The organism is Pseudomonas sp. 21LCFQ02, from assembly GCF_024129895.2.
Taxonomy (GTDB): domain Bacteria; phylum Pseudomonadota; class Gammaproteobacteria; order Pseudomonadales; family Pseudomonadaceae; genus Aquipseudomonas.
Map to the genome: position 1 here is coordinate 1434261 of NZ_CM178749.1, position 227151 is coordinate 1661411.

Sequence of the window (227151 nt, forward strand, 5' to 3'; positions counted from 1 at the left end):
GATTCGAGGATAACGCGGCGATGCATTCGAACGACGATCGCACCCAGTTCATGCCGCGTCCGGGCGGCCGCCCGGCGCCCTCCAGCGCGCCGGTACCACAGCCGCCGAGCGAAGCCTCAGGTCCGGCCCTGGCGGCGGGTCAGGGCGACGGCCTCAACCCGCTGGAGGCTGCCGCCGGCCCTTTGCTGGCGTTGCTGACCCGGCTGCGCAACACCATCGCCCATCCGGCCCCGGCCAGCTTGCGCGCCCAACTGCTGGCCCAGTTGCGCCAGTTCGAAGAGCGCGCCGATGCCGCCGGTATTGCGCGTAACGACGTGCTGCTGGCGCGTTACGTGCTGTGCACCGCGCTGGACGAAGCGGTGATGAGTACCCCGTGGGGCGGCGCCAGTGACTGGGGCAAGCAGAGCCTGCTGGTCACCGTGCATAACGAAAACTGGGGCGGCGAAAAGTCCTTTCAGTTGCTTGAGCACTGCCTGCAAACGCCGCGCGAACGTTTGTATCTGCTGGAGCTGCTGTACCTGTGCATGAGCCTGGGTTTCGAGGGCAAGTATCGGGTCATGAACAACGGCCGCAGCCAGCTTGAAGCCGTGCGCGAGCGCACCAGTGCGGCGATTCGCAGTGCCCGTGGCGAGCGTGAGCAAGAGCTGTCGCCGCGCTGGCGTGGGCTGGTGCTGGCCCGTGACCGGCTGGCTCAGTTCATGCCGCCCTGGGTCGGTGTGGCGATTGGCGTGGCGTTGCTGTTGCTGCTGCTGTTGGGCTTGCGGATGAAGCTGGCCAATGACGCGGAGCCGGTGTTCAAGCGCATTCATGCGCTGGGCGAAATCCCGGTGCAGGCCATCGATCGGCCAGTGATCCAGCCCAAAGTGGTCGAGCGTCCGCGTCTGGCGGGCTTTCTGGCTGACGAGATTCGCGCCGGCAAGGTTGCTGTGCAAGACGCCGTAGACCGTTCGGTGGTGACCATTCGCGGTGACGAACTGTTCGCCTCGGGCAGCGCAACCATTGTCGATGCCTATCAGCCGCTGATGCTGCGTATCGCCGAAGCGGTGAGCAAGGTCAAGGGCGAGGTGCGCATCACCGGGCATAGCGACAACCGACCCATCGCCACCCTGCGTTTCCCGTCCAACTGGGCGCTGTCCCAGGCCCGTGCCGAGCAAGTGCTGCAAATCCTCGCCGCCCGCACCGGCCAGCCGCAGCGCTTCACGGCCGAAGGCCGCAGTGACACCGAGCCGGTGGCCTCCAATGCCACCAGCGAAGGACGGGCGAAGAATCGTCGGGTTGAAATCACCGTACTGGCGGAGGGCGTCGAGTGAAGGCGTTTCTGGGGTTTGTCATTCGCTGGGTGGTGCCGGTACTGGGGCTGATTGCCCTGAGCCTGATCATCTGGTTTGTGGGTCCGCTGCTCGATGCGCTGGTCCCGGAAGGCCGGCGCTGGGTGCTGATCGGCCTGCTCTGGGCGGTGTGGATCGGCTGGCGGCTGTACCGCATTATCCAGGCGCGCCGCCAGGCCGCCAAAGTCATCGAAAGTCTGGCCGCCGAAACCGCGCCCGACCCGACCAGTGTCGCCACCGCCGAAGAACTGGCGACCTTGCGCCAGCGCATGGACGAAGCGCTGGCCCTGCTGAAAAAGGCCCGCCTGGGCGGTGACCAGCGGCGCAACCTGTATGAGCTGCCGTGGTACGTGATCATCGGCCCGCCGGGGTCGGGCAAAACCACCGCGCTGGTCAACTCCGGCCTGGACTTTCCGCTGGCTGCGCAGATGGGCAGCGGCGCGATCCGTGGGGTCGGCGGTACGCGTAACTGCGACTGGTGGTTCACCGACCGCGCCGTGCTGCTCGACACCGCCGGGCGCTACACCACTCAGGACAGCCACGCCCAGGTGGACAAAGCCGCCTGGCTGGGCTTTCTCGACCTGCTCAAGAGCCAGCGCCCGCGCCGGCCGATCGACGGTGCGTTCATCGCCATCAGCCTGTCGGACCTGTTGCAGTGCAGCGAACAAGAACGCGCTGCCCATGCGGTGGCGATCCGCAGCCGGGTTCAGGAGTTGCACGATCAGCTGGGTGTGCGCTTCCCGATCTATCTGATGCTCACCAAGCTGGACCTGCTGCCGGGCTTCATGGAGTTCTTTGATGCGCTGAGCAAGGATGAACGGGCCCAGGTGTGGGGCACCACCTTCGCCCTGGACGACGGCAAGAGCGCCTCCGGCCCGTTGCAGGATTTCCCGGCGGAACTGGCCGCGCTGGAACAACGCCTCAACGAGCGGCTGGTCGAGCGCCTGCAACAGGAGCGCGACCCGGCGCGGCGCGACCTGATCTATGGCTTCCCACAGCAGTTCGCTGCTTTGCGCCAGGCGTTGCAGGGCTTTCTGGAAGGCGTGTTCAAACCTAACCCTTATGAAACCCGGCCGTTACTGCGTGGGGTGTATTTCACCAGTGGCACCCAGGAAGGCAGCCCGATCGATCGCCTGATCGGCGTGATGGCGCAGAGCATGAGCCTGGACCGTCAACACCTGGCGCGGCAAAACGGCACCGGGCGCAGTTACTTCATCGAGAAGCTGTTCACCGCTGTGGCCTTTGCCGAGCAGGGCCTGATGAGCGCCGACCCGAAGGTTGAGCAGCGCCGCAAGTGGGTCGCCCGTGGCGTGCTGGCGGCCACCGTGCTGGTGGTGGTCACAGTGGCTTCGCTGTGGTGGGTCAGCTACCGCGCCAACCAGGATTACATTGCCCAGGTCGATGGCAAGCTCGCCCCGCTGGGCCAGCAGGTGCAGAACCTGAGCCCGGCGCAGCGCGATGTGCTGGCCGTGCTGCCGCTGCTCGATGCTGTGCGGCAACTGGCCGGTGATCCACCGGGCTGGTCCGAAGGACTTGGGCTGTATCAGGGTGACATGCTCGAAGCCGAATCCGGCAGCGTGTACCGCAAGCTGTTGATCGCGGTATTCGCGCCGCGGCTGGTCAGCCGCATCGAAGAACAGCTGCGTTCCGGCGGTTCTACGGACTATCTGTACGAGGGCTTGAAGGCGTACCTGATGCTGGCCGACCAGGAGCACTTCGATGCCGACTTCATCAAGGCCTGGATCAGCCTCGACTGGGAGCGCAACCTGCCCCGCGACCTGCCGCCCCAGCAGCGGCAGGCGCTGGCCGGGCACTTGCAGGCGCTGTTTGAACGGCATCCGCCCAAAGCACGCCTGGATCAGCCGTTGATCGAAGACCTGCGCCGCCAGTTGCAACAGTTGCCGGTGGCGCAGCGGGTCTATGACCGGGTCAAGCGTCAGAAGCTGCCTGACGGGGTGCCGGACTTTCGCCTCAATGAAGCGGCCGGGCGCGATGCGGCGCTGGTGTTCAGCCGCAAGAGCGGCAAGCCGCTAGGCGAGCCGCTCAGTGGCCTGTTCACCGCCAAGGGCTATCGCGAGGGCTTTTTGCGCAACAGCCTGAGCCAGGCCGGCGTGCTGGCCGAAGAGCAGTGGGTGCTGGGCAGTGCCCAAGGTGGCGTGCTGGATGTCGCCAGCCTGGCCGGTGAAGTGCGGCGCCTGTATTTCCAGGACTTCCTGCGCGAGTGGGATGCGTTGCTCGCCGATATCGACTTCGTGCCGATCACCAGTGTGGCCCAGGCGGCTGACGTGCTGCGGGTGATTTCCGGGCCTGACTCACCGCTCAAGAAGCTCCTGCAAGCGGTGGCCCAGCAGACCGACCTGCAAGCCGAACAGCGCCTGCTCGCGGCGCAGGGCAAGCCGGTCGAAGACGGCGTGGATCAACTCAAGCAGCGCCTGGGCTCATTGCTCGGTCAGGAACAACAGGCGGCCACGCCTGCTGCACAAACGGCCAATGACGACCCGGTCAGCGCGCATTTTGCCGAGTTGCGTCGGTTGGTGGGCAGCGCTGAGCAGCCGGGCAGCATTGATGCCCTGCTGACCGACATGAATGCCCTGTACGTGCAGGTCAGTGCCATGGTCGGGGCCAGTGGTGATGCCTTGCTCGGCGAAGCCAAGAACCAGGCCAGTGCTGCCGCCACGCGCGTCAACCTGAGCGCCGAACGTCAGCCGCCGGTGGTGCGCGGGCTGGTCAAATCAGTGGTCAACTCCACCACCAACACCATGATGGGCGGCGTGCGCAACCAGCTCAACGCGGCCTGGAGCAGCGAGGTGGTGAACGTCTATCGCCAATCGCTCAGTGGCCGCTACCCGCTGTCGGCGGGCAGCGCCCGCGATGCGACGCTGGATGACTTCGGCATGTTCTTCGGGGTTGGCGGGGTGATGGACAACTACTTCCGCAAGTACCTGCAACCGTACGTGGACACTTCGGCCAACCCGTGGCGCTGGCAGCCCGGTGCGGCGCAGAAACTGGGCATCAATGCCGGCGTGCTGCAGACCTTCCAGCGTGCCAGCGCCATTCGTGATGCGTTCTTCCGCGCCGGCGGCACCCAGCCGGTGGTGCGCTTCGAACTCAAACCGGTGGCCATGGATGCCTCGATCACTCAATTTCTGCTGGACCTCGACGGCCAGCAGATCAGCTACGACCACGGCCCGAGTCGCCCGGTGGCCATGCAGTGGCCCAACCCCGGCAGCATTGGTGTGGTACGCCTGTCGATCAGCCCGCCGTCGGCCAGTGGCCGCTCGGCCGTAACCCTGGACGGCCCGTGGGCCTGGTTCCGCCTGTTGGAGCAATCGGACCTGGTCGCGGGCAGTGCGCCGGACCGTTTCAACCTGCGCCTGCGTGTGGATGGCGCCAGCATCGCCTACGAGTTGCGCGCCAACAGTGCTTTCAACCCTTTCAAAAGCCGTGTCCTGAGCGGTTTCAGTCTGCCGGAGCGGTTATGACCCCAGAGCAACAACACCCTGGTGCGCCGGGTTTTTACGGCAAGCTGGCTTGCCGTGGCGACTTCGTCAGCCGCGGCCTGCCGCAGTCGTTCATCCAGCCTTGGGACCAGTGGCTGGCCGCCGGCCTGCTGGCCAGCCAGGAACAACTGGGCAGCGCCTGGCTGGAGACTTACCTGGTCAGCCCGCTGTGGCGCTTTGCACTGGCGCCAGGGGTCTGCGGAGCGCAAGCGGTGGCCGGGGTGCTGATGCCAAGCATCGACCGGGTCGGGCGCTACTTTCCATTGACCGTGGCAGTGACCCTGGCGCCGCATGAGTCGCTGAGCGCCTGGCTGCAGGCTGACGGCTGGTTCGAGCAGGCCGAAGCGCTGATGCTCGACAGCTTGCAGGCCGAGGCCAGTTTTGCCGACTTTGAAGCGCGTCTGCAGGGTCTGCCTGCGCCGCAGGGGGCACCGTGGATTGCTTCGCAGGTCGATGCCAGCCTGCAACGCTTCGCCGCCACCGATCCCCAGGCGCGCATGGCGGCCCTGGCCGAGCACACCTGTATCGGTTCCAGCCTGTGGTGGGGGCGTGGTGGTGAGCATATCCAGCCCGGCCTGTGGCGTTGCCCAGGGCTGCCGGCGGCCAGTGATTTCGCCCGCGCCTTGCTTGGCAAGGAGGGCCGTGCTTGATGACGTTGACTTACCAGGCGGCCAGTTACAGCCATACCGGCATGGTCCGTTCGCTGAACGAAGATGCCTGCCTGGCTTTGACCGAACGTGGTCTGTGGGTGGTGGCCGACGGTATGGGCGGCCATGCAGCGGGCGACTACGTGAGCAACCTGATTGTCGATTCGCTGCGCGGTGTCCCGCCGTTGGCCACGTTGCAGGTGTATTGCGATGCACTGCGCCAGCAACTGGACGACATCAACCGCGAAGTGCGCGCAGAGACGGTACGCCGCAAGGCGACCATGATGGGCAGCACCGTGGTGCTGCTGGCCGCACGTGATAACCAGGGCATCTGCCTGTGGTCCGGTGACAGCCGCCTGTACCGGCTGCGCGACGGCGTGCTGCAAAGCCTGTCCCACGATCACAGCTATGTGCAGGACCTGGTCGACAGCGGCCTGCTCAGCGAAGCCCAGGCGCGGGTTCATCCGCGCGCCAATATCGTCACCCGCGCCGTGGGCGTTGCCGACCCGCTGGAATTGTCACAGGTGACCTTGGACATTCAGGCCGGCGACACCTACCTGCTATGCAGTGATGGCCTGAACAAGACCGCCGAAGACCATGAAATCCGTGACGTACTCGGCCACCCGAACCCTTATGAAGTCGTGCGCAGCCTGGTCCATCTGGGGCTGACCCGCGGCGCGCCCGACAACATCACCGCCATTGTCGTCAAGGCCAGTTGAGAGCCGCTATGGACATGCAAATTCCTGGATTCGACATTGAAGGCGAAATTGGCGAAGGCGCGATGGCTACAGTGTATCTGGCCATCCAGCGTTCGCTGGAGCGCAAGGTAGCGCTCAAGGTCATGGCCGCCAGCCTGGCTGCCGACCCGAGCTTCTGCGAGCGCTTCCTGCGCGAAGGCCGCACCCTGGCGCGGCTGGCGCATCCGCACATTGCGACCATTCACGACATTGGCAACGTCGGCCCGCTGTACTACATGGCCATGGAGTATCTGCCCGCCGGCACGCTTAAAGAACGGATCGCGGCCGGGCTTTCAGATGAGCAGGGGCTGCTGTACATCCGCCAGATCGCCGCCGCGCTGGGCTACGCCCATGCCCAGGGTCTGGTCCACCGCGACGTAAAACCGGCCAACATCCTGTTCCGCGCCGATGGCACCGCGGTATTGTCGGACTTCGGCATCGCTAAATCACTGGACGACCGCACCCAGTTCACCCAGGCCGGATTTGCCGTGGGCACGCCGAGTTACATGAGCCCGGAACAGGCTCGTGGCCAAGAGATCGACGGCCGCGCCGACCTTTATGCGCTGGGCGTAGTGTTCTACGAGATTCTGGCCGGGCGTCTGCCGTACAGCGGCCCGGATGCGTTATCCACAGCACTGGCGCACCTGACCGAACCGCTTCCGGCACTGCCGGTGCAGCATGGCCGCTACCAGCACGTACTGACCCGCCTGCTGGCCAAAGACCCGGCCGAGCGGTTTGCCAATGCCCAGGTGCTGGTCGCGGCGCTGGACGAACTGATTCAGAGCGATAGTGAACGCACCCTGCTGCGTCCTTTACCAGTGGTCGATGCCCTGCCGGGTAATGAGCCGGTCAGCGAAGCCGCGACCGATGAGCTGGCCGGGCTGACGCCAGTGTCCATCGTGATTCCTGACAGCCCGCCACCGGCAGCGGCAGAGCCGGTCAACCGCCCCGCGCCGAATCTGAGCAAATCCCGGGCGCGCCCGGCGTTGCAGGATCAACCGCCCCGTCGCGGCCCCGCCATGGCCTTGCTGGCGGTGGCGATTGCCGCCGCACTGGGTATCGGTGCCGGTGGTTATCTCTGGCTGAGCGCTGACAAGCCCGCCGCTGCCCAAGGCGGCGCCGCGTCGGCCACGCCCCAGGCAGCAGCCACCGCAGCGCCGACGCCTGCAAGCACGCCAGCCACCGCAACGCCGGCCCTCAATGCCGCGCAACAACCGGCAACCGATACCGGCAAGCCGTTGCTGATGGCAGGCAAGCAGACCCTCTATCAACGGGTGCTGAGCAAGCCCGGTGCGCGGTTTGCCAGTGAGCCTGGTGGCAATGTTGATAAACCGCTGCCGGCCTTCTCGGTGCTGTATGTCTACGAGCGCCGCCAGGCAAACGGTGAGCCGTGGCTGCGGGTCGGTGCGGGCAGTGACGGGCGCAGTGAAGGCTGGCTGCCGGCCAGCCAGGTCAGCGACTGGAAGCAGAGTCTGGTGCTCAAGTTCACTGAACGCTCCGGGCGCTCGCCGGTGATGTTCCTGCGTGATCCCGGCAAACTGGAAAGCCTGATTGCCGATCCGGTAGCGGCGCGCAAGCTGTTGATGCAGGCGCAGAACGACACTCAGGACAACAGCCAGGTACTGGCCCTGGAACCGGCTGCCAGCGCTGTGCCGCAGGACCAGTTCTACCTGCTGCCGATTTTTGATTCGCGGGAAAGCTTCGACGAAGACGGTCAGCCGGTACAGATGCTCAACATTGCCTCGATCGACCCCGGCAACCTGCCGCAAAAGACCGCTGGCGATCAGCCCAGATCCGCAGGGGCCAGCAATGCATTTCGTACGGCGGTGGTACTGGTGGTCGATACCTCGGTGTCGATGCAGCCGTACATCGATCAGGTCCGTGAAGTCGTCCATCAGTTGCAGGACAAGATCGCCCAGCGCGGTGAGCTGGACAGCGTCAGCTTTGGCCTGGTGGGCTTTCGCAACAACACCAGTAAGACTCCCGGCTTGCAATACCTGAGCAAGACCCTGATCACCCTGGAGCAGGGCCGCGACCCGCAGCGCTTCCTGGAACTGGCCCGGCAGGTCAAGGCCACGCCAGTGTCCAGCCATTCATTCAATGAAGACGCCTTCGCCGGGATCATGCAGGCGGTCGATGGCATGGACTGGTCCGGCTACGGCGGGCGGCTGATCCTGCTGGTCAGCGATGCCGGTGCGTTGCGCAAGAGCGATCCGCTCAGCAGCACCCGGATGAACGAAGCCGAAGTGCGTCAGGCCGCACTGGGCAAGCAGATCAAAATCTACGCGCTGCATCTGCGCACCGAGGCTGGCAAGAAAAATCACGATTCGGCCGAACAGCAGTATCGGGTCCTGACCGCCGACCCGAACCCGCGCATTGGCGACCTCTATGTGCCGGTGGCCGGTGGTGATGTGCAGCAGTTCGGCGAGCGGGTTGGCGAGATCGGCTCGGTGTTCGCCGATTTGGTGCACCAGGTGCGCAGCAACCAGCCGCAAGCGGTACCGCTGCTGGCCAAGGCGCCCAGCCTGAGTGAGAAATCCGCCGCCGTCGGTTACGCCATGCACATGGATTTTCTCGGTCGCAAAGCGGCGATCCAGGCGCCGCAGTTGGTCAGTGCCTGGGCCGCTGACCGCGACCTGACCAACCCGGCGCTGCCGGCCTTTCAGGTCTGCGTGATGCTCACCAAACTGCAACTCAACGACCTGCAGCAATCGCTGAAGCTGATCGTCGATGCGGCGCGCAAGACCCAGACTTCACCCAAGGATTTCTTCCAGGAAATCGCCAGTGCCAGCGCTTACATGAGCCGCGACCCGCAAGCCTTGCGCAACGGCGCCAACCTGGCCGCTGGCGGGGTGTTGGGCGAATACCTTGAAGGGCTGCCGTACCGCAGCAAGTCGCTGAACATGACCCAGGATTTGTGGTTGTCGTTGAGCGTGGCCGAGCAGGAAGACTTTATCGACGAGCTGGAATCGAAGATCCGCCTCTACGAGACCTTCCACAACGATCTGGCCAACTGGGTCCGCTTCGGCGATGCCGAGCCGGGTGATGCGCTGTACCGCGTACCGTTGTCGACGCTGCCGTGATGCTCAGTTTGCGAGAGGTGCGCAAAACGCGCGGCAGCGCCAGCCAGCGTTACAGCCTGGTGATTCCGCGTCTGGAACTCGAGCGTGGCCAGTGTTGCGCGCTGGTCGGGCCGAGCGGTTGTGGCAAGAGCACCCTGCTTGATCTGTTGGCGCTGGTGCTGGCCCCGGATCATGCCCAGCGCTTTGACTTTTCCACCGCCCAGGGCGAGTTCGATATCGGCGGTCTGTGGCGTGAAGCACGTCAGGAACAACTGGCGGCGCTGCGCAGCCGGCATCTGGGTTATGTGCTGCAAACCGGCGGGCTGCTGGGGTTTCTGGACGTACGCAGCAATATCGAGTTGTCGCGGCGCCTGCTGGGCATGAACAACGACGGTACGGTCGAGCACCTGGCCGGGCAACTGGAAATCAGCGACCAATTGCGCAAGAAGCCTGCCGCGCTGTCGGTGGGCCAACGCCAGCGGGTCAGTTGTGCCCGCGCCCTGGCGCATTCCCCGCAACTGTTGCTGGCCGATGAACCTACCGCCGCGCTGGACCCGCTCAATGCCGGGCGAGTCATGCAGTTGCTGCTCAAGCAGGCCCGCAAACAGCAAGCCTGTTGCGTGATCGCCACCCACGACGAAGGGCTGGCCCGGCAATCGGGGTTGAGCCTGCTGCGCATCGACTGCCAGCGCGATGCCGATGGCGGCGTGACGGCCACGCTGGGGCAGGCCAGCTTATGAACCTGACCCTGATCGCCAGCATGGCCTGGCAGGACTACCGTGCCGACAGCCGTCTGTCGGCCTGCAGTGTGCTGGCGCTGGTGGCGGTGATCGCGCCGCTGCTGGTGCTGTTCGGCCTCAAGTTCGGCCTGATCGGCAGCCTCACCGAGCGCCTGGAACAGGACCCGGCGGTGCGCGAGATCATCCCGTTGGGCGGTGCACGCTTCAGCGCCAGCCAGATCGCTGACCTGAGCAAGCGCCCGGAGGTCCTGTTCGCCCTGCCGCGGACCCGGCAGATCGCCGCCGCCGCCGACCTGAGCCTGCCAGGCCAGTTGCAGGCCGTGAACGTCGAGATGATTCCCACCGCGCACGGCGACCCGCTGCTGGGTTCGCTACCGGTGCCGGTCGGCCTGGACAGCATGCTGCTGAGCAAGACCGCCGCCGAGAAGTTGCAGGTCAAGATGGGCGACTGGCTGGACGCGGCAATCACCCGGCAGGTCGCCGGTCGTGTTGAAGTGCGGCGGGTGCGCCTGAAGGTCGAGGCGGTATTGCCGCTTGAGGCGTTCCAGCGCGATGGCTTGTTTGCCAGCCTGGAACTTCTGCAGGCCGCAGAAGATTATCGCGACGGTCGTGCGGTGCCGGCACTGGACTGGCCGGGCGAAGCCAGACCGGCTGATGCACCGCGTATCTATCCGGCGTTTCGCTTGTATGCGCGGCATCTGGACGATGTCGAGCCGCTGCGTCGGCACTTTGCCGACAGCGGCATTCTGGTCGCCACCCAGGCCCAGGCCATCGCCCAGGTGCAGTCGTTGAGCCGCAACCTGACCATCGTGTTCTGGGTGATCGCCGCTCTGGCAATGGCCGGTGCCTGTGCGGCGATTTTCGCCGGCACCCTGGCGGCCATCGCACGCAAGCGCCGTGAACTATCGGTGTTGCGCCTGCTGGGGTTCGGCAGCGGCGCGCTGCTGGGGTTCGTCATGCTGCAGGCGCTGTACAGCGGGGTACTGGCCGCCGCCCTCGCCGCGTTGCTCTACGGCCTGGCCGAGTGGGGCCTGAATCGGCTGTTCGTGCAGGTGGCCGGTGAATACGCCAGCCACCTGCTGGCGCGTCATTACCTCGTGGCCCTGTTGGCCGTGCTGGGGGCCAGCGCCGTCGCCGCCGCCCTGGGCGGCTTGCGGGTGTCACGTATCCAGGCTTCGGAAGGAATCAGAGATGTTTGAGTTGCGCAGGGCTTGTCTGGCGCGAGCAATGGCCGCGCTGTGTCTGACCACACTGGGCCTGACCTCGCTGGTCGCGTGTGCCGAGAGCGACAGCGAGGCACCGGCCAGCAACAAGCTGGATAACCCCAAACCGTTGCCCGATGACGTCAGCCTGCCATTGCCGTGTGGCGGCGAAATGGTCATGCGCTACGTATACATCCTCGCTGAAGGCGCGCTGGATGACCGTGAAATCAGCCTGGGTTATCCGTTCAGTGAAGGTGAGGCGGGCTACAAGCAGTCGTTCATTTCCGGCTACCGACGCGACTTCATCAATGGCCAGTTCACCGCTGAAGACCTGGCGCCGGCCTGGCGCAAGACCATCGCGCCACTGTTGCCCAAGGCTGAAAAAGGCACGCCGCTCAAGCCGATGATGTACTTCATCGGCAAGTACGAAGTCACCCAGCGCCAGTACGCCCAAGTCATGGCCCAGGCGCAATCGCTGGCCAGTGGCGAACCCGCCCCGGTTTGCGAGGCCCAGGACGGTATGGCCGGGCGCTTGCCCAAGGTCAAGCTGTCGCGCTTCGAAGCCGAGCGTTTCGCTGCGGTGTACAGCGCTTGGCTGATGAAAAACCACCGCGACCTGTTGCCGGTCAGCGGTCGTGGCAAGGACGCCGAAGACGGCGGGATCGGCTTCGTGCGCCTGCCCACGGAAGTGGAATGGGAATTCGCCGCCCGTGGCGGCCAGGCGGTCAGCCGTCAGGATCTGGAAGGCCGGCTGTTCCCGCGCCGTCAGGACGGCCAGGAAGGCGACGGCCCGTTGGCTGACTGGGCGGTGTACAGCCAGGTGGCTGGCGGTACGGGGCAGGGCGCGCGGCTGATGCCGATTGGCACCAAGCTGCCCAACCCGATCGGTATGTTCGATGTGATCGGCAACGCCGCCGAGATGGTGCAGGAATCCTTCCAGTTGGTGCATGCCGGGCGCCGCCAAGGCACCTATGGCGGCTTTGTGGCCAAGGGCGGCAATTACCTCGAAGGCGAAGGCACGCTGTTCACCGGCATGCGTCGCGAGTATCCGTTGTTCGCCGCCGACGGCACCGAGCAGCGCAACGAAACCACAGGGTTTCGGGTCGCGCTCGGCGCGCTGTCGGCGCCGCGCTCACGTTACAAGGAGCTGTTCGAGCAATGGCAGAAGGACGGCCGGCTGGCGTCGCTGACCGATGACATCGATGCGGTCAATGACCCGACCAAGCGCCTGGACAGCATCATTGGCACCACTGCCGACCCGCGTCTACAAGCCGAGTTGGGTCTGGTCAACGAAGAGCTCAAGCGCAACGTGGCGCTGATTGCCCTGCAACGTGAAGAGGCTGCCGGCAACCTGATCCAGTCCGCTGCCCTGGTGGCCGAGACCATCAATAACTACAACATCCGCCTGACCAACCTGCAAAAAACCCAGAAGCAGGCCGCCGATGCCGGTGACCAGGCCAGCGCCGCGATGTTCGCCTCGGCGATGGCCAACGGGCGCAGCGCGCTGGAGGGTGCCGTGGCGATCTACATCGACAACCTGGCCACCGGCACGCGCTACACCGACGCGGTGATTCAGGCGCAGTTCCAGCGGGTCAAGGAAGAGTTGGCGCGCAAGCCGGTCATCGGCAAAAGCCTGATGAACCGCGCCACGCTGTTCGTGCGTCACGTCGGTGAGTACCGCAAGAACAAGCGCGCCGACCCGGCCGACATCCTCAAACAGTTACTCGTATCGGCCAGCACGCAATGAGTGTGCCGGCCAACACCGCAAGACCCCGCACTGCATTGGGCCGTGCGGGCCTGTCCAAACCTGAAGAAGAGAACGCAGCCATGTTTTTGTCTCGCAAACCATTCGAAGCTCTCGCCAAAAGCCGCAGCCTGTTGCTGGCTACCGCCGGGTTCGGCGCTGTCCTGCTGACCGGTTGCGCCAGCTCACCGGTGTCCAGGGTCGGTGCGACCACCAAGGTCGAGTTCTACCCGACCTGCTACCAGCCTGTGCAGCACTTGCGCCAGACCGACTCAGACATGACCAAGTCAGTTGTCACCGGTGCCGCCATCGGCGCAGTGGGTGGGGCACTGGCCGGCGCGCTGACCGGCAACTCGGAAAAACGCGGCCGTAATGCCGCCATCGGCGCCGCCGGTGGTGCCTTGGTCGGTGGTGCGGCCGGTTACTACACCGAGCGTCAGAAGCAGATCGCCGACGACAACCAGCGTATTGCGTCGTACGCCGCCGACTTCAACAAGAGCTCGGCCGATATCGACCGCAGCACCGCTTACGCCAAGGCTTCACAGTCGTGCTACCAGCGCGAGTTCGCCAGCCTGGTTACTGCCCGCAAGGCCGGCAGTATCAACGACACCGAAGGTCGCAAGCGCCTGGCAGAAATCGTCGCCGGCCTGAAAGAGTCCAACGACCTGATCGTGGCCGTGAACGGCCGTGCCAGCGAAGACCTGAACAACTACACCCAGGCTTACGAGAAAGACCTGCAGCAGGTCGGCGTGAAGCGTAACGACGTGGTGGTTGTCGCCCAGGCTGAAAACCCGCAACTGGTCACCACCAGCAGCAACAAGCAGGGTGCCAAGGCCGCTGACAAGAACACCGGCAAGGCTACTGGCAATAAAACCGGTAACACCGCCAAAGCTGGCAACAGCGGCAAGGCCAACCGAGACAAGCTGCCGGACGTGCCGCGTGAAGCAGTAGGCACCGAGAAGTCTCTGCAGGACGCCAAGAACAAACAGGCAGAGAGCCAACAAGTGGCTGCTGCCGGTCAGAGCGAAGTCGGCCGTATGTGCAAGAACCCTGACGTCGGCGATTGGGCTCCGGTGCCTTGCCCGAATGTGTAACCCGCTGTCTTGAGCGGCCTACCGGTCGCACTTCTGCCTGAGGGCAGAGGTGCCCGGCAGTCGTTCATTGTTTCAAGGAAGAGTCCATGTCCCAGGTTTTAATCGGGTTGAGAAATACCCCTTCGCAAATCATGGCCCGGCAACGTATCGAGGCCAATATCAACCTGCAGAAACTCTATGCCGCGATTGATGCCGAGCCCGCCATTGTCGGTGCGGGTGTGGTGTACATCGATGCAGAATTCAATGTGGTCACGCTGCGCGAATTTACGCCGATCTGCAGTATCAAACCCAAGCGGATCATCTTGCGCGAGGCGCAAAAAAACATCTCTGCGCAGCAGTTTGCCCAACACGTGCAAACCAACCCCAGAGAGTCCCGGCTGCTCTCTGAAAGTTTTAACACTTCGATGTCTTGTGCCGGCGCGGTGCTTGGCTGGATTGCAATCATCGGTGGCACGGCGATCATTCCGTTCACTGGCGGGATGAGCACGCTGATCACGGCGGCGGGATGGGCTGCCACCGGGGCAAGTTCGTTGCAATGTGTCGCCGGTCTAAGTCGGGTTGGTATGGAGATGGTCGCCCCGGCCGCCCTTGATGCACTTGATACCGAAGAGTGGTACCAGAATGCCTCGCAAGCGCTGGACATAGTTGCCTTGACGGGCGTTGCGGCAACCGGCCTGACCATCGCCAAGTTGATGAGCGTACGCAAGGCGATGACCGGGCGCAGTTGGTATCAGAGCCTGAAGAATCTAAACCGGCAGGAGCGCAAGCGTCTGACCGACGAGTTACTGAAGATTCAGGATCCGGCATTGACGCCCAAACTGCGCAAGGCGCTACAAGCCGCCGGAGAATTACCCAAGCGCTATACGTCCTCGGAGATATCCGCGAAGTTCGCGGTCACGCTCAAGGATGCGTTGGGGGTCGGTACGGGACTGGCCGGTAGCGGCATCGTGCAGAACTACGCCATTGGCCTTTACGAGGAGTTAGCAGAGTGAGAGGTGACCTCGATTTTCTGTCGATCATGCGTTGGCATTTCCCTGTTTTCATCTGCACCTTTTTTTTAGCGTTGTTTGCCATGGCGGCTACTCAGTTCATGCTCCTGCAGCAATATCCACCTGCTCAGGAGGACCTTGCTGAATACCTTATGGGGGCCAGTGGCGGTGTATCGTTGTATTTATGTCTGGCCAACCTGATTGTTGTTCGTGGTCGTCCCTGGGGAGTATGGCCAATCGTGGTGGCGATGCTTGCCTGCATCCTGACGGTGTTGTTGCACTGGGGGGAACGACGTGTACCGGGCTCGTTGTCTGTTATCGGCCTGTTGCTGCCGTTATTGGCCTTGTTGATGCTCAACAGCAAGCGCCATCGAGAGTTTCGCAAGGTGATGGTTGAGGTTCGCTGGAAGCGTGCTGCATGGCGCAAGAAGCACAAACAATAATTTCTGTGCAGACGATTGCTGTGGTGCGAGGCACATTCACCTGAACTGCAACCCGGCCTGGTATCTGTTCAAGGCCTGCGCAGGTTTGTTTACAGCCTTTTTCGCAGGCAATAAAAAACCCGCCGAAGCGGGTTTGTGTCCAAAACCATTCCAACTCCCTGTCAGTAGCATCCGGGCAATGGCTGATCGTCCTTGATCCTGACCAGCGTCCTGCTCGTCAGTGGATTGGATCCCATAGTAGAGAGTTACCATCCGGGTTCAAATAGCCAAATGCCTCGTCAGCGTGTAAGACATTGGCTATTTATGCAATTAATTCTTATTTGGTTTTGCGCAGGCACTAAAAAACCCGCCGAAGCGGGTTTTTTGTCCAGAACCATTCCAACTCCCTGTCGGCAGCATCCAGGCATGGTCGATCGTCCTTGATCCTGGCGAGCTTCCTGTTCACCAGTGGTTGGATCCGATAGTAGGCCTGCTGCCCGAGCATTCAAATGGCAATTGTTCGCTAGCGCGTGTAAGCCTTTGGCTATTGTTGCGCTTCAGATTCCGGTGAGACCGGTGCTGCGCTGGCTTCGTCGGGTAATTGTGGTGCGGCAACAGGCGGCAAGCTGGCGGCAGGCGGGGCGATGTCGGCGGTATGGCGGCGCAACTGCGACAGCATCAGGCACAGGCTGAGGATCGCCAATAGCGCACAGAGCAGGATCAACCCATAGGGGCGGGGTGTGCGCAGCGGGCGGGGCAGGCTTTTGCCTGGGTGGCTGCCGAGTACCACGTCAATGTGGCCAGGTTCGGTGCGATTGATGCGGATGATGCCGTCATCCTTGTCCGGTGTTCCGGGGGCTTGCATTGCTGCTCCTTGCAGATCCATTGCGTATCCAGCTGTATCGGCGCTGACGGATTTTTCTGTAACGTATCGGGTCTGCCGGCACACCACGCCATTCAACGAGCGAGCGACCATGCCCGACACCCTGCTGCAACGCCACGACTATCGCCACTTCCAGCCGATCACCACGCGCTGGCAGGACAACGATATCTATGGGCATATCAATAACGTGGCCTATTACAGCTTTTTCGACAGCGCCGTGAATGCCTGGCTGATCGAGCGTGGCGGGCTGGATATCCATGACGGTAAGGTGGCGGGGCTGGTGGTCAGTTCGGCGTGCGACTACTTTGCGTCAGTCGCTTATCCGGAGCTGATCGAAGTCGGGCTAAGGGTGGCCCGACTTGGTGGCAGTACCGTGGAGTACGAGCTGGCAGTGTTCCGGGTCGGGGAAGACGAACCCTGTGCGGCGGGGCGGTTTGTCCAGGTGTTCATCGACCGGCAGTCAAGCCAGCCGGTGGCGATTCCAGATGCCTTGCGTGAGGCGTTGCAAGCGCTGCTTATCGCCTCGTAGGAGCAGCTTTAGCTGCGAAGGCTCGCAGCTAAAGCTTCGCTGCTAAAGCAGCTCCTACGAAACCCCGGTTACCGAGCTGGCGCGAAAAGCCCCTTCCTTCAGGTGGGGGATGAAAGCGCCACCGCGAAGCGCTGATAGGGGTTAAGATCCATAAAACCGCCCCTATTCTGTGTTTCATGACTGAAATGAAAGCGACCAAAACCCTCAAGATTCGAGTGCGAGACAAGCACGCAGCGCAGCTGCGTGAAGCGTCTCGCGCTGTGAATTTTGTGTGGAACTACGTAAACGAGTTGAGTAGTCGCTTGATTCGTGAACGTGGTCGTTTTCTGTCGGCGTTCGACATTCACAAGTACACCAACGGGGCCGGCAAAGACCTGGGACTGCACAGCCAATCGGTGCAGGCTGTTGCCGACGAATATGTCACACGGCGCAAGCAGTTCAAAAAGCGCCAGCTCCGCTGGCGCTGCTCGGGCGGCGCTCGGCGCAGCCTGGGTTGGCTGCCCTTCAAGGTCGGCGCTGCTGTCTGGAAAAACGGCCAGGTCGCCTTCAACAAGCAGCACTTCAAGGTCTGGGACAGCTACGGCCTGGCGGGCTTTAAATTCAGATCCGGTAGCTTCAACGAGGACAGCCGTGGACGCTGGTATTTCAACGTCGTGGTCGAGGTCGACCGGCAGTTATCGCCAGGCCAGGACGCGGTGGGTATCGACCTCGGACTGAAAACCACGGCCACCTGCAGCGACGGTGAACGCCTTGAAAGCGGCAGGTTCTACCGGGATCTGGAGAGCGCCCTGGGCACGGCCCAGCGCGCTGGCAAGAAGGCCCGTGTGCGGGCGATCCACGCCAAAACTGCGAACCGCCGCAAGGATTGCCTGCATAAGTTCAGCAACTCGCTGGTAGCGCGTTGTGGCGTCATTGTGGTGGGCGATGTGAACTCACTGAAACTCGCGAAAACCAGGATGGCCAAGTCGGTGCTGGACGCCGGCTGGGGCCAATTGAAAACCATGCTGGAATACAAATGCGATCACGCAGGCACGGTTTTCAAGGTTGTCAGCGAGAGAAACACCACCCAAACCTGTTCGAGCTGCAAGCAATTGCCGGACTCGAGGCCGAGAGGTATCGCAGGGCTTGGAATAAGGGAATGGACTTGTTGTGGGTGCGGTGCCACCCACGACCGCGACGTCAACGCCGCAAAGAACATTCTCGCGCTCGGGCATGAGCGTCCAGTTGTGGGAATCCCCGCCCTTTAGGGCGGGGAGGATGTCAACAAAGCACGGTGCTCTTGCCGGATCAACGATGGCGCCAGTGGCGGTCGTGTTTGCGATGGCCGTAGTGCTTGCGCGGGCCATGACCATGGCGATACTCACGGCGATCATTGCCGCCACGGTAGCGACGATCGTCATCGCGGCTTTCATTGCCCATGTAGTTGCCCAGCGCACCACCAGCGCCGCCGCCGGCGGCGGCACCGATCAGGCTGCCGGTGTTGCCGCCAACGCTGCGGCCGATCACGTTGCCGCCTGCAGCGCCCAGGCCACCGCCGATGGCGGCTTCAGTCCGGTTGCGGCGGTCTGCGCCGACCGCGCCGCCTGCGGCACCACCCAGGCCTGCGCCAATTGCCGCACCGGTGCTACCGCCAATCTGCTGGCCGACCACTGAGCCAAGAACCCCGCCCAATGCACCGCCAACGCCCGCTTCCAGGTTGCCACCGGCAAGGGCGGAACCGGTCACGAGAGAAAGTGACAACAACAGAACCGAGGAGAATTTCATGTGGGCTATCTCATAGGGATGACGGCGCGATCGTGCAATTAACAATTACTTCAGGCAACGCAAATCCGACGAATAGCACGACCTGCGCACAAATAACTAAGCTGTTGTTTTGTATAGGGAACTTAGTTGTTTTTTAACGGTCATAGACCGCTTGTAGCCACTCTTTTTACCCGCTAATACAGGCGTTGCGCGCTGTTGGGTCAGATAATTGCAAACGATGTGGCAGACAGTAAAATCACTTGGGAAATAATTTTTAACATATATTTCCCAACTAGTGAATGAACTTGTTTAAAGACGTTTACACGTCTTCAAAAAAGGGCCGCTGATGACAGCGGCCCTGGTCACCTCAGATAATCCGCGCCGTTTCTCTGGCCCGTTCGATCCGGATTGCAATGAACTTCGAGGTCGGCGTGTGGCTGCCGGCGCCGACGCTTTCCAGGGGTACCAGCGGGTTGACCTCTGGATAGTAAGCCGCAGCCTGACCGGCTGGAATGTCGAATGCCAGCAGGGTAAAGCCCTGCACGCGACGTTCGTGGTCGTCACCCCAGATCGAGATCAGGTCCACTTTCTGGCCGGGCTGGAAGCCCAGCCGAATGATGTCTGCCTCATTGGCAAACACCACGTCACGCTGGCCCTTCACGCCCCGGTAACGGTCATCCAGGCCGTAGATGGTGGTGTTGTACTGGTCATGGGAGCGCATCGATTGCAGGATCAGGTCCGGCTGCTGGCCGGTGCTGCTCACGCGCTCGTCGATCAGGCTGCCTGGCAAGGCGTTGGACTTGAAGTTGGCGCGGCCCGAGGCGGTGTTCCAGCGGCGTGAGCCGGCCGAGTTGCCCAGGTAGAAACCGCCCGGATTATCGACCCGGGTATTGAAGTCCTTGAAGCCTGGAATGGTATCGGCGATCAGCTCGCGGATGCGGCTGTAGTCTTCGATCAGCCACAGCCAGTCGACCGGCTTTTTGCCCAGAGTAGCGTTGGCGATGCCAGCAATGATGGCGGGCTCTGAGCGCATGTGTCTGGACAGCGGCTGCAACTGGCCGAACGAGGCGTGGACCATGCTGAACGAGTCTTCCACGGTAACCGCTTGCGCGCCGTTGGCCTGCTGGTCGATATCGGTGCGGCCGTAGCACGGCAGAATCAGCGCCTCCTTGCCGTGGAACAAATGGCTGCGGTTGAGCTTGGTACTGATCTGTACGGTCAGGTCGCAGTTCTGCAGGGCCGCCGCGGTACGCGGGGTGTCCGGGGTGGCCTGGGCGAAGTTGCCGCCCAGGGCAATGAACACCTTGGCGCGACCTTCGGCCATGGCGTGGATGGCCTCGACCACGTTATGGCCATTGTCACGCGGCACCTTGAACTGGAAGCGCTGCTCCAGCGCGTCGAGCAGGAACTTCGGCGGGCGCTCGTTGATGCCCATGGTGCGGTCGCCTTGCACGTTACTGTGACCGCGTACCGGGCACAGGCCGGCGCCTGGCTTGCCAATGTTGCCGCGCAGCAGCATCAGGTTGGAGATTTCCTGAATGGTCGCCACCGAGTGGCGGTGCTGGGTGATGCCCATCGCCCAGCACATGATCACGTTCTTGCCTTTGACGTACATGCGCGCGGCGCGCTCGATGTCGTCCAGCGGCAGGCCCGATTGCTCCAGGATCGATTCCCACGACGTGGCATCGATGGCCGCCAGGTAGTCGAGCACGCCGTCGGTGTGCTCATTGAGGAAGGTATGGTCGAAAACCGGCTCAGCATTGTTGTCCTGAGCCTCGCGCTCCCACTGACGCAAGAACTTGGCCATGCCGCGCAGCACAGCCATGTCGCCGCCCAGTGCCGGGCGGAAGAACGCGGTGTTGGTCGGCTTGTCGCTGTTGGTCAGCATCTCCACCGGGTGCTGCGGGTGCTGGAAACGCTCCAGGCCACGCTCTTTGAGCGGGTTGACCACCACCACCTGGGCACCGCGTTTTACTGCATCACGCAGCGGGTCAAGCATCCGTGGGTGGTTGGTGCCGGGGTTCTGGCCCCAGACGAAAATTGCGTCGGCGTGTTCGAAGTCGTCGAACGTCACTGTGCCTTTACCCACGCCGACGGCCTGCGACAAGGCTACGCCACTGGCCTCGTGGCACATGTTCGAGCAATCGGGGAAGTTGTTGGTGCCGTAGGCGCGCACAAACAATTGATAGAGATAAGCCGCTTCGTTGCTGGCCCGGCCGGAGGTATAGAACTCGGCCATGTTCTGGTTGGGCAGGTTGTTCAGGTGTTTGGCGATCAGCGCAAAGGCGTCGTCCCAGGCGATAGGCTTGTAGCGGTCGGTTTCGCGGTCGTAGACCATCGGCTCGGTCAGGCGGCCTTGATACTCCAGCCAGTAGTCGCTCTGCTCCAGCAGTTGCGTGACGCTGTGGCGGGCGAAGAACGCCGGGTCGACGCGGCGCTTGGTGGCTTCCCAGTTGACCGCCTTGGCGCCGTTTTCGCAGAACTTGACCATGCCGCTTTCCGGCGAGTCGCCCCAGGCGCAGCCCGGGCAGTCAAAGCCGCCGTTCTGGTTGGTCTTGAGCATGGCGCGCAGGTTCTTCAGCGCGTTGTCGCTGCCCAGCCAGGCTTGGGTCACGCTGATCAGTGCGCCCCAGCCACCGGCCGGACCCTTGTACGGCTTGTAGGCAGGTTTCGGTGTCTTGTCGGCTTGATGATGAGTCACGGTCGGTTCTCCATCGCAGGGCTGTAGACCCGCGGCGCACTGTGATGCGGCAGGTGAATCAGGTTGAGGTTATGGCTGCGCGCCCATTGCAGGGCAAGGCCGGTGGGCGACGACAGGCTGACCAGGGTCTGGATGCCCGCGCGCAATGCCTTCTGGATCAGTTCCAGGCTGCAGCGGCTGGTGACGACGGCCACGCCACCGGCCAGGGGAATGTCCTGGCGGATCAGTGCACCGATAAGTTTGTCCAGAGCGTTATGCCGGCCGATGTCTTCGCGGCTGAGCAGCAATTGGCCCTGGTTGTTCATGAACAGCGCGGCATGCACCGCGCCGCTGGACTTGCCCAGCGGCTGGAAGTCGCTGATGCGCTGGCGCAAGCCGTCCAGCCAGTGAATCGGTGGCAGAGGTGCCGGGGCCAAGGCATCGAGTTGCGGCAACGCCTGCTCAACCGCTTCGACACCGCACAGCCCGCAGCCAGTGGTGCCGGCCATCTGGCGGCGATTCTCTTTGAGCGCCCAAAATGCCCGGCTGGCGATTTCGACCTCGGCCTGCATGGCCGAGCCGCAGCCACTGAGGCTGAAGTCATAGATTTCGTCGCTTGACGCAATGATGCCGCTGCCCAGGCTGAAGCCGACAATGAAGTCTTCCAGGTCGGTCGGGCTAACCAGCATCACTGCCTGGCTGATGCCGTTGTAGGCAATGGCCAGCGCAACTTCTTCGGCCAGCGCGGTTTCGGCCGCCTGCAAGCCATCGAGGTGGGTGTACTGATAGGACTTACTGGCGCTGAGCGCAGGTGCATCCTGTGCCGACGCCGTGCTGACCGTGCGTTTGGCGTGCATGGGCTGGTATACCGGCAGATTGATAGCTCTAAGACTAGGCCGGTTGTCGGACTGCGTCTAATCGCTAGTTCTGATGCCGTGATAGATGACGTCGATCAATGCGCCGCAAGCAAGTTTCTGCTCTGCGCTTAGGCCGTGCACTGGCGCACAAGCCTGGTCAGCAGGTTATTTTTCGCTCAAGTCGAGAACTGTGCTCATCAGTTGGAAACACACCTGCGCCAAGGGCGAATGCGGTGCGGTGTTACGCATGATCAGGCCCAGCCGGGCCAGGGTGCGGGCATCTTCGATGGGGTGCAGGCGCAAGGTGTCGCCCAGATCTTCCAGGCCGCCGGCCAGCGGCATGATTGCGCAGCACAGCCCGCCCTGGACGGCCTGCATCAGCTGATGAACGGCGTCGGTTTGCAACAGCGGCTGCGGTTGCAGGCCACGGCTCTGGAAGTTGTGATCGATGGATTGGCGAAAATGCATGCTGCCGGTCAGCAGGCCCAGTGGCAGATCCATCAGGTCGGCCCAGCTCAGGGGTTGTTCGCCAAACTGGAAATGGCGTTGATCATACAGCAGGCCCATATGGGTTTCGTTCAGCGGCAGGGCCTGGAAGCGGGTGGCGTCCAGCCGCTCGAAATACGACACGCCCAGGTCGATCTGGTTGCTCGACAACTGCTCAAGGATCTGTTCGGAACTGAGCGACGACAGGACGAACTGCAAGTTGGGGTGCAGTTGGTGCATGCGTTGCAGCAAGGGCAGCGGGTCGAAGCTCGACAGCGGCACTACGCCCAGGCGCAGCGTGCCGACCAGATGCCCACGGCAGGCGGCAGCTTCTGCCTGCAAGCCGTCATAGGCGGCCAGCACCGTGCGGGCCCAGGCCAGCACCCGTTCGCCCGGCGCGGTAAAACCTTCGAAACGCTGGCCGCGCTTGACCAGCTCCAGCTCCAGTTCCTGCTCAAGATTGCGCAGGCGCATCGACAGGGTGGGCTGGGTGATATTGCAGCGGGCCGCCGCCTGTCCGAAGTGCTGGGTCTCGTCGAGGGCAATCAGGAATTTCAGTTGCTTGATGTCCATCTTCACTCCGGGCGGTGGGCAGGCAGGCGACCGATTCTACGCATCCGTAACAGCTTTGAGACAGCCGGTTGCGTTGGTCGGCGCAACCGTTGCCGGCACCTGTGGCAACTATCGTTGTTGTGGCAGATGTCAATCAAGCCGTTAGGGAGGATGACCCGTGGGACTTATTGATTTCGTAAAAAGTGCAGGCGAAAAACTCGTCGACCTTATCACGCCGGGCCAGGCCGCTGCCCAGCAGCCTACTGCCGAGCAGTTGGCACACCGCCTCGATGAACTGGGTCTGGATAAGTCGAACGTTAATATCGCTGTACAAGATGGCAAGGTCGTGTTGACCGGCAATGTGGTGAATCAGGAACAGAAAGAAAAGATCGCGCTGGCGGCGGGCAATTGCGCAGGTATCGAGCAGGTTGATGACCAACTCACCGTCAGCGGCAGTCCCTCGCCAGGGGCTCAAGCGAACTTCGTGACGGTCGTATCGGGCGACACCCTGAGCAAGATTGCCAAGCGCGTCTATGGTGACCCGAACCAGTACCAGAAGATCTTCGAAGCCAACCAACCCATGCTCAGCCACCCGGATAAGATCTATCCGGGGCAGGTTCTGCGGATCCCCAACTGAGCGACATTAACCAGTAGAACTGTTTTGAATGTCCTGTCGCCTTCACGACCAGGGCCGTTCCCGTTGTATTTCAAGGCAGGGTCGGGACCGACCGGGCAGCGGCTCCTACGCCGTTGTGAGCCCTTCGAGCAGTGCCAGGTAGTCACCGACGGCGGCGAACTCTTCAGTGTTTTTCGGCCCCTGCTGGCTGTCGGGTTCACTGACCGCCAGCAAGTGGGCAACACCGTAGGCCCGGGCGCTGCGCAGGATTGGCAGGGTGTCGTCGATGAACAGGCTGCGCGCCGGGTCGAAGGCTGTGTCGGCGTGCAGAGCGTCCCAGAACTGCGGGTTTTCCTTGGGAAAGCCGTAGTCGTGAGAGCTGATCAGGCGCTCGAAGTAGGGCGCCAGCTCAATGCGTTCCAGCTTCAACGAGAGCGAGTCGCGGTGGGCGTTGGTGATCATGATCACCCGTTTGCCGGCGCGCTGGATAGCGGCCAGAAAGGTCTGCGCATCCGGGCGCAGCGCGATCAGGTGGGCGACCTCCAGCTTGAGTTCACGAATCGGCAGTTTCAGCTCGCGGCTCCAGAAATCCAGGCAATACCAGTTCAGGGTGCCGGCGTTATCCACAAACAGCGGCTTGATCTCAAGCCAGGCCATGGCTTCGCTGATGCCATGCAGCTCGGCGTAGCGCCGCGGCAGGTGGTGCATCCAGAAGTGCTGGTCGAAGTGCAGGTCCAGCAGCGTGCCGTCCATGTCCAGCAGGACGGTGTCGATCTCGTTCCAGGGCAAGTCAGGCATACCGGTTTCTCTGTTGGCGACTGAAGGAAGATCTGGCACAGATCATGGGCAAAGCCACGTATAGTACTGCGCTCTTGCCAAGGAGTCTGTCATGCGCCAGAAACCCGATGTGCTTGCCCGAGAAATCGTCGCCAGCAGCCGTCTGTTCCGTGTCGAAGCCGTGCAGTTGCGTTTTGCCAACGGTGCCGAGCGAACTTATGAGCGACTGGTAGGGCGCGGCACCGGCCATGGCGCGGTGATGATTGTCGCGATGTACGACGCCGATCACGCGCTGCTGATCGAGGAATACTGCGGCGGCACTGAAGAGTATGAACTGTCGCTGCCCAAAGGGCTGGTCGAACCCGGCGAAGATGTATTGGCCGCTGCCAACCGAGAGCTCAAGGAAGAAGCCGGTTTTGGTGCCCGGCAACTGGAGCATCTGACCGAACTGTCGCTGTCGCCAGGCTACATGACCCAGAAAATTCAGGTGGTACTGGCCAGCGATCTGTATGAAGAGCGTCTGGAGGGCGATGAGCCCGAGCCGATCCGCGTCGACAAAATCAACCTGCGTGACCTGGCCAGCCTGGCGCAAAATCCCCGGTTCAGTGAAGGCCGTGCCCTGGCCGCGCTGTACCTGGCCCGTGATCTGTTGACCCAACGTGGACTCTACCTGCCATGAGCGAATTGCCTGACAACCTCCCCCATCCCCTGTTGGCCCCGGTCGTGGAGCTGGCGCGGCGCGCCGGTGAGGCGATCCTGCCACACTGGCGCAGCGGCGTAGAGGTCACCGCCAAGGCTGATGATTCGCCGGTCACGGTGGCCGATCTGGCGGCGCACAAGGTGCTGGTCGAAGGTTTGCAGGCTCTGGACCCGAGCATTCATGTGTTGTCCGAAGAAGATGCCGATATTCCCCAGGCTGAACGTGCCAACTGGCAGCGCTGGTGGCTGGTCGATCCGCTGGACGGCACCAAGGAGTTCATTGCCGGCAGTGAAGAGTTCACCGTCAACGTCGCCTTGATCGAACGCGGCCGGGTGGTGTTCGGGGTGGTGTCGATGCCGACCAACGGTCGTTGCTGGTTCGGCGGTGCGGGTCTTGGCGCGTGGCGCAGCGAAGTGGCCGGGCCGTGTGAGGCCATTGGGGTCCGTGACAGCGCTGGCGCCGGCCAGCCGTTCACCGTGGTCGCCAGCCGCCGCCACACCAGTGCGCAGCAGGAGCAACTGCTCAATGGTCTGGCCGAAGGGCTGGGTGAGCTGCAACTGACCAATATCGGCAGCTCGCTGAAATTCTGCCTGCTGGCCGAAGGCAGCGCTGACTGCTACCCGCGTCTGGCCCCGACCTCGCAATGGGACACCGCTGCGGCACAAGGCGTGCTGGAAGGTGCAGGCGGTGTGGTGTTGCAGCTTGATGGCGAGCCGTTCAGCTACCCGCCACGCGAGTCGCTGCTCAACCCGTTCTTCGTCGCCCTGCCAGCCAACGCCCCATGGCGCGCCCGCCTGCTGGAGCTGGCCCGCAGCTAAAGGCACGCCCGTAGGACCGGCTTCAGCCGGGAAGCCTTCGCGGCTAAAACGGATCGCCGCCCGGCTGCTCCTACAAGGCTCCGTGCTTGCTGAGCGGCCGTTCAGCGATGCACCACAAATTGCCCGATAAAACGCACCGCTTCTGCCTCGCTGCCTTGTTCACTGATGAACGTATGCAGCTCTAGCCGGGCGCGGCCGCGGCGTTGGTAGGTCGTCAGAAACCGCGCCCAGGCAGCCTGTTCGGGGGCGGTGCAGCAGGCCACGGCGTCGCTGCGCACCGGTAGCGGATAACTGATCTGGCCGTCCTGAATCACGATATGCCCATCCTCGATACCGGCTTCGCGCAGGCGCAGGTGCAGCCAGCCCCAGCCGGCCAGCACCGCGCCGCAATACAGGCTGCCGCCAAACAGCGTGCTCTTGTGGTTGACGTTGGGAGCCAGCGGCAAATGCAGGCGCAGGCGATGCGCCTGCCAGTCGATGACCTTGACGCCCATGTCACGGGTCAGCGGGATGTCGTGGTGCAGAAGCTGTTCCAGGGCCAGGGCCGCTGCCGGGTTCATTCGTGGTCATCCTGTGAGGTCTGGCTGTCGCCAAAGGTCAGGCCATGCTTGCGCAGTTTGTCATGCAGAGTCTTGCGCGGCAGGCCCAGCGCTTCGGCCAGGCTGCGCACCGAGCTGTGCGGGCGGGTCAGTTCGGCAGCGATCAGGGTGCGCTCGAAATGCTCGACCTGCTCGCTCAGGCCACCGCTGTTGACCGGCTCCTGCTGGCGGGTCATGCCTTCAAGTTCCAGCTCCAGGCCCAACGCAAAGCGCTCGGCAGCATTTTGCAGCTCGCGCACATTGCCCGGCCAGTTGTGGCGCAGCAGCAAGGCGCGTTGCCCCGGCCCCAGTTCGCGCTTGGCAATGCCATGACGCTGGCTGGCGCCGTCGGCGAAGTGTTCGAACAGCATCAGCACGTCTTCACCGCGCTCACGCAGCGGTGGAATGCGCAATGAGGCCACGTTGAGCCGGTAATACAGGTCAGCGCGAAACCGCCCCTGATCGGCGGACTGGCGCAGGTCTTCTTTGGTCGCAGCGATGACCCGGATATCCAGCGGGATCAACTGGTTGCTGCCCATGCGCTCGACGGCGCGTTCTTGTAGCAGGCGCAGCAGCTTGACTTGCACGTCCATGCTCATGCTTTCGATTTCATCGAGAAACACCGTGCCGCCATTGGCGAACTCGAACTTGCCGATGCGGCGCTTCTGCGCCCCGGTAAAGGCACCGGCTTCATGGCCGAACAGTTCGCTTTCGACCACCGACTCGGCCAGCGCCCCGGCGTTGATCGCCACGAAAGGCCCGCTGCGTCGGCTCGACAAATCATGCAGGGCGCGCGCCACGACCTCCTTGCCCGCACCGGTCTCGCCAAGAATCAAGACGTCGGCACGGGTCGCGGCGAGGGCGCCGATCTGCTCGCGCAGGCGCAACATCGAGGCCGACTGGCCGACCAGACGGGTGCTCAGTTGCTGGCGGTCGCTCAAGGCCACGCGCAGGCTGCGGTTGTCCAGCACCAGTTGGCGCAGGGCCAGGGCGCGGCGCACGCTGTCGAGCATGGCATCGCTGGGGAAGGGCTTTTCGAGAAAGTCATAGGCCCCGGCGCGCATGGCCTTGACCGCCAGCGGCACGTCGCCGTGACCGGTGATCAACAGCACCGGCAATTCCGGGTCCTGTTCATGCAACTGGGCCAGCAGTTCCATGCCGTCCATGCCACTCATGCGGATATCACTGATGACTACGCCGGGCCAGTCTCGGCTGATGCGGCTGGCCAGGCCGGTGGCCTCGGACAGGCTCAGCACCTTCAGGCCGGCCAGGTCCAGGGTCTGTTTCAGGGCCTGGCGCAAAAACGAGTCGTCGTCGATCAGCACCACTTGTACCTGGCTGTCGATGGCGGTGTCCGGACTCATGCAGAAAGATCCTCGGGGGGTTGAAGGTTGGCGCCGGAGACGCCGCAGCGCAGGCGCAGGGTAATCAGCGCGCCGCCAGTGGTGTGGTTGGCCATCAGCAGTTCACCGCCCAGGGCACGCATCAGGGTATCGCAGATCGCCAGGCCCAGGCCCAGCCCCTGGGTGCTGGTCTTGGTGGTGAAGAACGGCTCACGGGCACGGGCCAGTGCTTCCTGGGAAAAACCGGGGCCATTGTCGCGAATGTACAGGTTGACGCCCTCGGCGGTGGACTCGGCACTGATCCACAGCTTGCGCGGCGGACCTTTCTCGGTCAGGGCGTCCAGCGCATTGGCCAGCAGGTTACCGAGCACTTGGCGCAACCGGGTTTCACCGGCCTGGACCCACAGCGTGGCGGCCGGCAGGTCACGAATCAGTTCCACGTCCATGGCCCGCCTGCGCTTGGCCAGCAGGGCCAGGGCATCTTCCAGCGCCGGTTGCAGGGCAACGCTTTCCGGGGCGTGGGCATCGCGCCGGGCGAACGCGCGCAGGTGGGCGATGATCGAGGCCATGCGCCCGGTCAACTCGCCGATCAGCTTGAGGTTGCTGCGCGCGTCATCGGTGCGCTGATGGTCAAGGAGGATTTCGGCGTTGTCGGCATAGGTGCGGATTGCCGCCAGCGGCTGATTGAGCTCATGGCTGATACTCGCTGACATGGTGCCCAGCGCTGACAGTTTGCCGGCCTGGACCAGTTCGTCTTGGGCGCGAACCAGTTCCTGCTGGGCCTGTTCGCGCTCCAGCACTTCCTGACGCAAGCGGCTGTTGAGGCCTTCCAGATCACTGGTACGCTCCATTACCCTCTGTTCCAGCTCACGGCGCGCCTTGCTCTCGAAGGCCAGGCGATCCAGGTAGTGGCGGCGGCGTTGCATCATCAGGCTGAGCAGCAGCATCAGCACCAGCAGCGTCGCGCCGCCCACCGCGACAAAGGTCCGCACCGGACGGTCGATCAGCACCTTTGGGGCCAGTACATTGGCGGTCCAGCCGGTTTCTTCGATCTCTTGAGTCTGGGTCAGCCAGGCCCGTTCATCGAGCTTGAGTGGGCGTGGCTCGCGGGTCGGGTAGGGCTGGATGGCGCCGATCGCGGTTTTCTCCTTCTCGCTCAGCGGTCGGGTGGCATGGAAGCGCCACTCGGGGTTGGAGGTCAGAATCACCACGCCGTTCTGGTCAGTGAGCAGCAGTTGCACCGGGGTTTTGCCCCACAGCGACTCGGTGTAGTCGAGGTCTACCTTGATCACCAGGACGCCCACCACTTCGCTGCCTTCACGCACTGGCGCGGCAAAGAAGTAACCGCGCTTGGCCGACGTGGTGCCCAGCCCGAAAAACCGCCCCAGCTTGCCCGCCAGGGCTTCATTGAAATACGGCCGGAACGAGAAGTTGCGCCCGACGAAGCTGTCGCGCTGGTCGAAGTTCGACGAAGCGAGGGTACGGCCGTCCTTGTTCATCAGATAGATGACGTCAGCACCGGTCTGCTGGGTGACCTCGCGCAGCGCATGGTTGGCACCGTCGATGGCGTTGAGGTCGGCCGGGGTGCTCAGGGCCGCGCGCAACGCTGGTAGATCACCGAGGATTGGCGGCAGGGATTCGTAGCGGTGCAGGGTGGCAAGCAGGTTGGCCACATACAGGGCCAGGGTCTGACGGTTCTGGCTGGTCAGCTCATTGTGGTAGTAGCGCTCGGCCAGATGCTCCAGCGGCCAGAGCAGCGGCGCCAGGCATATCGCCACAAGAGCGAGGCTGCGCCAGCGGGGGCGGCGTGCGGGAGCGGGAGTGTGGGTCATCGTCTACTGGCGTCTTCAAAGGCTGGTTTTGCACCCTGCGCATGGCCGGGTGCATCAGCCCGTATTATGCCTGCCGTGGCTGACTCAGGCACTCCAGTAATGCCTGCTGCCAGTCCGGCTGGCTGACGCCCCATTCACGCTGCAGCTTGCTGCAGTCGAGCCGTGAGTTCAGTGGCCGGGTGGCGGGGGTCGGGTAAGCGCTGGTGGGGATCGGCTCCAGACGGGCGCAGGGCTTGCCCTGAGCGGCCAGTTGCGCGCCAATCGCCTGGGCAAAGCCGAACCATGAAGTTTCGCCACTGGCGGTCAGGTGATAGACACCCCATGCACCGGGCTGACCATCGCGCCAGCGCTCGATCAGTTGCCGGGTGCTGTGGGCGATGGTCCCGGCCCAGGTCGGCGCGCCTACCTGATCGGCCACCACCCGCAGTTCTTCACGTTCTTGCAGCAGCTTCTGCATGGTCAGCAGGAAGTTGCGACCGTACTGCGAATACACCCAACTGGTGCGCAAAATCAGATGCTGGCCGCCAACCGCCTGGATCGCCTGCTCGCCAGCCAGTTTACTGGCACCGTAAACACTGAGCGGATTGGGCGCATCCTGCTCGGTGTACGGCGCGGTGTGGCTGCCGTCGAATACATAGTCGGTGGAATAGTGGATCACCGGCACGCCCAGTTGCGTGGCCGCTTCGGCGAGCAGGCCGGGGGCGGTGGCGTTGATGGTGTGGGCCACATCGATTTCGCTTTCAGCCTGATCGACGGCGGTATGCGCTGCGGCATTGATGATCAGCCCGGGCTGCCAGGCCCGCACCTGAGCCACGAGATTGCCCGGCTGGCTCAGGTCCAGCGCATCGCGGCCCAGTACCTGTAGATCGCCGAGATCGGCTAGGCTGTGCTGCAAATGCCGGGAAACCTGGCCATGCTGGCCAATGATGAGAATTTTCATACGAACAGTTCTGCCTCGCTCAGGCGCTTGCCCTGCTGATCCTTGGCCGACAGCAGCGGGCTGAGCCCCTCCAGTTGCCAGTCGATGGCCAGTTCCGGATCGTCCCAACGAATGCAGCGTTCGGCTGCCGGGGTATAGAAATCGGTGGTTTTATACAAAAACTCGGCCGACTCGCTCAGCACCACGAAACCGTGGGCAAAGCCTTCGGGGATCCACAACTGGCGAAAATTGCTGGCCGACAGTCGTACCGCAACCCATTGGCCAAAGGTCGGTGAACTGCGGCGGATATCCACCGCCACGTCGAGCACCTCGCCTGCCGTGACCCGCACCAGTTTGCCCTGGGCGTGCTCGATCTGATAATGCAAACCGCGCAGCACGCCTTTTTGCGAGCGTGAATGATTGTCCTGAACGAACTGCGGATTCAGGCCAGTGGCTTCGCTAAAGGCCCTGGCATTGAAACTCTCGTAGAAGAAGCCCCGATCATCGCCGAACACCTTGGGTTCGAGAATGAACACTTCGGGCAACTGGGTGGCAATCACATTCACTGGTTTTCCCCTGCAAGCTTGAACAGATATTGACCGTAACCAGTCTTGCCGAAGTACTGCGCACGCTCAAGCAACTGCGTCCGGTCGATCCAGCCGTTCTGGTAAGCGATCTCTTCAAGGCATGCGACCTTCAGGCCCTGACGGTGTTCGATCGTCTGTACGTAGGACGAGGCGTCGAGCAGGCTGTCATGGGTGCCGGTGTCGAGCCAGGCAAAACCCCGGCCGAAACGCTCGACCCGCAAATCACCGCGTTGCAGGTAGGCATTGTTGACGTCGGTGATCTCCAGCTCGCCGCGTGGCGATGGCTTGACCTCCTTGGCGATGCGGATCACGTCGTTGTCGTAGAAATACAGACCCGTGACTGCATAGCTGGATTTCGGTGCCTTGGGCTTTTCTTCGATAGACAGCGCCCGGCCGCTTTCATCGAAGTCGATCACGCCGAAGCGTTCCGGGTCATTGACCCAGTAGCCGAATACCGTAGCGCCTTGCGTGTGCGCCGCCGCCTTGAGCAGTTGCTCACCGAAATGCTGGCCGTGGAAGATGTTGTCACCCAGGATCAGGCACACCGGGTCGTCGCCGATGAACTGCTCGCCGATCAGAAACGCCTGGGCCAGGCCGTCGGGCTTGGGCTGCTCGGCGTACTGGAAATTGACCCCGAACTGGCTGCCGTCACCCAGCAGGTTACGGTACTGCGGCAGGTCGTGAGGCGTGGAGATGATCAGGATGTCCTGGATGCCGGCCAGCATCAGCACCGACAGCGGGTAGTAGATCATCGGTTTGTCGTAGATCGGCAGCAACTGCTTGGATACGCCGAGGGTGATCGGGTGAAGACGGGTTCCGGAGCCTCCGGCAAGTACGATTCCCTTGGTCATGCAATAAGATCCTTGTGGTCAGTAAAGCCGAGTCGCTGGCCCTGATAGCTGCCGTCCTGCACCCGGCGGCACCATTCCAGGTTGTCCAGGTACCAGGTGACGGTCTTGCGCAGGCCGGACTCGAACGTTTCTTCCGGGGTCCAGCCCAGTTGTTTATCGATCTTGCTGGCGTCGATGGCGTAGCGCAGGTCATGGCCTGGGCGGTCCACCACATGGGTGATCAGGTCGCTATAGCGGGTCACGCCTGCGGGGTGCTGCGGTGCCAGCTCTTCGAGCAGGGCACAGATGCCCTGTACCACATCGATGTTCTTCTGCTCGTTGTGGCCGCCGATATTGTAGGTCTCGCCGACCACGCCCTCGGTCACCACCTTGTACAGCGCCCTGGCGTGGTCCTCGACGTACAGCCAGTCGCGCACTTGCTGGCCGTTGCCATACACCGGCAGCGGCTTGCCCGCCAGCGCGTTGAGAATCATCAGCGGGATGAGCTTTTCCGGGAAGTGAAACGGCCCGTAGTTGTTCGAACAGTTGGTGACGATCACCGGCAGGCCGTAAGTGCGCTGCCAGGCGCGGACCAGGTGGTCCGAGGCGGCCTTGCTCGCCGAATAGGGCGAGCTGGGCGCGTACGGTGTGGTTTCAGTGAACAGGTCATCGGCGCCATGCAGGTCGCCGTACACCTCGTCGGTGGAGATGTGATGAAAGCGAAACGCCTGACGCTCGGCCGCCGACAGCTTGAGCCAGTAGTTGCGGGTCGCTTCAAGCAGGCTGTAGGTGCCGACGATGTTGGTCTGGATGAACTCGGCCGGGCCATCGATGGAGCGGTCGACATGCGACTCGGCGGCCAGGTGCATGATGGCGTGGGGCGCGAAGCGTTCCAGTACGGCGCTGACGGTCGCCTGATCGCCGATATCGGCCTGGACGAACTCGTAGCGGGTGTTGTTGGCAATCGAGGTCAGGGATTCGAGGTTGCCGGCGTAGGTCAGCTTGTCGAGGTTCAGGACTTCATGTCCGGTGTTGTCGATCAGATGCCGGATCAGGGCTGACCCGATAAAACCTGCGCCGCCGGTGACGAGTATTCGCATGTGCTGGCCTTTCTTCCTTAATGAAGGGGCGATTGAACGTTTATGCAGCATAGCTTGTGGGTGTGTGCCCATGTGCGCAAGCAGGATCAGGCAAGATGGCAGCCAGGGGTGATGAAAATATTCGATGATCCGGGTCAGACATGCCATAAATCTGCCGTCGCCAAACCGCAGGGTGCTGGGCGGTATCCTGCGCTCACTCTATAGTGGTGCGATTGCTGCGTTGTCGTTTGTCCCGGAATCTGTCAGCCGAGGTTGTTGCATGCCGCTTGCCACCCTGATCCGCCGCTCAAGCCTGCCCTGCCCGCAAGTGGGTGTCGACCAGGCCCTGTCATTGCTGCAGACGCATTACGGCCTCAGTGGCTCGCTCAAGGTGTTGGGCAGCCAACAGGACTGCAACCTGCTGCTCGACACCGGCACCCGGCGCTATGTGCTGAAGATCTGCCACGGCGACTACAGCACCCTGGAGCTGGCTGCCCAGCACGCCGCCCTGGAGCATCTGAGCGGCCGTCCAGGCATGCGCGTGCCAGCGGTGATCAGCGCCCTCAATGGCGAGCAGCTGCTGTCGCTGGAACTGGACGGGCAGGCGGTGCATGTCCGGCTGCTGGAATTCATCGACGGCCAGTCGCTGGGCAACGCCGGTTATCTGGGGCTTGAGGTGGTCACCGCGCTGGGCGAGCTGTGCGCCAGGGTCGATCTGGCTTTGCAAGACTTCAGCCATCCGGGCCTGGAGCGCATCCTGCAGTGGGACCCGCGGCATGCCAACGCGCTGGCCCGCCACTTGCTGCCGGTGATCGAGGACGGCGACGAACGGGTCTGCCTGCGCGAGGCCGTTGAACAGGCCCGGCAGCGCCTGACACCGCTGATCCCGGCTCTGGCGCTGCAAGCGGTGCATCTGGATATCACCGAGCACAATGTGGTCTGGGCGCGCGACGGGCAACGTCACTGGCAGATGCAGGGGTTGATCGACTTCGGCGACCTGCTCACGACCTGGCGGGTGGCCGACCTGTCAGTGACCTGTGCGGCACTGCTGCACCATGCCGAAGGCGACCCGCTGTATATCCTGCCGGCAATCCGCGCCTATCACGCGCTCAACCCGTTGCGGGTCGAGGAACTCAAAGCGCTGTGGCCACTGATCGTTGCCCGCGCAACGGTGCTGGTGCTCAGCAGCGAACAGCAGGCCAGCGTCGAGCCGGGCAACCACTACATCCAGGCCAACCTGGAAGGCGAGTGGGCGATTTTCGATGTCGCCACCTCGGTGCCCATGGCGTTGATGGAAGCGGCGATTCTCGCTGCGGTTGGCGTTGCGATCGAGCCGTTGCCGCAACCTGCCTGGCGGCCGTTGCTGCCGAGCCTGGCCGGGCAGGGCTTCTGCAGCGTGGACCTGGGCGTGCTCAGCGAGCACTTCGAGGCCGGCAACTGGGAGCAGGACGGTATCGACGAACGATTACTGGCCCTGACCGCGCGCCAGGTCGGGCTGGCCGCCAGCCGTTATGGGGAATACCGCCTGTCGCGGACCCTGCCCGACAGCGCCCGTGAACCCGATACCTTTGCTCTGCATGTTGAACTGCACATGCCCGCCGGTACGCCGCTGCACGCGCCGCTCGATGCCACCCTGCGCCAGACTGCCGATGCGGCGCTGGTGCTGGTCGGCGAAAGCTTCAGCCTGCGGCTGTGGGGGGTGAACAGTACCCTGCCGTGCGCCACCTCACTGAGTGCCGGGCAGTTGCTGGGCACCTGTGATGGCATCCTGTTGCTGCAACTGTGCAGCGAGCCCGGCATCAATGCGCCATTGTTTGCCACCCCCGGCTGGGCTGCGGCCTGGCGCCACCTGTGCCCGTCGCCGGCGGGGCTGCTGGGCTTTGCCTGTGATGCCGCGCCGTTGCCGGACCCGGCGGCATTGCTGGCGCGCCGCGATGCCAGCTTTGCCCGCTCACAAAAACACTACTACCAGGCCCCGCCGCAGATCGAGCGTGGCTGGCGCAACCACCTGATCGACATGCAGGGCCGCTCGTACCTGGACATGCTCAACAACGTGGCGGTGCTGGGCCATGGTCACCCGCGCATGGCCCGTGAAGCGGCGCGCCAGTGGTCACTGCTCAATACCAACTCGCGCTTTCACTATGCCGCGATTGCCGAATTCTCCGAACGCCTGCTCAAACTGGCGCCGCCGGGCATGGACCGGGTATTTCTGGTCAATAGCGGCACTGAAGCCAACGACCTGGCGATCCGCCTGGCCTGGGCCTTCAGCGGCGGGCGCGACATGCTTAGCGTGCTGGAGGCCTACCACGGCTGGTCAGTGGCCACCGACGCGATCTCCACCTCGATTGCTGACAACCCGCAAGCGCTGACCACCCGCCCGGACTGGGTGCATCCGGTGACCGCGCCCAATACCTATCGTGGTCCGTTTCGTGGCCCTGCCAGCACCGCCGACTATGTACGCGATGTCGAACAGACCCTGGCCAGGCTGGACGAGCAGGGCCGCCAGGTGGCCGGTTTCATCTGCGAACCGGTGTATGGCAACGCCGGCGGCATCCCCCTGCCACCGGGTTACTTGCAGCAGGTCTACCAGCAAGTGCGCGAGCGTGGCGGGGTGACCATTGCCGACGAAGTCCAGGTCGGCTATGGCCGCCTGGGTGAGTACTTCTGGGGATTCGAAGAGCAGGGTGTGGTGCCGGACATCATTACCCTGGCCAAGGGCATGGGTAACGGCCATCCGCTGGGCGCCGTGATCACCCGCCGCGAAATCGCCGAGGCGTTGGAAACCGAAGGCTATTTCTTCTCCTCGGCCGGTGGCAGCCCGGTCAGTTGCCGGATCGGCATGGCCGTACTCGACGTACTGGAGCAGGAAAAACTCTGGGACAACGCCCGCACCACAGGCGCCCACTTCAAGGCCCGGCTGCAAGCGCTGACCGATAAACATCCGCTGGTCGGCGCCGTGCATGGCATGGGCTTCTACCTGGGTGTGGAACTGGTTCGCGACCCACAGACCCTGGAACCCGCCAGCGAAGAAACCGCCTACCTGTGCGATCGCCTGCGCGAGCTGGGCATCTTCATGCAACCGACCGGCGACTACCTCAACATCCTCAAAATCAAACCCCCTATGTGCACCACCCGGCAAAGCGTCGACTTCTTCGTCGACAGCGTTTCCAGAGTCCTGCGCGAACTGGAATGATTGTTGCTGCCGCTGCCGCTGTTTGAGCCGGGTTATCGCAGACACCGCCAAACGCGACGATTGGCGCAGGCCGAATGGAGGTGTTGCGTAGGGGGAGAACCGGCATGGGCGCCGGCCCCCGGTCCATACACCATAACCAAAGTAACCCGCCCGTCGGGGCGGAACCGGCAGCGCAGGCAACCGCGGCAATGATCCTTACCCAGAGCGAAAGATCTTCGCGGCTAAAGCCGCTCCTCCAACGCACGTTTGTTTTATCGATTTATATCGGTAAAAATTCGCAGTAGATATATAAATTGTTACTTAATTCATTTTAAATCCGATTTTTATCGGCTATAAAGACGCTCAGATTGTCATGGCGCTCTTGCTATGGTGATAAAACCCTCGAACTTCGACGGTTCTCTGGAGTCCTGATAACCATGACCACACTCAACAGCACCCCCCGCGCCGACGGCTTCCACATGCCCGCCGAATGGGCCGCGCAAACCCAGGTCTGGATGATCTGGCCCGAGCGCCCCGATAACTGGCGCCTGGGCGGCAAACCGGTGCAGGCCGCGCATGTCGAACTGGCCAAAGCCATCGCCCGCTTCGAACCCGTCACCGTCGGCGTTTCAGCCGCGCAATACGACAACGCCGTGGCCTCTCTGGATGTACCCAACATCCGGGTTGTAGAGATCAGTAACGACGACGCCTGGGTACGTGACACCGGCCCGACCTTCGTCATCAACCAGCACGGCGAAGTGCGTGGCGTCGATTGGGACTTTAACGCCTGGGGCGGCTTCGACGGTGGCCTTTACTGGCCATGGAACCGCGACTCGCAAGTGGCCGGCAAGATCCTCGGTATCGAGCGCAGTGCACGCTACGTCACGCCGGGCTTCGTGCTCGAAGGCGGCTCGATTCATGTCGACGGCGAAGGCACGGTACTGACCACCGAAGAGTGCCTGCTCAACCGCAACCGTAACCCGCACCTGAACCGCGAGCAGATCGAGGCGGTACTGAGCGACAACCTCGGGGTCGACAAAGTCATCTGGCTGCCCGACGGGTTGTTCAACGATGAAACCGACGGCCATGTGGATAACTTCTGCTGCTACGTCCGTCCGGGCGAAGTGCTGCTGGCCTGGACCGACGATCCGCAAGACCCCAACTACCCCCGTTGCCAAGCTGCCTTGCAGGTCTTGGAGAACAGCCGTGATGCTCGTGGCAGAGCGTTCGTCGTGCACAAGATGCCGATTCCTGGGCCGCTTTTTGCCACTGCCGAAGAGTGCGCGGGTGTCGATAAGGTGCACGGTAGCCAGGAGCGCGATCCTTCGGTGCGGCTGGCCGGCTCCTACGTGAACTTCCTGATCGTCAATGGCGGCATCATTGCCCCCGCGTTCGACGACCCGCTGGACGCCACCGCGCTGGAAATTCTCCAGCGTGTATTTCCGGAACACGAAGTGGTCATGGTGCCGGGCCGTGAACTGCTGCTTGGCGGGGGCAATATTCACTGCCTGACCCAGCAGCAGCCGGCTCCACGCTACCAGGACGCCTGAGTCGCACGCGAGTTGGTCCTGTTTTTGCTGTGCTTTTGGTGAGAGAAGCCCATCCTCGGATGGGCTTTTTGTGAGTAATACGCGGTCACATTTGGCTCCAAACCAAATGGCCATTATTCGGATGGGCGGCTGGGCGATTCGCTTGGCTGTAACAAAGCCCCCGTAAATTTGCCCGCTCATGAACCAAGAGGTTGTCCCACTATGAACGCAGGTATCAACCCGTACTCGACGCGGGGTCTTTCTGCCAGTAGCGAGGCTCGACAGATCATGGCTGACTGGTTGCGCCTGACCCGGGTTGCCAAACCCGAGCCCGATGCCCGGATGACAATGCTGTTACAGCGTTATCCACATGGCTTGTTCAGCGAAGCAGAGCTGCAAGAGTTGCTTGCCATTCTTAAAGACTGATTCTCATTTACGCTTTAATGGCTCTGGAACAAGCCTTTGCGCGTTTGACACCCCGGCGGCGCAGGACTAGCATCCTGCCCCCAGCGGCTGTGGTCAGTCGTCATGTAAATGCATCAGTAGTCCACTGCGATGATTTCGTGCGGTTTTCAGCGGATCGATATCGATTCGACCCCTGCAAAGCCCAGAGCAACCCGAGGGGGGGTTGCGGCCACAGCGCGTTATTCAATCGCACATAGGGAAAACAAGATGCTTAACAAACGTATTGGCGTACTCGCACTGGGCGTTCTCAGCGCCACTCAGGTCATGGCGCAAAGCCAGGCCGATTCCAAGGGGTTCGTCGAAGACAGCCATCTGACCCTGAACCTGCGTAACGCTTATATCAATCGCGATTACAAAGACACGCCGAGCAGCGCTCAGGACCCGGCCGAGTGGGGCCAGGCATTCATGGGTACCTTCAGCTCCGGCTTCACCCAAGGCACCGTGGGTGTCGGTGTCGATGCATTCGGCTACTACGCTGTGCGTCTGGACGGCGGCAAAGGCCGTAGCGGCGCAGGTGGTATCGACTTCTTCAAGCAAGGCGACAGCGGTCAGGCCGCTGATGACCTGGCCCGCTTTGGTGCTGCGGTCAAGGCGCGGATCTCCAACACCGTGATCAAGTACGGCGACCAACAGCCAGCGCTGCCGGTCCTGAGCTACGACAACGGTCGTCTGCTGCCAGAGAGCTTCACCGGTACTTACATCACTTCCCAGGAAATCGAAAACCTGGAAGTGGTTGCCGGTCGCTTCACCAGTGAAGTGCGCAAGAGCGCCACTGGCCATGACAGCGGTGGCCTGAAAAGCATCAATGTCTGGGGTGCCAAGTACAAGTTCAACGACGCTTTCAGCGCGGCTTACTACGCTGCCGACAACGAAGACTCGGGCAAGAAGCAATACGTGAACCTGAACTACGTGTTCGCGCTGCCGCAAGACCAGTCGCTGACTCTGGACTTCAACGGCTACAAGACCAAACTGGATCGTGACTACGCAGCGGCCGATGACGCGCGTGACAACAAGATCTGGAGCCTGGCTGCCACCTGGGCTGTCGGCATTCACAGCTTCACCCTGGCGCACCAGCGCAGCAGCGGTGAAACCGGCTACGACTACGGCTTCTACAAGAGCGCGGGCAGCTACGGTGATGGCGGTAACTCCATCTACCTGGCCAACTCCTACTGGTCGGACTTCAACGGCAAGGACGAGCGCTCCTGGCAAGTGGCCTACGGCGTCGACCTGTCCGGTCTGGTGCTGCCTGGCCTGAGCTACAAGACTGCCTACGTACGTGGCACCAACATCGACGACGGCGTGCACGATGGTCGTGGCGAAGAGCGTGAAATCTTCAGCCAGCTGACCTACGTGGTGCAGAGCGGTCCAGCCAAGGACCTGTCGCTGCGTCTGCGTAACTCGTTCCTGCGCGTGTCCGAAGATGCCAAAGGCTACAACCGCGAAGGTAACGAAACGCGGATCTTCGTTGATTACCCGATCAACGTCTTCTAAGAAGACTGTTTAGTCGCGTAACTACATCGCGTAACAACAAGGCCCGCTTTTTGCGGGCCTTGTTGTTGGTGGCCTGAATATGAAAACGACCTTATCGGCGAAAAACGACGGCTGATGGCCCGCTGACACATTCAAAAGTCCGGCCTGCGCTATTCTCCCAGACTGGCATGCCGATGGAGTGGTCAGGCATTTGCGGCCGTTTGTGGTCAAGCATCTGATCTTTGGTAATGAAGTCGGGAGAGTAGGCATGACGGGTGCTCCACGTTTTCACGATTACTACTGCAAGGCTGACCGCATCATGCTCAGCCTGATCTGGTTGTTGTTTGCCACCTCCCTGGGTCTGGCGTTCTGGTATGACACCTTTGGCCAGGCGATTGTCGTGGGTGGCGGGGTCGCGCTGCTGCTGAGCGTCATGCACAGAAGCCTGAGCGGCACCCGCTTGCTCCGCTGCTGTTTTGCGGTGGGCTTCATGGTCCTGGCGGCCCTGCATATCAACCAGGCCCGCGGCATGATCGAAGTCCATTTCGGCATCTTCGTGCTGTTGGCGGTGTTGACGGTTTACCGCGACTGGCTGCCGATTCTGGCAGCGGCACTGATTATTGCGGTGCACCATGTGCTGTTTCATGCCCTGCATCACGCCGGTTTCCCGGTGTACGTCATGCACCACAATGGTGGCTGGGGCGCGGTTATGGTGCATGCCCTGTATGTGGTGGTCGAAACCGTGATCCTGATGTACCTGGCCCGTCACATCCATGCCGAAGCCACAGAAAGCCAGGACATGCTCGACAAGATGCTGGTTACCGCATCAAAACTGACCTCCGGCGACGCCGGTGTGTCGCGCAACCGTCTGCATGTACCGCTGGTTCAGCGTTTCGAGAGCTTCCTGCAACAACTGAGCGGGATGGTCGAGGGTGTGGTGCGTGACACCCAAGGGCTGGGCAAGCTGGGTAACGACCTGGCCCAGGCCAGCACCTCGCTGGAGAGCGGCGCCAAACAACAGCTGACCGAGATTGCCCGGATGACCGACGCCATGCAGCGCATGGGCGAGGGCATCAGCGATATCTCCGTGCATGTGGGGCAAGCTGTCCAGCAAGCCGGCGATGCCCGCGAGCAGGTCGCCGAATGTCGCGCCAGCGTAGACCGGGCGCAGCGCGAGATACTCGAACTGGCCAGCTCGATCAACCAGACCGACAAGGCCGTTCAGGCCCTGGCCAGCCAGTCTCAACAGATCGGCACGGTGCTGGATGTGATCAGCAGCATTGCCGAGCAGACCAACCTGCTGGCGCTTAACGCGGCCATCGAGGCGGCGCGGGCCGGCGAGCAGGGCCGGGGTTTTGCCGTAGTGGCTGATGAGGTGCGCAGCCTGGCCCAGCGCACGGCGGTTTCGACCCAGGAAATTCAGGGCATCATCAGTGGCCTGCAGCAGGACAGCCGTCAAGCGGCCACGGCCATGCAGGGCAGCCGCCAGGGTGTGGACCGCTGTGTGCAGGACAGCCAGCGTGCGGCTGAATCACTCAAGGCCGTGGGCGTCGGCATTGGCTCGATCAGCGAACTCAACGGTCTGATCGCCGCCACCACCGACGAGCACTCTTGCCTGGGCCAGACCATTGCTAAACAGCTGATTGCGGTGCAGGACATTGCCGAATACACCGCCGACAATATCAGCGTCCTGGCCCAGAGCAGCCAGCGCCTGCCGCCGCTGGCGATGCGCCTGGAAAGTCTGGGGCAGACCTTTCAGCGCTGACCGGGCAACCTCACCACCAGCGCACCCGGCCCGGTCAGTGCCAGCCCGGCAAACAGAGTCACGAACAGCCAGCCGAACTGGCCTTGTTCCAGGCTCCAGTCCGGGTGCACCACCAGCAAGGCCACCAGCAGCAGGAACAGGATCGGCAGGCAGGCCAGACGGGTGGCGATGCCCAGAGCGATCAACAGCGGGCACAGCAGCTGGGCGAACAGCGCTGCCAGCAGGGTTATGTGCGGGCCAAGGCCCAGCGGGTCGTCGATGTGCTGCAGCTCGCTACTCCAGTTGAGCAGCTTGGGCAGGCCATGGAGCTTGAGCATCAACAATGCGGCGCACACCCGCATCAACAGCAAACCAAGGTCCAGCAACCGGGCCGCAGCCTGGCTGGAGAGTCGGGGCAGGGGCATGGCAGGCACTCGTTGGGAAACCGGGCCTGACTATGGCGATATTGGCCGGCGAATAATTGCGTGGATGTGCGCTCTTGCATGTGGGGCAATTGGGCACATGCGTGCAAGCTGGCGGGCTGACCTACAGCGATAGTGGAAGCTTTTCCGGCTGCTCAGCCGGCCTACTGAACTGTCGAGTGAACCATGACCGCCACCCGCCCGCCGACCGCCTCACCCTGGAAGCCCTTGCAGGTAAAAGTCTTTCTCTGGCTGTGGCTGGCCAGCATTGCCTCCAATATCGGCACCTGGATGCACGAGGTCGGTTCCGGCTGGTTGATGACCAGCCTGTCGGCCAGCCCCCAGGCCGTGGCGTTGGTGCAGGTTGCCGGGGCCTTGCCGGTGTTCTTGCTGGCGCTGCCGGCCGGGGCGCTGGCCGATATCGTCAACAAGCGGCGTTATCTGTTGATCGTGCAGTTGTGGATGGCCGCTGTGGCGCTGGTGCTGACCTTGCTGACCCTGAGCGGGCAGATGACGGTGACGTTATTGCTGCTGCTGACCTTTGCCATGGGCATTGGCAGTGCGCTGATGATGCCGGCCTGGTCGGCGTTGGCGCCGGAGATCGTTGATCGACAAGACGTCCCGGCGGCGGTGGCGCTGTCGAGCCTGGCGATGAACGTCGCCCGCGCCATCGGCCCGGCCATTGCCGGGGTGCTGGTCAGCCTCAGTGGTCCGTGGCTGACCTTTGCGCTGAACAGCGCCTCGTTTCTGGCGGTGATCATTGCCCTGTTGGCCTGGCGCCATCGGCCGGAGCCTTCCGTTCTGCCTGCCGAGCGCTGGCTGGGCGCGATGCGTGCCGGGGTGCGTTATGCGCGTGGCTCACAGCCGTTGCGTGCGGTGCTGGTGCGTACCGCCGCGTTCTTCAGTGGTGCGGTAGTGGGCATGGCCTTGCTGCCTTTGCTGGTCCGTCGCGAGATCGGCGGCAGTGCGCTGGATTACGGGATTCTGCTGGGCTGCGTAGGTGCGGGGGCGATCTTTGGCGCCATGCAGTTGCCGCGCCTGCGGGCCCGGTTCAGCCCCGACACCATCGTGCTCGGTGCCAGTCTGGTGTATGTCGCTGTGCTGTTGGGGCTGGCCTGGATTCGTTCGATTGTCGGCCTGGCGCCGGTCATGCTGATCAGCGGCATGGCCTGGATCGCGGTGCTCAGCAACCTGCAGGTGGCGGTGCAGACCAGCGTCGCGCCCTGGGTGCGGGCGCGTGCGGTGTCGTTGTACATTCTGGTGTTCTTCGGCTGTTCTGCCGCTGGCGCGGCGGCCTGGGGAGCGCTGGCCAGTCATGTATCGATGAGCGCTGCGTTTATTGGCGGTGCAGTGGTGCTGACCCTCGGGCTGGCGCTGCGCGGGCGCTTCCCGCTGCCGACCGGCCAGATTGAAGAGCAGCAGCCTTCGTTGCATTGGCCGACCCCGATTCTCGACGAGCAGATGAGTGCCGAACGCGGGCCGGTGATGATCACCGTGCAATACTGCATCGCGGCTGAGCATGCTGCCCAGTTCCACCAGGCCATGCAGGCGGTCAGCCGCATGCGCAAGCGCAACGGGGCATTTTCCTGGGGGCTGATGCAGGACAGTGAGAATCCGCGTTGCTGGACGGAGTACTTCTTTGAAGAGTCATGGCTGGAGCACCTGCGCCACCATAACCGGGTGACCCGTGCCGACCAGAAGCTGGAGGCGGCTGCCCGGCGCTTTCAGGACAAGGCCGTAGAAGTGAAGATCAGCCACCTGTTGGCGGCCAGAGGGTAAGCCTCCGGCCACCAGATAGCAGGCGTAATCAGGCGACCTTGAAGCGGTTCACCAGGTGCTGCTGATGCTCGGCCAGGCGTGCCAGTTCCTGACTGGTCACCGCGGTCTGCTGGGCACCGGCGCTGACCTGGATGACCAGGTCGTTGATCTCGTTGACGTTGCGGCTGATGTCATCGGCCACCGCGCTCTGCTCTTCGGCCGCCGAAGCGATCTGGATCGTACGGTCGCTGATGCGGCCCACGCCTTCGGCGATTTCGTCGAGCAGGTCACCGGCACGTACGATGTTGCTGGCGCCGGCCTGGGCTTTACCTAGGGTCTGCTGCATGGACTGGGTGGCACGGTCCGAGCCGTTCTGCAGGTTGGCGATCATCTGCTGGATGCTGCCGGTCGACTGCTGGGTTTTCTGCGCCAGGCTGCGCACCTCGTCAGCGACCACGGCAAAGCCGCGACCGGCTTCACCGGCGCGTGCTGCTTCAATGGCGGCGTTAAGGGCCAGCAGGTTGGTCTGCTCGGCGATGCCACGAATGACATCAAGCACCGAAGAAATCGAATCGCTTTCCTGTTTCAGCTCGCCAATGATTTTCGCGGTTTCCTCGGCCTGGCCGGACAACTGGTGAATCAGCTCGATGGTGTTCGCGACTTCGCTGCGACCATCGATGGTGCTCTGGTTGATCTGCTGCGACATCTGCGCGGCATCGCTGGTGCTTTGCGCCACATCGCGCACTGTAGTGCTCATCTCGGTAATGGCTGCGGCCACCAGTTCAGTGCTCTGGCGTTGCTGCTCGACACTGCGGCTGGTCTGCACGGTGACCGCCGACGACTCTTCGGCCGCGGTGGCGACCTGCGCCGTGGCGTTGCTGATTTCCTGGATGATGTTGGTGATTTCCACCGCCATGCTGTTGAGGTTGGCCGAAATCTGGCCGAATTCATCACGGCTCTGGTAGCCGGAGCGGGCGGTGAGATCACGCTGCGATAGCTTGAGCAGTACGCCATTCACATCACGCACTGCCAGGTCGATGTTATGGATGATCAGGTAGGCCAGGGCCGACACTGCGAGCAGCGAGATCAGCACGGCAGTGATGGTCAGCCACAGGACCTGGCTGGCACTGTCACGTGCCTCTTGGGCGAGTATGGCGACCTTCTGACTGAGGTTGTTCTCCACCTCACCCATCAGGTCGATGCGGCGGGTGGAGGTTTCAAACCAGGATTCGGGCTTTACCCCCAGCGCGGTGCCCAGTGGCAATTCGAATGCCTGGCGTTGCAGGCGGCCGACTTCCACGGCGCTGGCATCTTTCATCCGCTCGTCGAGTTGCTGCAGTAGTTCACCTGGCGCCTTGCGGCGGAAGTTTTCCGAATAGGCGGTAAATTCGCCCAGGTTGCGGCTGAAACGCGACAGCAGGTTGGCGTCGAAGCTGTTCTGGCTGAACACCAGGCCCAGCACGACCCGCTCGCGCCCGGCGCGCTCTTTCATTTCGATGAACTGATTCAGGGCACTGAGGGCGTGAATGATCTCTGGATCGTTGATCCGCGCTTCAAGAGAATGGGTGAAGCCGATCAGCTTCTGGATGGCCTCGGTATAACGGGCGCCAGACTCGGTGCTGGGGATGCCCAGTGCGTCGACCTGGCTGCGCAAGGCCTGCAGGCCATCGAGCGCACCCAGTGCATTGTTCAATTCGCCGACGCCTTCGGTCGACATTGCCCTGACGGCCGCCAGTGACTGGTTGACGCTCTGGCGCATGGTTGCCAGCTCGTTACGCATCGAATTGCCCTTGCTGCCCAGATAAACGCCGCTGGCGCCCCGCTCGCGCTGCAAGGTGGTAATCAGTTGGCTGATTTTCTGCGCGATGGCCGTGGCTCGTACGGTGCTGTCCATGCTTTGCAGAATTCGGGTGTTCTCCACCACGCTGCTGGTGGCGAACCACAAAAAACCGAGCGAGGGGAGTAACAGTATCAGCAGCAGCTTTAAGCGCAGGGGGGCATTCTTGAGCATAGTCCTTCGAGCCTCAAATTATTTGATCCACTGATTCATGCAGTGGTTGCCAAGCGGTTGATAGACCTTATCGTCGCAGCCGACGAAAAGTTGATGGCGCAAAACAGCGTTAGTTGAACGAATGGTCAATACTGATCCGTCGATAATCGCCTTCCGTTGGCTTGAAGCTCTCTATGATGCGGGTTGTGGCCTGTGGAACAGTTTTCGGCCAATTGGAGTTTTTTCCTGCTCATTTTTTGAAGCAAAAGACGTACCCGGCTACTGACACGCAGGACTCTATCGACAGGTGGCAGGGCGTTATTGATCTGCATCACTAAGGCGTTGCGTCGGCTGGTTTAGCCTGCCTTGAGGGCCATTCAGGGCTGAGCTGCGTGGCCTACAGAAGGAACTGCCCATGAAACTCGCTCTATTGAGTGCTCAACCCTACGATCAACGGTTTTTTGATGAGGCCCTGCAACGCGATTGCCTGGCCGGTGAGGTCGCCCTGAGCTACCTGACACCGACCTTGAACCGCGACACGGTCAGGCTCGCGCAGGGGTACGATGCCATTTGCGTATTCGTCAACGACCAACTGGATGCCGCCGTGCTGGAGGCGCTGGCAGGCTTCGGTGTCAAAGCGATCCTGCTGCGGTGCGCAGGCTTCAACAACATCGATCTGGAAAGCGCGGGGCGCCTCGGGCTGTTCGTGGCGCGAGTGCCCGGTTATTCGCCCGAAGCGGTCGCCGAGCACACCCTGGCACTGGTCATGACCCTCAACCGGCATACCCATCGCGCCTACAATCGGGTGCGTGAAGGCAATTTCATGCTCGAAGGCCTGCTGGGCTTCAACCTGCACGGCAAGACCGTGGGCATTATCGGCACCGGGCAGATCGGCCTGGCCACGGCGCGGATCTTCAAGGGCTTTGGCTGCCGTGTGCTGGGTTATGACCCGTTTGAAACCGCCGTCTTCAGCGGCGTGGGTGAGTACGTGACGCTGGGTCAACTGCTGGCCGAAGCGGACATCGTCAGCCTGCATTGCCCGCTCAGCGACACCACTCGCCATCTGATCCGCGCCGAAACCCTGGCCCAAATGAAGCCCGGCGCCATGCTGGTCAACACCTCGCGCGGCGCACTGATCGACACCCTGGCGGTGATCGAAGCCCTCAAATCGCGGCAGCTCGGGTCATTGGCCATCGACGTCTATGAACAAGAGAGCCAGCTGTTTTTCCATGATCGCTCCAGCGATCGTATCGACGACGAAGTGTTCCTGCGCCTGACCACATTTCCCAATGTGCTGATCACCGGCCATCAAGGCTTTTTCACCCGTGAGGCACTGGATCAGATTGCCGAAGTGACGCTGGATAACCTGAGATGTTTTGTACAGGGCGAGCGTTGCGCCAACAGCCTGGTTTGAGTCCTGTACGCTGCGGCCCGGTGGGCGCTCGCAGCAACATCTGATCCCGTAGGAGCAGCTTCAGCTGCGAAGAAGGGGTTCCAAAGCTATCCCTTAGGCCAACCCCCGTAACCACTCCAGCAAATCAGCCTGCAAACTGCCGGCTTGCAGTGGCTGCGGCGACAGCAGGCAATAGCGCGAGCCGTCTTCGACAAAGCCCAGAGGCGCGATGAGTACGCCGCTGGCCAGGTCGTCGCGCACCAGATGCCAAGGACCGATCGCCACGCCAAGGCCGGCTACCGCAGCTTGCAGGCTGAAATAGAAATGCTCGAACACTTGCCCCGGCGGCTCGGGGTACGTTTGGTCGGCAGCCGTGGCCCATTCGGCCCAGGCTTGCGGCCGGGTGCGAGTGTGCAGGCAGGTCGCATCGCTGCGCAGTGCAGCAGCGGGTTTGTCCGTGTTGAACCAGGCCGCCAGTTTGTCCGGGCGGCAGACCGGTCCGACTTTTTCCACAAACAACGGCTCGGCACAATAATTGTCTGGCCAGCAGAAGTCATCGCGGCGGATTGCCAGATCAATACCGCTACTGAACGAAAACGGCCCGCCGCCGGCAACCAGGTGCATATCGATGCCCGGATGCCTTGCTTGAAAGGCCGGCCAGCGCGGAATCAGCCAGCGCATCAGCAAGGTTGGCTCGCACGACAAGACCCAGCGCCGCTGCTGGCGGGCACTGGCCTGTAACTCGGCCACTGACTGGCGGATCACGCCAAGGCCATCGCCCACCGCCCGCGCCAGCTTGCGCCCGGCTTGGGTTAGAAATACCCGGCGGCTACGGCGTTCGAACAGCGCCAGGCCCAGTTCGTCTTCGAGCAAGCGCACGGCGCGGCTGACCGCGCCGTGGGTCAGGTGCAACTCGGTGGCCGCCTTGGTGAAGTTTTCATGCCGGGCAGCGGCCTCGAAACAACGCAGAGCCAACAGCGAGGGCAGGCGAGCTTCGCAAAATGGTGAGTCTGACTCACCATTACGGTCAGAAAACATCGTTAATCATCCGCCAGAACCCCGGTTAGCATCGCGCTTTTATGGATGACGACAGGATAAGCCATGACCGAATGGATAGCTGTAATCACGATTACCTTGCTGGCGGTGATCAGCCCCGGCCCGGACTTTGCGATGGTGACCCGCAACAGCCTGATGCTGTCGCGCCGCGCCGGGGTATTTACCAAGCTGGCGCGAAAAGCCCCTTCCTTCAGGTGGGGGATGAAAGCGCCACCGCGAAGCGGTCATAGGGGTTAACATCCCAAAAACCGCCCCTATTCTGTGTTTCATGACTGAAATGAAAGCGACCAAAACCCTCAAGGTTCGAGTGCGAGACAAGCACGCAGCGCAGCTGCGTGAAGCTTCTCGTGCTGTGAATTTTGTGTGGAACTACGTAAACGAGTTGAGCAGTCGCTCGATTCGTGAGCGTGGTCGTTTTCTGTCGGCGTTCGACATTCACAAGTACACCAACGGGGCCGGCAAAGACCTGGGACTGCACAGCCAATCGGTGCAGGCTGTTGCCGACGAATATGTCACACGGCGCAAGCAGTTCAAAAAGCGCCAGCTTTGCTGGCGCTGCTCCGGCGGCGCCCGGCGCAGCCTGGGCTGGGTGCCCCTCAAGGCCGGCGCTGCTGTCTGGAAAAACGGCCAGGTCGTCTTCAACAAACAGCACTTCAAGGTCTGGGACAGCTACGGCCTGGCGGGCTTTAAATTCAGATCCGGTAGCTTCAACGAGGACAGCCGTGGACGCTGGTATTTCAACGTCGTGGTCGAGGTCGACCGCCAGTTATCGCCAGGCCAGGATGCAGTGGGTATCGACCTCGGACTGAAAACCACGGCCACCTGCAGCGACGGTGATCGCCTTGAAAGCGGCAGGTTCTACCGGGATCTGGAAAGAGCCTTGGGCACGGCCCAGCGTGCCGGCAAGAAGGCTCGTGTGCGGGCGATTCACGCCAGGATTGCGAACCGCCGCAAGGATGCCCTGCATAAGTTCAGCAACGCGCTGGTCGCGCGTTGTGGCGTCATTGTGGTGGGCGATGTGAACTCACTGAAACTCGCGAAAACCAGGATGGCCAAGTCGGTTCTGGACGCCGGCTGGGGCCAATTGAAAACCATGCTGGAATACAAATGCGATCACGCAGGCACGGTTTTCAAGGTTGTCAGCGAGAGAAACACCACCCAAACCTGTTCGAGCTGCAAGCAATTGCCGGACTCGAGGCCGAGAGGTATCGCAGGGCTTGGAATAAGGGAATGGACTTGTTGTGGGTGCGGTGCCACCCACGACCGCGACGTCAACGCCGCAAAGAACATTCTCGCGCTCGGGCATGAGCGTCCAGTTGTGGGAATCCCGGCCCTTTAGGGCGGGGAGGATGTCAACGCGTTGGGTATTGGCCTGGGCGTATTGGTGCATGTCAGCTACACCTTGGTCGGCGTGGGGCTGCTGATTCAGCAGTCACTCTGGCTGTTCAATGCCATCAAACTGGCTGGCGCCGCTTACCTGGTCTACCTCGGTGTGAAGATGTTACTCGCCAAGCCCGGCGCAGTGGCGACCGCAGCAGCCGTCTCGATGTCCGACGCAATGGCATTGCGAACCGGTTTGCTCACCAACGCACTGAACCCGAAAACCACGATCTTCATCGTCAGCCTGTTCATGCAGGTGGTGCGGCCTGATACGTCACTGGCGACGCAGATCGGCTATGGCGCGTTCATCTCGCTGGCGCATATGGCCTGGTTTGCACTGGTTGCGATGTGCTTTTCGGCCGGCGCCTTGCGTGAGTGGCTGCTGGGGGTAAGGCACTGGGTCGACCGGGCATTTGGCGGGTTGCTGGTGGGGTTTGGGGCGTTGCTGGTGGGGCAGAACAGCGGGCGTTGAGTGAGCTGGATCATGCCAACGGACCTGCTACCCCCGAAGTCACCCCCGAAGTCGTGAGTGATGATTTGCTGAGCGTTGCAGGGAGCATCGTCATGCCGGGGGAGTCGGACCAAGGTCCATGCAGGACCAGGCATAACGAAAAAAGGCCCAGGTTTTCACCTGAGCCTTTTCATATATGGCGCACCTGGCGGGATTCGAACCCACGACCCCTGCCTTCGGAGGGCAGTACTCTATCCAGCTGAGCTACAGGTGCAACGCGGGCGCCATAATACTCATCTGAACGCCGTGCGTCCATGCTGGCGAGCATGTGTTGTTGATTTCGCACGATTTATTGCCTGAAAGTGACATTTCGGCCAACGAGACTTGCACTGGCTGGACGTTGCGTTCTTTTTTTCGAACGGGCTCTTGTCCTTTTTTCTGCCTGTGCCTAGGATGCGTTTGAGATTTCAAACGCTCCTGTTCGGCCTTTCGGCCTGCTAAGCTTTGCGCGCCGCAGGAAAAGGCGAATTCATTTGTTAATGGTGCCCTGTGGCGGCGCCGTTTCTTTCTATCAGCTTCGCTGCGCCCGCGCGCGGTGTTTATCGGAGGCCGACATGCAGCTCAAGGATTCCAAACTGTTCCGCCAGCAAGCCTATATCAATGGTCAGTGGCTGGATGCAGACAGCGGTCAGACCATCAAGGTCAACAACCCGGCTACCAACGAGATTCTGGGCTCTGTGCCGAAAATGGGCGCTGCCGAGACCCGTCGTGCCATTGAAGCCGCCGACAAGGCGCTGCCGGCCTGGCGTGCACTGACCGCCAAAGAGCGTGGCGCCAAGCTGCGTCGCTGGTTCGAGCTGATGATCGAGAACCAGGACGACCTGGCTCGCCTGATGACCCTGGAGCAGGGCAAGCCGCTGGCCGAGGCCAAGGGCGAGATCGGTTACGCCGCATCGTTCATCGAGTGGTTCGCTGAAGAAGCCAAGCGCGTTTACGGTGACGTGATTCCTGGCCACCAGCCAGACAAACGCCTGATCGTGCTCAAGCAGCCCATCGGTGTGACTGCGGCCATTACCCCGTGGAACTTCCCGGCGGCGATGATCACCCGTAAGGCCGGTCCTGCTCTGGCGGCCGGTTGCACCATGGTGCTCAAGCCTGCTTCGCAGACGCCTTACTCCGCTCTGGCTCTGGCCGAGCTGGCTGAGCGTGCCGGTATTCCGGCTGGCGTGTTCAGTGTGATCACCGGCAGTGCCGGCGAAGTCGGCAGCGAACTGACCGGCAACCCGATCGTGCGCAAGCTGTCGTTCACCGGCTCGACCGAAATCGGTCGTCAGCTGATGGCCGAATGCGCCAACGACATCAAGAAAGTCTCCCTGGAGCTGGGCGGTAACGCGCCGTTCATCGTGTTCGACGACGCTGACCTCGATAAGGCCGTTGAAGGCGCGATCATTTCCAAGTACCGCAACAATGGTCAGACCTGCGTGTGCGCCAACCGTATCTACGTGCAGGAAGGCGTCTATGACGCGTTCGCCGAGAAGCTCAAAGTGGCTGTCGCCAAGCTCAAGATCGGCAACGGTCTGGAAGAAGGCACCACCACCGGCCCGCTGATCGACAGCAAAGCCGTGGCCAAGGTCAAAGAGCACATCGACGACGCAGTGAGCAAAGGCGCCAAGGTGCTGTTCGGTGGCAACAGCCTGGAAGGTACGTTCTTCGAGCCGACCATTCTGGTCGACGTGCCGAAGACTGCCGCCGTGGCCAAGGAAGAGACCTTCGGTCCTCTGGCGCCGCTGTTCCGTTTCAAGGACGAAGACGATGTCATCGCCATGGCCAACGACACCGAGTTCGGTCTGGCCTCTTACTTCTATGCTCAGAACATGAGCCGCGTGTTCCGCGTTGCTGAAGCGCTGGAGTACGGCATGGTGGGTATCAACACCGGCCTGATCTCCAACGAAGTGGCACCGTTCGGCGGTATCAAGTCCTCGGGCCTGGGCCGTGAAGGCTCCAAGTACGGCATCGAAGACTACCTGGAAGTCAAATACCTGTGCCTGTCGATCTGATTCGATAGCGGGTTTTGCAGCCGGTGGGGCGCGAGAGCGACGCTTCACCGGTTTTGTTGTACCGCAACCTGTAATGGTGGCCGAGAGGCCGCGCCAGTCGATCATCGTATGCTGGCCCGGTTCTTCCTGCTGCTGAATCCTTGCAACACGCCGACGATGAGCGGCGAATGAGGACCCCATGAGCAAGACCAACGAATCCCTGCTGCAACGCCGTGCCGCCGCTGTTCCACGTGGTGTCGGCCAGATCCACCCGATTGTCGCCGAGCGCGCCGAGAACGCCACTGTGTGGGACGTCGAAGGCCGTGAGTACATCGACTTTGCGGGCGGCATTGCAGTACTGAACACCGGCCACCTGCACCCCAAGGTCGTGGCTGCCGTTCAGGAACAGCTGACCAAACTGTCGCACACCTGCTTCCAGGTACTGGCCTACGAGCCGTACATCGAACTGTGTGAAGAAATCGCCAAGCGTGTACCGGGCGACTTCGCCAAGAAAACCCTGCTGGTGACCTCCGGCTCTGAAGCCGTCGAGAACGCCGTGAAGATCGCCCGCGCCGCCACTGGCCGTGCCGGCGTGATCGCCTTCACCGGCGCTTACCACGGCCGCACCATGATGACGCTGTCGCTGACCGGCAAGGTCGCGCCGTACTCCGCTGGTATGGGCCTGATGCCTGCCGGTGTGTACCGCGCTCTGGCGCCGTGCGAGCTGCACGGTGTGAGCGAAGACGAGTCCATCGCCAGCATCGAGCGGATCTTCAAGAACGATGCCCAGCCACAGGACATCTCCGCGATCATCATCGAGCCGGTGCAGGGCGAGGGCGGTTTCTACATCAACTCGCCAGCTTTCATGAAGCGCCTGCGCGCGCTGTGCGATCAGCACGGCATCCTGCTGGTGGCTGACGAAGTGCAGACCGGTGCGGGCCGCACCGGCACCTTCTTCGCCACCGAGCAACTGGGCGTGGTACCGGACCTGACCACCTTCGCCAAATCGGTCGGCGGCGGCTTCCCGATCTCCGGCGTCAGCGGCAAGGCCGAGATCATGGACAAGATCGCGCCGGGCGGTCTGGGCGGCACTTATGCCGGCAGCCCGATCGCCTGTGCGGCGGCTCTGGCCGTGCTCAAGGTGTTCGACGAAGAGAACCTGCTGGAGCGCTCCAAGGCTGTCGGCGAGACGCTCAAGGCCGGTCTGAACAAGATTGCCGAGAAACACAAGGTGATCGGTGACGTGCGCGGTCTGGGTTCGATGATCGCCATTGAGCTGTTCGAAGGCGGTGACCACAGCAAGCCAGCCGCCGAGCTGGTCGGCAAGATCGTCGCTCGCGCTCGCGAGAAAGGCGTGATCCTGCTGTCGTGCGGCACTTACTACAACGTGATCCGCTTCCTGATGCCTGTCACCATCCCTGACGCGCAACTGGAAAAAGGCATTGCCTTGGTCGCCGAGTGCTTCGACGAACTGGCGTAAGCCTGAGTTGATGAAAAAACCCGCTTCGGCGGGTTTTTTCATTTGGTGGGGGGATTTTTTCTGCATATGGCTATATCCGGACGACAGCTTTGGCTAAGGTGAACGCATCGATGTCGGAGAGTCATGATGACGGCTGTGGATTTACTTGGGGTGCCAAGGGTGTTGATCGCTGAGTCCGATCCCTGGATTCGCGAAACACTCAGCGATCTGGTCCTGAGCGTACGTGACGATGTCGAACTGGAAGTCTGTAGCGATGGCAGACAAGCCGTTGAATGGATGAAAAAACAGGTACCTGACCTGATCATTGCTGCCCGTGAATTACCTGCTATCGACGGCCTGAGCCTGTTGCGTGGCGTACGCAAGACGGGTCGGCAACCTCCGGTTCCGTTCATTCTGCTCAGTAGTCGCAGTGACAGCGCGAGCGTGCGCGAAGTACTGCCGCTGGCGCCTACGGCTTACCTGACCAAACCGCTGAACAATGAGCTGTTGCTCCAGCGCCTGCGCGGCTTGCTGGTGGAGTGCTCGACGGCTGGGCCGAGCATGCAGCCGGGCATGACCCTGGCCCTGTTTCTCGACAAGCGCCGTGAAACGGCTGACAGCGCGCCGTTATGTGTAAACGTCGAGGCTGCCCTGCAGCTGTGCCGCACCAGCAAGGGGCTGGACATCCATCTGCTTGAGCAGGAGTTGCGCAACGATCCGCACATCACTGCGGTGCTGATTGCCGCTGCCAACACCGCCGCCCAGCATCTGGGCAAGCCGGTGCAGACGCTCGGTGGTTCGCTGGCGGTGCTCGGGGCGACGCAGAGTGCGCAGATTGTCGCCGGGCTGGGCAAGAAACGGGTCGCGACCCTGAGTCATGACGGGCTGTTGGCGCGAGCCAACGACCTGTGGCTGATGTCCCAGCGTACTGCCGACTACGCACGGATTCTGGGGCGTATGCTGGAGCTCAACACCGAGCGCTGCTTCAGCGCCGGATTGTTGCAGTCGCTCGGTGAGCTGGCGGTGATTGGTTGTTTGCAGGAGTGGCTGCTGCATGGCGGCAAGCTCGATGACGACACCATCAACCAGATGCTGGAGCAGTATTCGGCAGCCTTTGGTTCTGCGCTGCGCCGACGCTGGCGTCTGCCGCTTGAACTGCGTGAGCTGATTGCAGCGGTGTATCAGTACAACACCGGGATCTTCACCCGTGAAGTGCTGGCCATGAACCTGGCCGGTGAAATGGCCCGGCTGACCGATCAGCAAAGCGTCAACCCGCTGGTCAAGTCCAAGTCGGCGCGGCTGCTCAAACTCAGCGTCGCTGACCTGCAGCGCTTGCGTAAAAAGCTCACTGGCGTAGTCGACCCGAGCCTGCTGGCGATTGTTCAGGCGGCGCAGAGCCAGGCAGAACAGCCTCCTGTGGAAGACGATCTGCCCGACCTGCTGGATCTGGCCCCGGAGCCAGAGCCGCCGGCCGAAGAGGATCCACCAGCGGTAGAGTCGAGCGACGTCCCGGAAAAACCGTAGCTGGGAATTGCTGGCTAGATGTTTCGCTGCTAAAGCAGCTCCTACTTAGGCAATATATACCCCGGTGGGAGCTAGCTTGCTAGCGAAGACGGCGGCACATTCGCAGCAGATGCTGTGGCTTTAATGGCCTCTTCACGAGCAAGCCCGTTTCCACAGAGATTTCTAGTATTGGGCCTCAGCCCAGCACGATCTGGTTCTTGCCCTGCCGTTTGGCCTGATACATCGCTTCATCGGCGCGTCCGTACAGCGCTTCCAGGCTTTGGTCGCTGTCGGTGAGGCTGGTCAGGCCCTGGCTGGCGGTGATGCCAAAGCTCTGGGCGTCATGCTGGAAGCTCAGGCGCTGGATCTCACGCTGCAGGCGCTCGGCAATCTGCAAGGCCGTGTCTGCCGCGCAACCGGGGAAAATCGCCGCGAACTCCTCGCCACCGATTCGGCCGAACAGGTCGCCACGGCGCAGCGTGGTGCGGCCGCTCTCGGCGATACGCTGCAACACCAGGTCGCCGGTCTGGTGGCCATAGGTGTCGTTGATTTTCTTGAAATCATCGATATCCAGCAGCAGGAACGACAACGGCGTGCCTTGCAGGCGGGCCAGTTCGAATTCGCGTTGGGCGCATTCGAAAAAGTGCCGACGATTGCTGCTTTGGGTCAGTACGTCAGTGGTTGCCAGGCGTTGCAGTTCATCTTCCAGGCGTTTCTTTTCGGTGATGTCTTCGGCAATACCCACCACGATCAGGCGCTGGCCAGGGTCCAGGCGCTGGCTGACAAAGCATTTGTCGCTGAGCCAGCGCACTTCACCATCGGCGCGAATGATGCGGTATTCACGATCTTCGATGGCGCCCTTGTCGATCACTTCGCTGAGGCTGCGCTCGGCATAGTTGAGGTCGTCCGGGTAGATGCTGTCGCGCCACTGGGCATAGTCGGCCAGCAGCAGGCCGGCCGAGCGGCCAAAGATCCGCTCGTAGGCAGGGCTGACATAGATCATCCGCTGGGTTTCCCAGTCGAAAGCCCAGAGCACGGCATTGACGCTGACCAGCAGGGAACTGAACAACTGCTCGCGTTCACTCAACCGGGCGACCTCGGCCTGGGCATGCATCAGCGCCAGCAGGGTTTCGGCAGCAACCGGCATGTGGGCTGACTGCATGGGTGCAGTAAGGGGCGATTTTTCCATGGGCACGTCGTCGCGAACCACGCAAAACAGTTCGCGTCGTTGGGTCTCTTGTAAGGCAATGGATAGTCGATTTGAGCGATTTTTCGCCAGAAAGTTCCATCAAGGGTGCGCCCTTGCGGGCGCACCGATCAACGGCTCACTGGGTGGCGGGACGCAGCGAATAGGTTTTGAGCTGGTTGGCGAACTCGCGCAGCGACTGGATACCGCTGGTTTCGGCCTCGTGAATCCAGACCTTCATGGCCGCCAGCATGTCCTGGCTGTTGCTGCTGGTCTTGAGCCAGATCTGTTGCAGGGCCAGGCGTTTTTCATAGATCACCTTGAGTGCCTGACTGTGCTCAAGCATGGCCTGGATACGCTGGCGGTGGTGCTCGTCGAGCAGGCTGGTTTCGCGCGACAGCAGGCGTCTGGCGCGATGGAACTGGTGGCGTACCGAGGCGTCGACATTGGCCAGTTCCTGGGTGACCAGCGGACCAATGACCTGCTTGCGGTACAGTGCCATGACCTGAAAGCGGTTGTTGAGAATCGCCGTGGCGGTGTCGCGGTCCAGCAGTTGTTTGCCGGGCACCCGGTGGGCAACCGGTGCGACGCGCTGCACCTTGGCCAGGCGCAAGGCGCTGAACACCTTGATCCATGCCCAGCCCATGTCGAACTCCCAGGGTTTGACCGACAACTTCGCCGAATTGGGGTAAGTGTGGTGGTTGTTGTGCAGTTCTTCACCACCGATGACGATGCCCCACGGGACCAGGTTGGTCGCCGCATCACGGCATTCGAAGTTGCGGTAGCCCAGCGCATGGCCCAGGCCGTTGACCACTCCGGCCGCCCAGAAGGGAATCCACATCATCTGCACTGCCCAGACGGTGATGCCCAGGACGCCGAACAGCGCCAGATCGATCACCGCCATCAGCGCGATACCCAGCAGTTTGTAACGCGAGTAGAGGTTACGCTCGATCCAGTCGTCGGGGCAGTTTTTGCCATACAGGCGCAGGGTGTCCTGGTTGCTGGCCTCGGCCCGGTACAGCTCGGCGCCCTTGAGCAGCACGGTAGACAGCCCTTTGATCACCGGGCTGTGCGGGTCGTCGACGGTTTCGCATTTGGCGTGGTGCTTGCGATGGACGGCGGTCCACTCGCGAGTGTTCTGGCCAGTGGTGAGCCACAGCCAGAAACGGAAGAAGTGTTTGAGACCTGCGTTCAGCTCCAGCGAGCGGTGCGCTGAATAGCGATGCAGATAGACGGTCACACTGATGATAGTCACGTGGGTCATGACCAGCGTGACGGCAATCAACTGCCAGACGGACAGGTCGAGTAAACCGTTGTACCCCATAGGCTGTAGTGCCCTCGCGAGTGGTGGGTGAGTAAAAAATGAACAGTGCCCATTATCTCTGAGCGGCAGCGGAAAACCAGATGTCGCAGCATGGAAGCGTCGCAGGATGTTTCTTGTTTTATAATCCTCGGCGCCTGTAAGGATATGTGTTTTTTATGACGGATTTAACGCGAAAAGCGCTGGGAGCCTCCATTTTCTATGGTTGGCTGACCTTTTTGTGGTGGCTGATTTTCGGTTATGCAGTGCCTGTATGGCTCACTGACCCGGTGTTGCTCCACCAATGGCAGCAGACGAGCGGTTACCTGTGGGTGGCGCTGACCGTCCTGGTGTTGTTCAGCTACCGTGGCTGCCTGCTCCGATGGCTGGGCGCCGACGAACTGCTGCGCCGCCAGCATGAAGACTACGATCGGCTGCGCATTGCTGCGGCGGTCTTCGACAGCACCCGTGAAGGTGTTCTGGTCACTAATGAAAAGGGCCAGATCATTCACGTCAACCGGGCGTTTGTCGACATTACCGGGTATCAGCCGGAGGAGGTGTTGGGCTTTAATCCCAGCAAGTTCAAATCCGGTCGCCACGACACAGCGTTCTACACCCGGATGTACCAGGCCATCTCCCAGGACGGGCACTGGGCTGGCGAGATCTGGAACCGGCGCAAGAGCGGCGAGGTGTACCCGCAATGGCAGAGCATCCGCGGCCTTACTGGGCGTAGCGGGCAGGTGAAGCATTTTGTCGCGGTGTTCTCCGACCTTTCAGCCATCAAGCGCTCTGAGCAGGAGCGCCTGCAACTGGCGCACTATGATGCGCTGACCGGCCTGCCGAACCGTCTGTTGTTCACTGAGCGCACCACAGAGGCGGTTGCCGCGGCGCAGGCGGTCAAGCGTGGCTGCGCAGTGCTGCTGATCGACCTGGACCATTTCAAGAATATCAATGACAGCCTCGGACACAGTCTCGGTGATCTGGTCTTGAGGTCGGTGGCTGAGCGGCTGTCCGGGCTGTTCGCCAGCAAGCTGACCCTGGCGCGCATGGGCGGTGACGAGTTTGCCCTGTTGCTCAAGGATTGCCCGCAGATGATCCAGGCGGCCGGCCTTGCTCAACAGGTGCTTGATGCCTTCAATGCGCCGTTCCTGATCGAGGGCCAGCAACTGTTCCTGACCACCAGTATCGGGATCAGCCTGTTTCCTAATGATGCGCTGTCGGCCGAACAACTGCTGCGCAATGCCGATGCCGCGCTGTTCAAGGCCAAGCGCCGCGGCCGCGAAGGTTATGCGCTGTACACCGAAGAACTGACGCTGCATGCCCAGCAACGGGTCGAACTGGCCAGTGAGTTGCGCCGCGCCATCGAACAGCAGGAACTGCGGGTTTATTACCAGCCCGTGCATGACCTGACCACGCGGCGGATCAGCGGCGTTGAGGCACTGGTGCGCTGGGAGCACCCTGAGCGCGGCATGGTCTCGCCGGGGGAGTTCATTCCGGTGGCCGAGCAGAGCGGGCTGATTGCCGATATCGATGACTGGGTGTTGCGCGCGGCCTGCACCCAGATGCGTCAGTGGCAGGCTGACGGAGTGCCGGTGTCGTTCGTGGCCGTGAACATCTCCAGTCGGCAGTTCAGCAGCGGCGATCTGGACCTGCAGGTGGCCAGGGTGCTGCAACAGACCGGGCTGGCCCCGGCGTATCTGGAGCTGGAAGTCACCGAAAGCGCGGTGATGAGCGACCCGGAACAAGCTATCGAGCAGTTGCATCGTTTGCGTGAACTGGGCCTGAGCCTGGCCATTGATGATTTTGGCACCGGCTACTCTTCGCTGTTGCGCCTCAAACGCATGCCGGTGCAAAAGCTCAAGATCGACCAGGGGTTCGTGGCCGGGCTGCCGGCTGACGACGACGATATCGCTATCGTGCAGGCAATCATTGCGCTGGCCAGAAGCATGAGCATGCAGGTGCTGGCCGAGGGCATCGAGAGCGCCGAGCAAGCGGCATTTCTATACGACAGTGGTTGTCAGCTGGGCCAGGGCTACTGGTTTGCCAGGCCGATGCCGGCGGCACAGATCGACTGGTACAAGGCGCCGGACTTCGGCCTCACACTGGTCTGAGGCAGTGACATCGGGGTGTGCAATGCGCCCCGTGATGCAGGCGGATTGTTAAATTCATTTTGGTTATATCTGCATTCTTAAATAGTCTTTTTAAGAATAACTCTGCGTATCTAATATAGCCTCAACGCCACAAGCCGTTGCTCCCCAGTCGCAACGGCGGACCCGCCACTTTTCCAAGGAGTTATGAATATGAGCGCCACTCTGCGTAGCGTTGACGGTCAGGACGAGGCAGCCATTCTGCGTGAAATCCAGAGTGCACTGCGTGATCTGCGTTTTGGTGCCGTCGAAATCACCGTGCACAACGCCCAGGTTGTGCAGATCGAGCGCAAAGAGAAATTCCGCCTGCAGAACTCCGGTAACAAACCCAGCTGATTTTCCCCGCTTTTGCTAACCCGACTGGTCAACCGGAGGGTGTCATGTTGACTCCTGTTCACCTTCCCCAAGCAACGTGCGGTATCGCTCGCGGTATCGACGCGCCAAGTACAAACCAAGAACGCCAATACTCAGTTTTTCCAGGAGCTTGATCTTATGTCCATTCGTCGTTTTGCCCTGGCCGCTCTCGCGAGCGCCGTATTCGCAGGTTCCGCCGTTGCCAAGGATTATGAGCTGCTCAACGTGTCCTACGACCCGACCCGTGAGCTGTATCAGGAATACAACGCTGAATTTATCAAGCACTGGACCTCGACCCACGCCGGTGACAAAGTCGAGATCAAGCAGTCCCACGGTGGCTCCGGCAAACAGGGCCGTGCGGTGATCGACGGTCTGCGTGCTGACGTGGTGACTCTGGCACTGGCCGGTGACATCGACGAAATCGCCAAACTGGGCAAGACCCTGCCAGAGAACTGGCAGACCAAGCTGCCTGATGCCAGCACGCCATACACCTCGACCATCGTGTTCCTGGTGCGCAAGGGCAACCCCAAGGGCATCAAGGACTGGGGGGACCTGGTCAAGGGTGATGTTTCGGTGATTACCCCGAACCCGAAAACCAGCGGCGGCGCACGCTGGAACTTCCTCGCGGCGTGGGCCTACGGCCTGAAGCAGGGCGGCGAAGAGAAGGCCAAGCAATACGTCACTGAGCTGTTCAAGCGCGTGCCAGTACTGGACACCGGTGCCCGTGGCTCGACCATCACCTTCGTCAACAACGGTCAGGGTGACGTGCTGCTGGCTTGGGAAAACGAAGCCTTCCTGGCTCTGAAAGAAGACGGCGGTGCCGACAAGTTCGAAATCGTCGTGCCTTCGCTGTCGATCCTTGCTGAGCCACCGGTGGCTGTGGTCGACAAAAACGCCGAAAGAAAGGGCAACACCGAGATTGCCACTGAATATCTCAAGCACTTGTACAGCCCGGCAGGTCAGGAAATTGCGGCAAAGAATTTCTACCGCCCGCGTAATGCCGAAGTCGCTGCGAAATTCGAGAAGCAATTCCCTAAACTTGAACTGGTAACCATCGACAAAGACTTTGGCGGCTGGAAAACTGCGCAGCCGAAATTCTTCAACGATGGCGGTGTGTTCGACCAGATCTATCAGGCGCATTGAGTCGCCACAAGGACACCGCCTCAGGGCGGTGTTCATGGTTTGGTCAAGGGGCCCGGGCTAATGCCCGGGTTTGCTGTCAGTAAAACCAGGGATTCTTATGTCGCGTCGTATATCTCCCGTCATACCCGGCTTCGGGCTGACGCTGGGCTACACCTTGGTGTACCTCAGTCTGATTGTTCTAATACCGCTGGCGGCGATGTTCATTCATGCTGCGCAGCTGACCTGGGATCAGTTCTGGACCATCATCACCGCACCACGGGTGATCGCGGCCCTGAAACTGAGTTTCGGTACGGCGTTCTACGCCGCCGTCATCAATGGTGTGATCGGCACTCTCTTGGCCTGGGTGCTGGTGCGTTACACCTTCCCGGGGCGCAAGATCATCGATGCGATGATCGACTTGCCGTTCGCCCTGCCCACGGCTGTTGCCGGTATCGCGCTGACCGCACTTTATGCACCCAATGGCTGGGTCGGGCAGTTCGCCACTGACCTGGGATTCAAGATCGCCTACACGCCGCTGGGTATTACCCTGGCGTTGACCTTCGTGACCCTGCCGTTCGTGGTGCGTACCGTACAGCCGGTGCTGGCCGACATCCCGCGTGAAGTCGAAGAAGCCGCCGCCTGTCTGGGTGCCCGCCCCTGGCAAGTGGCACGCCATGTACTGCTGCCGGCGTTACTGCCGGCCTGGCTGACCGGTTTCGCCCTGGCGTTTGCCCGTGGTGTGGGCGAGTACGGTTCGGTGATCTTCATCGCTGGCAACATGCCGATGAAGACCGAGATCCTGCCCTTGCTGATCATGGTCAAGCTCGACCAGTACGACTACACCGGCGCCACCGCCATCGGCGTGATGATGCTGGTGGTTTCCTTCATCCTGCTGCTGCTGATCAACCTGCTGCAGCGGCGTATCGAAACCCCGAACTGAGGAGCGAACCATCATGTCTCATTCGTCGGTTTCCGCCGCCAGTGCCGCCAACGACGCCCGTCGTGGCAGCCCGGTGGCCCGCCGCATCCTGATCGGCCTCGGCTGGCTGGTCTTTCTGTTGTTCCTGGCTCTGCCGCTGGTCATCGTGGTGTCCCAGGGCCTCAAGCATGGCCTGGGGACGTTCTTTGCGGCGATCTTCGAGCCTGATGCCCTGTCGGCGCTCAAGCTTACGCTGATCGCGGTACTGATCTCGGTGCCACTGAACCTGGTGTTTGGGGTGGCGGCGGCCTGGTGCGTCAGCAAGTACTCGTTCCGGGGCAAAAGTATCCTGGTCACCCTGATCGACCTGCCGTTCTCGGTGTCGCCGGTCATCGCCGGTCTGGTCTATGTGCTGATGTTCGGCGCCCAGGGCTTTTTCGGCCCCTGGCTGCAGGATCACGATATCCAGATCGTGTTTGCCCTGCCGGGTATCGTGCTGGCGACCATCTTCGTCACCGTGCCTTTCGTCGCCCGTGAACTGATCCCGCTGATGCAGGAGCAGGGCACCCAAGAGGAAGAGGCTGCGCGCCTGCTGGGTGCCAACGGCTGGCAGATGTTCTGGCACGTGACCCTGCCGAACATCAAGTGGGGGCTGATCTATGGCGTGGTGCTGTGTAGCGCGCGGGCCATGGGCGAGTTCGGTGCGGTGTCGGTGGTGTCCGGACACATCCGTGGCGTGACCAACACCTTGCCGCTGCACGTCGAGATCCTCTACAACGAATACAACCACGTCGCGGCCTTCGCGGTTGCGAGTCTGTTGCTGGTCCTGGCGCTGTTCATCCTGCTGCTCAAGCAGTGGAGCGAATCACGCATTAACCGTCTGCGCCAAAGCGCGGCGGAGGAATAAGTCATGTCGATCGAAGTCCGTAACGTCAGCAAGAACTTCAATGCCTTCAAGGCGCTGGATAGCATCAATCTGGACATCAACAGCGGCGAACTGGTGGCCTTGCTCGGCCCTTCCGGCTGCGGCAAGACCACTTTGCTGCGGATCATCGCCGGTCTGGAAACCCCGGATCAGGGCAGTATCGTGTTCCATGGCGAGGACGTGTCCAGCCATGATGTTCGTGATCGCAACGTCGGTTTTGTTTTTCAGCACTATGCGCTGTTTCGCCATATGACAGTGTTCGATAACGTCGCTTTCGGCTTGCGCATGAAGCCGCGTAACGAACGGCCCAACGAAACCCAGATCAAGGCCAAGGTTCACGAACTGCTGAACATGGTGCAACTGGACTGGCTGGCCGACCGCTACCCGGAGCAACTCTCCGGGGGGCAGCGTCAGCGAATCGCCCTGGCCCGCGCTCTGGCAGTGGAGCCCAAGGTACTGCTGCTCGACGAACCGTTCGGTGCCCTGGATGCCAAGGTGCGCAAGGAACTGCGTCGCTGGCTGGCCCGCTTGCACGAAGACATCAACCTGACTTCGGTGTTCGTGACCCACGACCAGGAAGAAGCCATGGAAGTGGCTGACCGGATCGTGGTGATGAACAAGGGCGTGATCGAACAGATCGGCTCGCCCGGTGAAGTCTACGAGTTCCCGGCCAACGACTTCGTCTATCACTTCCTGGGCGATTCAAACCGCATGAGCGTGGGTGACAGCGAACACCTGCTGTTCCGTCCCCATGAAGTGTCGTTGTCGCGCCAGGAGCTGGAAGACCACCATGCGGCCGAAGTCCGGGATATCCGCCCATTGGGCGCCACGACCCGGGTAACCCTGAAGGTGGAAGGGCAGAGCGACCTGATCGAGGCTGAAGTGGTCAAGGATCACGACAGCCTGGTGGGCCTGGCGCGTGGCGAAGTGCTGTTCTTCAAGCCCAAGGTCTGGCAGAAAGTGCCGTCGCTCTGACGCCGCACCGGTTGCCCGGCCACAAAAAAGGAGACCCGAGGGTCTCCTTTTTTATTGCGCCAGGCGGCTTAGAACAGGACGCGGCAACGAATGGTGCCTTTGATCTGTTGCAGTTTTTCCTGGGCAAGGTCCGAATATTCGGCGTCGACGTCGATGACCACGTAGCCGACCTTTTCGTTGGTCTGCAGGAACTGGCCGGAGATGTTGATGCCGTTTTCGGCGAAGACCTTGTTGATCTCGCTCAGCACGCCAGGCACGTTTTCGTGGATGTGCAGCAGGCGGTGCTTGCCAGGGTGGGCCGGCAGGGCGACTTCAGGGAAGTTGACCGACGATACCGACGTGCCGTTATCGCTGTACTTGACCAGCTTCTCGGCGACTTCCAGGCCGATGTTGGCCTGGGCTTCGGCAGTCGAGCCACCGATGTGCGGGGTCAGGATCACGTTGTCCAGGCCGCGCAGCGGGCTTTCGAAGATGTCGTCGTTCGAGCGTGGCTCGACCGGGAACACGTCGATGGCCGCGCCGATCAGGTGCTGGTCTTTGATCGCAGCAGCCAGGGCTTCCAGCTCAACCACAGTACCGCGCGCGGCGTTGATCAGGATCGCGCCCTTTTTCATGGCGCGAATTTCTTTCTCGCCGATCATCCACTGGGTGGAGGGCAGCTCGGGAACGTGCAGGGAAACGATGTCTGCCAGGCCCAGCAATTCGTTCAGGCTGGTGACCTGGGTGGCGTTGCCCAGTGGCAGTTTGGTCAGCGGGTCGAAGAAAAACACCTGCATGCCAAGGCTTTCTGCCAGAACCGACAACTGGGTGCCGATCGAGCCGTAGCCGATGATGCCCAGTTTCTTGCCACGGATTTCGAACGAGTTCGCCGCGCTCTTGATCCAGCCGCCACGGTGGCAGGAGGCGTTCTTTTCCGGGATACCGCGCAGCAGCAGAATGGCCTCGGCCAGCACCAGCTCGGCCACCGAACGGGTGTTGGAGTACGGAGCGTTGAACACGGCGATACCGCGCTCGCGGGCCGCGTCCAGGTCAACCTGGTTGGTACCGATGCAGAAGCAGCCGACAGCGACCAGTTTCTTCGCGTGATCGAAGATTTCTTCGGTCAGTTGGGTGCGCGAGCGAATACCGATGAAGTGGGCATCGGCGATCTTTTCCTTGAGCTCGGCATCGGGCAGTGACTTGGTGTGATACTCGATACTGGTATAACCAGCGGCCTTGAGCACATCGACAGCCGATTGATGGACACCTTCGAGAAGAAGGAACTTGATCTTGCTCTTGTCGAGGGAAACCTTGCTCATCTGCGTTAACCTGTATCCCGAAAAATAAATGGCACTTGAAAAAGCTTCAGCCATGCATGCAAACCGCTGTCAGAGCCTTGGCAGGCGCGTCGCATACTGGCAAGTTGGCGTCGTATGCTAGCATAACCAGCCCCTGAAACCTCATGCTTGCGCATGAATGGTTCTCAGGTTGCCCATGAATTCACCAAGAGTTGAGTCATGACCCAGACGGCCCTGATCCATGAACTCGCGGCCCTGGTCGCGCCTGCCAAAGTCCTCACCGACACCGCCTCCCTGAACACCTACGGCAAGGACTGGACCAAGCAGTTCGTGCCGGCACCGTTGGCCATTGTCCTGCCCAAGAGCATCGAGCAGGTCCAGGCCATCGTGGGCTGGGCCAACCGGCATCGTGTCGGCCTGGTGCCGTCGGGCGGGCGCACCGGGCTTTCAGCGGCGGCGGTGGCGGCCAATGGCGAGGTGGTGGTGTCCTTCGATGCCATGAATCAGGTGCTGGAGGTCAACAGCACGGATCGCACCGTGGTTTGCCAGCCGGGGGTGATCACACGCCAGTTGCAGGATCTGGCCACCGAGCACGGCCTGTATTATCCAGTGGACTTCGCTTCGTCAGGCTCCAGCCAGATCGGCGGCAACATCGGCACCAATGCCGGTGGCATCAAAGTCATTCGCTACGGCATGACCCGCAACTGGGTGACGGGCCTGAAGGTCGTTACCGGCAAGGGCGAGCTGCTGGAACTGAACAAGGACCTGCTCAAGAACGCCACCGGCTACGACCTGCGTCATCTGTTCATCGGCGCCGAAGGTACGCTGGGCTTTGTGGTCGAAGCCACCATGCGTCTGGAGCGTGCGCCGAAGAATCTCACCGCCATGGTGCTTGGCGCAGCGGATTTCGACTCGATCATGCCGGTGCTGCATGCCTTTCACGGCAAGCTGGACCTCACCGCGTTCGAGTTCTTTTCCCACGCCTCGATGAGCAAAGTGTTGGCCCGTGGCGATGTACCTGCGCCGTTTGCCACTCAGTGCCCGTTCTACGCCCTGCTGGAGTTCGAAGCCACCACCGAAGACCTGGCCAATGAGGCCCTGGCAACCTTCGAGCATTGTGTCGAGCAAGGCTGGGTCCTGGACGGGGTCATGAGCCAGAGCGAACAGCAACTGCGTAATCTGTGGAAGCTACGCGAGTACATCTCCGAAACCATCTCGCATTTCACCCCATACAAGAACGACATCTCGGTCACTGTCTCGAAAGTCCCGGCTTTCCTGGCCGAGATCGATGCCATCGTCGCCGAACACTACCCCGACTTTGAAGTGCTGTGGTACGGCCATATTGGCGACGGCAATCTGCACCTGAATATCCTCAAGCCCGAGCAGATGGACAATCAGGTGTTTTTCGACACCTGCGCCAAGGTCAATACCTGGGTGTTCGAAACCGTGCAGAAGTACAACGGCTCGATTTCTGCCGAGCACGGCGTGGGGATGACCAAACGCGACTATCTGGCGTACAGTCGTTCGCCTGCCGAAATCGAATACATGAAAGCTGTAAAGGCGGTGTTTGACCCCAACGGCATCATGAACCCCGGAAAAATTTTCGCCTTGTAACCGCGTCCCCAGGAGACCCCATGAGCTACCAGCACAAATACGTCGATGGAACGAATATCCACTTTCCGTTGGGCAAAGTGGTCTGCATCGGCCGCAACTACGCCGAGCACGCCAAGGAGCTGGGCAACCCGGTCCCCACCGAGCCCCTGATTTTCATGAAGCCTGGCAGCAGTGTGGTGCCACTGGAAGACAGTTTCAGCATCCCGGCTGACCGTGGCAGCGTCCATTACGAGGCTGAGATCGTCGTGCTGCTGGGCAAGCCGCTGAGCAAGAACCCATCGACCGAAGAAGTGCTCGACGCCATCAGTGGCTTCGCCCCCGGCCTGGACCTGACCCTGCGTGACGTGCAGTCGCGGCTGCGCGAGAAAGGCCTGCCGTGGGAACTGGCCAAATGCTTCGACGGCGCAGCAGTGATCGCGCCGTTCGTGCCTGCCGAGACCTTCCCGGACCTCACGGACATCGGCATTCGCCTGACCCTCAACGGCAAGGTCGTCCAGGACGGCAACAGCAGCCTGATGCTCAACCCTATCGTGCCGATGATCCAGCACATGGCGGCCAACTTCTCGCTGCAGGCCGGTGACATCATCATGACCGGCACCCCGGCGGGTGTGGGTCCATTCCAGGCCGGCGACCAGATCGTACTGGAGCTGGACGGCCAGGCTCGTTATGAGAGCACCGTGCGTTAAATCGGCTGCGACATAAAATGAAACCGCCTTTGGGCGGTTTTTTTGTGTCATGACAACGCTGCGTGGTTATTGTTCGCGTTTTTTTCACAACTGATCTGGATAATCCTTCCGACCCCAAGGGGTGCCTCCTAAAAACGTAGGCGAGGCAGTCAGCGCAAGGCAGAAACAGGCGGGGCGGCGGCGTTTACGAGTTGTAAATGAGCATGCCGAGCCTGTTTTTAACGCAGCGATGGCGCGCGTAGCGCCGCAGGCGTCCAGCCAGCAGGCAGTTTTTAGAGGTGCCCAAGGATCGGGGTGTCGAGTCAAGCGCTGTTCCGTCCCGATCAGGAGCCATCAATGGCCATTCCGTCGTCTTCGTTGTCTAGAGTACCTGCCGCCGCGCCGCGTCGTTTCTGGTCGCGGTGGTATAGCGGCGTGCTGCTGGCATTGGCCATTGCTTACGGTGTTGCCTACGCCATGCATTGGGATGACCGCGCCGTGCTGCTGGTGCAGGAAGCGCTGCAGAGCAAGGACGAGCGCAATGCCAGCGTCTGGTTGCCGGACTACAAGGTCACCATCGATGCCAAGGTGCTGCCAGGCATGGCTGATGATGAGGCCAGCGACCTGGCCTATAACCCGGTCACGCGAACGTTGTTCGCGGTGATGGGCAAGAATCCGTTTCTGGTCGAACTGAGCCTCAAGGGCGACGTGCTGCGCAAAATCCCCATGGAAGGCTGGAGCAACCCGGAAGGGCTGACAGTCCTGAGCAATGGTCTGGTGGCCATTACCGACGAGCGCCAACAGTTGCTGAGCATCATCAAGGTCGATGCGGATACCACGCGCCTGCGTCTGGTCGATGCGGTCAAATATGACCTTGGCCACACCGAGAAGAAGAACAAGGGCTTCGAAGGCGTGATCTGGGACGCGAAGCGCCAGCAATTGCTGCTCGGCCAGGAGCGCCCGGCGGCGATGTTCAGCTGGAAAAGCGATGGCAGTGCGCTGCTGGCTGGTGAAAAACAGCGTCTTGAGCAGTACGACCTCGACGTGCGCAACCTCTCGGCACTGAGCGTCGACCCACGCACCGGTCACGTTCTGGTGCTGTCTGCCGACTCGCACCTGCTGCTGGAGCTGGACGAGCAGGGTCGGCAGGTCAGCTTCATGAGCCTGCTGGGTGGCGTGAACGGTCTGAAAGACACCATTCCTCGTGCCGAAGGCGTCGCGATCGACGAACAGGGCACGGTGTATATGGTCAGTGAGCCGAACCTGTTCTATTCCTTCAGCAACAAGTAACTTTCCTCTCGAGGTCTGTATGGCAATCTGCTGTCATTAAGGATAGCTTCAGATTGCCGTGTTCTAATGCCCTCCCTCCTGTTCAAGAGTCATCGCAATGCGTCGTTTCATCCGTCTGCAACTGTTGATTGTCGTTGTATTGCTGTTGGCTGCCCTGGCATTTTTGGCCAATCGTGAGTTTCGTCTGGTCGAGCGTGCGACCTTCAACTGGAATCTGTTCTGGCAATCGGAATCGACCGCTGCCATTGGCCTGAGCGAGTATCGGGTGGTGATTGAAGGCAAGGTCATCGAGGGCCTGGAAGATGATGTCTCGGCACTGAGCTACGATCCTGACCGTAAGACCCTGTTTACCGTGACCAACCAGAACAGCGAGCTGGTCGAGTTGAGCCTCGATGGCCGGATTGTTCGGCGCATTCATCTGGATGGGTTTGGTGATGCCGAAGCCGTCGAATATATCCGTCCGGGGGTCTATGTCATCAGTGACGAGCGCCGCCAGCGGCTGATCCAGGTGCAGGTCAATGACGACACCCGCAGCCTTGACGCGGCCCAGGCCGAAACCCTGACCCTGGACTTCAATGCCGGTAATAACAAAGGCTTTGAGGGGCTGGCTTACGACACCAAGGGCCAGCGGCTGTTTGTCGCCAAAGAGCGCGACCCGGTGCAGATCATCGAAGTACGCGGCTTTCCCAAGCTGCAGCCCGACACGCCGACGTCCCTGGAAGTGATCTCCAACCGCCAGCGCGATGCCGGAATCTTCGTCCGTGATCTGTCCAGCCTGCAGTTCGATGAGCGCAGCGGCCACCTGCTGGCGCTGTCAGATGAGTCGCGACAGATCCTGGAACTGGACATCGAAGGCCGCCCGGTGGGCAGCAGCTCGCTGAAAAAAGGCCAGATGGGCCTGAGCAAGACCGTGCCACAGGCTGAGGGCATCGCCATGGATGATGCGGGCACGCTGTACCTGGTCAGTGAGCCGAATCTGTTTTATGTGTTTCGTAAACCTTAAACGAGCGCGTTGTGCGGCCTATGAAACTGCCAAAACGCGTTGAGGCTCGCAGGCGCTTTAACCCCTGCGAGCATCCTGTCAGCGGCTCAGGCTTTTGACACCTTCGGCAGTCCCGAGCAGCAACAGGTCGGCCGGGCGGGCGGCGAACAGGCCGTTGGTGACCACGCCGACAATGGCGTTGATCTGGCTTTCGAGTTCTACCGGGTTGGTGATGCTCAGGTTATGCACGTCGAGGATGATGTTGCCGTTGTCGGTCAGCACGCCTTCACGGTACACCGGGTCGCCGCCCAGCTTGACCAGTTCACGGGCCACGTGGCTGCGGGCCATGGGGATGACTTCGACTGGCAGTGGGAACGCGCCCAGCACAGGGACCAGCTTGCTGCCATCGGCAATACAGATGAAGGTCTTGGCCACGGCGGCAACGATCTTCTCGCGGGTCAGGGCGGCGCCGCCACCTTTGATCAGGTTCAGGTGCTCGTCGCTTTCATCGGCGCCGTCGATGTAAAACTCCAGGTCGCTGACGGTATTGAGTTCATAGACCGGAATGCCGTGGCCTTTCAAGCGTGCAGCGGTGGCCTCGGAGCTGGCGACAGCGCCGTCGAAGGCGACTTTGTGTTTGGCCAGGGCATCGATAAAGCAGTTGGCGGTGGAGCCGGTGCCGACACCGATGATGCTCTTCTTGTCGATTTTGGGAAGGATGAAATCGACGGCGGCCTGGGCGACGGCCTGTTTGAGTTGATCTTGGGTCATGCGGGCTCCACGGTGCCGAATTTGGAAAAAGTGTCAAAAGGGCTGCCATTATAACGATGGCCGCATGGTAAAGCCCTGTCATTCGTATGGTCGTGCGTCGGGAGCAGGAGTTAAACTCCACGACCTTGCCACTTTGGTCTGTGATGTCGCCGCGATGCTTGAACACTACGTCAAGAAGATCCTCACCTCCCGCGTCTACGACGTGGCCATCGAAACCCCGCTGCAGGGGGCTCGCCAGCTGTCTGAGCGGCTCGGCAACCAGATCCTGCTCAAGCGCGAAGACCTGCAGCCGGTTTTCTCCTTCAAGATTCGCGGCGCCTACAACAAGCTGGCGCAACTGAGCGCGGCAGAGACCGCCCGTGGCGTGGTCACCGCCTCAGCCGGCAACCATGCCCAGGGCCTGGCCCTGGCGGCGCGGGAGCTGGGCATCAAGGCGGTGATCGTGATGCCCAAGACCACCCCGGAAATCAAGGTCGAGGGCGTGCGCTCGCGCGGTGGCCAGGTGGTGCTGCATGGCGACTCGTTCCCGGAGGCGTTGGCCCATTCATTGCGGCTGGTTGAGGAGCAGGGGCTGGTCTATGTCCACCCCTATGACGACCCCGACACCATCGCCGGGCAAGGCACCGTGGCCATGGAGATCCTGCGCCAGCACCCTGGCCAACTGGACGCGATCTTTGTCCCGGTCGGTGGCGGCGGGCTGATCGCCGGCATTGCCGCGTACGTGAAATACCTGCGCCCGGAAATCAAAATCATCGGCGTCGAACCGGACGACTCCAACTGCCTGCAAGCCGCCCTGGCTGCTGGCGAGCGGGTGGTGCTCAACCAGGTCGGGCTGTTTGCCGATGGCGTGGCGGTGGCGCAGATCGGTCAGCATACCTTTGAGGTCTGCCGGCACTACGTCGACGAAGTGATCACCGTCAGCAGCGACGAAATCTGCGCGGCGATCAAGGACATCTACGACGACACCCGCTCGATCACCGAACCTGCCGGTGCGCTGGGCGTGGCGGGCATCAAGAAGTACGTCGAGCAACGCGGTATCAGCGGCCAGACCCTGGTGGCCATCGACTCCGGGGCCAATATCAACTTCGACCGCCTGCGCCATGTCGCCGAGCGCGCCGAGCTGGGTGAAGGCCGCGAAGCCATCATTGCGGTGACCATCCCGGAGCGGCCCGGCAGCTTCAAGGCGTTCTGTGAAGCGATCGGCAAACGGCAGATCACCGAATTCAACTACCGCTACCACACCGACCGCGAGGCGCACATTTTCGTTGGCGTGCAGACCCACCCGGAGCGCGACCCGCGCAGCGCGCTGATCGCCAGCCTGAGCGAACAAGGCTTTCCGGTGGTCGACCTGACCGACAACGAACTGGCCAAGCTGCACATCCGCCACATGGTCGGCGGGCACTCGGAGCGGGTCAGCGACGAAGTGGTGCTGCGCTTCGAATTTCCCGAGCGGCCGGGCGCGCTGTTCAACTTTTTGAATAAACTGGGCGGACGCTGGACCATTTCGATGTTCCACTACCGCAACCATGGCGCAGCCGATGGCCGGGTAGTGGCGGGGCTGGTGGTGCCTGCCGAAGAGCGGCATCTGGTTGGCCAGGCGCTGAACGAAATCGGCTATCCACATTGGGATGAGACCGATAACCCGGCTTACCGGCTATTTCTAGGCTAAAGGTATTCTCGTAGCTGCTCTTGTAGGCGCTGCTCGTAGGAGCTGCTTTAGCAGCGAACAAAACTGCACAGATAAATCCGCTCCTGCATCGCTCAAAGGAGGTCGCTTCATGGACACCCTGATCGCTCTGAAAACCCTGCACATTACCGCGCTGCTGGCTGCGCTGGCTTGCGCCGCCGGGCTGGCCGTCTGGCTGATTCGGGGGCGGCGGGCCGGCAATCTGCTGATTCATGAACGTCTGCTGCAACGCCCGTTATTATGGGCCTGGCTGGGCATGGCGGTAAGCCTGGCCATTTTGCCGTTCAGCGGCTGGTGGCTGGTCCATGGTCTGGGCCTTTCACTGGGGCAGGGCTGGATTCTGTCCAGCAGCCTGCTTTATAGCGGCGGCATCATTGCCTGGGCATGGCTGGTGCTGCGCCTGACGAGAGCAGCGGCTAAACAGCGCTTCACCTTGGTCCTGGCTGCCGTTGCCGCCCTGTGTTTTATCGCCATGGCGCTGCTGTTGATCGTCCGTCCGGGCTGAGTCGCAGGCTCGCGGGCAGCGTTGAGAGCCGGTTAGCCCCTGAAAATACTGAAAAAAGCATCAATCAATACGCGCTTTTCACAAGACTTCAGATAAGGTGTCAAGGCTCGTTGCTGGTTTGAGGGGCTTTGTGGAACAATGCGGCGACATGCGTTTGCGAGGTTGTTGCCGTGATCGACCCCGATGGTTTCCGTCCTAATGTCGGGATTATTCTGACAAACGATGCTGGTCAGGTCCTATGGGCTCGGCGTATTAACCAAGATGCCTGGCAGTTTCCCCAAGGTGGTATCAACCCCCAGGAAACGCCAGAAGACGCGCTGTATCGCGAGTTGAACGAAGAAGTGGGTCTGGAGCGCGATGACGTTGAAATTCTCGCCTGTACCCGTGGCTGGTTGCGTTATCGCCTGCCGCAGCGCCTGGTTCGTACCCATAGCCAGCCGCTGTGCATCGGCCAGAAGCAAAAATGGTTTCTCCTGCGCCTGATCTCCAACGAGCAACGGGTGCGGATGGATTTGACCGGTAAACCGGAGTTCGATGGCTGGCGCTGGGTCAGTTATTGGTACCCGCTGGGCCAGGTGGTGACATTCAAGCGCGAGGTGTATCGGCGCGCACTCAAAGAGCTTGCCCCGCGCCTGCTGGCGCGTGACTGACACGGAGTTCGACCCCGAGCCATGCTCAATACGCTGCGCAAGATCGTCCAGGAAGTTAACTCCGCCAAGGATCTCAAGGCGGCGTTGGGCATTATTGTGTTGCGTGTCAAGGAGGCCATGGGCAGCCAGGTCTGTTCGGTCTACCTGCTTGATCCGGAGACCAACCGCTTTGTACTGATGGCCTCCGAAGGCCTCAACAAGCGCTCCATCGGCAAGGTCAGCATGGCCCCCAACGAAGGTCTGGTCGGCCTGGTCGGTACCCGGGAAGAGCCGCTGAACCTCGAAGACGCCGCTGCTCACCCCCGTTACCGCTACTTTGCCGAGACCGGCGAAGAGCGTTACGCCTCATTCCTCGGCGCACCGATCATCCACCACCGGCGTGTGGTCGGGGTGCTGGTGATCCAGCAAAAGGAGCGTCGCCAGTTCGACGAAGGCGAAGAAGCCTTCCTGGTCACCATGAGCGCGCAGCTGGCCGGGGTTATCGCCCATGCTGAAGCCACCGGCTCGATTCGTGGTCTGGGCCGTCAGGGCAAAGGTATTCAGGAAGCCAAGTTCGTCGGTGTCGCCGGTTCGCCCGGCGCTGCCGTCGGCGTGGCGCTGGTCAGGCTGCCGCCGGCAGACCTTGATGTCGTGCCGGACAAGACCGTCACCGACATCGATGCCGAGCTGGCACTGTTCCAGAACGCCCTCGAAGGCGTGCGTAACGACATGCGCACCCTGTCGGCCAAGCTGGCCACCCAGCTGCGCCCTGAAGAGCGGGCGCTGTTCGACGTCTACCTGATGATGCTCGACGACGCTGCGCTGGGCAGTGAAGTGACCAATATCATCAAGACCGGCCAGTGGGCACAAGGCGCCTTGCGTGCGGTGGTCACCGAGCACGTCAACCGCTTCGAGCTGATGGACGACGCCTATCTGCGCGAGCGCGCCTCGGACGTCAAGGATCTGGGCCGGCGTCTGCTGGCCTACCTGCAAGAAGCGCGGCAACAGGCGCTGGTCTACCCCGACAACACCATTCTGGTCAGTGAAGAACTGACCCCGGCCATGCTCGGTGAAGTGCCCGAGGGCAAACTGGTCGGTCTGGTCTCGGTCATGGGCTCGGGTAACTCCCATGTGGCGATTCTGGCGCGGGCCATGGGCATTCCCACGGTCATGGGCCTGGTCGACTTCCCGTATTCGAAAGTCGACGGTATCGACCTGATCGTCGATGGCCACCATGGTGAGGTTTACACCAACCCCAGCGATATCCTGCGCAAACAGTTCAGCGTGGTGGTCGAAGAAGAGCGCCAGCTGTCCCAAGACCTCGACGGCCTGCGCGAGCTGCCTTGCGTGACCCTCGATGGCCACCGCATGCCGCTGTGGGTCAACACCGGTCTGCTGGCCGATGTGGCCCGTGCCCAGCAGCGTGGCGCCGAAGGCGTCGGGCTGTACCGCACCGAAGTGCCGTTCATGATCAACCAGCGCTTCCCCAGCGAGAAAGAACAGCTGGCGATCTACCGCGAACAGCTATCAGCCTTCCACCCGTTGCCGGTGACCATGCGCAGCCTGGATATCGGCGGTGACAAGGCGCTGTCCTACTTCCCGATCAAGGAAGAGAACCCGTTCCTGGGCTGGCGCGGCATCCGCGTCACCCTCGACCATCCGGAAATCTTCCTGGTCCAGACCCGCGCCATGCTCAAGGCCAGCGAGGGCCTGAACAACCTGCGCATCCTGCTGCCGATGATTTCCAGCACCCACGAAGTGGAAGAGGCGTTGCACCTGATCCACCGCGCCTGGGGCGAGGTGCGCGACGAAGGCGCTGACGTGCCGATGCCGCCGGTCGGGGTGATGATTGAAGTGCCGGCAGCGGTTTATCAAGCTCGTGATCTGGCGCGCCAGGTGGACTTCCTTTCGGTGGGCTCCAACGACCTGACTCAATACCTGCTGGCGGTAGACCGTAACAACCCGCGGGTGGCTGACCTCTATGACTACCTGCACCCGGCGGTCCTGCAAGCCCTGCAAAGCGTCGTGCGTGACGCTCATGCCGAAGGCAAGACCGTGAGTATCTGCGGTGAAATGGCTGGCGACCCGGCAGCGGCGGTGCTCTTGATGGCGATGGGCTTTGACAGCTTGTCGATGAACGCCACCAACCTGCCCAAGGTCAAGTGGATGCTGCGTCAGGTGCAACAGAGCAAAGCCCAGGAGCTGCTGGCGCAACTGATGCAGAACGACAACCCGCAGGTCATCAGCAGCTCGTTGCAGCTGGCTCTGCGCAATCAGGGACTGGGTCGCATGCTCAATCCGGGCTCGGTCAAAGGTCATTGACCCTGCGCAGCGCCTACACGCTGATATCCACATCGCCCAACCTCGCACCAAACGGCCCGAAACTGCGCTCGATTATCCGTTGTTGCCCATCCGCGCTAACGATCAGTACGGTACTCGCCCGTGTCCCATAGTTACCGCTGGTGATAAACACGCTCGACAGCAAGATTTCCGTCTGCAAGCCAACCCCGGTGTCCGGCAATTGAGCCTGCGGCGCGGGTTCGGCATCGGCCAGTAATTTCAGCAGTCGTTCTGGCTGGGGGTCATGCAGATTGCCCTCCAGCGCCGCCCGAGCCTTGCGCAGCTTGGGCCAGGGTGTATCCAGCCGGGCATTGGATAACCCGTAGACCCCCGCTTGCAGACATACAGGCTGCGCCTCTTGCGAGTTCAGGTAGTGCAACTCGTCGAGCGTGCCAGCCAGCAGATTGAAGCCACTGTATTGCCCGGCACGCGCCGCGACATCAGCCAGATACTGCGCAGGCGACTGGCTGCCGGCCAGATAATCTGCAACCAGTTCGCCCCGCGAGCGATGGCCCAATGGCTGGTCGGGGTCGCGGATATTGGTCAGCGCGGCAAACCGCCCGTTTGCCGTTATGCCCAGCCAGGTCCCGCCGGCCTCCAGGTCGCGGCCGGCATGAATCCCGTCGGTAGCTTCCCATACCGCCAGTGGCCGGGCAGGGCGGGCATAAAATTCGTCACGGTTGGCGGCTACAATCAATGGCTGCGCGTGGCCGGGGCGCCAGGCGAACACAATCAGACACATACGTCGCTCCTTTGGAAGATGAAACTGTAGCCATCTTCAGACGGTCGCGGCTAGAGCGTCACGCCATGCTCCGGTAACATGCCCGGCTTATTAAGTTGCCAGAACGGCATCTCACCAAGGAGTCGCAATGCTGCCTTACCCGCAGATTGACCCGGTAGCGGTATCCCTCGGACCGCTGCAAATTCACTGGTACGGTTTGATGTATCTGGTTGGTATCGGCGGCGCCTGGTGGCTGCTGTTGCGTCGGGTCAATGCGTTCGACCCGAGCTGGACCAAAGAAAAAGTCTCCGACCTGATTTTCTGGCTGGCCATGGGCGTGATTGTCGGTGGGCGGCTGGGTTACGTGCTGTTCTACGATCTGTCGACCTACCTGGCCAACCCGCTGCTGATTTTCGAAGTGTGGAAAGGCGGCATGGCCTTTCATGGCGGCTTCATCGGCGTGATGATCGCGGCCTGGTGGTTTGGCAAGCGCAACGGCAAGACCTTTTTCCAGTTGATGGACTTCGTCGCACCGGTGGTGCCGATCGGCCTGGGGGCCGGGCGTATCGGTAACTTCATCAACGCCGAACTGTGGGGCAAGGCGACCGACGTACCGTGGGCCATGGTCTTCCCGCCGTTCAGCGACCCGGCCCAACTGGCGCGCCATCCGTCACAGTTGTACCAGTTCGCGCTGGAGGGTGTGGCGCTGTTCATCATCCTCAACCTGTATATCCGCAAGCCACGTCCGACCATGGCGGTGTCCGGCATGTTCGCCATGTTCTACGGCATCTTCCGCTTTATCGTCGAATTCGTGCGTATGCCCGACGCGCAACTGGGCTATCTGGCCTGGGGCTGGGTCACCATGGGGCAGATCCTCAGCCTGCCGATGATCATCGCAGGCGCCGTCATGATCTGGCTGGCCTACAAGCGCGCCCCGGCGGCCCACAAGGCAGACGTCTAATACTGAAACGCCGGGCCTGGTTGCCCGGCGTGTTCATTCAAGCAGGTGATTTATGAAGCAATATCTGGAACTCGTCGCCCACGTGATCAAACACGGGACCTTGCAGGCCAACCGTACCGGGGTGAATACCATCAGCTTCCCCGGCGCGATGCTGCGTTTTGACCTGCAGGAAGGTTTCCCGGCGATCACCACCCGGCGCCTGGCATTCAAGGCCGCCATCGGCGAGATGGTCGGTTTCCTGCGCGGGGTGAACAACGCTGCCGAGTTCCGCGCGCTGGGCTGCAAGGTCTGGGATCAGAATGCCAACGAAAATGCCCAATGGCTGAACAACCCGTTCCGCCAGGGTGAAGACGACCTGGGCGAGATTTACGGCGTGCAGTGGCGCAAATGGCCGGCCTACAAGCGCATCGCCGCCAGCAACAGCGCCGCCATCGAGCGGACCCTGGCCCAGGGCTACCGGCAGATCGCCGAGTCCGAAGAGGACGGCCAACCGTTCGTGGTGCTGTACAAGGCCATCGACCAGATCCGTCAGTGTGTCGACACCATCATCAACGACCCCGGCAGCCGCCGCATTCTGTTCCACGGCTGGAACTGCGCCCAGCTGGACGAAATGGCCCTGCCGCCGTGCCATCTGCTGTACCAGTTGCACCCCAACCCGCAGACCCGGGAAATCTCCCTGACCCTTTACATCCGCTCCAATGACCTGGGTCTGGGCACGCCCTTCAACCTGGCCGAGGGCGCTGCGCTGCTGAGCCTGATTGGCCGCCTGACCGGCTACACACCGCGCTGGTTCACCTACTTCATCGGCGACGCCCATGTGTACGAGAACCACCTGGACATGCTCAACGAGCAGCTCAGCCGCGAGCCGTACGCGCTGCCGAAACTGGTGATCTCCGACCGTGTGCCGGACTTTGCCAAGACCGGCGTGTACCAGCCCGAGTGGCTGGAACTGATCGAGCCGTCTGACTTTACTCTTGAAGGCTACCAGCACCATGCGCCGTTGACGGCGCCGATGGCGGTGTAGGGCCTGCGCCAGCCTTGCATCAACGCCAACTTAAAACTGACCCACCCCGGATCATTCGGGTATACGGTTCTGGCGGATCACGCCGGCTTTGCGTTTACGCAGGCGGCCTGATGGCCCGTGCGTGAATCACCGTAGCATTGAGTTCTGACGCAGGTGCTTTCCAGGCGAGTCGGGCCTCAGATGAAATGGTCTTAGGCCCGGCATCGCGGGCCTACGCTTCATCTGAAATGGTTAATCCTCACTTTCCACAATGGGATTCACCTTGTATCACTCGGGTCGTGACGCTATAGTGGCCGTGCGGGAAATAAGAGCAGGGCTCCGAGATCATCAGGCGAAATTGGATCTGGAGTGTGGATTGCACGGAGACGCCATCCGTGTGGTAGCGGCATCAGACCTCGGTCTGTTGGCATGTGACCCAGCCCTTTGGGCTAGCTAAGCAAGCGCTGCGACTACCATCCCGCGCATTATCTCAGTCAAAGGCGCCTTCTGGCGCTTTTGACGTTTCTGGCACTTGTAAACCCTCGATCACTCCCACGGCTTTCCCGTTCGGCGTGCGGTTACGATAAGCCGTCACCACGCTGTAATAGAGCTGGTCATCGCCAATAGGCCAGGCAGCCAATACAGCACACCCCCTGCGACCCCGAAGCACGATCAGGCGCTCGTTCCCCTTCATCGAGTCGAACTCACAAACGATGTTTGTGCCATGCACGATGATGTCAGATACAAAGCGCGGAACGTCATAGACCGTTGGGTAGCCCCACTTCACGAGGTCATGCCCACGTTCTTGCCAGATGTGGCGTATACCGAAGCCCTTGTGAGGCCCTATGTGCTTGCCCGCCCTAAGATAGATCTCCCCGCCAGGCTGTTGCAGCAACTGACCATCGGGGCGCGACAAGCCCGCCGTTCAGGGCGGTGAAGGATAGCGCGGACGGCGTAGCCGTCCCTGGTTGCAGTGGGGTGTCTGCTGCTGTTCGATGTACGCACCGCCACAGGATGATGCGCAGTAACATAGCGACACAATAGCACTTCTACGGCGGTATTTCGTTACAAAGACCCCATGGGCATGCACCTTGAAAACACCGTGCCGTCCGCGCCTAATGTCGTCTTCATTGCTCATGGCTCAAGAGCAGCATGCAACGACTTCAAGCCTTCAAGTACGAGCTCATGCCAGACGGCCGACAGGAGCGGCAAATGCGCCGCTTTGCCGGCTCCTGTCGCTTCGTCTTCAACAAGGCGCTGGCGTTGCAGAAGGAGCGCCACGAGCAAGGCGAGAACAAGCTCGGCTATGCGGGCCTGTGCAAGTTGCTGACCGAGTGGCGCCATAGCCCGCAAACCGCATGGCTGGCCGATGCGCCTGTTCACCCATTGCAACAGAGCCTCAAGGATCTGGAGCGGGCCTACACCAACTTCTTCGCCAGACGAGCCGACTTTCCCCGGTTCAAGAAGAAGGGGCAGCGCGACAGTTTCCGCTATCCCGACCCGAAACAGATCAAGCTCGACCAGACCAACAGCCGCCTGTTCTTGCCCAAGCTGGGCTGGCTGCGCTACCGCAACAGCCGCGAGGTGCCTGGCACGGTGAAGAACATCACCGTGAGCCAGTCGTGTGGCAAGTGGTTCGTGAGTATCCAGACCGAACGCGAGGTCGATGAGCAGCCCACGGCACAGGGTGCGGCAGTCGGCATCGACATGGGCATTGCCCGGTTCGCCACGCTTTCGGATGGCTCGTTCTACGCACCACTGAACAGCTTCAAACGCCATGAAACCGCGCTGTGCAAAGCGCAGCAGGCGATGAGCCGTAAGGTCAGATTCAGCCGCAACTGGAACAAGGCGAAAGCCCGCGTCCAGCGAATTCATTCCCGAATCGGCAATGCCCGGCGCGACTACCTGCACAAGTGCTCCACCACGATCAGCCAAAACCACGCGATGGTGTGTATCGAGGACTTGCAGGTACGCAATATGTCCAGGTCGGCGGCAGGCACGGCAGAGGCACCGGGAAGAAACGTTCGGGCCAAGTCTGGCCTGAACAGGGCCATCCTCGATCAGGGCTGGTTCGAGTTCCGTCGCCAACTGGACTACAAGCTGGCGTGGCGCGGCGGCTGGCTGATTGCCGTGCCGCCGCAAAATACCAGCCGCACGTGCCCGTGTTGCGGCCATGTGTCGGCGGCCAACCGCCAGACGCAAGCCCTGTTCAGGTGCGTGGGATGTGGTTTTGAAGGCAACGCCGATGTGGTCGGCGCGATCAATGTACTAAGGGCGGGACACGCCCGGTTAGCCTGTGAAGTGAGCGCAGAGATCATGGCGCCAGCAGCAGGAACCCACCGAAGCGACTCGGGGGCGGCTCGATGCCGCGCCTGAGCGCCGTAGGAATCTCTGGCCTTCAGGCCGGGGAGGATGTCAACAATCCCCAGGACTCCAGGCCCGTGTTGGGGTGGGCGATATTGAAATCTTCGTGATGGTCGAACTCAACCGGTATCGCCTGAGGCGGCGCCTTGAAACGTGACATGCCAGCAATCCCTGACTACTTGATGGCTCCATTCTCACGTCACGACTGGCCGTGTCAGAATCGAACTTTCTCATTTTATAGAATTTAGCGACGCCGATGGTCTCTGGGTGTCTGCGGCGAGGGATCCCAGATGGAGCAACTGAGCCGGGGGTGATTCTTAGAGTCGTGCAAGTGGCCCGTACTGTTCGATTAGGCGCCACAAATCTTTGTGGGAACGAGCTTGCTCGTGAAGAGGCCTGTAAAGTCACGGCTTCTGCTGCGAGTGTGCTGCATTTTTCGTCGGCAAGCCAACTCCCATCGGTTGTGTAGTGACTATCCGAAGAGTATTGCTCTTAAAACGACCCCACCAACCGCTGCGCCAGTGCCGCCGCCTGTTCGGCACTGGCCACGTTGGTAAAGCCCAGCATCAGTCCTTGCCGGCCTTCATCCTCCAGACACCACTGCGACAGTGGCTGGACGGCAATCCCGGCCTGCTGGGCCTGCTCAGCAATCGCCACGTCGTTACCTTCGCGCAGTCGCGCCAGCACGTGCATGCCGCCAGCCTGGGTGTCGATCTGCAATTTTTCGCCGCACGCGGTCTGCAATGCCTCGACCAGCCACTGCCGCCGACGTGCATACAGCCGGCGCATTTTGTTCAGGTGCCGGGCGAAATGGCCTTCAACAAGAAACTCACAAACCGTGGCCTGTTGCAGCAGCGGGCAGTGGTTGTGCAGGCGGTCGGCCTGGCAGGCGAAGGTGGCGGCCTGTTCTGCGGGCACCACCAGGTAGGCCAGGCGCAGTCCGGGAAACAGCACTTTGCTGAAGGTGCCGGTGTACAGCACCCGGCCTTGCTGGTCGAGGCTCTTGAGGGCGGGTAGCGGTTTGCCTTGATAGCGGTATTCGCTGTCGTAGTCGTCCTCGATGATCCAGCTACCATTGCGGTTGGCCCAGTCCAACAGCGCCAGGCGGCGCGGCAGGCTGAGGGACACGCCCAGCGGGCTTTGGTGGGTCGGGGTGACCACCGCGAAACGGGCGTCGGGGGCCCGGGCGATGCCTTGGGCGACATCCAGACCGTGCTCATCCACCGGCACGGGTATCAGTTGCGCGCCAGCTTCCAGCAACGCATGACGGGCCATGAAGTAGCCCGGCTCTTCCAGCCAGCAACGGTCACCGGCGCGCATCAGGGTATGGCTGATCAGGTCCAGGCAAGCGCGATACCCGGCGCAGACGAACACCTGTTCCGGCCGGCAGGCGATGCCGCGGGATATCCCCAGATAAGTGGCAATGGCCGCGCGTAGCGGCCCGTGGCCCTGCGGGTCGGGGTAGACCAGGCCTTCCAGACCGCTGCGGCGCAGTTGCCGGCCGGCCAGCCGGGTCCAGAGCTTGCGCGGGAAGGCATCCAGGGCCGGTACGCCCATCTGCAAGGGCATTGGCAGGCCGCCACTGTGGTTCGACAGGTAAGTGCTGGTGCTGGTTGGCATAGCCAGATTTGGCATCGTCAGCGCTGGCAGTTGCGGGCTGACGATGGTCCCGGCGGCGCCTCTGGCCAGCAGGTAGCCTTCGCCAATCAGCAACTGATAAGCCGCCTCGACCGTGCCTCTGGCCAGGTTCAGCTCTGCCGCCAGGGCGCGTACCGCCGGCACCCGCTCGCCGGGGCGCAGGCGGCCATCGGCGATGGATTGGCGAAAACGCTGATACAGCTGGCGATAGATCGGCTCAGGCTGATTGCGGTCCGGTTCGAAGGCGTGTGACATGGCCTAGTCGTTTAATCATTTTTCGGCCCTGTAGCTTAAGCCATTCGCGGCCTAGAGTAAGCCATCTTCTGAACATCACGAGTGACCGCGATGAACTGCACCTTCTTGCACCTTGAAGACCCTCAGGCCTTGGCGGCCAGTTTCGGGCTGATGCGTGTGCTACGCCCGCACCTGGACAACGCTGACGCCTATGTCGCGCAACTGCAACGGCAGGCCGGCCAGGGCTATCGGTTGCTGGCCGCGATGCAGGATGCACAGATTGTCGGGCTGGCCGGTTACCGTGAGCTGGAAAACCTGCTGTATGGCCGCTTCGTGTATGTCGATGATCTGCTGATCAGCCCGGCGTTACAGCGCAGCGGGCTGGGAGGGCAACTGCTCGATCAGGTTCGCCAGCAGGCCCGGCAGCTGGGCTGCGATCATTTTGTGCTGGATACCGGCCTGCACATGGCCTTGGCTCAGCGCTTCTACTTCCGCCAGGGGCTGCTGGCGAGCGGTATGCACTTTACCCAGCGCCTGCGGGCCGGGGGTACGCTATGAAGCGGGTTCTGCTCATCAACGCCAGCCCCATGGGCCAGGATTCCCACGCCCATCGTCTGGCTGAAGAACTGCTGGCCAGTTTGGGTCACCAGCAGGTGGATATCGAACGGCTTGAGCGCGATCTGGGACGCGACCCATTGCCGCCGCTGTCCGCCGACTACGCCCAGGCGCTGACCACGGTCACGCCGTTCGACGCGCCATTGTTCGAACTGTCCGAAGCATTGATTGGTGAACTGGAAAACAGCGATGTGCTGCTGATCGCCACCCCGATGCACAACTTCACCGTGCCGGCGGCGCTCAAGCTGTGGATCGATTACGTGCTGCGCATTCACCGCACCTTCAGCGCAGGTCCCGATGGCAAGACCGGGCTGCTCAAGGACCGCCCGGTGTATGTACTGGTCGGCTCCGGCGGTTTTCATCAGGGCGAGCGCGCCAGGCAGCCGGACTTTCTGACGTCCTACTTGCGCCATGTGCTCAACACCCTGGGGCTGTTCGATGTGCATTTCAGCTATTTGCAAGGCCTGGTGTTTGGCGCTGAAGCCGTCGAGCAGGCCCTGCATGAAGCGCGTACCCGGCTACGGCTGGAACCGCTGTTCAGGCAACTTTGATCATTTCTTGTACAGGAGCTAAACCATGAGCCAACTCAGACTGCCGTTTTCCACCCTCTCACCAGCGGCCTATCAGGGCCTGTTGGCCACTAACAAAGCGCTGGTCGAAGGGCCGCTGGGCCTGCCGCTGGTAGAGCTGGTGTTTCTGCGGGTTTCGCAGATCAACGGCTGCGCGTTTTGCCTGGGCAAGCACTCGCAGACCCTGCGCGACAGTGGTGTGGCGCAGAACAAGCTCGATTGCCTGGCCGGCTGGCGCATCAGTGAGCTGTTCGATGCGCGTGAACGTGCGGCCCTGGCCTGGGCGGAAACCCTCACCTACGTCAGTGACAAGGGCGCGCCCGATGAGCTGTACGAGCCTCTGCAAGCGCACTTTTCAAGTGCCGAGATTTCCGACCTGACCTTTGCCGTGTCGCTGATGAATGCTTTCAACCGGCTGGCGGTGGGGATGAAACTGTAGGGACTGGCTTGCCAGCAAAGACAGCGGCACATTCGCAATCGATGCTGCGAGTGTGCCAGCCCCTTTGCTTCTGCAAGCATTACGGCCGTTGGCCGATTTCCACGCTTTGCGCCGTCCAGCCGGCAACTCGTTCACTCAACGACAGGCCCAAGCCGGGGCGGGTCGGCACCCGCATGCGTCCGTCGCGGGTTTCCAGACGTTCGTTGAACAGCGGCTCCAGCCATTCGAAGTGCTCGACCCACGGTTCGGTCGGGTAAGTGGCTGCCAGGTGCACATGCAGCTCCATGGCAAAGTGCGGGGCCAGCATCACCCCGGCCTGTTCGGCCATGGCCGCGACCTTGAGGAACGGTGTGATACCGCCGACCCGCGGCGCGTCAGGCATCAGATAGTCAGCGCCGCGCAGTTTGATGAATTCGGCGTGCTCGGCCACGCTGGTGAGCATTTCGCCGGTCGCGATCGGCGTATCGAACTGCTGGGCAAGGGCGGCGTGGCCTTCGGCGTCATAGCAATCGAGCGGCTCTTCGATCCACACCAGGTTGTAGGCCTCGAACTGTCGGCACATGCGTTGTGCGGTCGGGCGGTCCCACTGCTGGTTGGCGTCGACCATCAACGGGAAGTTATCCCCAAGCTGTTTGCGCACTGTGCTGACCCGCTGGATATCCACCGCGCAATCGGGTTGGCCGACCTTGAGCTTGATGCCGCCGATGCCCTTTTCCCGCGACAGCTCAGTGTTTTTCAGCAGTTGCTCCAGCGGCGTGTGCAAAAAGCCGCCTGAGGTGTTGTAGCAGCGCACCGAGTCACGTTGGGCGCCGAGCAAGCGGGCCAGCGACAGGTTGGCGCGCTTGGCTTTGAGGTCCCACAACGCGACATCGAAGGCGCCGATGGCTTGGGTCGACAGGCCGCTGCGGCCTACCGAAGCACCGGCCCAGCAGAGTTTTGTCCACAACTTGGCGATATCGCTGGGGTTCTCGCCGATCAGCGCCGGGGCGATTTCCTGGGCGTGGGCAAACTGGCCTGGGCCGCCGGCACGCTTGGAATAGCTGAACCCCAGGCCGCTGTGGCCATCTTTGGTCTGGACCTCGACAAACAGCATGGCGATTTCAGTCATCGGCTTCTGCCGACCGGTGAGTACCTTGGCATCGCTGATCGGGTTGGCCAGCGGCAGGAAGACCGACGACACCTTGATCCAGGCAATCTGGTCGTGGTCGGCGGATGGGCGGTCTGGTTGTTGTACGGTCATGTCGCTCTCCTTGAGGGTGTGGACAACTTTTATGGCTTGAGCGCGGCGGACTCGGCCGGCTTGTGGCTGGGTTCAGCAGGCTGGGCGGATTCGTCGAGTTCCATGCGCTTGAGCGGGCCGACGATAAACAGATAGGCAAAGGCGCCAAGCAGGCCCATGGCGGCGACATAGACCAGGGCCATGTCGAACGAGCCCTTGCTGACCAGCAGGCCGATGGCGATGGGAGTCACGATGCTGGCGATGTTGCCGCAGAAGTTGAACATCGCGCCGCTGATGCCCATGGCTTGTTTGGGCGAGACATCGCCGACGATGCACCAGCCCAGATTGCCGACCCCTTTGGCGAAAAAGGCGATCGACATCACCAGAATGACCACCGTCACTGACTGGGTGTAGTTGGCGACCACGATGCTGCTCGACAGCAGCAAGCCGCAGATGATCGGGGTCTTGCGTGCGGCGGTGAGGCTAAAGCCTTTCTTGAGCATCCAGTCTGACCAGACGCCGCCGACCATGCCGCCGATAAAGCCCGCCAGCGGCGGGATGGCCGCCACCAGACCGACCTTGAGCATGGTCATGCCCTTGGCTTCGACCAGATAAGTCGGAAACCAGGTGAGGAAGAACCAGGTGATCGAGGTTAGGCAGAACTGTCCCAGATACACGCCGAGCATCATCCGATTGGCGCCAATGGCCTTGGCGCGCTGCCAACTGAACGCCGTTTTGGTGTCGCCGATATTGGGCATGCCGCCACCGGCTTCGATGTAGTCGATTTCGGCGCTGTTGACCCGTTTGTCCTTGCGCGGCTCATGAACCATCTTGAACCACAGCAGGCCGATCAGGATGCCGGCCCCGCCGGTCCAGAAAAACACGTGTTGCCAGCCAAAGCTGCTGAGCAGCAGCACCATCAGCGGGGTGAAGGCAGCCAGGGCGAAATACTGCGCCGACTGGAAAATCGCCGTGGCCAGGCCGCGCTCGTTGCGCGGGAACCACATCACCGTGAGGCGGTTGTTGGCCGGGAAGGCCGGCGACTCAGCCATGCCCATCAGAAAGCGCAGCACGAACAGCGCGACGAAAGCCGAGCTGAACAGGTCGACGTAACCCTGCAAGAAGGTCAGGGTCGACCACAGGATCAGGCTGACGCCCAGCACCAGACGCGAACCGTAACGGTCGAGGATGATCCCGCCGGGAATCTGCATGCTGGTGTAGGCCCAGCCAAACGCCGAAAACGCGATGCCCATGGTCAGCGCGTCGAAGCCCAGCTCATTGCGCATGGCGGGGGCGGCGATGGACAGCGTGGCGCGGTCTACGTAGTTGAACACGGTGACGATGAAGATCATCGCCAGGATCAGGTAGCGGACGTTGGTCCTGGCTACCGGGGGGGCTGATTGGCTCACTTTTATTGTCTTCCTTATTGTGATGAGGCGTTGAATGTGGGGTGCCGCCTGGCTCCACTGCACCGTGATTGCTGAATATGATTGCGCAATCATTTGTTAGTCAAAAAAACAGGCACCCGGACATGCGGAACACCTGATGAGCGAAGCATACAATGATTGCGCAATCATTCAAGGGTGCGTTCGTCGCTTTTGCAAAAAACCAAAGTTCAGGTGGTTTGGCGTTCGATTAACTTGAAACCTGTATCAATACGCACCGGATCGCCGACGTTATCAGCGTTATTAAAGCGTTCGAGCAGGGCTTGCGCGACTTTCTGGCCGATTAATTGGCCGTCGACGCTGACCGTCGACAGCGCCGGATAGACCTGGGCGGCGGCGCTCAGGTCACCAAACCCCATCACTGCCAGGTCTTGCGGCACGCGCAGGCCACGGCTGGCGGCTTCGGCCAGCACACCTTGGGCGATGGTGTCGGAACTGCACACCACCACTTCCGGCAGTGGCCCTTGCTCCAGCAACTGTTGCAGGCCGTCGCGGCCGGTTTTCAGGGTCGCCGGCGGGGTCATGACTTGCAGCGGCACAGCGTCGATGCCGTGCCGACCAAGCTCGTCGATCACGCTCTGGCAACGCCGCACACCCCGTGGATCGCCCAGGCTGATGACGGAAAAGCGCCGGTAGCCCTTGCCGAGCAGGTGTTGGGCAATGGCCTCGCCGACCCGCTCATGGGAGAAGCCCACCAGCATATCCAGCGGATCGTCCGCCAGGTCCCAGGCTTCCACCACCGGAATGCCCGATTGAGCCAGGCGCAGGCGGCTGGATTCGGTGTGCAGGGTGCCGGTGAGGACGATGCCATCCGGGCGGCGGCCGAGAATCGCTTCCAGGAGTTTCTCTTCCTGCTCGGCAGAGTAGCCGGTCAAACCCAGCAAAGTCTGGTAGCCGGCCTGGGCCAGACGTTCCATCAGAGCCTGCACCGTATCGGCAAAGATCGAGTTGGCCATGGTCGGCAGGAAGATGGCGACCAGCCGGCTCTTGTTGCTGGCCAGGCTGCCAGCCAGCATGTTCGACACATAGCCGGTCTGGCGCACCGCTGCCATGACCTTCTGCCGGGTCTGCTCGCTGACCACCTCCGGACGGCTCAAGGCCCGCGACACGGTGATCGGCGATACGCCGGCCACCTTGGCGACGTCGATCAGGGTCAGGTTGGTGGAGGGGGCAGCTTTCTTCGGCATGAACGGTCCTGGCTGTGTCGCGGGGCGCTAATGTATCACCTAGTGACCTAGTGACCGTGGCTTCTGCCGACATGCGACGGCTCGCCCTCGGGCGCAGCCACTGCGCCGGTGACCTCAAGCCGATCAAGAATCGCGCAGTGATCCGGGTCGTTGTCGTTGCAGCGCTGGCGCAGGTTACGCAACTGTTGTTGCAGCGCCTGCAGGCTGGCGACCCGTGCGTCGACGTGGGCGATGTGCTCGTCGATCAGGGCGTTGACGCTCTCGCACTGATCCTGCGGGCTGTCGCGCAGGTTCAGCAGGCGCCGGATTTCATCCAGGGTCATGTCCAGGCTGCGGCAATTGCGGATGAAGCTCAGGCGCTCGACGTGGGCCTGGGTGTACAGCCGGTAATTGCCTTCGGTACGCGACGGCACAGGCAACAGGCCTTCGCGTTCGTAATAGCGGACGGTTTCGACCTGGGTGTCGGTCAGTTTGGCCAGTTCACCGATTTTCATGAGCAGGATTCCGCGCAGGGGCTTGACCCTATAGTGGCTACAGGGTGTTCACTTGGCAATATCTTGATTTGGAGGATGGACCCATGGGGCAGATCACCCGGCTTACACCTGTGCATAAACATGACGATCACCAACCTGAGCAACCCACTCACGCCCATAGCTGCTGTGGTGGTGCTGCGGCAGCGGCGCAAGTGACCTTTGTCGCGGCGGCAGACGGTGAGGCGCGATTGAGCCAGTTCAGCATCGAGCAGATGGACTGCCCCACCGAACAGACCCTGATTCAGGATCGTCTGGGCAAAATGGACGGGATTCACAAGCTGGAATTCAATCTGCTGCAGCGTCGTCTCGGGGTCTGGCATGTGTTGCCCGACACCGCCGCAATTCGTGACGCGATTGGCTCGCTGGGCATGCAGGCCCAGCCGCTCGAAGAGGGCGCAGAGGCTGCCCCGGTAGCGAAAAAAAGCGCCTGGAAGCTGCTGACCGTGTCGGGCCTGACTGCGCTGGGCGCAGAGCTGGTGCATTTCAGCGCAGGGCCGGAGTGGCTGGTGATCGTGCTGGCGCTGGTGTCGATCCTCAGTTGTGGCCTGGGCACCTATAAAAAGGGCTGGATTGCCCTGAAAAACCTCAATCTGAACATCAATGCGCTGATGAGCATCGCGGTTACCGGCGCGGTGCTGATCGGCCAATGGCCGGAAGCAGCCATGGTGATGTTCCTGTTTACCGTGGCCGAACTGATCGAAGCGCGCTCGCTGGACCGGGCGCGCAACGCCATCAGCAGTCTGATGCAACTGACTCCGGAAACCGCCACCGTGCAGCAGGCCGATGGCAGTTGGCTGGAGCTAGAAGCCAAGGCTATCGAGCCTGGAGCGTTACTGCGGGTGCGGCCCGGCGAGCGCATCGCCCTGGACGGCGAAGTGGTCAGCGGGCAATCGACCATCGATCAGGCGCCGATTACCGGCGAAAGCCTGCCGGTGGAAAAGACCGTGGGCGACAAACTGTTCGCTGGCACCATCAACCAGGCAGGTTCTTTGGAGTACCGGGTGACGGCTGCGGCCAGTCAGTCGACCCTGGCACGGATCATCCATGCCGTCGAACAAGCGCAAGGCGCCCGTGCGCCGACCCAGCGTTTCGTTGACCAGTTCTCGCGTATCTACACCCCGGCCGTGTTCCTCACCGCGTTGGCAGTGGCACTGATCGCACCGTTGTTCCTGGCCGGCGCGTGGTTCGACTGGATCTACCGCGCGTTGGTCCTGCTGGTGGTGGCCTGCCCTTGCGCACTGGTGATTTCCACTCCGGTGAGTATTGTCAGCGGTCTGGCGGCGGCGGCGCGCAAAGGCATCCTGATCAAGGGCGGGGTGTACCTGGAGATGGGCCGGCAGATCGACTACCTGGCTCTGGACAAGACCGGCACCCTGACCCATGGCAAGCCGGTGCAGACCGACTGTGTGGTACTCGACAGCCGGGTCAGCAACGCACCAACCATTGCCGCCAGCCTGGCGGCACGCTCAGACCACCCCGTGTCACTGGCCATCGCCCAGGCTGCCGATAGCAGTCAGGCACTGGCCGAAGTCAGCAACTTCGAAGCGCTGGGCGGTCGTGGCGTGGCCGGGGACATCGACGGTCGTCGCTATCACCTGGGCAATCACCGCCTGGTAGAGGAACTGGGGCTGTGCTCAACCGAGCTGGAAGCGCAACTCGATGCACTGGAATCCCAAGGCAAGACCGTCGTGCTGCTGCTCGACGAAAACGGCCCGCTGGCGTTGTTCGCGGTGGCCGACACGGTCAAGGACAGCAGCCGCGAAGCCATTGCGCAACTGCATGAGCTGGGCATCAAGACCCTGATGCTCACCGGTGACAACCCGCACACCGCCAGGGCGATTGCCGATCAGGTCGGCATCGACCAGGCCCGCGGCAACCTGCTGCCGGCCGACAAACTGCAAGCCATTGAAGCGCTGTACGCCAACCAGCACCGGGTCGGCATGGTCGGCGACGGCATCAACGACGCCCCGGCCCTGGCGCGTGCCGAAATCGGCTTCGCCATGGCCGCCGCCGGCACCGACACCGCCATCGAAACCGCCGATGTCGCGCTGATGGACGACGACCTGCGCAAGATCCCGGCTTTCATCCGCCTGTCCCGCGACACCTCAGCCATTCTGCGCCAGAACATTGCCCTGGCACTGGTGACCAAACTGATCTTCCTGGCAATCACCTTCACCGGCATGGCCACTATGTGGATGGCCGTGTTCGCCGACATGGGCGTCAGCTTGCTGGTGGTGTTCAACGGATTACGGTTGCTCAAAAAATGAGCAGGTTCTAATGACACGCTATGCAATCGCAGACTTACAGCTACAACGTAGCCCTGGCTGCATACCCCGGTGGGAGCCAGCTTGCTGGGCAAGGCCTTCGCGGCCGAAGCGGATCAAAGCCCGGCCGCTCCTACAGGGTTTTGTCTTTCCCGGCATCCGTGTTCGGCTGTACCCAGATGTAATAAGCCAGCACCAGCAACACCACCCATACCGCACCTACCAGCAGCGCCGCACGGCTGTTCGGGAACCAGCCCAATACACCAAAGATGAACACCATGAACACAATCGCCGCCGCCGGACCCCAAGGCCAGAACGGCACCCGGAACTGCAGCTTGCTGACCTCATCGGCACTCATCGAACGCCGCATGGCCACTTGAGTGAGCAGAATCATCAGCCATACCCAGACCGTGGCGAACGTCGCCAGCGACGCGATAAGCAGGAATACATCCTTGGGAATCAGGTAATTGAGCACCACACCACCCAGCAAGGTGATCCCCATCACCAGCACCGTCATCCACGGCACGCCCTGTTTCGACAGCTTGGCGAAGCTCTCTGGCGCCTGACCTTCTTTGGCCATGCCGTACATCATCCGTCCGGCACCGAAAATATCGCTGTTGATCGCCGACACTGCAGCCGAAATCACCACGATATTCAACACCGTGGCTGCCGCAGGCATACCCAGATTATTGAAAATCTGCACGAACGGACTGCCTTGGGTGCCGATCTGCGGCCACGGGAACAGGCACATCACCACAAACAGCGTCAGCACGTAGAACAGCAGGATCCGCAGCGGCACCGCGTTGATCGCCTGCGGCAGGCTGCGTTTCGGGTCCTTTGCTTCACCGGCGGTGATGCCGATGATCTCGATGCCGCCGAAGGCGAACATCACCACTGCCAGCGAGGCAATCAGCCCGGCCACGCCATTGGGCATGAAGCCGCCGTGTTCCCACAGGTTGCTGATCCCGGTGGACACCTCACCGCCGGTCGCACTACCGATACCGAACAGCATGATCCCCGCGCCGCCGACGATCATGCCGATGATGGCGCTGACCTTGAGCAATGACAGCCAGAACTCGGCCTCACCGAACACCTTGACGTTGCACAGGTTCAGCGCGCCGATGAAGAACACAATCGACAACACCCAGATCCAGCGCGGCACCTCCGGGAACCAGAAGCCCATGTAGATACCGAATGCGGTCACGTCGGCAAGGCAGACGATGATCATCTCGAAGGCATAAGTCCAACCCAGCACAAAGCCTGGCAACGGGCCCAGATAGCGGCTGGCGTAGTGGCTGAACGAGCCGGATACCGGGTCATGAACGGCCATTTCACCCAGTGCGCGCATGACCATGAACACCGCCGCACCACCGATCAGGTAGGCCAGCAGTACCGCCGGGCCGGCTTGCTGGATGGCGGCCGCCGAGCCATAGAACAGCCCTGTGCCGATGGCAGAGCCCAGGGCCATGAAGCGGATATGGCGGGCGGATAACCCACGTTTCAAACCATCTGTTGACGTCATTTCTGGTCCAATTCATTACTGGTGTGGCAAGTGACTGCACAGCTGTGCGCAAAAAACTGCCCCTGACAGGCAAGCCCGCCATTCTACGGCAAGAATGCCGTAAGCGTTTTGCGCGATTGCTCAGATCACTTTTACTGCCCGCCCAATGAACTGGATCGGCCCGGTCGGTTTGCCGGTCGATGAGCCGTTGGCGCTTTCCAGGGTCAGCTCGAACAACTGGTTGGGTTGCAGTGGCGGCAGTTTGTCGAGCGGTACATGCAGCGTCTGGCCAGGTTTGACCAGGCCCAGCGAGACCGGGCCTTGCCAGTCATCGCCCTTGGTCCAGAACTCCAGCGCCTTGTCGCTGGGGACTTCACTGACGCTCAGCGGAATCAACTGGATCTGGCGGCTGTCGCGGGTCTGCACCACCCAGCCCGGCGCCTTGTCTTGCGGTGCGACCAGCACCACCACATACGAGGGCTGGCTGAGCGGTGGCTGCATCAGCAGCAGGCTGCCCAGCACCAGCGAGGCCGCCAGCCCGGCACCGGCCAGGCCGCGCCACAGCCCCAGGCTGTCCCACCAGCGCCGGGCGCGCTCGGCACTGCGCAGCGGTTCGGCCAGCGACTGTTCGATGCGCGACCACAGTCCGGCAGATGGCTGTACCGGCTCGCACAGTTCGGTCAATGGCAGCAGCCGGGCTTCCCAGGCATCGACCGCGGCTTGCAAATCCGGCTCGACCGCCAGGCGCTGTTCGACCTCGGCCCGTTCGCTGGCAGACAGGGTGCCGAGCACATATTCGCCAGCCAGCTCATGAAGATCGCGATCAGCAGTTGAAGTCATCCCAGGCACTCCCGCAAGGCCGCCAGGCTGCGCTTGATCCAGGCCTTGACGGTGCCCAGCGGCGCGCCGACCTGCCGGGCGATCTGTTGGTGGGTGTAGCCGTCGACATAGGCGTGACAGATACAGTTGCGCCGCACCGGGTCGAGCTGTTCCAGACAATGCTGGAGGCGTCCCGGATTGACCTGCCAGTCGAACGCTTCAGCCTCCTGTGCCGCCAGGCCATGCACTTGATCTTCCTCCAGCGCCACTTCACGCGCGCTGTTGCGGATATGGTTAAGCGCCAGACGGCGGGTCAGGGTAAAGATCCAGCCACGGGCCGAACCACGCTGCGGATCGAACCGGTGGGCCTGAGCCCAGATTCTGATGAACGCGTCATGCACGATATCTTCTGCCTGCGCGCGGTCACGCACGATGCGCAGGACAACGCCCAGCAAGCGGGCGCTTTCCTGATGATAAAGGCGCTGCAAGGCCCCACGCTCGCCACGCGCGCAGGCCTGCAGGGCGGCTTGATAATCAAACTGCGATTCGTACGAGGTCAAAGTCGATCCACCATCTGAGGATTACTGCGACCTCGAACGAGGCTGCCAGTGCAGCAGCATAGACCACACCGGCTGGCGGTTAGTTGGCAGCCCAGAAAACATAATCGGCCTGGTACTTGACCACTTCCTTGGCGCCCTTGTTGCTCTCGTTGCAGGCTTTGGCCGGGGCCACGCCGCCCTTGAGCGCCACGCGCTGGATATAGGTGGTGCCGGTCAGGGTGCCTTTGCCTTCAGCCGGGTTGGCCTTGACCAGTTGATAAGGCAGGTTGCCCGCGCTCGATGGCGCGACGGCGACTTGGGTGCCGGTCAGTTTCGAGCCGTCTTTGGCTTCCCAGGTGGCGGGCGGGCCGTAGTAGCTGCCGACCGCCTTGCCGCTTTTGTCGTTGAGTACCGCCTTGGGGCCGACGAAGGTCCATTCCAGCTCGTTGGCGGCATTGGCTTTGACCTTGCATTCGTAGGTGATCTCACCGACGCCGGTGGTGTGCAGGCTGACCTTGTTGCCGGCCGGCACCCGCACGCTTTCGGGCAGATCGGACTGGGCGAAGGCGCCCGGTGCGAGGCAAGTCAGCGCCAGAGTGGTTCCGGCCAGGCAGAGCAAGCGTTTTGCGTTCATGCAGAAATCTCCAGAAAGTTGAACCGCGCTCAGCAACTCAAGGGCTGCTATGAAGTACTACCCGCGGGGAGACGATCTGGATGCAGTGGCGAAAAAATATTTTTCGGCTGGCTAATGCTGTTGGGTTGGCAGTGATTCAAGCGCTGGCGGGCGCTGCTCATCCGGGATTTGACGATAAACGCTGCGGGCCATGAGTGCGCAACACCACCACACCACCAGCCCGGCCCAGAAGGTGTGTGACAGGTAGTGCCAGCCCTGCAGCACCCGGGTGGTACCGAATACCAGGCCCAGCGCCAGGGTTGTGATCAGGACCTTGCGTGCGTGTTGCCACTGATACCGCCGGGCAATGAAGTACAACGCCATCAGGCTGAACGCCCCGCTGGCATGGCCACCCGGCCAGCAGCGACCGGGGCCGGCCTTATCGAACAGGCTGAAGTTGGCAAACCACAGGTAGTGCTGCTGCTTGCCGCCATACAGGGTGGTTTCCACCGGGCAGTACACGCTGGTGTGGCTTTTGAGGTAATGGACGGCCGTTGCACTCAGAGCGAAAGCGAACAGGAAATACAGACTGTCGCGAGCATGACGGTGCGACCATTCCAGCACTGCGGCCAGGCGTGTTTTACGGGTCAGACGCAGCACGCGGTTATCGGGGCGGCGGTTTAGCAGCCACCAGGCACCCGCCAGCAGCAGCGCAACGATTGCCGCACTGGTGAACAAGCCTGGAATCGCCCGCGCCCATTGATGGGTAATGCGTTCGAACAGCAGGTTGTGTTCGAACACGAAGGTCTGTGTGGCCGGGTCGTAAAACAGATTACTGATGGCCTGGTCCAGGTCGGTAAGGTCGAAGGCCAGGAACGTCAATACGGCCAGTAGCACCGAGATGCTCAGCGAAGGGTGGCGGGCGGGCATGGCTCACTCCTGGAATACGGACAGCTTTTGCCACTGGTCAGCTTTCATCGAACCCAGCAGGTGTGGTTTGCCCTGACCATTGACTGACACCAGCAGCGCTTCGGTGTAATCGCTATCGCGCTCGCCTGGCTGCACGTGGAGTTTGCGCAGCAGGTGGTCGATACAGCCGCTGTGGGTCACCAGCACCATATTGCGATGGCGGGTTTTTTGGGTCATCAGGCTGCCAGCAAACCCGGCGTCGCAGTTCCCGACCCAGCTGGCGGTGGGAATTTCCCGGCCAAAGATGAACGAGGCGGTCTGGCGGGTGCGGGTCAATGGGCTGGCCAGCACCTGGGCATCGACCAGGCCCAGCTTCTCAAGGCCAATGCCCACACCCTGAGCCAGCTGGGTGCCGGCCAGGGTGATGCCGTCGGGCGGACCCAGGCAAGCGTTGCTGGACTGGTCGCAACGCTCGGCATGGCGAATCAGCACGATTACATTGCCTTGCTGCCATTGGGCAAGGGCCCCGGATTTGACCAGTTGATTATCTTTGCCAAGGTCGGTGACCCGATTGAGGCTCAGGTACCAGCCAGCGGCTGCAGTCATGATCAGCAGTATCGCAAAGGCAGCGCTGCGGGCGAGTTTGCGCAACAGGCTGCGGGGCGCGAGCGATGGGGTCAGGGGGGTGTCGAGGGTCAGGGCCACGGGGTGCTCCGCACTGATGATTGTGAGCTGGCGCGGTTGCGCGTCAGCGAGGCTGGCCGCACTTTAAGAACCCGCAGGTACCGGGTCGGTGAAGTGCTTGTGAAAAAAACATCACGCGCCGTCGGCATGCTCTTTTTGCAGTATGTACACGCTGCGCATCGACAGCAGCGGGGCGAAATCCAGGCGTTGCAGGATGTGAAAACCTGCTGCGCGAAACTCTTGTTCGATCCGGGCGCCGGGCATGGCAACGTAATCGTCGGCTTCTGCCTCGCGGTCAGGGAAAAAGCGTTGCTGCCAGGCCGACAGGTTGCCGTCGATGCAGACCGAGACAATCACGGTCTCGCGGGTGACGCGATGGAATTCCTGCAGCAGCTCCATTCGCAGCATCGAGTCGCGCACCTGCGCGAACAGATCCATGCAGAAGATGCAGTCAACACAGTTGTCCGGCAGGTCGATGTCCAGCACGGTGGTCTGCAAGGGCATGATGCGCTGTACCAACGCTGGCTCGTGGCTGCTACAGGCCGCGTGGATGGTGTCGGCACTCTGGTCGGCGGCGACGATGATGCGTGAGGTTTTTTCTGCCAGTACCTGCCAGAAACGCCCGGCATCACAGGGTAAATCGAGCACCAGTCCTGGATCGTCAGCCCAGTGCAGAGCCTTGCGCGCAAGTTGTTCTTCACGCCACCGCACCAGGCGTGTGGACAGGCTGGTATACGCAACAGTCAGATGATGGCCGACCGCATGATGGTCAAGGCCTGGTTCAATGCTTGATGGCGTGCTCATGACACTCTCCAGTGGTTCATGAGCACTACATTAATGAGCCTGACGTAGCACGATGGTCAGGCGCAGGTGAAAAGCGTGTCAGCTTCGCTGCGGTGCGGCCCGCAACAGCAGCATGCCGAGCACGGCCGACAGCCCCGAGCCGATCAGCACGCCGACTTTTACTTCATCGACCAGATGCGGCGCACCGGGGAAGGCCAGGTTGCCGATGAACAGGCTCATGGTGAAACCGATGCCACACAGTACCGCCACACCATACACCTGCAGCCAGTTGCTACCCTGCGGCAAGACGGCCAGCCCGGCGCGGATCGCCAGCCCGGCCGCGAGGAACACGCCGACCTGCTTGCCGACGAATAACCCCAGCGCCACCCCCAGCGGCACCGGGTCGACCAGGTTGTCGGCGCTGATCCCCGCCAGCGATACACCGGCATTGGCAAAGCCGAAGATCGGCACGATGGCGAACGCCACCCAGCCGTGCAGCTTCTCTTCGAGCAGCAATAACGGCGACTGGCTTTCGTCCTTCTCGCTGCCCAGCGGGATGCACAGTGCCAGCGCCACACCCGCCAGCGTGGCATGCACGCCGGACTTGAGCACGAACACCCACAGCAATACGCCCAGCAGCAGGTAGGGCAGCAGGCGTTTGACCTGCAGGCGGTTCATGATCGCCAGCACCGCCAGCGTGGCGAATGCCGCGAGCAGCATGGGGATGTTCAGGCCCGAGCTGTAGAACAGGGCGATGATGGTCACCGCACCCAGGTCATCGAGGATCGCCAGCGCGGCCAGAAAAACTTTCAGCGAAGTCGGCACCCGTTTGCCCAGCAACGACAGCACGCCCAGCGCGAAGGCGATGTCGGTCGCCGCCGGGATCGCCCAGCCACTGAGGGTTTGCGGGTTGCCCCAGTTCACTGCCAGATAAACCAGCGCCGGCACCAGCATGCCGCCAGCCGCGGCAAAGCCGGGCAGGGCGCGTTGCTCCCAGCTCGACAGGCCGCCGGCCAGCACTTCGCGCTTGATCTCCAGGCCGACCATCAGGAAGAACACCGCCATCAGGCCATCGTTGATCCACAGCTCCAGTGACAAGCCCAGCCAGACCGTATGCAAGGCTGCGAAGTAACGCTCGGCCAGCGGACTGTTGGCGACGATCAGTGCCGCCAGTGCAGCGAGCATCAGGACGATGCCGCCAGCGGCTTCGGAATGCAGAAAATTACGCAGCAGGGCGAGGGCGCGGGGTGATTCCGGGCGCGGGAAGTGAGTCATGGGATTTCCTGTAAAGCGTTAAAGCGCGCTTATTGCGCGCCGATAGCAGACAGCTCGATCAGGCAGCAGCGGCTTGGGCCGGGTGCCTGCAGTTCGATTTCCAGCAAGCCGCCGCGGTTGTCGGCGCGCAGGCAGTCATGTTGGCTGAGAATTTCCCAGAGCCCGTCATTGATGCTGATTGCAACTTGTTGCGCGGCACTGAACAGCAACACCACGCTGGCTGAGCTGAACAGCCGTTGCGGCTGGATGACGTCCAGCCAGTGCAGGCGTGCGTTGTAGCGTTGCGGGTGGTAGATCAGGTTGAAGTCGCGAATCGGACCGTCCAGCAAGGTGCTGCTGACCTGGCTGTCACCGCTGAAGGCCAGCGGGTCGGAGACTTTCAGCGGGCGGCTGGGTTGGCCGTCGATGGTCAGGCTCATGCCAGCGCCTTGCAGCACGGTGATGATGCGTTGATAGCCAGCAAAAACAGAAAAATCGCCACTGTTTTGCACATCGGCCAGCGACAGGCGCCAGCCAAAGTCATCGAGTGCCTGCCCGGCGTCACGGGCGATTTCCATCGTCGTACCGCCGCCGTTCTTCCAGGGGGCACTGGGGTAATCCTTGGCGTGGAGCAGGATGGTATGGGGCATGGGTCGGACGTCCTTGAAGCATGCAGGGCGATGGCCATCATAGCAGTTGTCGATACAACCGGGCCGCGTCACTTGCGATCGGCAATCACCCCGATCAGCACCAGCACCACCAGCAGCACCGGCGCCAGGCTGTAGTTATTGAACTGGCTGAGTCCCTTGACCACCCAGGGGGTGGCGTAGATCAGCGCCGCACCGCTGCCGATGGTGCAGGCCAGGGCGATCAATGGCACACGAATGGCACTGCTCATGCTGCCGACCCGTTGCTCGACCCAGCCTTTGATATCTGCACCGAACAGCACCAGCAGGCAGCCCACCAGGGCCAGGGCGATTTCCGAAAGATTGCTGCGGCTCCAGCGCGAAACAGTGGCGAGCAGATCGAGTACGAGGTCCATGCAGGTTCCTTAGATCAGAAAGTATTGCAACAGGTCGTTGAGGAACAACTGGCCCTTGGGCGTGGCCGCCAGACGCTGCGGATCGGCCTGCAACAGGCCGCGTTGTTCGGCCTGCTCACGGCCGAGGGCCAGTGAATCGGGGCTTAGACCGGTTCTTTCACGAAATAATGCAGCGTCCACGCCATTTGTCAGGCGCAAGGCGTTCATCAGAAACTCAAAGGGCAGCTCATCGAGCGGCAACAGCTTGCTGCCGGCCTGGAATGGCTTGGCCGGGTTGAGGTAATCCTTGGGCAGGCGGGTCTTCCAGGTGCGTTCAATGCGCCCGTCCGGGTGGCTGAGCTTGCCGTGGGCGCCGGCGCCGATGCCGATGAAGTCACCGAAGCTCCAGTAGTTGAGGTTGTGGCGCGCCTCTTTGCCGGCCTGGGCATAGGCCGAGACTTCGTACTGTGCATAGCCATGTTCAGCCAGCAATTGCTGGCCGGCTTCCTGAATATCCCAGAGGATATCGTCTTCGGGCAGCAACGGTGGCTGGTTCCAGAACACCGTATTGGGCTCCAGAGTCAGCTGATACCACGACAGGTGGGTGGGCTGCAGGGCGATGGCCTGACGCAGATCGGCCAGCGCTTCGTCCAGGCTCTGGTCCGGCAAGCCGTGCATCAGGTCGAGATTGAAGTTGTCGAAGCCAGCCTGGCGCGCCATGTCGGCGGCGCGAATCGCCTCATCACCGTTATGAATGCGCCCCAGCGCTTCGAGCTTGTCGGGCTGAAAGCTCTGAATGCCGATCGACAGGCGGTTGATGCCCAGCTTGCGGTAGGCACTGAATTTGGCTTGCTCGAAAGTCCCGGGGTTGGCCTCCAGGGTAATTTCGATATCGTCAGCGAAGCGGATACGTTGCTCGACCCCCACCAGCAGGCGGCCCAATGCTTCAGCGCTGAACAGGCTGGGGGTGCCGCCGCCAAAGAAGATCGAGCGCAGTTCGCGGCCATGCACGTTGGGCAATTCCAGGTCCAGGTCGGCCAGCAAGGCGTCGACGTATTCCTGCTCCGGCAGCACCGGGGTTGACGCGTGGGAGTTGAAGTCGCAGTACGGGCATTTACGCACGCACCACGGGATATGGATGTACAGCGACAGCGGCGGCAGTTCGGGCAAGGCGTTGCGCGGGGCTGCCGAAGAGAAACCGCCGGCACCGGGGTGCAGCGGTTGTACGTCTGAATCAGTCATTACAGGCCCAGACGCTCGCGCAGCAACACCATGGCACGGGCCCGGTGGCTGAGCTGGTTCTTGTCGGCCGGTGCCAGGTCAGCGCTGGAGCAGTTGCGCTCCGGCACCCAGAACAGCGGGTCATAGCCGAAGCCGTGTTCGCCGCTGGCGGCATGCAGGATGCGCCCGTGCCACAAGCCTTCGCAGAGAATCGGCAGCGGGTCGTCGGCGTGCCGTACCAGCGCCAGAACGCAGACAAACTGCGCGCCGCGTTGCTCATCGGGGACGTCTTTCAGGGCGTCGAGCAACTTGGCGTTGTTTGCCGCATCACCCTGACCGTCGGCATAGCGCGCCGAGTAGATGCCCGGTGCGCCACCGAGAAAATCCACCGCCAGGCCGGAATCGTCAGCCAAGGCTGGCAGGCCGGAAATCCGCGCCGCGTTACGCGCCTTGAGGATCGCGTTCTCGACGAACGACAAGCCGGTTTCGTCTGGCTCGACCGTGCTGAATTCGCCGATCGAGCGCAGTTGCACGCTGCCGCCAAGCATGGCTTGCAGCTCTTTGAGTTTGCCGCCGTTGTGGCTGGCCAGTACCAGTTGGGTGAAATTCATCATGGGTCCGGAAAGAGTTCCTGGTTGAAACTGAAGCGGTGGGTCACGCCGCCGGTTTCCACCTTGAGGTCGAAGATTCGGGTTTGCTGTTGCGGCACAGGATACTGCGCCACGTAGTAGATCGCGCCGGTTTCACGGATCACCCGGAAGTTGAGCGGCAGGCTGTCGCCGGTCAGTGACTTGAGGCTGCCGCTGACCTGGGCCGCCTGCGGCTGGCCCTGTTTGAGCACCGTCAGGTTGATCACGCCCTGCTGCTTGCTGCGGATCAGTTGCAGTTGCCGGGCGAGCTGCGGTTGCAGGAAGGTCGAGCTGAACGTCGAGTAGTGCACCGTCACATCGCCAAACCGTTGCTGGCGGTCAGCGTCGATACGCTCTGCCGCCAGGGCCGGCAGGGCCATGGCGGTGAACAACAGGCAGGCCAGATGTTTCAACAACCTGTTCATGGGCATGTCCTCGGGGTGCTCAGACCGCGAGCTGGTGCTCGCTCAGGCCCGGACTGCGGACCCGGTAGATTCCAACCTCACCCAACAGATTAGGCCACAGTTTGCTCGCCCACCCGTGGCGGTGCTGGTTATCCACCGCCATGCGATCGAGCACCCGTGCGTCACGCTCACGGCACAGCGCTTCGAAGTCCTTGAAGGTGCAGAAGTGGATGTTCGGCGTGTTGTACCAGGTGTAGGGCATGAAGTCCGACACCGGCATGCGGCCGTTGCGGGCCAGGTACCAACGGCAGCGCCAGTGGCCGAAGTTGGGGAAGGTGATGATGCACTGGCGGCCCACACGCAGCATTTCGTCGAGGATCTTGTCCGGGTAATGCACGGCCTGCAACGCCTGGGTCATGACCACCACATCGAAACTGTTACTGGCGAAGTTGCCCAGCCCCTTGTCCAGATCCTGCTCGATGACATTGATGCCGTTGAGCATGCACTGGGCAATGTTGTCGGGGTCTTTTTCCAGGCCGTAGCCGGTGACTTGCTTATGGTCGCGCAGCCAGGCCAGCAACTCGCCGTCGCCGCAGCCCAGGTCGAGCACGCGGCTGCCAGCGGGAATCCACTCCTGGATGATCTCCAGATCGGCTCTCATGAGGTCCTCACAGCGCAATACGATTCATGTAGTTGCCGAAAGCCTGCACATAGCGCGGGTTCGGGATCAGGAAGGCGTCGTGGCCCTGCGGCGCGTCGATTTCCAGGTAGCTGACGTCCTTGCGCGCCGCCATCAGCGCATCCACCAGTTCCCGCGAGCGGGCCGGCGAGAAGCGCCAGTCGGTGGTGAAGGACATCACGCAGAATTTCGCGGTGGCCGTGGCGAAAGTTTTTGCCAGGTCATCGTTGTGCTGCGCAGCCGGATCGAAATAGTCCAGCGCCTTGGTCATCAGCAGGTAAGTATTGGCGTCGAAGCGCCCGGAAAACTCCTCACCCTGATAACGCAGGTAGCTCTCGACCTGAAACTCCACGTTGTGGAAGTCGTAGTTGAGCTTTTCGTTTTTCAGGCCGCGGCCGAATTTCTCGCCCATCGAATCGTCGGACAGGTAGGTGATATGGCCGACCATCCGCGCCAGCATCAGGCCGCGCTTGGGAATCACGCCATGGCTCTGGAAAGCGCCTTCGTGGAATTCCGGGTCAGTGAGAATCGCCTGGCGCGCCACTTCGTTGAAGGCGATGTTCTGTGCTGACAGTTTGGGCGCCGAGGCAATTGCCAGGCAGTGGCGTACGCGCTCGGGGTAGCTGATGGTCCATTGCAGCGCCTGCATGCCACCCAGACTGCCACCGACTACCGCAGCCCATTGGCTGATGCCCAGGCGGTCTGCCAGACGTGCCTGGCTGTTGACCCAGTCCTCGACGGTGACCACCGGGAAATTGGCGCCGAACGGGCTGCCGGTCTCCGGGTCGAGGCTGCTCGGCCCGGTGGAGCCGTTGCAGCCACCGAGGTTATTGAGGCTGACCACGAAGAAGCGGTTGGTATCGATCGGCTTGCCGGGGCCGATGCAGCTGTCCCACCAGCCCGGTTTGCGGTCTTCGCTGCTGTGGTAACCGGCGGCGTGGTGATGGCCCGACAGGGCGTGACAGATCAGCACCGCGTTGCTGCCCGCAGCGTTCAACTGACCGTAGGTTTCGTAAATCAGGTCATAGGCTGGCAGGGTACGACCGCAGGCCAGGGCCAGCGGTTCATCAAAGTGCGCCAGTTGCGGTGTGACCAGACCAACAGAATCGGGGGGAAAGACCGTGGGCATCGACCCTGCTCTCGCTGTAAAGAGGCGTAAGTCTAAAGACCCGAGGGGTTGGCAGCAACACAGAACCCTGTAGGAGCGTCCGGGCGGCGATCCGCTTTAGCCGCGAAAATCCATCAGGCGACGCAGTTGCATCGTTTGATCGGGGGCTTTCGCGGCTAAAGCCGCTCCTACGGGGGGGGCGCGGTTACATCAGCATGCGCAGTACTTGCGGCATGCCGGTCATCGCCGCCAGGTTGTTGATCACCAGCATGTCCAGCAGCTTGATGACCATGAACGCCAGGATCGGCGAGATATCCAGGCCGCCCAGGTTTGGCAGCAGGCGACGAAACGGCGCCAGCACCGGCTCGCAGATCTGGTTGACCAGTTCGGCGCCAGGGTTGTGGCTGCCCGGCGCGACCCAGGACAGGATCACGCTGATGATCAGCGCATAGAAGAAAATGTTCAGGAACAATCCGGTGACACCGATGATTGCCCACACCAGCAGCGACAGGAACGGGCCGGTGGTGCCTGCGGCGAGCAGCAGGGTCAGGGCCATGAGCACCATCTGCACGATGATCGCCAGCACCAGCGACGACATGTCCAGGCCGAACAGGCTCGGGATGATCCGGCGCAGCGGGCGCAGCAGCGGCTGAGTGGCCTTGACCGCAAACTGGCTCAGCGGGTTATAGAAGTCGGCACGCACCAGTTGCAGCACGAAGCGCAACAGGATCACCAGCAGGTAAAGGCTGCCAAGGGTTTGCAGGATGAAAATTGCAGCGGTGTTCAATCCGATCATTGATCAGCTCCGGTAAGCGCCTGAAAAATTATTGGCCCAGTTGTTCGGCCAGTTCTGCCGAGCGTTTGGCTGCGGCATTGAGGGCCGTCTCGACCAGCGCTTCGAAGCCGCCAGCCTGGAAGGATTTGATTGCAGCTTCGGTGGTGCCGGCCGGCGACGTGACGCGGCGACGCAGTTCGGCGGCATCCACGTCGCTGCCGGTGCTCATCAGCGCAGCGCCCAGGGCGGTCTGCTGGGTGAGCTGGCGGGCGATGTCTTCGGGTAACCCCAGTTTGACGCCAGCGGCGGTCATGGCTTCGATCAGCAGGAAAAAATACGCAGGGCCACTGCCAGACACGGCAGTCACCGCATCGAGTTGCTGTTCTTGTTCAAGCCACAGGGCGACACCGACGGCCGACAGCAGTTGCTCGGCCTGCTGGCGCTGGACATCACTGACCTTGTCGGTGGCATACAGGCCGCTGACGCCCTGGCGCAGCAGGGCCGGGGTGTTGGGCATGCAGCGCACCACCGGTTGCTGTTCGCCCAGCCACTGGTTGAGGCTGGCGCAGGTGATGCCGGCGGCCACCGAAACGATGAGTTGCTCAGGCTTCAGGCTCGGCGCCAAATCCTGGCAGACCGCTTTCATCATTTGCGGCTTGACCGCCAGCAGCACCACATCGGCGCCCGTGACGGCGTCGGCGTTGTCGGCCACCACTGCAATGCCGTGCTCGGCAGCAATCCGGCCACGGGTCTCGGCCCCCGGATCGGCGGCGCGGATGTCGTCGGCTTCAACGCCCTGGGCACGCAGGCCGCCGATCAGGCTGGCGGCCATGTTGCCGGCGCCGATGAAGGCGATACGAGTCTTGCTCATGACAGGTTTCCTTGAGTTCAGAGGTTATGGCTGGCCGTGTGTCTGGCTGTAGTCGCGGGCGCCAAAGAGCGCGGTGCCGATACGCACCCAGGTGGCGCCTTCACTGATGGCGGCCTCCAGGTCATGGCTCATGCCCATGGAAAGGGTGTCCAGTGCTTGCGGCAGTTGTTCTTGCAGGATACGGACTCTGGCAAAGGCTGCATGCTGCGCTGCGACATCGTCGGTCGGTTCCGGAATCGCCATCAGGCCGCGCAACTTCAGTCGTGGCAGGCTGGCAATGGCCGCCGCCAGTTGCGGCAGCTCTTCAGGCGTGCAGCCAGACTTGCTGGCTTCACCGCTGACATTGACCTGGATACAGATATTTAACGGTGCCAGGTGTTCAGGCCGTTGCTCGCTCAGGCGTTGGGCTATTTTCAGGCGGTCCACAGAGTGTACCCAGTCAAAGTGCTCGGCAAGCGAGCGGGTCTTGTTCGACTGAATGGGGCCGATGAAATGCCAGTGCAAGGGCAGGTCGGCCAATTGCTGCTGTTTGCCCAGTGCTTCTTGCAGGTAATTTTCGCCAAAGTGCCGCAGGCCGGCGGCGAAGGCTTCGCGCAAGGCCTCGGCGGGCTTGGTCTTGCTCACTGCCAGCAGGCCGATGCTGTCCGGGTCGCGCCGGGCTGCCTGGGCCGCGACGCGGATTCGTTGTTCGAGCGTTGATATATTCGCTGCTATCGTGGACATTGATTCGGGCCGGCAGAACTGAGGTCTGCGGCATTCTATGTGATTGAGGAGCTGTATGGATATTACCGAACTGCTGGCCTTCAGTGCCAAACAGGGCGCCTCCGATCTGCACCTTTCCGCAGGCTTGCCACCGATGATTCGTGTCGACGGTGACGTGCGGCGGATCAACCTGCCGGCGCTGGATGCCAAGCAGGTCAAGGCGCTGATTTACGACATCATGAACGACAAGCAGCGCCAGGATTATGAAGAACGCCTGGAAACCGACTTTTCTTTCGAAGTCCCCGGCGTGGCGCGCTTTCGGGTCAACGCTTTCAACCAGAACCGTGGCAGTGGCGCGGTGTTTCGCACCATTCCGTCGAAGATCCTGACCCTTGATGACCTCGGCATGGGCGAGAACTTTCGGCGCATCACTGACGTGCCACGCGGGCTGATTCTGGTCACCGGGCCTACCGGCTCAGGCAAGTCGACCACCCTGGCGGCAATGATCGATTACCTCAACAGCAACAAGCATCACCATATCCTGACCATCGAAGACCCGATCGAATTCGTCCACGAGTCCAAGAAGTGCCTGGTCAACCAGCGTGAAGTGCACCGCGACACGCTGGGCTTTTCCGAAGCCTTGCGCTCGGCGCTGCGTGAAGACCCGGACGTGATTCTGGTCGGCGAGATGCGCGACCTTGAAACCATCCGCCTGGCGCTGACGGCGGCTGAAACCGGCCACCTGGTGTTCGGCACCCTGCACACCACCTCGGCGGCCAAGACCATCGACCGGATTGTCGATGTGTTTCCGGCTGCGGAAAAGTCGATGATCCGCTCGATGCTCTCAGAGTCGCTGCACGCGGTGATTTCGCAGGCGTTGTTGAAGAAGGTGGGCGGTGGCCGGGTGGCGGCCCATGAAATCATGATGGGCACGCCGGCAATCCGTAACCTGATTCGTGAAGACAAGGTCGCGCAGATGTATTCCGCGATCCAGACCGGTGGCGCGCTGGGCATGCAGACCCTGGATATGTGCCTGGCCGAGCTGGTCAAGCGTGGCCTGATTACCCGCGACAACGCACGGGAGAAGGCCAAGGTGCCGGATAACTTCTAATCGGGCACCTGTACCTCTGCAGACGATCACCCGCCGCCCTGCCGCGCCGCAATTGCAGGACCTCGCAGGAGCCGCTTTAGCGGCGAATGGCGCGGGCGCTTCTAGTGACTCTGTCAGCCCTTGGCGATATTCAGCGGGGCTTTCTGCTTGGGCAGGACGCGCTTGGCGACCTTGTAGTTCTTGTCCCAGTAAGGCTTCTTCAGCGTGTCAACGGTTACCGCCTTGCCACGGCGTGGCGCGTGGACAAAGCGATCGTTGCCCAGATAAATGGCAACATGGTTGATGCGTCGGCTCTTGATGTTGAAGAACAGCAAGTCGCCCGGCTTGAGGTCTTTGCGGTCTACCGCCTGGCCATGACCCGAGGCCATGTCCTTGGAGCTGCGCGGCAGGTCGACATTGGTCACATCGGAGAAGGCGTATTTGACCAGCCCGCTGCAATCGAGACCCTTGCCCGGCGTGGTGCCACCCCAGCGATAAGGCGTGCCGACGGTTTCCAGCGCGCGCTTGATTACCGCATTGCCCTGTTTGTTGCTGCCTGCGACAGCGACGGTGTCTGCGGATTTTCTGGAATTTCTGGCCGGCAGCGGGTTCTGAACCGTCGCCTTGCGGTCGTGCACAGCGTTGATGGCTTGCGCACGCGCCTGGGCCTGCGAGGCATCATAAGGCTGGGAAGCATGGCTCTTGGCGGTAAAACCGCTGAAGCCGGCGGGTAAGCGTTGTTCACGATTGGTGGCGTGAACGGCCAGTGGCATAAGGAGACAAATGGTCAGCCATGTCTTGAAAAAAGGACGCATTTGGCAGGGCTCTTAAAGATCAGCGCGCAACTCTATAACAGCTTGAAGACAAAGCCGACCCCATTGGTCGAGCCAATACCCCCTGAACTCTTGCGGATTTATTCAAGGTCTCTCTTGTAGCCAGCAGCAATCCCTTGAGTTACAAGGGGTTGAAGGCATTCTGATGACGCAGGACCATACGTCGGAAGGCACATGAAAAGTCACAAACTTTACACCTATTTTTTTGTATCGATGCGAAGAGGTCGTTCATGAACAACTATCGGGCTAACACGCACAGCAAGGTACTGGGCTATCTGCTGTGGATTTTCGGCTTTCTGGGTGCGCACCGTTTTTACTACGGCAAGCCGGTGACCGGGACCATCTGGTTCTTCACCCTGGGGTTGTTGGGGATCGGCTGGCTGATCGACCTGTTCCTGATTCCGTCCATGGACCGCGAAGCCGACCTGCGTTTCACACCGGGGCCGACCGACTACAGCCTGGCGTGGATCCTGCTGACCTTCCTGGGCATCTTCGGCGTACACCGCCTGTATCAGGGCAAATGGATCACCGGGATCATCTACCTGTTTACTGGCGGGCTGTTTCTGGTGGGCGTGCTGTATGACTTCTGGACCATGAACAACCAGATTTCCATCAGGAATGCACAGTTGCAGCGTTGAAAATGCCTCGGTGCTACGTTATCGCGCAGCAAACACCGAATCCCGACCGGCCGGGCGGCGATCCGCTTTAGCCGCAATACCGTTCAGATAGCGCCGCATACCCGGAGGCTTGCCGGAGTGCCGGACCACAACGAAGACGGCGGCACGTTCGCAGCAGGTGCTGTGAATGTGCCGGCCTCTTCGCGAGCAAGCTCGCTCCCACAGGGGGCATCTACGGGGTTACATCAAGCGCTGTAGGTAATCCGTCCGTCCACCAGGGTGTAACGCACTGCGCCCGGCAGGCAATGGTCGAGGAACGGGCAGTTCTCGCCTTTGGACAGCCAGGCCTGGCCAGCCAGGGTGCTGGCGGCCGGGTCGAACAGCACCAGGTCTGCGGCGCTACCGGCCTGCAACTGACCGGCCGGCAGGCGCAGTGCCGAGGCCGGGCCGCTGCTGAGGCGAGCGATCAGGGTCGGCAGGTCAAGCAGGCCGTCCTCTACCAGGGTCATGGCCAGCGGCAAGAGCAGTTCGACGCTGCTGATGCCAGGTTCGGTCGCGCCGAACGGTGCCAGCTTGGCATCGCGCTCGTGGGGCTGGTGATGGCTGGAAATCGCCTGGATCACTCCCGACTTCACGGCGGCACGCAGGCCGTCACGGTCAGCGCGGGTGCGCAGTGGCGGTTGCACGTGGTACAGGCTGGAGAAGTCGATCAGCGCCTCGTCAGTCAGGATCAACTGATACAGCGCTACATCAGCCGTCACCGGCAGACCGCGAGCCTGGGCGTCAGCGATCATTGCGGCGCCACGGGCGCTGGTCAACTGGCTGAAGTGCGCGCGTACGCCGCTTTGCTCGACCAGCAGTAGGTCGCGGGCCAGGGCCACGGTTTCAGCAGTTTCCGGAATGCCCACCAAGCCAAGGAAGCTGGCAGTCGGGCCTTCGTGGGCCAGGCCGCCGGCGGCCAGGTCGTGATCCTGAGAATTGAAAATCACCGTCAGGTCGAAGGTTGCCGCGTATTCCAGCGCCCGGCACAGGGTGCGGGTGTTGCCGAAGGTCTTCAGGCCATTGGTAAAGGCCACGCAACCGGCGTCGCGCAGGGCGACCAGTTCGGCCAGTTGCTCGCCTTCCAGGCCCTTGCTCAGGGCGCCGATCGGGTACACCTTGCTGAAGCCGGCTTCGCGGGCACGGTCGAGAATCAGCTCGGCCACTGCCGAGGTGTCCAGGACCGGTTTGGTCCGTGGCGGGCAGCACAGGCTGGTCACGCCGCCAGCGGTGGCCGCACGGGTTTCGCTGGCGATGGTGCCTTTACGGCTGTAGCCGGGCTCGCGCAGCGAGACGTTGAGGTCGACCAGTCCGGGCGCGGCGACCAGGCCTTGGGCGTCGATGCGCTGGGCCGGCTCGAAACCTGCCGGTGCAGCGCCAATGGCTAACAGTTTGCCTGCTTCGATGTGCAGGTCGGTGACCTGATCCAGCCCGCTGACCGGGTCGATGACGCGAGCGCCGAGAATGCTGAGCTTCACAGGGCGTGCTCCTGCTCGAATTGACGTTGGGCGTTTTGCCCGCTCATGGCCATGGACAGGACCGCCATGCGCACCGCAATGCCATAGGTGACCTGGTTGAGAATCACCGAGTGCGCGCCGTCAGCCACGGCTGATTCGATCTCTACGCCGCGGTTGATCGGGCCGGGGTGCATGACGATGGCGTCAGGCTTGGCACCGGCCAGACGTGCGGTGGTCAGGCCGAACAGGCGGTAGAACTCACCCTCGCTGGGCAGCAGGCCGCCCTGCATGCGTTCACGTTGCAGGCGCAGCATGATCACCACGTCGACATCCTTCAGGCCGGCCGCCAGGTCGGTGTAAACCTTGACCCCGTACTGTTCGATGCCGACCGGCAGCAGGGTCTTGGGCGCGATCACGCGGATATCCGGGCAGCCCAGCGCCTTGAGCGCCAGCATGTTCGAGCGTGCCACTCGCGAGTGCAGGATGTCGCCGACGATGGCCACCGAAAGGTTTTCGAAGCTGCCTTTGTGGCGGCGGATGGTCAGCATGTCGAGCATGCCCTGGGTCGGGTGCGCGTGGCGCCCGTCGCCGCCGTTGATGATCGCCACCTCAGGGCAGACGTGTTCGGCAATGAAGTGCGCCGCGCCGGAGTCGGCATGGCGTACCACGAACATGTCGGCAGCCATCGCTTCAAGGTTGCGCAGGGTGTCGAACAGCGTCTCGCCCTTGCTGGTCGATGAGGTCGAGACGTTGAGGCTGATCACGTCGGCCGACAGGCGCTGGGCTGCCAGTTCGAAGGTGGTGCGGGTGCGGGTCGAGTTCTCGAAGAACACGTTGCAGACGGTCTTGCCGCGCAGCAGCGGCACCTTCTTGACCGCTCGGGCGCCCACTTCCAGAAAGGAGTCGGCAGTGTCGAGAATTTCCGTGAGCAGTTCGCGGGGCAGGCCATCCAGGGACAGGAAGTGGCGCAGCTGGCCCTGATGATTGAGCTGCAGCGGGCGCTTGGCGTCGAGAGGCGTCATCGCAATGGACTCTTAAAGGGCTGAGGCAGGGGAGAGGTCTTGGAGTTCGAGCGCCAGCGGCTCAGGGCCGCTCAGCTTGACCCGTTCGTCAGGCGCCAGCGACAGCGTCGCACCGACCACATCGGGGCTGATCGGCAGCTCGCCGGCATCCAGGTCCAGCAGGCAGACCAGCGTAACGCTGGCCGGGCGGCCGTAATCGAACAGTTCATTAAGGGCGGCGCGCACCGTACGGCCACTCATGAGCACATCGTCGATCAGCACCAGATGCTGGCCTTCGATTTCGAACGGCAGTTCTGAAGGCTGTACTTGGGGGTGCAGGCCGTTCTGGCTGAAATCGTCGCGATAGAAAGACACATCCAGGGTGCCGAGCGGCGCCGGGTTATCGAGCGCCTTGAGCAGCGCCTGAGCCACCCAGATACCGCCGGTGCGGATGCCGATAAAGCGTGGTTCGGTGATTGCGCGCTTGTTCAGGTGGGTCGTCAGGTCGGTGGCCATCTGACGGATCAGTTCGGCGGGGTTGGGCAAACTCATGCTGGCTCCTTCAGGCGCTCGGCAGTGCCATCGGTGGCACCGCTCAAGCGCAAATTTGAAATCCTCGGGGCATCTGACTGAGGGTTATCGAAGTGTTGCAACGGCCTGGGGTCACCCATTGAGCAACTCGGGATTGTCGTCCAGCCAGCCTTGCAGCAGCAGGGCGGCAGCAATGGCATCCACCGGGTTGTCGCGATAACTGCCGCGCTGGCCGCCGCGGGCCATACGCTCGCCCTTGGCCTCGAAGGTGGTCAGGCGTTCGTCATGGGTAAAGGCCGGTACATTGAAGCGACCGTTGAGCTGGCGGGAGAACTTTTCGGCGCGGGCGCTCATGTCGCTGGGGGTGCCGTCCATATTCAAGGGCAGGCCGACCACCACGGCATCGGGCTTCCATTCATTGAACAGGGCCTGGACCTTGTTCCAGTCCGGCACGCCATTCTGGGCCTTGAGGGTGCAGAGTTCACGCGCCTGGCCGGTCACTGCCTGGCCAACCGCCACACCAATCTGCCGGGTGCCGTAGTCAAAGCCCAGGATCAGGCGTATCGCAGCCATCAGGCGTGACCTGCCTGAGTGGAAAGCAGACTCAGATTGACCCCCAGGCGCGCGGCAGCGGCATGCAGGCGCTGATCACTGTCGACCTCGAACAGGATGGCCGGGTCGAACGGGCAGGTCAGCCAGGCGTTGGCGGCTAGTTCCGCGTCCAGTTGGCCGGCGTCCCAGCCGGCGTAACCGAGGGCGATCAGGCTGTGCTCGGGGCCGCTGCCGTCCGCAATGGCAAACAGTACGTCCTGAGAGGTCGACAGCGACAGGCCTTCAAGTTCGACCGTGGCCTGGAAAACCGGACCGGTGGGGTGCAGGACAAAGCCGCGGTCAGTCTGCACCGGGCCGCCGGAGTGAATCTGGATATGCTGGCAGCGTGCCGGGGCGAGCTGCTCCGGGCGCAATTGCTCAAGCACATCGGCCAGGGTCAGTGCCTGCGGGCGATTGATCACCAGGCCCATGGCGCCATTGGCGTTGTGCTCGACGATATAGGTCAAGGTCTGGGCGAAATTCGGATCGTCCATATGCGGCATGGCGATCAGGAATTGGTGCTTGAGGTAGCTCGGAGCGACGTTTTTCATAAGTTGTAGTTTGGCTCTGCCGGGGGAGCCTGACAACCGTGCGTGGGGCTTTGCCCAGCAAAATGTTGTCAGGCTATGGCTTTTGTGGTGCGGGTCTCAGAGCGCAGCTTAGTTGCTGGACAGACGGTCGCCCTTGGCAAATTTCCAGGTGCGGATGATCTCAAGCCGGTCGATGTCGGCAAGATCGCCGGTGAACGGCGCAAAAGGCGCCGCCAGACGCACGATACGCTGCGCGGCCTGATCCAGCAGTGGTTGCCCGGACGATTCCAGCACCAGCACTTCATACAGCGAACCATCGCGGTTGATTGACACCAGCAGGCGCAGGCTGCCGTAGATCTGCTGACGGCGCGCCTCGTCGGGGTAGTTCAGATTGCCGACCCGCTCGACCTTCTTGCGCCAGTCGTCCTTGTACCAGGCACCCTTGTCGCGCATGGTCGAGGCCGCGTTGAGGCGGTGAATCTTAGGCCGCTTGGCGTAACGCTGTTGTTCGGCAGACAGTTCGGCTTCCAGGCTGGCAATTTCATTGCTCAGTTGCGCGCTGTCGAAGGTCGGGGCGGCTTTGAGCTGCGGGTCTGGTTTGACTTCTTCGCGTTTGGCGACGGTTTTTTCCTGGACCTGGGCGCGGGTGGCCACGGCCGCCTTGGGCGCGTCCTGTTTTTCCACCGGTTTGCTTGCCGGAGGCGGCGTTACCCGGTTGATCTCGGTGTCCTGAAACGGCGCCAGTTCGGTGGTCTTGAGCGTTTCGGCATGATCCAGCGTGCCGCTGCCTTCCTGGTTGTCCTGGGCCAGAAAGTCCGCGTTGGCGGGCTTTTTCTCACTCTTGAAGGTCGCCAGGGTGATCTCCAGGGTCTGGGAGATCTGCTCGGGCTTCACATAGGTAAAACCCACCCCGAGAATCAGCGCCAGGTGCACCAGTGCAGCGATCAGCAGGGTAAAGCCCAGGCGGTCACGGGCACGCACGCCAGTGGTGGCATGGTCGAGTACCAGCGGGTTGTAGGCCATTGCTGTCATTGAAGATTGGGCTGCCATGGGGTCCGGACGGGTTTCGCAAGACGCGCATCATACCAAGTCAGCAGCGCCAGGCGACAGGCTACAGACGGCAAGACAATGGTTTGCCGCCTGTGCCTGGCAGACTCAGCGCGCCTTGAGCTTGCTCTCGATGGCATCCATCAGCAGGCTGCCGATATTGGTGCCGAAGGCATTGTCGATTTCGCGGATGCAGGTCGGGCTGGTGACGTTGATTTCGGTCAGGTGCTCGCCGATCACGTCCAGGCCGACGAACAGCAGGCCTTTTTCCCGCAGGGTCGGGCCGACCTGGGCGGCGATCCAGCGGTCGCGTTCGGTCAGCGGCCGGGCTTCGCCGCGTCCGCCGGCAGCCAGGTTGCCACGGGTTTCACCGGCGGCCGGGATGCGCGCCAGGCAGTACGGCACCGGCTCGCCGTCAACCATCAGGATGCGTTTGTCGCCATCCTTGATTGCCGGCAGGTAACCCTGGGCCATGATCTGCTGGGTGCCGTTGGCGGTCAGGGTTTCGAGAATCACCGACAGGTTGGGGTCGCCTGCCCGGTGACGGAAGATCGAGGTGCCACCCATGCCGTCCAGCGGCTTGAGGATGGTGTCGCCCTGTTGCTCGGTGAAGGCGCGCAGGATGTCCGGGCGGCGGCTGACCAGGGTCGGCGGCGTGCACTGCGGGAACAGCGTGGCGAACAGTTTCTCGTTGCAGTCACGCAGGCTTTGCGGTTTGTTGACCACCAGCACGCCAGCGCGCTCGGCTTGTTCGAGCAGGTAGGTGGAGTAGACAAACTCCATGTCGAACGGCGGATCCTTGCGCATCAGGATCACGTCCAGGTCGTCCAGGCCGTTGTCCTGTTCGGCGCCGAATTCGAACCATTTTTCCGGGTTGGCGAATACCGTCAGTGGTTTCATCCGCGCGCGGGCCTGGCCCGAGTTCTGGTAGAGGTCCTGCTGCTCCATGTAGAACAGCGACCAGCCGCGTTCCTGGGCGGCAAGCAGCATGGCCAGCGAGCTGTCCTTCTTGTAGGAGATGCCCTCAATAGGGTCCATGACAATCCCCAAGCGAACGCTCATGGGCAAAATCCTCTGATCGGTGATGGCGCTGGGCCGGAACAGGCGTCAGGTTGGCGCTCGCCGTGCTCCGGGTCAAGGGGCAACTGGCTGGCGTTTATGGATTGCAGCGGGAGATTGTGCTAAAAAGTCACGGCATCCGGCCAGGCGGTTATACGCCAGACTCCGGTGCCGTGCAGACCACGCAAACATTCGCCGCGGCGACGGAACAGCACACATGGAACAGCACGCCCCAGCCTTGAAGGTCATGGTCATCGATGACTCGCGGACCATTCGCCGCACCGCTGAAACCATCCTGAAAAACGCCGGTTGTGAGGTCATCACGGCCGTCGACGGGTTCGATGCCCTGGCCCGGATCGTCGATCATCACCCGCGAATCATCTTCGTCGATATCATGATGCCGCGTCTGGATGGCTATCAGACCTGCGCGCTGGTCAAGAACAACCGGGCGTTCAAGTCCACGCCGGTGATCATGCTGTCGTCGCGTGACGGGCTGTTCGACAAGGCCAAGGGCCGCATCGTCGGCTCAGATCAGTTTCTGACCAAGCCTTTCAGCCCGGAAGAACTGCTCAGCGCAATCAAGGCCCATGTGCCTGGCTTCGTTGCCGTTGAACAACATGTACCGTGAGGCCGGCAGGCACCATGCCGGCTACCACCATTTGGGGAATACCATGGCTCGAATATTGATCGTCGATGATTCGCCGACTGAAATGTACAAATTCACCAGCATCCTGGAAAAACACGGCCATCAAGTGTTCAAGGCCGAGAACGGCGCCGATGGCGTGGCCCTGGCGCGCCAGGAAAAACCCGACGCGGTGTTGATGGACATCGTCATGCCCGGCCTCAATGGCTTTCAGGCCACGCGCCAGTTGAGCAAGGACGACAGCACCCGGCATATTCCGGTGATCATGATCACCACCAAGGATCAGGAGACTGACAAGGTCTGGGGCACCCGCCAGGGGGCGCGCGATTACCTGACCAAGCCGGTGACCGAAGAAACCCTGATCAACACCCTTAACGCGGTACTGGCCGGCTAAGCCGCCGGAGCGCCGATGCCCGGGTCGCGTACCGCTTTCGAACTGTTGTTCGACATCGACCAGCGTTGTCGCTCTCTGGCGGCGGGCCTGCCGTCGCAGGAGACCCGTGGCCAGGACTGGAGCGGTATCGGTTTTCGCCTGGGCGAGCAGTTGTTTGTCGCGCCGATGGGCGAGATCAGCGAAATTCTCAACGAGCCCCGCGTGGCAGCGATGCCGGGGGTCAAGCCTTGGGTGCTGGGGCTGGCCAACCTGCGCGGGCGACTGTTGCCGGTGATGGACCTGAGCCGCTATTTCGGCCAGGGCCATGCGCCGTTGCGGCGTCAGCGCCGGGTGCTGGTGGTCGAACATCAGGAGGTGTTTGCCGGGTTGCTGGTCGATGAAGTGCTGGGTATGCAGCATTTTGAACCCGAAGACTTGCGCGCTGACGCGGCGCAGCCATTCGGGCCACGCATGGCGCCGTTCGTTCGTGGCCAGTTCCAGAGCACAGCGGTATGGCGAGTGTTCAGCACCCTGGCGCTGGCGCAGTCGGCGGATTTCATGGATGTTGCGATATAGACGTTCTCAACAGCCGGGCGGGAGCCTGATTAATGACTGATACAGGCAAGTCCGAAGAAGGGTTGCGCAGCCGTCGGCAGATCGTGGTGTTGTTCATCGTGCTGATCGTGCTGATCGTGGTGCTGTTCGCCAACTTCGCCTATCTCAACACCCAGTCGAACTATGACAAGCAGTACATCGGCCATGCCGGTGAGCTGCGTGTGCTGTCCCAGCGAATTGCCAAGAACGCCACCGAGTCGGCGGCCGGCAAGGCGCAGGCGTTCAAGCTGCTCACCGATGCGCGTAACGATTTCGACCAGCGCTGGAGCTTCCTGAAAAACGGCGACCCGGCCACCGGCCTGCCTGCGGCGCCATCCGGGGTGCATAAAGAGTTGCGTGCGGTGCAGAGCGACTGGGAAGCGCTGCGCAAAAGCACAGACGTGATCCTGGCCAACGAGCAGACCGTGCTGTCGCTGCATCAAGTGGCGGCGACCCTGGCCGAGACCATTCCGCAATTGCAGACCGAGTACGAAAAGGTCGTCGAGATTCTGCTGCAGAGCAAGGCGCCGTCCAGCCAAGTGGTGTTGGCCCAGCGCCAGGCGTTGCTTGCCGAGCGGATCCTCGGCTCGGTCAATACGGTGCTGGCCGGCGACGAAACCACGGTGCAGGCCGCCGATGCCTTTGGCCGTGATGCCAGCCAGTTTGGCCGGGTGCTCAATGGCATGCTCGAAGGCAATACCGGGATGAGCATCAGCCGCGTCCAGGACCCGGATGCGCGGGCGCGGCTGGCCGAAATTGCCGAGTTGTTCGAGTTCGTTTCCGGTTCGGTGGATGAAATCCTCGAAACCTCGCCGGAGCTGTTTCAGGTGCGCGAAGCCGCCGGCAAAATCTTCATCACCTCCCAGACCCTGCTCGATCAGGCTTCGGCGCTGACCACCAGCCTGGAGCGGCTGACCGGTCAGCGCACGATGAATTCGGTGGGCGGTTATCTACTTGGCCTGCTGGCGGTGATGTCGGTGTTGCTGATCGGCCTGGTCATGGTCCGCGAGACCAACCGCCAGTTGCACGAAACGGCGCAGAAGAGCGAGCGCAACCAGGCAGCGATCATGCGCCTGCTCGATGAAATCGAAGACCTTGCCGATGGTGACCTGACCGTCGCGGCATCGGTGACTGAAGACTTCACCGGGGCCATCGCTGACTCGATCAATTTCTCCATCGACCAGTTGCGTGAACTGGTGGCGACCATCAACTTCACCGCCCAGCAGGTCGCTGCCGCCGTGCAGGAAACCCAGACCACCGCCATGCAACTGGCCGGCGCCTCGCAGCATCAGGCCTTGCAGATCAGCGCGGCCTCGGCGGCGATCAACGACATGGCGCAGTCGATCGACCAGGTGTCGACCAACGCCTCCGAGTCTTCGACGGTCGCCGCCCGCTCGGTGGCTATCGCCAACAAGGGCAATGAGGTGGTACACAACACCATCCATGGCATGGACAACATTCGCGAGCAGATTCAGGACACCTCCAAGCGCATCAAGCGTCTGGGTGAGTCATCTCAGGAAATTGGCGATATTGTCAGTCTGATCGACGACATTTCTGACCAGACCAACGTACTGGCCCTCAACGCGGCGATCCAGGCGTCGATGGCCGGTGATGCCGGGCGCGGCTTTGCCGTGGTGGCCGACGAAGTACAACGGCTGGCCGAGCGCTCGTCATCCGCGACCAAACAGATCGAAAGTCTGGTGCGGGCGATCCAGAACGACACCAACGAAGCGGTCATCTCGATGGAGCAGACCACCAGTGAGGTGGTGCGCGGTGCGCGTCTGGCGCAGGACGCCGGGGTGGCTCTGGAAGAAATCGAAGGCGTATCGCGGGTGCTGGCCGAGCTGATCGAAAGTATCACCGACGCCGCCCAGCAACAGGCGGTTTCCGCCGGGCAGATCTCCCAGACCATGACCGTGATCCAGCAAATCACCTCGCAGACCACCTCCGGGACGGCAGCCACTGCCGAAAGCATCGGCAACCTGGCGAAGCTGGCCAGTGCCATGCGGCGTTCGGTGTCCGGGTTTACCTTGCCTGCCTCCAGAGATCACGGATGACGCGGTTCACCTTCATGCCCGACAGCCAGAGCCACGCGCGCCATGCCTGACCGCCACGACTATGTCGCCCTTGAGTGGGTCAAAGGCAGCATCGCCGAAACCCTCGCGCAGGCCCGTCAGGCGCTGGACGGCTATATCGCCAGCCCTGATAAAGGCGCTGCCCTGGATGAGTGCCTGAACGGCCTGCATCAGGTCTATGGCTGCCTGCAGATGATCGAGTTCTATGGTGCGGCGCTGCTCGCCGAAGAAATCGAAAAGCTGGCGCTGGCCCTGCGTGGGCAACGGCTGGCCAATCAGCCTGAAGCCTTGCAACTGCTCAGTCAGGCAATGAACCAGTTGCCGATCTATCTGGAGCGTATTCACACCGCGCGGCGCGATCTGCCGCTGGTGATCCTGCCGTTGCTCAACGACCTGCGCAGTGTTCGCGGCGAGAGCCTGCTGTCGGAAACCAGCCTGTTTGCGCCCTTGCTCGATGACACCGGCCCGCTCGACGCCCAGACCCTGGCCCAGCGCGATTTTCCTGGCCTGGCGCAACTGCTGCGCACCTGGCGGCAAAGCCTGCAGGATGCTCTGAGCGGGTTGATCCGCGAACAGGATGTGCCGTCGCAGTTGCAACACCTGACTGAAGTGTTCGCCCATCTCGAACGGCTGTGCGAAGGCGCCCCGCTCGAAGCGTTATGGCGCATCACCTCGGCGCTGGTCGACAGCATGGCGGCTGGCAGTTTTACCAACAGCCCTGCGCTGCGCAGCCTGTTCCGGGATGCCGACCATGAGCTTGAACGGCTGATCGAACAGGGCGTATCAGCGATCAACCAGCCCGCGCCGGACGAATTGCTCAAGAGCCTGCTGTTCTATATCGCCAAATCCGACAGCCAGTCAGCGAAAGTGCTGGCGCTCAGAGAACAGTACGCGCTGGACGATGCATTGCCTGCCAGCCACATCGTGTTCGAAGAGCGGGCGCGGATGACGGCGCCGGATCGCGACGCCATGCGCAGCGTAATCCTGGCGGTGTGCGAAGGCCTGGTGCGGGCCAAGGAACGGCTGGACGTGTTCGTGCGCGGTGACCGCCAGCGGGTCAGCGAACTCAACGCACTGTTGCCGTCGTTGCGGCAGATTGCCGATACCCTGGCGGTATTGGGCTTCGGCCAGCCGCGCAAGGTCATCATCGACCAGGCCAGCGTGGTGCAGGGCATGGCCCAGGGGCAGCGTGAGCCCAGCGACGCGACCCTGATGGATGTGGCCGGCGCGCTGCTTTACGTCGAGTCGACCCTGGCCGGCATGGTGGGCGGCAGCGCTGAAACCCGCCGTGAAGAGAGCCATCTGCCGACCACTGATCTGACCCGCATTCATCAACTGGTGATTCGCGAAGCTCTGGTGGTCTTGCAGCAGGCCAGAGACGTCTTGCTCGACGCGCTGGATGGCCAGTGGTCGCCAGCGCGCCTGCTGCCTCTGCATGAGTATCTCTGGCAGGTGCGCGGAGCCCTGGCGATGATCCCGCTGGCCACCGCCGCCGGCCTGCTGACGGCCTGCAGCGACTATGTTCGCGAGCAGTTGTCGGCTGCCGACAGCGCGCCGCCCGCCGCGCAGCTTGACGACCTGGCCGATGCGCTCAGTGCCATCGAGTATTACCTTGAGCGCATGGTCGAAGACCACCATGCTCCCGGTGACCGCTTGCTGGCGATGGCTGAGGCCAGCCTGGCACGGTTGGGTTACGTGGCTGCGCCGCTCGTGGAGGCGCTCGAAGAGCCGGTCCTGGCAGCGGGCGCAGCAAGCCCGGAGCTTGCCCGGGTGCTGGCGCGACCATTGGCGGCGGTCAACCCGCCCGGTCGCGACATGCCTGCCAGCCTGTTGCCACCGCCGCTCAACGAACAGGCGGTAGACGATGAACTGCGCGAGGTCTTCATCGAGGAAGCCGAAGAAGTCCTGGCCGCTCTGCAAGAGCAGTTGCCGCGCTGGCTGGTTGCCCTGGCCACGCCGGGGGTGGCCAGCAACCAGACGCTGGCCGACATTCGCCGGGCGTTCCACACCCTCAAGGGCAGTGGCCGCATGGTCCGTGCGCTGGTGATCAGTGAGCTGGCCTGGTCGGTGGAAAACCTGCTCAACCGCATCCTCGAAGACAGCGTGGTCGCTGACCAGCAGGTGCGTCAGTTGTTGGCCGGGGTGCAGGCGTTACTGCCTGAGCTGCTCCGCGATTTCGCCAGTAATGCCCAGCGTCAGCGCGAAGACGCCGACCGCCTTGCCGCTCAGGCCAAGGTACTGGCTGACGGCAAGCCGGATGATGAGCCCGACACCCAATTGCTGGAGATCTTCCGTCAGGAAGCCCAGGGGCATTTGCAGACCATCGACCGTTTTCTCGATAGCGCCTCACGCAATGACTCATCCGCGATTGGTGATGACCTGCACCGCGCCCTGCACACCCTCAAAGGCAGTGCCTACATGGCCGGTGTGCTGCCGATTGCCGAACTGGCCAAGGCACTGGACGAGTTGATACGCGAGTTCAAGGCCAACCTGATCGCCATTGAAACACCGGAATTGAAGCTGCTACGCGCCGCCGAGCCGCTGTTTTATAAAGGCCTTGAGCAATTGGGCAGCCAGCCGCTGGCGCCCATTGAAGGGGCCGCTGAGGTGATCGAGGCGGCGCACTCGCTGCTGCAGCAACGCCTTGCTGCGGCCCTGCAAGACACCGATGAGGGCAGTGCCGAGCGCCTCAACCCCAAGGCGATCACCACCTTTCTGCATCAGGGCATGGATATTGTGCTCGACGCCGAGGGCCTGTTGCAGCGCTGGCGCGAGCATCCGGGTCAGCGTCAGGAACTGACCACCCTGCTTGATGAGTTGACCAGCCTGGGGCACAGCGCGCACCTGGCCGAATTGCCGCAGGTCGATGAACTGTGCGAGGCCTTGCTGGACCTGTACGGCGCGGTTGAAGAAAGCAGCCTGGCAGTCAGTGAGCGGTTTTTCCATGAGGCTGAACAGGCCCATGAAGCACTGATCGACATGCTCGACCAACTGGCTGCCGGTCAGGACGTGCAGCCGCGCGCCGATCGCATCGAGGCCTTGCATGCGCTGCTCGACGAAGCACTGGAGCCCGGCGCCGCCGGACTGGTCTCCAGCGCTGGCCAGCGGGTCATCGAGCTGGGCGCCGCCACCGACCAGCTTGCCGAAGAGGGCGGCCAGGACGATGAAATTGTCGCGATATTTCTGGAGGAAGCCGCTGATATCCTCGACAGCGCTGGCGAGGCATTGCAGCGCTGGCTGACGGCTCCGGACAATTCGGCGCCACTGCCGTCGCTGCAACGTGATCTGCATACCCTCAAGGGCGGCGCGCGAATGGCCGCTATCAGCCCGGTGAGCAATCTGGGGCATGAGCTGGAGGCGTTGTACGCCGGGCTGATCGAGCGGCGTTACGGCTATTCACCGGAACTGGCCGAGTTGCTGCTGGCCAGCCACGACCATCTGGCCCTGATGCTGGAGCAACTGCGCCACCGCGAAGCCCTGGACGACCCGGCAGCGCTGATCGAGGCCATCGAGGCGCTGCGCCGCGCCAGTGGCCGCGACCCCGATGCCGGGCTGGCGCTTGCCACTGAGCCGGCCGCCGACGGCCCCGAGCGTGATCCTGAACTGCGCGCCGTGTTTCTCCAGGAAGGCCTGGATATTCTCGACAGCGCTGGCGCTGCCCTGGCGCGCTGGCAGGCTGACCCGCATAACCTGCTGGAAGTCGAGACGCTGCTGCGCGACCTGCACACCCTCAAGGGCGGTGCACGGATGGTCGAGATCAAGCCGATCAGCGATCTGGCCCATGAGATCGAATCGCTCTACGAAGCGGTGTCTGCCGGGCTCCGCCAGCCCGGCCCGGTGTTGCTGGAGCTGTTGCAGCGCGGCCATGACCTGTTGGCCGACATGCTCGATGCGGTGCGCGCCGAACAACCGCTGCCCGATGCCGTTCGACTGATCGATAACATTCGCCAGCTCGATGTGCTGGAGCCGGTCGTCGTGGCGCCGCCGGTGCCAGCCGCTGGCGCCGAGAGCGAAGTCGAGCGAGCCGGGCCGGAAATGGTCAAGGTGGCCGCAGAAGACCTGGAACAACTGGTCAACCTGGCCGGCGAGACGTCGATTTTTCGCGGCCGTATTGAACAACAGATTCTCGATACCAGGGCCACCCTGGTAGAGGTTGAAACCACCCTGGAGCGTATGCGCGACCAGCTGCGCCGCCTCGAAACCGAAACCCAGGGGAGTATTCTCAGCCGCGAGCAGAGCCACGCCGAATGGCGTGGCTACGAAGATTTCGACCCGCTGGAAATGGACCGCCATTCGCAGCTCCAGCAGTTGTCCCGGGCACTGACCGAGTCGGCCTCTGACTTGCTGGACCTCAAAGAGACCCTCGACCAGCGCAACCGCTATGCCGAGACGCTGCTGGCCAAGCAGGCGCGAGTCAACACCGAGTTGCAGGAGGGCCTGATGCGCACCCGCATGGTGCCGTTCGAGCGCCTGGTGCCGCGCTTGCGCCGGGTGGTGCGCCAAGTGGCGGGCGAACTGAACAAGCAGGTGCAATTCGACGTCGGCAATGCTGAGGGTGATATGGACCGCAGCGTGCTGGAGCGCATGGTCGCGCCGCTGGAGCACATGCTGCGCAATGCGGTGGACCATGGCCTGGAAAGCACCGAGCGACGCATCGCGGCGGGCAAACCGGAGCAGGGCCATATTCGTCTCGACCTGCGGCATGAGGGCGGCGATATCGTTATCGAGCTGAGCGACGATGGTCTGGGTGTCGACCTGGCTGCGGTACGGCGCAAGGCGATCAAGCGTGGGCTGATCCAGCCCGATGCGGTGCTGGCTGACCATGAAGTGCTGTCGTTCATTCTTGAGGCCGGGTTCTCGACTGCCGAAGTCATCACCCAGATTTCCGGGCGCGGCGTGGGCATGGACGTGGTGCATGCCGAGGTCAAGCAACTGGGCGGTTCGATGAGCATCGACTCGGTGCCGGGCCAGGGCACACACTTCCGGATTCGTCTGCCATTCTCGGTATCGGTCAACCGGGCCTTGATGGTGCAGTGCGGTGATGAGCTGTACGCCTTGCCGCTCAATACCGTTGAGGGCCTGGTCAGGGTGATGCCCGGCGAGTTGCTTGAGCATTACCAGAGCCAGCCGCCGCGTTACCGTTATGGCGGGCATACCTACGACCTGCGCTATCTGGGCGAACTGCTGGGCATTGGCCGGCCGCGCCTGCACGAGCAAATGCAGCCGGTGCCGGTGCTGCTGGTGCATCAGCAGGACCAATGGGTCGCGGTGCAGGTCGATGCGCTGGCGGGTTCACGGGAAATCGTGGTCAAGAGCCTCGGCCCGCAGTTTTCCAGGGTCCAGGGTGTTACCGGGGCGACCATTCTGGGCGATGGCCGGGTGGTGTTGATCCTTGACCTGCTCGCCTGGTTGCGTGGCCAGCAGGGCCGCGCATCGATGCAGCAACCGGCCTGGCGCCTGCTGCCGGTTGGCGCCACCGGGCAACGGACCCTGCGCGTCATGGTGGTGGATGACTCGGTGACGGTGCGCAAAGTCACCAGCCGCCTGCTGGAGCGCCACGGCATGCAGGTGCTGACCGCCAAGGATGGGGTCGATGCCATGAGCCTGTTGGAACAACACACACCGGACATCCTGCTGCTGGACATCGAAATGCCGCGCATGGATGGTTTCGAAGTGGCCAGCCTGATCCGTCGGCATGAACGGCTGCGCGACTTGCCGATCATCATGATTACCTCGCGTTCTGGGCAAAAACACCGTGATCGGGCGATGGCCCTGGGCGTCAACGATTATCTGAGCAAGCCCTACCAGGAGTCGGTCCTGCTCGAAAGCATCGCCCGCTGGAGTTCGCCGCATGCCTGATGTCGCCTACGAGTCCAGCCGCCGCTCGACCCTGACCTGCCTGCTGTTGCCGCTCAGTGACCGCTACCTGCTGTTGCCCAACGTTGCGGTCGCGGAACTGATCGATTACCAGGATTGCCATGCCGACCCGAATGCCCCGGCCTGGTATTTGGGCAATATCCGCTGGCGCGAGCTTGATCTGCCGTTGCTGAGCTTCGAAGCCGCCTGCGGCGGACGCACCAAGGTCGGCGGCCGGGCCCGCATCGTGGTGCTCAATGCGCTGGGCGGTAACGCCGAACGCCGGTATCTGGCGCTGCTGATCCAGAACATCCCGCGCTCGTGCAAGGTCGACAATCAGTTGAGCTACGTCGATGTACCGCTGGCATCGCTGGAGCTGGCTGCGGTGCAGGTCGGCGACACGCTGGCCCGGGTGCCGGACCTGGTGGGGCTGGAGCAGTGGCTGGTGGACGCGGGCGTGGTCGATAACGATACACGGCCGTAGGAGCGGCTTTAGCCGCGAAGGGCTTGCGGCCAAAGCAAAAGCTTCCCGGCTAAAGCCGGTCCTACAGGCTAATGCCGATCAGTTAAGGACAACGCGGTCATTGTGGGAGGAGCCGGCCGGCCCCTCCCACGGAGACCGAGCAAGGTTCGATAATCGCTTAACTGATCGGCATTAGTCCTACCATTAACCTGAGCGTAACGATTCCACGCTGAGCTTGATTGATGCCGCGCCCGGCGGCTTCTAAGGTGACCCACGACAGCGATCATCGTGGAGTGACCATGACAACGATAATAAACCCCGACGCGCGCTGGTCGCGACGTCGCAGTGAAAAGCAGCGGCGTCTTGACCAGGTCAGGCCGTTGGCCGACGGTGTGGTCATTCCCACCGAGAATATTGTCGCCGCGTTGCAGGCGTTGCTGGTGCCTGGCGACCGGGTGGTGCTGGAGGGCAACAACCAGAAGCAGGCGGATTTTCTGTCTCGCTCGCTGGTCAAGGTTGACCCCGGCAAGATTCACGATCTGCACATGATCATGCCCAGCGTTGGCCGCGCCGAGCATCTGGACCTCTTCGAACGTGGCATCGCCCGCAAGCTGGACTTCTCCTTCGCCGGCACCCAGAGCCTGCGCATCAGCCAGTTGCTTGAAGACGGGTTGCTGGAAATCGGCGCCATCCATACGTACATCGAACTCTACGCCCGGCTGGTGGTGGATCTGATCCCCAACGTGGTGCTCTCGGCCGGCTTCAAGGCTGACCGTGCCGGCAATATCTACACCGGCCCCAGCACCGAAGACAGCCCGGCGCTGATCGAGCCGGCGGCGTTCAGTGACGGCATCGTCATCGTCCAGGTCAACGAGCTGGTGGATGATGTCAGCGACTTGCCACGGGTGGACATTCCGGCGTCCTGGGTCGATTTCGTGGTGGTGGCCGACAAGCCGTTTTACATCGAGCCGCTGTTCACCCGCGACCCGCGCCATATCAAGCCGGTCCATGTGCTGATGGCGATGATGGCCATCCGCGGCATCTACGAGAAACACAATGTTCAGTCGCTCAACCACGGCATCGGTTTCAACACCGCCGCCATCGAGCTGATTCTGCCCACCTACGGCGAGTCGTTGGGTCTGAAGGGCAAGATCTGCCGCAACTGGACCCTCAATCCGCACCCGACCCTGATTCCAGCCATCGAGAGCGGCTGGGTCGAGAGCGTGCATTGCTTCGGCACCGAGCTGGGTATGGAGAATTACATCGCGGCGCGCCCGGACGTGTTCTTCACCGGTCGTGACGGCTCGTTGCGTTCCAACCGGCAGATCTGCCAACTGGCCGGGCAGTACGCCGTAGACCTGTTCATCGGCGCGACCCTGCAGGTCGATGGCGACGGCCATTCGTCGACCGTGACCCGTGGCCGGCTGGCCGGTTTCGGTGGCGCGCCAAACATGGGCCACGACCCGCGTGGCCGTCGCCACGGCACCCCGGCCTGGCTGGATATGCGCACCGAACCCGGCGATGGCCCGGCGGCCTATCTGGAGCGCGGCAAGAAGCTGGTGGTGCAGATGGTCGAGACCTTCCAGGAAGGCGGCAAACCGACCTTCGTCGACACCCTCGATGCTGTGGAAGTGGCGAAAAAGAGCGGCATGCCGTTGGCGCCGATCATGATCTACGGCGATGACGTCACCCACCTGCTGACCGAGGAAGGCATCGCTTACCTGTACAAGGCCCGCAGCCTCGAAGAGCGCCGGGCGATGATCGCTGCGGTGGCCGGGGTAACCGCCATCGGCCTGCGTCATGACCCCAAGGAAACTGCACGCCTGCGCCGTGAAGGGCTGATCGCATTGCCGGAAGACCTGGGCATTCGCCGCACCGACGCCAGCCGCGAACTGCTCGCCGCCAAGAGCATCGCTGAGCTGGTCGAGTGGTCCGGTGGCCTGTACAACCCGCCTGCCAAATTCAGGAGCTGGTGATGAGCGCACTGCACTTACAACAGCCCCCGATTGGCCTGGCCGAGCAGCTTGCCGACCTGGTCGTCGCAGCGCTGATCGACGAAGCCGAACTGTCACCTAAACCCGCGCTGGTCGACCGGCGCAGCAGTGGCGCGCACCACGACATGCACCTGGGGCTGATGCAGGCCTCGGCGCTGGCGCTGTGGCCGACCTTCGAGCAAATGGCCCAGGCCGCCATCGAACTGGGCGAAGTCGGCCAGCTATTGCGTGAAACCCTTGGCCAGCTGGGCCGTGAAGGCGAAACCGCGATGTTGCGTACCACCGGCGGGGTCAACACCCATCGCGGGGCAATCTGGGCGCTGGGCTTGCTGGTGGCCGCGGTGGCGCTGGCACCTGATGAGCTGTCACCGGCCGGAATCTGCCTGCGTGCGGCGCGGCTGGCGCTGATCGACGATCGGCGGGCCACCCCCCAGGCCAGCAATGGCCGCGAAGTTGCCCGGCGCTATGGCGTGCTCGGTGCGCGGGAGCAGGCCCAGCAAGGTTTCCCGGCAGTCACTCAATATGGTCTGCCACAACTGCAGCGCAGCCGCGCCCAAGGCAGCGGCGAGCAGAACGCCCGGCTCGACGCGCTGCTGGCGATCATGACCACGCTGGGTGACACCTGTGTGCTGCACCGCGCCGGCCTTGAAGGTCTGCAAACCATGCAGCACGGCGCACAGCGCGTACTGGACGCAGGCGGTGGTGCCAGCCTGGCCGGGCGTCGAGCGCTGCAGGTGCTGGACCGCGAGCTGGTTGGCTTGAACGCCTCGCCAGGCGGCGCCGCCGACCTGCTGGCCGCCTGTCTGTTTATCGATGGCCTGCAGCCTGCGCTCGGCCACGCATCGAGGAGTCTCTGAACATGGAAACCCTGTCTTTTGAATTTCCTGCCGGGCAACCGCCGCGCGGGCGGGCGCTGGTCGGCTGTGTCGGCTCTGGCGATCTTGAAGTGCTGATCGAGCCTGGCCAGCCGGGCAAGCTGACCATCCAGGTGGTGACTTCGGTCAATGGTGCCCAACAGCGCTGGCAGCACCTGTTCCAGCGCATGTTCGAGGGCCAGACCCCGGCGGCGCTGAACATTGATATTCATGACTTTGGTGCCACCCCCGGTGTGGTGCGCCTGCGTCTGGAGCAAGGCTTCGAGGAGATGGGTGTTGAGGAGGTCGGCCATGACTGATACCGCGCGCTTGCTCAACCAGCACAGCTTCATCGAACTCGGTGCCCGGCAACGTGCCAAGGCACTGCTCGACGAGGGCAGCTTTCGTGAATTGATCGATCCGTTCCAGCGGGTCATCTCGCCGTGGCTCGCCCAGCAGGGCGTGGTGCCGCAGGCCGATGACGGGGTGGTGGTTGGCAAAGGCACCCTTGATGGTCGCCCGGTGGTGATTGCCGCCATCGAAGGCGCGTTTCAGGGCGGCAGCATGGGCGAGGTTGGCGGCGCGAAGATGGCCGGCGTGCTGGAGCTGGCGGCTGAAGACAACCGCAAGGGCATTCCGACCGCCGCTATCGTGCTGCTGGAAACCGGTGGCGTGCGCTTGCAGGAAGCCAACCTCGGGCTGGCGGCGATTGCCGAGATTCATGCGGCGATTGTCGACCTGCGTCAGTACCAGCCGGTCATCGGCGTGATCGCTGGCAGCGTTGGCTGTTTCGGCGGCATGTCGATCGCTGCCGGGCTGTGCAGTTACCTGCTGGTGACCCGCGAAGCACGGCTGGGCCTCAATGGCCCGCAGGTCATCGAACAGGAAGCCGGCATTGAGGAATACGACTCGCGCGACCGGCCCTTCATCTGGAGCCTGACCGGCGGCGAGCAACGCTTTGCCAGCAATCAGGTCGATGGCTTTGCCGCTGACGATACCGGCGCGATTCGCCAGCAGGTCGCCGGCTGGTTGGCGCAAGGTGTGCCTGCGCAGCATCGCAGCGGCCAGTACGCCGATTACCTGCAACGCCTGGCCGCGCTCGACAGCGAGCCGCAGATCGACCCGCAGACCGTGCGTAACCTCTATAAAGGAGCCCGCTCATGAGCGCTTCGCAACGTGGTGTTAACTGGTTCGCGGCCCTGAGTGCCGGTGCCCGACCGGTCGAGGGTCTACCCGCTTCGGTGCTGGCGGCCGATGGTCATTTGGGTGAGCAACCGGCCCGCTTTGTGGCGGTGGTGGCGGATGCCGACAACCGCTTTGCGCGTGCCCGTCAGGGCGAGGTCGGATTGCTGGAAGGCTGGGGGTTGGCCAAGGCAATCGATCAGGTCATCGAACTGGACCGTGAGCATGACACCAAGCGTGCGCTGATTGCGATCATCGACGTGCCCAGCCAGGCCTATGGCCGCCGTGAAGAAGCGCTGGGCATCCATCAGGCACTGGCCGGCGCCGTAGACAGCTACGCCCGTGCCCGGCTGGCCGGCCATCCGGTGATCGGCTTGCTGGTCGGCAAGGCAATGTCCGGCGCATTTCTGGCCCACGGCTACCAGGCCAATCGGCTGATTGCCCTGCGTGACCCCGGCGTGATGGTGCATGCGATGGGCAAGGCCTCTGCGGCGCGGGTCACCCTGCGCAGTGTCGAGGAGCTGGAAAAACTCGCCGCCAGCATCCCGCCGATGGCCTACGACATCGACAACTACGCCAGCCTCGGCCTGCTCTGGGAAACCCTCAGCGTGGAGCAAATCGAGCAACCGCAAGAACAGGATCTGGCGGCGGTGCGGCAGGTGCTTAACGCTGCGATTGAGGACGTGCGGCGCAGCGGACATGACCTGAGCGGCCGTTTGGGTGCCCGGCATCGTGCCGCGTCGGCCAAGGTCCGTCAGTTGCTGCGCGAGCAATGGTAATGAAGCTGTTGGCGCACGATCTGCTGTGGGGCATGCCGCTGCCTGCCGAGGCACCCGACTGGGTGTTTGAGGCGCTGGGCGATAACCCCCCGGTGGTGGTGCGCCGTGCGACCGTGGCCGCCGGTCAGGTGGCGGTGGGCATTCGTGGCCGGCGTCGTGAACAGCGCTATGCGGCAAGCATGCCGCAGGCCGCGATTACCCGGCGGCTCAGCCCGGAGCAATTGATCGATGTACAAGGCACGCATGACTGGCCGGCGTTGCAGGCGCTGGCGCAGCTGCGGCCGCTGTTGCAGGCCGGCGGGCTGGTCTGGGGCGTGGCGGGCAGTGCCGGTCATGAACTGGCCAGCGGCATGGCTGCGCTGCATGCAGGCAGCGATCTGGACCTGATCATCCGCACACCGGTGCCGGTCAGTCGGCAATGGGCGGCAGACCTTGTCGCGGCACTGGACAACGCCGTGTGCCGGGTCGATGTGCAGTTGCAATTGCCGGCCGGTGGCCTGGCGTTGCGCGAATGGGCCGGCAGTGCAAGGCAGGTGTTGCTCAAGACCGATCAGGGCGCGCAGTTGCTCAGCGATCCCTGGCAACCCTTGCAGGCGTGTGCATGAGCAGCCTGTGGGTGTTTCCCGGTCAGGGTGCGCAGCAGCCCGGCATGCTCCATCGCCTGCCCGATGAGGGCGTGGTGCGCGAGACCTTGCAGCAGGCCAGTGGCGTACTCGGCGAGGACATCCTGGCTCTGGACAGCGAAGCGATGTTGCGCGGCACTCGTGCCGTGCAGTTGTGCCTGTTGATTGCCGGGGTGGCCGCAGCGCGTTTGCTGCAACAGCGGGGCGCCATGCCGACGTTCGTCGCCGGGCTGTCGATCGGTGCTTACCCGGCGGCGGTGATCGCCGGTGCGCTGGACTTTGATGACGCGCTGCGGCTGGTCGCGCTGCGTGGCGAGCTGATGAACAACGCTTACCCGCAGGGCTACGGCATGACCGTGATCCTGGGCCTTGCCCAGCATCAGGTCGAAGCATTGCTGAGCCAGGTCGACGGCCCTGTGTACCTGGCCAATATCAATGCCGAACGGCAGATGGTGGTCGCTGGCAGCGATGCAGCGATGCAACAGGTCGCGGCACTGGCCAAGGCTGCGGGGGCCAGTGGCACACGGCGTCTGGCGATCAGCGTGCCGTCGCACTGCGCACTGCTCGACGCGCCGGCCCGCGAACTGGCCGAGGCGTTCAGCCGCGTCGACGTGCGCCCGCCGCAGGTTCGCTACCTGAGCGCTACCACTGCGCGGCCGGTGGTTCAGCCCGAGCGGCTGCGTGACGACCTGGCCTTCAACATGTGCCGGGTCATCGACTGGCGCAGCACGGTCGAAACCGCCCATGAGCGCGGTGTAACGCTACAGATTGAAATGCCTCCCGGTGCGGTACTGACCGGTCTGGGCCGCAAGGTTCTGCAACACGCAACGGTGGTCGCCTTCGATGGCGCACGCCTGGACAGCCTGGTCGCACTTTCACAGGAGGTGAATCGCTCATAAGAACGAGTGCAGCTGCTTCGAAGGACAAAAACAACAACTTCAGCAATGCAAGTGAGGAACGACAATGATTATTTACGGTGTGGCATTACTGGCTGGCTGTACCCTCGCGGGGGTGGTGATCGGTGACATGCTCGGCGCGCTGATGGGCGTCAAATCCAATGTGGGCGGGGTGGGGATCGCCATGATCCTGTTGATCTGCGCCCGGCTGTGGATGGACAAGAACGGCGGCATGAGCAAAGGCTGTGAGATGGGCGTCGGCTTCTGGGGCGCGATGTACATTCCGGTGGTGGTCGCCATGGCGGCGCAACAGAACGTTGTCACCGCCCTCAAGGGCGGCCCGGTCGCGGTGCTGGCGGCCATCGGTTCGGTGGTGTTGTGCGGCCTCACCATTGCCTTGATCAGCCGTACCAACCGCGGCGAGCCACTGCCTGCCGAAGAGCCGCCAGTGGTCGGCGCTGCCACACCGGCAGGAGGACGCTGACATGGAAGCGCTTATTGAGAAAGCCCTGGAACACAACGGCCTGATCACCGCCTTCGCGTTTGTCGGGATCATCATGTGGGTGTCGGTGATCATCTCCAACCGCCTGACCTTTGGCCGTGTGCATGGCTCGGCGATTGCGATTGTCATTGGCCTGGTCCTGGCCTGGGTCGGCGGCACCCTGACCGGCGGCCAGAAAGGCCTGGCGGATCTGGCGCTGTTCTCCGGTATCGGCCTGATGGGCGGCGCCATGCTGCGCGATTTCGCCATCGTTGCCACCGCCTTCGAGGTGCAGGCCACCGAGGCGCGCAAGGCCGGCATGATTGGCGCTGTGGCGCTGCTGTTGGGCACCATTCTGCCGTTCATTGTCGGTGCCTGTGTGGCCTGGCTGTTCGGTTATCGCGATGCGGTGAGCATGACTACCATTGGTGCTGGCGCGGTGACTTACATCGTTGGCCCGGTGACTGGCGCGGCGCTGGGCGCAAGCTCGGATGTGATGGCGCTGTCCATCGCCACCGGGTTGATCAAGGCCATTGTGGTGATGGTCAGCACGCCCATGGCGGCGCGCTGGATGGGCCTGGATAACCCACGCTCGGCCATGGTGTTCGGCGGCCTGGCCGGCACCGTCAGCGGCGTGACCGCAGGCTTGGCCGCCACTGACCGGCGCCTGGTGCCCTATGGTGCGCTGACCGCAACCTTCCACACCGGGCTGGGCTGCCTGCTCGGGCCATCGCTGTTGTACTTTGCGGTGCGTGGGTTGGTGGGTTAACCGCAGGTCTGCTGGCAGCGCGATGCGCTGTCAGGTTCTTCAGGATGATGCCGATGCCCGGCTCGCATACATCCGGCATTCCGCAACCAGGGCCAGCAGGTTCGGGTCGCGTTCGCGGGATTTCAGGAACACCACGCCGATGTCCTGCTGCATGCGGTAACGCGCCTGCAGCGGGATCAGCTTCACCCGGTTTTCATACACGGCGGCGATACGCCCTGGCAGCAGGGCGTAGCCGACGCCGGAGCTGACCATGCTCAGCAGGGTGAAGATGTCGTTGACCTGCATTGCCACCTTGGGTTCGAAGCCGGCCTGCTGGAACACCCGCACGCCGTCGCGGTGGGTGGCAAAACCCTGAGTCAGGGTGATGAAGGTTTCTTCGCGCAGGTCGCCCAGGTCCACTTCGGGGTAATGCGCAAAAGCCGAGTCGATGGGCACGGCGAGAAAGATATCGTCGGAAAACAGCGCCAGGTGATCGCAGTCCGGGTCGTTGATGTTGTTATCCAGCGACACCAGCATCGCATCGACTTCCATGTTCTTGAGCTTGTACAACAGGTCCATGTTCGAGCCCAGCACCAGGTCGATATTCAGCTCGCTGCGGCGCAGCTTCAGGCCCATGATCAGTTGCGGCACCGTACGCACGGTCAGCGAGTAAAGCGCCCCCAAGCGAAAACGTGCGGCCGAAAAGCCGGCGGCCTGGCGGGTCAGTTCCACCGCACTGACCACGTCCTGAATCAGCTTCTGGGCATGTTCTTCCAGCACGTAGGCGCTTTCCAGGGGTGTCAGGTTGCGGCCTTCGTGCTTGAACAGCGGGCAGCGCAGGGCACTTTCCAGTGAGTGAATGGCGCGGTGCACACTGACATTGCTGGTCTGTAACTCGGCGGCGGCGCGGCTGAGGTTGCCGGTGCGCATGAACGCCAGAAAGGTTTCCAGTTTCTTGAGGGTCAGTTCGTCATCGATCTGCATGGTGGGCGCTCGGGGTGGGCGTGGTGACGATTGTGCCCGAGGCGCTGTGCAAAATCCGTAAGTCGATGGTCTGAGCTTTGGCTCTTGCAGCCAGAGTTTTCATCACCGGACAAAGGTCGGAGTGCCGATGTACTACGGAGAAAAATTTAACGCCTGGTCTCATCTGGTCGGTGCCGTGCTGGCCTGCGTGGGCGCCATCTGGCTGCTGGTACTGGCCAGCCTGCAGCATGATGTATGGAAAATTGTCAGCGTCGCGGTTTATGGCGTATGCCTGGTCGGGCTGTACAGCGCCTCGACTGTGTACCACAGCGTGCGCGGGCGGGCGAAGCAGATCATGCGCAAGGTCGATCATTTCTCGATCTACCTGATGATCGCTGGCAGCTACACGCCATTCTGCCTGGTGAGCCTGCGCGGCCCGTGGGGCTGGAGCCTGTTTGGCGTGGTCTGGGGGCTGGCGCTGATCGGTATCCTGCAGGAAATCAAACCGCGCTCCGAAGCGCGGATTCTCTCGGTGGTGATCTACGCGCTGATGGGCTGGATCGTGCTGGTGGCGGCCAAACCATTACTGGCGGCGCTGGGCAGTGCCGGGTTCTTCTGGCTGGCCGGCGGCGGCGTGCTGTACACCGTCGGCATTCTGTTCTTCGCCTTTGACCACATTCGCCACTGGCACGGTATCTGGCACCTGTTCGTGATTGGCGGCAGCCTGATGCACTTTGTGGCGATCTGGTTCTATGTGCTTTAGCGCTGATGTCGACCCGTCTTGCTGGTGAAGACGGAGATACATCCACAGCAGATGTAGAGCTCATACCGGCCTCTTCACGACCAAGGTCGTTCCCACCCGGACTCTGATCTGAAATGAGGTGGGAACGAGCTTGCTCGTGAAGGCGGCGGTGCATTCATAACAGATGTAGGGGCCGGTCAGGCAAAACACATCCAGCTGTGAAAAGGCCAATCCTGCCTTCAGGGCTTCCACACTTGCACATCACTGGCATCGACCTTGGCGGGCAACAAGCCGGCTTCGAAGAAGGTGTCAGCGATGCTCTGCTGCTCATCGAGCTTGTCGGCTTCTACCGGCAGGATCTGATAGGTGCGGCGCTGGTTGGCGGCTTCCACGGTGGCCACGTCGAGATTGCCCCACAGCGGGCCAAGCAGCTTCGCGGCATCGGTGGGGTGAGCCTTGACCCACTGGCCGGTCTTTTGCAATTCGTTGAACACGGTCTTGAGCACCGGCTGATGTTTACTGGCATAGGCCTGGGTGGTCAGGTAATAGCGCTGGTACTGGGCCAGGCCCTTGCCATCGGCCAGGGTGCGAGTCGGCAACTGGCGCTGCACGCCGCTGAGAAAGGGTTCCCAGGTGACCCAGGCGTCGACCTTGCGGTTCTCGAACGCTGCACGCCCGTCAGCGGGCGTCAGGTAAGCCGGTTCGATATCACTGAATTTCAGGCCAGCGCTTTGCAGCGCGGCGATCAGCAGGTAATGGCTGCCAGCCGCCTTGGTCACCGCCACTTTGCGGCCTTTGAGGTCGGCCAGGCTGCTGAGCTTCGAATCCTTGTGCACCACGATGGCCTGGGCCGAAGGCGAGGGCGCCTCACGGGCAAAGTAGGTCAGGCGGGCACCAGCGGCCTGGGCGAACACCGGTACGGTGTCGGCCACGTCAGCGCTCAGGTCGATATTGCCGACGTTCAGCGATTCGAGCAGGGGCAGGCCGCTGGGGAACTCATGCCACGACACGCTGATGCCCTGTTTGTTCAGTTCCCGCTCCAGGGTGCCTTGGGTTTTGAGCACCGCAATCAGCGTGGATGACTTCTGAAAACCGATGCGCAATTTTTCTTCGGCGTGTGCGGTGCTGGTGCAGGCCAGTGCGGTGGCAACTGTCACAATTGCTGCTAAGTGTCGGGCAAGTGCCCGTTTTACAAGGGGTTTTAGTTGCATGGCGAAAAGCTTCCGGAAAAAGTTTCGTGGCGGGAGGTACGATTTCCGGTTGTCCGGTGACGGCAAACTAAAGGATCTGACGAACGGTAATAAAATATTTTTTAGTCATTAGCTTATTTGCTGGATACACTCCGTGTCGGTCTGTTTGACATGGGAAGTCACATATAGCAAAAAGGTATAACAGGTTGCCAAATTGTTCCTTTTTGTTTCGATGTGATTTCACTACCGTGCAGCGACCGAAACACGCGGTCTAGTCAATTAGTCGTGAGGCACCCGTAAGAGATTGACCTGAAGGTCAACATCGGCGTGAATCCCGCGACCGTGGTTGCAGCATCTGTTGCTGGCCATGGAATACAAAAATTAGATTCACGAGGAGCGAAGTAATGAAGAAGTCCACCCTGGCCCTGGCCGTCACCCTGGGCGTTCTGGCCCAACAGGCCGGCGCTGCCGGTTTCATCGAAGACAGCAAGGCGTCCGTGAGTTCCCGGACCCTGTACTTCAAGAACGACTGGCGTGAAAGCACTGCCCACGACCATCAGGAAACTGCAACCGGTCTGAAGTTTGACTACAGCTCGGGCTTCACTCAGGGCACCGTAGGTTTCGGTCTCGACGCTCAGGCGTTGGTCGGTGTTCACCTGGACGGCGGTCGTGGCTACCGCTCGGCAGCAACCAACGGCGCTATCACGCCTAGCGACCGCGACGGTTCGGCTGTCAGCGAGTGGACTCGTGCCGGCGCTAACGTCAAGGCTCGCTTCTCCAAGACCGAGCTGAAACTCGGTAACGCCCTGGCTCCAAACCTGCCAATCCTGGTTACCAACGACGGTCGTCTGCTGCCACAAGCCTTTGAAGGCGGCATCCTGACCTCCAAGGACCTGGACGGCGTGACCTTCACTGCCGGTCAACTGACCAAGAGCATTGGCCGTGCCTCGTCGAACTGGACTGACCTGTCGGTCGGTGGCGCTACCAAAGGTAGCGACGAGTTCCGTTTCGCCGGTGCTGACTGGAAAGTCACCAAAGACCTGACCCTGCAGTACTACTTCGCCAACCTGGAAGACTTCTACAAGCAGCACTTCCTGGGTCTGGTACACGTTTACCCGATCTCCGAAGGCCAGTCGTTCAAAACCGACCTGCGTTACTTCGACAGCAGCTCTGACGGCAACAACAGCAGCCGTACCGCTGGTTACACCTTCAACAACAACGGCGGTTACGCCAAGAATGCAGGCGAGGTCGACAACAAGACCTGGTCGGCGATGTTCACCTACTCGCTGGGTGGCCACGCATTCATGGTCGGCCACCAGCAGGTGGGCGATGACGGTGGCTTCGTCTCGCTGAACCAAGGCTCGATCACTGACGGCCGTGGCCGTGCCGAAGGCAACGGTGGCGGCAGCTTCTACCTGTTCACCGACTCGATGGCTAACGGTTTCATCCGTGCTGGCGAGAACACCACTTTCGGTCAGTACTCCTATGACTTCGCCAAGGCTGGTATCCCGGGCCTGAAGGCTTCGATTGCCTACCTGCATGGCGATGACATCAAAGGTACTGGTGCCAATGCCGGTCGTGAGTTCTCCGAGTGGGAACGCGACATGCGTGTTGACTACGTGATCCAGAGCGGTCCGTTGAAAGGCTTCGGCACTACCGTACGTCACGCTTCGTTCCGTAGCGAAACCGGCCTGAACACCACTGACACTGATCAGACTCGTGTGATCTTCAACTACACCTACAACTTCATGTAAGTGTGTTGAACGCCGTTTAAAAGAACCCCGCCTTGTGCGGGGTTCTTTTTGCCTGCTTTTTAATATTTCTTTTTGATCTATTTAAATCAATATCTATTCTTTTTAATTTTCAACAGAACAGTGCACAGTGGACTCATAACCCAATAGCACCCAACGCCCACCTGCTTAACAAGGAGCTACACCATGACACTGCGACTTGGCGATATCGCCCCTGACTTCGAACAGGACTCCAGTGAAGGCCGTATTCGTTTCCATGAATGGCTGGGCAATAGCTGGGGCATTCTGTTCTCTCACCCGGCGGACTTCACCCCGGTGTGCACCACCGAGCTGGGCCTTACCGCCAAGCTTAAAGACGAATTCACCAAGCGCGGGGTCAAGGCCATTGCCCTGTCGGTGGACCCGGTGGACTCCCACGTGAAGTGGATCGATGACATCAACACCACCCAGAACACCCTGGTCAATTTCCCGATCCTGGCGGACGCCGATCGCAAGGTCTCGGACCTGTACGACCTGATTCACCCCAATGCCAGTGACACCTTGACCGTACGTTCGCTGTTCATTATCGACCCGAACAAAAAGGTGCGTCTGATCATCACCTACCCGGCCAGCACCGGGCGCAACTTCAATGAAATCCTGCGGGTGGTCGACTCTCTGCAACTGACCGACAATCACAAGGTGGCCACCCCGGCCAACTGGGTGGACGGTGATGACGTGGTCATCGTGCCGTCGCTCAAGGACGAGGACGAGATCAAGCAACGTTTCCCTAAAGGCTACAAGGCTGTCACGCCCTACCTGCGCCTGACGCCTCAACCGAATCGCTGATGGTTGCCTTTCGCGGCGATCCGTTTCGGCCGCGAAACAGAATTCATATCCTCTCGTAGGAGCAGCTTCAGCCGCGATGCAGAATCCACATCCTCTCGTAGGAGCGGCTTCAGCCGCGAAACAGAATCCACATCCTCTTGTAGGAGCGGCTTCAGCCGCGAAACAGAATCCACATCCTCTTGTAGGAGCGGCTTCAGCCGCGAAACAGAATCCACATCCTCTTGTAGGAGCGGCTTCAGCCGCGATACAGAATCCATATCCTCCCTGAGTGGGGTTTTTTCGGGCCGACATTGTCGGCCCTTTTTTTGGCGTATGAAAAATATCCCTCATATTCAATTAAGAAATAACCAAATGAAAAAATGAGATTTATAGATATAAAAAACAACTGGTAATGTCACCCCACCTAACCCGCACAACAACGGAGAGCGCCATGCGCACCACCTTCTTGCGTCAAAGCCTGGCCGCTCTTGTTGCTGCCGCCCTGAGCCTCGGTGTTCTCACCCAGGCGCAAGCCGAAGACTTGCGTATCGGTTATCAGAAGTACGGCACTCTGGTGCTGCTCAAGGCCAAGGGCTCGTTGGAGAAGCGGCTGGCCGAGCAGGGCGTCAAAGTGCAGTGGACCGAATTTCCTGGTGGCCCGCAGTTGCTCGAAGGCCTCAACGTGGGTTCCATCGACTTCGGCGTGACCGGTGAGACGCCACCGGTATTCGCCCAGGCGGCCGGTGCCGACCTGCTGTACGTGGCCTACGAGCCGCCGGCGCCGACCAGCGAAGCGATCCTGGTGCCCAAAGGCTCACCGATTACCTCGGTCAAGGAACTCAAGGGCAAGAAGGTCGCCCTCAACAAAGGCTCCAACGTGCATTACCTGCTGGTTCGGGCGCTTGAAGAAGCTGGCCTGAAATACAGCGACATCCAGACCGTGTTCTTGCCGCCCGCCGATGCCCGCGCCGCCTTTGAGCGTGGCAGCGTCGATGCTTGGGTAATCTGGGACCCGTACCAGGCCGCTGCCGAACAGCAGTTGCAGGCACGCACCCTGAAGGACGGCACCGGCATCGTCGATAACCACCAGTTCTACCTGGCGACCAAGCCTTACGCGCAGAAAAACCCGAAGATCATCCAGGCGCTGGTCGAGGAAGTGCGGGCGGTCGGTGAGTGGTCCCAGGCCAACCCTGAAGAGGTGACCAAACAGGTCGCACCGCTGCTCGGCCTGCCGGCTGATATCACCCTGACTTCCGTGAAGCGCCAAGGCTACGGCGCGCATTTCATCACCCCGCAGGTGGTCGAGGCGCAACAGAAAATCGCTGACAGCTTCCACCAGCTCAAGCTGATCCCCAAACCATTGAGCATCAAAGATGTGATCTGGACACCTCCTGCCGCTGTTGCCAAAGCACAGTGATTTTCAGGCCTTTCGAGGAGACAACTCCATGAGCCTCAGTGCTTCACAACGAGTCTTGCACAGGCTGGCACCCTGGGCGCTGCCGGTGCTTTTGCTGGCTGTCTGGCAGCTCTCGGTCAGCGCCGGCTGGCTGTCTACCCGCATCCTGCCGGCGCCCAGCGCCGTGATCGAGGCGGGCGTCAGCCTGGTGTCCAGCGGCGAGATCTGGACCCACCTGGCAATCAGCGGCTGGCGTGCCGGGGTGGGCTTCGCCATCGGCGGCGGCATCGGCCTGGCGCTGGGTTTTATCACCGGTCTGACCCGCTGGGGCGAGCGCCTGCTCGACAGCTCGGTGCAGATGATCCGTAACGTGCCGCACCTGGCGCTGATTCCGCTGGTGATCCTGTGGTTCGGCATCGACGAGACCGCCAAGGTGTTTCTGGTGGCCTTGGGCACCCTTTTTCCGATTTACCTCAACACCTATCACGGGATCCGCAACATCGACCCGGCTCTGGTCGAGATGTCGCGCAGTTACGGGTTGTCAGGCTTTGGTCTGTTCCGCCACGTGATCCTGCCGGGCGCCATGCCGTCGATCCTGGTCGGGGTGCGCTTCGCGCTGGGGTTCATGTGGCTGACCCTGATCGTGGCTGAAACCATTTCTGCCAGTTCCGGTATCGGTTACCTGGCCATGAATGCCCGCGAATTCCTGCAAACCGATGTCGTGGTGCTGGCGATTGTGCTGTACGCCGTGCTTGGCAAGCTCGCCGATGTGGCTGCACGCGGCCTGGAGCGCGTGTGCCTGCGTTGGCACCCGGCTTATCAAGTGACTAAAGGCGGTGCGGCATGACCAGTCTGAAACAGCAACAACCGGCGCATCTGTTGCGCGGCATCCCGCTGGCCTCGCACAAGCTCAAGAAGGCCTTTGGCAACCGCGAAGTGCTCAAAGACATCGACCTGCACATTCCGGCCGGGCAGTTCGTCGCCGTGGTCGGGCGCAGCGGTTGCGGCAAAAGCACCTTGCTGCGCCTGCTGGCCGGGCTGGACAAACCCACTGAAGGCGAGCTGCTGGCCGGCTCTGCGCCGCTGAGTCAGGCCCGCGATGACACCCGCCTGATGTTCCAGGAAGCGCGTTTGCTGCCGTGGAAGAAGATCATCGACAACGTCGGCCTCGGGTTGACTGGCGACTGGCGCCCGCAAGCACTGGAAGCGCTGGAAGCGGTCGGCCTGGCCGAGCGCGCCAACGAGTGGCCGGCGGCGCTGTCCGGTGGCCAGAAGCAGCGTGTGGCGCTGGCGCGTGCATTGATTCACAAGCCACGCCTGTTATTGCTCGATGAGCCGCTGGGCGCGCTGGATGCCCTGACCCGCATCGAGATGCAGCAGTTGATCGAAAACCTGTGGCGCAAGCACGGCTTTACCGTACTGCTGGTCACCCACGATGTCAGCGAAGCCGTTGCGGTGGCTGACCGGGTGATCCTGATTGAAGAGGGCCGCATCGGCCTGGACCTGATCGTCGACCTGCCACGGCCGCGTGCCCGTGGCTCGCACCGCCTGGCGGCACTGGAAGCCGAAGTGCTCAACCGGGTGCTGGCAATTCCCGGCACACCACCGGACCCGGAACCCGTTTCACCCCTGCCTACGCAACTGCGTTGGGCCAATTAATCAGTATCAATACCTGACGAGAGGAAGATCTCATGACTATCAAGGCCATCAACGTTCGTAACCAGTTCAAAGGCACCATCAAGGAAATCGTCCAGGGCGACGTGCTGTCGGAAATCGACGTGCAGACCGCTTCGGGCATCGTCACCTCGGTCATCACCACCCGCTCTGTGAAAGAGCTGGAACTGGCCGTAGGCAGTGAAGTGATCGCATTCGTGAAATCGACTGAAGTGTCGATCGCCAAGCTGTAATCCGGCAGGTCAAGAAAGCCCCGGCCAACGCAGGTTGCCCGGGGTTTTTGCATTCAGAGCGGCTGCTGGCGAATAGCTGTACAGGGCGGCAGGTACAAGCCCAGATAAGCATCGAACACCCGCAGGGCTTCTTGCGCCAGGCGCGGGGTGATCTGCCCATGCAGTTGCATTGAGCGGGCATAGACCCGGTCGCTCAGTTCCATGGCCAGCGCGAACACATCGACATCATCGGGCAGCACCGGCAAATAAAAGTGCCGGGCGAATACCGCCTGCAGCAACTGGCCCAGCTCGATATCGTGCCGGTGGTCGGCCTGATTGACCTCTGCCAGGCCATGCTGGGCAAGGATCAACTGACGGGCCGCTGCATCGTTGTTGTAGATGGTGAGCATGCGCACTTCCAGCACCCGCGACAGGTCGCGCCAGTCGCGTAGTGAGTCGTGCGCCACTGGCTCCAGCAAGGTGGCCCGAAAAGCCGCATGCACGTCGGCGGTCAGGGCTTCGAGCAGGGCCGGTACGCTGGCGAAGAAGTGGTACACCGATGACGGTGGAATCTGTGCGCGCTCGGCCACGCTGTAGATCGACATGTTGTCCATGCCCTCGCTGACCAGCAATTCCCGCGCGGCAGTGAGGATCGAGCCGATCCGCGCCTGGCTGGCAGCACGGGGTTTGCGGGGTGTGGCGGGGCGGGTCATGGTCAGCTAACTCTGCGGCGGGCAAGGTGCCATTGTACAGGGCGCCTGCGAGTAACGCTCCCGCCGAGACCGGGCTGTTACGGGGTCGGCGGGAAGGTTGGCCTATTGCATTTCGATCGTCTGTAGCGATTGGTTGATCAGCGAATGAGCCATTTCTGCCAGATGCATCACCGAGAAGGCCAGGTCACGTTGCTGGCCGCTCAACTGCTCGCCGGCTTCATAGGCGGTGGCGACGGCGCAGCGCAGGATCTGGTCGACACGCAGCAGGGTGTCTTCGAGGTGCATGGGTGGATCGGGTGTGATTTTTTTCATGGTCTAAAACCTCTTAAAGTTTTGGAGCCATCGCTTGTCGCTCTCACACGGCAAAGGGTGGCAGCTATGTACAGGGTGAGAGGACCGGTAGAGGCACCCGGTCAGACCGAAGTCTGCCTGCACACAGCCGCCATAACGCATTCGATACAAGGATAAATCGAAAGCGAATTGACAGGCTTGCGCCGACCTCTTAAAGCAACCGGGCTCTCACACCCCGCCACTGTATTTACAGCGGCGAAGCGCAGACTAGAGGTCCGCTCAGGCAGGCGCAAGCGGTCGGGATTCTCTCGGAAACTTCACTCAAGAGATACAGAAAGGTCTGTAAGAAGGGTCACAATTCTTGTCGTCCATCGCCTGTTTTGGCGTGGTTCGGGGCCGTTGAATCCAGCCTGTCATTTCCGCTAGCTGAATCTGGTGGCAGCCGGAACGATAATCGGTTTTCAATCTCTTCTAGGGGTCAGACCAATGGCTGAGCAGCGAGCGCTACTTCCCGTCCCTCCGAATTGTGGGGCAGCAATTGGATCTGGACAGCGTCAATCCGTGCACCTAGGCTTCAATGGCGATCTCTGCGAGCCAATCACTGGCCATTATCTGTTGGGCAATGGCTATCGGGCGTACAACCCAGTATTGATGCGCTTTAACAGTCCGGACAGTTTGAGTCCGTTCGGTGAGGGTGGAATTAATACGTATGTGTACTGCCAAGGGGATCCGATCAGTTTTCGCGATCCCACCGGCCATATCATTTCCGCAGGCTATCGCTCCGCGATAAAGGTGTGGGTCGACCCTTTCGAGCAGGCGATCAGGCGCCGATTGCCCGTCGCCAGGGTTGCGCCGAGTCCGCGCAGCGCCAACGCGGTAGCCGTAATACCTTCGACTGCCAGCGCAACAGCGGCGTCAGGTTCTCTGGTGCAAGTGGAATATACGAGCGACCACTATCGAGCCTTTCTAGGCCAGAGTACTTTTGAGCGCCGCACGCTCAATGGAGTGGCGGCGCCGAGGCGAGAATATCGGGTTGGTTCAGGGCAGACCTTCAATGTCTATGATCCTGACCTGTTTGAGTCGTTCTCCGCTGTGCAATTACAGGGCCATTTACGGAGCAATCACGCAGCCATCAATACGTTCCGGGCCAGCGCTCAAAGAAATATTCAGGTAGAGAGCTATATGCTCAGGCATATGGAGGGGCTTTACCGAAACCCTCAGATACGGCGTTTGCCTGAGGACGTTCTCACAAATGGCCTGACGGACATCCAGCAGCAGATAGCAAACTTAAGACAACGTTGAAGGCGTCATAAGCGGATGAGTGCTGTCGCGGATCAGTGCACCTCAATTCGCCATGTAAATACCCATGACCTGGCCGTCGTCCAGCGTTGCCCAAGCAGATATCCGGATCTTGCGGCCTGGCACCTGTCATTTCTGCTATCTGCCCAGTCTTGCCGCCCGTAAGCACACTCTTTCCATAACCCCTGATCAGCGAGATGGGCACATGGCCGAACAACAGTTGATGCTTTGCCGTTACCACTACGACCCGCTGGACCGGCTCACCGGGCTGGCACCTGCCGGTGAGAGCGATGCGCGATTGTTTTATTGCAAGAGTCGCCTGACGACCCAGATCCAGGGCGCGCTGCGCCACTCCTTTCTGCACACCGAAGAAAACCTGCTGACGCAGCAATCGGCCAGCGACACCGGCATGGACACCGCCTTGCTCGCTACCGACCGCCAAGGCTCGGTATTAACACCCCTTAAACAGGCCGGGCAACAGGCACTGGTCTACACCGCTTACGGCCATCACGCCCCGAACAGTGGGCTGGCCAGCCTGCTGGGTTTCAATGGCGAGCGGCGCGACCCGGTTACCGGCCATTACCTGTTGGGTAATGGCTATCGGGCGTACAACCCAGTATTGATGCGCTTTAACAGTCCGGACAGTTTGAGTCCGTTTGGTGAGGGTGAAATTAATACGTATGCGTACTGCCAAGGGGATCCGATCAGTTTTCGCGATCCCACCGGCCATATCATTTCCGCAGGCTATCGCTCCGCGATAAAGGTGTGGGTCGACCCTTTCGAGCAGGCGATCAGGCGCCGATTGTCCGTCGCCAGGGTTGCGCCGAGTCCGCGCAGCGCCAACGCGGTAGCCGTAATGCCTTCGACTGCCAGCGCAACAGCGGTGTCAGGTTCACCCCTTGGTGCCGGAGTGCCCGTTCTCAGGGACTCCCAAATTCCACGTCCCTCAGGGCTCGTTCACAGGGGGGCTTCAACCTCACGCCCCTCAGTGCTTGATCTCAGGGGCTCTCGAATCCCACGTCCCTCAGGGCCCGTTGCCAGAGTGTCTCCACCCCCACGTCGCTCAATGCCTGGTGCCATGGCATCTCCTACCCTTTCCTCTAGCTCCTCCGAGTTAGAACTCATGTCTATCAGGGACCCTGGGGTTGAGCTTTTGTCTGAGAGGGTGATCGAGGTGCGCAGGGACGGGGCCCAGGCCCGTCGCTCGTTTTATCGAAGTGACTCATCTGGAACCGACGGCTCGGACTGAAAGCCAATCCCGTCGAGTAAGGGGTAGGCAACGGCGTTTGTTTATGGCTAACAACCACGATAAGGCTGGCGGCGAGTTGCTTGGACAAGCCTGTCGGCACTGTCGCGTTTCCAATCAACAGTTCGGCTCAAGCAGGACAAGCATCCACACGGCACCCTGAAATACTGTTCTCCCAGATCGTTCAGGTGCTCAAAAGTGGCATTAAGTTAACGGAGTGTCGGTGTCCGCTTTCGTGGATTCAGCCCAGGGCGCCTGAGGGCTCTACCAGTTAACTGCGCGACCCAGAAGACTCAAAATGACCAAAACATTTCCTGATCGAGCAGGTGCCAGCTAAGGCCCAATCGGCCCGGTGGCAAGCAGCTCTGCTGGCGACTGCTGCGGCACATTCCAAGCAAATGTGCCGACTCTACGGGCCTCGTCGCGAGTAGAACTCCCTCCCACCCTGACTAAGCCAGGTCCGAAATCGCTTAACTGATCGGCATTGCGTCTACAGGGTGCCTCTAAAAACTACCTGCGTCGCCATCGCTGCGTTGAATCCAGCCTGTCATTTCCGCTAGCTGAATCTTGTAGCCAACATAGCGACAATTGACTTTGAGTTTCTCATCGAGGCCAGATTAATGACTAAACAACGAGCACTGCTTCGTGGACGTCCAGGCTTTAACGGCGAGTTTTGCGACCCACTGACCAGGCATTACCTGTTGGGTAATGGCTATCGGGCGTTCAACCCGGTACTGATGCGTTTTAATAGCCCGGACAGCTTGAGCCCGTTTGCGGAGGGGGGAATCAATGCATATGCGTATTGTCAGGCGGATCCGGTGAATAACCAAGACCCAACCGGGCATGTGAAGTCATTAGGCGTACTGAACCTTTACCGTAGGTATTCCAAAACACGTCATGTATCAATCAAACCTGCACGCCAAGCCTATTTGTCCGTGGATATGAAGCGCTCAACTATAATTAAAGGCCTGACTCAGAAACCTGCGGTCGTTACACCACCCTCGCCGGTGATAGTGCCACCTTCAGTAGTGAGTGGTGACTGGGCGCGCAGGATAGTGAAATACGACGTGAAATATAAGGACCTTAATGAGGTCAGTGCGATGCTGTCTGGTAAGCGAAACCTTTACTTCAAGAGTATCGCTGCGCAGAAAAAAGCGTTCGACAAGGGGCTTAATCCAGTGATGCCTAATTACATCGGCGGGAACCTGGAATACAGTCGGTACATGTTGAAGGCGGAGCAAATGAATTTAATTGAAGGTAAGCCGAATACTGTCGCTCAGCGTATTCGCAAGCATAAGAAGCGGATTCAGGATTTTGAGGATGACTTGCAACGGATCAATATGTCAACGTGGTAAATGGTTCCATAGTTCATGACATGGCCAGTCATTACGGGCTGGCCATGTCTGGTCGTGCGACTCAAACCGTATGCAAGTACCAGTTGTACTCCAAATCCGAAATCGAGTGCTCGAACTCTTCCAGCTCGCTCTCTTTACAAGCCACGAAGATATCGATGTATTTCGGATCGATGTATTTGGCCATGACTTCGCTGTCGTCCAGCGTGCGCAGGGCGTCGCGCAGGTTGTTGGGCAGGCTCTGTTCGAATTGCTCGTAGGAGTTGCCTTCGACCGGTGCGCCCGGCTCGATCTTGTTGGTCAGGCCGTGGTGCACGCCTGCCAGTACCGAGGCCATCAGCAGATACGGGTTGGCATCGGCGCCCGCCACGCGGTGCTCGATGCGCACGGCATCGGCGGTGCCGGTTGGTACGCGCACCGCCACGGTGCGGTTGTCCAGGCCCCAGGTTGGTGAGTTAGGTACGTAGAACTGCGCGCCGAAGCGGCGGTAGGAGTTGACGTTCGGGCACAGGAACGCCATCTGCGCCGGCAGGGTCTCGAGCACACCGCCGACCGCATGACGCAATGCGGCGTTCTGCTCGGGATCCTCACTGGTGAAAATGTTCTTGCCGTCGCGATCAAGGATCGAGATGTGCACATGCAGGCCGTTGCCGGCCTGGCCCGGATAGGGCTTGGCCATGAAGGTGGTGTCCATCTCATGGTCGTAGGCGATGTTCTTGATCAGGCGCTTGAGCAGTACCGCGTAGTCGCAGGCCTTGAGCGGGTCGGCCACGTGGTGCAGGTTGACCTCGAACTGCGCAGGGGCGCTTTCCTTGACGATGGCGTCAGCCGGAATGCCTTGCTCCTTGGCGCCTTCGAGGATGTCCTGCAGGCAATCGACGTACTCGTCGAGGTCGTCGATCAGGTACACCTGAGTGGAATGCGGGCGTTTGCCGGAAATCGGTGAGCGCGGTGGCTGTGGGCGGCCGTTCACGTTTTCCTGGTCGATCAGGTAGAACTCCAGCTCAAACGCGGCGCAGATGGTCAGGCCCATCTCGTCGAACCGGCTGACGACCTGGCGCAGTACCTCGCGCGGGTCGGCAAAGAAGGGTTCGCCTTCGAGTTCGTGCATGGTCATCAGCAATTGCGCGGTGGGGCGCTTTTGCCACGGTTCATTGCACAGCGTATTGGGGATCGGGTAGCAGATGCGATCGGCATCGCCGATATCCAGGCCAAGGCCGGTGCTTTCTACTGTGGAGCCATTGATGTCCAGGGCAAACAACGAGGCCGGGAGGTTGATGCCTTTTTCGTAAACCTTGTGCAGGCTGGTGCGTTCGATTCGCTTGCCACGCACTACACCATTCATATCTGCAATCAGAAGGTCAACGTACAGAACCTCAGGGTGTTCCTTAAGGAACGCGTTCGCTTCGTTGAGCTGAACGGCACGCGGGGGTACCGACATGATGCAACACCTTTGTTGTTAAAAATATCAATCATCGAGTCTTGCCGGATTCAGTCAATCCGAAAGCCATGATGAAGTCAATAGAGCTTTCCTTTGCCCCGAAATGGCGCCATCGTGCCGATTATGCTGCTTGTCAGGGCATTCGCAACACGCTACAGCCGGGCAATACCCGAAGCCATGAATTGGCGTGTTCAACGTATTTCTAATTATTGTGAAAAAAAATGAACGGCGCTAAGCTCCATCGCAACCCATAACAGCAAAAATACCGGGGGCGTCGATGTCTGCATTGCCATTCATGGACAACAACGCACACTGCGCAATGGCCTCGCCAGGCAGTGGTGTCGCCCATCACCGATGCACAGCGTCTACTGAACCCTATCACTATAGTGGCGCGGCTGACAGCGTGCCGCTTACCCCTTCGCGCTTGCGTATGACCGCGCATTTGACTCGGCATCCGCCTCCAGGTTGCGTTAGCCTTGCGCTGCGTTCATCAAACATGCATTTGCGAGGTGCATCCTGCACCGCACGGCGCCTGGGCACTGCACTGTGACGCCGAACAAGTCGCATCCAGGCCTGACTCCGGTCAGGACACGTCAAACCTGAGGTATTTATGAGTACCAATCTCGACCAGCTCACCGATTGGTTGAAAGAACACAAGATCACTGAAGTCGAATGCATGATGTCGGACCTGACCGGCATCACTCGGGGCAAGATCTCCCCCACCAACAAATTCATCGCTGAAAAAGGCATGCGCCTGCCGGAAAGCGTTCTGTTACAGACTGTGACCGGTGACTATGTAGAAGACGAGATCTACTACGAACTGCTCGACCCGGCCGACATCGACATGATCTGCCGCCCCGATGCCAATGCCGTGTATCTGGTGCCATGGGCTATCGAGCCGACGGCCCAGGTGATCCACGACACCTACGACAAACAGGGCAACCCCATCGAGCTGTCGCCGCGCAACGTGCTCAAGAAAGTCCTCAAGCTGTATGCCGACCAGGGCTGGCAGCCGATTGTCGCGCCGGAGATGGAGTTCTACCTGACCAAGCGCAGCGATGACCCCGACTACCCGTTGCAGCCGCCGGTAGGCCGCTCCGGGCGTCCCGAAACGGGCCGGCAGTCGTTCTCCATCGAGGCCGCCAACGAGTTCGATCCGCTGTTCGAAGACGTTTACGACTGGTGCGAACTGCAGAACCTCGACCTCGACACGCTGATTCATGAAGATGGCACGGCGCAGATGGAAATCAACTTCCGTCACGGTGATGCGCTGTCGCTGGCTGACCAGATCGTGGTGTTCAAACGCACCATGCGCGAGGCCGCGCTCAAGCACAACGTGGCTGCGACCTTCATGGCCAAGCCCATGACCGGCGAGCCGGGCAGCGCCATGCACCTGCACCAGAGTGTGATCGACATTCAGACCGGCAAGAGCATCTTTTCCAACGAAGACGGCACCATGAGCACGCTGTTTCTGCAGCATGTCGGTGGTTTGCAGAAATACATCCCCGAGCTGTTGCCGCTGTTCGCGCCCAACGTCAACTCGTTCCGCCGCTTCCTGCCCGACACCTCGGCGCCGGTCAATGTCGAGTGGGGCGAAGAAAACCGCACCGTCGGCCTGCGCGTACCGGATGCCGGCCCGCAGAACCGGCGCGTCGAAAACCGCCTGCCGGGCGCCGATGCCAACCCGTATCTGGCGATTGCCGCGAGTCTGCTGTGCGGTTTCATCGGCATGGTCGAAGGCATCAACCCCAGCGCGCCGGTAGTGGGACGTGGCTACGAGCGCCGCAACCTGCGCCTGCCACTGACCATCGAAGACGCGCTGGAGCGCCTGGAAAACAGCAAGACCATCGAGAAGTACCTGGGCAAGAAATTCATCGTTGGCTACGTCGCGGTCAAGCGTGCCGAGCATGAAAACTTCAAGCGCGTGATCAGTTCCTGGGAGCGTGAGTTCCTGTTGTTTGCTGTCTGACCGCTGAAGCCCCGTAGGAGGGGCTTCAGCCCCGAAGCTGTGACCCTTCGCGGCTGAAGCCGCTCCTACACGGGCTATCCACCCTGCAATCTGGCAATGGAGTGATGCAATGACCGTCAAGAATCCACAAACCCTCGAATGGCAAAGCCTCAGCCACGAGCATCATCTGGCGCCTTTCAGTGACTACAAGCAACTGAAGGAAAAAGGGCCGCGCATCATTACCCGCGCCGAAGGGGTGTACCTGTGGGACAGCGAAGGGCAGCAGATTCTCGACGGCATGGCCGGCTTGTGGTGCGTTGCGGTGGGCTACGGTCGTGAAGAGCTGGTCGCGGCCGCCAGTCGCCAGATGCGTGAGCTGCCGTATTACAACCTGTTCTTCCAGACCGCTCACCCGCCTGCTCTGGAGCTGGCGCAGGCGATCGGCCAGATTGCCCCGCAGGGCATGAACCATGTGTTCTTCACCGGCTCCGGCTCCGAAGGCAACGACACGATGTTGCGCATGGTGCGTCATTACTGGGCAATCAAAGGCCAGCCGAACAAGAAAACCATCATCAGCCGGGTCAATGGTTATCACGGCTCCACCGTCGCCGGTGCCAGTTTGGGTGGCATGACTTACATGCATGAGCAGGGCGATTTGCCGATTCCCGGGATTGTCCATATTCCCCAGCCGTACTGGTTCGGCGAGGGTGGCGACATGAGCCCGGATGAGTTCGGTGTCTGGGCTGCCGATCAACTGGAGAAAAAGATCCTCGAACTCGGCGTGGACACGGTCGGCGCCTTTATCGCCGAGCCGATTCAGGGCGCTGGCGGGGTCATCGTACCGCCTGACAGCTACTGGCCGCGCATCAAGGAAATTCTGGCCCGCTACGACATCCTGTTCGTGGCAGACGAGGTGATCTGCGGCTTCGGGCGTACCGGCGAGTGGTTCGGCAGTGACTACTATGGTCTTGAAGCGGACATGATGACCATCGCCAAGGGGCTGACCTCCGGTTACGTGCCCATGGGCGGCCTGGTGGTGCGTGACGAAGTCGTCGCGGTGCTCAACGAGGGGGGCGATTTCAACCACGGCTTCACCTATTCCGGGCATCCGGTGGCCGCCGCCGTGGGCCTGGAAAACATACGTATCCTGCGTGAGGAACGCGTCGTCGAACGGGTCAAGGCAGAAACGGCACCTTACTTGCAGAAACGTCTGCGTGAGCTGAGCGACCACCCGTTGGTGGGCGAGGTGCGCGGCGTGGGTCTGTTGGGGGCAATCGAGCTGGTGCGCGACAAGGTCAGCCGGGAGCGTTACACCGGGCAATCGGCGGGCATGATCTGCCGAACCTTCTGTTTTGAAAATGGCCTGATCATGCGAGCGGTCGGCGACACCATGATCATTGCGCCGCCACTGGTCATCAGCCTGGCGCAGATCGACGAACTGGTGAGCAAGGCGCGCCAGTGCCTGGATCTGACCTGGCAGGCGCTGCAAGGTTAATGCTGTTCTACAAGGCCATCCGCTAATCTGCCAGACTAACGGCGCTGCCAGTCAGCCGTTCTGTTTAATAACGACAACTTGGAGCTGTATCCATGAAAACATTCGGCAAGACCCTTCTCGCCTTGTCCATGGCGGGCCTGATGACCGCGACCGTGCACGCTGACGATAAAGTGCTGCACGTTTATAACTGGTCCGATTACATTGCCCCGGACACCGTGGCCAAGTTCGAGAAAGAGTCGGGTATCAAAGTTGTCTACGATGTGTTCGACAGCAATGAAACCCTGGAGGCCAAACTGCTGGCAGGCAAGTCTGGCTACGATGTGGTCGTGCCAAGCAACAACTTCCTGGCCAAGCAGATCAAAGCCGGGGTCTATCAGGAACTGGACCGCTCCAAACTGCCGAACTGGAAAAACCTCGACCCGGCGCTGCTCAAGGCGGTGGGCGATGCCAGTGACCCGGGCAACAAGTTCGCCTTCCCGTACATGTGGGGCACCATCGGCATCGGCTATAACCCCGAGAAGGTCAAGGCGGCACTGGGCGTCGACAAGATCGACTCCTGGGACGTACTGCTCAAGCCCGAGAACATCGCCAAGCTCAAGAGCTGCGGTGTGAGTTTCCTCGACTCGCCTACCGAAATGATCCCGGTGGCCCTGCATTACCTGGGTTACCCGACCAACAGCGAAGACAAGAAACAGCTGGCCGAAGCTGAAGCACTGTGGCTGAAGATCCGTCCTTCTGTGGCTTACTTCCATTCGTCCAAGTACATCTCTGACCTGGCCAATGGCAACATCTGTGTGGCCGTCGGTTACTCCGGTGACCTGGAGCAGGCCAAGTCGCGCGCTCATGAAGCCGGTGACAAGGTCAAGCTGTCCTACGCCATTCCCAAAGAAGGTGCCGGTAGCTTCTATGACATGGTCGCCATCCCTAAAGATGCCGAAAATGTCGACGCGGCTTACAAATTCCTGAATTTCCTGCTGCAGCCGGAGGTCATGGCCGAGATCACCAACGAGGTACGCTTCCCGAACGGCAACAAAGCCGCGACGGCGCTGGTTGACAAGGAAATCTCCGGTGATCCGAGCATCTATCCGACCCCGGAAGTGACTGCCAAGCTGTATGCGATTGCTGATTTACCAGCCGCGACCCAGCGGATCCTGACCCGCAGCTGGACCAAAATCAAATCGGGGAAATAAATCTGTAACAATTAGTGGGGATGCTGCGTGGCCGTCTGCCGGCGCAGCATCTGCACTGCATGGACGTGGCTTCGGCCGCGAACCATCGATTGATCGCAGGTGATGCACCTGCTGACCAGATTCTTTGCCGGGGCGCACAGGTTGCAGGGTGCGTACCGTTTTTTCTGGAGAGATCCGCCCCCTTCAAGGGGACCTCTAAAAACGCATGCGCCCAGCCAGCAGATTGCTTTAGAGGTATCCAAAGGGCAGGCCCACTGTAAAAAGGACTGATGCTTTGTCTATTTCCATTCTGTTCAAGGCCGTACTGGCCGGAGCCGGGCTGACCCTGGCGCTGAGTGCCCATGCCGATTCTTCCGTTCGCGTCTACAACTGGTCGGATTACGTCGGTGAAACCACTCTGGCGGATTTCGAAAAGGCCACTGGCATCAAGCCGGTTTACGACGTGTTCGACTCCAACGAAACCCTTGAAGGCAAGTTGCTTGCAGGGCGCACCGGCTACGACGTCGTGGTGCCCAGCAACCATTTTCTGGGGAAACAGATCAAGGCCGGTGCCTTCCAGAAACTCGACAAGGCGTTGCTGCCCAATTACCAGAACCTCGACCCGGCACTGCTCAAGCGCCTGGAGAAAAACGATCCGGGCAACCAGTACGCCGTGCCTTACCTGTGGGGCACCAATGGCATCGGTTACAACGTCGAGAAGGTCAAAGAGGTGCTGGGTGTCGACAAAATCGACTCCTGGGCTGTGCTCTTTGAACCGGAGAACATCAAGAAGCTATCAAGCTGTGGTGTCGCCTTCCTTGATTCGGCCGACGAGATGATCCCGGCGGTGCTTAACTATCTGGGGCTGGACCCCAACAGCACCAAGGATGCCGATTACAAAAAGGCCGAGGCCAAGCTGCTGGAAGTGCGTCCTTATGTGACCTATTTCCATTCTTCCAAGTACATATCCGACCTGGCCAATGGCAATGTCTGCGTGGCGGCCGGTTTCTCCGGCGACGTATTCCAGGCCCGCGACCGTGCCGAAGAGGCCGGCAAGGGCGTCAAGATTGCCTATAGCATCCCCAAAGAGGGAGCCAACCTGTGGTTCGACATGCTGGCCATCCCGGCGGACTCGAAAAACCTCAAAGAGGCCAGTGCGTTCATCAACTACATGCTCGACCCGCAAGTGATTGCCAAGGTCAGTGACCAGGTCGGTTACGCCAACCCCAATACCAAGGCTGGCGAGTTCATGGATCAGGACATCCGCAACAACCCGGCGGTCTATCCGCCGCAAGCCGTGCTGGACCGTTTGTTCGTAAATAGCGAGCTGCCCCCCAAGGTGCAGCGTCTGATGACCCGCAGCTGGACCAAGGTCAAGTCGGGCAAATAAAGAACCTGCCTCTGGCCCACAGCGCCAGAGGCATTATTTCCGGGAGTTTTTACCCATGGCAGTTGCCTCCGGCGCCCTAAACAATCCCCTTGAGACCGGTAAGCAGCCCAAAGAAGTATTGCTCAGGGTCGACAGGGTCACCAAAAAGTTCGACGAGACCGTGGCGGTGGACGATGTGTCCCTGCAGATCAACAAGGGCGAAATCTTTGCCCTGTTGGGCGGTTCCGGTTCGGGTAAATCCACCCTGTTACGCATGCTGGCCGGTTTCGAGCGCCCTACCGACGGGCGTATCTACCTTGATGGCGTCGACATCACCGACCTGCCGCCCTACGAGCGGCCGATCAACATGATGTTCCAGTCCTATGCGCTGTTCCCGCATATGACGGTGGCCGACAACATCGCCTTCGGCCTCAAGCAGGACAAACTGCCCAAGAACGAGATCGACCAGCGCGTCACCGAGATGCTCAAGCTGGTGCACATGACCCAGTACGCCAAGCGCAAGCCGCACCAACTGTCCGGCGGCCAGCGTCAGCGCGTGGCGCTGGCCCGCTCGCTGGCCAAGAAGCCCAAGCTGCTGTTGCTCGACGAGCCGATGGGCGCCCTGGATAAAAAACTGCGGTCGCAGATGCAGCTTGAGCTGGTGGAAATCATCGAACGAGTGGGCGTGACCTGTGTGATGGTGACCCATGACCAGGAAGAAGCCATGACCATGGCTGCGCGCATCGCGATCATGCACCAGGGCTGGATTGCCCAGATCGGCAGCCCGATCGACGTCTATGAAACCCCTGTCAGCCGTCTGGTGTGTGAGTTCATCGGCAGCGTCAACCTGTTCGAAGGCGAAGCCGTCGAGGACATGGAAGGCTACGCGCTGGTACGTACCCCTGATCTTGAGCGGCCTATCTATATCGGCCACGGGGTTAGCACCTCTGTGGAGGACAAGAGCCTCACCTACGCACTGCGTCCGGAAAAAGTGCTGATCGCCACCCAGCAGCCGACCACTGAGTACAACTGGTCGAGCGGCAAGGTTCACGATATCGCCTACCTGGGCGGGCATTCGGTGTTCCATATCGAGCTGCCCGGCGGCAAGCGTGTGCAGGCCTTCGTGGCCAATGCCGAGCGCCAGAACGACCGGCCGACCTGGGGTGATCAGGTTTACATTTGGTGGGAAGACGACAGCGGCGTGGTACTGCGCTCATGAAAGCACGCAAGGTCAAGCGCCTGCTGCGGCGCATCATCCCCGACGGGCGGCAACTGGTCATTGGCGCGCCGTTTCTGTGGCTGTTCCTGTTTTTCGCCCTGCCGTTTCTGATCGTCCTGAAGATCAGTTTCGCCGAAGCCGACGTAGCGATCCCGCCGTATACCGAGATCTTCACCTACGCCGAAGAAAAGCTGCAGATCGTGCTCAGTTTCACCAGCTACACGATGCTGGCGGGCGACGATTTGTACCTGGCGGCTTATCTGGGCTCGCTGAAGACCGCGTTTTTCAGCACCTTGCTGTGCCTGCTGATTGGCTACCCCATGGCCTACGCCATCGCCAATGCCCGCAAGGACATCCAGACGGTGCTGTTGCTGTTGATCATGATGCCGACCTGGACTGCGATTCTGATCCGGGTCTATGCCTGGATGGGCATCCTCGGTAACAACGGCCTGCTCAACGGCTTCTTGATGTGGCTGGGCCTGATCGACGAGCCGTTGCAGATCCTCAATACCAACCTGGCGGTGTATATCGGCATCGTTTACTCCTACCTGCCGTTCATGATCCTGCCGCTCTACGCCAACCTGGTGAAGCACGATCACAGCCTGCTGGAGGCCGCCTCGGACCTTGGTTCGAGCACCTTCAACAGCTTTTGGAAAATCACCGTGCCGCTGTCGAAGAACGGCATCATTGCCGGCTGCATGCTGGTGTTCATCCCGGTGGTCGGTGAGTTTGTGATTCCTGAGCTGCTCGGTGGCCCGGAAACCCTGATGATCGGCAAGGTGCTGTGGCAGGAGTTCTTCAACAACCGTGACTGGCCGGTGGCTTCGGCGTTGGCGGTGATCATGCTGCTGGTGCTGATCGTGCCGATCATTCTGTTCAACCGCAGTCAGGCCAAGGAACTGGAGGGCAAGGCATGAGAGGCTTCAAGTTCTCCAATCTGATGCTGGTGGCGGGGTTGCTGTTCATTTACCTGCCGATGCTGATCCTGGTGATCTACTCGTTCAACGAGTCGCGGCTGGTGACGGTGTGGGGCGGCTGGTCGGTCAAGTGGTACGTGGGGTTGCTGGACAATACCCAGTTGATGGGCTCGGTAATGCGCTCGCTGGAAGTGGCCTTCTACACCGCCATCGCGGCGGTGGCGCTGGGCACCATGGCCGCCTTTGTGCTGACCCGTATCTCGCGGTTTCGCGGCCGCACGGCGTTCGGTGGTCTGGTCACCGCGCCGCTGGTCATGCCTGAGGTGATTACCGGTCTGTCGCTGTTGCTGCTGTTCGTGGCCATGGCGCAACTGATCGGCTGGCCTGCCGAACGTGGCCTGCTGACCATCTGGATCGCCCATACCACGTTCTGTACCGCCTATGTGGCGGTGGTGGTGTCGGCGCGTCTGCGGGAACTGGACCTGTCCATCGAGGAGGCTGCGATGGACCTTGGCGCGCGGCCGTGGAAGGTGTTCTTCCTGATCACCATCCCGATGATCGCCCCATCGCTGGCGGCCGGCGGCATGATGTCCTTCGCCCTGTCGCTGGACGACCTGGTGCTGGCCAGCTTCGTTTCCGGGCCTGGCTCGACCACCCTGCCGATGGAGGTTTTCTCTGCCGTGCGTCTGGGCGTGAAGCCGGAAATCAACGCCGTGGCCAGTCTGATTCTGCTGGCCGTGTCGCTGGCGACGTTCATGGTCTGGTACTTCACTCGTCAGGCCGAAGAGCGTCGCCGCAAGGCGATTCAACAGGCCATCGACGAGAGTCTGGATGCCTCGGTCAGCGAGCGGCGGCTGGCCTAGCTACGCACCGTCGACGCTGCCAACACCCGCCTGCAATGCCTCGGTCAGTAATCTGGCCGGGGCTGACAGCGGTGTGTTGTGGCGGCTGACCAGCCAGAACGGTTCGCTGCGTGAACGCAGGGTCAGCGCCAAGGGCACCACGCCCATACCGCTGGCACTTTCAGCCACGGCCTTGGGCATCATCGCAACCAGTTGCCGGTCCTGTTGTAGCAGCATCAGGGTGGTGAAGGTGGACGCGGTTTCGATCGCAAACCGCGGAAACTCCAGCCCGGCCTCACTGAACTCCCGCTCCAGCACCAGCCGCATCGGCATGTTTGCCGGATAGACCACCCAGTTGTAATGCTGCAGCTCGTCGAGTGTCAGGCTGGCGGCAGCGGCCAGCGGGTGCAGTGGGTTGGCAACCAGTTGCAACGCCTCCGGGGCCAGCGGCAGGCAGTCATAGGCTTGCGGGCGCTGACTGACGCTGGTTCGGCAGAGCGCCAGATCCAGGCGCCCCTGGTCAATCAGGCCCAGCAGCCGGGCGCTGGTATCCTCGACCACTTCCACCGCCAGTTCCGGCTGCGCTTCACGCAGGCGCGCCAGGCTGCTGACCAGCAACGGTACTGCGCCCATCACCGCGCCCACGGCAATCCGCCCCCCCTGGCCCTGCAGAATGCCGATCAGTTCTTCACGCAGGTGGGCCATGTCGCTGTGGATCAGCCGGGCATAGCGGATCACACAGCGTCCTAAATCGTTGGCTTCCAGACCCTGGCTGGTGCGGGTGAACAGCCGGGTGCCGAATGCCGACTCGATTTCGTTCAGCGCCGAGGTCGCACCGGGCTGGGTAATGGCCACGTACTCGGCAGCCTTGTGCAGCGAGCCGTGATCGTCCAGAGCGATCAGCAGACGCAGCTGCTTCAGGCGCAGCCGTGAGATCAGTGAGGTGAGCGGGGCGATCATGGGGATAAGTAAAGGTTATCGCTTAATCAGAGGCTCTCATTAGGCAGCCTGCTGGCAGATTCGTAAAGTGCGGCTTATCCACAGCAGAACAAGAAGGCCCATGCCATGCGACTGATCCAGTATGAAACCTCTGCCGGCCAACGCCATGTCGGCATCGTCGAGGGCGACCAGGTACACACCGTGCTGGCGACCCTCAGCACCCGGGAACTGGCGCTGGCGGCCATCAGCGCCGGTCATGGTCTGGAGGACGAAGTGCTCAAGCGCGGCAGCCAGCCCGGCCCGTTGTATCGGGATCTGCAGGAAGCCGGCCAGATACTGCCGCCGCTGGATCACGAAGACCCGGCCCATTGCCTGGTCAGTGGCACTGGCCTGACCCATCTGGGCAGCGCTGATACCCGTGACAAGATGCACCAGAAAAAAGACCAGGACGAAGCGACGCTCACCGATACCGCGCGCATGTTCCGTTGGGGCGTAGAGGGCGGCAAGCCAGGTGCCGGCAAGGTCGGCGCGCAGCCGGAGTGGTTCTACAAAGGTGATGGTTCGATCGTGCTGCGCCCCGGTGCAAGCTTTCCACTGCCGACCTTCGCCGAAGACGTCGGTGAAGAGCCCGAGCTGGTTGGCCTGTACGTGATCGGCCCGGACAGCAAGCCTTATCGCCTTGGCTATGCGCTGGGCAACGAGCTGTCTGACCACGTACTGGAGCGTCGTAGCTACCTGTACCTGGCACACTCCAAGCTGCGCTTCTGCGCCTATGGTCCTGAGCTGCGCATCGGTGCCTTGCCAGCGCATCTGGCCGGTATCAGCCGCATTCACCGCGACGGCCAGGTGTTGTGGGAGAAGGAGTTTCTCAGTGGCGAAGAGAACATGTGCCACAGCCTGGAGAACCTTGAGTATCACCACTTCAAATACCGCCAGTTCCTGCGGCCGGGTGATGTGCATGTGCATTTCTTCGGCACCGCAACCCTGTCGTTTGCCGACGCGGTGAGCGCGCGTCCCGGAGACACCTTCGAGATCGAAATCGCCGAGTTCGGCGCACCGCTGCGCACCGGTGTGGTTGTTGATGACGAGCCACTGGCTCCCGGCGCCGTCCAGGCGCTCTGAACACAAAGGAATCACGTATGACCAGCATCACGGGTTGGAACTACATCGGCGGTCAGCGCAGCGCGGAAGGCCAGACCACCTTGCACAGCTTTGACGCCAGCACCGGGCAGGCCCTGCCTTATGCCTTTCATCAGGCCACCGAGGCCGAGGTCGATGCTGCGGCGCGGGCGGCGCAGGACGCCTATCCGGCGTTTCGCAGTTTGCCGGCGGCACGGCGGGCAGAGTTTCTTGAGGCGATCGCCGATGAGCTCGATGCCCTGGGTGAGCATTTCGTCGCGCTGGTGTGTCAGGAGACGGCATTGCCAGCGGCACGCATCCAGGCAGAGCGGGGCCGAACCAGCGGGCAGATGCGGCTGTTTGCCAAGGTGTTGCGCCGGGGTGACTTTTACGGCGCGCGTATTGATCGTGCCTTGCCTGAGCGCCAGCCTCTGCCGCGACCGGACCTGCGCCAGTGGCGGATCGGTCTGGGACCGGTGGCGGTGTTTGGGGCCAGCAATTTTCCGCTGGCCTTCTCCACGGCCGGTGGCGATACCGCAGCGGCATTGGCCGCTGGCTGCCCGGTGGTATTCAAGGCCCACAGCGGGCACATGGGCACCGCCGAACAGGTGGCTGATGCGATCTTGCGGGCTGCGCGCCGCACTGACATGCCGACCGGTGTGTTCAATATGATCTTCGGCGGTGGCGTGGGGGCCTGGCTGGTGCAGCATCCGGCCATCCAGGCGGTCGGTTTTACCGGCTCGCTGGCCGGTGGCCGGGCCTTGTGCGACATCGCCGCCGCGCGCGCCCAGCCGATTCCGGTCTTCGCAGAGATGTCGAGTATCAATCCGGTGCTGCTGTTGCCTGAAGCCCTGCAGGTGCGGGGTGAGCGCATCGCCTCGGAGTTGAGCGCAGCGGTGGTCTTGGGCGCCGGGCAGTTCTGTACCAATCCCGGACTGGTGATCGGCATACGTTCGGCGGCCTTCGATGCCTGGCTGCAGCACTTCACCCGATTGATGGGTGATCAGCCGGCACAGACCCTGCTCAATACCGCAACCCTCAAGAGCTACTGTCACGGTCTTAAGCGGCTGCATGCGCATCCAGGTGTCAGCCATCTGGCCGGTGCCGCGCAGCAGGGCCAGCAGGCCCACGCCCAGGTGTTCAAGGCCGACGTCGCGCTGTTGATCAATGGCGATGAACTGTTGCAGGAAGAGGTGTTTGGCCCGACCACGGTGGTGGTCGAAGTCGCCGACCAGGCCGAACTGCTGCGTGCCTTGCACGGCTTGCGCGGCCAACTGACCGCGACCCTGATCGCCGAGCCGGCTGATCTGCGCAACCACACCGAACTCACCGGCCTGCTGGAGCACAAAGCCGGGCGGCTGCTGGTTAATGGTTATCCGACCGGGGTCGAGGTGTGTGACGCCATGGTGCATGGCGGTCCATATCCGGCCACCTCCGACGCGCGTGGCAGCTCGGTGGGCAGCCTGGCCATCGATCGCTTCCTGCGTCCTGTGTGCTACCAGAACTACCCTGACGAATGGCTGCCCGATGCGCTCAAAAATGCCAACCCGCTGGGTATAGAGCGGCTGGTAGATGGGCTGCACAGCCGCGAGGCGCTGTAGCGGTAGGAGGGGCTTTAGCCCCGAAGGCTTCGCCGCTAAAGCGGCTCCTGCAGTGCCCGGAATATCTTGCCCGGATTCATCAGGCCCAGCGGGTCCAGGGCCTGTTTGATGGCGCGCATGCTGTCGATGGCCACCTCACCATGTTCCTGGAGGAGAAAGTCGATCTTGTGCAACCCCACACCATGTTCACCGGTGCAGGTGCCTCCGGCCTGCAACGCGCGGTGGACGATGGCGTGGTTGAGGCGTTCGGCCTCGATCAGTTCGGCCGGGTTATCCGGCGCCAGCAACATGCAGACGTGGAAATTGCCATCCCCTACATGACCGAAGATCGGCGCCGGCAGGTAAGACTGGTTCAGGTCCTGTTCGGTGGCGACCACGCATTCGGCCAGTTTCGACAACGGTACACAGACATCCGTAGACAGCGCTCGGCAGCCCGGCTTGAGTTGCAGGAAGGCGAACAATGCATCGTGGCGGGCGCTCCATAGCCGGTTGCGGTCCTCCTGACGGGTCGCCCACTCGAAGTTCTGCCCGCCATTGCCCTGGGCCAGCCCCTGCACGGTTTCAGCCTGTTCAGCCACGCTGACCTGATTGCCGTGGAACTCCAGAAACAGCGTCGGCGCTGCGCGCAGGTCGAGTTTCGCGTAGCGGTTAAGCGCCTCGATGGCCAGGCGATCGACCAGTTCGGCACGGGCCACCGGCACGCCCATCTGGATGGTTTCGATCACGGTCTGCACCGCCCCGGCGACACTGTCGAAGCTGCATACCGCGGCGCTGATCGCCTCGGGTTGTGGGTGCAGTTTGAGGGTGATTTCGCTGATCACCCCCAGGGTGCCTTCGCTGCCGATCAGCAGCCGGGTGAGGTCGTAGCCGGCCGATGACTTCTTGGCCTGTGAGCCGGTGTGCATGACCCGACCGTCAGCCAGTACGGCCTTCAGGCCCAGTACGTTCTCGCGCATGGTGCCGTAGCGCACGGCGTTGGTGCCTGAGGCGCGGGTGGCGCACATACCGCCGATGCTGGCGTCGGCTCCCGGGTCGATGGGAAAGAACAGCCCGCTGGCGCGTAGATACTCGTTGAGGGTCTTGCGGGTAATCCCCGGTTGCACCGTGATGCTCATGTCTTCGGGGGTGAACGCCAGCACCTGGTTCATGGCCGACACATCCAGGCTCAGGCCGCCCTGCACGGCCAGCAGATGGCCTTCCAGGGATGAGCCGCTGCCATAAGGGATCACCGGCACCCGGTGGGCGTGGCACAGGCCGAGAATGGCGCTGATTTCTTCAACCGTATGGGCAAACGCCACGGCATCGGGGGGGATCGGGTCGTACAGGGATTCGTCGCGGCCGTGGTGTTCGCGAACGGCCGTGGCGGTGCTGAAGCGCTCGCCGAGCAAATCGCTCAGCGCATCAATGAACGAGGCAGGCAAAGGCATGGCAGGCTCCGTGGGCATGGTGTCCGGTCGCCTGCCCGAGCATGACCCAGCTGCCTGACGCTATAGCGGCGTCAGGACGTTCATCACGGTATCGAGGGCGGCACGGGTGTCGTCGAGCTGGACCAGCGAGGCATAGCGGGCAGCCAGGGCATCGCGGTTCTTGATGGCGGTGAGGATGGCCTGGTGGCGGGGCAGGCTGAGTTCCTGAATGTTGGGACGCATGTTGGTCAGGTTGATCGACTCGCGCAGTGGTAACGACAGCATGTTGCACATGTAGGCCAGCAGGTCGTTGTGGGTGGCGTCGGCAATCGCCCGGTGAAAGTCCAGGTCTGGCTGGAGCATTTCTTCGCGGGTCTGTGCCGCCGCCATACGCTGGTAGGCGTCCTCGATCACGGCGATATCGGCATCGGTCGCCGTGGTGGCCGCCATGGCGGCAATCTCCGGTTCGAGAATCCGTCGTACCCCGGCCAGCGTGTTGAAGAACTCGCTGTGCGGGGTCGAGCGCATCAGCCAGAACAGTACGTCCGGGTCGAGCAGGTGCCACTCTGCACGCGGTCGTACCACGGTGCCGACACGCGGCTTGGAGAACACCAGGCCTTTGGCGGTCAGTACTCGGGTGGCCTCGCGCAGCACTGGCCGACTGACCTTGTATTCCTCGCACAGAGTAGCTTCCGGGGGCAGTTTTTCTTCGGGCTTGAAGCGGCCGGAAACGATATGCACACCCAGTTCCTGAACGATCTGCGCGTGCATGCTTTTGCGTGGTTTGGGGGTCTGGTAATCCATAAAGACGCAAGGACTCTGGCGAAATGCGCTGCATCATAACATCCCTCCAGAGCCCTTTCGGCTTCGTGCGGTCAGTGTGAGTGCCGCGGCACTTGCGAGCCACGGCAGCCGACCAGAAAGTCGAAGTCGCAACCCTGATCAGCCTGCATGACGTGATCGACATACAGCCGCGCATAGCCACTGGAGAAGATGTTCGCCGAGGTGTCGGGCTGCAGGTCGGCCAGGCGTCCTTGCAGTTGCTCGTCGCTGATGTCCAGATGCAGCCGGCCGCTGTGGCAGTCCAGCTCGATGAAATCACCATTGCGCACGGCCGCCAGCGGGCCACCGGCCGCCGCTTCCGGGGCGACGTGCAGAACCACAGTGCCGTAGGCGGTGCCGCTCATCCTGGCGTCGGAAATGCGCACCATGTCGGTCACGCCCTTGGCCAGGACCTTGGGCGGCAGGCCCATGTTGCCGACCTCGGCCATGCCCGGATAACCCCGTGGGCCGGCGTTTTTCAGCACCAGTACGCAGGTTTCGTCGACATCCAGGTCCGGGTCGGCGATGCGTGCCTTGTAGTCATCGAAGTTTTCGAACACCACAGCACGACCGCGATGTTGCATCAACGCCGGGGTGGCCGCTGACGGCTTGAGCACCGCACCGCGTGGCGCCAGATTGCCGCGCAGGATACACAGCCCGCCATCGGCCACCAGCGGGTTGTCGATGGGCCGAATCACTTCGTCGTTGTACTGCGGCGAAGCCTGGCAGTTGTTCCAGATGCTCTTGCCGTTGGCGGTCAGGGCGTGCGGGTTGGGTAGCAGGCCGTTTTCACCCAGACGGCGGATCACCGCCGGCAGGCCGCCGGCATAGTAGAACTCTTCCATCAGGAAGCGCCCGGAAGGCTGCAGGTCGACCAGCGTCGGTGTACCACGACCGACCCGTGTCCAGTCGTCCAGCTCCAGCTCAACACCAATGCGTCCGGCGATGGCCTTGAGGTGAATCACCGCGTTGGTCGAACCGCCGATGGCGGCGTTGATGCGGATGGCGTTTTCAAAGGCCTCGCGGGTGAGGATTTTCGACAGACGCAGGTCTTCGTGAACCATGTCGACGATGCGCATGCCCGACAGGTGCGCCAGCACGTAGCGGCGCGAGTCCACGGCCGGAATCGCCGCGTTGTGCGGCAGCGAAGTGCCGAGGGCTTCGGCCATGCAGGCCATGGTCGAGGCGGTGCCCATGGTGTTGCAGGTACCGGCCGAGCGCGACATGCCCGCTTCGGCCGAGAGGAACTCGTCGAGGCTGATCTGGCCGCCCTTGTAAGCCTCGTGCATCTGCCAGACCACTGTGCCCGAGCCGATGTCCTTGCCCTTGTGCTTGCCATTAAGCATTGGCCCGCCAGTGACGACGATGGCCGGCACATCGCAGCTGGCGGCTCCCATCAGGAGGGCCGGGGTGGTCTTGTCGCAGCCGGTGAGCAGCACCACCGCATCGACCGGGTTACCGCGGATGGCTTCTTCGACATCCATGCTGGCCAGGTTGCGGGTCAGCATGGCCGTGGGGCGCAGGTTGGACTCACCGCTGGAAAACACCGGGAACTCCACTGGAAACCCACCGGCCTCCAGCACGCCTTTTTTCACGTGCTCGGCGATCTTGCGAAAGTGTGCGTTGCAGGGGGTCAGCTCTGACCAGGTGTTGCAGATACCGATGATCGGCTTGCCCTGGAACTCGTGGTCCGGAATGCCCTGATTCTTCATCCAGCTGCGGTACATGAAGCCGTTCTTGTCGGCAGTGCCGAACCATTGGGCGGAGCGCAGGGAGGGCTTTTGGTCGGTCATGATCGGCGAACTCTTATTGTATGACTATTTGGGTTTCGTGCTGAAAACATACACCATAAAAATCGCATTTCAAGTGGTTGTCAGCTAAATAGTCTTACTATATTGTTCGATTCATGGGGTTGATACGTCCTTGTCGATCGCTGGGCGGTTAATTAGTCAGATCAATCGCAGCCAACCTATCCATAACAAAAACAAGTGGAGAACAGCTATGAATCCGGAATCTCGGATCATTCGCAGGCTTACGCTCAGGTTGATTCCCTTCCTGATCCTGTTGTACCTGGTCGCCTTCATCGATCGCTCGGCGGTCGGCTTCGCCAAACTGCACATGAACGCCGATCTGGGCCTGAGCGACATGGCCTACGGGTTTGGCGCGGGTCTGTTTTTCATCGGTTATTTCATCTTTGAAGTGCCCAGCAACCTGCTGCTGGAGCGATTCGGAGCGCGGCGCTGGTTTGCCCGTATCCTGATCACTTGGGGGGCGATCACTGTGGGTATGGCGTTCGTCCAGGGGCCTTACAGTTTCTACCTGATGCGCTTTTTGCTGGGCGCGGCAGAAGCCGGGTTCTTTCCGGGCGTGCTGTACTACATCACCCGCTGGTTCCCGGTACGCAACCGCGGCAAGGTGCTGGGCTTTTTCATCCTGTCGCAGCCCATCGCGCTGATGGTCACCGGACCGTTATCGGGCTGGATCCTGGGCATGAACGGTATTCAGGGCCTTGCTGGCTGGCAGTGGCTGTTCATTATCATCGGTCTGCCGGCGATTGCCCTGGCCTGGCCGACCCTGAAAATCCTCCCGGATACTCCCAAGGATGCCCGCTGGCTGGCTGAAGCCGATCGGCAGTGGTTGCAGGGTGAGCTGGAAAAAGACCGCATCGAGTACGGCCAGACCGAACACACCAACCCGCTACGTGCCCTGACCGACCGCCGGGTGCTGATCCTGGCCCTGCTGTACCTGCCCAGCACCCTGAGCACCTATGGCCTGGGCCTGTGGCTGCCAACCCTGGTGCATCAGTTCGGTGGCAGCGACCTGACCACCGGTTTCATCTCGGCGATTCCGTACATCTTCGGGGTCATCGGCCTGTTGCTGGTGCCGCGCAGTTCCGATCGGCTCAATGACCGCTACGGGCACCTCATCGTGCTGTACATCCTCGGTGCCACGGGCCTGTTCCTGAGTGCCTGGCTGAGCATGCCGGGCTGGCAACTGGCTGCCCTGTGCCTGACCGCATTCAGCCTGTTTTCGGTCACCGCCATCTTCTGGGTTCTGCCGGGCCGCTTCCTGTCCGGTGCCACCGCTGCGGCGGGCATCGCCCTGATCAACTCGTTCGGCAACCTGGGCGGCTACATCGGCCCATTCGGCATCGGTGCGCTCAAGGAGTACACCGGCACGCTGTCATCGGGGCTGTACTTCCTGGCAGCGGTGATGCTGACCGGTGTAGTCCTGACCTGGCTGGTTTACGCCCAGCTTGAAAAGAAAGCCGAGAAGCCTGCCGACGCGCTTGGCCAGACCACCTGACTTTCCCTCTTTACCTCTGCGGCGGGCCGCCATGCCCGCTGCCCTGGAGCAACCAAACCAATGACCAGAAAGCTTAAAGTCGCGATCGTCGGCTCGGGCAATATCGGCACCGACCTGATGATCAAGGTGCTGCGTAATGCCCGTTACCTGGAAATGGGCGCGATGGTCGGCATCGATCCGGCCTCCGATGGCCTGGCCCGTGCCGCACGTCTGGGGGTGGCGGTGACCCACGAAGGGGTCGAAGGCCTGACCCGTCTGCCGTTGTTCGACGAGATCGATTTTGTCTTCGATGCCACCTCGGCCGCGGCCCATGTGCGCAATGACGCCTTGTTGCGTGCGGTGAAACCCGGTATCCGCCTGATTGACCTGACCCCGGCGGCAATCGGCCCTTACTGCGTGCCGGTGGCCAACCTGGAACAGAACCTGGAGCAGTTGAACGTCAACATGGTGACCTGCGGTGGCCAGGCGACCATCCCCATGGTGGCGGCGGTGTCACGGGTTGCCAGGGTCCATTACGCCGAGATCGTCGCCTCTATTGCCAGTAAGTCAGCTGGCCCCGGAACTCGCGCCAACATTGATGAGTTCACCGAGACCACCTCGCGAGCCATTGAGGTCATCGGCGGGGCCGGCAAAGGCAAAGCGATCATCGTCATGAACCCGGCCGAGCCGCCGCCGATGATGCGCGACACGGTGTTCGTGTTGTCCGAGCGTGTCGATCAGGCGCTGATTGAAGCCTCGGTAACCGAGATGGTCGCTGCCGTGCAGGCGTATGTGCCCGGTTACCGCCTCAAGCAGCAGGTGCAGTTCGAGGTCATCCCGGTCGATGCGCCGTTGAACATTCCGGGGCTGGGCCGGTTTTCCGGGATCAAGACCTCGATCTTTCTGGAAGTCGAGGGCGCCGCCCATTACCTGCCGGCCTATGCGGGCAACCTCGACATCATGACGTCTGCCGCACTGGCGACCGCCGAGCGCATGGCGCAATCGATGCTGAACGCCGGAGGATCCTTGCAATGACTTTCAACCCCGAGAAAAAGCTGTATATCTCCGATGTGACGCTGCGCGATGGCAGCCATGCGGTGCGTCACCAGTACTCGATCCAGAACGTTCAGGACATCGCCCGGGCGCTGGACAAGGCCAGGGTCGACAGCATTGAAGTGGCCCATGGCGACGGCCTGCAGGGATCGAGCTTCAACTACGGCTTTGCCGCGCATTCCGATCTGGAGTGGATCGAAGCGGTGGCCGATGTGATCAGCCATGCGCGCATCACCACCTTGCTGCTGCCAGGCATCGGCACGGTGCACGACCTCAAGGCCGCTTATGATGCCGGTGCCCGCTCGGTGCGTATCGCGACCCATTGCACCGAGGCCGATGTCTCCAAGCAGCACATCGAGTTCGCCCGCTCGCTGGGCATGGACACTGTGGGCTTTTTGATGATGAGCCACATGATTGCGCCCGAGCGGCTGGCCGAGCAGGCGCGGCTGATGGAAAGCTACGGTGCGACGTGCGTGTACATGGCCGATTCTGGTGGTGCGATGAGCATGCAGGATGTGCGTGAGCGGTTGCGCGCGTTCAAGGCGGTGCTCAAGCCTGAAACCCAGACCGGCATGCATGCCCACCACAACCTCTCGCTGGGCGTGGCCAACTCCATCGTGGCGGTGGAAGAGGGCTGTGACCGCATTGATGCCAGCCTGGCCGGCATGGGCGCCGGGGCCGGCAATGCACCGCTGGAAGTGTTCATTGCCGCCGCCGACCGGCTCGGCTGGAACCATGGCACCGACCTTTACACCCTGATGGACGCTGCCGACGATATTGTCCGGCCGCTGCAGGACCGGCCCGTGCGGGTCGACCGCGAATCTCTGGCGTTGGGCTATGCAGGGGTGTACTCCAGCTTCCTGCGCCACAGTGAGGCCGCTGCCGCCCGCTATGGCCTCAAAACTGTGGATATTCTGGTCGAGTTGGGCAAACGCGGCATGGTCGGCGGTCAGGAAGACATGATCGTCGATGTGGCACTGGATCTGTTGAATCGCTAGATATCGGTTGGCAACAGCCGCGAAGGTTTCGCGGCTGGGCTACGAAGCAAGCGCTATCAGACATGTAGGACACGTCCAATTTTGCTGTAGGCCCGTAAATCCCCGTCGAGCGCTTGCTAGGCTGCGATCCCACGATCAGGGACCGCGCGATGAGCGAGCCAAAAACCACCCCGCAATACACCAAAGCGCCCGACACCGGCCTGCGGGTCATGCCGCGGCCGACCACGCCGCAGAGTGCTGAAAGCCTCCCGCCGCCACCGGTCTACAGCTTCGAAAACCCGCCACCCAGACAGCAACTGCGGCCTGAACCTGCTGTCGGCGCCGAACCCGGCTTTTACATCGTGCCACGCAGCATGTCGCCGGCGGAGCTGTACCGTGAGCTGTTCAGCGCCATGCCCAACGCCGCGTTGCGCTCGTTCAGCCAGCTCAATCCCGGCCTGGATCAAACCCTCAAGGCCGGCACCCTGATCGTCCTCAGCGACCCGAACAACCGCACCTGCACCTTTGCCGAATCACAACTGTTGGCTGCCGCCGAAGAGGTCAAGGCTGCCCTGGCACCACTGACGCCTGATGAGGCTGACTTCATGATGCGCCATGCCGCAGAGATCGCCACATTTACAGGGGAGACATCGACCTGGCTGGGGGTGAGTGCGGCGGTGATGGAGGCGCATTTGAAGCGTATTGAAAGTGTTTTAAAGAAAATTGAAGCGTTGCACGCTGACAACTTTCGCAGGCACGGGCATCTCAAGTCGCCGGAGTTTTTCAGCGAACGCAAGAAGCTGCTGGCCCAACTGGATGATCACCTTCTGGGCTCCAAGCGTTTGCGTGCAATGACTACGCTTGACGATCACCACAAACTGAAAAATGCGTTGGGAATCTCCAGTCGAAGCCTGGTGCATCACTGGCGTAAAGCCGGAGGGGCCGGACCCATTCCGGGGTATACCGAGCACGTCAAAGCGATCAGTCGAGCTACTGCCTGGATGAAGGTCGGGGGCTACATCGGTATTGGTTTCGGGGCTATGTCCGGGATTACGGCAATCAAGGATGTGTGCCGAAACGGCGATGAAAGCGCGTGTCGCAAGATCAAGTTTGTCGAGGGTGGAAAGTTCTTGGGTGCAACGGGAGTTGGGATGGCAAGTGGTTGGATTGCAGGCAAGGCGGCGATGCCTATTTGCTTGCTCCTCGGGCCAGCCAGCGCTGGAGTAGGAACGGTTGTATGTGCTGCAACTGCTGTCGGGATCGGAGCTTTGGTAGGCACATTAAAGGGAAGTGATTGGGGAGAGGATGCCGGTAATTTCGCCTATGAATGGGTATATCCATGATTGAGCATGAGTCTTGGAGGTCTATAGCACTACAGATATATGTATTGGGCCCTCTGGTATTAGTGGTGTTGCGGCATCTGTTCGTTCGGTATCTCTGTCGCTTCCATCTGGGCGACATGCTTGAAGCTATCAAGGACAGTCCGGAATTCAAGCGGGAGTACATGAGGGGAATTGAACATCTAGGACTAGGCTCTCGTGCCGGGCTGTTGTTGTTGATTGGGCGAGCGCTTTTTTTTTCTAAAAGCAGGATTGCAAACGGTCACCTCAATGCAATGGAAATTGAAAGATTTCCGTCTCATTTGAGGCGGCTGGCATTAGGTAATGCCTTTTTTCTTGCGTTCAATGTCATATGGTTTCTGACATGGCTGGTGCAGCTTTCATTGACACGACCTGATCTGATCGCGCGAATTATTAATGAGATGCAGAACCCGTTTTTTTTATTTTATGCGGGTCCCTGGATTTTTTTCGCAGGTAGCCATTTTTTGAAGGTATATCTGAGCCGATATTTTTTGGGTGAAATGATCGCGGCTGTTGGTTTGAATGCTGAATATCGTCGGCTACATACAGTGGCGCTGGAGCGGATTGTGTTCTGCGAGCGTTCTCATTTATTGATCATGATAGGGCTCGCGGTCCTGTATAAAGGCTTAGGGGTAAGGAATTCGAAACTGCAAGTTTATGAGCTGAGCTTTTTGTCTCGTAAATTCAAAAGATTGGCGGCCATAAAGGCACTTTGTACTAATGTCTGGTTGCTATGGCTTTTGGTTACGTGTCCGTTTCTTGTCATGGAGCGGCTCTGATGTTCGGCGTTTACGCACGGAAATTCGGTTGAAAGTCTTGGGGGGAGTGGTTCTGAAAGTGATTGGTTAGCCACCTTTCTAAGGTGCGGTTGTTTTCTGGCCATTTCTGCAAGATTTATATTGAGCGTTTATGTAAGGCATTACTTGCTAAAGAAACTCTTGGGCCAGTTGCACTCTGGCTCTGATTTGGATCTTAGCATTTGCTCCAGTCGCGAAAGCTTCGCAGCTAAAGCTGCTCCTACGAGGTTTCATGTTCACTAACGTCTCGGCACCAACCGCAATTCCCCCTGCCGATGTGCCTGCACATCCGCCTCACTGAACCACTGCGGCACGTACTCGCCACGAATGTAGCTTTCAGCCTGGTCGGCATAGTGGCGGTCAAACGGTACGCCGCTCTGGCCCACCGGGTTGATGCCCAGGCTGTTGGCCGGGTCGGCGAAGTCGATCAGGCGGCGGGTCGAGGGGCCGTAGTTGACCGGCCATGGCGCGGGGCCGGTGCGTGATGACAGGTTATTGGGGACCTCGTGGCTGCCGGGGGCCGGGAAGGGGCCGACGTTAAGCAGCCAGTCCAGAGGCTTCTGGGCACCCAGCGGATGGGCGTGGGTCAGTTGATGAACCTTGCCCCATTGCCACTGCTGCGAGTCATTGCCGTACAGGCTGCGCAGGTGATCGAGGCTGGCGCGCCAGGCGGCCTGGACGATCTCGCTGCGGCTTTCGCGGGCCAGCGTCTGGCGGTCGTCCCACCACGGCGAATCGGCGTCGGCGGCCAGGCGCGGCATGGCCGAGTCGAACACCCGGGTTGAGAGCAGGGTGTCGAACAGGGCATCGCCCAGGTCGTCCTTGAAGGCTTTGTCTGCCAGGTTGAACAGCAACTGGTTAAACAGCGTGGCAGCCACTGAGTTCAGCGGGTAGTCGCCTTGCCAGGTTGCAAGCTGGCCGAGCAGCGCCCGTTCGGCCGGGTCTTGAGTGGCTCGCAACAGCTCTGGCAACAGGGGCTTGAGGATGCTCGGCGCATAGTCGGTGGTGGTGCCCAGTTGCAGGGCCTTGCTCGACTTCAGGTCCCATTTCACTGAGGCATCACGCAGTTGCCGATCAAGCTGTTGGCCGCGTTGCGGTGGGTTGTAGTAGCCGGGAATCTCGAGGCCGGCCGGCGATAGCGGCTGGAAATTGGCCGAGATGATGTAGCCGCGGGCCGGGTTTTCTTCCTGGGGGTTGGCGCTGAACGGGTGAAAACCCGGTTTTTCGGCCTGGCCGCTGCTGCCGTCGAGAATGAAGGCCGGGTTGACGCCCTGTGGGCGGATTGGCAGTTGCCCGGCAGCCCACCAGCCAATGTCGCCGCTGGCGTTGGCCCAGACGATGTTCAGCCCCGGCGCCTGAATCTTCGCTGCGGCGCTGCGCATCTTGTCCAGCGTATCGGCGCGGTTGGCCTGATAGAAACCGTCGAGCACCGGGTTATCGGCCTCCAGAAACGACCACCACATGGCAATCGGTGTGCTGCCGGCCTGTTTGCCCAGCGCGTCGTTGATGATCGGCCCATGCGGCGAGCGGCGCAGGGTCAGGGTCACCGGTGGCTGGCCCTTGACCGCGATCTGCTGTTCGCTGCGGGTCATCTCCACCCAGCGGCCCTGATACCAGACCTGCTCGGGGTTGTCTGGGTTGGTTTTCTCGGCGATCAGGTCCAGGTCATCGTTCTGGAACATGGTCAGGCTCCAGCCGAAATCCATGTTGTGACCGAGAAAGGCGAAGGGATTGAGTGCCTGGTAGTGACCGTACAGCTCGAAATCCGGGGACGACAACTGCGCCTCGTACCACACCGCCGGCACCGAGAAGCGGATATGCGGGTCACCGGCCAGCAGCGGCTTGCCACTGCGGGTGCGGCTACCGGCGATGGCCCAGGCATTGCTGCCTTCGAACTGTGGCAGGCCGGCGTCCTGCAAGGCTTGTTGGCTCATTTGCGCCAAGGCACCGAGGTCTTGCCAGTCGTTGTGGCTCAGACCCGGCTGGCCAGCCAGCATGCCGTCGGGATGCCATTGCAGATCGAATACTTTCAGGTAATTGGCGCCCAACTCGTCACGCACGTAGGTCAGCAACGGTTCGGTACGAAACGCCGCAGCGAAGCTATAGGCCAGGTAACCGCCGATGCTCAGGGTGTCTGCAGCGCTGAACGGCCGTTTCGCAATGCCCAGCAGGTCGAACTCCAGTGGTCTGGCGCGGCTGTCCTGGTACTGGTTGATGCCGTCCAGATAGGCCTCCAGTGCCTGCCAGGCCGGGGTTGTACGGTCCTGACGGGCGACATAGGCGTCGGCGTGTTCGCGGATGCGCAAGGTGCGAAACAGCCGGTCTGTGTCGATCAGTTTGGGGCCCAGTACCTCTGCCAGTTCACCGCGCGCCAGACGGCGCAGCATTTCCATCTGGAACAGCCGGTCCTGGGCTTGCACATAGCCCAGCGCCCGGTACATGTCGGCCTGGTTTTCGGCGCGGATATGCGGCACACCACGTTCGTCATAACGCACGCTGACCGGCGCGCGCAGACCGTTGAGGGCCAGTTCGCCGGCACGCACGGGTTGTTTGCTGTGGACGTACCAGGTCGCACCTGCGACAAGCAGGCCAAGGGCGATGGCGAGGACGGTAAGGCTGCGTTTCATCCGGTGTCTCTGCAAGTGGCTGGCTGACTGAAGCTGAGCCGCACCCTACAGTCTGTGACGGCGCCTGGGTAGTGTCAGCTTGTAGCTTGCCAGCCAGCGACAGACAGATGAAGATCAGTGCAACACCTTGCCCAGCGCCTGTGGATTTGCCATGACCGACACCTTCGACCCCGATCAGTTACGTGCCAGCCTGCAGCCGCTGAGCGCCGAGGATGCTCTGTCGCCAGCCGGGCAGGCTTACCAGCGTTTCTACAGCCTGGGTGCATTGGGCGGTGAAAAGGTCATTCGCAGCTGGCTGGGCCGTCTGGATGTGGATCAGTACCAAATCGTCGGCCAGGTCTGGTTGCCGGAGCGACCGCTGGCGACACTGATTCTGATGCACGGTTTCTACGATCATATGGGTTTGTATCTGCATGTGATCGAGTGGGCGCTGGCGCAGAACTTTGCGGTGTTGTCTTGCGACCTGCCGGGGCATGGGCTGTCCAGCGGCAGCCGGGCGAGCATTGGTGACTTCGCCGAGTACCAGACCGTGCTGCAGCGTCTGCTGGCCGAGGCGCAAGCCTTGCAGTTGCCGCAGCCCTGGCACTTGTGCGGGCAGAGCACCGGCGGCGCCATCGTGGTCGACCATGTACTGCATCGCGGCAGCGACAGCCCGGCCCAAGGCCAGGTGATTCTGTTATCTCCGCTGGTACGGCCAAGGGCGTGGGGCTGGTCCAAGGCCAGTTACTACTTGCTGCGACCGTTTGTCAGCGGCATTGCCCGGCGCTTTACCGAAAACTCCAATGCCCCGGCGTTTCTGCCGTTTCTGATGGCCGACCCCTTGCAGCCGCGGCGCCTGCCCACTGCCTGGGTCGGGGCGCTGGCGCGCTGGATCGTGCATATCGAGAAGGCGCCACGCAGCGAACGGCAGCCGTGGATCGTGCAGGGCGAGTCGGACATGACCGTGGACTGGAGCTACAACCTGAGTGTGCTCAACGAAAAATTCAGCGCCCCGCAGATTCTGATGCTGCGTGAGGCCAGGCACCACCTGGCCAATGAGATTCCCGAATTGCGCGCTCAGTATTTCGAGTTTCTCAATGGGCGCTTTCGGAGCTGAACCCACTTACAGGTTTGAGTTGCTCTGCCCGACTGCCAGGCCTGCCTTGATCGCCGCCAGCGCCGCCTGATAATAGGCCCGACCTTCGGGTGATTCGGCAAAGCTTGAGAACTGCTCCAGTTCCGGGTCCGAAAGGTCGCGGTAGACGTACAGCAGGGTGTTGTTGAGGTCTGCGGCAATCTGCGCCATCAGGCGTTCGCGCTGGCCTTCGAGCATGCCTTGGGCCTGACCACCGCCCAGCAGCCCCGGAATCATCTGGCTGAGGCTGTCGGCGGCGACGCCGGCCAGCGCCAGGCTGACCTCGGCACCGGCCTGCTTGGCCGGCAGCGCCTGGGCCAGATGGCCGATCAGCAATTGGCGGGTCGAGTCGGCCTGGATCACCGGCAGGCCCTGGGCGTGTTTGGCCAGTTGATCGGCGCGGGTGGCGGTCAGCTCGGCATTGACGATTTTGCGCCCCAGCGGCGACTGAAAAAAACGCAAGGCCGGAGCCGGATCCTTGAGGGTTTCGCGCAGCCGCTGCGCTGCGCGCTGGTCGACGGCCTGCGCCGCAAAACGCTGGTTGCTGTTGTTGACCAGGGCCTGGAACACCGCCGGTGGCAGGTTGGCCTGATAGCGCTGCTGCGCAGCCTTGAGCGCGTCATTGAAATGCGCCCGTTGTTGCGGCCAGCCAGCGGCCTTGTACAACTGATCGAAGTTGTCTGCCCAGGCAGGCAGTGCGCACAACAGCAACAACACAACACACAAACGACGCATTCGGGACTCCTGTCGGCAGGCCACTATTCTCGGTGCGTTAGCGGGGGTTTGTCGAGGCATGCCTGCGCCGGATCAATTAAAACTGCAACAGCCCGGTAACCCACTATTGGATAGCCGGGGTTACGGCTACTATAGGCAGCCTCTGAAAACGTTTGCGAGGCACTCGCAGTCAGTTTCTGAGGTGCTCCATGCACGCCACGCCCATCCCCACCGATCACCCCTTGTTACAGCGCATCGTTGACGACCTGGCCACCCGCGGCTGGTCGCAGCAGGACGTGTTCCTGCCTGATGAACTGACCCGCGAACTGGCCGCCGAGTGCCGTCGGCGTGCCGCTGCCGGTGACCTGGAGCCGGCCGGGGTTGGTCGTGGGCTGGCGCAGGAGGTGCGCGAGGGGATTCGCGGCGACCATATCCAGTGGCTGGAGCCGGGGCAGTCAGGTGTCTGTGACCAGTACCTGCAGGTCATGGACAGCTTGCGGACGGCCTTGAACCGCGATTTGTTCATGGGCCTTGAAGATTTCGAGAGCCACTTCGCCTTCTACCCGCCGGGGGCGTTCTACAAGCGGCATCTGGATCGCTTTCGCGATGACGACCGGCGCATGGTCTCGGCGGTGTTGTACCTCAATCCTGACTGGCAGCCCCAAGAGGGCGGTCAGTTGCGGATGTACCTGGAAAACGACGCGCCGCATGACGTGCAGCCGATCAGCGGTTGCCTGGCCATCTTTCTGTCTGGTGAGGTGGCGCATGAGGTATTGCCGGCCAGCCGCGACCGGCTGTCGCTGACTGGCTGGTTCAGGCGCCGGGGCAACGACGTCCTGGCCTGAGCCGGTTTCTCAACCTGTGACAGGCTTACGCTTGCGTACCGGCCCCACCCGTTTCTCGATCGCCTGCTGCAAGTCCTTGCGCATCCCCAGCAGGAAGGCCAGTTCTGCCACCACGAACAACGGGCCGATGATCAGCCCGGTCACGTCGTCGATGAACGCCGGTTTGCGGCCTTCGTAATAGTGGCCGATGAACTGGATGATCCAGCCAGTCACGAACAGGCCCACGCCCCATGCCAGCCATACGCTGGTGGATTGCTGTGCCAGGCTGGCACCGCTCCATAGGCATAACAGCAGCAACACCGACATCAATACGCCCAGTGGCCGGTCCAGACGCAGATAGAAACGCACCGACGCCACGGCGACCAGCAAGGCCGGTGACAGCCATAGGCCGTAGGCAAGTACCCCAGGGCGTGACAGAAGAATCGTCACGGCCAGTACGATCAGTGGAATACCCAGGAAGTGGGTCACGATATTGCGCCAATCACGGTGATAAGCCGCATATTGGCTGAGATGATCGACCAGGTTTTTCATTATTATTCCTGTCCGCAGCGTTGATGGGTTGGCTACACAGTAGCTGCTCCAGCAACCACCTGCCTACGAAAAAAGGGAGCAGAAATGACAAATGGAACGCTGTGGCGGTCGCGCTTGATGAGCGACTACTGGTTTGGGCAATTGCCGGCCGCCTTGCAAGACGCTTTATTGGGCGCTGCGCGACAACGGCGTATTACCCCAGGCAAGCTGCTGTTTGCTCAGGGTGACCCGCCCTGTGGCCTGTACGTGCTGCTTGAGGGCGCGGTGCGCATGGGCAGTGCCGGGCAACAGCGTCTGACGCCACGGCTTGAAGAGCTGGTGGCGCCGTTCTGGTTTGGCGAGGTGTCGCTGTTCGATGGCCAGCCACGCACGCTGGATGCCTATTCTCTGGTGCAGAGCATCTTTTTGCAGGTGCCCCAGCCGTTTATTGATCAATGGCTGCTTGAGCACCCTGAAGATTTACGCTTTTTTGCCCAGTTACTCAGTAACAAGCTCGGCCTGCCATTGCTGCGCCCGGAAAAACTGCACAGCCTGCCGGATCGCGCCCGCGTCGCCTGGCGGTTGTTACTGCTCTGCGAAGGCTACGGGCAACTGAGCCATGCCCGGCGGCTGGTCGGTTTCGAGGCGATTGAAGCCTGCCCTACCGTAGCGTTGTCGCGCGCCGCCTTGCTGGAAGTCCTGCAAGACTTGCAGCAGCGCAGGATCATCCGGCTGGGCCAGGAGCAACTGGAAGTCTTCGATATCGATAAGCTGCGCAAGGCAGCCAATGTGCTGCGCGCCCGCGCACCCTGCTAACGCGCCAGCCCCTGGCGATACTGCGTCGGGGTCAGGCCGGTCCAACGCTTGAAGGCGCGGCTGAAACTGTCGACATCGGCAAACCCTAGCAGCGACGCAATCTCGCTGAGTGAGGCGTCCGGGTCGTTGATGTGCAGCAACGCAAGGTTTTCCCGGCACTGGTTGACCAGCAGATCATAGCGGCAGCCTTCGTCGGCCAAGTGCCGTTGCAGGCTGCGCAGGCTCAAGCCTAAAACCTGGGCAACGGTCTCGGCGCTCGGTTCGCCTTCGGGTAACTGCGCTTCGATCGCGCTGCGCACCCGTGGCTCCCAGATCAGCGCCTGGGCCTGTGCTGCCGGCTCGCCCGGCTGGGTGGCGCCGTCATCCAGGTGGCTGTCGAAGTCGCGGCTGGCGAACACCAACAGGTTGTGCGCCGCGCCGAAAAACAACGGCGCGCGAAACAGCTCCTGCCACGGCAGCGGGTTTTCCGGCTGGGGGCGTTGCAGGTGCACCTCCAGCGGTGCATAGCTACGCCCCAGGCGGTTACGGCAGGTGCGGACGTAGATGGCAGCAAAGGCATCGAGCATCTCGGGCACGGGAGCCGCGCAGTCTGGCGGTGGGCTGAAGCTGAATTCGTAGCGCTCGCCGGTTTTCTGGAAGCTCAGTTGCAGGGCGTCGCGAGTGGGGGAGTGATAGCGCACGATGCGCTCGAACACCTCGCGCAACGATTCGCTGGCCACCAGGGTGTAGCCCAGCGCATGAAAACTGGTCGGGCTGACAAAGCGCGACACCCGCAGGCCCAAGGCCGGGTCGGCGCTGGCCTGTACTGCCAGTTGCCACAAGCGTAGCGTCGCCCCCGGCGCCTCGTGCGTGTGCGGGTCAAGCCCGGCTGCCAGGCACAGCCCGGCGCTGTCCAGGCCCAGGACGTCGAGTTGCTTGCGCAGAGCGCGGGTCCAACTGGCGAGGCTGCTTGGCTCGGGCATGCGCGATACACCCTGTGTTGGCTAGGGGGAGAAAAAATACTGTTATTTCTTTAAGGAATTAATAAATATCTTCTTATTCCTTAACGAATATATATTGCCTCCCTATACTCGCTGCATGGATACAGGCCTTCAGGAGGCGACCCCATGCATAACGAATCCATCCGTTATCTGATCGTGCCAGGTTGGCAAGGGTCGCCGGACGATCACTGGCAGACTCATTGGCAGAATAGCTTGCCCAACAGCGCCCGTGTACAACAGGCTGACTGGGACAAACCACGTCGGGAAGATTGGGTGGGTGAGTTGCAGCGTTCGATTGCCGCGCACAGCTCGCCGGTGATCCTGATCGCCCATAGCCTGGGCTGCATCACGGTGGCGCACTGGGCGCAACTGGCGCCGGTCGAGTCGCTGCGTCAGGTGCATGGGGCATTGCTGGTTGCGCCTGCCGACGTCGAGCGGCCCAACTGCCCGCCGGCACTACGAAATTTTGCGCCGATTCCCGATCACCTGCTGCCGTTCCCGACCCAGATTGTCAGTTCTGACAACGATCCGGCGGTCAGCACCCAGCGTGCCATGGAAATGGCCCGCCACTGGGGCGCCGAGGTGGGCTTTCTGAGCCAGGCCGGGCACATCAACGTCAAGTCCGGTCACCAACGCTGGGAGCAGGGCTTCGCCTACCTTTACCGCCTGCAAAGCCGCCTGGAGCAACAGTCGCGTCGGCGCGCTTGAGTCTGCGTTTTATTTATCAGCTCCGATCCGGGGCCATTTTTTGTAACGCCGGGGCCAGGATGGCGCTGGCGGGAGTTATTCATGAGTGTTCAAGAGATTCCTGGTCAGTCGTTTCTGACCTTCCCTGATGCTGACAAGAGCCCGCTGAGCATCCGTGCCAAGGCGCTGGTGTTCATCGACCCCCGCTCGCGGCAGTTGCGTACCGAAATGGAGCAACTGGCGGCGGGGCCGTTGCCGATCCTGATTCGCGGCGAACCGGGCACCGGTAAAGAGCTGCTGGCCCGCCACATTCATCGTGGCAGTGATCGCGGTGGCCTGTTCGTTTCGGTCAATTGCGGGGCGCTGAGTCCGACCTATGCCGAAGCCGAGCTGTTCGGCCACGCGCCTGGTGCCCATAACGGCTCACCGAGCAGCCGCGCCGGCTGGTTCGGTTCGGCCAACGGCGGCACGCTGTATCTGGATGAAATCGGCGACCTGCCGCTGCCGATTCAGAGCAAGCTGTTGGCCGCGCTGGAAAATCATGAAGTCACCCGGGTCGGCTCACAGCAGCCCAGCCCGGTGGATGTGCGCCTAGTCGCGGCGACCAGTATCGACCTGGCCAAGGCCGTGGCGGCGGGCAAGTTTCACGAGCGCTTGTACCATTACCTCAGCGAAGGCCGTCTCGACCTGCCTGCCTTGCGCGAGCAGCCGGGCAATATCCTGCCGTTGGCCGAATACTTCGTCGGTATCTACAGCCAGCGTCTGAACCTGCCGGTGCAGTTGATCAGCGATGCCGCCCACGAGGTGTTGCAGGCCCACGACTGGCCGGGCAATACCCGCGAGCTGGAAAACGTCATCCACTTCGCCCTGCTGGTCAGCAGCGGCGAAGAAATTCTGCCAGAACACCTCAATCTGCCGGGCAGCAACGACCCGCTGGCTGAAATTGAACGCCAGACCCGTCGGTTGCTGGGTAATGCCGAGCCTGCGCAACTGGCGCAACTGAAAAGCCTGCTGCAAACATTGACCGGGCGCCTTGAGCAACTGCCGGGCTGACCCCTCTGAAGCAAAGATTTCAACGCCGTAGTCCGTGATGGGCTGCGGCGTTTTTTTTGCCAACTGGTCAGGAAATAGCGCACCAGAGGCTTATCTGTAAAAGTAATAAGAAGATTGATAAAAAGTATTTTGTGGTAATAAAAAAGCCCGCTAATGTCTGCTCCACGTCCCAATGGCCACCATCGGGACCCTCAAATACTCATAAGCAACACAGATCCTCCAAGGGGCAACGCATGAAAAAGACATTCCTGATGGCCGCACTGGCAGTGGCGTTCTCGACAGGCCTGGCACATGCCGGCGAGAAACTGGTGGTTGGCGCGACCCCGGTTCCGCATGCCGAAATCCTTGAGCTGATCAAGCCGACCCTGGCCAAGGAAGGTGTGGACCTGGAAATCAAGGTTTTCACCGACTACGTGCAGCCCAATGTACAGCTCAACGAGAAGCGTCTGGACGCCAACTACTTCCAGACCAAGCCTTACCTGGACGGGTTCAATAAAGGTAAAGGCGCGACCCTGACCACCGGTGTGGGTGTACACGTCGAACCCTTTGGTGGTTACTCGTCGAAATACAAGAGCCTGAACGAGCTGCCTGAGGGCGCCACCGTGGCGATCCCCAACGAGGGCAGCAATGCCGGCCGTGCCCTGTTGCTGTTGCAAAAAGGCGGCCTGATCACCCTGAAAGACCCGACCAACGCCCTGTCGACCCCGAAAGACATCGCAACCAACCCCAAGAAGCTGAAATTCCGTGAGCTGGAATCGGCGGTACTGCCGCGTACCCTGAGCCAGGTCGATCTGGCGCTGATCAACACCAACTACGCGCTGGAAGCCAAGCTCAACCCGAAAAAGGATGCACTGATCATTGAAGGCGCCGATTCGCCGTACGTGAACTATCTGGTAACCCGTGCCGACAACGCCAACACCGACGCGATCCAGAAGCTGTCCAAGGCGCTGACCAGCCCTGAAGTCAAAGCTTTCATCGAGAAGAAATACGACGGCGCGGTATTGCCGGCGTTCTAAGCAGTAATAGCGTTATTTTCGCGGCTGAAGCCGCTGCTACGGGCGTACACCTGTAGGAGCGGCTTCAGCCGCGAAGCATTTGAAACCAGTCATATGCATATTCAATAACGGTATTTAAATTTAATTTCTTATATCGATACAGTTACTCCATTCAGTTCCTGGTCCTTTGAATCGGAGTACTCATGCCAGCAGCCTCCCTCGCTTCTTCAGCCGCACAATCGGCCAGCCAATCCTTCGAAGTACGCCCTCTGTCCGGCAATGTCGGTGCAGAGATTGTCGGCCTGGATTTGTCTCGCAGCCTCAACGACAGCGACTTTGCCCGGGTCCATAAAGCCCATCTGGACCACCATTTGGTGGTGTTCCGTGACCAGCGGATCACCCCGCAGCAGCAGATCGATTTCAGCCGCCGTTTCGGTGTATTGCAGATCCACGTGCTCAAGCAGTTCCTGTTGGCCAACCACCCGGAAATCCTCATCGTTTCCAATATCGTTGAAGACGGCCAGCCCATCGGCCTTGGCGATGCCGGCAAGTTCTGGCATTCGGACCTGTCCTACAAAGAGCTGCCAAGCCTGGGTTCGATGCTCTATGCCCAGGAACTGCCCAGCGAAGGCGGCGACACATTGTTCGCCGACATGCACAAGGCCTGGGAAACCTTGCCTGAGCATCTGCGCAAGGCCGTGGAAGGCCGCAAAGCAGTGCACAGTTATACCGCGCGCTACCGTGACGGTCACAACGCCGAAAACTGGCGGCCGACCCTGACCCCCGAGCAACTGGCTCAGGTGGTTGAAGTGGCGCATCCGGTGGTGCGTACCCACCCGGAGAATGGCCGTAAGGCGCTATTTGTCAGTGAAAACTTCACCACCCATATCGTCGGTGTGCTTGAAGACGAAAGCCGCCAGATTCTCGCCGAGGTGTATGCCCACAGCACCCGCCCCGAGAACGTCTACCGCCACCAATGGCAGGACAACGACATGGTGTTCTGGGACAACCGTTCATTGATCCACCTGGCGACCGGCTGCCCGGCCCATCTGCGCCGCCGCTTGCACCGCACGACCATTCAGGGCACTGCGCCTTACTGATCAGCCGTACCGATTTAGAGGAGCGCCGACATGAATGCTGTCGTGCAAAGCCATACGGCTAGCCATAACAATCCCGCGCAACAGGCCAATCAGCCCGCCGCTGAGGCCTTGTTGCAAGTACAGAATGTGAGCCTGGAATACCGTACCCCGGAGCGGGTTGTGCGGGCGACCCATCAGGTCAGTTTCGAGGTCGATCCGTCTGACCGCTTCGTCCTGCTCGGCCCCTCGGGCTGCGGCAAGTCCACCCTGCTCAAGGCCGTGGCCGGTTTCATCAGGCCCAGCGAGGGGCAGATTCGTCTGGCCGGTCATCAGGTCAGCGAACCGGGACCGGACCGCATCGTGGTGTTCCAGGAGTTCGACCAGTTACCGCCCTGGAAGACGGTGATCGAGAACGTCATGTTCCCGCTGCTGGCCTCGCGCACCCTCAAGCGTCCCGAGGCGCTGGAGCGTGCCAAATACTATCTGGACAAGGTCGGCCTGAGCGCTTTCGCCCAGGCGTACCCGCACACTTTGTCTGGCGGCATGAAAGCGAGGGTAGCGATTGCCCGCGCGCTGGCCATGCAGCCGAAGATCCTGCTGATGGATGAGCCTTTCGCCGCGCTCGACGCGCTGACCCGGCGCAAGATGCAGGAAGAGTTGCTGGAGCTATGGGACGAGGTGCGTTTCACCCTGTTGTTCGTCACCCACTCCATTGAAGAGGCGTTGGTGGTCGGCAACCGCATTCTGCTGCTGTCGCCGCATCCGGGCCGGGTTCGCGCCGAGATCAACAGCCACCAGTACGACTTGCAGAGCCTGGGCGGGGTGGGGTTTCAGCAGACCGCGCAGCGCATCCACCGCTTGCTGTTCGACGAGCAGCCCGGTGGCAGCCAGACCGAGCGTGAACTGGGCTTTCAGGACATACGCATCGCGTATTGAGCATTCACCGGCAGGCCTGGCCTGCCCGCAGAGATTCAAACCATGAGTATTTCCACCAATCCGTCTTCGCCGCGCCGCGAAGAATATGAAGTCGCGCTTGAACCATTCGTTCAGAGTGAGCTGGCCCGTGACATTCCCCTGCTGCAGCGCATCTGGCAACTGGGCTGGGTGCGCAAGACCCTGATCATGATCGTCCTGGCCGTGCTCTGGGAAGTGCTCGCCCGCATCCAGGCCAACGACCTGCTGCTGCCGAGCTTCTTGCAGACTGCCAAAGCGTTTTACGAAGGCCTGCTCAGCGGCGAACTGCTGGGCAAGGTATGGATCTCGCTTACGGTGTTGATTCAGGGGTATCTGATCGGCATCGTCCTGGCCTTTGGTCTGACCACCCTGGCGGTGTCGACCCAACTGGGCCGTGACCTGCTCAGTACCCTGACCGCCATGTTCAACCCGCTGCCGGCCATCGCCCTGTTGCCGCTGGCGTTGCTGTGGTTTGGTCTGGGCCAGAACAGCCTGATCTTCGTCCTGGTGCACTCGGTGCTCTGGGCACTGGCGTTGAACACCTATGCCGGTTTTCTGGGGGTGTCCGAGACGCAGCGCATGGCCGGTCGCAACTATGGCCTCAAGGGTCTGCGCTTTGTCTGGCACATCCTGATTCCGGCGGCGCTGCCGTCGATCCTGGCTGGCCTGAAGATTGGCTGGGCCTTCGCCTGGCGCACCCTGATCGCCGCCGAACTGGTGTTCGGCGCCTCGTCGGGCAAGGGCGGCCTGGGCTGGTACATCTTCCAGAACCGCAACGAGCTGTACACCGATAAGGTGTTTGCCGGCCTGGCTGCGGTGATCCTTATCGGCCTGCTGGTCGAGAACCTGTTGTTCGCCAACATTGAACGTCTGACCGTGAAACGCTGGGGCATGCAGCGTTAAGCATCACAAAATTCCAAGAGAGTCTTTCCATGAGCACTATTTTCAAACGTTCGGCCTTGGGCGGCCTGGCTGCGACCTTGGCTTTGAGCGGGCTGTTCAGCAGTACGGCCCAGGCCGAAGGCAAGATCAGCATCGCCCAGCAATTCGGGATCGGTTATCTGATTCTCGATGTGGTGCGCGACCAGAAACTGATCGAGAAACACGGCAAGCAACAAGGTCTGGATATCGAGGTGAACTGGAACAGCGTTTCCGGCGCCACGGCGATGAACGAAGGCCTGCTGGCCGGCGCACTGGATGTGGTGTCGGCCGGCGTACCGCCGATGCTGACGGTCTGGGACCGGACAAAGGGCAAGCAGAACGTCAAGGCCATTGCCTCGTTGGGTTCGATGCCCAACTACCTGCTGACCAACAATCCGAACGTGAAGACCCTCAAGGACTTCTCGGAAAAGGACCGTATCGCCGTACCGGCAGCGGGCGTGGGGTTCCAGTCGCGGACCTTGCAGATCGAAACTGCCAAGCAGTTCGGTAACGACAACTACAAGAAATTCGACAATATCTCGGTGAGCCTGGCCCACCCGGATGCCACGGCTGCGCTGCTTGCCGGTGGCTCGGAGATCAATTCGCACTTCTCCAGCCCGCCGTTCCAGTACCAGGCGCTGGAAAACCCTAACGTACATAAAGTGCTCAGCTCGTATGATGTGCTCGGTGGCCAGGCTACGTTCAACGTCCTGTACACCACCCAGAAGTTCCACGACGAGAACCCCAAGACCTACAAGGCGTTCTACGACGCACTGGCCGAAGCCGAGAAGATCATCAAAGCCGACAAACCGGCGGCTGCGCAGACCTACATCCGTGTCGAACAGTCCAAACTGCCATTGGCGCTGGTCGAGAAGATCGTCGCCGATCCGGAAATCGACTTCACCATCACCCCGCAGCGCACCTTCATCTATGCCGAGAAGCTGCATGAACTGGGCGTGTTGAAAAACAAGGCAGCGAGCTGGAAGGACTACTTCTTCGAAGAAGCCCACAGTACGCCGGGGAGCTGAGTAACCAGTGCCGGCCATATAGCGCAATAAACACCGAAGCTTGCAGGAGCAGCTTTAGCTGCGAAGCCTTCACACAGCGTCTTCGCGGCTAAAGCCAATACTGTTCAGATAAGCACTGCGGACCCGGTGGGAAGAGCCGGCCGGCGCCCCGGTCTGCTCGCGAAGAGCCGGTAAAGTCACAGCATCTGCTGCGAATGTGCTGCCGCCTTCGTTGTGGTTCGGCACTCCGACAACCGGAGCGCCGGCCGGCCACTCCTACCGAGATGTGTGTACTTAAGCGAACAGCATCGCGGCTAATGCTGAGGTACATCCACAGCCGATGTGCTGGTTTCTCTGGCCTTTTCGCGAGCAAGCTCGCTCCTACTTCTGCCAGTACCCGACTCCTTTGCGACAGAGCATTGTTGACGCCTCTCTCGATACTTTGAGCAGGCCGTTATGGCGATGCGTATCTACCGCTACGATCCGCTGGACCGTCTGGCCAGGACCAGAACCCTGGCTGCTGGCGAACATTCGTCGCCCGGCTTCAATGGCGAGTTGCCCGACCCGCTGACCGGGCACTACCTGCTGGGCCATGGCTATCGGGCGTACAACCCGGTGCTGATGCGTTTCAACAGCCCCGACAGCTTGAGCCCGTTTGCCGAAGGCGGGATCAATGCCTATGCCTATTGTGCGGGTGATCCGGCCAACCGCTCGGATCGCTCGGGGCATGCAGTGGATGATCATATGAGGTCGTTCCTGTGGATCGGCCTGGGGCTGTTCGGCGCAGCATGGGGCGTCAAACTGGCTGTACCTTCAATCCGGAAAGTGCTCGCGGGTGGAACTGCGGCCTCAGCCAAACTGGCGGCAGCTGGCGCGGTCGGTCAATTGGCGGCCAGCACGGCATTTACGGTCAGCCGGGTTATCGCTGCGGTGGACCCGCGATCGCCAGTGGCTGATCCGCTGATGTGGGCCGCCATCGGGCTTGGATTACCCTCGGTCGGCTCGCGGGTTTCCTCGTTTTTTTGGGGCAAGCGTGAAGGGCGTTTACAGGCTGCAGCCATGGTTCGCGCCAAGCAAGCCCAAGCCATGGTGCAGGAACAGTGGCACCTGCGGCTGGATCTGCGGGTAACACGTCAGGCCGCTCAGTTGCCGGCCGCAGAACGACTGGCACTGGTGCTGCAGCCCTGGTTGCAAGCCATGAGCAGGAATTCTCGTGCGCCGGTGCAGAGCATCGCAGCGTCCGTACGCGGACGTTAGCTGCCAACGCGACTGTCTGCGGTAAACAGCCGGCCTTCACGGCGCAGATTGGCGAGGGTGATGCACTTCGTGTTTCGCCAATGCTTGAGCGCAAGGAACCCTTGCCCGTTCCCCGCAGTCGCATATTCACATCACTCAATGACTCTCCATTTCAGATCTGCATCCACCAAGGAGCCTGCATGCCTGTTGTCCCTGCAAGACTGCTTTGGGTGCCTCTGGCTGCGGCCTTGCTGTTGGCCGGTTGCGGCGAAAAGCCGCCCGAGCAGCCCAAGCTGCCGCGGGTCTATGTTCAGCAAGTGCAGGCCGAGAATTTCGCCGCCAGCGTGGCGCTGACCGGCGATATTCAGGCACGCATTCAGACACCGCTGTCGTTCCGGGTAGGCGGCAAGATCATCGAACGTTACGTCGATGTGGGCGCGCGGGTCAGCGCCCGTCAGGTGTTGGCCCGTCTCGACCCCAAGGATTTGCAGGTCAATGTCGATTCAGCCCAGGCCGCGGTGGTGGCCGAGCAGGCGCGGGTGACCCAGGCCAAGGCTGCGTTCTGGCGTCAGCAGCAGTTGCTGCCCAAGGGCTATACCAGCCAGAGCGAGTTCGATGCTGCCCAGGCGCAATTGCGTGGCAGTGAAAGCGCGCTCAAGGCCGCCCAGGCGCAACTGGCCAACGCCCGTGAGCAATTGAGCTACACGGCATTGGTGGCTGATGCACCAGGGGTGATCACTGCGCGGCAGGCCGAAGTGGGCCAGGTGGTGTCGGCCACCCAGCCAATTTTCGAGCTGGCCGGCGATGGTGAGCGCGACGCGGTGTTCAACGTTTATGAGTCGCTGTTCGTCGAGCCACCGGGCGATCAGCCGGTGCAGGTCAGCCTGCTCGATAACCCGCAGCTCAACGTCATGGGCAAGGTGCGCGAGGTGACGCCAGCGGTCTCGGCGCAGACTGGCACGTTGCAGGTGAAAATCGCGCTGCAGCCGCTGCCTGAGGGCATGAGCCTCGGTTCGGTAGTCAGTGTTGCGCTCAGCCCGCCGGCCCGGCCGCGGGTCGAGTTGCCCTGGGCGGCATTGACCAAGAATATCGGCCAGGACATTGGCCAGCCGGCGGTGTGGGTGGTCGATGAACAGGGCAAGGCGCAGCTGCGTACGGTCAAGGTGGCGCGCTACCTGACCGGCAAGGTCATGATCGATGACGGTTTGCAGCCCGGTGAAAAGGTCGTGACCGCCGGCGGGCAATTGCTGCACCCGGATATCGAGGTGGAAATCGCCGAGCACAAAACCTCAGCCGCCGGAGCACAGCCATGAAGCGCAGTGTCTTGATCCTGACCAGCGCCGTGCTGCTGGCCGCCTGTGGCAACGATGACCCGCCGCCAGAACCGGTGCGGCCGGTGGTTTGGGTAAAGGCCCAGGCCGAGTCGCAGCAGGACTTCGGGCGCTTTGCCGGCAACATCCAGGCGCGTTATCAGAGTGTGCTGGGCTTCCGGGTGCCGGGGCGCATCGCCCAGCGCGCGGTGGATGTCGGCGCCGAGGTCCGCAAGGGCCAGTTGCTGGCACGCCTGGACCCCACCGATCAACAGAACACTTTGCGTAACCGCGAGAGCGATCAGGCCAGGGTCGAGGCGCAGTTCATCAATGCCCAGGCCAATGCCCGCCGTCAGCAGACGCTGTTTGATCGTGGGGTCGGCGCCCAGGCGCAACTGGATATCGCCCTGACTGACCTCAAGACCAGCCGCTCGTCGCTGGACCAGGCCCGTGCGGCGGCGCAGCAGGCCCGCGATCAATTGAGCTACAGCGAACTGCGCAGTGATCATGAGGCGGTGGTGACTGAGTGGAAAGTCGAAGCCGGGCAGGTGGTCAGCGCCGGCCAGGAGGTGGTCACCCTGGCCCGGCCGGATATCAAGGAAGCGGTGATCGACCTGCCGGCCGAACTGCTCGATCAGTTGCCAGCGGACGTGCAGTTCAATGTCGCCAGCCAGCTTGATCCGAGTGTCAGCACCACGGCCAGCCTGCGTGAAGTCGAACCACAGCCGGACGCCTCGACCCGCACCCGCCGGGCACGCCTGACCCTGGCCGAACAGCCGGCGGCGTTGCGCCTGGGCACGGCGATCAGCGTCACCCTGAGCTCGGTGGTGGTCCCGCGCGTACGCCTGCCGCTCAATGCCTTGCAAGAACAGGCAGGCCAGAGCCGGGTATGGGTGGTCGATGCCGCCAGCCAGACCGTCAACCCCAGGCCGGTCACCGTCATCAGCCGCACCGCTGAGAGCTTTTTGCTGAGCGAGGGCGTCAAGCCCGGCGAACAGGTGGTAACCGCAGGTATCAACAGCCTCAAGCCGGGGCAGAACGTCAAAATCGATAAGGACAGCCCGCGATGAAAGGCGGTTTCAATCTCTCCGAGTGGGCCATCAAGCATCAGTCGTTCGTCTGGTATCTGATGTTCGTCGGCCTGCTGATGGGCGTGTTCTCCTACATGAACCTGGGCCGCGAAGAAGACCCATCGTTCACCATCAAGACCATGGTCATCCAGACCCGCTGGCCCGGCGCTACGGTGGATGAAACGCTCAATCAGGTGACCGATCGGATCGAGAAAAAGCTCGAAGAGCTGGACTCGCTGGATTATGTGAAGAGCTACACCCGGCCGGGTGAGTCCACGATCATGGTGTTTCTGCGTGACACCACCAGTGCCGCGGCGATTCCAGAGATCTGGTATCAGGTGCGCAAAAAAGTCGATGACATTCGCGGCGAGTTTCCGCAGGGCTTGCAAGGGCCGGTGTTCAATGACGAGTTCGGTGATGTCTACGGCTCGATCTACGCCTTTACCGCCGACGGGTTCAGCATGCGTCAGCTGCGCGATTACGTGGAGCAAGTGCGCGCCGAGATTCGTGAGGTCGACGGGCTGGGCAAGGTCGAGATGATCGGCCAGCAGGACGAAGTGATTTATCTGAATTTCTCGACCCGCAAGCTGGCCGCGCTGGGGCTGGATCAGCGCCAGGTGATACAGAGCCTGCAGTCACAGAACGCGGTCACCCCGGCCGGGGTAATCGAAGCCGGTCCCGAGCGGATCTCGGTGCGCACCTCCGGCCAGTTTGCCTCGGAGAAAGACCTGGCGGCGGTCAATCTGCGCCTTAACGATCGTTTCTACCGGCTCAGCGATATTGCTGATATCGAGCGCGGGTTTACCGACCCGCCTGCGCCGCTGTTTCGTTACAACGGCCAGCCGGCCATTGGCCTGGCGATTGCGATGAAAGATGGCGGCAATATCCAGCAATTTGGTCAGGCCCTGCATGCGCGGATGGATCAGGCCACCGCCAACCTGCCGGTGGGGGTCGGGGTGCATAAGGTCTCCGATCAGGCCGAGGTGGTGGACAAGGCGGTGGGCGGCTTTACCAGTGCGCTGTTCGAGGCGGTGATCATCGTCATGGTAGTCAGCTTCGTCAGCCTCGGCATTCGTGCAGGTCTGGTGGTGGCCTGCTCGATCCCGCTGGTGCTGGCCATGGTCTTCGTGTTCATGGAGTACAGCGGCATCACCATGCAGCGCATTTCGCTCGGTGCCCTGATCATCGCCCTGGGCCTGTTGGTGGACGATGCGATGATCACCGTGGAGATGATGGTCACCCGTCTGGAGCAAGGCAAAAGCAAGGAGGAGGCGGCGACCTATGCCTATACCTCGACAGCCTTTCCGATGCTCACCGGCACGCTGGTCACTGTGGCCGGATTCGTGCCGATTGGCCTGAACAACAGTTCCGCCGGCGAGTACACCTTTACCCTGTTTGCAGTCATCGCCGTAGCCATGCTGGTGTCCTGGATCGTCGCGGTGCTGTTCGCGCCGGTGATCGGTGTGCACATTCTCAGCAGCAAGGTGAAGAAGGGCAGTGAAGAGCCTGGGCGGATCGGCCGGGCGTTGAATGCCAGCATGCTGTGGTCGATGCGCCATCGCTGGCTGGCGATCGGCTTTACCATCCTGCTGTTTGCCCTGGCGCTGTTTTCCATGCGCTTTGTCCAGAACCAGTTTTTCCCGGCCTCGGACCGGCCGGAAATCCTCGTTGATCTGAACCTGCCGCAAAGTGCCTCGATCAATGAGACGCGCCAGGTGGTTGATCGCCTGGAAGCAACCCTCAAAGACGACCCGGACATCACCCGCTGGAGCACTTACATCGGCCAGGGCGCGCTGCGCTTCTATCTGCCGCTGGACCAGCAATTGCAAAACCCTTTCTATGCCCAGTTGGTGATTGTCAGCAAGGATCTGGAGGCTCGTGGTGCATTGACCGAGCGCCTGCGTCAGCGCTTGCGTGAAGACTTCGTCGGCATCGGCTCGTTCGTCCAGCCGCTGGAAATGGGCCCGCCGGTGGGGCGGCCGTTGCAGTACCGGATCAGCGGCCCGGATATCGACAAGGTACGCCAGCATGCCATCGAGCTGGCGGCGTTGCTGGATAACAACAGTCATGTGGGTGAGGTGGTGTTCGACTGGAACGAACCGGGCAAGGTGCTGCGCATTGATATCAACCAGGACAAGGCGCGGCAACTGGGCTTGTCGTCCGAGGACGTGGCGTCGGTGATGAACAGCGTGGTCAGCGGTTCGACCATCACGCAGGTGCGGGACGATATTTATCTGCTCAATGTGGTGGGGCGCGCCGAAGATGCCGAGCGCGGTAGCCCTGAAACTTTGCAGAACCTGCAGATCGTCACCCCGCAGGGCACCTCGATCCCGCTACTGGCCTTCGCCACGGTGGGCTATGAACTGGAGCAACCGTTGGTGTGGCGCCGCGACCGCAAACCGACCATCACGGTCAAAGGTGCCGTGCGTGACGAAATCCAGCCCACCGACCTGGTGGCCCAGTTGAAGCCCGAGATAGACAAATTCACCCAAGGCTTGCCCAGTGGCTATAAGGTCGCCACCGGCGGCACGGTTGAAGAGAGCAGCAAGGCGCAAGGGCCGATTGCTCAGGTGTTGCCGCTGATGCTGTTCCTGATGGCGACCTTCCTGATGATCCAGTTGCATAGCGTGCAGAAGATGTTTCTGGTCGCCAGCGTGGCGCCGCTGGGGCTGATTGGCGTGGTACTGGCGCTGGTCCCCACCGGCACGCCGTTGGGCTTTGTCGCGATCCTCGGGGTGCTGGCGCTAGTGGGTATCATCATCCGCAACTCGGTGATTCTGGTGACCCAGATCGATGCTTACGAACGCGCCGGCTACCTGCCGTGGGATGCCGTGGTCGAAGCGACCGAGCACCGCCGCCGTCCAATTCTACTGACGGCGGCGGCGGCCAGCCTGGGCATGATCCCGATTGCCCGTGAGGTGTTCTGGGGCCCGATGGCCTACGCCATGATCGGCGGGATCGTGGTGGCGACCTTGCTGACCCTGCTGTTTCTGCCGGCACTGTATGTCGCGTGGTACCGGATCAAGGAGCCGACTGAGGAGCAACGGCATCAGGCACCGGTGAGGGCGACTTGAGCGATGCCGTCGGCTCAGGCCGCCATGGCCGTTACACAGGCTCGATCCACAGTTCAATCGCCGTAAGGTTCAGGGCCCTGCCGGGATTGAGGACTTCGTTGGAAAAGGTGATGGTCAGGTCGCCGTCCGCAGGTGAAAAACGCAGGGTGGAATCATGCTGCAGCGGGAACAGGACTTCGTTGTTGATGACGATGTCGACTTCTTCCTGGGTGCGGGCGTTTTCCACTTTCACCCTGAGGTAGGTGCTGGGGGTCGGGTGGCTGGCCGAGGCCCAGAGTGCATAGTGGATGGTGAAGGGTTGGGCGGTGCCGATGACAACTGTCTGGCTGAGTGCTTCGCGGTTGTACAGTGGCAGAGAGTACTTACCGCCCTGCCAGTAAACCGGCAGCGATTGAGCATTGGTTTGCCAATACTCGGTTGAGGCCAGCCCGTCATCGTCGGCGAAGTGGCTGTTCTTGATCAGGTTTACTTTATCGCTGGCACACGGCGTCACCGCCTGGATGGTGGATACGGTCATTGTTTTTATCCTTGAATGATTCGGTTATGTGGCAGTCGTAGCGGGCTTGACTCAAGCGTTCAGGTAAGTCACCCAGAGTTTGAAGCCGGTGAGATGTACCGCCGTCCTTTTGCCTTGGTCAGGCATCGGAATCAGATCGGAGAAGGTGATGCCCAGGTAACCATCGTTCGAAACGATCGGCTGGACATCTTCATGGCTGTACGTTTGCCACTCAGTATTGCGAACCATGGTGATACGGCTTTCTTGATCAGACGTTGCATAGAAGCCGGTGGTGATCGCTGCGCCGTCGTTACCTGAGTCGGCAATGAGTTTTGCAGTGAACTCCCACGTTACGGTGAAGGGCGCGTCTCGTCTTACCGGGATATTCTGTTGCAAGTGGTCGCCGGTTTTCAGCAGTACGCTATACAGGCGGCCTTTGTAATTTGGCAGTTCAGGTGTTTCCGGGTAATGGGTGCTAAACCAGTGTTCGAAGTTCTGGTCGATGAAATAGCCATTCTGAATAAGATCGTTCATGATCGGTCCCTTGATCGAAGTGTGCATATGTAAAGAGAGGGTCCTTCCTCTCGCGGTGTGCCTTGTCTTCAGGCATGAATGGACGTAATAGAACCTGAGCGCTTTTGTCAAAAGGTTTGACGATCAATTACCCACGTTACATGAATCAACCACGCCGCCACACACTGGCCAGCCAAGGCTGTTGTTCCCTTGGTAGCCCGGCTGGGCGGTAGTAGTGTTCGAGTTCGACAAAACCTGCGTCAGTGAGCAGTGCCTGCCAGGCCGACAAATCGTGATAAGACCCGTAGCGCGGACCGTTCCAGCCTTCCTGGTTCTGGCCACGGGGGTTGGAACTGAACAGCACGCCACCGGGCTTGAGTGTGGCGTGCAGTTGGCGCAGTACGCGGGGCAGTTCCTGACGTGGCACGTGGAAGAGCGAGGCGTTGGCGAAGATGCCGTCGAACCGGTTGGCGGGCAGGTCCAGCGCCAGGAAGTCCTGATGCCATACCTCGCAGCCTGTATCGGTGCGGGCCATTTCAGCAAAGCGCTGGCTGCCATCGAGCCCGGTCGGGTGATGACCCAGGGCGCTAAACACCTTCAGGTCCCTGCCCGGGCCGCAACCGAAGTCGAGAATCTGCAAGGGCGCTGATGCATCGAGGTGGCGCAGCAGGGCCTCGATGTTCTGGCTGACGTCATGATCACGGGTGCCCTCGCGAAAGCTCTCGGCTGATTGGTCATAGTGAGCCAGCGTGTTGCGGGTGATCTGTTGCAGGGTGCCGGAGTCGAGCTTCATCGATGGTATCCAGTGCGGGTATTCAAGTTAAGCGAGCCGTCATTCAGGCGTCCGGCCAGCATAGGGCACCCAGATTTCCCGTACGGGTGCCCACGACGAATTGTTGCCTACCCGGTCGATGATGCAATAAGTTGCTGGAAGTGTCTGCCCGCCACCGGCCTCGGAAATCAGCGCCGACGGCACCACGAACTCTACGGCGTCGCCGACTTCGTCAGGCTGCAACGGCGGCAGGTCCATGCGCAGGTCACCCCAGCTCAAGGTGATCTCGTCGTGCGGTGCCATGTTCGGATAAGGCTCGATGATCAACGGCAGGCCGTCGTGCAGGTGGCGGCTGTTGAGGCCGCGGCGCTCCACCGAGGCCGGCAGTGCCAGTGGTGCCAGCCCCTGGTTTTCTTCCTGGTCAATGTCCATCAGTGTACCGCCCGGTGCGTCGAGCTTGACCCACACTTTGCGGCATATCGATGACATGGGTGAACCGCCGACTTTCATGACCCGATAACTGGCCCTGGCCTTGCCGTTGTGCAGGAAGCTTTCCGGTACACGCAGCGCCACAGGCTGATCGAGATCCTGGCGGGTGAGAATCTTTGACGCGACGTAGCAGTCATTCCAGTACAGCTCGATCAGATCACCGGTGTCCATGTCTGGATAAACCGGCACCTCGATCATCAGGCTCGAGGCCTGGCGAATGCCAATGCCATGGCGGCAGGTATGGGGAATGTCCGGAGCGGGGAGTTTAGGCGCAGCCTTCGTGCAGTAGGTATGGCTCATATCCAGATACTCGTGTGTTCAAGTCATAAAGCCAGACAGTGGGTAGTGAACGGCAAAGACGAAGTGCGTTATTCACCCGCGCTGGCTAATCGATGTTCATTGGTTAAGTTGTCTTGAATAAAGGATGAATCCCGGCCGTTGATCATTGGCAGCTGGGTGAAAGTTAGTGATTTCAGCTAATTGGCTTTATGGCTTGCTGTCAACAGTGGCAAACTTGCTAAATGCTGTTTTTTAAAGAATCAGAAAGATCCTACAAAAGGCGCGCAGGATTATTACTGGCAGGTTCATTGGGGTCTGACCTGTTCAGGTAATACTAAGAAGCTGGCACTTTAGTCTGTAGGAACCGCTTTAGCGGCGAAATCTTCGCGGCTAAAACCATTGCTGCTCGATCAAGCACTTCATTTCTTGTGGGAGCTACCAAGGTAGCTCCCACCGGGGACATGAAGCACTTAACTGAAAAGTGTTGCGGCTAAAACGCAGGTGGGGGCAGGATCAAAAACGGCTGCGTTCAAGAAACTGCCGTGTCCGCTCCTGCTGCGGGTTGGCAAACAGTGCCTTGGCTTCGCCCTGTTCGACGATCACGCCCTTGTCGATGAAGATCACCCGGTTGGCAACATCCCGGGCAAAGCTCATCTCGTGGGTAACGATGACCATGGTGCGGTTTTCTTCGGCCAGGGCGCGAATGGTGCTGAGCACCTCGCCGACCAGCTCCGGATCCAGCGCCGAGGTCGGTTCATCGAACAGGATCACCTGCGGCTCCATGGCCAACGCCCGGGCAATCGCTACCCGTTGCTGCTGACCGCCGGACAGCCGCTTGGGGTAGGCGTCTTCCTTGCCGCTCAGGCCAACCTTGGCCAGCAACTGACGGGCCAGTGCAATGGCTTTTTCTTTCGCCACTTTCTTGACCACCACCGGCCCTTCAATGATGTTCTCCAGCGCCGTGCGGTGCGGGAACAGGTTGAAGTTCTGGAACACGAAACCGACCTGTTGCCGCAACTGGCGGATCAGGCCTTGCTGCTGGCTCAACGGCCGGTTGCCATCGATACGGATATCGCCGATCTGCAAGGAGCCGCCCGAAGGTTCTTCGAGCAGATTCAGGCAGCGCAGCAAGGTGGTTTTGCCCGAGCCGCTGGGGCCGATGATCGCCACCACCTCACCGGCCTCGATACGCAGATCAATGCCTTTGAGTACCTCATTGCCCTTGAACTGCTTGGTGAGCCCTTTTATTTCAATCATGGCTCAAGACTCCAGATCATGGCGGTTGACCCGGGCTTCCAGGCGGTTCTGCAGGTGTGAAAGCACAGTGGCCAGCACCCAGTAGATCAGCGCGGCGGCCAGGTACATGGTGAAGATCTCAAAGGTGCGGGCGGTAATCAGTTGCGCCTGGCGGAACAGCTCCGGCACCTGGATGGTGGCGGCCAGCGCGGTGTCCTTGACCAGTGAGATGAAACTGTTGCCCAGGGGCGGCAGAGCGGTACGCGCAGCCTGGGGCAGGATCGCCCGGCGCATGGTCTGCCAGCGGGTCATGCCGATACTGGCTGCCGCTTCCCATTGCCCGCGGTCCACGGCGCCGATCGCCGCACGCAGGATCTCACAGGCGTAGGCCGCCATGTTCAGCGAGAAACCGATCAGCGCGGCCGGCAACGGGTCCAGTTCCACACCCAGTTGCGGCAGGCCGTAATAGATCATGAACAGCTGCACCAGCAGCGGCGTGCCGCGAAAGAACGACACGTAGATGCGGGCGATCCAGCTCACCGGCTTGATGCGCGACAGACGCATCAAGGCCAGTGCAAAGCCCAGTATCAGCCCGAAGAACATACCACCCAGGCTGAGCACGATCGTGTAATACGCGCCCTTGAGCAGAAAAGGCGCGGATTCGAGCGCGAGGTTCAGGCTCTCTTCAATCATTTAGTCACGTCAGCCCCGAAGTATTTCTCGGACAGCTTGGCCAGGGTGCCGTCGGCGCGCAGTTTATCCAGCGCCTTGTCGATGGCTTCATGCAACTCGGGCTCGCCTTTGCGCAGCGCGACACCGGCTTCCTGACGCGAGAAAGGCTCACCGGCGACTGCCAGGGTGTCTTTGGTCTTGGCGATCAGCTCCAGGGCTGCCAGGCGGTCGACCAGAATGGCGTCGATGCGGCCGACACGCAGGTCCTGGTATTTGGTCGGGTCATCGTCGTAGGTCTTGACCACGGCGCCCGGTACATTGCTCTTGAGCCATTGCTCGTAGTTGGTACCCAGGCCGACGCCGATTTTCTTGCCGACCAGATCCTGGGCGGTCTTGATGCTGCCTTCGTCCTTCTTCTGGGTCAGCGCCTGGATACCGGATACGGTGTAGGGCTTGGAGAAATCGTATTTTTTCTTGCGCTCTTCCGAGATGGTCACCTGATTGACGACTACGTCCAGACGCTTGGATTCCAGTGCGGCGAGGATGCCATCCCACTTGGTTGGCTGGATCTTGGCCTTGACGCCCAGCTCTTTGGCCAGCGCCTCGGAGAGCTCGACCTCGAAGCCGCTGAGCTTGCCGTTGTTATCCACAAAACTGAACGGTGGATAAGTGCCTTCCAGGCCCACGTTCAGGGTGCCGCTGTCCTTGATTTTCTGCAGTTGTTCGCCGGCCATGGCCTGGCTGGCCAGACCTGTGCCAAGCGCCAGGCTCAGGGCCGAGAGGAGGAGGGTACGGCGGATAGCGGAAATGTTCATGCAAGCCCCTTGTTTGAATGCGATACAAGACAGGAATCAGACGCTGCCCTGGCTGCCGAAGTGCCGGAAAACACCAGGGTTTTACGGCAGCTTGGCAGTGGAGCATGTCTGTTGGAGCGCGACTATAAGAGGTGTGCCTTATAGTTAAAAATAATTAATTATTGGCTTTATATTCTTTTTTGTTTTTCACTGCCTGTGCCGCTCTGGCACACGGCATTCAGCTTGCGAACTGGTCAGCATAGGCAAACAGTGCCGGTGCGCCACCGGTATGCAGGAAGATGATCGGGCCATCGTCGAAGCGCTGACGACCGATACCGTCAAGCAGGCCGGCCATAGCCTTGCCAGTGTAAACCGGATCCAGCAACAGGCCTTCCTGGCTGGCGACCAGTTTGATCGCTGCCAGCGTGCCGGCATTGGGTTCGCCGTAACGAGGAGCGTAGTACTCATCCCACAAGTTGACCTTGAAACGCTCCGGCAAGGCCACGCCAAGCAGTTCGGCGGTGCGTTCAGCCAGCCCCTGAACCTTGGGCAATTGCGCCTCTTCGCTGCGTGACACTGTGACGCCAATCACCGGCAGGTCAGGATGGCTGTCAGCCAAAGCCAGGGCCAGGCCGCTGTGGGTGCCGGCACTGCCAGAGGCGGTGACGACCGCAGCGAAGGTCTCGCCGGTCTGTTCGATTTGCTCGGCCAATTCGAACCCGGCGCGCACATAACCCAGTGCACCGACCGGGCTGGAGCCACCGATAGGCACCAGATAGGGCTTTTTGCCGCTGGCATGCAGGCGCACCGCCAACGCTTGCAGCAGCTCATCGGCGTTGTCGAGGCTCTCTACCAGTTCGACCTTGGCATCGAACAGCTCCAGCAGCAGGCGATTGCCGTTCTTCAGGTAGTTGGGGTCTTCGCTGCCGATAGGGTTTTCCAGCAGTGCGACGCAGCCCAGGCCCAGGCGGGCGGCGAGGGCAGCGGTCTGGCGGACATGGTTGGACTGGATGGCGCCGGCGGTGATCAGCGTGTCAGCACCCTTGGCCAGTGCATCGGCGGCCAGGTACTCAAGCTTGCGCACCTTGTTGCCGCCCAGAGCAAGGGTGGTGGTGTCTTCGCGCTTGATATAAAGGTCGCGGCCGACCCAGGCTGACAGGCGTTCGAGCTTTTCCAGAGGTGTCGGGGCGCCGATCAGGTCCAGGCGCTTGAAACGGTCGAGCTGTTTTTTGAGCATGGGGCTATGGGTATCCCTTTGGACATTCTTGAGGGCGTTCATGGCCCGGCGGTATGGCAAGATCAGTGACTATATGCAGACGATTCCTGCACGGCAACAGGCGTGCTCTTATGCCTTGGACGCTTATTTCCTACAGAAATTGATATTTTTTCAACTCTGGCATTTGCCGTAGAGTGGAAGGCGAGGCCGCCACCCAAGGGTGGCTGTCACCCGTGATCAGCAGGAGAGTTCAGCGTGAGCGAGATTCCAAAAGGGACTGCCGAGGGCCGCGTCAGTCACTGGCAGTTGCAGCACATCGTCGGTCAGTTGCGTGAGGCACGGGATGACTGGCGCACCCGTAACCGGCGGGTCAGCGGTGAACATGGCGGTCGTGAACTGCCGTCGCGGGCGGCCATGGGTGAAATCCTCGAAGCCTTGGCCGGTGCACTGTTCCCGATGCGCCTGGGCCCGGTGGACCTGCGTGAAGAGAGCGAAGACTTCTACGTCGGTCATACCCTGGATGTGGCGTTGAATGCCTTGCTGGCGCAAACCCGCCTTGAACTGCGTTATGTGGCCCATCAGCAGGGGCGGAGCGTCGAGGGCATCGACCAGCAGGCACTGCAACTGATTCAGGACCTGGCCCTGGCCCTGCCGGGCATTCGTCGCCTGCTGGACACCGATGTGCTGGCGGCCTATCAGGGTGACCCGGCAGCGCGCAGCGTCGATGAAGTCTTGCTCTGCTATCCGGGTATTCTGGCGATTATCCACCATCGTCTGGCGCACCATCTGTACCGCGCCGGCTTGCCGTTGCTGGCGCGCATCAGTGCTGAAATTGCCCACTCAGCCACCGGCATTGATATCCACCCTGGTGCGCAGATTGGCCCGAGTTTCTTCATCGACCACGGCACCGGTGTGGTGATCGGTGAAACCGCGATTATCGGTGAGCGAGTGCGTATTTATCAGGCAGTGACCCTCGGCGCCAAGCGCTTCCCGGCCGACGAGAACGGTAACCTGCACAAAGGCGAATGCCGCCACCCGATTGTCGAGGACGACGTGGTGATCTACGCAGGCGCGACCATTCTGGGGCGCATCACCATCGGCAAGGGCTCGACCATCGGCGGTAACGTCTGGCTGACCCGCAGCGTCCCGGCCGGCAGCAACCTGACCCAGGCCAACCTGCTGCACAACGACGACGGCACCCAAAAGTAACGGTTTTATGGGGGCACGTAGGAGCTGCCGGGCGGCGATCCGCTTTAGCAGCGAAAAGCTTCGCGGATAAATCCGCTCCTACAAGATTTTTTGTTCTGCCCCGTCGTCACGGAACGATTGGTTTATTTCTCACGTCCTACCCCTGATCCGAGCGAAGTCCTACGGCAGCGATTGGTCATTTACTGGCCAATCGTGTTTAAATTGAACGTTCAGTCAATTTAGAACGGTGGTTCGCTGCCCGCTCACATCAGGAGGCCAACCCTTGCATTACCCTCGTCTTGTCCCTGTTTTACGGGCTCTGGAGGCGCATCCAGTATGAATGTCTCCCACCCCGCCGCCAGCAGCCAGGTGCGCATGAATGCGCCGGTTTTCTATTTCGCGGCAAGCTTCATTCTGGTGTTCGGCATCGTCGTCATCAGCTTTCCCGACGCCGCCGGCCAATGGCTGCTTGCAGCGCAGAACTGGGCGGCCAATACGGTCGGCTGGTACTACATGCTGGTCATGACGCTGTATCTGGTCTTCGTGGTGGTCACCGCCTTATCCGGCTACGGCCGGATCAAACTCGGTGCCGACCACGACGAACCCGAATTCAGCTACCTGTCCTGGGCCGGCATGCTGTTCGCCGCCGGGATCAGCATCACGCTGTTTTTCTTTTGCGTTTCCGAACCGCTCACCCACATGTTGCAGCCACCGCAAGGCGAAGCCGGTACCGCTGACGCGGCGCGCCAGGGCATGCAGTTGCTGTTTTTGCACTGGGGCCTGCATGGCTGGGGCGTGTTCGCCTTTGTCGGCATGGCACTGGCGTACTTCGCTTATCGGCACAACCTGCCGCTGGCCTTGCGCTCGGCGTTGTATCCGCTGATCGGCAAGCGCATCAACGGCCCGATCGGCTACGCCGTCGACGGCTTCGGCATCATCGCCACCATCTTCGGTCTGGGCGCCGACATGGGCTTTGGCGTGCTGCATCTGAACTCCGGTCTGGATTATCTGTTTGGCGTGGCCCATACCCATTGGGTTCAGGTCATGCTGATTAGCGCAATGATGGGCGCGGCCATTCTGGTCGCGGTGTCCGGGGTAGAGAAGGGCGTGCGGGTCATGTCCGACATCAACATGCTGCTGGCCTGCGCGCTGTTGCTGTTCGTGCTGTTCGCAGGCCCCACCCAGCACTTGCTCAATACCCTGGTGCAGAACGTCGGTGATTATCTGGGCGCCTTGCCGGTCAAGAGTTTCGACGTCTATGCCTACCAGCAGGCCGATGGCTGGCTGGGCGGCTGGACCGTGTTCTACTGGGCCTGGTGGATTGCCTGGGCGCCGTTCGTGGGTCTGTTCATCGCACGGATTTCCCGCGGCCGCACCATTCGTGAATTCGTCTTCGGCGTACTGTTCATCCCGTTGGGTTTCACCTTGGCGTGGATGTCGATCTTCGGTAACAGCGCGATCCATCAAGTGCTGGAATACGGCATGACTGCGCTGGGCCAGTCGGCCATCGACGACCCGTCGATGACCCTGTACCTGCTGCTGGAAACCTACCCCTGGAGCAAAACGGTGATCGCCGTGACGGTGTTCATCAGCTTCGTGTTCTTCGTCACCTCGGCAGACTCCGGCACTGTGGTGCTCTCTACCCTGTCGGCCAAAGGCGGCAGCGCCGACGAAGACGGCCCGAAGTGGCTGCGGGTGTTCTGGGGGGCGGCTACTGCGCTGATCACCAGCGGCCTGCTGTTTTCCGGCAGCATCGATGCGCTGAAATCGGCGGTGGTGCTCACCTCGTTGCCGTTCTCGCTGATTCTGTTGCTGATGATGTGGGGGCTGCATAAGGCCTTCTACCTGGAGTCGCAGCGTCAGTTGGCCCAGCTCTACTCGCTGGCCCCGGCTTCGGGCGCGCGCCGGGGCGGCTGGCGCCAACGCTTGAGCCAGGCGGTGCATTACCCGTCACGCGACGAGGTATACCGTTTTCTCGATCAGGTGGTACGACCGGCGATTGACGAGGTTACCGCTGTTTTCGTCGAAAAAGGCCTGAGCGTGACTCAGGTGCCCGACCCGGCCAATGACCTGGTGACGCTGGAAATCGGCCATGGCGAAGAGCGGCCGTTTATCTATCAGGTGCAGATGAAGGGTTTCTTTACGCCATCGTTCGCCCGTGGCGGGATGGGCTCCAAGCAACTCAATAACCGTCGCTACTACCGCGCCGAGGTGCACCTGAGCGAGGGCAGCCAGGATTACGATCTGGTGGGTTACACCAAAGAGCAGGTCATCAACGATGTGCTCGACCAGTACGAGCGGCATATGCAGTTCCTGCATCTGGTGCGCTAGCTCTTGAGCGTCTGGCCATGCCCTTGCTCCGGGGCATGGTCATCCTCAGCCATACGGACCTGATTGCAGGCGCCAGCAAAATATTGCTTGTGAGTTTTGTCCGCTGGTGGCAAATTCCCATCGCCAAAACCTTGGCGTCATCAGGCTGGCGATTGTGCCGTTGACTGGTGACGGCCATCAGCCGCTTTGCAGGCAGTCAGGCTGCCGATCCGACGAGCCGCAGGAACCGGATGGACAGAACCCGGTCCTATTTACCCTGCAAATGAAAGTTTCATCTTCGATTTGTGGAAGAGGGCCGATTTGCGGGCCTCAACGCTGGCATGCGCAGGGACTTTTCTTTATCGTGTGCGCCCCGTAAAACTTGTTCGAGTATTCAGAATGTTGGAAGCGTCTCTCAGTCAGTTGGAACAACTTGTCAGTGATCTGGTTCAGCAGAACCAGCAACTGCAAGACACCAATACCCAACTGCGTACCGAACTGGCGCAGGCCAGGGAAGAAAACGACAGCCTGCAACTGAGCCTGCTGGAGCATGAGGAGAAGCAGGGCAGCACCGCTGCGCGCATCCAGGCTCTGGTTGACCGCGCTACCAGCGCCAGTGCCGTGAACGCATGAGCCAAGACAACGGCGTGACCGTGCTCTCGATCCTGGGCAATGACTACTCGGTCAAGGCCCCGGCGGGAGAGGAGCAGACTCTGCTGCAGGCCGCCGCGATGCTCAATACCTCGCTGGCCGAGACCAAGCGTTCCTATCCGACGCTGATCGGCGACCGCTTGCTGGTATTGGCAGCCCTTAACCTGTGCTCCCGGCACATCCAGCTCGAAAAGCAGCACAAGGCCGAGCTTGCGCGCTATCAGGAACAGGTCGAGGCCACTGTGCACACGATTTCCCGGACGCTCGCGCAGAGCTGATCCGGGAGCGTGGCAGCAGGCTCAAGCAGCCTGCATCACCCGGCGGATGTCCGCCGCCAGTTGGCGAACGCGATCCTGCTCGGTGTCCCACGAGCACATGAAGCGTGCGCCGCCTTTGCCGATGAAGGTATAGAAGCGCCAGCCCAGGCCGGTCAGTGCGGCAATCGCCGGCTCAGAGAGCTGCAGGAATACGCCGTTGGCCTGCACCGGAAACATCAGTTCGACCCCAGGTACATCCTTGACCAGTTCCGCCAGTAACTGCGCGCACTGGTTCGCGTGCGCGGCGTGGCGCAACCAGGCGTCGTTTTCCAGCAGCCCGACCCACGGCGCCGACAGATAGCGCATTTTCGACGCCAGTTGCCCCGCCTGCTTGCAACGGTAGTCAAAGTCTTCTGCCAGCTCGCGGTTGAAAAACAGAATCGCCTCACCGACCGCCATGCCGTTTTTGGTGCCGCCAAAACACAGCACATCCACGCCTGCTTTCCAGGTCAGCTCCGCCGGCGTGCAGCCCAGATGCGCGCAGGCGTTGGAGAAGCGTGCGCCATCCATATGCAGGTGCAGGTTGAGTTCTTTGCAGGTGGCGCTGATCGCCTTGAGCTCTTCGGGTTGATAGACCGTGCCGATTTCCGTGGCCTGGGTAATGGTCACCACGCGTGGCTTGGGGTAGTGGATATCCTGGCGCTTGAGGGCGATCTCGCGGATGGCCTCAGGGGTCAGCTTGCCCGCAGTAGTCGGGGCGACCAGCAATTTCGAGCCATTGGAGAAAAACTCCGGTGCGCCGCATTCGTCTGTTTCAACGTGGGCGGTTTCCGAACAGATGACGCTGTGGTAACTCTGGCACAGTGCCGAGAGCGCCAGGGAGTTGGCTGCGGTGCCGTTGAAGGCGAAGAACACTTCGCAGTCGGTTTCGAACAGACGGCGGAAACCATCGGCGGCGCGTGCCGTCCATTGATCGTCGCCATAAGCGCGTTGATGTCCCTGGTTCGCCTGTTCCATGGCTGCCCAGGCTTCAGGGCAGATACCGGAATAGTTGTCACTGGCGAACTGTTGGCTCTGGTCGGTCATGGCGGTTCCTTATTATGCGAAGGTGCTGTGTTGGCCTGCCTTTTGAGCGGGCCGGGCACCTGTTTTCATGGATGGTCATACATTAGAGAGACTCATGGATCTTTCCAACCCGCCATTTCTGCCCAAACGAGACCGCGCGCTGGATTTGCTCAAATGGCTGGCGATGTTGAGCATGTTGCTCGACCATTTGCGCTACGTGGGGCTGGCGCTGGATGTGCTTTACGTACCGGGGCGGCTGGCGTTTGCCTGGTTCTGCCTGGCCATTGCGGCCAATCTGGCGCGGCGCAGCGCCGCCGAAATCGGTCCGCGGGTGCGCTGGCGTTATTTGGGTTGGATGGTTGCCTTCAGCGCACTGTCCGAACTGCCGTACCGGCTGTTCATGCCCGACGCCCAGACCCTTAACGTCATGCCGACCCTGTTGCTGGGACTGTTGGTTGCCCAGGGCTGGCGCCAGCGTATGGTTGCGACCCGCTCGATGGCTTTCGCTGCTGTACTGCTGGGGGCGTTGTTGCAGCAACACCTGATGTTCGGCTTCGCCGGGGTGATGCTGCCGCTGGTGATGCTGATGGTCTTGCAGCGGCCCAAATGGCTGGCGCTGTTTCCGGCCGTACTGTGTGTGATCGCCAACGCCTGGCAAGACATGCTGGCCGGGATCGGCTGGGGTGATCCGCTATCGATCGGTGCCTTGCTGGTGTGCTTGTTGGCGCCACTGGCGGGTCTGGCCCTGCTGGGCAGCAAGCCCGGCTTCAAGGTCTGGCCGATGCGTCGTTGGGCCTATGCCATCTACCCGGCGCACTTTGTGCTGTTGTGGGGGATACGCCAGATACTTGAGTAAGGATCACGGTTAAAAACAATACTGTTCGGATAACCGCCGCATGCCTTTGTAGGAGCGACCTTGGTCGCGAAGAGGCCGGTAAAGTCACAGCAGATGTAGTGTTTTCACTGGCCTCTTCGCGAGCAGAGCTCGCTTGTGTCTTTGATCAAGGTAAAGTCTGGGGTGAGAGGGGTGGATGGCAAGCTGACAAATCGCGGTGCCTAGAGCACGTGTGGGAGCCAAGCTGCCATCCACTCTTCCCGCTTTGGCTCAAAGCTCGAACAGTTGACTGAGTCCGACCTCGAACAACAAGCGTGAGTCAGGCCAAAGCGCCTCTCACTCTTTATCCTAGAGGTTTTACTCATGTCCGCCTATGCCGGTATTGATGTTTCCAAGGCCACGCTGCAGGTTGCGCTGTTTCCCAAAGCCGATGAGCTGTGTGTGCCTAATACTGAAGAAGGTCTCGCCAGCATCGCTGAGTACCTCAGCGCCCATCAGGTTGAACGAGTTCTTGTTGAAGCCACCGGTGGTTACGAGAAACTGTCGGTAAAGCTTCTGGCTAATGCCGGGTTCAAGATCCAGCGTATTAACCCTGTTCGTTCACGTCAGTTCGCTCTGGCCATGGGCAAGCGTGCCAAGACCGATCCAATCGACGCGCAAATGCTGGCCATGTTCGCCTCCAGCCTGGAGGCAAAGGGCTTCGCAAAGCCTGACGAGGAGCGCGAAGTCCTGCTTGAGCTGGTCAACTTGCGCAACAATCTGCTTCAACAACGTGACGACAACCGGCGCCGTATCAAACAGACCATAGTGCCCAGCGTGGTGGACATCTACCTCGCGTTGGAAGCCAGCCTCAAAGTGCAGATCAAAGCGGTAGATCAACTTGTCGATGCACAAGCGCGCAAGGTCGACTCAGAACTGCTGCAGCGGCTGCATGCCGTAAAGGGCGTAGGCCCAGTGACAATCGCCAGCCTGTTCTGCTACCTGCCAGAGCTGGGTGATCTGAGTCGTGGACAAATCGCAGCGTTGGCCGGTGTGGCACCGTATAACAACGACAGCGGTAGCAAGGCCGGCAAGCGGCAGATCTACGGTGGGAGGACGAAACTGCGCCGTGCGACCTACATGTGTGCGCTGGTGATGGTGCGCTACAACGCCGATTTCAAGGAGCGCTATGCGAGGCTGCGTGCCAAAGGCAAGTGCGCGAAAGTGGCCCTGGTGGCCTGCATGCGGGTGCTGCTGATACGTCTGAACGCCATGGTGCGCGACGGAACACCATGGCGTGATCACGTGGTTTGAATGGGGGGCGGGCTTTGCCCGCCATCGCGGAATCTATCCGCGATGGCATTATAAAATGCCCATTCATCGGGGGATGATGAAAGACAGTTGGCTCCCACCGGGGCATACAGTACCTAAGTGGGCAGTACTGCTTTAAAAAGTCTCCGGGCTGCCATCGCTCAGCAGAAAATTCCCCGGCCCGCTGTTATCCAGCGTCGGGACTTGGGCTTCGTCTTTCAGGTCCACCCCCGACAACTGCCGCCGGCACGCCTCGCGCATCAGGTACATCAGGCGGAAGGCGGCCATGCCGTAGCTCAGTCCTTCGAGCCGGACGTTGGAAATGCAGTTGCGGTAAGCGTCGTTCAGGCCGACCTTCGGCCCCCAGGTGAAGTACAGCCCCAGGCTGTCCGGTGAGCTGAGCCCCGGTCGTTCACCGATCAGAATCACGCTCATCTTCGCGCCCAGGCGTTGGCCCACTTCGTCGGCCACCGCCACCCGGCCCTGTTGCACCAGCGTGATGGGCGCCAGCGACCAGCCTTCTTCGCGCACCGTCTCCAGCAGTCGTTCAAGAAATGGCAGGCTGTGGCGTTGCACCGCCAGGGACGACAGGCCGTCGGCGATCACGACCGCCAGGTCATAGCCTGTGCCTTGTTGCGCGGCGTACTCATCCAGCACCGCAGCCGACTCTTCGTTCAGGCGGCGGCCCAGGTCCGGGCGTTGCAGGTAGATGTGGCGGTCGGCGGCGGCGCTGTGCACCAGCAAGGTGTCGAGTTGGCGCTGTTGCAATTGCTCGCCCAAGGCCGCGTGATCGAAAGGCAGATGTACCGCGTCGCGGGCCTGGGCGTGGGCGAACTGGAAGTCCAGTTGCGCGGCAGTGGGCAGGCTGGTGCCGGCCCGGCCCAGGGCAATGCGCGCCGGGGTCAACTGGCGCAGTTGCTGCCAGGGATTGGCAGTGGCGGGGGCTTTATCAGACATGGCGACCTCTCAAGCCAGTTGTGCCAGGGCCTGGCGAAACGCTGGCGGCAGTTCGTCGCCCATGCGCAATTGTCCGCCCTGTTGCTGGAAGATGCCCATGCGCGCCAGCCACGCCTCGAACTCCGGCGCGGCGTGCAGGCCCAGCACTTTGCGTGCATACAACGCATCGTGGAACGAGGTGGTCTGGTAGTTGAGCATCACGTCATCAGAGCCTGGAATCCCCATGATGAAGTTGATCCCCGCTGCGCCCAGCAGGGTCAGCAGCACGTCCATATCGTCCTGATCGGCCTCGGCATGGTTGGTGTAGCAGATGTCACAGCCCATGGGCACGCCCAGCAGCTTGCCGCAGAAGTGGTCTTCCAGCCCGGCGCGGATGATCTGCTTGCCGTTGTACAGGTACTCCGGGCCGATGAAGCCGACCACGGTGTTGACCAGAAACGGATTGAAATGCCGCGCCACGCCGTAGGCGCGGGTCTCGCAGGTCTGCTGGTCGACGCCGTGGTGGGCGTTGGCCGACAACGCGCTGCCCTGGCCGGTTTCGAAGTACATCAGGTTGTTGCCCAGAGTGCCGCGCTTGAGGCTCAAGCCGGCCTCGTAGCCTTCCTGAAGAATCTTCAGGCTGACCCCGAAACTGGCGTTGGCCGCCTCGGTACCGGCGATGGACTGGAACACCAGGTCCAGCGGCGCACCGCGCTCGATGGCGGCGATCGAGCTGGTGACGTGGGTCAGCACGCAAGACTGGGTCGGAATCTGGTAGCGCTGGATGATCGCGTCGAGCATCTCCAGCAAGGTGCAGATCGAGCTCATGCTGTCGGTGGCCGGGTTGATGCCAATCATGGCGTCGCCGTTGCCGTACAGCAGGCCGTCGACGATGCTCGCGGCAATGCCGGCCGGATCGTCGGTGGGGTGGTTGGGCTGCAGGCGGGTGGACATCCGGCCGCGCAAACCCTGGGTGTTGCGAAAGCGGGTTTCGACACGGGTCTTCTGCGCTACCAGCACCAGGTCCTGGATGCGCATGATCTTCGACACCGCAGCGGCCATTTCCGGAGTCAGGCCCGGCGCCAGGGCTTTGAGGCTGGATTCGTTAGCCTGTTCGCTGAGCAGCCAGTCGCGCAGCCCGCCAACGGTCAGATGGCTGACCGGGGCAAAGGCCTGGGCGTCGTGGCTGTCGATGATCAGCCGGGTGACTTCGTCGCGCTCGTAAGGGATCACCACTTCTTGCATAAAGTGCTTGAGCGGCACGTCGGCCAGGGCCATTTGCGCGGCGGCGCGTTCGGCGTCGTTCTGCGCGGCGACCTCGGCCAGGTAATCACCGGAGCGTGCCGGGCTGGCCTTGGCCAGCAGTTCGCGCAGGCTGTCGAAGCGCCAGGTCATGTGGGCGATGGTGTGGGTAAATCCGGCCATGAATCATTTCTCCTGTGGCGGCCGCTTTTCAGCGGCCGCTGCAAGGGTTAACGCAGAGACTGTTCAGCCGCCTGAATCGCCGCGAACTCTTCTTCCGGGGTGCCCGACACCAGATGGTGACGGCTGTACAGGGCGAAGTAGGCAATGAACAGAGCGTAGATGACCGCTGCACCGATCACGACCCGCAGGTCGACCAGGAAGCACGCCACTAGCGCAACGGCGGCCAGCACCAGAGCCACCGATGAGGTCAGAACGCCACCGGGGGTACGATACGGGCGTGGCATGTCCGGGCGGCGGCTGCGCAGGGTGATGTGCGCGGCCATCATCATGACGTATGACAGCGTGGCGCCGAACACCGCGACCAGAATCAGCAGGTCGCCCTGGCCGCTCAGCGACAGGCCGAAGCCAATGATGCCGGGCACGATCAGCGCCATCACTGGCGCCTTGTTGCGGTTGGTCAGCGACAGGCTGCGCGGCAGGTAGCCGGCCCGCGACAGGGCGAAGATCTGCCGTGAGTAGGCGTAGATGATCGAGAAGAAGCTGGCAATCAGACCGGCCAGACCGACCAGGTTGACGAACTGGCTCATCCAGGTGGAACCGCCATAGACCTTGACCAGTGACTCGACCAGCGGGTTGCCCGACGCCACCAGCGACTGGGCCCCGGCCGCGCCCGGGCCGACCAGCAGAATCAGCCCGGCAAACACCAGTAGCACCAGCACCGCACCGATCAGGCCGCGTGGCAGATCGCGTTTGGGGTCTTTGGTTTCTTCGGCGGCCAGCGGCACGCCTTCTACCGCCAGGAAGAACCAGATGCCATAGGGCAGGGCGGCCCAGATGCCGATGTAGCCCAATGGCAGGAAACTGCTTGCGCCCTTGGCGTCGGTGGCCGGGATGTCGAACAGATTGGCCACCTGAAAATGCGGGACCATGGCGATGATGTACACCGCCAGGGCAATCGCCGCCACGGCGGTGATGGCGAACATCAGCTTCAGGGCTTCACCGGCACCGAGAATGTGAATGCCGATGAACACCACATAGAACACCAGGTAGATCACCCAGCCGCCGATGCCGAACAGCGACTCGCAATAAGCGCCGATAAAGCAGGCAATGGCGGCCGGGGCGATGGCGTACTCGATGAGGATTGCAGTGCCGGTCAGAAACCCGCCCCAAGGGCCGAATGCCGTGCGGGTAAAACCGTAGCCGCCACCGGCGGTGGGGATCATCGAGGACAGCTCGGCCAGCGAGAAGCACATGCACAGGTACATGATCGCCATCAACAGCGTGGCGATGAACATCCCGCCCCAGCCACCCTGGGCCAGGCCGAAGTTCCAGCCGGCATAGTCGCCGGAAATCACATAAGCAACGCCCAGGCCGATCAGCAGCACCCAGCCGGCCGCACCTTGCTTGAGCTGGCGGTTGGCGAAGTAATCGGCGCTGACGGCTTCGGTTTCCACACCGCCGTGCGAGGGCGGTGTGGAGAGGGTTTCTTTGGACATGTCAGAACTCCTTCACGCACCCGCCGCCCGGCGGCGGGGCGTTGTCGTGTTGGGCTTGTGGCAGATCAAAAGAACCCCAGCGGGTTGATGTCGTAGCTGATCAGCAGGTTTTTAGTCTGCTGGTAGTGGTCGAGCATCATCTTGTGGGTTTCACGCCCGACCCCGGACTTTTTATAGCCGCCAAATGCAGCATGCGCCGGGTACAGGTGATAGCAGTTGGTCCACACGCGGCCGGCCTTGATGCCCCGGCCCATGCGGTAGGCGCGATTGATATCGCGGGTCCAGACCCCGGCGCCGAGACCGAACTCGGTGTCGTTGGCAATCGCCAGGGCTTCGGCTTCGTCCTTGAAGGTGGTCACGCCGACCACCGGGCCGAAAATCTCTTCCTGGAACACGCGCATGCTGTTGCTGCCCTTGAGCAGGGTCGGCTGGATGTAATAACCGCTGGCCAGGTCACCCTCCAGCTTCTCGACCGCGCCGCCTGCGAGCAGCTCGGCACCTTCCTGTTGGGCGATGTCCAGATAGCCAAGGATCTTGTCGTACTGTTGCTGCGAGGCCTGGGCGCCGACCATGGTGTCGGTGTCCAGCGGGTTGCCGCGCTTGATGGCTTTGATCTTCTTCAGCACCTGTTCCATGAACGGTTCGAAGATCGACTCCTGCACCAGGGCGCGGGAAGGGCAGGTACAGACTTCACCCTGATTGAAGAACGCCAGCACCAGGCCTTCGGCGGCTTTCTCGATGAACGCAGGTTCTGCATTCATGATGTCTTCGAAGAAGATGTTCGGCGACTTGCCGCCCAGCTCCACGGTGCTCGGGATGATATTGGTGGCCGCGCACTTCATGATGTGCGAGCCCACCGGAGTCGACCCGGTGAAGGCGATCTTGGCGATGCGGGTGCTGGTGGCCAGGGCTTCGCCGGCTTCCCGGCCATAGCCCTGAACGATGTTCAGCACTCCGGGCGGCAGCAGGTCACCGACCAGTTCGGCGAACACGGTGATCGACAACGGGGTTTGTTCGGCCGGTTTGAGCACCACGCAATTGCCTGCGGCCAACGCCGGGGCGAGTTTCCAGGCGGCCATCAGCAGCGGGAAGTTCCACGGGATGATCTGGCCGACCACGCCCAGCGGCTCATGGAAATGGTAGGCGGCGGTGTGCTCGTTGATTTCGGCGCTGCTGCCTTCCTGGGCGCGGATGCAGCCGGCGAAGTAGCGGAAGTGGTCAGCGGCCAGCGGCACATCGGCATTGAGGGTTTCGCGCACCGCCTTGCCGTTGTCCCAGGTCTCGGCCACGGCCAGTTGTTCAAGGTTGGCCTCGATGCGGTCGGCGATCTTGAGCAGGATCAGCGAGCGGTCCTGTACCGAGGTCTTGCCCCAGGCTTCGGCTGCGGCGTGGGCGGCATCCAGCGCCTTGTTGATATCGGCGCTGTCGGAGCGAGGAAACTCACCGATCAGCGAGCCGTCTACCGGGCTGGTGTTGCTGAAGTACTGGCCGCCCAATGGCGCGGTGAATTCACCACCAATGTAATTGGCATAGCGCGGCTTGAGCGTGATAACGGCGCCTGGTGTACCGGGTTTGGCGTAGATCATGCGAATTCTCCGATGCGGCTTTTTGTTGTTGTACGAACGGGCAGTTCAGACAGGTCTGGGCCAATCATGAGTCGCTTTCATGTTCTCGACTTGACCTTGAGCTTGGCTGGCTGTCGTCCAGGGTCAAGTTTTCAGGGTATGCGTCGGCGGTGTCGTGCAGAGTCAAATCGGCTGCGCGGTTCGGGTGCGGTTGTTTCCGGATGACCCGTTTTGGGGCGTTCGTTTCTGCAAGTAACCCGAGTAAACGCTGAAAACGCCGGTTTAGAGCGGTTTTAGCCGCGAACAGATGGCGGCGTGGTTCTTGCTTTCTGAAATGAATTGTCACGAAGGAGGCGATGATGGGATCTATCCTCAGCCAGCCCGATCATCCGGCAGCAATGACATTGCTCAGCGGCGGGCAGGGCAACGCCGGTGTGCTGGCTGCGGCCGCCAGCGGCTTGTGCAGCTTTATCGAAAAGCACGGCGGTGACCCGGATCGGATCCTCGGTATGTCGGGTATCGACCCTGAGGCACTGAGCCATCCAACCCTGAGCCTGGCGCTGCCCAATTATTGCCAGGTGCTCGAAGAGGCATCACGCCAGTCTGGCTGCGATAACTTCGGCCTGTACTACGGCCAGCAATTCAAACCCCAGGCGCTTGGGCTGCTGGGGTATATCGGGCTGTGCTCGGCCACTGTCGAGCAGGCGCTGATCAACTTTGCCCGGGCCTTTCCGCTGCACCAGCGCAACAGCCTGATTCGCCTGGTGGACGAGGGCGAGTGCTACCGCTTCGATTACCAAGTGCGCCACGGTGCGATTCTGTGCCGCCGTCAGGACGCCGAATTGACCCTGGGCATGGCGCTGAATCTGGTTCGCCATGTAATGGGCAATCAGTGGGCGCCGCGCGCCGTGCATTTCGAGCACCCGCGCCCGGAGCACTGGCACGAGCACTGTAAGGTGTTCAATGCGCCGGTGTACTTCGAACAGCCTTGCAACTCGCTGGTAATCCCCAAGCGCGGCCTGCAGCGGGCCATGCCTCAGGGTGATCCGGTGTTGCTGCTGGTCATGCAGGACTCGCTTAACCAGCTCAGCCGCCTGAGCCTGCGCGGCGAGCTGGAGGTTGCCGACGACGTACGCGAGCGCGTTCGCCAGCAGTTGCTGATTGGTGAGCCGGTGCTCGATGATGTCGCCGAGCAGATGGGCATGACCAGTTGGTCGCTGCAAAGGCGGCTGCGCGAACAGAATCTGAGTTTCTCGAGCGTGGTCGACACACTGCGCCGTGAACTGGCCACCCATTACCTGAGCCAGCATCAGTTGCCGATCTCCGACCTGGCGCCGCTGCTCGGTTATTCAGAAACCAGCGCCTTCTCCCGTGCTTTCCGTCGCTGGTTCGGCGTCAGCCCGCGGCAATGGCGCCGCGATGGCCTGTGACCGGCTTTAGCCGCAATACTGTTCGAATAGGCGCCACATGGCTTTGTGGGAGCGACCTTGGTCGCGAAGAGGCCGGCAAAGACACTACATCTGCTGTGAATGTGCCGCCCTCTTCGCCAGCAACCGGAGCGCCGGCCGGCTGCTCCCACCGGTCTAACTGAACAGTATTGCGGCTAAAGCGGATCGCCGCCCGGCAGCTCCTGCGGGCAATAACATCAGCCATCCCGACTTGCGCTGAGCCGATCCATCGGCCAGATAGCCATCGCCTACCGTTCATCGCCAGCAGATGGCCAGTTGTCATTGCTTAATATCGTCCTAATCTCTTATCGCTGATGCTCTGTTATGCCCGGTTTGCAGGCCCTCTGCGAACCGGCGGGTTATCCCATGGTCTGAATCGCACGATGAAATGACCGGTGGATTGATCGTGTTTATCGATTCATCAGAGCAATTTTTTGCGCTTTTTTTCGATAGATAAATCGCTAGTCTGATCACACGTCTTACAGGGTATTAGGCAATGCAGCTACGTAACTCATCTTCTCGATACGGTCTGGTCAGCCGGGTGCTGCACTGGGGTGTGGCGCTGACGGTGTTCGGCCTGTTTGGCCTGGGGCTGTGGATGATGGGGCTGGATTACTACGACAGCTGGCGCAAGGCCGGGCCTGACCTGCACAAGAGCATCGGTCTGGTCCTGTTCGCCGCCATGCTGGTTCGGGTGATCTGGCGCTTTGTCAGCCCGCCGCCGCCACCACTGACCAGCTACAGTAGGTTGACCCGCATTGGCGCGGCGTTCGGTCATCTGTTTTTGTATGTCGCGTTGTTTGCGGTAATGACCGCCGGCTACCTGATCTCCACCGCCGACGGTGTGGGCATTCCGGTATTCGGCCTGTTTGAAGTACCAGCACTGATCAGCGGACTGCCGCAGCAGGCTGAAACGGCAGGACAGATCCACTTTTACCTGGCCTGGGCCATCGTGATCTTCGCGGTGCTCCATGGCCTGGCTGCTTTGAAACACCACTTCATTGATCGTGATGTGACCCTCAAGCGTATTCTGGGTCGTAATTGATAGTTCAACCAAAAAGGGAATACAGCATGTTGAAGAAGTCTCTCGCCGCTCTGGCCCTGGGTACCGCACTGTTCACCGCTGGCCAGGCCATGGCCGCTGATTACAAGATCGACAAGGAAGGCCAGCATGCCTTCGTCAACTTCAAGATCAGCCACCTGGGCTACAGCTACATCTACGGTACGTTCAAGGACTTCGATGGCGAGTTCAGTTTTGATGCTGCCAAGCCGGAAGCGAGCAAGATCTCGGTCGATCTGAAAACCGCCAGCCTGTTCACCAACCATGCCGAGCGTGACAAGCACATCCTCAGCAAGGATTTCCTGGATGCCGGCAAATACCCGGAAGCCAAGTTCGTTTCGACCAGCGTCAAATCCACTGGCGAGAAGACTGCTGACGTGACGGGCGACCTGACTCTGCACGGCGTCACCAAGCCGATCGTGATCAAGGCGACCTTCAACGGCGAAGGCAAGGATCCATGGGGCGGCTACCGCGCAGGCTTCAACGGCACCTCGACGCTGAACCTGAACGACTTCGGCATCAAAGGCCCAGGCCCGAGCTCTCAGACTCTGGATCTGGACATCACTGTTGAAGGTGTACAGAAGAAGTAATTCGTCGCGCCGCCAACACCATGGCTGCATCACGCAGCCATGGAGCGCAGACAAAAAAACGCCGACCCTGGGGTCGGCGTTTTTGCATCCGACGGTCAGTCTTCGCGGTTGCGAGTCAGCAGCGCGGGTTTTTCACCGCGTGGGCGGCTTGGCAACTGATCGAGCATTTCTGGCGTCGGGAAGCGATCGATCTTCGACTCCTTGTGCATGATCTTGGGCTGCGGGGTCTGACGCTCCTGCGGACGCACGGCAGGCTCTTCGCGCAGCGGGCGACGATCACGGGACTGGCCGCGTGGCGCACCACTGCGTGCTGCACCGCCGCCAGTGCGCTTGCCCTGGCCTGAACCGCCATTGGCGTTGCGTGCACCGCCATTACTGCGCGGCTGAGCCGGGCCTTGACCCTGCGGGCGAGCAGCACCGTTGCTGGCACCCTGACCGGCCGGGCGACGGCCACGACCCTGGCCAGGTTTACCCTGGTAAGGGCTGACGTAGTCGGCGCGGTTGCCAAAGTTGTCTACATCGTCATCGAGAAACTCTTCCGGATCACGGTTGGCCGGCGGACGTGGCGGTGTGCTGGCGCGTTGTGGCTGTTGCTCACGGCCACCACCGTCACGGCCAGTGCCTTCGCGAGGCTTTTTCTCGCGTGGCTTGCGAGCCGGACGTTCACTGGCCGGCGCCGCTGCGCTGTCTTTGGCCTTGTCTTTCTCGCGGCCTTTATCTTTGCCCTTGTCACGACGGCCGCCGCTGCCCTTCTCGGACTTCTCGCCGCCTTCGCCGCGAGCATTGCGCGGGTTACGTGGCTGGCGCGGCTCGCGCACTTCCGGCTTCTCGGCCTCTACGGCGTTGATGTCGAAACCTTGCAGGTCACCGTCAGGGATCTTCTGCCGGGTCATGCGCTCGATGCTCTTGAGCAGCTTCTCTTCGTCTGGCGCCACCAGCGAGATCGCCTCACCGGTGCGGCCCGCACGGCCGGTACGGCCGATACGGTGCACGTAGTCTTCGTCGACGTTGGGCAGTTCGAAGTTGACCACATGTGGCAACTGGTCGATGTCCAGGCCGCGGGCGGCGATATCGGTGGCAACCATGATTCGTACTTCGCCGGCCTTGAAGTCGGCCAGGGCTTTGGTACGGGCGTTCTGGCTCTTGTTGCCGTGAATCGGCACAGCGCTCAGACCGTGTTTGGTCAGGTACTCGGCCAGGCGGTTGGCGCCGTGCTTGGTGCGGGTGAACACCAGCACCTGTTCCCAGGCACCCTGAGTGATCAGGTGGGCCAGCAGCGCCCGCTTGTGGCTCGATGGCAGGCGGAAGACGCGCTGCTCGATGCGCTCGACTGTGGTGTTCGGCGGAGTGACTTCGATGCGCTCCGGGTCGTGCAGCAACTTGCCGGCCAGCGACACGATGTCATTGGAGAAGGTCGCCGAGAACAGCAGGTTCTGGCGCTTGGCCGGCAGACGGGCCAAGACCTTCTTGACGTCATGGACGAAGCCCATGTCGAGCATGCGGTCGGCTTCGTCGAGGACCAGGATTTCAACGTGGGACAGGTCGACGCTGCCTTGGCCGGCCAGGTCGAGCAGGCGGCCCGGGCAGGCGACCAGCACGTCAACGCCCTTGGCCAGGGCCTGGACCTGCGGGTTCATGCCTACGCCGCCGAAAATGCAGGCGCTGACGAACTTCAGGTCGCGGGCATACAGCTTGAAGCTGTCATGCACCTGGGCGGCCAGTTCGCGGGTCGGGGTCAGGACCAGTACGCGCGGCTGGCGCGGGCCATGACGCTGGGATTTGTCCGGATGACCGTTGGGGAACAGCCGCTCCAGGATCGGGAGGGCGAAACCACCGGTCTTACCAGTACCTGTCTGGGCGGCGACCATCAGATCGCGGCCTTGCAACACGGCGGGAATCGCCCGCTGTTGCACGGGAGTAGGCTGGGTATAGCCCGCCGCTTCGACAGCGCGGACTAGAGCCTCGGAGAGACCGAGGGAAGCAAAGGACATGAGAAATCCTGTTCTGGTTTGGAGCTTGTGCTCTGGAATGATCATGCCTGGCGGAATGGCGTTCAGGCTGCCTGAACCTGCAGCGTATGTGTGCTGTAGATCTTCAGGAGCTTGTCGGGACGCGATCCCGTCCGGTGCTGCGGGGTCAGAAATCCATCTCGTGACTGCATCGGCGCGATCGAGATGCCTATTGCAAGACCCAGCGTCCGGGCGTAAGCCTGGCGGGAAGGCCGGAGTATATCAGAATCGGTGTTCTGCACGGCTGTCCGGCTGTATGACGGTTTTTATCAGGAGAACGGCCCCGAAGCAATGCCTCAGGGCCATCAAAGGCTGTCGACGTTCCGAACGGTTATGCCAGAACGATCCCCGAGGATGTGTAAAAACGTAGCGAGCGCAGGTCAGGCAAGGCGAAAGCAGGCGAGCAAGCGCAGTTGACTGGTTGTCAATGAGCATTGCGAGCCTGCTTTCAACGCAGCATGGCCAAGCGCAGCAGTTTTTACATATTCTCGTTAGCGAGGCAGCTTCAGATTGTTCCAGATCGCCAGACTCGGTTCTGCCTGATTCAGCGTGTAGAAGTGCAACCCAGGTGCGCCGCCCTGCAGCAGGCGTTCGCTCATCTCGGTCACGACCTGCTCGCCAAACGCCTGGATGCTCGCCGTATCGTCACTGTAGGCTTCCAGTTGCTTGCGGACCCAGCGCGGGATTTCCGCACCGCAGGCGTCCGAGAAGCGCGCCAGCTTGCTGTAGTTGGTGATCGGCATGATGCCGGGCACTACGGGAATATCCACACCCAGCTTCTGCACGCGCTCCATGAAGTAGAAGTAGCAGTCGGCACTGAAGAAATACTGAGTGATCGCGCTGTCGGCACCGGCCTTGACCTTGGTCACGAAGTGCGCGATGTCGTCGTCGAAGTTACGCGCTTGCGGGTGCATCTCCGGGTAGGCGGCGACTTCGATATGGAAGTGGTCGCCGGTTTCTTCACGAATGAAGCTCACCAGGTCGCTGGCGTAGCGCAGCTCACCGCTGGCCATGCCCATGCCCGAAGGCAGGTCACCGCGCAGGGCAACGATGCGTTTGACGCCGGCGTTCTTGTACTGCGTCAACAGCTCACGCAGTTCGGTCTTGGTGTCGCCGACGCACGACAGGTGCGGTGCGGCAGGAACTTTGACTTCGTTTTCGAGCTGCAGCACGGTATTGAGCGTGCGGTCACGGGTCGAACCGCCCGCACCGTAGGTGCAGGAGAAAAAGTCGGGATTGTAGGCTGCCAGTTGGTGGGCAACATTCAGCAGCTTTTCATGGCCAGCATCGGTCTTGGTCGGAAAGAACTCGAAGCTGTAGCGGCGTTCTTGGCTCATCTGCCGGTCTCATATTGATGCGGACATATCCGCGATAACGCGCAGAAACTTGATCGCTGCCCCGGTAGGAGCGACCTTGGTCGCGAAGAGGCCATGCCAGGCACAACATAGGTTGCGCCTGGTCGATTGCTTTCGCGAGCAAGCTCGCTCCTACAGGATTTTCACCACAGGGCAGACGTTGATCAGTAGCGGTAAGTGTCTGGCTTGAACGGGCCTTCGACGGTCACGCCGATGTAGTCGGCCTGGGTCTTGGTCAGTTTGGTCACTACGCCGCCGAAGCCACGGACCATTTCCAGGGCCACTTCTTCGTCGAGTTTTTTCGGCAGTACTTCAACGGTCAGACGCTGGGCTTTCTGCTCGGCCGACAGGTCGGCGTACTTCTGTTCGAACAGGAAGATCTGCGCCAGCACCTGGTTGGCGAACGAACCGTCCATGATGCGGCTCGGGTGACCGGTGGCGTTGCCCAGGTTCACCAGACGGCCTTCGGCCAGCAGGATCAGGTAGTCGTCGTTATGCGGGTCAAAGCTGCCCGGGCCGGTACGGTGGATCTTGTGTACCTGTGGCTTGACCTCTTCCCACGCCCAGTTCTTGCGGGTGAAAGCCGTGTCGATTTCGTTGTCGAAGTGACCGATGTTGCACACCACAGCGCGCTTTTTCAGGGCCTTGAGCATGCCGGCGTCGCAGACGTTGACGTTGCCGGTGGTGGTCACGATCAGGTCGATCTTGCCCAGCAGGGCTTTGTCGACGCTGGCTTCGGTGCCGTCGTTTTCACCGTTGATGTACGGCGAAACCACTTCGAAACCGTCCATGCATGCCTGCATGGCGCAGATCGGGTCAACTTCGGTGACCTTGACGATCATGCCTTCCTGACGCAGCGACTGGGCCGAGCCCTTGCCCACGTCACCGTAGCCGATGACCAGTGCTTGCTTGCCCGACAGCAGGTGGTCGGTGCCGCGCTTGATGGCGTCATTGAGGCTGTGACGGCAACCGTACTTGTTGTCGTTCTTGCTCTTGGTCACCGAGTCGTTGACGTTGATGGCCGGGATCTTCAGCTCGCCTTTGGCCAGCATCTCTTGCAGGCGGTGAACGCCGGTGGTGGTTTCTTCGGTAACGCCGTGGATGCGTTCGAGCATCTGCGGGTACTTCTTGTGCAGGATTTCGGTCAGGTCGCCGCCGTCGTCCAGAATCATGTTGGCGTCCCAAGGCTGACCGTCCTTGAGGATGGTCTGCTCGATGCACCACTCGTACTCTTCTTCGGTCTCGCCTTTCCAGGCGAACACAGGAATACCGGCAGCAGCGATGGCGGCAGCGGCCTGGTCCTGGGTCGAGAAGATGTTGCACGACGACCAGCGTACTTCGGCACCCAGGGCAACCAGGGTTTCGATCAGCACGGCAGTCTGAATGGTCATGTGGATGCAGCCGATGATTTTCGCGCCCTTGAGCGGTTGCTCACCGGCGTATTTGCGGCGCAGGCCCATCAGGGCAGGCATTTCCGATTCGGCAATGATGGTTTCGCGACGGCCCCAGGCGGCCAGGGAGAAGTCGGCAACCTTGTAGTCGTTGAAATCTGCGGGCGTGTTTGCAGCGCTCATTGAAGAGACTCCATTCCATAAAGTATGAATGGGCGCCGTTGTGCGTTCAGGTTTACACCTATAAAGCCCGCAGCCGGAGGCTGGCGAGCAACGCCCCATCCGAGCCTGACAGGGTAAACCTGCTGCAGCGCCCCTCGGACAGGTGGCGGGAACGGTATCAAGTGTTGATGACCGTTTGAAAACGGGTGGCAGTATAGCCGTGCTTGCGATGGTTCCCAAGGTTTTCTATCGGGTGCCGGTCGATGGCTGCTGAGATGGCGCACGTGTGAAAAAATATTCTTGTATCGCATCTGCTCGCAGCGACTCACTTACCGTTGGGTTTGTCGAGGCTGACGAGCCGCCAGGCTGGCTCGTTGCCTCTCTCATAAGCTCAGAGCAAGGAGAAGCATCATGAGCATTGTTATGAACGGATTCGCAGCAGCCGCCATCGCAGCACCGCAAGGGCCAGGGAAAACTGTCGTCGAGAACGCTGGCGAACGCCTGATAACCCTGACTGAATACGAAAATGGCGTCAGCCACCTGGAGTTGGCGGGGTCGCCGATCAGGAAGCTGATTCTCAGTGGCGGTGGCGGCAAAGGGGTTGCCTATCCGGGGGCAGTCAGTGCGCTCGATAGCCTGGGCATTCTGCCGGGCATCGAGTCGGTCCATGGCTCTTCGATCGGGGCAATCATGGCTGCGGTCATTGCGGCGGGCATGGAGGTGGCGAAGCTCGATTCACTAATCGATGACACCGATTTGCTTTCGCTGCTCGACAGCCAGGATGCCAACCTGAGCTGGTTGCAGCGGGGACTGACCCAGCTGGGTGAGCATATCGAGGCGCACCTGCCCACGGCCATTGGGAGTTATACGCGACTGCTGTTGAGCGTTCTGCCGCGCATTCAGTCCGGGGCGCAGCCCCTGCAGGACATGATCCGCAACGAAGTCCGGTCGGCCGTGCTGGCAAGGATTGTCGACCTGCAGGTGCCCGCGGTCAGTGCCGTACGCGAGCGCCTGTTGGGAGGGGAGGCGGTGACCTTCGCCGACCTGGCCCTGCTCAGCCGTCATACTCCCTGGATCAAGAATCTCTACATCACCGGAACGGCGATGTTTCCCGGCGGCCCTCAACTGGTGATCTTCAGTGCCGCGCTCACGCCCGAGCTGGACGTCGCCCTGGCGGCACATATCTCGGCGTCACTGCCTGTGGTGTTCCATCAACCGAGCCTGGCGGGCCTGAATTTCCAGGTACTCGACGAACTGACCCATTTCCAGGATGGCGCTGTGCTGCTTAACACTCCGGTGCCGCAACTGGTCAATCCGGGTCAGGCAACCGACCTGTTGTCTGGCTCGGACATGCTGATTCTGGTGTTCGAGCAAGCCCCGCAGTCCCGGATTCACAAGCCTATAGACTGGCTTGCCGACCTGCTGGCCGGGACGCCAGTCTCTGCGCAGCGTCAATGGCAGAACCTGCAACTCAAGACGTTCGAGGCGCAAACCGTGACAGTGCCATTGCGCAGTGAACGGGGTGATTTTTCTGGCGAACTCAATGGCACCCTGAATTTCACCTTGAGCAAGGAGATCAGGGATCACTTGCAGGAGGGGTTGGAGCAGGCGGTCAGGGCGCACTTGGCGCAAAGGACCATGCGCCGTGAACGCTATGAGTTTGCTTCGTTGCAGGAGGCGCTGCTCAGCCTCGACGATGGGATGCTCGATAGCGTTGCTGCCGCCATTGAGCACTTGCCTGAGCGCGAAGTGCTGGCATGGCGTCGGGCTGCGCGGCAGTTGCTCGATGCACTGCAGGCCAGTGTCGAGGCGGCTGGACCTGACAGCCCAGTCACCCGCAACAGCCTGGATCAGCTCGACAGTCTGGGTCGCAGCACTGCGCATGTGCAATGGCTGGTCATGGCGTTGAATCACCATGAGCGACCTGCGCTCAACCGCTTGCTGAATGCGCTTGATGAGCAGTCGGTGACCTCGCCGGTACTGGCTGCGGCACTGGACGAAAAGCGTCGGCGCGAGATTCGCGTGATTGCCGGCAACATCAGGAAGAGCCTGATCTTTCCGGCCCTGCACTTGCCTTTTCAGAGTCGGGCCAACAGCGACTTGTTGCGCGAGGTCGATCAACTGCTGATGCAGGCTACCCAGAGTGCGCAGGTTAACCAGGCGCTGGACAGGATCATCAGCGAGTATCGTTCGGTGGCTGTGGTGTCCAGGCCGCTGGGGATCATGCAGACCGTCGAACTGGCCAAGGACTGGCGTCTTGACGAGGGCGCTCGGTAGGCGTCACGCAGCAAAGCATGGGCGCGAGGGATTGGCTCTGCCATGATGCAGTCTTCACAAGCCGTTGCTCAGGAGAGACCATGAACTTTCATACCCGCAAGTGGGTGAAACCCGAAGACCTCAACCCTAACGGCACGCTGTTTGGCGGCAGCCTGCTGCGCTGGATCGACGAAGAGGCTGCGATCTACGCCATCGTGCAACTGGGTAACCAGCGGGTGGTGACCAAGTACATCTCGGAGATCAACTTCGTCAGCGCCTCGCGCCAGGGCGACATCATCGAACTGGGGATTACCGCTACCGAGTTTGGCCGCACCTCGATCACCCTGCGTTGCCAGGTGCGTAACAAGATCACCCGCAAGAGCATCCTGACCGTCGAGAAGATGGTCTTCGTCAACCTCGGCGAAGACGGCCAGCCCGCGCCGCATGGCCGGACTGAAATCCGCTACATCAAGGACCAGTTCGACCAGCCGGAGGATGAATAAACCAGACCATACATCGGTTATGCAGCCAATCCAGTCGGCATAGTCATTTGGTCGATCATCGGTGGGAGCGACCTTGGTCGCGAAGGCTACCTGCCAGGCGCTGGATATGTTGCGCCTGGACAGGCTCTTTCGCGAGCGGGCTCGCTCCTACAGGCGGCGCAGCCACTCCAGGCCTTCGCTGGTATCGCCTTTGGGGCGGTACTCGCAGCCGATCCAGCCGGTATAGCCCAACTGGTCGATCACCTCGAACAGGTGCGCGTAGTTCAGCTCGCCCAGGTTCGGTTCGTGACGGTCCGGCACGCCAGCGATCTGGATATGGCCGATCCCGGCAAAGTCGCGGCGCAGTTTGGCGGTCAGGTCGCCTTCGACGATCTGGCAGTGGTAGCAATCGAACTGCACCTTGAGATTGTCGGCACCGACCTGCTGCACGATGGCTTGCGCCTGGTCCTGACGATTGAGAAAGAAACCCGGCATGTCACGGGTGTTGATCGGTTCAATCAGCACCGTGATACCCAAGGGCTTTGCCTGGGCAGCGGCATAGGCCAGATTCTCCAGATACACCGCCTGATGCCTGGCGCGCAGCTCTTCGCTGGGCAGCAGACCGGCCATCACGTGGATGCGGTCATTGCCCAGCACTTGTGCATATTCCAGCGCCTTGGCGATACCGCCCCGGAATTCTTGTTCACGGCCCGGCAGGCTGGCGATGCCACGCTCGCCCGCCGCCCAGTCGCCCGGTGGGGCGTTGAACAGCGCCTGTACCAGAGCGTTGTCATCAAGACGCTGCTTCAACTCCTGAGGGCTGTAGTCATACGGGAACAGATACTCGACCGCCGCAAAGCCGTCGGCGGCAGCGGCAGCGAAGCGGTCCAGGAAGTCATGCTGCGGGTACAGCATGCTGAGGTTGGCGGCGAAACGAGGCATATTAACTCCGGTCTTCAAAGCGTCAGACAAAAGGCCACAGCAGCAGGGTGAATACAAACCCCAAGGTGCCCAGCAGGGTGACCAGCACAGTCCAGGTACGCAAGCCGTCGGCCACGTTCAGGCCGGCCAGTTTGGTGAACATCCAGTAACCGGCGTCGTTGATGTGCGACATCGCCAGGCCGCCACCGCCCATGGCCAGGCACAGCAGCGCGAGCTGGTTGGCCGACAGGTCCAGGGTGGCAATCAGCGGGCTGAGAATACCGGCGGTGGTGACCAGCGCCACGGTGGTCGAGCCCTGTACTGCACGCAGCAGCATGGTCAGGATAAAGCCCAGCGCCAGAACCGGCAGGCCGGTGTGACGCAGCGCTTCGGAAACGACCGCACCGATACCGGTGTCGACCAGCACCTTGCCGAACACGCCGCCAGCACCGGCGATCAGGATCACCATGGCCACGCCCGGCAGCGCCGAGCCGATCACATCAGAGACCTGCGAGCGGCTCCAGCCACGGCGCGAGCCGAGCAGCCAGGCACACAGCAGGGTGTCGATCAGCAGCGCCACCAGCGGCGCGCCGAGTACGGTCAGGATGTCGCGCAGGGTCGAACCGACCGGCAGCATGGTGGTGGCCAGGGTGCCGAGCAGAATCAGCACGATCGGCAGCAGGATCAGCGCGATGATCATCCCGAAACCCGGTGCCGGTGCGGCTGGCAGGCTCTTGGCCAGGCTGCTGGCGCTGGCTTCGGCGCCGAACTCTTTGTCCTGCACCACTTCACGTACCGTGGAGTAGTCGTTGCGCGCCCAGGCTTGCAGATCGGCGTTGGTCACGTGCGGGCCGTAGACCTCGGCCCGGATGTCATCGGTCATCGGGTAGGTCTTGCGGGTCATGCGCCCGGCAATGAAGTAACCCACCGCGCAAACCACCGCCACCAGCGGAATACCCAGCAGCAATACCCGACCCAGATCGGCGCCCAGTTGGCTGGCAGCGGCAACAGCACCCGGATGCGGCGGCAGGAAGGCGTGCACCGCGAGCAATGCTGCGCACATCGGCAGGGCGAAGATCAGCAGCGGTTTGCGTGCGGTACGCGCCACGCCATAGGCCAGCGGCATGAGGATGATCACCCCGACCTCAAAGAACACCGGAATGCCGACGATGAAGCCCGCGACGGTCAGGGCCAGCGGTGTGCGCCGGTTGCCGAAGCGTTCGATCAGCGTTTTGGCCAGCGCCTCGGCACCGCCTGACAACTCAATGATGCGCCCGATCATTGCGCCCAGGGCGATGATGATCGCGATATGCCCCAGGGTTTTGCCCATGCCGCCCTCAATGGTGGCAACCAGATCGGCGGGCTTAACTCCGGCTACCAGCGCGACGATGATGCTGACCAGCATCAGGGCCACGAAGGGCTGGAGTTTGTACTTGAGGACCAGAAACAGCAGCAGTGCGATACCGGCACCGGCGATTAGCATCAGCATTAATGGAGTCATGCTTTCATCCTGTTTTTATTGTTGTCCGGCAGTGCCGGGGCTGGCAGGGCGCCGCAAGGCGGCGCCGGGATGTGGAACGGGGGTTACCACTTGGCGCCGAAGACCTGATGCAGCTCTTCGAGCGCCTGCTCCGGCAGTGGAGCGGGTTTGGGATTGCTCATCAGCCACAAACGAGCGGTCTCTTCGAGTTCTTCCAGGGCGTAGCAGGCCTTGGCTACCGAGCTTTCCCAGATCACCGGGCCGAGCCGTTCGAGCATCACGCCTCGCACGCTGTTGGCCAGTTGCGCGACGCGCTCGGCGACGATCGGCGAGCCGGGGCGCTGGTAGCCGATCAGCGGAATATGGCCGACCTTCATCACCTGGTAGGGCGTCAGCGGCGGCAGAATGTCGTCTTCGTGCCACACCCCGGCCAGGGTCAACGCCACCAGATGGGTGGAGTGGGTATGCACCACGCCGCCGACCTCTGGATTGCGGTCATACACCTGGCGGTGCAGGGCCAGGGTCTTGGAAGGCTTGCTGCCGGAGACCCATTCACCGGCCAGGTTGACCTTGGCGATGTCGCCGGGCTGCATGCGGCCCAGGCAGGCATCGGTCGGGGTAATCAGCCAGCCGTCGTCGAGCCGGGCGCTGATATTGCCGGCGCTGCCGACGGTGTAGCCACGGCCATACAGCAGGCGGCCCACGTCGCAGATTTCTTCGCGCAGGGCTTTTTCATTGCTCATCAGACCGCTCCTGCCAATTGCTTGAGGGCTTTGGCGAAGAAGTCGCGGGCGCCGAAGTTGCCCGACTTGAGGGCCAGGGCCAGCGGTTGTTCACCGTCGCTGACCGTCGCCGGGACACCGGGGTCGATCTGGGCGCCGATTTTCAGCAGTTGCACGCCCAGCGCCTGAACCACCGAGCCGGAGGTCTCGCCGCCAGCGACCACAAAGCGTCGCACGCCCGCGTCGAACAGACCCTTGGCGATCTGCCCCAGCGCCTCTTCAACCATGGCACCGGCACGCTCGGCACCGAGTTTTTCCTGCACCGCTTTGACTTCGTCCGGGGTGCTGGTGGCGTAGATCAGTACGGTCTGGCCGGCGTCACGGGCAAAGGCCAGCGCCTGCCCGACCACCGGTTGACCGGCGGCCAGCGCCAGCGGGTCGATGCGCAGCGCCGGGCGACCGGCTTCCAGCCAGGCCAGCACCTGACCATTGGTGGCCAGCGAAGCACTGCCGGCCAGTACCACTTCACCGCCTTCGATGGCGATGCTCTGGGCCGCGTCGATGTCGCGCAGCTTGCCGGCCTTGCGGAAGTTGCCCGGCAGGCCCAGCGCCAGGCCGGAACCGCCGGTCAGCAGCGGCAGGTCGGCACAGGCTGCACCCAGGGTGTAGAGGTCGGCATCGGACACGGCATCGGCAATCGCCATGCTCACGCCCACGGCGCGCAGCTCGGCAATGCGCGCACGCACCGCGTCGCTGCCCTTGGCCACGGTGTCATAGCGCAGCAGACCGACTTTGCCCTTGGTTTGTGCTTGCAGCACGCGCAGCAGGTTGGCGTCGCCCATCGGCGTCAGCGGGTGATTCTGCATGCCCGACTCACTGAGCAACTGGTCCTGGACAAACAGGTGACCACGGAAAATGGTCCGGCCGTTTTCCGGAAACGCCGGGCAGGCAATGCTGAAGTCACCGCCCAGTCTGGCCAGCAGTGCTTCGCTGACCTGGCCGATGTTACCGGCGGCAGTGGAGTCGAAGGTCGAGCAGTATTTGAAGAAGATCTGCTCGCAGCCACGCTCGCGCAGCCACTCCAGCGCGGCGAGGGATTCATCCACCGCCTCGGCAGCCGGGGTGGTGCGCGACTTCAGCGCGATGACAATGGCGTCGGCATCAAGGCCGGCAGCCACTTCGGCGCTGGGAATGCCGATGCTCTGTACGGTGCGCATGCCGCCGCGTACCAGCATGTTGGCAAGGTCGGTGGCGCCGGTGAAGTCATCAGCGATGCAACCGAGCAGCGGGCGGGAAGTAACCGTCATGATCATTGCTCCCCTTTGGCTTTTGGCAGTTCGATGCCCGGGAAAATCTTGATCACTGCCGAGTCGTCTTCACGGCCAAAGCCGGCACTGGAGGCCTGCATGAACATCTGGTGCGCGGTGGCCGACAGCGGCAGCGGGAACTTGCTGGTGCGGGCGGTATCCAGCACCAGGCCCAGGTCCTTGACGAAAATGTCCACCGCCGACAGCGGCGTGTAGTCAGCGTTGAGGATGTGCGGCACGCGGTTTTCGAACATCCACGAGTTGCCGGCGCTGTTGGTGATCACTTCGTACAGGGCATCGGCATCCACGCCTTCGCGCAGGCCCAGGGCCATGGCTTCGGCGCTGGCGGCGATATGCACACCGGCCAGCAACTGGTTGATGATCTTGACCTTCGAGCCCAGGCCATGGACGTCACCGAGGCGGTAAACCTTGCCAGCCATGCCGGCCAGCACGGCTTCGGCCTTGGCGTAGGCGTCGGCCGGGGCGGAGGTCATCATGGTCATTTGCCCGGCAGCGGCCTTGGCGGCGCCACCGGAGATGGGCGCGTCGAGGTACAGCAGGCCCTGATCGGCCAGGCGCTGGCCCAGCTCGACGGCGAAGGTCGGGGCGACAGTGGCGCAACCGATCACCAGACTGCCGGGGCGCAGAGCAGCAACGGCACCGTTGTCACCGAACAGCACGGTTTCGGTCTGCTCGGCGTTGACCACCACGGTGATGATGATGTCGCAGGCGCCAGCCAGTGCAGCAGGCGAGGCGGCAGCGACACCACCTTCGTTGGCAAAAGCCTGAACCACTTCACTGCGCACGTCACAGGCATGCACCTTGAAGCCATTGCGCAGCAGCGAGCGGGCAATGCCCAGACCCATGGCGCCCAGGCCGATCACACCGACATTCGATTGAGTCATTGCTGTCATCCTCGGTCGTCGCCGCTGCACATCACGAGCGCCTCTAAAAACGACCTGCGTTGCCATCGCTGCGTTGAAAACCGGCTCAAAATGCTCATTTACAATCCGTAAACTGCGCTTTTTCGCCGGTTTTCGCCTTGCGCTGACTGCCTCGCCTACGTTTTCAGAGATGTCCGAATGCCAACAGACGGCTTAATTGTTCTGAAATGTGAATCTGATAGTGGATCAGTGAGCTGATAATGTGAAGTATTTTTTCTATTTAACAAATGTTCACATTGTTGATCTGCGTCACACAGACAGCAAAAAGCCCCTGGGCAGGGGCTTTGGTGTGTGAATGGCAGGAGCTGCTTTAGCAGCGAAACCCAAACCTGATTCGCTGCTGAAGCAGCTCCTACGGCGGATAGGGTTACGCCGGGGTAGAGGCCAGCAGCAGCTCGATGCGCTGGTTGCGGATGCTTTCAGCGGCAGCCGGGGTCAGAGCGTCGTCTGTTATCACGCTGTCGAACTGTTCCAGCGCCGCGACTTTGTACATGCCGAAGGTGCCGTACTTGGAGCTGCTGGCGATCAGCACACTGCGCGAGGCCGACTGCATGGCGGCCTGTTTGACCTCGACCTTGAGCGCCGAAGGCGTGGTACTGCCACGCTGCAAATCCCAGGAACTGGTGGACATGAACGCGATGTCGGTCGCCAGCTGGCGCAGGGTCGCGGCGGCCAGGCCGCCGACGCTGGAGCGGTTGGGGTGGTCGAGCAGGCCGCCGGTGTGAATCACATCCACATGGTTGGCATCGGCCAGTGCATTGACGATGCCGAAGTCGTTGGTGACCACCGTCATCCCCGACAGCGCGGCAATGTGCGGGACGATTTCCAGCGTCGTGGTGCCGGCATCCAGATAAACCGTCATGTCCGGGTGCAGCAGCGCGGCGGCCAGACGCGCCATCGCTTGCTTGTTCGGCAGTTCCACCACGGCCTTGGACTGGTGGCTGGGCTCGCTGTGCAACTGGCTGGCGATCCGCACGCCACCGGTGACCGAGTAGGCGCGGCCTTCCTGCTCCAGCAGGGCGATGTCACGGCGGATGGTCATGTGCGAGCAGTCGAACATGTCCATCAGTTGGTGCACGCTCAGCACCTGATGCTTGCGCAACTGACGCAGCATCTGCTCGCGGCGTTGATCGGGAATCATCGGTGCGCCGCCGGTCATGGCGGGTTTCTCTGGGGTGGACATCTCTGCTCCTGCAAGGCGACTTCCAGACATGCCGTCAAGTTTACGTGCAGCGCCGGGATGGGCAGAAAATTTTTTAACACAATCTGCTCATCCCGGACGCGGCCCGATCAATGGTTGGGGT

203 protein-coding genes, 1 tRNA gene, 5 pseudogenes and 1 riboswitch (2 of these 210 running past the window's edge) are annotated in these 227151 nt (G+C 61.5%); of the genes and pseudogenes, 117 read left to right on the top strand and 92 right to left on the bottom strand.

What is annotated here, in order from left to right; all coding sequences use genetic code 11:
• The 12 genes from tssK to NJC40_RS06780 all read left to right on the top strand — a co-directional run.
• Positions 1–13, top strand: the end of a protein-coding gene (tssK, locus tag NJC40_RS06725; protein WP_253142810.1) for a type VI secretion system baseplate subunit TssK. Its footprint begins 1322 nt before the window's first position; only the last 13 of its 1335 coding nucleotides appear in the window; its start codon lies off the left edge, out of view; it ends in the stop codon at positions 11–13.
• 7 nt (positions 14–20) lie between these two features.
• The gene (locus NJC40_RS06730) at positions 21–1310 is read left to right on the top strand and encodes a DotU family type VI secretion system protein (protein WP_253142809.1); all 1290 of its coding nucleotides are present in this window, start codon (positions 21–23) and stop codon (positions 1308–1310) included.
• A complete protein-coding gene (gene tssM / locus NJC40_RS06735; RefSeq protein WP_253142808.1) occupies positions 1307–4810 on the top strand; it encodes a type VI secretion system membrane subunit TssM in 3504 nt (1167 codons plus the stop codon). The genes NJC40_RS06730 and tssM overlap by 4 nt, the downstream gene beginning before the upstream one ends.
• Positions 4807–5478 carry a type VI secretion system-associated protein TagF gene (gene tagF, locus NJC40_RS06740; protein WP_045485698.1) on the top strand — a complete coding sequence of 224 codons (672 nt, stop codon included), beginning with the start codon at positions 4807–4809 and terminating at the stop codon, positions 5476–5478. The genes tssM and tagF overlap by 4 nt, the downstream gene beginning before the upstream one ends.
• Positions 5478–6194 (top strand): PP2C family protein-serine/threonine phosphatase, encoded by a 717-nt coding sequence (locus tag NJC40_RS06745; protein WP_045485701.1) that lies wholly within the window; start codon positions 5478–5480, stop codon positions 6192–6194. The genes tagF and NJC40_RS06745 overlap by 1 nt, the downstream gene beginning before the upstream one ends.
• An 8-nt stretch (positions 6195–6202) precedes the next feature.
• Positions 6203–9295, top strand: coding sequence for a serine/threonine-protein kinase (locus tag NJC40_RS06750; protein ID WP_253142807.1), 3093 nt, complete (start codon positions 6203–6205; stop codon positions 9293–9295).
• Positions 9295–10014: an ABC transporter ATP-binding protein gene (locus NJC40_RS06755; protein WP_253142806.1), complete on the top strand. Its 720-nt coding sequence runs from the start codon at positions 9295–9297 to the stop codon at positions 10012–10014. Before NJC40_RS06750 ends, NJC40_RS06755 begins: the two co-directional genes overlap by 1 nt.
• Positions 10011–11213 (top strand): ABC transporter permease, encoded by a 1203-nt coding sequence (locus NJC40_RS06760; RefSeq protein WP_253117026.1) that lies wholly within the window; start codon positions 10011–10013, stop codon positions 11211–11213. Before NJC40_RS06755 ends, NJC40_RS06760 begins: the two co-directional genes overlap by 4 nt.
• 28 nt (positions 11214–11241) lie before the next feature.
• Entirely contained in the window at positions 11242–12963 is a 1722-nt protein-coding gene (locus tag NJC40_RS06765) for a formylglycine-generating enzyme family protein (RefSeq protein WP_492180555.1), read from the top strand.
• An 80-nt stretch (positions 12964–13043) separates the two neighbouring features.
• The gene (gene tagQ / locus NJC40_RS06770; protein WP_045494090.1) at positions 13044–14054 is read left to right on the top strand and encodes a type VI secretion system-associated lipoprotein TagQ; all 1011 of its coding nucleotides are present in this window, start codon (positions 13044–13046) and stop codon (positions 14052–14054) included.
• Positions 14055–14140: 86 nt separating this feature from the next.
• Positions 14141–15046, top strand: coding sequence for an Ssp4 family T6SS effector (ssp4, locus tag NJC40_RS06775; protein ID WP_253142804.1), 906 nt, complete (start codon positions 14141–14143; stop codon positions 15044–15046).
• On the top strand, positions 15043–15486 hold the full coding sequence (locus NJC40_RS06780) for a hypothetical protein (protein WP_253142803.1): 444 nt from the start codon (positions 15043–15045) through the stop codon (positions 15484–15486). Before ssp4 ends, NJC40_RS06780 begins: the two co-directional genes overlap by 4 nt.
• 523 nt (positions 15487–16009) lie before the next feature.
• On the opposite strand, the gene NJC40_RS06785 is transcribed toward NJC40_RS06780, so the two are convergent.
• The gene (locus NJC40_RS06785; RefSeq protein ID WP_253142802.1) at positions 16010–16330 is read right to left on the bottom strand and encodes a hypothetical protein; all 321 of its coding nucleotides are present in this window, start codon (positions 16328–16330) and stop codon (positions 16010–16012) included.
• Between the two features lie 109 nt (positions 16331–16439).
• On the opposite strand from NJC40_RS06785, the gene NJC40_RS06790 reads away from it, so the two are divergent.
• On the top strand, positions 16440–16877 hold the full coding sequence (locus NJC40_RS06790) for an acyl-CoA thioesterase (RefSeq protein ID WP_045485720.1): 438 nt from the start codon (positions 16440–16442) through the stop codon (positions 16875–16877).
• 185 nt (positions 16878–17062) lie between these two features.
• Positions 17063–18124 (top strand): RNA-guided endonuclease InsQ/TnpB family protein, encoded by a 1062-nt coding sequence (locus tag NJC40_RS06795; protein ID WP_492180511.1) that lies wholly within the window; start codon positions 17063–17065, stop codon positions 18122–18124.
• Positions 18125–18164: 40 nt separating this feature from the next.
• Here the strand turns inward: NJC40_RS06795 and NJC40_RS06800 are convergent, their stop codons facing one another.
• The 4 genes from NJC40_RS06800 to NJC40_RS06815 all read right to left on the bottom strand — a co-directional run bounded on the left by NJC40_RS06800 (position 18165) and on the right by NJC40_RS06815 (position 23216).
• On the bottom strand, positions 18165–18641 hold the full coding sequence (locus tag NJC40_RS06800) for a glycine zipper domain-containing protein (RefSeq protein WP_045485724.1): 477 nt from the start codon (positions 18639–18641) through the stop codon (positions 18165–18167).
• Between the two features lie 346 nt (positions 18642–18987).
• The gene (locus NJC40_RS06805) at positions 18988–21321 is read right to left on the bottom strand and encodes an FdhF/YdeP family oxidoreductase (protein ID WP_253142720.1); all 2334 of its coding nucleotides are present in this window, start codon (positions 21319–21321) and stop codon (positions 18988–18990) included.
• Positions 21318–22157 carry a formate dehydrogenase accessory sulfurtransferase FdhD gene (gene fdhD / locus NJC40_RS06810; protein WP_045485728.1) on the bottom strand — a complete coding sequence of 280 codons (840 nt, stop codon included), beginning with the start codon at positions 22155–22157 and terminating at the stop codon, positions 21318–21320. Before fdhD ends, NJC40_RS06805 begins: the two co-directional genes overlap by 4 nt.
• A 165-nt stretch (positions 22158–22322) precedes the next feature.
• On the bottom strand, positions 22323–23216 hold the full coding sequence (locus tag NJC40_RS06815) for a LysR family transcriptional regulator (RefSeq protein ID WP_253142721.1): 894 nt from the start codon (positions 23214–23216) through the stop codon (positions 22323–22325).
• A 157-nt stretch (positions 23217–23373) separates the two neighbouring features.
• Here NJC40_RS06815 and lysM point away from each other — a divergent pair, with 157 nt between their 5' ends.
• Complete coding sequence (gene lysM / locus NJC40_RS06820; protein ID WP_253142722.1) at positions 23374–23832, top strand: peptidoglycan-binding protein LysM; 459 nt, start codon at positions 23374–23376, stop codon at positions 23830–23832.
• A gap of 105 nt (positions 23833–23937) precedes the next feature.
• Here lysM and yrfG read toward each other — a convergent pair whose 3' ends face one another.
• Complete coding sequence (yrfG, locus tag NJC40_RS06825; protein WP_045485738.1) at positions 23938–24609, bottom strand: GMP/IMP nucleotidase; 672 nt, start codon at positions 24607–24609, stop codon at positions 23938–23940.
• A 91-nt stretch (positions 24610–24700) separates the two neighbouring features.
• Between yrfG and nudE the strand changes: the two genes are divergently transcribed.
• Positions 24701–25267 (top strand): ADP compounds hydrolase NudE, encoded by a 567-nt coding sequence (gene nudE / locus NJC40_RS06830; protein ID WP_045485741.1) that lies wholly within the window; start codon positions 24701–24703, stop codon positions 25265–25267.
• The gene (cysQ, locus tag NJC40_RS06835) at positions 25264–26106 is read left to right on the top strand and encodes a 3'(2'),5'-bisphosphate nucleotidase CysQ (protein WP_045485744.1); all 843 of its coding nucleotides are present in this window, start codon (positions 25264–25266) and stop codon (positions 26104–26106) included. The genes nudE and cysQ overlap by 4 nt, the downstream gene beginning before the upstream one ends.
• 101 nt (positions 26107–26207) lie before the next feature.
• On the opposite strand, the gene NJC40_RS06840 is transcribed toward cysQ, so the two are convergent.
• From NJC40_RS06840 to rfbB, 7 genes are all read right to left on the bottom strand, one after another.
• Positions 26208–26666: a YiiD C-terminal domain-containing protein gene (locus NJC40_RS06840; RefSeq protein WP_253142723.1), complete on the bottom strand. Its 459-nt coding sequence runs from the start codon at positions 26664–26666 to the stop codon at positions 26208–26210.
• Entirely contained in the window at positions 26663–28048 is a 1386-nt protein-coding gene (locus tag NJC40_RS06845) for a sigma-54-dependent transcriptional regulator (RefSeq protein WP_045485750.1), read from the bottom strand. The genes NJC40_RS06840 and NJC40_RS06845 overlap by 4 nt, the downstream gene beginning before the upstream one ends.
• A complete protein-coding gene (locus NJC40_RS06850; RefSeq protein ID WP_253142724.1) occupies positions 28045–29859 on the bottom strand; it encodes a sensor histidine kinase in 1815 nt (604 codons plus the stop codon). Before NJC40_RS06850 ends, NJC40_RS06845 begins: the two co-directional genes overlap by 4 nt.
• A gap of 64 nt (positions 29860–29923) precedes the next feature.
• A complete protein-coding gene (rfbD, locus tag NJC40_RS06855) occupies positions 29924–30799 on the bottom strand; it encodes a dTDP-4-dehydrorhamnose reductase (RefSeq protein WP_253142725.1) in 876 nt (291 codons plus the stop codon).
• A complete protein-coding gene (gene rfbC, locus NJC40_RS06860; RefSeq protein WP_045485760.1) occupies positions 30796–31344 on the bottom strand; it encodes a dTDP-4-dehydrorhamnose 3,5-epimerase in 549 nt (182 codons plus the stop codon). The genes rfbD and rfbC overlap by 4 nt, the downstream gene beginning before the upstream one ends.
• Positions 31341–32216, bottom strand: coding sequence for a glucose-1-phosphate thymidylyltransferase RfbA (rfbA, locus tag NJC40_RS06865; RefSeq protein WP_253142726.1), 876 nt, complete (start codon positions 32214–32216; stop codon positions 31341–31343). The genes rfbC and rfbA overlap by 4 nt, the downstream gene beginning before the upstream one ends.
• Positions 32213–33295: a dTDP-glucose 4,6-dehydratase gene (gene rfbB / locus NJC40_RS06870; protein ID WP_253142727.1), complete on the bottom strand. Its 1083-nt coding sequence runs from the start codon at positions 33293–33295 to the stop codon at positions 32213–32215. Before rfbB ends, rfbA begins: the two co-directional genes overlap by 4 nt.
• A 259-nt stretch (positions 33296–33554) precedes the next feature.
• Between rfbB and NJC40_RS06875 the strand changes: the two genes are divergently transcribed.
• From NJC40_RS06875 to NJC40_RS06895, 5 genes are all read left to right on the top strand, one after another.
• The gene (locus NJC40_RS06875) at positions 33555–36467 is read left to right on the top strand and encodes an aminotransferase (protein WP_253142728.1); all 2913 of its coding nucleotides are present in this window, start codon (positions 33555–33557) and stop codon (positions 36465–36467) included.
• A gap of 416 nt (positions 36468–36883) precedes the next feature.
• Positions 36884–37996: an agmatine deiminase gene (gene aguA, locus NJC40_RS06880; RefSeq protein WP_253142729.1), complete on the top strand. Its 1113-nt coding sequence runs from the start codon at positions 36884–36886 to the stop codon at positions 37994–37996.
• Between the two features lie 201 nt (positions 37997–38197).
• Positions 38198–38401 (top strand): hypothetical protein, encoded by a 204-nt coding sequence (locus NJC40_RS06885; RefSeq protein WP_253142730.1) that lies wholly within the window; start codon positions 38198–38200, stop codon positions 38399–38401.
• Between the two features lie 246 nt (positions 38402–38647).
• A complete protein-coding gene (locus tag NJC40_RS06890) occupies positions 38648–39931 on the top strand; it encodes an OprD family porin (RefSeq protein ID WP_253117042.1) in 1284 nt (427 codons plus the stop codon).
• 247 nt (positions 39932–40178) lie between these two features.
• Positions 40179–41675, top strand: a complete 1497-nt coding sequence (locus tag NJC40_RS06895) for a methyl-accepting chemotaxis protein (protein WP_253142731.1) — start codon at positions 40179–40181, stop codon at positions 41673–41675.
• Here NJC40_RS06895 and NJC40_RS06900 read toward each other — a convergent pair.
• Entirely contained in the window at positions 41666–42079 is a 414-nt protein-coding gene (locus tag NJC40_RS06900) for a DoxX family protein (RefSeq protein WP_045485781.1), read from the bottom strand. The two genes, NJC40_RS06895 and NJC40_RS06900, sit on opposite strands and share 10 nt — an antisense overlap.
• 183 nt (positions 42080–42262) lie before the next feature.
• Here NJC40_RS06900 and NJC40_RS06905 point away from each other — a divergent pair, with 183 nt between their 5' ends.
• Positions 42263–43855 carry an MFS transporter gene (locus NJC40_RS06905; protein WP_253142732.1) on the top strand — a complete coding sequence of 531 codons (1593 nt, stop codon included), beginning with the start codon at positions 42263–42265 and terminating at the stop codon, positions 43853–43855.
• Positions 43856–43883: 28 nt separating this feature from the next.
• Here NJC40_RS06905 and NJC40_RS06910 read toward each other — a convergent pair whose 3' ends face one another.
• Positions 43884–45845 (bottom strand): methyl-accepting chemotaxis protein, encoded by a 1962-nt coding sequence (locus NJC40_RS06910; RefSeq protein WP_253142733.1) that lies wholly within the window; start codon positions 45843–45845, stop codon positions 43884–43886.
• Between the two features lie 394 nt (positions 45846–46239).
• Here NJC40_RS06910 and NJC40_RS06915 point away from each other — a divergent pair, with 394 nt between their 5' ends.
• Positions 46240–47238 (top strand): 2-hydroxyacid dehydrogenase, encoded by a 999-nt coding sequence (locus tag NJC40_RS06915; RefSeq protein WP_253142734.1) that lies wholly within the window; start codon positions 46240–46242, stop codon positions 47236–47238.
• 93 nt (positions 47239–47331) lie between these two features.
• On the opposite strand, the gene NJC40_RS06920 is transcribed toward NJC40_RS06915, so the two are convergent.
• Positions 47332–48255, bottom strand: coding sequence for a LysR family transcriptional regulator (locus NJC40_RS06920; protein WP_253142735.1), 924 nt, complete (start codon positions 48253–48255; stop codon positions 47332–47334).
• Between the two features lie 63 nt (positions 48256–48318).
• Between NJC40_RS06920 and NJC40_RS06925 the strand changes: the two are divergent.
• From NJC40_RS06925 to NJC40_RS06935, 3 genes and pseudogenes are all read left to right on the top strand, one after another.
• Positions 48319–48444 (top strand): annotated as a pseudogene (locus NJC40_RS06925) (LysE family translocator); the annotation flags it as partial.
• Positions 48445–48550: 106 nt separating this feature from the next.
• Positions 48551–49612 (top strand): RNA-guided endonuclease InsQ/TnpB family protein, encoded by a 1062-nt coding sequence (locus NJC40_RS06930; RefSeq protein WP_492180512.1) that lies wholly within the window; start codon positions 48551–48553, stop codon positions 49610–49612.
• Between the two features lie 12 nt (positions 49613–49624).
• Positions 49625–50125, top strand: a pseudogene (locus tag NJC40_RS06935) (LysE family transporter); the annotation flags it as partial.
• Positions 50126–50301: 176 nt separating this feature from the next.
• On the opposite strand, the gene NJC40_RS06940 reads toward NJC40_RS06935, so the two are convergent.
• Positions 50302–50378, bottom strand: a tRNA-Arg gene (locus tag NJC40_RS06940).
• Between the two features lie 340 nt (positions 50379–50718).
• Here NJC40_RS06940 and gabD point away from each other — a divergent pair.
• The 3 genes from gabD (at position 50719) to NJC40_RS06955 (ending at position 55123) form a co-directional block, all read left to right on the top strand.
• Positions 50719–52161 (top strand): NADP-dependent succinate-semialdehyde dehydrogenase, encoded by a 1443-nt coding sequence (gene gabD, locus NJC40_RS06945; protein WP_045485798.1) that lies wholly within the window; start codon positions 50719–50721, stop codon positions 52159–52161.
• A gap of 178 nt (positions 52162–52339) precedes the next feature.
• Complete coding sequence (gabT, locus tag NJC40_RS06950) at positions 52340–53620, top strand: 4-aminobutyrate--2-oxoglutarate transaminase (protein WP_253142737.1); 1281 nt, start codon at positions 52340–52342, stop codon at positions 53618–53620.
• A gap of 123 nt (positions 53621–53743) precedes the next feature.
• The gene (locus NJC40_RS06955; protein ID WP_253142738.1) at positions 53744–55123 is read left to right on the top strand and encodes an HDOD domain-containing protein; all 1380 of its coding nucleotides are present in this window, start codon (positions 53744–53746) and stop codon (positions 55121–55123) included.
• Between the two features lie 175 nt (positions 55124–55298).
• Here NJC40_RS06955 and NJC40_RS06960 read toward each other — a convergent pair whose 3' ends face one another.
• Positions 55299–56291, bottom strand: coding sequence for a GGDEF domain-containing protein (locus tag NJC40_RS06960; protein ID WP_253142739.1), 993 nt, complete (start codon positions 56289–56291; stop codon positions 55299–55301).
• 136 nt (positions 56292–56427) lie between these two features.
• Positions 56428–57612, bottom strand: coding sequence for a delta-9 fatty acid desaturase DesA (desA, locus tag NJC40_RS06965; protein WP_253117053.1), 1185 nt, complete (start codon positions 57610–57612; stop codon positions 56428–56430).
• Positions 57613–57767: 155 nt separating this feature from the next.
• Here desA and dibA point away from each other — a divergent pair, with 155 nt between their 5' ends.
• The 6 genes from dibA to NJC40_RS06995 all read left to right on the top strand — a co-directional run bounded on the left by dibA (position 57768) and on the right by NJC40_RS06995 (position 64030).
• Entirely contained in the window at positions 57768–59699 is a 1932-nt protein-coding gene (dibA, locus tag NJC40_RS06970) for a phosphodiesterase DibA (protein WP_253142740.1), read from the top strand.
• A 189-nt stretch (positions 59700–59888) separates the two neighbouring features.
• Entirely contained in the window at positions 59889–60071 is a 183-nt protein-coding gene (gene oscA, locus NJC40_RS06975) for a sulfur starvation response protein OscA (RefSeq protein ID WP_045485807.1), read from the top strand.
• A gap of 156 nt (positions 60072–60227) precedes the next feature.
• Positions 60228–61232, top strand: a complete 1005-nt coding sequence (locus NJC40_RS06980) for a sulfate ABC transporter substrate-binding protein (protein WP_253142741.1) — start codon at positions 60228–60230, stop codon at positions 61230–61232.
• A gap of 97 nt (positions 61233–61329) precedes the next feature.
• A complete protein-coding gene (gene cysT / locus NJC40_RS06985) occupies positions 61330–62151 on the top strand; it encodes a sulfate ABC transporter permease subunit CysT (RefSeq protein WP_045485814.1) in 822 nt (273 codons plus the stop codon).
• 13 nt (positions 62152–62164) lie between these two features.
• Positions 62165–63037, top strand: a complete 873-nt coding sequence (gene cysW / locus NJC40_RS06990; protein WP_045485817.1) for a sulfate ABC transporter permease subunit CysW — start codon at positions 62165–62167, stop codon at positions 63035–63037.
• Between the two features lie 3 nt (positions 63038–63040).
• Entirely contained in the window at positions 63041–64030 is a 990-nt protein-coding gene (locus tag NJC40_RS06995; RefSeq protein ID WP_253142742.1) for a sulfate/molybdate ABC transporter ATP-binding protein, read from the top strand.
• A 68-nt stretch (positions 64031–64098) separates the two neighbouring features.
• On the opposite strand, the gene serA is transcribed toward NJC40_RS06995, so the two are convergent.
• Complete coding sequence (gene serA, locus NJC40_RS07000) at positions 64099–65328, bottom strand: phosphoglycerate dehydrogenase (RefSeq protein ID WP_045485823.1); 1230 nt, start codon at positions 65326–65328, stop codon at positions 64099–64101.
• A 198-nt stretch (positions 65329–65526) separates the two neighbouring features.
• Here serA and NJC40_RS07005 point away from each other — a divergent pair, with 198 nt between their 5' ends.
• The 4 genes from NJC40_RS07005 (at position 65527) to NJC40_RS07020 (ending at position 69879) form a co-directional block, all read left to right on the top strand.
• Entirely contained in the window at positions 65527–66921 is a 1395-nt protein-coding gene (locus NJC40_RS07005) for a D-2-hydroxyglutarate dehydrogenase (RefSeq protein WP_253142743.1), read from the top strand.
• A 20-nt stretch (positions 66922–66941) separates the two neighbouring features.
• Entirely contained in the window at positions 66942–67607 is a 666-nt protein-coding gene (locus NJC40_RS07010; protein ID WP_045485830.1) for a fumarylacetoacetate hydrolase family protein, read from the top strand.
• A 336-nt stretch (positions 67608–67943) separates the two neighbouring features.
• Positions 67944–68876, top strand: coding sequence for an SdiA-regulated domain-containing protein (locus NJC40_RS07015; RefSeq protein WP_253142744.1), 933 nt, complete (start codon positions 67944–67946; stop codon positions 68874–68876).
• A gap of 97 nt (positions 68877–68973) precedes the next feature.
• The gene (locus NJC40_RS07020) at positions 68974–69879 is read left to right on the top strand and encodes an SdiA-regulated domain-containing protein (RefSeq protein ID WP_253142745.1); all 906 of its coding nucleotides are present in this window, start codon (positions 68974–68976) and stop codon (positions 69877–69879) included.
• Positions 69880–69957: 78 nt separating this feature from the next.
• Here NJC40_RS07020 and rpiA read toward each other — a convergent pair whose 3' ends face one another.
• Positions 69958–70629 (bottom strand): ribose-5-phosphate isomerase RpiA, encoded by a 672-nt coding sequence (gene rpiA / locus NJC40_RS07025; RefSeq protein WP_045485837.1) that lies wholly within the window; start codon positions 70627–70629, stop codon positions 69958–69960.
• 154 nt (positions 70630–70783) lie between these two features.
• Here rpiA and ilvA point away from each other — a divergent pair, with 154 nt between their 5' ends.
• From ilvA to ptsP, 4 genes are all read left to right on the top strand, one after another.
• A complete protein-coding gene (ilvA, locus tag NJC40_RS07030) occupies positions 70784–72298 on the top strand; it encodes a threonine ammonia-lyase, biosynthetic (protein WP_492180513.1) in 1515 nt (504 codons plus the stop codon).
• A 109-nt stretch (positions 72299–72407) separates the two neighbouring features.
• A complete protein-coding gene (locus NJC40_RS07035; RefSeq protein ID WP_253141532.1) occupies positions 72408–72821 on the top strand; it encodes a DUF2269 family protein in 414 nt (137 codons plus the stop codon).
• Between the two features lie 170 nt (positions 72822–72991).
• Positions 72992–73471 carry an RNA pyrophosphohydrolase gene (locus NJC40_RS07040; RefSeq protein ID WP_045485847.1) on the top strand — a complete coding sequence of 160 codons (480 nt, stop codon included), beginning with the start codon at positions 72992–72994 and terminating at the stop codon, positions 73469–73471.
• Positions 73472–73492: 21 nt separating this feature from the next.
• On the top strand, positions 73493–75772 hold the full coding sequence (gene ptsP, locus NJC40_RS07045; protein WP_045485850.1) for a phosphoenolpyruvate--protein phosphotransferase: 2280 nt from the start codon (positions 73493–73495) through the stop codon (positions 75770–75772).
• Between the two features lie 13 nt (positions 75773–75785).
• Here the strand turns inward: ptsP and NJC40_RS07050 are convergent, their stop codons facing one another.
• Positions 75786–76532 carry an NRDE family protein gene (locus NJC40_RS07050; RefSeq protein WP_045485853.1) on the bottom strand — a complete coding sequence of 249 codons (747 nt, stop codon included), beginning with the start codon at positions 76530–76532 and terminating at the stop codon, positions 75786–75788.
• A 127-nt stretch (positions 76533–76659) separates the two neighbouring features.
• Between NJC40_RS07050 and lgt the strand changes: the two genes are divergently transcribed.
• Both lgt and NJC40_RS07060 read left to right on the top strand, forming a co-directional pair.
• Entirely contained in the window at positions 76660–77472 is an 813-nt protein-coding gene (gene lgt, locus NJC40_RS07055) for a prolipoprotein diacylglyceryl transferase (protein WP_253141534.1), read from the top strand.
• A gap of 52 nt (positions 77473–77524) precedes the next feature.
• A complete protein-coding gene (locus NJC40_RS07060) occupies positions 77525–78496 on the top strand; it encodes a thymidylate synthase (protein WP_253141535.1) in 972 nt (323 codons plus the stop codon).
• 469 nt (positions 78497–78965) lie between these two features.
• Here NJC40_RS07060 and NJC40_RS07065 read toward each other — a convergent pair whose 3' ends face one another.
• Entirely contained in the window at positions 78966–79391 is a 426-nt protein-coding gene (locus NJC40_RS07065) for a hypothetical protein (RefSeq protein WP_253141537.1), read from the bottom strand.
• 129 nt (positions 79392–79520) lie between these two features.
• Positions 79521–79613 (bottom strand): annotated as a pseudogene (locus NJC40_RS07070) (IS200/IS605 family transposase); the annotation flags it as partial.
• 14 nt (positions 79614–79627) lie between these two features.
• Here NJC40_RS07070 and NJC40_RS07075 point away from each other — a divergent pair.
• The gene (locus tag NJC40_RS07075; RefSeq protein ID WP_253140723.1) at positions 79628–80851 is read left to right on the top strand and encodes an RNA-guided endonuclease InsQ/TnpB family protein; all 1224 of its coding nucleotides are present in this window, start codon (positions 79628–79630) and stop codon (positions 80849–80851) included.
• Between the two features lie 22 nt (positions 80852–80873).
• Here the strand turns inward: NJC40_RS07075 and NJC40_RS07080 are convergent, their stop codons facing one another.
• A complete protein-coding gene (locus NJC40_RS07080; protein ID WP_257107400.1) occupies positions 80874–80999 on the bottom strand; it encodes a hypothetical protein in 126 nt (41 codons plus the stop codon).
• Positions 81000–81331: 332 nt separating this feature from the next.
• A complete protein-coding gene (gene pdxR / locus NJC40_RS07085; RefSeq protein WP_253140724.1) occupies positions 81332–82732 on the bottom strand; it encodes a MocR-like pyridoxine biosynthesis transcription factor PdxR in 1401 nt (466 codons plus the stop codon).
• A 90-nt stretch (positions 82733–82822) separates the two neighbouring features.
• Between pdxR and NJC40_RS07090 the strand changes: the two genes are divergently transcribed.
• Genes NJC40_RS07090 through NJC40_RS07100 form a run of 3 tightly spaced genes read left to right on the top strand, consistent with a single transcriptional unit; the run spans position 82823 to position 84334 of the window.
• The gene (locus tag NJC40_RS07090; protein WP_045485865.1) at positions 82823–83269 is read left to right on the top strand and encodes a GNAT family N-acetyltransferase; all 447 of its coding nucleotides are present in this window, start codon (positions 82823–82825) and stop codon (positions 83267–83269) included.
• Positions 83266–83877: an FMN-dependent NADH-azoreductase gene (locus NJC40_RS07095; RefSeq protein ID WP_253140725.1), complete on the top strand. Its 612-nt coding sequence runs from the start codon at positions 83266–83268 to the stop codon at positions 83875–83877. The genes NJC40_RS07090 and NJC40_RS07095 overlap by 4 nt, the downstream gene beginning before the upstream one ends.
• Before the next feature lie 25 nt (positions 83878–83902).
• Entirely contained in the window at positions 83903–84334 is a 432-nt protein-coding gene (locus NJC40_RS07100) for a carboxymuconolactone decarboxylase family protein (RefSeq protein WP_045485871.1), read from the top strand.
• Between the two features lie 79 nt (positions 84335–84413).
• On the opposite strand, the gene NJC40_RS07105 is transcribed toward NJC40_RS07100, so the two are convergent.
• From NJC40_RS07105 to cadR, 4 genes are all read right to left on the bottom strand, one after another.
• On the bottom strand, positions 84414–85574 hold the full coding sequence (locus NJC40_RS07105) for an L-talarate/galactarate dehydratase (RefSeq protein ID WP_253140726.1): 1161 nt from the start codon (positions 85572–85574) through the stop codon (positions 84414–84416).
• A gap of 29 nt (positions 85575–85603) precedes the next feature.
• Positions 85604–86905 carry an MFS transporter gene (locus tag NJC40_RS07110; RefSeq protein WP_045494102.1) on the bottom strand — a complete coding sequence of 434 codons (1302 nt, stop codon included), beginning with the start codon at positions 86903–86905 and terminating at the stop codon, positions 85604–85606.
• 263 nt (positions 86906–87168) lie between these two features.
• The gene (locus NJC40_RS07115) at positions 87169–88185 is read right to left on the bottom strand and encodes a LacI family DNA-binding transcriptional regulator (protein WP_253140727.1); all 1017 of its coding nucleotides are present in this window, start codon (positions 88183–88185) and stop codon (positions 87169–87171) included.
• A gap of 47 nt (positions 88186–88232) precedes the next feature.
• The gene (gene cadR / locus NJC40_RS07120; protein WP_045485879.1) at positions 88233–88679 is read right to left on the bottom strand and encodes a Cd(II)/Pb(II)-responsive transcriptional regulator; all 447 of its coding nucleotides are present in this window, start codon (positions 88677–88679) and stop codon (positions 88233–88235) included.
• A gap of 83 nt (positions 88680–88762) precedes the next feature.
• Here cadR and NJC40_RS07125 point away from each other — a divergent pair, with 83 nt between their 5' ends.
• Complete coding sequence (locus NJC40_RS07125; RefSeq protein WP_253140728.1) at positions 88763–90985, top strand: heavy metal translocating P-type ATPase; 2223 nt, start codon at positions 88763–88765, stop codon at positions 90983–90985.
• A gap of 130 nt (positions 90986–91115) precedes the next feature.
• Here NJC40_RS07125 and NJC40_RS07130 read toward each other — a convergent pair whose 3' ends face one another.
• The 18 genes from NJC40_RS07130 to NJC40_RS07215 all read right to left on the bottom strand — a co-directional run bounded on the left by NJC40_RS07130 (position 91116) and on the right by NJC40_RS07215 (position 105515).
• Complete coding sequence (locus NJC40_RS07130) at positions 91116–92504, bottom strand: amino acid permease (RefSeq protein WP_253140729.1); 1389 nt, start codon at positions 92502–92504, stop codon at positions 91116–91118.
• A gap of 120 nt (positions 92505–92624) precedes the next feature.
• Positions 92625–93323: an anti-sigma factor gene (locus tag NJC40_RS07135; RefSeq protein WP_253111894.1), complete on the bottom strand. Its 699-nt coding sequence runs from the start codon at positions 93321–93323 to the stop codon at positions 92625–92627.
• On the bottom strand, positions 93320–93862 hold the full coding sequence (locus NJC40_RS07140; RefSeq protein ID WP_253140730.1) for a sigma-70 family RNA polymerase sigma factor: 543 nt from the start codon (positions 93860–93862) through the stop codon (positions 93320–93322). Before NJC40_RS07140 ends, NJC40_RS07135 begins: the two co-directional genes overlap by 4 nt.
• Before the next feature lie 79 nt (positions 93863–93941).
• The gene (locus tag NJC40_RS07145; protein ID WP_253140731.1) at positions 93942–94475 is read right to left on the bottom strand and encodes a DUF3455 domain-containing protein; all 534 of its coding nucleotides are present in this window, start codon (positions 94473–94475) and stop codon (positions 93942–93944) included.
• A 111-nt stretch (positions 94476–94586) separates the two neighbouring features.
• A complete protein-coding gene (locus NJC40_RS07150) occupies positions 94587–95384 on the bottom strand; it encodes a phosphatase PAP2 family protein (protein WP_253140732.1) in 798 nt (265 codons plus the stop codon).
• Between the two features lie 3 nt (positions 95385–95387).
• Entirely contained in the window at positions 95388–96068 is a 681-nt protein-coding gene (gene pmrG / locus NJC40_RS07155) for a lipopolysaccharide core heptose(II)-phosphate phosphatase PmrG (protein ID WP_253140733.1), read from the bottom strand.
• 111 nt (positions 96069–96179) lie between these two features.
• The gene (locus NJC40_RS07160; protein WP_253140734.1) at positions 96180–96851 is read right to left on the bottom strand and encodes a class I SAM-dependent methyltransferase; all 672 of its coding nucleotides are present in this window, start codon (positions 96849–96851) and stop codon (positions 96180–96182) included.
• Positions 96852–96929: 78 nt separating this feature from the next.
• Positions 96930–98105, bottom strand: coding sequence for a Na+/H+ antiporter NhaA (gene nhaA / locus NJC40_RS07165; protein ID WP_253140735.1), 1176 nt, complete (start codon positions 98103–98105; stop codon positions 96930–96932).
• Positions 98106–98134: 29 nt separating this feature from the next.
• Complete coding sequence (locus NJC40_RS07170) at positions 98135–98734, bottom strand: HutD/Ves family protein (RefSeq protein WP_253140736.1); 600 nt, start codon at positions 98732–98734, stop codon at positions 98135–98137.
• Between the two features lie 68 nt (positions 98735–98802).
• Positions 98803–99126, bottom strand: a complete 324-nt coding sequence (locus NJC40_RS07175) for a DUF3392 domain-containing protein (RefSeq protein ID WP_045485905.1) — start codon at positions 99124–99126, stop codon at positions 98803–98805.
• A 9-nt stretch (positions 99127–99135) separates the two neighbouring features.
• The gene (gene hemW, locus NJC40_RS07180; protein ID WP_253140737.1) at positions 99136–100347 is read right to left on the bottom strand and encodes a radical SAM family heme chaperone HemW; all 1212 of its coding nucleotides are present in this window, start codon (positions 100345–100347) and stop codon (positions 99136–99138) included.
• A complete protein-coding gene (rdgB, locus tag NJC40_RS07185) occupies positions 100347–100940 on the bottom strand; it encodes an RdgB/HAM1 family non-canonical purine NTP pyrophosphatase (RefSeq protein WP_045485911.1) in 594 nt (197 codons plus the stop codon). The genes hemW and rdgB overlap by 1 nt, the downstream gene beginning before the upstream one ends.
• Positions 100937–101380, bottom strand: coding sequence for a DUF4426 domain-containing protein (locus NJC40_RS07190; protein WP_492180514.1), 444 nt, complete (start codon positions 101378–101380; stop codon positions 100937–100939). The genes rdgB and NJC40_RS07190 overlap by 4 nt, the downstream gene beginning before the upstream one ends.
• 19 nt (positions 101381–101399) lie before the next feature.
• Positions 101400–102020, bottom strand: coding sequence for a methionine biosynthesis protein MetW (gene metW, locus NJC40_RS07195; RefSeq protein ID WP_045485917.1), 621 nt, complete (start codon positions 102018–102020; stop codon positions 101400–101402).
• 7 nt (positions 102021–102027) lie between these two features.
• The gene (metX, locus tag NJC40_RS07200) at positions 102028–103167 is read right to left on the bottom strand and encodes a homoserine O-succinyltransferase MetX (RefSeq protein ID WP_045485920.1); all 1140 of its coding nucleotides are present in this window, start codon (positions 103165–103167) and stop codon (positions 102028–102030) included.
• Positions 103168–103351: 184 nt separating this feature from the next.
• Positions 103352–103942, bottom strand: a complete 591-nt coding sequence (locus tag NJC40_RS07205) for a YggT family protein (protein ID WP_253111910.1) — start codon at positions 103940–103942, stop codon at positions 103352–103354.
• A gap of 28 nt (positions 103943–103970) precedes the next feature.
• Positions 103971–104792: a pyrroline-5-carboxylate reductase gene (gene proC, locus NJC40_RS07210; RefSeq protein WP_045485926.1), complete on the bottom strand. Its 822-nt coding sequence runs from the start codon at positions 104790–104792 to the stop codon at positions 103971–103973.
• Between the two features lie 24 nt (positions 104793–104816).
• A complete protein-coding gene (locus NJC40_RS07215; protein ID WP_045485929.1) occupies positions 104817–105515 on the bottom strand; it encodes a YggS family pyridoxal phosphate-dependent enzyme in 699 nt (232 codons plus the stop codon).
• A gap of 55 nt (positions 105516–105570) precedes the next feature.
• Here NJC40_RS07215 and NJC40_RS07220 point away from each other — a divergent pair, with 55 nt between their 5' ends.
• Positions 105571–106605 carry a type IV pilus twitching motility protein PilT gene (locus tag NJC40_RS07220; protein ID WP_045485932.1) on the top strand — a complete coding sequence of 345 codons (1035 nt, stop codon included), beginning with the start codon at positions 105571–105573 and terminating at the stop codon, positions 106603–106605.
• 113 nt (positions 106606–106718) lie between these two features.
• On the opposite strand, the gene NJC40_RS07225 is transcribed toward NJC40_RS07220, so the two are convergent.
• Positions 106719–107399: a C40 family peptidase gene (locus tag NJC40_RS07225; RefSeq protein ID WP_253111912.1), complete on the bottom strand. Its 681-nt coding sequence runs from the start codon at positions 107397–107399 to the stop codon at positions 106719–106721.
• 248 nt (positions 107400–107647) lie between these two features.
• Here NJC40_RS07225 and NJC40_RS07230 point away from each other — a divergent pair, with 248 nt between their 5' ends.
• The gene (locus NJC40_RS07230) at positions 107648–108055 is read left to right on the top strand and encodes an NINE protein (protein WP_045485937.1); all 408 of its coding nucleotides are present in this window, start codon (positions 107648–107650) and stop codon (positions 108053–108055) included.
• 224 nt (positions 108056–108279) lie between these two features.
• Here NJC40_RS07230 and NJC40_RS07235 read toward each other — a convergent pair whose 3' ends face one another.
• From NJC40_RS07235 to gshB, 7 genes are all read right to left on the bottom strand, one after another.
• Positions 108280–109551 carry a dihydroorotase gene (locus NJC40_RS07235; RefSeq protein WP_253140738.1) on the bottom strand — a complete coding sequence of 424 codons (1272 nt, stop codon included), beginning with the start codon at positions 109549–109551 and terminating at the stop codon, positions 108280–108282.
• Entirely contained in the window at positions 109548–110552 is a 1005-nt protein-coding gene (locus NJC40_RS07240; RefSeq protein WP_253140739.1) for an aspartate carbamoyltransferase catalytic subunit, read from the bottom strand. The genes NJC40_RS07235 and NJC40_RS07240 overlap by 4 nt, the downstream gene beginning before the upstream one ends.
• A 12-nt stretch (positions 110553–110564) precedes the next feature.
• Positions 110565–111083, bottom strand: coding sequence for a bifunctional pyr operon transcriptional regulator/uracil phosphoribosyltransferase PyrR (gene pyrR, locus NJC40_RS07245; RefSeq protein WP_045485945.1), 519 nt, complete (start codon positions 111081–111083; stop codon positions 110565–110567).
• A gap of 111 nt (positions 111084–111194) precedes the next feature.
• Positions 111195–111635 carry a Holliday junction resolvase RuvX gene (gene ruvX / locus NJC40_RS07250; RefSeq protein WP_045485948.1) on the bottom strand — a complete coding sequence of 147 codons (441 nt, stop codon included), beginning with the start codon at positions 111633–111635 and terminating at the stop codon, positions 111195–111197.
• On the bottom strand, positions 111635–112204 hold the full coding sequence (locus NJC40_RS07255) for a YqgE/AlgH family protein (protein WP_045485950.1): 570 nt from the start codon (positions 112202–112204) through the stop codon (positions 111635–111637). Before NJC40_RS07255 ends, ruvX begins: the two co-directional genes overlap by 1 nt.
• 108 nt (positions 112205–112312) lie before the next feature.
• Positions 112313–113215 carry an energy transducer TonB gene (locus NJC40_RS07260; protein WP_045485952.1) on the bottom strand — a complete coding sequence of 301 codons (903 nt, stop codon included), beginning with the start codon at positions 113213–113215 and terminating at the stop codon, positions 112313–112315.
• Positions 113216–113338: 123 nt separating this feature from the next.
• On the bottom strand, positions 113339–114292 hold the full coding sequence (gene gshB / locus NJC40_RS07265; RefSeq protein ID WP_253111923.1) for a glutathione synthase: 954 nt from the start codon (positions 114290–114292) through the stop codon (positions 113339–113341).
• A 214-nt stretch (positions 114293–114506) separates the two neighbouring features.
• Between gshB and pilG the strand changes: the two genes are divergently transcribed.
• The 15 genes from pilG (at position 114507) to madM (ending at position 131871) form a co-directional block, all read left to right on the top strand.
• The gene (pilG, locus tag NJC40_RS07270; protein WP_045485956.1) at positions 114507–114917 is read left to right on the top strand and encodes a twitching motility response regulator PilG; all 411 of its coding nucleotides are present in this window, start codon (positions 114507–114509) and stop codon (positions 114915–114917) included.
• A gap of 43 nt (positions 114918–114960) precedes the next feature.
• On the top strand, positions 114961–115326 hold the full coding sequence (gene pilH, locus NJC40_RS07275; protein ID WP_045494110.1) for a twitching motility response regulator PilH: 366 nt from the start codon (positions 114961–114963) through the stop codon (positions 115324–115326).
• 15 nt (positions 115327–115341) lie between these two features.
• Positions 115342–115881, top strand: coding sequence for a chemotaxis protein CheW (locus NJC40_RS07280; protein WP_045485959.1), 540 nt, complete (start codon positions 115342–115344; stop codon positions 115879–115881).
• Positions 115882–115913: 32 nt separating this feature from the next.
• Positions 115914–117956 (top strand): methyl-accepting chemotaxis protein, encoded by a 2043-nt coding sequence (locus NJC40_RS07285; protein ID WP_045485963.1) that lies wholly within the window; start codon positions 115914–115916, stop codon positions 117954–117956.
• A gap of 42 nt (positions 117957–117998) precedes the next feature.
• Positions 117999–123833, top strand: coding sequence for an Hpt domain-containing protein (locus tag NJC40_RS07290; RefSeq protein ID WP_253140740.1), 5835 nt, complete (start codon positions 117999–118001; stop codon positions 123831–123833).
• Positions 123826–124314: a chemotaxis protein CheW gene (locus NJC40_RS07295; protein WP_045485969.1), complete on the top strand. Its 489-nt coding sequence runs from the start codon at positions 123826–123828 to the stop codon at positions 124312–124314. The genes NJC40_RS07290 and NJC40_RS07295 overlap by 8 nt, the downstream gene beginning before the upstream one ends.
• 278 nt (positions 124315–124592) lie before the next feature.
• Entirely contained in the window at positions 124593–126269 is a 1677-nt protein-coding gene (mdcA, locus tag NJC40_RS07300; RefSeq protein WP_045485972.1) for a malonate decarboxylase subunit alpha, read from the top strand.
• Complete coding sequence (locus tag NJC40_RS07305; protein WP_253140741.1) at positions 126269–127144, top strand: triphosphoribosyl-dephospho-CoA synthase; 876 nt, start codon at positions 126269–126271, stop codon at positions 127142–127144. The genes mdcA and NJC40_RS07305 overlap by 1 nt, the downstream gene beginning before the upstream one ends.
• Before the next feature lie 2 nt (positions 127145–127146).
• On the top strand, positions 127147–127461 hold the full coding sequence (locus tag NJC40_RS07310) for a malonate decarboxylase subunit delta (RefSeq protein ID WP_045485977.1): 315 nt from the start codon (positions 127147–127149) through the stop codon (positions 127459–127461).
• Positions 127454–128305 (top strand): biotin-independent malonate decarboxylase subunit beta, encoded by an 852-nt coding sequence (locus NJC40_RS07315; RefSeq protein ID WP_253140742.1) that lies wholly within the window; start codon positions 127454–127456, stop codon positions 128303–128305. Before NJC40_RS07310 ends, NJC40_RS07315 begins: the two co-directional genes overlap by 8 nt.
• Positions 128302–129102, top strand: coding sequence for a biotin-independent malonate decarboxylase subunit gamma (gene mdcE / locus NJC40_RS07320; RefSeq protein ID WP_253140743.1), 801 nt, complete (start codon positions 128302–128304; stop codon positions 129100–129102). The genes NJC40_RS07315 and mdcE overlap by 4 nt, the downstream gene beginning before the upstream one ends.
• Complete coding sequence (locus NJC40_RS07325; RefSeq protein ID WP_253140744.1) at positions 129096–129707, top strand: malonate decarboxylase holo-ACP synthase; 612 nt, start codon at positions 129096–129098, stop codon at positions 129705–129707. Before mdcE ends, NJC40_RS07325 begins: the two co-directional genes overlap by 7 nt.
• Positions 129704–130624: a malonate decarboxylase subunit epsilon gene (gene mdcH / locus NJC40_RS07330; protein WP_253140745.1), complete on the top strand. Its 921-nt coding sequence runs from the start codon at positions 129704–129706 to the stop codon at positions 130622–130624. The genes NJC40_RS07325 and mdcH overlap by 4 nt, the downstream gene beginning before the upstream one ends.
• Before the next feature lie 64 nt (positions 130625–130688).
• Complete coding sequence (madL, locus tag NJC40_RS07335; RefSeq protein WP_253140746.1) at positions 130689–131105, top strand: malonate transporter subunit MadL; 417 nt, start codon at positions 130689–130691, stop codon at positions 131103–131105.
• Position 131106: 1 nt separating this feature from the next.
• Positions 131107–131871, top strand: a complete 765-nt coding sequence (madM, locus tag NJC40_RS07340) for a malonate transporter subunit MadM (protein WP_045486003.1) — start codon at positions 131107–131109, stop codon at positions 131869–131871.
• Positions 131872–131910: 39 nt separating this feature from the next.
• Here madM and NJC40_RS07345 read toward each other — a convergent pair whose 3' ends face one another.
• Positions 131911–132834 (bottom strand): LysR family transcriptional regulator, encoded by a 924-nt coding sequence (locus tag NJC40_RS07345; protein WP_253140747.1) that lies wholly within the window; start codon positions 132832–132834, stop codon positions 131911–131913.
• Between the two features lie 127 nt (positions 132835–132961).
• Here NJC40_RS07345 and trhA point away from each other — a divergent pair, with 127 nt between their 5' ends.
• A complete protein-coding gene (gene trhA, locus NJC40_RS07350; RefSeq protein ID WP_045486007.1) occupies positions 132962–133576 on the top strand; it encodes a PAQR family membrane homeostasis protein TrhA in 615 nt (204 codons plus the stop codon).
• Positions 133577–133794: 218 nt separating this feature from the next.
• Here the strand turns inward: trhA and NJC40_RS07355 are convergent, their stop codons facing one another.
• Entirely contained in the window at positions 133795–134766 is a 972-nt protein-coding gene (locus NJC40_RS07355; RefSeq protein ID WP_253140748.1) for an aliphatic sulfonate ABC transporter substrate-binding protein, read from the bottom strand.
• A gap of 383 nt (positions 134767–135149) precedes the next feature.
• Here NJC40_RS07355 and NJC40_RS07360 point away from each other — a divergent pair, with 383 nt between their 5' ends.
• The 6 genes from NJC40_RS07360 to NJC40_RS07385 all read left to right on the top strand — a co-directional run bounded on the left by NJC40_RS07360 (position 135150) and on the right by NJC40_RS07385 (position 140603).
• Positions 135150–136499, top strand: coding sequence for an OprD family porin (locus NJC40_RS07360; protein WP_045486014.1), 1350 nt, complete (start codon positions 135150–135152; stop codon positions 136497–136499).
• A 183-nt stretch (positions 136500–136682) separates the two neighbouring features.
• A complete protein-coding gene (locus NJC40_RS07365; protein WP_253140749.1) occupies positions 136683–137321 on the top strand; it encodes a peroxiredoxin in 639 nt (212 codons plus the stop codon).
• A gap of 430 nt (positions 137322–137751) precedes the next feature.
• Positions 137752–138717, top strand: coding sequence for a sulfonate ABC transporter substrate-binding protein (locus tag NJC40_RS07370; protein WP_253111949.1), 966 nt, complete (start codon positions 137752–137754; stop codon positions 138715–138717).
• A 28-nt stretch (positions 138718–138745) separates the two neighbouring features.
• Positions 138746–139543, top strand: a complete 798-nt coding sequence (gene ssuC, locus NJC40_RS07375) for an aliphatic sulfonate ABC transporter permease SsuC (protein ID WP_045486023.1) — start codon at positions 138746–138748, stop codon at positions 139541–139543.
• Complete coding sequence (gene ssuB / locus NJC40_RS07380; RefSeq protein WP_045486026.1) at positions 139540–140355, top strand: aliphatic sulfonates ABC transporter ATP-binding protein; 816 nt, start codon at positions 139540–139542, stop codon at positions 140353–140355. Before ssuC ends, ssuB begins: the two co-directional genes overlap by 4 nt.
• Positions 140356–140387: 32 nt before the next feature.
• Positions 140388–140603, top strand: coding sequence for a TOBE domain-containing protein (locus NJC40_RS07385; RefSeq protein ID WP_025262382.1), 216 nt, complete (start codon positions 140388–140390; stop codon positions 140601–140603).
• Between the two features lie 53 nt (positions 140604–140656).
• On the opposite strand, the gene NJC40_RS07390 is transcribed toward NJC40_RS07385, so the two are convergent.
• Positions 140657–141295, bottom strand: coding sequence for a TetR/AcrR family transcriptional regulator (locus tag NJC40_RS07390; protein ID WP_253140750.1), 639 nt, complete (start codon positions 141293–141295; stop codon positions 140657–140659).
• A gap of 102 nt (positions 141296–141397) precedes the next feature.
• Entirely contained in the window at positions 141398–141607 is a 210-nt protein-coding gene (locus NJC40_RS07395) for a DUF6124 family protein (RefSeq protein ID WP_253140751.1), read from the bottom strand.
• A gap of 465 nt (positions 141608–142072) precedes the next feature.
• Here NJC40_RS07395 and NJC40_RS07400 point away from each other — a divergent pair.
• The 3 genes and pseudogenes from NJC40_RS07400 to NJC40_RS07410 all read left to right on the top strand — a co-directional run.
• Positions 142073–142345 (top strand): annotated as a pseudogene (locus tag NJC40_RS07400) (RHS repeat-associated core domain-containing protein); the annotation flags it as partial.
• Positions 142346–143090: 745 nt separating this feature from the next.
• The gene (locus NJC40_RS07405) at positions 143091–144134 is read left to right on the top strand and encodes an RHS repeat-associated core domain-containing protein (RefSeq protein ID WP_253140753.1); all 1044 of its coding nucleotides are present in this window, start codon (positions 143091–143093) and stop codon (positions 144132–144134) included.
• 653 nt (positions 144135–144787) lie between these two features.
• Positions 144788–144992 (top strand): annotated as a pseudogene (locus NJC40_RS07410) (RHS repeat-associated core domain-containing protein); the annotation flags it as partial.
• A gap of 555 nt (positions 144993–145547) precedes the next feature.
• Here NJC40_RS07410 and NJC40_RS07415 read toward each other — a convergent pair.
• Positions 145548–146924, bottom strand: a complete 1377-nt coding sequence (locus tag NJC40_RS07415) for a glutamine synthetase family protein (protein ID WP_045486036.1) — start codon at positions 146922–146924, stop codon at positions 145548–145550.
• Between the two features lie 610 nt (positions 146925–147534).
• Between NJC40_RS07415 and NJC40_RS07420 the strand changes: the two genes are divergently transcribed.
• From NJC40_RS07420 to NJC40_RS07450, 7 genes are all read left to right on the top strand, one after another.
• On the top strand, positions 147535–148893 hold the full coding sequence (locus NJC40_RS07420; RefSeq protein ID WP_045486039.1) for a glutamine synthetase family protein: 1359 nt from the start codon (positions 147535–147537) through the stop codon (positions 148891–148893).
• A 109-nt stretch (positions 148894–149002) separates the two neighbouring features.
• The gene (locus NJC40_RS07425) at positions 149003–150367 is read left to right on the top strand and encodes an aspartate aminotransferase family protein (protein ID WP_253140754.1); all 1365 of its coding nucleotides are present in this window, start codon (positions 149003–149005) and stop codon (positions 150365–150367) included.
• A gap of 92 nt (positions 150368–150459) precedes the next feature.
• A complete protein-coding gene (locus NJC40_RS07430) occupies positions 150460–151557 on the top strand; it encodes a polyamine ABC transporter substrate-binding protein (protein WP_045486046.1) in 1098 nt (365 codons plus the stop codon).
• A 274-nt stretch (positions 151558–151831) separates the two neighbouring features.
• Positions 151832–152926, top strand: coding sequence for a polyamine ABC transporter substrate-binding protein (locus NJC40_RS07435; RefSeq protein WP_253111972.1), 1095 nt, complete (start codon positions 151832–151834; stop codon positions 152924–152926).
• Between the two features lie 55 nt (positions 152927–152981).
• Positions 152982–154124 carry a polyamine ABC transporter ATP-binding protein gene (gene potA, locus NJC40_RS07440; protein ID WP_045486052.1) on the top strand — a complete coding sequence of 381 codons (1143 nt, stop codon included), beginning with the start codon at positions 152982–152984 and terminating at the stop codon, positions 154122–154124.
• A 35-nt stretch (positions 154125–154159) separates the two neighbouring features.
• On the top strand, positions 154160–155041 hold the full coding sequence (locus NJC40_RS07445) for an ABC transporter permease subunit (protein ID WP_173426712.1): 882 nt from the start codon (positions 154160–154162) through the stop codon (positions 155039–155041).
• Positions 155038–155904 (top strand): ABC transporter permease subunit, encoded by an 867-nt coding sequence (locus tag NJC40_RS07450; protein WP_253140755.1) that lies wholly within the window; start codon positions 155038–155040, stop codon positions 155902–155904. The genes NJC40_RS07445 and NJC40_RS07450 overlap by 4 nt, the downstream gene beginning before the upstream one ends.
• Here the strand turns inward: NJC40_RS07450 and NJC40_RS07455 are convergent, their stop codons facing one another.
• The gene (locus NJC40_RS07455; protein WP_253140756.1) at positions 155905–156843 is read right to left on the bottom strand and encodes a LysR family transcriptional regulator; all 939 of its coding nucleotides are present in this window, start codon (positions 156841–156843) and stop codon (positions 155905–155907) included. It lies immediately after the preceding gene.
• Positions 156844–156948: 105 nt separating this feature from the next.
• Between NJC40_RS07455 and araD1 the strand changes: the two genes are divergently transcribed.
• Positions 156949–157944 (top strand): AraD1 family protein, encoded by a 996-nt coding sequence (gene araD1 / locus NJC40_RS07460; protein WP_253140757.1) that lies wholly within the window; start codon positions 156949–156951, stop codon positions 157942–157944.
• 17 nt (positions 157945–157961) lie between these two features.
• Positions 157962–159542, top strand: coding sequence for an aldehyde dehydrogenase (NADP(+)) (locus NJC40_RS07465; RefSeq protein WP_253140758.1), 1581 nt, complete (start codon positions 157962–157964; stop codon positions 159540–159542).
• Between the two features lie 35 nt (positions 159543–159577).
• Here the strand turns inward: NJC40_RS07465 and NJC40_RS07470 are convergent, their stop codons facing one another.
• The 3 genes from NJC40_RS07470 to NJC40_RS07480 form a co-directional block, all read right to left on the bottom strand.
• Positions 159578–160969 carry an FAD-binding oxidoreductase gene (locus NJC40_RS07470; RefSeq protein ID WP_253140759.1) on the bottom strand — a complete coding sequence of 464 codons (1392 nt, stop codon included), beginning with the start codon at positions 160967–160969 and terminating at the stop codon, positions 159578–159580.
• A gap of 60 nt (positions 160970–161029) precedes the next feature.
• On the bottom strand, positions 161030–161752 hold the full coding sequence (locus tag NJC40_RS07475; protein WP_253140760.1) for a FadR/GntR family transcriptional regulator: 723 nt from the start codon (positions 161750–161752) through the stop codon (positions 161030–161032).
• Positions 161753–161823: 71 nt separating this feature from the next.
• Entirely contained in the window at positions 161824–163563 is a 1740-nt protein-coding gene (locus NJC40_RS07480; RefSeq protein WP_253140761.1) for an IlvD/Edd family dehydratase, read from the bottom strand.
• A gap of 208 nt (positions 163564–163771) precedes the next feature.
• Here NJC40_RS07480 and NJC40_RS07485 point away from each other — a divergent pair, with 208 nt between their 5' ends.
• The 5 genes from NJC40_RS07485 to NJC40_RS07505 all read left to right on the top strand — a co-directional run bounded on the left by NJC40_RS07485 (position 163772) and on the right by NJC40_RS07505 (position 169225).
• Positions 163772–165076, top strand: a complete 1305-nt coding sequence (locus NJC40_RS07485) for an MFS transporter (RefSeq protein WP_253140762.1) — start codon at positions 163772–163774, stop codon at positions 165074–165076.
• A 60-nt stretch (positions 165077–165136) separates the two neighbouring features.
• Positions 165137–166090 carry an acetaldehyde dehydrogenase (acetylating) gene (locus NJC40_RS07490; protein ID WP_045486082.1) on the top strand — a complete coding sequence of 318 codons (954 nt, stop codon included), beginning with the start codon at positions 165137–165139 and terminating at the stop codon, positions 166088–166090.
• Positions 166087–167106 carry a 4-hydroxy-2-oxovalerate aldolase gene (gene dmpG / locus NJC40_RS07495; protein ID WP_045486085.1) on the top strand — a complete coding sequence of 340 codons (1020 nt, stop codon included), beginning with the start codon at positions 166087–166089 and terminating at the stop codon, positions 167104–167106. Before NJC40_RS07490 ends, dmpG begins: the two co-directional genes overlap by 4 nt.
• A 149-nt stretch (positions 167107–167255) precedes the next feature.
• Entirely contained in the window at positions 167256–168428 is a 1173-nt protein-coding gene (locus tag NJC40_RS07500) for a hypothetical protein (protein ID WP_253140763.1), read from the top strand.
• Between the two features lie 65 nt (positions 168429–168493).
• Entirely contained in the window at positions 168494–169225 is a 732-nt protein-coding gene (locus NJC40_RS07505) for a hypothetical protein (protein ID WP_253112011.1), read from the top strand.
• 257 nt (positions 169226–169482) lie between these two features.
• Here the strand turns inward: NJC40_RS07505 and NJC40_RS07510 are convergent, their stop codons facing one another.
• Positions 169483–171870 carry a penicillin acylase family protein gene (locus NJC40_RS07510; protein ID WP_253140765.1) on the bottom strand — a complete coding sequence of 796 codons (2388 nt, stop codon included), beginning with the start codon at positions 171868–171870 and terminating at the stop codon, positions 169483–169485.
• A 151-nt stretch (positions 171871–172021) separates the two neighbouring features.
• On the opposite strand from NJC40_RS07510, the gene bipL reads away from it, so the two are divergent.
• A complete protein-coding gene (gene bipL, locus NJC40_RS07515; RefSeq protein ID WP_253140766.1) occupies positions 172022–172966 on the top strand; it encodes a phospholipase BipL in 945 nt (314 codons plus the stop codon).
• A 6-nt stretch (positions 172967–172972) separates the two neighbouring features.
• Here the strand turns inward: bipL and NJC40_RS07520 are convergent, their stop codons facing one another.
• On the bottom strand, positions 172973–173719 hold the full coding sequence (locus NJC40_RS07520; RefSeq protein WP_045486100.1) for a DUF2059 domain-containing protein: 747 nt from the start codon (positions 173717–173719) through the stop codon (positions 172973–172975).
• 188 nt (positions 173720–173907) lie between these two features.
• Between NJC40_RS07520 and NJC40_RS07525 the strand changes: the two genes are divergently transcribed.
• Complete coding sequence (locus tag NJC40_RS07525; RefSeq protein WP_045486103.1) at positions 173908–174543, top strand: 2OG-Fe(II) oxygenase; 636 nt, start codon at positions 173908–173910, stop codon at positions 174541–174543.
• Between the two features lie 9 nt (positions 174544–174552).
• Here NJC40_RS07525 and NJC40_RS07530 read toward each other — a convergent pair whose 3' ends face one another.
• Entirely contained in the window at positions 174553–175074 is a 522-nt protein-coding gene (locus NJC40_RS07530) for an Mpo1 family 2-hydroxy fatty acid dioxygenase (protein WP_253112017.1), read from the bottom strand.
• A gap of 84 nt (positions 175075–175158) precedes the next feature.
• Here NJC40_RS07530 and NJC40_RS07535 point away from each other — a divergent pair, with 84 nt between their 5' ends.
• Positions 175159–175869: a Crp/Fnr family transcriptional regulator gene (locus tag NJC40_RS07535; protein ID WP_045486109.1), complete on the top strand. Its 711-nt coding sequence runs from the start codon at positions 175159–175161 to the stop codon at positions 175867–175869.
• On the opposite strand, the gene NJC40_RS07540 is transcribed toward NJC40_RS07535, so the two are convergent.
• Positions 175866–176831 carry an AraC family transcriptional regulator gene (locus tag NJC40_RS07540; protein WP_253140767.1) on the bottom strand — a complete coding sequence of 322 codons (966 nt, stop codon included), beginning with the start codon at positions 176829–176831 and terminating at the stop codon, positions 175866–175868. The genes NJC40_RS07535 and NJC40_RS07540 overlap by 4 nt on opposite strands.
• A gap of 144 nt (positions 176832–176975) precedes the next feature.
• Between NJC40_RS07540 and NJC40_RS07545 the strand changes: the two genes are divergently transcribed.
• From NJC40_RS07545 to NJC40_RS07595, 11 genes are all read left to right on the top strand, one after another.
• Complete coding sequence (locus NJC40_RS07545; RefSeq protein ID WP_045486115.1) at positions 176976–177557, top strand: alpha/beta hydrolase; 582 nt, start codon at positions 176976–176978, stop codon at positions 177555–177557.
• Between the two features lie 81 nt (positions 177558–177638).
• On the top strand, positions 177639–178589 hold the full coding sequence (locus tag NJC40_RS07550; protein ID WP_045486118.1) for a sigma 54-interacting transcriptional regulator: 951 nt from the start codon (positions 177639–177641) through the stop codon (positions 178587–178589).
• 233 nt (positions 178590–178822) lie between these two features.
• Entirely contained in the window at positions 178823–179605 is a 783-nt protein-coding gene (locus NJC40_RS07555; protein WP_045486121.1) for a MetQ/NlpA family ABC transporter substrate-binding protein, read from the top strand.
• A gap of 182 nt (positions 179606–179787) precedes the next feature.
• Positions 179788–180684, top strand: coding sequence for a TauD/TfdA dioxygenase family protein (locus NJC40_RS07560; protein WP_253140768.1), 897 nt, complete (start codon positions 179788–179790; stop codon positions 180682–180684).
• A gap of 30 nt (positions 180685–180714) precedes the next feature.
• A complete protein-coding gene (locus NJC40_RS07565; protein ID WP_045486126.1) occupies positions 180715–181599 on the top strand; it encodes an ABC transporter ATP-binding protein in 885 nt (294 codons plus the stop codon).
• Between the two features lie 42 nt (positions 181600–181641).
• Positions 181642–182520: an ABC transporter permease gene (locus NJC40_RS07570; protein ID WP_253140769.1), complete on the top strand. Its 879-nt coding sequence runs from the start codon at positions 181642–181644 to the stop codon at positions 182518–182520.
• Positions 182521–182549: 29 nt separating this feature from the next.
• The gene (locus NJC40_RS07575) at positions 182550–183566 is read left to right on the top strand and encodes an ABC transporter substrate-binding protein (protein WP_253140770.1); all 1017 of its coding nucleotides are present in this window, start codon (positions 182550–182552) and stop codon (positions 183564–183566) included.
• Positions 183567–184001: 435 nt separating this feature from the next.
• Entirely contained in the window at positions 184002–184802 is an 801-nt protein-coding gene (locus NJC40_RS07580) for an RHS repeat-associated core domain-containing protein (RefSeq protein WP_052483383.1), read from the top strand.
• Between the two features lie 179 nt (positions 184803–184981).
• Positions 184982–186094 (top strand): efflux RND transporter periplasmic adaptor subunit, encoded by a 1113-nt coding sequence (locus NJC40_RS07585; protein ID WP_045486132.1) that lies wholly within the window; start codon positions 184982–184984, stop codon positions 186092–186094.
• A complete protein-coding gene (locus NJC40_RS07590; RefSeq protein ID WP_253140771.1) occupies positions 186091–187161 on the top strand; it encodes an efflux RND transporter periplasmic adaptor subunit in 1071 nt (356 codons plus the stop codon). The genes NJC40_RS07585 and NJC40_RS07590 overlap by 4 nt, the downstream gene beginning before the upstream one ends.
• Positions 187158–190235, top strand: a complete 3078-nt coding sequence (locus NJC40_RS07595; protein ID WP_253112031.1) for an efflux RND transporter permease subunit — start codon at positions 187158–187160, stop codon at positions 190233–190235. The genes NJC40_RS07590 and NJC40_RS07595 overlap by 4 nt, the downstream gene beginning before the upstream one ends.
• Positions 190236–190266: 31 nt before the next feature.
• On the opposite strand, the gene NJC40_RS07600 is transcribed toward NJC40_RS07595, so the two are convergent.
• The 8 genes from NJC40_RS07600 to NJC40_RS07635 form a co-directional block, all read right to left on the bottom strand.
• The gene (locus NJC40_RS07600) at positions 190267–190752 is read right to left on the bottom strand and encodes a hypothetical protein (RefSeq protein WP_253140772.1); all 486 of its coding nucleotides are present in this window, start codon (positions 190750–190752) and stop codon (positions 190267–190269) included.
• A gap of 51 nt (positions 190753–190803) precedes the next feature.
• Positions 190804–191265: a hypothetical protein gene (locus tag NJC40_RS07605; protein ID WP_253140773.1), complete on the bottom strand. Its 462-nt coding sequence runs from the start codon at positions 191263–191265 to the stop codon at positions 190804–190806.
• 145 nt (positions 191266–191410) lie between these two features.
• The gene (locus tag NJC40_RS07610; protein WP_253140774.1) at positions 191411–192037 is read right to left on the bottom strand and encodes a class I SAM-dependent methyltransferase; all 627 of its coding nucleotides are present in this window, start codon (positions 192035–192037) and stop codon (positions 191411–191413) included.
• A gap of 39 nt (positions 192038–192076) precedes the next feature.
• On the bottom strand, positions 192077–192805 hold the full coding sequence (locus NJC40_RS07615) for a hypothetical protein (protein ID WP_253140775.1): 729 nt from the start codon (positions 192803–192805) through the stop codon (positions 192077–192079).
• A 492-nt stretch (positions 192806–193297) separates the two neighbouring features.
• Complete coding sequence (gene tcyN / locus NJC40_RS07620) at positions 193298–194041, bottom strand: L-cystine ABC transporter ATP-binding protein TcyN (protein WP_045486151.1); 744 nt, start codon at positions 194039–194041, stop codon at positions 193298–193300.
• 3 nt (positions 194042–194044) lie between these two features.
• Positions 194045–194713 (bottom strand): cystine ABC transporter permease, encoded by a 669-nt coding sequence (tcyL, locus tag NJC40_RS07625; RefSeq protein WP_045486154.1) that lies wholly within the window; start codon positions 194711–194713, stop codon positions 194045–194047.
• Complete coding sequence (gene tcyJ, locus NJC40_RS07630) at positions 194710–195507, bottom strand: cystine ABC transporter substrate-binding protein (protein ID WP_045486157.1); 798 nt, start codon at positions 195505–195507, stop codon at positions 194710–194712. Before tcyJ ends, tcyL begins: the two co-directional genes overlap by 4 nt.
• A gap of 217 nt (positions 195508–195724) precedes the next feature.
• Entirely contained in the window at positions 195725–196723 is a 999-nt protein-coding gene (locus NJC40_RS07635) for a D-cysteine desulfhydrase (protein ID WP_253140776.1), read from the bottom strand.
• A 234-nt stretch (positions 196724–196957) separates the two neighbouring features.
• Between NJC40_RS07635 and epsC the strand changes: the two genes are divergently transcribed.
• The 4 genes from epsC to NJC40_RS07655 all read left to right on the top strand — a co-directional run bounded on the left by epsC (position 196958) and on the right by NJC40_RS07655 (position 201129).
• A complete protein-coding gene (gene epsC, locus NJC40_RS07640) occupies positions 196958–197911 on the top strand; it encodes a serine O-acetyltransferase EpsC (RefSeq protein WP_253140777.1) in 954 nt (317 codons plus the stop codon).
• Between the two features lie 354 nt (positions 197912–198265).
• The gene (gene betT, locus NJC40_RS07645) at positions 198266–200221 is read left to right on the top strand and encodes a choline transporter BetT (RefSeq protein WP_253140784.1); all 1956 of its coding nucleotides are present in this window, start codon (positions 198266–198268) and stop codon (positions 200219–200221) included.
• Positions 200222–200599: 378 nt separating this feature from the next.
• Complete coding sequence (locus NJC40_RS07650) at positions 200600–200833, top strand: hypothetical protein (RefSeq protein WP_045486169.1); 234 nt, start codon at positions 200600–200602, stop codon at positions 200831–200833.
• Positions 200830–201129 carry a cell division protein ZapA gene (locus NJC40_RS07655; protein WP_045486171.1) on the top strand — a complete coding sequence of 100 codons (300 nt, stop codon included), beginning with the start codon at positions 200830–200832 and terminating at the stop codon, positions 201127–201129. Before NJC40_RS07650 ends, NJC40_RS07655 begins: the two co-directional genes overlap by 4 nt.
• A gap of 21 nt (positions 201130–201150) precedes the next feature.
• On the opposite strand, the gene NJC40_RS07660 is transcribed toward NJC40_RS07655, so the two are convergent.
• Positions 201151–202194, bottom strand: a complete 1044-nt coding sequence (locus tag NJC40_RS07660) for a threonine aldolase family protein (protein WP_045486173.1) — start codon at positions 202192–202194, stop codon at positions 201151–201153.
• 94 nt (positions 202195–202288) lie between these two features.
• Here NJC40_RS07660 and NJC40_RS07665 point away from each other — a divergent pair, with 94 nt between their 5' ends.
• Together NJC40_RS07665 and NJC40_RS07670 are read left to right on the top strand one after the other, a co-directional pair.
• Positions 202289–203029: a TraX family protein gene (locus NJC40_RS07665; RefSeq protein ID WP_253140778.1), complete on the top strand. Its 741-nt coding sequence runs from the start codon at positions 202289–202291 to the stop codon at positions 203027–203029.
• A 342-nt stretch (positions 203030–203371) separates the two neighbouring features.
• Complete coding sequence (locus tag NJC40_RS07670; RefSeq protein WP_253143071.1) at positions 203372–204301, top strand: IS110 family transposase; 930 nt, start codon at positions 203372–203374, stop codon at positions 204299–204301.
• A gap of 132 nt (positions 204302–204433) precedes the next feature.
• Here the strand turns inward: NJC40_RS07670 and eutC are convergent, their stop codons facing one another.
• The 4 genes from eutC to exaC all read right to left on the bottom strand — a co-directional run bounded on the left by eutC (position 204434) and on the right by exaC (position 209741).
• Positions 204434–205255, bottom strand: coding sequence for an ethanolamine ammonia-lyase subunit EutC (gene eutC / locus NJC40_RS07675; RefSeq protein WP_253142930.1), 822 nt, complete (start codon positions 205253–205255; stop codon positions 204434–204436).
• A 9-nt stretch (positions 205256–205264) separates the two neighbouring features.
• Positions 205265–206659, bottom strand: coding sequence for an ethanolamine ammonia-lyase subunit EutB (locus NJC40_RS07680; protein ID WP_253142929.1), 1395 nt, complete (start codon positions 206657–206659; stop codon positions 205265–205267).
• Positions 206660–206706: 47 nt separating this feature from the next.
• Positions 206707–208155, bottom strand: coding sequence for an ethanolamine permease (gene eat, locus NJC40_RS07685; RefSeq protein ID WP_253142928.1), 1449 nt, complete (start codon positions 208153–208155; stop codon positions 206707–206709).
• A 65-nt stretch (positions 208156–208220) separates the two neighbouring features.
• Positions 208221–209741, bottom strand: a complete 1521-nt coding sequence (gene exaC / locus NJC40_RS07690; RefSeq protein WP_253142927.1) for an acetaldehyde dehydrogenase ExaC — start codon at positions 209739–209741, stop codon at positions 208221–208223.
• Between the two features lie 338 nt (positions 209742–210079).
• Between exaC and qhpR the strand changes: the two genes are divergently transcribed.
• From qhpR to NJC40_RS07705, 3 genes are all read left to right on the top strand, one after another.
• Positions 210080–211150 carry an AraC-like transcriptional regulator QhpR gene (qhpR, locus tag NJC40_RS07695; RefSeq protein WP_253142926.1) on the top strand — a complete coding sequence of 357 codons (1071 nt, stop codon included), beginning with the start codon at positions 210080–210082 and terminating at the stop codon, positions 211148–211150.
• A 514-nt stretch (positions 211151–211664) separates the two neighbouring features.
• Positions 211665–212213, top strand: coding sequence for a cytochrome b (locus NJC40_RS07700; RefSeq protein WP_253142925.1), 549 nt, complete (start codon positions 211665–211667; stop codon positions 212211–212213).
• A 26-nt stretch (positions 212214–212239) separates the two neighbouring features.
• Entirely contained in the window at positions 212240–212818 is a 579-nt protein-coding gene (locus NJC40_RS07705; RefSeq protein ID WP_045486189.1) for a YceI family protein, read from the top strand.
• Positions 212819–212913: 95 nt separating this feature from the next.
• On the opposite strand, the gene rhlE2 is transcribed toward NJC40_RS07705, so the two are convergent.
• From rhlE2 to ahcY, 3 genes are all read right to left on the bottom strand, one after another.
• A complete protein-coding gene (gene rhlE2 / locus NJC40_RS07710; RefSeq protein ID WP_253142924.1) occupies positions 212914–214809 on the bottom strand; it encodes an RNA helicase RhlE2 in 1896 nt (631 codons plus the stop codon).
• Between the two features lie 509 nt (positions 214810–215318).
• Positions 215319–216164, bottom strand: a complete 846-nt coding sequence (gene metF, locus NJC40_RS07715; protein ID WP_045486193.1) for a methylenetetrahydrofolate reductase [NAD(P)H] — start codon at positions 216162–216164, stop codon at positions 215319–215321.
• Positions 216165–216346: 182 nt separating this feature from the next.
• Complete coding sequence (gene ahcY, locus NJC40_RS07720; RefSeq protein WP_045486196.1) at positions 216347–217756, bottom strand: adenosylhomocysteinase; 1410 nt, start codon at positions 217754–217756, stop codon at positions 216347–216349.
• 23 nt (positions 217757–217779) lie between these two features.
• Positions 217780–217898: riboswitch (S-adenosyl-L-homocysteine riboswitch) on the bottom strand.
• 248 nt (positions 217899–218146) lie between these two features.
• Here ahcY and NJC40_RS07725 point away from each other — a divergent pair.
• Together NJC40_RS07725 and NJC40_RS07730 are read left to right on the top strand one after the other, a co-directional pair.
• Complete coding sequence (locus NJC40_RS07725; RefSeq protein ID WP_253142923.1) at positions 218147–220012, top strand: patatin-like phospholipase family protein; 1866 nt, start codon at positions 218147–218149, stop codon at positions 220010–220012.
• An 80-nt stretch (positions 220013–220092) separates the two neighbouring features.
• Positions 220093–220494: an acyl-CoA thioesterase gene (locus NJC40_RS07730; RefSeq protein WP_045486199.1), complete on the top strand. Its 402-nt coding sequence runs from the start codon at positions 220093–220095 to the stop codon at positions 220492–220494.
• Positions 220495–220641: 147 nt separating this feature from the next.
• Here NJC40_RS07730 and otnI read toward each other — a convergent pair whose 3' ends face one another.
• The 7 genes from otnI to NJC40_RS07765 all read right to left on the bottom strand — a co-directional run.
• Positions 220642–221415, bottom strand: a complete 774-nt coding sequence (gene otnI, locus NJC40_RS07735; protein ID WP_253112071.1) for a 2-oxo-tetronate isomerase — start codon at positions 221413–221415, stop codon at positions 220642–220644.
• A gap of 22 nt (positions 221416–221437) precedes the next feature.
• Positions 221438–222895, bottom strand: a complete 1458-nt coding sequence (locus NJC40_RS07740; protein ID WP_045486204.1) for a GntT/GntP/DsdX family permease — start codon at positions 222893–222895, stop codon at positions 221438–221440.
• A gap of 83 nt (positions 222896–222978) precedes the next feature.
• Entirely contained in the window at positions 222979–223617 is a 639-nt protein-coding gene (otnC, locus tag NJC40_RS07745) for a 3-oxo-tetronate 4-phosphate decarboxylase (protein ID WP_253142922.1), read from the bottom strand.
• On the bottom strand, positions 223617–224903 hold the full coding sequence (gene otnK, locus NJC40_RS07750; protein ID WP_253142921.1) for a 3-oxo-tetronate kinase: 1287 nt from the start codon (positions 224901–224903) through the stop codon (positions 223617–223619). Before otnK ends, otnC begins: the two co-directional genes overlap by 1 nt.
• Positions 224904–224905: 2 nt before the next feature.
• Complete coding sequence (ltnD, locus tag NJC40_RS07755; protein WP_045486208.1) at positions 224906–225808, bottom strand: L-threonate dehydrogenase; 903 nt, start codon at positions 225806–225808, stop codon at positions 224906–224908.
• A 406-nt stretch (positions 225809–226214) separates the two neighbouring features.
• A complete protein-coding gene (locus NJC40_RS07760; RefSeq protein WP_045486211.1) occupies positions 226215–227030 on the bottom strand; it encodes a DeoR/GlpR family DNA-binding transcription regulator in 816 nt (271 codons plus the stop codon).
• 107 nt (positions 227031–227137) lie between these two features.
• Positions 227138–227151, bottom strand: the final stretch of a protein-coding gene (locus NJC40_RS07765) for a cation:proton antiporter (protein ID WP_253112077.1). It continues 1264 nt past the right edge of the window; 14 of the gene's 1278 nt are visible here — the last part of the coding sequence; its start codon lies beyond the right edge, outside the window; the stop codon is at positions 227138–227140.

Excerpts from the sequence above, each read along its gene's own strand:
- rfbA (WP_253142726.1), bottom strand. The coding sequence starts at position 32,216 with ATGACCAAGGGAATCGTACTTGCCGGAGGCTCCGGAACCCGTCTTCAC.
- pdxR (WP_253140724.1), bottom strand. The coding sequence starts at position 82,732 with ATGTCACACGCCTTCGAACCGGACCGCAATCAGCCTGAGCCGATCTAT.
- NJC40_RS07325 (WP_253140744.1), top strand. The coding sequence starts at position 129,096 with ATGGTAATGAAGCTGTTGGCGCACGATCTGCTGTGGGGCATGCCGCTG.
- rfbB (WP_253142727.1), bottom strand. The coding sequence starts at position 33,295 with ATGCGAATACTCGTCACCGGCGGCGCAGGTTTTATCGGGTCAGCCCTG.
- gshB (WP_253111923.1), bottom strand. The coding sequence starts at position 114,292 with ATGAGCGTTCGCTTGGGGATTGTCATGGACCCTATTGAGGGCATCTCC.
- NJC40_RS06790 (WP_045485720.1), top strand. The coding sequence starts at position 16,440 with ATGCCCGACACCCTGCTGCAACGCCACGACTATCGCCACTTCCAGCCG.
- ltnD (WP_045486208.1), bottom strand. The coding sequence starts at position 225,808 with ATGACTCAATCGAATGTCGGTGTGATCGGCCTGGGCGCCATGGGTCTG.
- NJC40_RS07635 (WP_253140776.1), bottom strand. The coding sequence starts at position 196,723 with ATGCTCAAAAAACAGCTCGACCGTTTCAAGCGCCTGGACCTGATCGGC.
- NJC40_RS07215 (WP_045485929.1), bottom strand. The coding sequence starts at position 105,515 with ATGTCCACGATAGCAGCGAATATATCAACGCTCGAACAACGAATCCGC.
- eat (WP_253142928.1), bottom strand. The coding sequence starts at position 208,155 with ATGTCCAAAGAAACCCTCTCCACACCGCCCTCGCACGGCGGTGTGGAA.
- NJC40_RS07470 (WP_253140759.1), bottom strand. The coding sequence starts at position 160,969 with ATGCCTTTGCCTGCCTCGTTCATTGATGCGCTGAGCGATTTGCTCGGC.
- NJC40_RS07090 (WP_045485865.1), top strand. The coding sequence starts at position 82,823 with ATGAACTGCACCTTCTTGCACCTTGAAGACCCTCAGGCCTTGGCGGCC.
- NJC40_RS07255 (WP_045485950.1), bottom strand. The coding sequence starts at position 112,204 with ATGAAAAACGTCGCTCCGAGCTACCTCAAGCACCAATTCCTGATCGCC.
- trhA (WP_045486007.1), top strand. The coding sequence starts at position 132,962 with ATGTACTACGGAGAAAAATTTAACGCCTGGTCTCATCTGGTCGGTGCC.
- NJC40_RS07295 (WP_045485969.1), top strand. The coding sequence starts at position 123,826 with ATGCCTGATGTCGCCTACGAGTCCAGCCGCCGCTCGACCCTGACCTGC.
- cysQ (WP_045485744.1), top strand. The coding sequence starts at position 25,264 with ATGAGCGAATTGCCTGACAACCTCCCCCATCCCCTGTTGGCCCCGGTC.
- NJC40_RS07605 (WP_253140773.1), bottom strand. The coding sequence starts at position 191,265 with ATGAACGATCTTATTCAGAATGGCTATTTCATCGACCAGAACTTCGAA.
- NJC40_RS07500 (WP_253140763.1), top strand. The coding sequence starts at position 167,256 with ATGAGCGAGCCAAAAACCACCCCGCAATACACCAAAGCGCCCGACACC.
- NJC40_RS07110 (WP_045494102.1), bottom strand. The coding sequence starts at position 86,905 with ATGATCTTCATCGTCACCGTGTTCAACTACGTAGACCGCGCCACGCTG.
- otnC (WP_253142922.1), bottom strand. The coding sequence starts at position 223,617 with ATGAGCAATGAAAAAGCCCTGCGCGAAGAAATCTGCGACGTGGGCCGC.
- NJC40_RS07530 (WP_253112017.1), bottom strand. The coding sequence starts at position 175,074 with ATGAAAAACCTGGTCGATCATCTCAGCCAATATGCGGCTTATCACCGT.
- NJC40_RS06850 (WP_253142724.1), bottom strand. The coding sequence starts at position 29,859 with ATGACCCACACTCCCGCTCCCGCACGCCGCCCCCGCTGGCGCAGCCTC.
- NJC40_RS07600 (WP_253140772.1), bottom strand. The coding sequence starts at position 190,752 with ATGACCGTATCCACCATCCAGGCGGTGACGCCGTGTGCCAGCGATAAA.
- NJC40_RS07395 (WP_253140751.1), bottom strand. The coding sequence starts at position 141,607 with ATGAAAAAAATCACACCCGATCCACCCATGCACCTCGAAGACACCCTG.
- ptsP (WP_045485850.1), top strand. The coding sequence starts at position 73,493 with ATGCTCAATACGCTGCGCAAGATCGTCCAGGAAGTTAACTCCGCCAAG.
- NJC40_RS07100 (WP_045485871.1), top strand. The coding sequence starts at position 83,903 with ATGAGCCAACTCAGACTGCCGTTTTCCACCCTCTCACCAGCGGCCTAT.
- NJC40_RS07130 (WP_253140729.1), bottom strand. The coding sequence starts at position 92,504 with ATGACGTCAACAGATGGTTTGAAACGTGGGTTATCCGCCCGCCATATC.
- gabD (WP_045485798.1), top strand. The coding sequence starts at position 50,719 with ATGCAGCTCAAGGATTCCAAACTGTTCCGCCAGCAAGCCTATATCAAT.
- NJC40_RS07580 (WP_052483383.1), top strand. The coding sequence starts at position 184,002 with ATGGCGATGCGTATCTACCGCTACGATCCGCTGGACCGTCTGGCCAGG.
- NJC40_RS07740 (WP_045486204.1), bottom strand. The coding sequence starts at position 222,895 with ATGACTCCATTAATGCTGATGCTAATCGCCGGTGCCGGTATCGCACTG.
- NJC40_RS07705 (WP_045486189.1), top strand. The coding sequence starts at position 212,240 with ATGTTGAAGAAGTCTCTCGCCGCTCTGGCCCTGGGTACCGCACTGTTC.
- NJC40_RS07225 (WP_253111912.1), bottom strand. The coding sequence starts at position 107,399 with ATGCGTCCTTTTTTCAAGACATGGCTGACCATTTGTCTCCTTATGCCA.
- NJC40_RS07385 (WP_025262382.1), top strand. The coding sequence starts at position 140,388 with ATGACTATCAAGGCCATCAACGTTCGTAACCAGTTCAAAGGCACCATC.
- NJC40_RS06760 (WP_253117026.1), top strand. The coding sequence starts at position 10,011 with ATGAACCTGACCCTGATCGCCAGCATGGCCTGGCAGGACTACCGTGCC.
- NJC40_RS07555 (WP_045486121.1), top strand. The coding sequence starts at position 178,823 with ATGAAAAAGACATTCCTGATGGCCGCACTGGCAGTGGCGTTCTCGACA.
- NJC40_RS07420 (WP_045486039.1), top strand. The coding sequence starts at position 147,535 with ATGAGTACCAATCTCGACCAGCTCACCGATTGGTTGAAAGAACACAAG.
- NJC40_RS07590 (WP_253140771.1), top strand. The coding sequence starts at position 186,091 with ATGAAGCGCAGTGTCTTGATCCTGACCAGCGCCGTGCTGCTGGCCGCC.
- NJC40_RS06785 (WP_253142802.1), bottom strand. The coding sequence starts at position 16,330 with ATGCAAGCCCCCGGAACACCGGACAAGGATGACGGCATCATCCGCATC.
- ahcY (WP_045486196.1), bottom strand. The coding sequence starts at position 217,756 with ATGAGCGCTGCAAACACGCCCGCAGATTTCAACGACTACAAGGTTGCC.
- NJC40_RS07525 (WP_045486103.1), top strand. The coding sequence starts at position 173,908 with ATGCACGCCACGCCCATCCCCACCGATCACCCCTTGTTACAGCGCATC.
- NJC40_RS06900 (WP_045485781.1), bottom strand. The coding sequence starts at position 42,079 with ATGCCCCTGCCCCGACTCTCCAGCCAGGCTGCGGCCCGGTTGCTGGAC.
- cysW (WP_045485817.1), top strand. The coding sequence starts at position 62,165 with ATGTCTCATTCGTCGGTTTCCGCCGCCAGTGCCGCCAACGACGCCCGT.
- NJC40_RS07190 (WP_492180514.1), bottom strand. The coding sequence starts at position 101,380 with ATGAACAGGTTGTTGAAACATCTGGCCTGCCTGTTGTTCACCGCCATG.
- NJC40_RS07315 (WP_253140742.1), top strand. The coding sequence starts at position 127,454 with ATGACTGATACCGCGCGCTTGCTCAACCAGCACAGCTTCATCGAACTC.
- NJC40_RS07595 (WP_253112031.1), top strand. The coding sequence starts at position 187,158 with ATGAAAGGCGGTTTCAATCTCTCCGAGTGGGCCATCAAGCATCAGTCG.
- ilvA (WP_492180513.1), top strand. The coding sequence starts at position 70,784 with ATGCTTGAACACTACGTCAAGAAGATCCTCACCTCCCGCGTCTACGAC.
- eutC (WP_253142930.1), bottom strand. The coding sequence starts at position 205,255 with ATGTCTGATAAAGCCCCCGCCACTGCCAATCCCTGGCAGCAACTGCGC.
- mdcE (WP_253140743.1), top strand. The coding sequence starts at position 128,302 with ATGAGCGCTTCGCAACGTGGTGTTAACTGGTTCGCGGCCCTGAGTGCC.
- proC (WP_045485926.1), bottom strand. The coding sequence starts at position 104,792 with ATGAGCAAGACTCGTATCGCCTTCATCGGCGCCGGCAACATGGCCGCC.
- potA (WP_045486052.1), top strand. The coding sequence starts at position 152,982 with ATGGCAGTTGCCTCCGGCGCCCTAAACAATCCCCTTGAGACCGGTAAG.
- NJC40_RS07005 (WP_253142743.1), top strand. The coding sequence starts at position 65,527 with ATGACCCAGACGGCCCTGATCCATGAACTCGCGGCCCTGGTCGCGCCT.
- NJC40_RS07760 (WP_045486211.1), bottom strand. The coding sequence starts at position 227,030 with ATGTCCACCCCAGAGAAACCCGCCATGACCGGCGGCGCACCGATGATT.
- NJC40_RS07490 (WP_045486082.1), top strand. The coding sequence starts at position 165,137 with ATGACCAGAAAGCTTAAAGTCGCGATCGTCGGCTCGGGCAATATCGGC.
- NJC40_RS07405 (WP_253140753.1), top strand. The coding sequence starts at position 143,091 with ATGGCCGAACAACAGTTGATGCTTTGCCGTTACCACTACGACCCGCTG.
- NJC40_RS07415 (WP_045486036.1), bottom strand. The coding sequence starts at position 146,924 with ATGTCGGTACCCCCGCGTGCCGTTCAGCTCAACGAAGCGAACGCGTTC.
- rfbD (WP_253142725.1), bottom strand. The coding sequence starts at position 30,799 with ATGAAAATTCTCATCATTGGCCAGCATGGCCAGGTTTCCCGGCATTTG.
- cysT (WP_045485814.1), top strand. The coding sequence starts at position 61,330 with ATGTCGCGTCGTATATCTCCCGTCATACCCGGCTTCGGGCTGACGCTG.
- rpiA (WP_045485837.1), bottom strand. The coding sequence starts at position 70,629 with ATGACCCAAGATCAACTCAAACAGGCCGTCGCCCAGGCCGCCGTCGAT.
- NJC40_RS07230 (WP_045485937.1), top strand. The coding sequence starts at position 107,648 with ATGAACAACTATCGGGCTAACACGCACAGCAAGGTACTGGGCTATCTG.
- NJC40_RS07615 (WP_253140775.1), bottom strand. The coding sequence starts at position 192,805 with ATGAGCCATACCTACTGCACGAAGGCTGCGCCTAAACTCCCCGCTCCG.
- NJC40_RS07305 (WP_253140741.1), top strand. The coding sequence starts at position 126,269 with ATGAGCGCACTGCACTTACAACAGCCCCCGATTGGCCTGGCCGAGCAG.
- ruvX (WP_045485948.1), bottom strand. The coding sequence starts at position 111,635 with ATGGCTGCGATACGCCTGATCCTGGGCTTTGACTACGGCACCCGGCAG.
- lgt (WP_253141534.1), top strand. The coding sequence starts at position 76,660 with ATGCTGCCTTACCCGCAGATTGACCCGGTAGCGGTATCCCTCGGACCG.
- exaC (WP_253142927.1), bottom strand. The coding sequence starts at position 209,741 with ATGATCTACGCCAAACCCGGTACACCAGGCGCCGTTATCACGCTCAAG.
- NJC40_RS06955 (WP_253142738.1), top strand. The coding sequence starts at position 53,744 with ATGATGACGGCTGTGGATTTACTTGGGGTGCCAAGGGTGTTGATCGCT.
- madM (WP_045486003.1), top strand. The coding sequence starts at position 131,107 with ATGGAAGCGCTTATTGAGAAAGCCCTGGAACACAACGGCCTGATCACC.
- NJC40_RS07465 (WP_253140758.1), top strand. The coding sequence starts at position 157,962 with ATGACCAGCATCACGGGTTGGAACTACATCGGCGGTCAGCGCAGCGCG.
- NJC40_RS06890 (WP_253117042.1), top strand. The coding sequence starts at position 38,648 with ATGCTTAACAAACGTATTGGCGTACTCGCACTGGGCGTTCTCAGCGCC.
- nudE (WP_045485741.1), top strand. The coding sequence starts at position 24,701 with ATGCGCCAGAAACCCGATGTGCTTGCCCGAGAAATCGTCGCCAGCAGC.
- NJC40_RS07115 (WP_253140727.1), bottom strand. The coding sequence starts at position 88,185 with ATGCCGAAGAAAGCTGCCCCCTCCACCAACCTGACCCTGATCGACGTC.
- NJC40_RS07360 (WP_045486014.1), top strand. The coding sequence starts at position 135,150 with ATGAAGAAGTCCACCCTGGCCCTGGCCGTCACCCTGGGCGTTCTGGCC.
- NJC40_RS07220 (WP_045485932.1), top strand. The coding sequence starts at position 105,571 with ATGGATATTACCGAACTGCTGGCCTTCAGTGCCAAACAGGGCGCCTCC.
- NJC40_RS07730 (WP_045486199.1), top strand. The coding sequence starts at position 220,093 with ATGAACTTTCATACCCGCAAGTGGGTGAAACCCGAAGACCTCAACCCT.
- NJC40_RS07660 (WP_045486173.1), bottom strand. The coding sequence starts at position 202,194 with ATGACCGACCAGAGCCAACAGTTCGCCAGTGACAACTATTCCGGTATC.
- NJC40_RS07610 (WP_253140774.1), bottom strand. The coding sequence starts at position 192,037 with ATGAAGCTCGACTCCGGCACCCTGCAACAGATCACCCGCAACACGCTG.
- NJC40_RS07430 (WP_045486046.1), top strand. The coding sequence starts at position 150,460 with ATGAAAACATTCGGCAAGACCCTTCTCGCCTTGTCCATGGCGGGCCTG.
- NJC40_RS06840 (WP_253142723.1), bottom strand. The coding sequence starts at position 26,666 with ATGAACCCGGCAGCGGCCCTGGCCCTGGAACAGCTTCTGCACCACGAC.
- pyrR (WP_045485945.1), bottom strand. The coding sequence starts at position 111,083 with ATGAGTTTGCCCAACCCCGCCGAACTGATCCGTCAGATGGCCACCGAC.
- nhaA (WP_253140735.1), bottom strand. The coding sequence starts at position 98,105 with ATGACTCACTTCCCGCGCCCGGAATCACCCCGCGCCCTCGCCCTGCTG.
- rdgB (WP_045485911.1), bottom strand. The coding sequence starts at position 100,940 with ATGATGAATTTCACCCAACTGGTACTGGCCAGCCACAACGGCGGCAAA.
- NJC40_RS07240 (WP_253140739.1), bottom strand. The coding sequence starts at position 110,552 with ATGACGCCTCTCGACGCCAAGCGCCCGCTGCAGCTCAATCATCAGGGC.
- NJC40_RS07570 (WP_253140769.1), top strand. The coding sequence starts at position 181,642 with ATGAGTATTTCCACCAATCCGTCTTCGCCGCGCCGCGAAGAATATGAA.
- NJC40_RS06795 (WP_492180511.1), top strand. The coding sequence starts at position 17,063 with ATGAAAGCGACCAAAACCCTCAAGATTCGAGTGCGAGACAAGCACGCA.
- NJC40_RS07480 (WP_253140761.1), bottom strand. The coding sequence starts at position 163,563 with ATGACCGACCAAAAGCCCTCCCTGCGCTCCGCCCAATGGTTCGGCACT.
- NJC40_RS07725 (WP_253142923.1), top strand. The coding sequence starts at position 218,147 with ATGAGCATTGTTATGAACGGATTCGCAGCAGCCGCCATCGCAGCACCG.
- NJC40_RS07060 (WP_253141535.1), top strand. The coding sequence starts at position 77,525 with ATGAAGCAATATCTGGAACTCGTCGCCCACGTGATCAAACACGGGACC.
- NJC40_RS07510 (WP_253140765.1), bottom strand. The coding sequence starts at position 171,870 with ATGAAACGCAGCCTTACCGTCCTCGCCATCGCCCTTGGCCTGCTTGTC.
- mdcH (WP_253140745.1), top strand. The coding sequence starts at position 129,704 with ATGAGCAGCCTGTGGGTGTTTCCCGGTCAGGGTGCGCAGCAGCCCGGC.
- desA (WP_253117053.1), bottom strand. The coding sequence starts at position 57,612 with ATGGGGTACAACGGTTTACTCGACCTGTCCGTCTGGCAGTTGATTGCC.
- NJC40_RS07475 (WP_253140760.1), bottom strand. The coding sequence starts at position 161,752 with ATGGATTACCAGACCCCCAAACCACGCAAAAGCATGCACGCGCAGATC.
- NJC40_RS06765 (WP_492180555.1), top strand. The coding sequence starts at position 11,242 with ATGGCCGCGCTGTGTCTGACCACACTGGGCCTGACCTCGCTGGTCGCG.
- NJC40_RS07455 (WP_253140756.1), bottom strand. The coding sequence starts at position 156,843 with ATGATCGCCCCGCTCACCTCACTGATCTCACGGCTGCGCCTGAAGCAG.
- tcyN (WP_045486151.1), bottom strand. The coding sequence starts at position 194,041 with ATGATTGAAATAAAAGGGCTCACCAAGCAGTTCAAGGGCAATGAGGTA.
- metX (WP_045485920.1), bottom strand. The coding sequence starts at position 103,167 with ATGCCCACGGTCTTTCCCCCCGATTCTGTTGGTCTGGTCACACCGCAA.
- NJC40_RS06915 (WP_253142734.1), top strand. The coding sequence starts at position 46,240 with ATGAAACTCGCTCTATTGAGTGCTCAACCCTACGATCAACGGTTTTTT.
- NJC40_RS07260 (WP_045485952.1), bottom strand. The coding sequence starts at position 113,215 with ATGACAGCAATGGCCTACAACCCGCTGGTACTCGACCATGCCACCACT.
- NJC40_RS07665 (WP_253140778.1), top strand. The coding sequence starts at position 202,289 with ATGGATCTTTCCAACCCGCCATTTCTGCCCAAACGAGACCGCGCGCTG.
- NJC40_RS07170 (WP_253140736.1), bottom strand. The coding sequence starts at position 98,734 with ATGCCCCATACCATCCTGCTCCACGCCAAGGATTACCCCAGTGCCCCC.
- NJC40_RS07365 (WP_253140749.1), top strand. The coding sequence starts at position 136,683 with ATGACACTGCGACTTGGCGATATCGCCCCTGACTTCGAACAGGACTCC.
- NJC40_RS07160 (WP_253140734.1), bottom strand. The coding sequence starts at position 96,851 with ATGAGCACGCCATCAAGCATTGAACCAGGCCTTGACCATCATGCGGTC.
- hemW (WP_253140737.1), bottom strand. The coding sequence starts at position 100,347 with ATGACTGATTCAGACGTACAACCGCTGCACCCCGGTGCCGGCGGTTTC.
- NJC40_RS07285 (WP_045485963.1), top strand. The coding sequence starts at position 115,914 with ATGACTGATACAGGCAAGTCCGAAGAAGGGTTGCGCAGCCGTCGGCAG.
- pilG (WP_045485956.1), top strand. The coding sequence starts at position 114,507 with ATGGAACAGCACGCCCCAGCCTTGAAGGTCATGGTCATCGATGACTCG.
- betT (WP_253140784.1), top strand. The coding sequence starts at position 198,266 with ATGAATGCGCCGGTTTTCTATTTCGCGGCAAGCTTCATTCTGGTGTTC.
- tcyL (WP_045486154.1), bottom strand. The coding sequence starts at position 194,713 with ATGATTGAAGAGAGCCTGAACCTCGCGCTCGAATCCGCGCCTTTTCTG.
- NJC40_RS07535 (WP_045486109.1), top strand. The coding sequence starts at position 175,159 with ATGACAAATGGAACGCTGTGGCGGTCGCGCTTGATGAGCGACTACTGG.
- NJC40_RS06930 (WP_492180512.1), top strand. The coding sequence starts at position 48,551 with ATGAAAGCGACCAAAACCCTCAAGGTTCGAGTGCGAGACAAGCACGCA.
- NJC40_RS07125 (WP_253140728.1), top strand. The coding sequence starts at position 88,763 with ATGGGGCAGATCACCCGGCTTACACCTGTGCATAAACATGACGATCAC.
- NJC40_RS06745 (WP_045485701.1), top strand. The coding sequence starts at position 5,478 with ATGACGTTGACTTACCAGGCGGCCAGTTACAGCCATACCGGCATGGTC.
- NJC40_RS07280 (WP_045485959.1), top strand. The coding sequence starts at position 115,342 with ATGCCCGGGTCGCGTACCGCTTTCGAACTGTTGTTCGACATCGACCAG.
- NJC40_RS07680 (WP_253142929.1), bottom strand. The coding sequence starts at position 206,659 with ATGGCCGGATTTACCCACACCATCGCCCACATGACCTGGCGCTTCGAC.
- NJC40_RS07175 (WP_045485905.1), bottom strand. The coding sequence starts at position 99,126 with ATGGACCTCGTACTCGATCTGCTCGCCACTGTTTCGCGCTGGAGCCGC.
- ssuC (WP_045486023.1), top strand. The coding sequence starts at position 138,746 with ATGAGCCTCAGTGCTTCACAACGAGTCTTGCACAGGCTGGCACCCTGG.
- oscA (WP_045485807.1), top strand. The coding sequence starts at position 59,889 with ATGAGCGCCACTCTGCGTAGCGTTGACGGTCAGGACGAGGCAGCCATT.
- ssp4 (WP_253142804.1), top strand. The coding sequence starts at position 14,141 with ATGTCCCAGGTTTTAATCGGGTTGAGAAATACCCCTTCGCAAATCATG.
- NJC40_RS06920 (WP_253142735.1), bottom strand. The coding sequence starts at position 48,255 with ATGTTTTCTGACCGTAATGGTGAGTCAGACTCACCATTTTGCGAAGCT.
- aguA (WP_253142729.1), top strand. The coding sequence starts at position 36,884 with ATGACCACACTCAACAGCACCCCCCGCGCCGACGGCTTCCACATGCCC.
- NJC40_RS07670 (WP_253143071.1), top strand. The coding sequence starts at position 203,372 with ATGTCCGCCTATGCCGGTATTGATGTTTCCAAGGCCACGCTGCAGGTT.
- NJC40_RS07540 (WP_253140767.1), bottom strand. The coding sequence starts at position 176,831 with ATGCCCGAGCCAAGCAGCCTCGCCAGTTGGACCCGCGCTCTGCGCAAG.
- serA (WP_045485823.1), bottom strand. The coding sequence starts at position 65,328 with ATGAGCAAGGTTTCCCTCGACAAGAGCAAGATCAAGTTCCTTCTTCTC.
- metW (WP_045485917.1), bottom strand. The coding sequence starts at position 102,020 with ATGAGAGCCGATCTGGAGATCATCCAGGAGTGGATTCCCGCTGGCAGC.
- NJC40_RS06995 (WP_253142742.1), top strand. The coding sequence starts at position 63,041 with ATGTCGATCGAAGTCCGTAACGTCAGCAAGAACTTCAATGCCTTCAAG.
- NJC40_RS07520 (WP_045486100.1), bottom strand. The coding sequence starts at position 173,719 with ATGCGTCGTTTGTGTGTTGTGTTGTTGCTGTTGTGCGCACTGCCTGCC.
- NJC40_RS07485 (WP_253140762.1), top strand. The coding sequence starts at position 163,772 with ATGAATCCGGAATCTCGGATCATTCGCAGGCTTACGCTCAGGTTGATT.
- rhlE2 (WP_253142924.1), bottom strand. The coding sequence starts at position 214,809 with ATGTCCTTTGCTTCCCTCGGTCTCTCCGAGGCTCTAGTCCGCGCTGTC.
- NJC40_RS06800 (WP_045485724.1), bottom strand. The coding sequence starts at position 18,641 with ATGAAATTCTCCTCGGTTCTGTTGTTGTCACTTTCTCTCGTGACCGGT.
- otnI (WP_253112071.1), bottom strand. The coding sequence starts at position 221,415 with ATGCCTCGTTTCGCCGCCAACCTCAGCATGCTGTACCCGCAGCATGAC.
- NJC40_RS07550 (WP_045486118.1), top strand. The coding sequence starts at position 177,639 with ATGAGTGTTCAAGAGATTCCTGGTCAGTCGTTTCTGACCTTCCCTGAT.
- araD1 (WP_253140757.1), top strand. The coding sequence starts at position 156,949 with ATGCGACTGATCCAGTATGAAACCTCTGCCGGCCAACGCCATGTCGGC.
- NJC40_RS07575 (WP_253140770.1), top strand. The coding sequence starts at position 182,550 with ATGAGCACTATTTTCAAACGTTCGGCCTTGGGCGGCCTGGCTGCGACC.
- NJC40_RS07390 (WP_253140750.1), bottom strand. The coding sequence starts at position 141,295 with ATGACCCGCCCCGCCACACCCCGCAAACCCCGTGCTGCCAGCCAGGCG.
- tagF (WP_045485698.1), top strand. The coding sequence starts at position 4,807 with ATGACCCCAGAGCAACAACACCCTGGTGCGCCGGGTTTTTACGGCAAG.
- NJC40_RS06895 (WP_253142731.1), top strand. The coding sequence starts at position 40,179 with ATGACGGGTGCTCCACGTTTTCACGATTACTACTGCAAGGCTGACCGC.
- NJC40_RS07050 (WP_045485853.1), bottom strand. The coding sequence starts at position 76,532 with ATGTGTCTGATTGTGTTCGCCTGGCGCCCCGGCCACGCGCAGCCATTG.
- NJC40_RS07310 (WP_045485977.1), top strand. The coding sequence starts at position 127,147 with ATGGAAACCCTGTCTTTTGAATTTCCTGCCGGGCAACCGCCGCGCGGG.
- NJC40_RS07545 (WP_045486115.1), top strand. The coding sequence starts at position 176,976 with ATGCATAACGAATCCATCCGTTATCTGATCGTGCCAGGTTGGCAAGGG.
- NJC40_RS07345 (WP_253140747.1), bottom strand. The coding sequence starts at position 132,834 with ATGCAGATCGATGACGAACTGACCCTCAAGAAACTGGAAACCTTTCTG.
- NJC40_RS07150 (WP_253140732.1), bottom strand. The coding sequence starts at position 95,384 with ATGCCCGCCCGCCACCCTTCGCTGAGCATCTCGGTGCTACTGGCCGTA.
- NJC40_RS07020 (WP_253142745.1), top strand. The coding sequence starts at position 68,974 with ATGCGTCGTTTCATCCGTCTGCAACTGTTGATTGTCGTTGTATTGCTG.
- NJC40_RS06730 (WP_253142809.1), top strand. The coding sequence starts at position 21 with ATGCATTCGAACGACGATCGCACCCAGTTCATGCCGCGTCCGGGCGGC.
- NJC40_RS07425 (WP_253140754.1), top strand. The coding sequence starts at position 149,003 with ATGACCGTCAAGAATCCACAAACCCTCGAATGGCAAAGCCTCAGCCAC.
- NJC40_RS07565 (WP_045486126.1), top strand. The coding sequence starts at position 180,715 with ATGAATGCTGTCGTGCAAAGCCATACGGCTAGCCATAACAATCCCGCG.
- NJC40_RS07075 (WP_253140723.1), top strand. The coding sequence starts at position 79,628 with ATGCAACGACTTCAAGCCTTCAAGTACGAGCTCATGCCAGACGGCCGA.
- NJC40_RS06875 (WP_253142728.1), top strand. The coding sequence starts at position 33,555 with ATGCCGCTTGCCACCCTGATCCGCCGCTCAAGCCTGCCCTGCCCGCAA.
- NJC40_RS06755 (WP_253142806.1), top strand. The coding sequence starts at position 9,295 with ATGCTCAGTTTGCGAGAGGTGCGCAAAACGCGCGGCAGCGCCAGCCAG.
- madL (WP_253140746.1), top strand. The coding sequence starts at position 130,689 with ATGATTATTTACGGTGTGGCATTACTGGCTGGCTGTACCCTCGCGGGG.
- qhpR (WP_253142926.1), top strand. The coding sequence starts at position 210,080 with ATGGGATCTATCCTCAGCCAGCCCGATCATCCGGCAGCAATGACATTG.
- tcyJ (WP_045486157.1), bottom strand. The coding sequence starts at position 195,507 with ATGAACATTTCCGCTATCCGCCGTACCCTCCTCCTCTCGGCCCTGAGC.
- NJC40_RS07370 (WP_253111949.1), top strand. The coding sequence starts at position 137,752 with ATGCGCACCACCTTCTTGCGTCAAAGCCTGGCCGCTCTTGTTGCTGCC.
- NJC40_RS07585 (WP_045486132.1), top strand. The coding sequence starts at position 184,982 with ATGCCTGTTGTCCCTGCAAGACTGCTTTGGGTGCCTCTGGCTGCGGCC.
- NJC40_RS07655 (WP_045486171.1), top strand. The coding sequence starts at position 200,830 with ATGAGCCAAGACAACGGCGTGACCGTGCTCTCGATCCTGGGCAATGAC.
- NJC40_RS07080 (WP_257107400.1), bottom strand. The coding sequence starts at position 80,999 with ATGTCACGTTTCAAGGCGCCGCCTCAGGCGATACCGGTTGAGTTCGAC.
- pilH (WP_045494110.1), top strand. The coding sequence starts at position 114,961 with ATGGCTCGAATATTGATCGTCGATGATTCGCCGACTGAAATGTACAAA.
- NJC40_RS07035 (WP_253141532.1), top strand. The coding sequence starts at position 72,408 with ATGGACACCCTGATCGCTCTGAAAACCCTGCACATTACCGCGCTGCTG.
- NJC40_RS07105 (WP_253140726.1), bottom strand. The coding sequence starts at position 85,574 with ATGACCGTACAACAACCAGACCGCCCATCCGCCGACCACGACCAGATT.
- NJC40_RS07560 (WP_253140768.1), top strand. The coding sequence starts at position 179,788 with ATGCCAGCAGCCTCCCTCGCTTCTTCAGCCGCACAATCGGCCAGCCAA.
- gabT (WP_253142737.1), top strand. The coding sequence starts at position 52,340 with ATGAGCAAGACCAACGAATCCCTGCTGCAACGCCGTGCCGCCGCTGTT.
- NJC40_RS07135 (WP_253111894.1), bottom strand. The coding sequence starts at position 93,323 with ATGACTTCAACTGCTGATCGCGATCTTCATGAGCTGGCTGGCGAATAT.
- bipL (WP_253140766.1), top strand. The coding sequence starts at position 172,022 with ATGACCGACACCTTCGACCCCGATCAGTTACGTGCCAGCCTGCAGCCG.
- NJC40_RS06905 (WP_253142732.1), top strand. The coding sequence starts at position 42,263 with ATGACCGCCACCCGCCCGCCGACCGCCTCACCCTGGAAGCCCTTGCAG.
- NJC40_RS06910 (WP_253142733.1), bottom strand. The coding sequence starts at position 45,845 with ATGCTCAAGAATGCCCCCCTGCGCTTAAAGCTGCTGCTGATACTGTTA.
- NJC40_RS07450 (WP_253140755.1), top strand. The coding sequence starts at position 155,038 with ATGAGAGGCTTCAAGTTCTCCAATCTGATGCTGGTGGCGGGGTTGCTG.
- ssuB (WP_045486026.1), top strand. The coding sequence starts at position 139,540 with ATGACCAGTCTGAAACAGCAACAACCGGCGCATCTGTTGCGCGGCATC.
- NJC40_RS07015 (WP_253142744.1), top strand. The coding sequence starts at position 67,944 with ATGGCCATTCCGTCGTCTTCGTTGTCTAGAGTACCTGCCGCCGCGCCG.
- fdhD (WP_045485728.1), bottom strand. The coding sequence starts at position 22,157 with ATGCACGCCAAACGCACGGTCAGCACGGCGTCGGCACAGGATGCACCT.
- NJC40_RS07290 (WP_253140740.1), top strand. The coding sequence starts at position 117,999 with ATGCCTGACCGCCACGACTATGTCGCCCTTGAGTGGGTCAAAGGCAGC.
- NJC40_RS07145 (WP_253140731.1), bottom strand. The coding sequence starts at position 94,475 with ATGAACGCAAAACGCTTGCTCTGCCTGGCCGGAACCACTCTGGCGCTG.
- NJC40_RS06815 (WP_253142721.1), bottom strand. The coding sequence starts at position 23,216 with ATGGACATCAAGCAACTGAAATTCCTGATTGCCCTCGACGAGACCCAG.
- metF (WP_045486193.1), bottom strand. The coding sequence starts at position 216,164 with ATGAGCCAAGAACGCCGCTACAGCTTCGAGTTCTTTCCGACCAAGACC.
- NJC40_RS06885 (WP_253142730.1), top strand. The coding sequence starts at position 38,198 with ATGAACGCAGGTATCAACCCGTACTCGACGCGGGGTCTTTCTGCCAGT.
- NJC40_RS07650 (WP_045486169.1), top strand. The coding sequence starts at position 200,600 with ATGTTGGAAGCGTCTCTCAGTCAGTTGGAACAACTTGTCAGTGATCTG.
- tagQ (WP_045494090.1), top strand. The coding sequence starts at position 13,044 with ATGTTTTTGTCTCGCAAACCATTCGAAGCTCTCGCCAAAAGCCGCAGC.
- NJC40_RS07010 (WP_045485830.1), top strand. The coding sequence starts at position 66,942 with ATGAGCTACCAGCACAAATACGTCGATGGAACGAATATCCACTTTCCG.
- otnK (WP_253142921.1), bottom strand. The coding sequence starts at position 224,903 with ATGACGGTTACTTCCCGCCCGCTGCTCGGTTGCATCGCTGATGACTTC.
- NJC40_RS06845 (WP_045485750.1), bottom strand. The coding sequence starts at position 28,048 with ATGAGTCCGGACACCGCCATCGACAGCCAGGTACAAGTGGTGCTGATC.
- NJC40_RS07355 (WP_253140748.1), bottom strand. The coding sequence starts at position 134,766 with ATGCAACTAAAACCCCTTGTAAAACGGGCACTTGCCCGACACTTAGCA.
- cadR (WP_045485879.1), bottom strand. The coding sequence starts at position 88,679 with ATGAAAATCGGTGAACTGGCCAAACTGACCGACACCCAGGTCGAAACC.
- NJC40_RS07205 (WP_253111910.1), bottom strand. The coding sequence starts at position 103,942 with ATGATCGGATTGAACACCGCTGCAATTTTCATCCTGCAAACCCTTGGC.
- NJC40_RS06750 (WP_253142807.1), top strand. The coding sequence starts at position 6,203 with ATGGACATGCAAATTCCTGGATTCGACATTGAAGGCGAAATTGGCGAA.
- NJC40_RS06960 (WP_253142739.1), bottom strand. The coding sequence starts at position 56,291 with ATGGAAAAATCGCCCCTTACTGCACCCATGCAGTCAGCCCACATGCCG.
- NJC40_RS07700 (WP_253142925.1), top strand. The coding sequence starts at position 211,665 with ATGCAGCTACGTAACTCATCTTCTCGATACGGTCTGGTCAGCCGGGTG.
- dibA (WP_253142740.1), top strand. The coding sequence starts at position 57,768 with ATGACGGATTTAACGCGAAAAGCGCTGGGAGCCTCCATTTTCTATGGT.
- dmpG (WP_045486085.1), top strand. The coding sequence starts at position 166,087 with ATGACTTTCAACCCCGAGAAAAAGCTGTATATCTCCGATGTGACGCTG.
- mdcA (WP_045485972.1), top strand. The coding sequence starts at position 124,593 with ATGACAACGATAATAAACCCCGACGCGCGCTGGTCGCGACGTCGCAGT.
- yrfG (WP_045485738.1), bottom strand. The coding sequence starts at position 24,609 with ATGCCTGACTTGCCCTGGAACGAGATCGACACCGTCCTGCTGGACATG.
- NJC40_RS07095 (WP_253140725.1), top strand. The coding sequence starts at position 83,266 with ATGAAGCGGGTTCTGCTCATCAACGCCAGCCCCATGGGCCAGGATTCC.
- NJC40_RS06980 (WP_253142741.1), top strand. The coding sequence starts at position 60,228 with ATGTCCATTCGTCGTTTTGCCCTGGCCGCTCTCGCGAGCGCCGTATTC.